The sequence below is a fragment of the Williamsia phyllosphaerae genome (assembly GCF_014635305.1).
GTDB lineage: Bacteria > Actinomycetota > Actinomycetes > Mycobacteriales > Mycobacteriaceae > Williamsia_A > Williamsia_A phyllosphaerae.
In genome coordinates this window covers 168,497-395,288 of sequence record NZ_BMCS01000001.1, presented here as the reverse complement: position 1 = coordinate 395,288, position 226,792 = coordinate 168,497, and the positions used below count along the sequence as shown (strand labels likewise).

Annotated in this window: 226 protein-coding genes, 2 tRNA genes, 2 pseudogenes and 3 riboswitches (1 of these 233 only partly in view); of the genes and pseudogenes, 125 read left to right on the top strand and 105 right to left on the bottom strand. The window is 67.6% G+C overall.

The features are described from left to right. The 4 genes from ald to IEV93_RS01985 all read right to left on the bottom strand — a co-directional run. Window positions 1-402, bottom strand: partial view of an alanine dehydrogenase gene (gene ald / locus IEV93_RS02000; protein ID WP_188486438.1) — the start only. 711 nt of this gene lie to the left of the window's left edge; the window shows 402 of its 1,113 coding nt (coding positions 1-402); its start codon is at window positions 400-402; its stop codon lies beyond the left edge, outside the window. Window positions 403-447: 45 nt separating this feature from the next. Continuing rightward, window positions 448-1,935 carry an NAD-dependent succinate-semialdehyde dehydrogenase gene (locus IEV93_RS01995; protein ID WP_229704827.1) on the bottom strand — a complete coding sequence of 496 codons (1,488 nt, stop codon included), beginning with the start codon at window positions 1,933-1,935 and terminating at the stop codon, window positions 448-450. Beyond that, window positions 1,932-3,233 carry an aminotransferase family protein gene (locus IEV93_RS01990; RefSeq protein ID WP_188486436.1) on the bottom strand — a complete coding sequence of 434 codons (1,302 nt, stop codon included), beginning with the start codon at window positions 3,231-3,233 and terminating at the stop codon, window positions 1,932-1,934. The genes IEV93_RS01995 and IEV93_RS01990 overlap by 4 nt, the downstream gene beginning before the upstream one ends. 169 nt (window positions 3,234-3,402) lie before the next feature. Beyond that, complete coding sequence (locus IEV93_RS01985) at window positions 3,403-4,296, bottom strand: LysR family transcriptional regulator (RefSeq protein WP_188486434.1); 894 nt, start codon at window positions 4,294-4,296, stop codon at window positions 3,403-3,405. A 356-nt stretch (window positions 4,297-4,652) separates the two neighbouring features. Here IEV93_RS01985 and IEV93_RS01980 point away from each other — a divergent pair, with 356 nt between their 5' ends. From IEV93_RS01980 to IEV93_RS01960, 5 genes are all read left to right on the top strand, one after another. Further along, the gene (locus tag IEV93_RS01980) at window positions 4,653-6,110 is read left to right on the top strand and encodes an APC family permease (RefSeq protein WP_229704826.1); all 1,458 of its coding nucleotides are present in this window, start codon (window positions 4,653-4,655) and stop codon (window positions 6,108-6,110) included. A gap of 1 nt (window position 6,111) precedes the next feature. Further along, window positions 6,112-6,477, top strand: a complete 366-nt coding sequence (locus IEV93_RS01975; RefSeq protein WP_188486432.1) for a N,N-dimethylformamidase alpha subunit family protein — start codon at window positions 6,112-6,114, stop codon at window positions 6,475-6,477. A 12-nt stretch (window positions 6,478-6,489) separates the two neighbouring features. Then, window positions 6,490-8,808 (top strand): N,N-dimethylformamidase beta subunit family domain-containing protein, encoded by a 2,319-nt coding sequence (locus tag IEV93_RS01970; protein ID WP_188486430.1) that lies wholly within the window; start codon window positions 6,490-6,492, stop codon window positions 8,806-8,808. Between the two features lie 65 nt (window positions 8,809-8,873). Next, window positions 8,874-10,217, top strand: a complete 1,344-nt coding sequence (locus IEV93_RS01965) for an NAD-dependent succinate-semialdehyde dehydrogenase (protein ID WP_188486428.1) — start codon at window positions 8,874-8,876, stop codon at window positions 10,215-10,217. Window positions 10,218-10,477: 260 nt separating this feature from the next. Continuing rightward, window positions 10,478-11,827: an aspartate aminotransferase family protein gene (locus tag IEV93_RS01960; protein ID WP_229704825.1), complete on the top strand. Its 1,350-nt coding sequence runs from the start codon at window positions 10,478-10,480 to the stop codon at window positions 11,825-11,827. A 110-nt stretch (window positions 11,828-11,937) separates the two neighbouring features. Here IEV93_RS01960 and IEV93_RS01955 read toward each other — a convergent pair whose 3' ends face one another. Beyond that, a complete protein-coding gene (locus IEV93_RS01955) occupies window positions 11,938-12,918 on the bottom strand; it encodes a phosphotransferase (RefSeq protein ID WP_188486426.1) in 981 nt (326 codons plus the stop codon). 33 nt (window positions 12,919-12,951) lie between these two features. Here IEV93_RS01955 and IEV93_RS01950 point away from each other — a divergent pair, with 33 nt between their 5' ends. After that, window positions 12,952-14,106, top strand: coding sequence for a UDP-N-acetylglucosamine--N-acetylmuramyl-(pentapeptide) pyrophosphoryl-undecaprenol N-acetylglucosamine transferase (locus tag IEV93_RS01950; protein ID WP_229704824.1), 1,155 nt, complete (start codon window positions 12,952-12,954; stop codon window positions 14,104-14,106). A gap of 102 nt (window positions 14,107-14,208) precedes the next feature. Here IEV93_RS01950 and IEV93_RS01945 read toward each other — a convergent pair whose 3' ends face one another. The 5 genes from IEV93_RS01945 to otnK all read right to left on the bottom strand — a co-directional run bounded on the left by IEV93_RS01945 (window position 14,209) and on the right by otnK (window position 18,929). Continuing rightward, entirely contained in the window at window positions 14,209-14,787 is a 579-nt protein-coding gene (locus IEV93_RS01945) for an aspartate/glutamate racemase family protein (protein WP_229704823.1), read from the bottom strand. A gap of 110 nt (window positions 14,788-14,897) precedes the next feature. Then, window positions 14,898-15,632 (bottom strand): GntR family transcriptional regulator, encoded by a 735-nt coding sequence (locus tag IEV93_RS01940; RefSeq protein ID WP_188486419.1) that lies wholly within the window; start codon window positions 15,630-15,632, stop codon window positions 14,898-14,900. Beyond that, window positions 15,607-16,890 (bottom strand): aminotransferase family protein, encoded by a 1,284-nt coding sequence (locus tag IEV93_RS01935; RefSeq protein WP_229704822.1) that lies wholly within the window; start codon window positions 16,888-16,890, stop codon window positions 15,607-15,609. Before IEV93_RS01935 ends, IEV93_RS01940 begins: the two co-directional genes overlap by 26 nt. A 177-nt stretch (window positions 16,891-17,067) precedes the next feature. Continuing rightward, window positions 17,068-17,673 (bottom strand): class II aldolase/adducin family protein, encoded by a 606-nt coding sequence (locus tag IEV93_RS01930; RefSeq protein ID WP_188486417.1) that lies wholly within the window; start codon window positions 17,671-17,673, stop codon window positions 17,068-17,070. After that, the gene (otnK, locus tag IEV93_RS01925; protein WP_188486415.1) at window positions 17,673-18,929 is read right to left on the bottom strand and encodes a 3-oxo-tetronate kinase; all 1,257 of its coding nucleotides are present in this window, start codon (window positions 18,927-18,929) and stop codon (window positions 17,673-17,675) included. The genes IEV93_RS01930 and otnK overlap by 1 nt, the downstream gene beginning before the upstream one ends. On the opposite strand from otnK, the gene IEV93_RS01920 reads away from it, so the two are divergent. Further along, window positions 18,923-19,222 carry a hypothetical protein gene (locus IEV93_RS01920; RefSeq protein ID WP_188486413.1) on the top strand — a complete coding sequence of 100 codons (300 nt, stop codon included), beginning with the start codon at window positions 18,923-18,925 and terminating at the stop codon, window positions 19,220-19,222. The two genes, otnK and IEV93_RS01920, sit on opposite strands and share 7 nt — an antisense overlap. Here the strand turns inward: IEV93_RS01920 and IEV93_RS01915 are convergent. From IEV93_RS01915 to IEV93_RS01900, 4 genes are all read right to left on the bottom strand, one after another. After that, on the bottom strand, window positions 19,207-20,196 hold the full coding sequence (locus IEV93_RS01915) for a helix-turn-helix transcriptional regulator (RefSeq protein WP_188486411.1): 990 nt from the start codon (window positions 20,194-20,196) through the stop codon (window positions 19,207-19,209). The genes IEV93_RS01920 and IEV93_RS01915 overlap by 16 nt on opposite strands. A gap of 214 nt (window positions 20,197-20,410) precedes the next feature. Continuing rightward, window positions 20,411-21,979, bottom strand: coding sequence for an amino acid permease (locus tag IEV93_RS01910; protein WP_188486409.1), 1,569 nt, complete (start codon window positions 21,977-21,979; stop codon window positions 20,411-20,413). A gap of 459 nt (window positions 21,980-22,438) precedes the next feature. After that, window positions 22,439-22,512: transfer RNA gene (locus tag IEV93_RS01905), tRNA-Pro, on the bottom strand. A 69-nt stretch (window positions 22,513-22,581) separates the two neighbouring features. Then, entirely contained in the window at window positions 22,582-23,172 is a 591-nt protein-coding gene (locus tag IEV93_RS01900) for a TetR/AcrR family transcriptional regulator (protein ID WP_188486407.1), read from the bottom strand. Between the two features lie 98 nt (window positions 23,173-23,270). Here IEV93_RS01900 and IEV93_RS01895 point away from each other — a divergent pair, with 98 nt between their 5' ends. Then, complete coding sequence (locus tag IEV93_RS01895; RefSeq protein ID WP_188486405.1) at window positions 23,271-24,332, top strand: ABC transporter permease; 1,062 nt, start codon at window positions 23,271-23,273, stop codon at window positions 24,330-24,332. A gap of 9 nt (window positions 24,333-24,341) precedes the next feature. Here the strand turns inward: IEV93_RS01895 and IEV93_RS01890 are convergent, their stop codons facing one another. Continuing rightward, window positions 24,342-25,361 carry a metallophosphoesterase gene (locus IEV93_RS01890; RefSeq protein WP_188486403.1) on the bottom strand — a complete coding sequence of 340 codons (1,020 nt, stop codon included), beginning with the start codon at window positions 25,359-25,361 and terminating at the stop codon, window positions 24,342-24,344. Window positions 25,362-25,466: 105 nt separating this feature from the next. Between IEV93_RS01890 and IEV93_RS01885 the strand changes: the two genes are divergently transcribed. Continuing rightward, complete coding sequence (locus tag IEV93_RS01885; RefSeq protein ID WP_188486401.1) at window positions 25,467-25,943, top strand: GatB/YqeY domain-containing protein; 477 nt, start codon at window positions 25,467-25,469, stop codon at window positions 25,941-25,943. Window positions 25,944-25,953: 10 nt separating this feature from the next. Here the strand turns inward: IEV93_RS01885 and IEV93_RS01880 are convergent, their stop codons facing one another. After that, window positions 25,954-28,437, bottom strand: coding sequence for a penicillin-binding protein (locus IEV93_RS01880; protein WP_188486399.1), 2,484 nt, complete (start codon window positions 28,435-28,437; stop codon window positions 25,954-25,956). Window positions 28,438-28,702: 265 nt separating this feature from the next. Between IEV93_RS01880 and IEV93_RS01875 the strand changes: the two genes are divergently transcribed. Then, on the top strand, window positions 28,703-29,050 hold the full coding sequence (locus tag IEV93_RS01875; protein ID WP_229704821.1) for a WhiB family transcriptional regulator: 348 nt from the start codon (window positions 28,703-28,705) through the stop codon (window positions 29,048-29,050). A gap of 10 nt (window positions 29,051-29,060) precedes the next feature. Here the strand turns inward: IEV93_RS01875 and bagB are convergent, their stop codons facing one another. Together bagB and bagA are read right to left on the bottom strand one after the other, a co-directional pair. Further along, window positions 29,061-30,158, bottom strand: coding sequence for an ArsA family ATPase (gene bagB, locus IEV93_RS01870; protein ID WP_188486397.1), 1,098 nt, complete (start codon window positions 30,156-30,158; stop codon window positions 29,061-29,063). Continuing rightward, the gene (gene bagA, locus IEV93_RS01865) at window positions 30,158-31,192 is read right to left on the bottom strand and encodes an ATPase BagA (RefSeq protein ID WP_229704820.1); all 1,035 of its coding nucleotides are present in this window, start codon (window positions 31,190-31,192) and stop codon (window positions 30,158-30,160) included. The genes bagB and bagA overlap by 1 nt, the downstream gene beginning before the upstream one ends. Before the next feature lie 120 nt (window positions 31,193-31,312). Between bagA and sp36 the strand changes: the two genes are divergently transcribed. Both sp36 and IEV93_RS01855 read left to right on the top strand, forming a co-directional pair. After that, window positions 31,313-31,477: a Sp36 family protein gene (gene sp36 / locus IEV93_RS01860; RefSeq protein ID WP_188486393.1), complete on the top strand. Its 165-nt coding sequence runs from the start codon at window positions 31,313-31,315 to the stop codon at window positions 31,475-31,477. A gap of 5 nt (window positions 31,478-31,482) precedes the next feature. Further along, window positions 31,483-31,965, top strand: coding sequence for a RidA family protein (locus IEV93_RS01855; protein ID WP_188486391.1), 483 nt, complete (start codon window positions 31,483-31,485; stop codon window positions 31,963-31,965). 25 nt (window positions 31,966-31,990) lie between these two features. Here IEV93_RS01855 and IEV93_RS01850 read toward each other — a convergent pair whose 3' ends face one another. Then, a complete protein-coding gene (locus tag IEV93_RS01850) occupies window positions 31,991-32,845 on the bottom strand; it encodes an MBL fold metallo-hydrolase (RefSeq protein ID WP_188486389.1) in 855 nt (284 codons plus the stop codon). A 150-nt stretch (window positions 32,846-32,995) separates the two neighbouring features. On the opposite strand from IEV93_RS01850, the gene IEV93_RS01845 reads away from it, so the two are divergent. Beyond that, entirely contained in the window at window positions 32,996-33,295 is a 300-nt protein-coding gene (locus IEV93_RS01845; RefSeq protein ID WP_188486387.1) for a hypothetical protein, read from the top strand. Window positions 33,296-33,369: 74 nt separating this feature from the next. Here IEV93_RS01845 and IEV93_RS01840 read toward each other — a convergent pair whose 3' ends face one another. From IEV93_RS01840 to IEV93_RS01800, 9 genes are all read right to left on the bottom strand, one after another. Next, entirely contained in the window at window positions 33,370-34,245 is an 876-nt protein-coding gene (locus tag IEV93_RS01840) for a Gfo/Idh/MocA family protein (RefSeq protein WP_188486385.1), read from the bottom strand. A gap of 39 nt (window positions 34,246-34,284) precedes the next feature. Next, window positions 34,285-34,581 carry a hypothetical protein gene (locus tag IEV93_RS01835; RefSeq protein ID WP_188486383.1) on the bottom strand — a complete coding sequence of 99 codons (297 nt, stop codon included), beginning with the start codon at window positions 34,579-34,581 and terminating at the stop codon, window positions 34,285-34,287. 9 nt (window positions 34,582-34,590) lie between these two features. Continuing rightward, on the bottom strand, window positions 34,591-35,169 hold the full coding sequence (locus IEV93_RS01830; protein ID WP_188486381.1) for a hypothetical protein: 579 nt from the start codon (window positions 35,167-35,169) through the stop codon (window positions 34,591-34,593). After that, window positions 35,166-35,759: a hypothetical protein gene (locus IEV93_RS01825; RefSeq protein WP_188486379.1), complete on the bottom strand. Its 594-nt coding sequence runs from the start codon at window positions 35,757-35,759 to the stop codon at window positions 35,166-35,168. Before IEV93_RS01825 ends, IEV93_RS01830 begins: the two co-directional genes overlap by 4 nt. Then, on the bottom strand, window positions 35,756-37,573 hold the full coding sequence (locus IEV93_RS01820) for an alpha/beta hydrolase (RefSeq protein WP_188486377.1): 1,818 nt from the start codon (window positions 37,571-37,573) through the stop codon (window positions 35,756-35,758). Before IEV93_RS01820 ends, IEV93_RS01825 begins: the two co-directional genes overlap by 4 nt. 36 nt (window positions 37,574-37,609) lie before the next feature. Continuing rightward, window positions 37,610-38,383, bottom strand: a complete 774-nt coding sequence (hypB, locus tag IEV93_RS01815; RefSeq protein ID WP_188486375.1) for a hydrogenase nickel incorporation protein HypB — start codon at window positions 38,381-38,383, stop codon at window positions 37,610-37,612. A gap of 12 nt (window positions 38,384-38,395) precedes the next feature. Further along, entirely contained in the window at window positions 38,396-39,883 is a 1,488-nt protein-coding gene (locus IEV93_RS01810; protein WP_188486373.1) for an amidase, read from the bottom strand. Window positions 39,884-40,068: 185 nt separating this feature from the next. Next, window positions 40,069-40,743 (bottom strand): Crp/Fnr family transcriptional regulator, encoded by a 675-nt coding sequence (locus tag IEV93_RS01805; RefSeq protein WP_188486371.1) that lies wholly within the window; start codon window positions 40,741-40,743, stop codon window positions 40,069-40,071. Between the two features lie 174 nt (window positions 40,744-40,917). Continuing rightward, a complete protein-coding gene (locus IEV93_RS01800; protein WP_188486369.1) occupies window positions 40,918-41,178 on the bottom strand; it encodes a hypothetical protein in 261 nt (86 codons plus the stop codon). 259 nt (window positions 41,179-41,437) lie between these two features. Between IEV93_RS01800 and nth the strand changes: the two genes are divergently transcribed. From nth to IEV93_RS01780, 4 genes are read left to right on the top strand one after another with little or no spacing between them, the layout of a single operon-like run. After that, window positions 41,438-42,124, top strand: coding sequence for an endonuclease III (nth, locus tag IEV93_RS01795; protein WP_188490293.1), 687 nt, complete (start codon window positions 41,438-41,440; stop codon window positions 42,122-42,124). Then, window positions 42,121-42,816 (top strand): redoxin family protein, encoded by a 696-nt coding sequence (locus IEV93_RS01790; protein ID WP_229704819.1) that lies wholly within the window; start codon window positions 42,121-42,123, stop codon window positions 42,814-42,816. Before nth ends, IEV93_RS01790 begins: the two co-directional genes overlap by 4 nt. Continuing rightward, window positions 42,813-43,583 (top strand): NUDIX hydrolase, encoded by a 771-nt coding sequence (locus tag IEV93_RS01785; protein WP_188486367.1) that lies wholly within the window; start codon window positions 42,813-42,815, stop codon window positions 43,581-43,583. The genes IEV93_RS01790 and IEV93_RS01785 overlap by 4 nt, the downstream gene beginning before the upstream one ends. Further along, the gene (locus IEV93_RS01780) at window positions 43,580-44,779 is read left to right on the top strand and encodes a MarP family serine protease (protein WP_188486365.1); all 1,200 of its coding nucleotides are present in this window, start codon (window positions 43,580-43,582) and stop codon (window positions 44,777-44,779) included. Before IEV93_RS01785 ends, IEV93_RS01780 begins: the two co-directional genes overlap by 4 nt. A gap of 19 nt (window positions 44,780-44,798) precedes the next feature. On the opposite strand, the gene IEV93_RS01775 is transcribed toward IEV93_RS01780, so the two are convergent. Further along, complete coding sequence (locus IEV93_RS01775; RefSeq protein WP_188486363.1) at window positions 44,799-45,272, bottom strand: MarR family winged helix-turn-helix transcriptional regulator; 474 nt, start codon at window positions 45,270-45,272, stop codon at window positions 44,799-44,801. Window positions 45,273-45,364: 92 nt separating this feature from the next. On the opposite strand from IEV93_RS01775, the gene IEV93_RS01770 reads away from it, so the two are divergent. Further along, on the top strand, window positions 45,365-46,258 hold the full coding sequence (locus IEV93_RS01770; protein WP_188486361.1) for an alpha/beta hydrolase: 894 nt from the start codon (window positions 45,365-45,367) through the stop codon (window positions 46,256-46,258). 55 nt (window positions 46,259-46,313) lie between these two features. Continuing rightward, complete coding sequence (locus tag IEV93_RS01765) at window positions 46,314-46,817, top strand: cupin domain-containing protein (protein WP_188486359.1); 504 nt, start codon at window positions 46,314-46,316, stop codon at window positions 46,815-46,817. A 10-nt stretch (window positions 46,818-46,827) separates the two neighbouring features. On the opposite strand, the gene IEV93_RS01760 is transcribed toward IEV93_RS01765, so the two are convergent. From IEV93_RS01760 to IEV93_RS01750, 3 genes are read right to left on the bottom strand one after another with little or no spacing between them, the layout of a single operon-like run. Continuing rightward, entirely contained in the window at window positions 46,828-47,760 is a 933-nt protein-coding gene (locus IEV93_RS01760) for an alpha/beta fold hydrolase (RefSeq protein ID WP_188486357.1), read from the bottom strand. 12 nt (window positions 47,761-47,772) lie between these two features. Next, window positions 47,773-48,273 carry a phage holin family protein gene (locus IEV93_RS01755; protein WP_188486355.1) on the bottom strand — a complete coding sequence of 167 codons (501 nt, stop codon included), beginning with the start codon at window positions 48,271-48,273 and terminating at the stop codon, window positions 47,773-47,775. Between the two features lie 21 nt (window positions 48,274-48,294). Beyond that, window positions 48,295-48,834, bottom strand: a complete 540-nt coding sequence (locus IEV93_RS01750) for a helix-turn-helix domain-containing protein (protein WP_188486353.1) — start codon at window positions 48,832-48,834, stop codon at window positions 48,295-48,297. A 130-nt stretch (window positions 48,835-48,964) separates the two neighbouring features. Between IEV93_RS01750 and IEV93_RS01745 the strand changes: the two genes are divergently transcribed. After that, on the top strand, window positions 48,965-50,140 hold the full coding sequence (locus IEV93_RS01745) for a benzoate/H(+) symporter BenE family transporter (protein ID WP_371873778.1): 1,176 nt from the start codon (window positions 48,965-48,967) through the stop codon (window positions 50,138-50,140). A gap of 44 nt (window positions 50,141-50,184) precedes the next feature. Beyond that, complete coding sequence (locus IEV93_RS01740; protein WP_188486349.1) at window positions 50,185-50,688, top strand: SRPBCC family protein; 504 nt, start codon at window positions 50,185-50,187, stop codon at window positions 50,686-50,688. Window positions 50,689-50,714: 26 nt separating this feature from the next. Here the strand turns inward: IEV93_RS01740 and nhaA are convergent, their stop codons facing one another. After that, on the bottom strand, window positions 50,715-51,902 hold the full coding sequence (gene nhaA, locus IEV93_RS01735; RefSeq protein WP_188490291.1) for a Na+/H+ antiporter NhaA: 1,188 nt from the start codon (window positions 51,900-51,902) through the stop codon (window positions 50,715-50,717). Window positions 51,903-52,056: 154 nt separating this feature from the next. Between nhaA and IEV93_RS01730 the strand changes: the two genes are divergently transcribed. Both IEV93_RS01730 and IEV93_RS01725 read left to right on the top strand, forming a co-directional pair. Further along, on the top strand, window positions 52,057-53,565 hold the full coding sequence (locus IEV93_RS01730) for a SulP family inorganic anion transporter (protein ID WP_188486347.1): 1,509 nt from the start codon (window positions 52,057-52,059) through the stop codon (window positions 53,563-53,565). Further along, window positions 53,552-53,968, top strand: coding sequence for a MerR family transcriptional regulator (locus tag IEV93_RS01725; protein ID WP_188486345.1), 417 nt, complete (start codon window positions 53,552-53,554; stop codon window positions 53,966-53,968). Before IEV93_RS01730 ends, IEV93_RS01725 begins: the two co-directional genes overlap by 14 nt. 2 nt (window positions 53,969-53,970) lie before the next feature. On the opposite strand, the gene IEV93_RS01720 is transcribed toward IEV93_RS01725, so the two are convergent. After that, the gene (locus tag IEV93_RS01720; protein WP_188486343.1) at window positions 53,971-54,864 is read right to left on the bottom strand and encodes a helix-turn-helix transcriptional regulator; all 894 of its coding nucleotides are present in this window, start codon (window positions 54,862-54,864) and stop codon (window positions 53,971-53,973) included. Window positions 54,865-54,965: 101 nt separating this feature from the next. On the opposite strand from IEV93_RS01720, the gene IEV93_RS01715 reads away from it, so the two are divergent. Beyond that, the gene (locus IEV93_RS01715) at window positions 54,966-55,733 is read left to right on the top strand and encodes a glucose 1-dehydrogenase (RefSeq protein ID WP_188486341.1); all 768 of its coding nucleotides are present in this window, start codon (window positions 54,966-54,968) and stop codon (window positions 55,731-55,733) included. A 2-nt stretch (window positions 55,734-55,735) separates the two neighbouring features. After that, window positions 55,736-56,251 (top strand): cyclophilin-like fold protein, encoded by a 516-nt coding sequence (locus IEV93_RS01710; protein ID WP_188486339.1) that lies wholly within the window; start codon window positions 55,736-55,738, stop codon window positions 56,249-56,251. A 28-nt stretch (window positions 56,252-56,279) separates the two neighbouring features. On the opposite strand, the gene acs is transcribed toward IEV93_RS01710, so the two are convergent. Further along, the gene (gene acs / locus IEV93_RS01705; protein WP_188486336.1) at window positions 56,280-58,253 is read right to left on the bottom strand and encodes an acetate--CoA ligase; all 1,974 of its coding nucleotides are present in this window, start codon (window positions 58,251-58,253) and stop codon (window positions 56,280-56,282) included. A gap of 10 nt (window positions 58,254-58,263) precedes the next feature. After that, a complete protein-coding gene (locus IEV93_RS01700; RefSeq protein WP_188486334.1) occupies window positions 58,264-58,452 on the bottom strand; it encodes a hypothetical protein in 189 nt (62 codons plus the stop codon). 236 nt (window positions 58,453-58,688) lie between these two features. Between IEV93_RS01700 and IEV93_RS01695 the strand changes: the two genes are divergently transcribed. The 5 genes from IEV93_RS01695 to IEV93_RS01675 all read left to right on the top strand — a co-directional run bounded on the left by IEV93_RS01695 (window position 58,689) and on the right by IEV93_RS01675 (window position 64,731). Next, entirely contained in the window at window positions 58,689-60,287 is a 1,599-nt protein-coding gene (locus IEV93_RS01695) for a peptide ABC transporter substrate-binding protein (RefSeq protein WP_188486332.1), read from the top strand. A gap of 86 nt (window positions 60,288-60,373) precedes the next feature. After that, the gene (locus tag IEV93_RS01690; RefSeq protein WP_188486330.1) at window positions 60,374-61,300 is read left to right on the top strand and encodes an ABC transporter permease; all 927 of its coding nucleotides are present in this window, start codon (window positions 60,374-60,376) and stop codon (window positions 61,298-61,300) included. After that, window positions 61,293-62,258: an ABC transporter permease gene (locus IEV93_RS01685; RefSeq protein ID WP_229704817.1), complete on the top strand. Its 966-nt coding sequence runs from the start codon at window positions 61,293-61,295 to the stop codon at window positions 62,256-62,258. The genes IEV93_RS01690 and IEV93_RS01685 overlap by 8 nt, the downstream gene beginning before the upstream one ends. After that, window positions 62,255-63,934 (top strand): dipeptide ABC transporter ATP-binding protein, encoded by a 1,680-nt coding sequence (locus tag IEV93_RS01680; protein ID WP_188486328.1) that lies wholly within the window; start codon window positions 62,255-62,257, stop codon window positions 63,932-63,934. The genes IEV93_RS01685 and IEV93_RS01680 overlap by 4 nt, the downstream gene beginning before the upstream one ends. A gap of 47 nt (window positions 63,935-63,981) precedes the next feature. Continuing rightward, window positions 63,982-64,731: a Fic family protein gene (locus IEV93_RS01675; RefSeq protein WP_188486326.1), complete on the top strand. Its 750-nt coding sequence runs from the start codon at window positions 63,982-63,984 to the stop codon at window positions 64,729-64,731. A 456-nt stretch (window positions 64,732-65,187) separates the two neighbouring features. On the opposite strand, the gene IEV93_RS01670 is transcribed toward IEV93_RS01675, so the two are convergent. After that, window positions 65,188-66,036, bottom strand: a complete 849-nt coding sequence (locus IEV93_RS01670) for an HAD family hydrolase (protein WP_188486324.1) — start codon at window positions 66,034-66,036, stop codon at window positions 65,188-65,190. Window positions 66,037-66,466: 430 nt separating this feature from the next. Between IEV93_RS01670 and ssd the strand changes: the two genes are divergently transcribed. From ssd to IEV93_RS01635, 7 genes are all read left to right on the top strand, one after another. After that, window positions 66,467-67,531: a septum site-determining protein Ssd gene (gene ssd / locus IEV93_RS01665; RefSeq protein WP_188486322.1), complete on the top strand. Its 1,065-nt coding sequence runs from the start codon at window positions 66,467-66,469 to the stop codon at window positions 67,529-67,531. Beyond that, complete coding sequence (locus IEV93_RS01660) at window positions 67,528-68,736, top strand: TadA family conjugal transfer-associated ATPase (protein ID WP_188486320.1); 1,209 nt, start codon at window positions 67,528-67,530, stop codon at window positions 68,734-68,736. The genes ssd and IEV93_RS01660 overlap by 4 nt, the downstream gene beginning before the upstream one ends. Beyond that, window positions 68,733-69,545, top strand: coding sequence for a type II secretion system F family protein (locus IEV93_RS01655; RefSeq protein WP_188486318.1), 813 nt, complete (start codon window positions 68,733-68,735; stop codon window positions 69,543-69,545). Before IEV93_RS01660 ends, IEV93_RS01655 begins: the two co-directional genes overlap by 4 nt. Beyond that, on the top strand, window positions 69,542-70,138 hold the full coding sequence (locus IEV93_RS01650) for a type II secretion system F family protein (protein ID WP_188486316.1): 597 nt from the start codon (window positions 69,542-69,544) through the stop codon (window positions 70,136-70,138). The genes IEV93_RS01655 and IEV93_RS01650 overlap by 4 nt, the downstream gene beginning before the upstream one ends. Window positions 70,139-70,192: 54 nt before the next feature. Continuing rightward, the gene (locus tag IEV93_RS01645) at window positions 70,193-70,396 is read left to right on the top strand and encodes a DUF4244 domain-containing protein (protein WP_188486314.1); all 204 of its coding nucleotides are present in this window, start codon (window positions 70,193-70,195) and stop codon (window positions 70,394-70,396) included. Between the two features lie 106 nt (window positions 70,397-70,502). Further along, window positions 70,503-71,501, top strand: a complete 999-nt coding sequence (locus IEV93_RS01640) for an Lrp/AsnC family transcriptional regulator (RefSeq protein WP_188486311.1) — start codon at window positions 70,503-70,505, stop codon at window positions 71,499-71,501. Between the two features lie 109 nt (window positions 71,502-71,610). Further along, window positions 71,611-72,717 carry an alkene reductase gene (locus IEV93_RS01635; protein ID WP_188486309.1) on the top strand — a complete coding sequence of 369 codons (1,107 nt, stop codon included), beginning with the start codon at window positions 71,611-71,613 and terminating at the stop codon, window positions 72,715-72,717. A 1-nt stretch (window position 72,718) separates the two neighbouring features. Here the strand turns inward: IEV93_RS01635 and IEV93_RS01630 are convergent, their stop codons facing one another. After that, the gene (locus tag IEV93_RS01630) at window positions 72,719-73,537 is read right to left on the bottom strand and encodes a glycosyltransferase family 2 protein (RefSeq protein WP_188486307.1); all 819 of its coding nucleotides are present in this window, start codon (window positions 73,535-73,537) and stop codon (window positions 72,719-72,721) included. Between the two features lie 46 nt (window positions 73,538-73,583). Beyond that, complete coding sequence (locus tag IEV93_RS01625; RefSeq protein WP_229704816.1) at window positions 73,584-74,360, bottom strand: glycosyltransferase family 2 protein; 777 nt, start codon at window positions 74,358-74,360, stop codon at window positions 73,584-73,586. A 164-nt stretch (window positions 74,361-74,524) separates the two neighbouring features. Between IEV93_RS01625 and IEV93_RS01620 the strand changes: the two genes are divergently transcribed. The 3 genes from IEV93_RS01620 (at window position 74,525) to IEV93_RS01610 (ending at window position 76,293) form a co-directional block, all read left to right on the top strand. Next, complete coding sequence (locus IEV93_RS01620) at window positions 74,525-74,848, top strand: TadE family type IV pilus minor pilin (RefSeq protein ID WP_229704815.1); 324 nt, start codon at window positions 74,525-74,527, stop codon at window positions 74,846-74,848. After that, the gene (locus IEV93_RS01615) at window positions 74,845-75,231 is read left to right on the top strand and encodes an Rv3654c family TadE-like protein (RefSeq protein ID WP_229704814.1); all 387 of its coding nucleotides are present in this window, start codon (window positions 74,845-74,847) and stop codon (window positions 75,229-75,231) included. Before IEV93_RS01620 ends, IEV93_RS01615 begins: the two co-directional genes overlap by 4 nt. A 78-nt stretch (window positions 75,232-75,309) precedes the next feature. Next, window positions 75,310-76,293 (top strand): glycosyltransferase family 2 protein, encoded by a 984-nt coding sequence (locus IEV93_RS01610; RefSeq protein ID WP_188486301.1) that lies wholly within the window; start codon window positions 75,310-75,312, stop codon window positions 76,291-76,293. 15 nt (window positions 76,294-76,308) lie between these two features. Here IEV93_RS01610 and IEV93_RS01605 read toward each other — a convergent pair whose 3' ends face one another. Next, complete coding sequence (locus tag IEV93_RS01605; protein ID WP_188486299.1) at window positions 76,309-77,106, bottom strand: glycosyltransferase family 2 protein; 798 nt, start codon at window positions 77,104-77,106, stop codon at window positions 76,309-76,311. 333 nt (window positions 77,107-77,439) lie between these two features. Between IEV93_RS01605 and IEV93_RS01600 the strand changes: the two genes are divergently transcribed. Continuing rightward, window positions 77,440-78,345, top strand: a complete 906-nt coding sequence (locus IEV93_RS01600) for a phosphodiesterase (protein ID WP_188486297.1) — start codon at window positions 77,440-77,442, stop codon at window positions 78,343-78,345. On the opposite strand, the gene IEV93_RS01595 is transcribed toward IEV93_RS01600, so the two are convergent. The 3 genes from IEV93_RS01595 to IEV93_RS01585 all read right to left on the bottom strand — a co-directional run bounded on the left by IEV93_RS01595 (window position 78,342) and on the right by IEV93_RS01585 (window position 81,056). Further along, window positions 78,342-79,784: a stealth family protein gene (locus IEV93_RS01595; protein ID WP_188490288.1), complete on the bottom strand. Its 1,443-nt coding sequence runs from the start codon at window positions 79,782-79,784 to the stop codon at window positions 78,342-78,344. The genes IEV93_RS01600 and IEV93_RS01595 overlap by 4 nt on opposite strands. Window positions 79,785-79,935: 151 nt before the next feature. Next, window positions 79,936-80,292: a Zn-binding domain-containing protein gene (locus IEV93_RS22700; protein WP_371873777.1), complete on the bottom strand. Its 357-nt coding sequence runs from the start codon at window positions 80,290-80,292 to the stop codon at window positions 79,936-79,938. A 113-nt stretch (window positions 80,293-80,405) separates the two neighbouring features. Further along, complete coding sequence (locus IEV93_RS01585; RefSeq protein WP_188486295.1) at window positions 80,406-81,056, bottom strand: uracil-DNA glycosylase; 651 nt, start codon at window positions 81,054-81,056, stop codon at window positions 80,406-80,408. Window positions 81,057-81,105: 49 nt separating this feature from the next. Between IEV93_RS01585 and IEV93_RS01580 the strand changes: the two genes are divergently transcribed. The 14 genes from IEV93_RS01580 (at window position 81,106) to IEV93_RS01515 (ending at window position 94,694) form a co-directional block, all read left to right on the top strand. After that, entirely contained in the window at window positions 81,106-82,461 is a 1,356-nt protein-coding gene (locus IEV93_RS01580; protein ID WP_229704812.1) for a chloride channel protein, read from the top strand. Window positions 82,462-82,555: 94 nt separating this feature from the next. Further along, window positions 82,556-83,659 carry a sulfite oxidase gene (locus IEV93_RS01575; protein WP_188486293.1) on the top strand — a complete coding sequence of 368 codons (1,104 nt, stop codon included), beginning with the start codon at window positions 82,556-82,558 and terminating at the stop codon, window positions 83,657-83,659. Window positions 83,660-83,926: 267 nt separating this feature from the next. Continuing rightward, window positions 83,927-85,192 carry a phosphatidylserine decarboxylase family protein gene (locus IEV93_RS01570; protein ID WP_188486290.1) on the top strand — a complete coding sequence of 422 codons (1,266 nt, stop codon included), beginning with the start codon at window positions 83,927-83,929 and terminating at the stop codon, window positions 85,190-85,192. Between the two features lie 119 nt (window positions 85,193-85,311). Continuing rightward, the gene (locus IEV93_RS01565) at window positions 85,312-86,250 is read left to right on the top strand and encodes a LysR family transcriptional regulator (protein ID WP_188486289.1); all 939 of its coding nucleotides are present in this window, start codon (window positions 85,312-85,314) and stop codon (window positions 86,248-86,250) included. A gap of 108 nt (window positions 86,251-86,358) precedes the next feature. Next, window positions 86,359-86,817: a hypothetical protein gene (locus IEV93_RS01560; protein ID WP_188486286.1), complete on the top strand. Its 459-nt coding sequence runs from the start codon at window positions 86,359-86,361 to the stop codon at window positions 86,815-86,817. Between the two features lie 101 nt (window positions 86,818-86,918). Next, entirely contained in the window at window positions 86,919-88,427 is a 1,509-nt protein-coding gene (locus tag IEV93_RS01555; RefSeq protein ID WP_188486284.1) for a multicopper oxidase family protein, read from the top strand. 18 nt (window positions 88,428-88,445) lie between these two features. After that, entirely contained in the window at window positions 88,446-89,603 is a 1,158-nt protein-coding gene (locus tag IEV93_RS01550) for a permease (protein ID WP_188486281.1), read from the top strand. A 357-nt stretch (window positions 89,604-89,960) separates the two neighbouring features. Continuing rightward, a complete protein-coding gene (locus IEV93_RS01545; RefSeq protein ID WP_188486279.1) occupies window positions 89,961-90,926 on the top strand; it encodes a DUF302 domain-containing protein in 966 nt (321 codons plus the stop codon). A gap of 160 nt (window positions 90,927-91,086) precedes the next feature. Continuing rightward, the gene (locus tag IEV93_RS01540) at window positions 91,087-92,262 is read left to right on the top strand and encodes a TDT family transporter (RefSeq protein WP_188486278.1); all 1,176 of its coding nucleotides are present in this window, start codon (window positions 91,087-91,089) and stop codon (window positions 92,260-92,262) included. Window positions 92,263-92,265: 3 nt separating this feature from the next. After that, window positions 92,266-92,622, top strand: coding sequence for a hypothetical protein (locus tag IEV93_RS01535; RefSeq protein ID WP_188486275.1), 357 nt, complete (start codon window positions 92,266-92,268; stop codon window positions 92,620-92,622). Between the two features lie 3 nt (window positions 92,623-92,625). Next, a riboswitch (Fluoride riboswitch) is annotated at window positions 92,626-92,697 on the top strand. Between the two features lie 17 nt (window positions 92,698-92,714). Then, complete coding sequence (locus IEV93_RS01530) at window positions 92,715-93,209, top strand: fluoride efflux transporter FluC (RefSeq protein ID WP_188486273.1); 495 nt, start codon at window positions 92,715-92,717, stop codon at window positions 93,207-93,209. Next, complete coding sequence (crcB, locus tag IEV93_RS01525) at window positions 93,206-93,574, top strand: fluoride efflux transporter CrcB (RefSeq protein ID WP_188486271.1); 369 nt, start codon at window positions 93,206-93,208, stop codon at window positions 93,572-93,574. Before IEV93_RS01530 ends, crcB begins: the two co-directional genes overlap by 4 nt. 44 nt (window positions 93,575-93,618) lie before the next feature. Next, window positions 93,619-94,137: a universal stress protein gene (locus tag IEV93_RS01520; RefSeq protein ID WP_229704811.1), complete on the top strand. Its 519-nt coding sequence runs from the start codon at window positions 93,619-93,621 to the stop codon at window positions 94,135-94,137. Continuing rightward, window positions 94,134-94,694 (top strand): histidine phosphatase family protein, encoded by a 561-nt coding sequence (locus tag IEV93_RS01515; RefSeq protein WP_188486269.1) that lies wholly within the window; start codon window positions 94,134-94,136, stop codon window positions 94,692-94,694. Before IEV93_RS01520 ends, IEV93_RS01515 begins: the two co-directional genes overlap by 4 nt. On the opposite strand, the gene IEV93_RS01510 is transcribed toward IEV93_RS01515, so the two are convergent. The 4 genes from IEV93_RS01510 to IEV93_RS01495 form a co-directional block, all read right to left on the bottom strand. Beyond that, entirely contained in the window at window positions 94,691-95,416 is a 726-nt protein-coding gene (locus IEV93_RS01510; protein ID WP_188486266.1) for a 2,3-bisphosphoglycerate-dependent phosphoglycerate mutase, read from the bottom strand. The two genes, IEV93_RS01515 and IEV93_RS01510, sit on opposite strands and share 4 nt — an antisense overlap. After that, entirely contained in the window at window positions 95,413-96,690 is a 1,278-nt protein-coding gene (gene eno, locus IEV93_RS01505) for a phosphopyruvate hydratase (protein WP_188486264.1), read from the bottom strand. The genes IEV93_RS01510 and eno overlap by 4 nt, the downstream gene beginning before the upstream one ends. 11 nt (window positions 96,691-96,701) lie before the next feature. Continuing rightward, a complete protein-coding gene (locus IEV93_RS01500) occupies window positions 96,702-97,148 on the bottom strand; it encodes a DUF5313 family protein (RefSeq protein WP_188486262.1) in 447 nt (148 codons plus the stop codon). Window positions 97,149-97,302: 154 nt separating this feature from the next. Continuing rightward, window positions 97,303-99,621 carry a DEAD/DEAH box helicase gene (locus IEV93_RS01495; RefSeq protein ID WP_188486260.1) on the bottom strand — a complete coding sequence of 773 codons (2,319 nt, stop codon included), beginning with the start codon at window positions 99,619-99,621 and terminating at the stop codon, window positions 97,303-97,305. Window positions 99,622-99,927: 306 nt separating this feature from the next. Between IEV93_RS01495 and IEV93_RS01490 the strand changes: the two genes are divergently transcribed. From IEV93_RS01490 to topA, 3 genes are all read left to right on the top strand, one after another. Next, entirely contained in the window at window positions 99,928-100,131 is a 204-nt protein-coding gene (locus IEV93_RS01490) for a cold-shock protein (RefSeq protein ID WP_045821523.1), read from the top strand. Between the two features lie 92 nt (window positions 100,132-100,223). Then, window positions 100,224-100,802 (top strand): hypothetical protein, encoded by a 579-nt coding sequence (locus IEV93_RS01485; protein ID WP_188486258.1) that lies wholly within the window; start codon window positions 100,224-100,226, stop codon window positions 100,800-100,802. 233 nt (window positions 100,803-101,035) lie between these two features. After that, window positions 101,036-104,125 carry a type I DNA topoisomerase gene (gene topA, locus IEV93_RS01480; protein WP_188486256.1) on the top strand — a complete coding sequence of 1,030 codons (3,090 nt, stop codon included), beginning with the start codon at window positions 101,036-101,038 and terminating at the stop codon, window positions 104,123-104,125. 12 nt (window positions 104,126-104,137) lie between these two features. On the opposite strand, the gene IEV93_RS01475 is transcribed toward topA, so the two are convergent. After that, window positions 104,138-105,805 (bottom strand): adenylate/guanylate cyclase domain-containing protein, encoded by a 1,668-nt coding sequence (locus IEV93_RS01475; protein WP_188486254.1) that lies wholly within the window; start codon window positions 105,803-105,805, stop codon window positions 104,138-104,140. Window positions 105,806-105,912: 107 nt separating this feature from the next. Here IEV93_RS01475 and IEV93_RS01470 point away from each other — a divergent pair, with 107 nt between their 5' ends. The 3 genes from IEV93_RS01470 to IEV93_RS01460 all read left to right on the top strand — a co-directional run bounded on the left by IEV93_RS01470 (window position 105,913) and on the right by IEV93_RS01460 (window position 107,773). Continuing rightward, a complete protein-coding gene (locus tag IEV93_RS01470; protein ID WP_188486250.1) occupies window positions 105,913-107,163 on the top strand; it encodes a DNA polymerase III subunit delta' in 1,251 nt (416 codons plus the stop codon). Between the two features lie 147 nt (window positions 107,164-107,310). After that, window positions 107,311-107,386: transfer RNA gene (locus IEV93_RS01465), tRNA-Thr, on the top strand. Between the two features lie 36 nt (window positions 107,387-107,422). Beyond that, entirely contained in the window at window positions 107,423-107,773 is a 351-nt protein-coding gene (locus tag IEV93_RS01460) for a nitroreductase/quinone reductase family protein (protein WP_188486248.1), read from the top strand. A gap of 16 nt (window positions 107,774-107,789) precedes the next feature. On the opposite strand, the gene IEV93_RS01455 is transcribed toward IEV93_RS01460, so the two are convergent. Genes IEV93_RS01455 through IEV93_RS01445 form a run of 3 tightly spaced genes read right to left on the bottom strand, consistent with a single transcriptional unit; the run spans window position 107,790 to window position 109,796 of the window. Then, a complete protein-coding gene (locus IEV93_RS01455) occupies window positions 107,790-108,761 on the bottom strand; it encodes an NAD-dependent epimerase/dehydratase family protein (protein ID WP_188486246.1) in 972 nt (323 codons plus the stop codon). Then, window positions 108,758-109,198, bottom strand: coding sequence for a MerR family transcriptional regulator (locus tag IEV93_RS01450; RefSeq protein WP_188486244.1), 441 nt, complete (start codon window positions 109,196-109,198; stop codon window positions 108,758-108,760). The genes IEV93_RS01455 and IEV93_RS01450 overlap by 4 nt, the downstream gene beginning before the upstream one ends. Window positions 109,199-109,217: 19 nt before the next feature. Then, entirely contained in the window at window positions 109,218-109,796 is a 579-nt protein-coding gene (locus tag IEV93_RS01445) for a TetR/AcrR family transcriptional regulator (RefSeq protein ID WP_188486242.1), read from the bottom strand. A gap of 47 nt (window positions 109,797-109,843) precedes the next feature. On the opposite strand from IEV93_RS01445, the gene IEV93_RS01440 reads away from it, so the two are divergent. From IEV93_RS01440 to IEV93_RS01430, 3 genes are all read left to right on the top strand, one after another. Then, a complete protein-coding gene (locus IEV93_RS01440; protein WP_229704810.1) occupies window positions 109,844-110,890 on the top strand; it encodes a zinc-dependent alcohol dehydrogenase family protein in 1,047 nt (348 codons plus the stop codon). Next, window positions 110,887-112,308, top strand: a complete 1,422-nt coding sequence (locus IEV93_RS01435) for an MFS transporter (protein ID WP_188486240.1) — start codon at window positions 110,887-110,889, stop codon at window positions 112,306-112,308. Before IEV93_RS01440 ends, IEV93_RS01435 begins: the two co-directional genes overlap by 4 nt. A 67-nt stretch (window positions 112,309-112,375) precedes the next feature. Further along, window positions 112,376-113,149, top strand: coding sequence for a PIG-L deacetylase family protein (locus IEV93_RS01430; RefSeq protein ID WP_188486239.1), 774 nt, complete (start codon window positions 112,376-112,378; stop codon window positions 113,147-113,149). Between the two features lie 28 nt (window positions 113,150-113,177). Here IEV93_RS01430 and IEV93_RS01425 read toward each other — a convergent pair whose 3' ends face one another. Together IEV93_RS01425 and IEV93_RS01420 are read right to left on the bottom strand one after the other, a co-directional pair. Next, on the bottom strand, window positions 113,178-113,963 hold the full coding sequence (locus tag IEV93_RS01425) for a pirin family protein (protein ID WP_188486237.1): 786 nt from the start codon (window positions 113,961-113,963) through the stop codon (window positions 113,178-113,180). 42 nt (window positions 113,964-114,005) lie between these two features. Then, window positions 114,006-114,602: a flavodoxin family protein gene (locus IEV93_RS01420; protein ID WP_188486234.1), complete on the bottom strand. Its 597-nt coding sequence runs from the start codon at window positions 114,600-114,602 to the stop codon at window positions 114,006-114,008. Window positions 114,603-114,712: 110 nt separating this feature from the next. Between IEV93_RS01420 and IEV93_RS01415 the strand changes: the two genes are divergently transcribed. Both IEV93_RS01415 and IEV93_RS01410 read left to right on the top strand, forming a co-directional pair. Further along, the gene (locus tag IEV93_RS01415; protein WP_188490284.1) at window positions 114,713-115,240 is read left to right on the top strand and encodes a MarR family winged helix-turn-helix transcriptional regulator; all 528 of its coding nucleotides are present in this window, start codon (window positions 114,713-114,715) and stop codon (window positions 115,238-115,240) included. A gap of 93 nt (window positions 115,241-115,333) precedes the next feature. Beyond that, a complete protein-coding gene (locus tag IEV93_RS01410; protein WP_188486232.1) occupies window positions 115,334-116,389 on the top strand; it encodes an isopenicillin N synthase family dioxygenase in 1,056 nt (351 codons plus the stop codon). A gap of 2 nt (window positions 116,390-116,391) precedes the next feature. Here IEV93_RS01410 and IEV93_RS01405 read toward each other — a convergent pair whose 3' ends face one another. Beyond that, window positions 116,392-116,838, bottom strand: coding sequence for a MarR family winged helix-turn-helix transcriptional regulator (locus IEV93_RS01405; RefSeq protein ID WP_229704809.1), 447 nt, complete (start codon window positions 116,836-116,838; stop codon window positions 116,392-116,394). Further along, window positions 116,831-118,279 carry an MFS transporter gene (locus tag IEV93_RS01400; protein WP_229704808.1) on the bottom strand — a complete coding sequence of 483 codons (1,449 nt, stop codon included), beginning with the start codon at window positions 118,277-118,279 and terminating at the stop codon, window positions 116,831-116,833. The genes IEV93_RS01405 and IEV93_RS01400 overlap by 8 nt, the downstream gene beginning before the upstream one ends. A 150-nt stretch (window positions 118,280-118,429) precedes the next feature. Between IEV93_RS01400 and IEV93_RS01395 the strand changes: the two genes are divergently transcribed. Next, complete coding sequence (locus tag IEV93_RS01395) at window positions 118,430-119,545, top strand: CaiB/BaiF CoA transferase family protein (RefSeq protein ID WP_188486231.1); 1,116 nt, start codon at window positions 118,430-118,432, stop codon at window positions 119,543-119,545. A gap of 58 nt (window positions 119,546-119,603) precedes the next feature. Here IEV93_RS01395 and IEV93_RS01390 read toward each other — a convergent pair whose 3' ends face one another. Then, the gene (locus IEV93_RS01390) at window positions 119,604-120,152 is read right to left on the bottom strand and encodes a GNAT family N-acetyltransferase (RefSeq protein WP_188486229.1); all 549 of its coding nucleotides are present in this window, start codon (window positions 120,150-120,152) and stop codon (window positions 119,604-119,606) included. After that, window positions 120,149-121,087: a LysR family transcriptional regulator gene (locus IEV93_RS01385; RefSeq protein WP_229704807.1), complete on the bottom strand. Its 939-nt coding sequence runs from the start codon at window positions 121,085-121,087 to the stop codon at window positions 120,149-120,151. The genes IEV93_RS01390 and IEV93_RS01385 overlap by 4 nt, the downstream gene beginning before the upstream one ends. 98 nt (window positions 121,088-121,185) lie before the next feature. Here IEV93_RS01385 and IEV93_RS01380 point away from each other — a divergent pair, with 98 nt between their 5' ends. Continuing rightward, window positions 121,186-122,454, top strand: coding sequence for an NAD(P)/FAD-dependent oxidoreductase (locus IEV93_RS01380; protein WP_229704806.1), 1,269 nt, complete (start codon window positions 121,186-121,188; stop codon window positions 122,452-122,454). Between the two features lie 10 nt (window positions 122,455-122,464). Here the strand turns inward: IEV93_RS01380 and IEV93_RS01375 are convergent, their stop codons facing one another. Next, window positions 122,465-124,018, bottom strand: a complete 1,554-nt coding sequence (locus IEV93_RS01375) for an MFS transporter (protein WP_188486227.1) — start codon at window positions 124,016-124,018, stop codon at window positions 122,465-122,467. 91 nt (window positions 124,019-124,109) lie between these two features. Between IEV93_RS01375 and IEV93_RS01370 the strand changes: the two genes are divergently transcribed. After that, entirely contained in the window at window positions 124,110-124,742 is a 633-nt protein-coding gene (locus IEV93_RS01370; protein ID WP_188486225.1) for a TetR/AcrR family transcriptional regulator, read from the top strand. Here IEV93_RS01370 and rfbB read toward each other — a convergent pair. Continuing rightward, window positions 124,739-125,743, bottom strand: coding sequence for a dTDP-glucose 4,6-dehydratase (gene rfbB / locus IEV93_RS01365; RefSeq protein WP_188486223.1), 1,005 nt, complete (start codon window positions 125,741-125,743; stop codon window positions 124,739-124,741). The genes IEV93_RS01370 and rfbB overlap by 4 nt on opposite strands. A 104-nt stretch (window positions 125,744-125,847) precedes the next feature. On the opposite strand from rfbB, the gene rfbA reads away from it, so the two are divergent. Both rfbA and IEV93_RS01355 read left to right on the top strand, forming a co-directional pair. Then, complete coding sequence (gene rfbA / locus IEV93_RS01360; protein WP_188486221.1) at window positions 125,848-126,717, top strand: glucose-1-phosphate thymidylyltransferase RfbA; 870 nt, start codon at window positions 125,848-125,850, stop codon at window positions 126,715-126,717. A gap of 2 nt (window positions 126,718-126,719) precedes the next feature. Continuing rightward, window positions 126,720-127,346 carry a dTDP-4-dehydrorhamnose 3,5-epimerase family protein gene (locus tag IEV93_RS01355; protein ID WP_188486219.1) on the top strand — a complete coding sequence of 209 codons (627 nt, stop codon included), beginning with the start codon at window positions 126,720-126,722 and terminating at the stop codon, window positions 127,344-127,346. Between the two features lie 138 nt (window positions 127,347-127,484). Here the strand turns inward: IEV93_RS01355 and IEV93_RS01350 are convergent, their stop codons facing one another. Continuing rightward, window positions 127,485-127,910, bottom strand: coding sequence for a PPOX class F420-dependent oxidoreductase (locus tag IEV93_RS01350; protein ID WP_188486217.1), 426 nt, complete (start codon window positions 127,908-127,910; stop codon window positions 127,485-127,487). 67 nt (window positions 127,911-127,977) lie between these two features. Between IEV93_RS01350 and IEV93_RS01345 the strand changes: the two genes are divergently transcribed. After that, a complete protein-coding gene (locus IEV93_RS01345; protein ID WP_188486215.1) occupies window positions 127,978-128,454 on the top strand; it encodes a DUF5709 domain-containing protein in 477 nt (158 codons plus the stop codon). A 15-nt stretch (window positions 128,455-128,469) separates the two neighbouring features. On the opposite strand, the gene IEV93_RS01340 is transcribed toward IEV93_RS01345, so the two are convergent. Then, window positions 128,470-129,846, bottom strand: coding sequence for a M1 family metallopeptidase (locus IEV93_RS01340; protein ID WP_229704805.1), 1,377 nt, complete (start codon window positions 129,844-129,846; stop codon window positions 128,470-128,472). A gap of 169 nt (window positions 129,847-130,015) precedes the next feature. On the opposite strand from IEV93_RS01340, the gene IEV93_RS01335 reads away from it, so the two are divergent. Next, window positions 130,016-130,438, top strand: a complete 423-nt coding sequence (locus IEV93_RS01335) for a DoxX family protein (protein ID WP_188486211.1) — start codon at window positions 130,016-130,018, stop codon at window positions 130,436-130,438. 2 nt (window positions 130,439-130,440) lie between these two features. Here the strand turns inward: IEV93_RS01335 and IEV93_RS01330 are convergent, their stop codons facing one another. Then, complete coding sequence (locus tag IEV93_RS01330; protein WP_188486209.1) at window positions 130,441-134,313, bottom strand: Pls/PosA family non-ribosomal peptide synthetase; 3,873 nt, start codon at window positions 134,311-134,313, stop codon at window positions 130,441-130,443. A 300-nt stretch (window positions 134,314-134,613) separates the two neighbouring features. Between IEV93_RS01330 and IEV93_RS01325 the strand changes: the two genes are divergently transcribed. Further along, window positions 134,614-135,597, top strand: a complete 984-nt coding sequence (locus IEV93_RS01325; protein WP_188486207.1) for an alpha/beta hydrolase — start codon at window positions 134,614-134,616, stop codon at window positions 135,595-135,597. On the opposite strand, the gene IEV93_RS01320 is transcribed toward IEV93_RS01325, so the two are convergent. Further along, window positions 135,594-135,770, bottom strand: a complete 177-nt coding sequence (locus IEV93_RS01320) for a DUF2256 domain-containing protein (RefSeq protein ID WP_188486205.1) — start codon at window positions 135,768-135,770, stop codon at window positions 135,594-135,596. The genes IEV93_RS01325 and IEV93_RS01320 overlap by 4 nt on opposite strands. A gap of 208 nt (window positions 135,771-135,978) precedes the next feature. On the opposite strand from IEV93_RS01320, the gene IEV93_RS01315 reads away from it, so the two are divergent. Together IEV93_RS01315 and IEV93_RS01310 are read left to right on the top strand one after the other, a co-directional pair. After that, window positions 135,979-137,163 (top strand): acyl-CoA dehydrogenase family protein, encoded by a 1,185-nt coding sequence (locus IEV93_RS01315; protein WP_188486203.1) that lies wholly within the window; start codon window positions 135,979-135,981, stop codon window positions 137,161-137,163. Window positions 137,164-137,211: 48 nt separating this feature from the next. Further along, window positions 137,212-137,538, top strand: a complete 327-nt coding sequence (locus IEV93_RS01310) for a hypothetical protein (RefSeq protein WP_188486201.1) — start codon at window positions 137,212-137,214, stop codon at window positions 137,536-137,538. A 91-nt stretch (window positions 137,539-137,629) separates the two neighbouring features. Here IEV93_RS01310 and IEV93_RS01305 read toward each other — a convergent pair whose 3' ends face one another. Then, window positions 137,630-138,649 carry an aldo/keto reductase gene (locus tag IEV93_RS01305; protein WP_188486199.1) on the bottom strand — a complete coding sequence of 340 codons (1,020 nt, stop codon included), beginning with the start codon at window positions 138,647-138,649 and terminating at the stop codon, window positions 137,630-137,632. Between the two features lie 96 nt (window positions 138,650-138,745). Here IEV93_RS01305 and IEV93_RS01300 point away from each other — a divergent pair, with 96 nt between their 5' ends. Continuing rightward, entirely contained in the window at window positions 138,746-139,330 is a 585-nt protein-coding gene (locus tag IEV93_RS01300) for a TetR/AcrR family transcriptional regulator (protein WP_188486197.1), read from the top strand. A 15-nt stretch (window positions 139,331-139,345) separates the two neighbouring features. Here the strand turns inward: IEV93_RS01300 and IEV93_RS01295 are convergent, their stop codons facing one another. Next, the gene (locus IEV93_RS01295) at window positions 139,346-140,098 is read right to left on the bottom strand and encodes a DUF2127 domain-containing protein (protein ID WP_188486195.1); all 753 of its coding nucleotides are present in this window, start codon (window positions 140,096-140,098) and stop codon (window positions 139,346-139,348) included. A 220-nt stretch (window positions 140,099-140,318) separates the two neighbouring features. Between IEV93_RS01295 and IEV93_RS01290 the strand changes: the two genes are divergently transcribed. Next, the gene (locus IEV93_RS01290; protein WP_188486193.1) at window positions 140,319-142,028 is read left to right on the top strand and encodes a TIGR03767 family metallophosphoesterase; all 1,710 of its coding nucleotides are present in this window, start codon (window positions 140,319-140,321) and stop codon (window positions 142,026-142,028) included. Window positions 142,029-142,033: 5 nt separating this feature from the next. On the opposite strand, the gene IEV93_RS01285 is transcribed toward IEV93_RS01290, so the two are convergent. Next, a complete protein-coding gene (locus tag IEV93_RS01285; RefSeq protein ID WP_188490279.1) occupies window positions 142,034-143,935 on the bottom strand; it encodes an ABC transporter ATP-binding protein in 1,902 nt (633 codons plus the stop codon). 171 nt (window positions 143,936-144,106) lie between these two features. On the opposite strand from IEV93_RS01285, the gene IEV93_RS01280 reads away from it, so the two are divergent. The 5 genes from IEV93_RS01280 to IEV93_RS01260 all read left to right on the top strand — a co-directional run bounded on the left by IEV93_RS01280 (window position 144,107) and on the right by IEV93_RS01260 (window position 148,211). Further along, window positions 144,107-144,715, top strand: coding sequence for a hypothetical protein (locus tag IEV93_RS01280; RefSeq protein ID WP_188486191.1), 609 nt, complete (start codon window positions 144,107-144,109; stop codon window positions 144,713-144,715). A gap of 30 nt (window positions 144,716-144,745) precedes the next feature. Next, window positions 144,746-145,432 carry a response regulator transcription factor gene (locus IEV93_RS01275; RefSeq protein WP_188486189.1) on the top strand — a complete coding sequence of 229 codons (687 nt, stop codon included), beginning with the start codon at window positions 144,746-144,748 and terminating at the stop codon, window positions 145,430-145,432. After that, complete coding sequence (locus IEV93_RS01270) at window positions 145,429-146,778, top strand: sensor histidine kinase (protein WP_188486187.1); 1,350 nt, start codon at window positions 145,429-145,431, stop codon at window positions 146,776-146,778. Before IEV93_RS01275 ends, IEV93_RS01270 begins: the two co-directional genes overlap by 4 nt. Window positions 146,779-146,860: 82 nt before the next feature. Beyond that, the gene (gene fgd / locus IEV93_RS01265) at window positions 146,861-147,877 is read left to right on the top strand and encodes a glucose-6-phosphate dehydrogenase (coenzyme-F420) (RefSeq protein WP_188486185.1); all 1,017 of its coding nucleotides are present in this window, start codon (window positions 146,861-146,863) and stop codon (window positions 147,875-147,877) included. A gap of 178 nt (window positions 147,878-148,055) precedes the next feature. Further along, window positions 148,056-148,211, top strand: a complete 156-nt coding sequence (locus IEV93_RS01260) for a hypothetical protein (RefSeq protein WP_188486182.1) — start codon at window positions 148,056-148,058, stop codon at window positions 148,209-148,211. Here IEV93_RS01260 and IEV93_RS01255 read toward each other — a convergent pair. Next, a complete protein-coding gene (locus IEV93_RS01255) occupies window positions 148,198-149,109 on the bottom strand; it encodes a LysR family transcriptional regulator (RefSeq protein ID WP_188486180.1) in 912 nt (303 codons plus the stop codon). The two genes, IEV93_RS01260 and IEV93_RS01255, sit on opposite strands and share 14 nt — an antisense overlap. A 153-nt stretch (window positions 149,110-149,262) precedes the next feature. Here IEV93_RS01255 and IEV93_RS01250 point away from each other — a divergent pair, with 153 nt between their 5' ends. Next, on the top strand, window positions 149,263-150,204 hold the full coding sequence (locus IEV93_RS01250) for a DMT family transporter (protein ID WP_188490278.1): 942 nt from the start codon (window positions 149,263-149,265) through the stop codon (window positions 150,202-150,204). 280 nt (window positions 150,205-150,484) lie between these two features. Then, window positions 150,485-150,967 (top strand): annotated as a pseudogene (locus IEV93_RS22635) (CDP-alcohol phosphatidyltransferase family protein); the annotation flags it as partial. Between the two features lie 166 nt (window positions 150,968-151,133). Here IEV93_RS22635 and IEV93_RS01245 read toward each other — a convergent pair. Continuing rightward, a complete protein-coding gene (locus tag IEV93_RS01245) occupies window positions 151,134-152,027 on the bottom strand; it encodes a YihY/virulence factor BrkB family protein (protein ID WP_229704802.1) in 894 nt (297 codons plus the stop codon). A gap of 150 nt (window positions 152,028-152,177) precedes the next feature. On the opposite strand from IEV93_RS01245, the gene IEV93_RS01240 reads away from it, so the two are divergent. The 9 genes from IEV93_RS01240 to IEV93_RS01200 all read left to right on the top strand — a co-directional run bounded on the left by IEV93_RS01240 (window position 152,178) and on the right by IEV93_RS01200 (window position 161,524). Further along, window positions 152,178-152,738: a TetR/AcrR family transcriptional regulator gene (locus IEV93_RS01240; RefSeq protein ID WP_188486176.1), complete on the top strand. Its 561-nt coding sequence runs from the start codon at window positions 152,178-152,180 to the stop codon at window positions 152,736-152,738. A 14-nt stretch (window positions 152,739-152,752) separates the two neighbouring features. Continuing rightward, window positions 152,753-153,463: an enoyl-CoA hydratase/isomerase family protein gene (locus IEV93_RS01235; protein WP_188486174.1), complete on the top strand. Its 711-nt coding sequence runs from the start codon at window positions 152,753-152,755 to the stop codon at window positions 153,461-153,463. Window positions 153,464-153,588: 125 nt separating this feature from the next. Next, window positions 153,589-153,861, top strand: a complete 273-nt coding sequence (locus tag IEV93_RS01230; protein WP_188486172.1) for a type II toxin-antitoxin system Phd/YefM family antitoxin — start codon at window positions 153,589-153,591, stop codon at window positions 153,859-153,861. Beyond that, complete coding sequence (locus tag IEV93_RS01225; protein ID WP_188486170.1) at window positions 153,858-154,253, top strand: type II toxin-antitoxin system VapC family toxin; 396 nt, start codon at window positions 153,858-153,860, stop codon at window positions 154,251-154,253. The genes IEV93_RS01230 and IEV93_RS01225 overlap by 4 nt, the downstream gene beginning before the upstream one ends. 400 nt (window positions 154,254-154,653) lie before the next feature. After that, window positions 154,654-156,723, top strand: a complete 2,070-nt coding sequence (locus IEV93_RS01220; protein ID WP_371873776.1) for a glycosyltransferase family 39 protein — start codon at window positions 154,654-154,656, stop codon at window positions 156,721-156,723. A gap of 143 nt (window positions 156,724-156,866) precedes the next feature. Next, window positions 156,867-157,265 carry a cupin domain-containing protein gene (locus IEV93_RS01215; protein ID WP_229704801.1) on the top strand — a complete coding sequence of 133 codons (399 nt, stop codon included), beginning with the start codon at window positions 156,867-156,869 and terminating at the stop codon, window positions 157,263-157,265. A 27-nt stretch (window positions 157,266-157,292) separates the two neighbouring features. Next, a complete protein-coding gene (locus tag IEV93_RS01210; protein ID WP_188486168.1) occupies window positions 157,293-158,192 on the top strand; it encodes a GGDEF domain-containing protein in 900 nt (299 codons plus the stop codon). 24 nt (window positions 158,193-158,216) lie between these two features. Next, window positions 158,217-160,304 carry a phosphate acetyltransferase gene (pta, locus tag IEV93_RS01205; protein ID WP_188486166.1) on the top strand — a complete coding sequence of 696 codons (2,088 nt, stop codon included), beginning with the start codon at window positions 158,217-158,219 and terminating at the stop codon, window positions 160,302-160,304. After that, a complete protein-coding gene (locus tag IEV93_RS01200; protein WP_188486164.1) occupies window positions 160,301-161,524 on the top strand; it encodes an acetate kinase in 1,224 nt (407 codons plus the stop codon). Before pta ends, IEV93_RS01200 begins: the two co-directional genes overlap by 4 nt. Before the next feature lie 120 nt (window positions 161,525-161,644). Here IEV93_RS01200 and IEV93_RS01195 read toward each other — a convergent pair whose 3' ends face one another. The 3 genes from IEV93_RS01195 to IEV93_RS01185 are packed head-to-tail and all read right to left on the bottom strand — an operon-like array spanning window position 161,645 to window position 166,664. Next, window positions 161,645-164,206, bottom strand: a complete 2,562-nt coding sequence (locus tag IEV93_RS01195) for a tetratricopeptide repeat protein (RefSeq protein WP_188486162.1) — start codon at window positions 164,204-164,206, stop codon at window positions 161,645-161,647. 20 nt (window positions 164,207-164,226) lie between these two features. Continuing rightward, entirely contained in the window at window positions 164,227-165,219 is a 993-nt protein-coding gene (locus IEV93_RS01190) for a glutamate ABC transporter substrate-binding protein (RefSeq protein ID WP_188486160.1), read from the bottom strand. Then, the gene (locus IEV93_RS01185) at window positions 165,216-166,664 is read right to left on the bottom strand and encodes a GlnX family signal transduction membrane protein (protein ID WP_188486158.1); all 1,449 of its coding nucleotides are present in this window, start codon (window positions 166,662-166,664) and stop codon (window positions 165,216-165,218) included. Before IEV93_RS01185 ends, IEV93_RS01190 begins: the two co-directional genes overlap by 4 nt. A 212-nt stretch (window positions 166,665-166,876) precedes the next feature. On the opposite strand from IEV93_RS01185, the gene IEV93_RS01180 reads away from it, so the two are divergent. Beyond that, the gene (locus IEV93_RS01180) at window positions 166,877-167,347 is read left to right on the top strand and encodes an NUDIX hydrolase (RefSeq protein WP_188490275.1); all 471 of its coding nucleotides are present in this window, start codon (window positions 166,877-166,879) and stop codon (window positions 167,345-167,347) included. 13 nt (window positions 167,348-167,360) lie between these two features. On the opposite strand, the gene IEV93_RS01175 is transcribed toward IEV93_RS01180, so the two are convergent. Beyond that, window positions 167,361-167,843 (bottom strand): 2-isopropylmalate synthase, encoded by a 483-nt coding sequence (locus IEV93_RS01175; RefSeq protein ID WP_188486156.1) that lies wholly within the window; start codon window positions 167,841-167,843, stop codon window positions 167,361-167,363. Window positions 167,844-168,027: 184 nt separating this feature from the next. Then, window positions 168,028-168,696, bottom strand: a complete 669-nt coding sequence (gene thiE, locus IEV93_RS01170; RefSeq protein WP_188486154.1) for a thiamine phosphate synthase — start codon at window positions 168,694-168,696, stop codon at window positions 168,028-168,030. Between the two features lie 121 nt (window positions 168,697-168,817). Continuing rightward, window positions 168,818-168,929, top strand: a riboswitch (TPP riboswitch). On the opposite strand from thiE, the gene thiO reads away from it, so the two are divergent. From thiO to IEV93_RS01145, 5 genes are all read left to right on the top strand, one after another. Further along, the gene (thiO, locus tag IEV93_RS01165) at window positions 168,928-169,983 is read left to right on the top strand and encodes a glycine oxidase ThiO (protein ID WP_188486152.1); all 1,056 of its coding nucleotides are present in this window, start codon (window positions 168,928-168,930) and stop codon (window positions 169,981-169,983) included. It overlaps the preceding riboswitch by 2 nt. After that, on the top strand, window positions 169,980-170,183 hold the full coding sequence (gene thiS / locus IEV93_RS01160) for a sulfur carrier protein ThiS (RefSeq protein ID WP_188486150.1): 204 nt from the start codon (window positions 169,980-169,982) through the stop codon (window positions 170,181-170,183). Before thiO ends, thiS begins: the two co-directional genes overlap by 4 nt. A gap of 3 nt (window positions 170,184-170,186) precedes the next feature. After that, window positions 170,187-170,966 (top strand): thiazole synthase, encoded by a 780-nt coding sequence (locus IEV93_RS01155; RefSeq protein WP_308690708.1) that lies wholly within the window; start codon window positions 170,187-170,189, stop codon window positions 170,964-170,966. Window positions 170,967-171,055: 89 nt separating this feature from the next. Continuing rightward, a complete protein-coding gene (locus tag IEV93_RS01150) occupies window positions 171,056-172,039 on the top strand; it encodes an ABC transporter ATP-binding protein (protein WP_188486148.1) in 984 nt (327 codons plus the stop codon). Next, window positions 172,036-172,779 (top strand): ABC transporter permease, encoded by a 744-nt coding sequence (locus IEV93_RS01145; RefSeq protein ID WP_229704800.1) that lies wholly within the window; start codon window positions 172,036-172,038, stop codon window positions 172,777-172,779. Before IEV93_RS01150 ends, IEV93_RS01145 begins: the two co-directional genes overlap by 4 nt. 118 nt (window positions 172,780-172,897) lie before the next feature. On the opposite strand, the gene thiD is transcribed toward IEV93_RS01145, so the two are convergent. Next, window positions 172,898-173,752 (bottom strand): bifunctional hydroxymethylpyrimidine kinase/phosphomethylpyrimidine kinase, encoded by an 855-nt coding sequence (gene thiD / locus IEV93_RS01140; protein WP_188486145.1) that lies wholly within the window; start codon window positions 173,750-173,752, stop codon window positions 172,898-172,900. A gap of 7 nt (window positions 173,753-173,759) precedes the next feature. Next, the gene (gene thiC / locus IEV93_RS01135; RefSeq protein WP_188486143.1) at window positions 173,760-175,418 is read right to left on the bottom strand and encodes a phosphomethylpyrimidine synthase ThiC; all 1,659 of its coding nucleotides are present in this window, start codon (window positions 175,416-175,418) and stop codon (window positions 173,760-173,762) included. Further along, window positions 175,409-175,520, bottom strand: a riboswitch (TPP riboswitch). (Overlaps the previous gene by 10 nt.) 240 nt (window positions 175,521-175,760) lie before the next feature. Between thiC and IEV93_RS01130 the strand changes: the two genes are divergently transcribed. The 4 genes from IEV93_RS01130 to IEV93_RS01115 all read left to right on the top strand — a co-directional run bounded on the left by IEV93_RS01130 (window position 175,761) and on the right by IEV93_RS01115 (window position 178,783). Then, complete coding sequence (locus IEV93_RS01130) at window positions 175,761-176,105, top strand: GNAT family N-acetyltransferase (protein ID WP_188490272.1); 345 nt, start codon at window positions 175,761-175,763, stop codon at window positions 176,103-176,105. 69 nt (window positions 176,106-176,174) lie between these two features. Continuing rightward, window positions 176,175-176,924 (top strand): siderophore-interacting protein, encoded by a 750-nt coding sequence (locus tag IEV93_RS01125; RefSeq protein ID WP_188486141.1) that lies wholly within the window; start codon window positions 176,175-176,177, stop codon window positions 176,922-176,924. Beyond that, window positions 176,921-177,763, top strand: a complete 843-nt coding sequence (locus tag IEV93_RS01120) for an MTB12 C-terminal domain-containing protein (RefSeq protein WP_188486139.1) — start codon at window positions 176,921-176,923, stop codon at window positions 177,761-177,763. The genes IEV93_RS01125 and IEV93_RS01120 overlap by 4 nt, the downstream gene beginning before the upstream one ends. A gap of 30 nt (window positions 177,764-177,793) precedes the next feature. Continuing rightward, a complete protein-coding gene (locus IEV93_RS01115; RefSeq protein WP_188486137.1) occupies window positions 177,794-178,783 on the top strand; it encodes an ABC transporter substrate-binding protein in 990 nt (329 codons plus the stop codon). 15 nt (window positions 178,784-178,798) lie between these two features. On the opposite strand, the gene IEV93_RS01110 is transcribed toward IEV93_RS01115, so the two are convergent. From IEV93_RS01110 to IEV93_RS01100, 3 genes are read right to left on the bottom strand one after another with little or no spacing between them, the layout of a single operon-like run. Further along, the gene (locus tag IEV93_RS01110) at window positions 178,799-179,599 is read right to left on the bottom strand and encodes an exodeoxyribonuclease III (protein WP_188486135.1); all 801 of its coding nucleotides are present in this window, start codon (window positions 179,597-179,599) and stop codon (window positions 178,799-178,801) included. A 30-nt stretch (window positions 179,600-179,629) separates the two neighbouring features. After that, complete coding sequence (locus IEV93_RS01105; RefSeq protein ID WP_188486133.1) at window positions 179,630-180,133, bottom strand: hypothetical protein; 504 nt, start codon at window positions 180,131-180,133, stop codon at window positions 179,630-179,632. Beyond that, window positions 180,123-180,872: a DUF1453 domain-containing protein gene (locus tag IEV93_RS01100; RefSeq protein WP_188486131.1), complete on the bottom strand. Its 750-nt coding sequence runs from the start codon at window positions 180,870-180,872 to the stop codon at window positions 180,123-180,125. Before IEV93_RS01100 ends, IEV93_RS01105 begins: the two co-directional genes overlap by 11 nt. Before the next feature lie 178 nt (window positions 180,873-181,050). Between IEV93_RS01100 and IEV93_RS01095 the strand changes: the two genes are divergently transcribed. Both IEV93_RS01095 and fmdA read left to right on the top strand, forming a co-directional pair. Further along, the gene (locus IEV93_RS01095; protein ID WP_188486129.1) at window positions 181,051-181,344 is read left to right on the top strand and encodes an FmdB family zinc ribbon protein; all 294 of its coding nucleotides are present in this window, start codon (window positions 181,051-181,053) and stop codon (window positions 181,342-181,344) included. A 36-nt stretch (window positions 181,345-181,380) separates the two neighbouring features. Further along, window positions 181,381-182,634, top strand: coding sequence for a formamidase (fmdA, locus tag IEV93_RS01090; protein WP_188486127.1), 1,254 nt, complete (start codon window positions 181,381-181,383; stop codon window positions 182,632-182,634). Between the two features lie 7 nt (window positions 182,635-182,641). Here fmdA and IEV93_RS01085 read toward each other — a convergent pair whose 3' ends face one another. Next, entirely contained in the window at window positions 182,642-183,025 is a 384-nt protein-coding gene (locus IEV93_RS01085) for a hypothetical protein (RefSeq protein ID WP_188486125.1), read from the bottom strand. A gap of 176 nt (window positions 183,026-183,201) precedes the next feature. Here IEV93_RS01085 and eat point away from each other — a divergent pair, with 176 nt between their 5' ends. The 3 genes from eat to eutC are packed head-to-tail and all read left to right on the top strand — an operon-like array spanning window position 183,202 to window position 186,802. Beyond that, window positions 183,202-184,638, top strand: a complete 1,437-nt coding sequence (gene eat / locus IEV93_RS01080; protein ID WP_188486123.1) for an ethanolamine permease — start codon at window positions 183,202-183,204, stop codon at window positions 184,636-184,638. 3 nt (window positions 184,639-184,641) lie between these two features. Beyond that, entirely contained in the window at window positions 184,642-186,066 is a 1,425-nt protein-coding gene (locus tag IEV93_RS01075) for an ethanolamine ammonia-lyase subunit EutB (protein ID WP_188486121.1), read from the top strand. Then, complete coding sequence (gene eutC, locus IEV93_RS01070) at window positions 186,041-186,802, top strand: ethanolamine ammonia-lyase subunit EutC (RefSeq protein WP_371873820.1); 762 nt, start codon at window positions 186,041-186,043, stop codon at window positions 186,800-186,802. The genes IEV93_RS01075 and eutC overlap by 26 nt, the downstream gene beginning before the upstream one ends. Before the next feature lie 3 nt (window positions 186,803-186,805). On the opposite strand, the gene IEV93_RS01065 is transcribed toward eutC, so the two are convergent. The 4 genes from IEV93_RS01065 to IEV93_RS01050 form a co-directional block, all read right to left on the bottom strand. After that, window positions 186,806-187,693: an FAD:protein FMN transferase gene (locus tag IEV93_RS01065; RefSeq protein ID WP_188486117.1), complete on the bottom strand. Its 888-nt coding sequence runs from the start codon at window positions 187,691-187,693 to the stop codon at window positions 186,806-186,808. 163 nt (window positions 187,694-187,856) lie between these two features. Beyond that, window positions 187,857-188,786: a hypothetical protein gene (locus IEV93_RS01060; RefSeq protein WP_188486116.1), complete on the bottom strand. Its 930-nt coding sequence runs from the start codon at window positions 188,784-188,786 to the stop codon at window positions 187,857-187,859. 229 nt (window positions 188,787-189,015) lie between these two features. Continuing rightward, entirely contained in the window at window positions 189,016-190,029 is a 1,014-nt protein-coding gene (locus IEV93_RS01055; protein WP_188486114.1) for a GNAT family N-acetyltransferase, read from the bottom strand. After that, window positions 190,016-190,636: a peptide deformylase gene (locus IEV93_RS01050; RefSeq protein ID WP_188486112.1), complete on the bottom strand. Its 621-nt coding sequence runs from the start codon at window positions 190,634-190,636 to the stop codon at window positions 190,016-190,018. The genes IEV93_RS01055 and IEV93_RS01050 overlap by 14 nt, the downstream gene beginning before the upstream one ends. A 180-nt stretch (window positions 190,637-190,816) precedes the next feature. On the opposite strand from IEV93_RS01050, the gene napA reads away from it, so the two are divergent. The 4 genes from napA to IEV93_RS01030 all read left to right on the top strand — a co-directional run bounded on the left by napA (window position 190,817) and on the right by IEV93_RS01030 (window position 193,713). Beyond that, complete coding sequence (gene napA, locus IEV93_RS01045) at window positions 190,817-191,215, top strand: nucleoid-associated protein NapA (protein ID WP_188486110.1); 399 nt, start codon at window positions 190,817-190,819, stop codon at window positions 191,213-191,215. 26 nt (window positions 191,216-191,241) lie between these two features. Further along, window positions 191,242-191,775 carry a LytR C-terminal domain-containing protein gene (locus tag IEV93_RS01040; RefSeq protein ID WP_188490271.1) on the top strand — a complete coding sequence of 178 codons (534 nt, stop codon included), beginning with the start codon at window positions 191,242-191,244 and terminating at the stop codon, window positions 191,773-191,775. 91 nt (window positions 191,776-191,866) lie between these two features. After that, window positions 191,867-192,586 carry a superoxide dismutase[Cu-Zn] gene (sodC, locus tag IEV93_RS01035; protein WP_188486108.1) on the top strand — a complete coding sequence of 240 codons (720 nt, stop codon included), beginning with the start codon at window positions 191,867-191,869 and terminating at the stop codon, window positions 192,584-192,586. Beyond that, window positions 192,586-193,713: a glutamate--cysteine ligase gene (locus tag IEV93_RS01030; protein ID WP_188490270.1), complete on the top strand. Its 1,128-nt coding sequence runs from the start codon at window positions 192,586-192,588 to the stop codon at window positions 193,711-193,713. Before sodC ends, IEV93_RS01030 begins: the two co-directional genes overlap by 1 nt. Before the next feature lie 28 nt (window positions 193,714-193,741). On the opposite strand, the gene IEV93_RS01025 is transcribed toward IEV93_RS01030, so the two are convergent. From IEV93_RS01025 to IEV93_RS00995, 7 genes and pseudogenes are all read right to left on the bottom strand, one after another. Continuing rightward, on the bottom strand, window positions 193,742-195,025 hold the full coding sequence (locus IEV93_RS01025; RefSeq protein ID WP_188486106.1) for a PucR family transcriptional regulator: 1,284 nt from the start codon (window positions 195,023-195,025) through the stop codon (window positions 193,742-193,744). Window positions 195,026-195,154: 129 nt separating this feature from the next. Next, window positions 195,155-195,487 carry a monovalent cation/H(+) antiporter subunit G gene (mnhG, locus tag IEV93_RS01020; protein WP_188486104.1) on the bottom strand — a complete coding sequence of 111 codons (333 nt, stop codon included), beginning with the start codon at window positions 195,485-195,487 and terminating at the stop codon, window positions 195,155-195,157. A gap of 71 nt (window positions 195,488-195,558) precedes the next feature. Beyond that, window positions 195,559-195,813: pseudogene (locus IEV93_RS01015) on the bottom strand (monovalent cation/H+ antiporter complex subunit F); the annotation flags it as partial. Continuing rightward, window positions 195,810-196,637, bottom strand: a complete 828-nt coding sequence (locus IEV93_RS01010; RefSeq protein WP_188486099.1) for a Na+/H+ antiporter subunit E — start codon at window positions 196,635-196,637, stop codon at window positions 195,810-195,812. The gene IEV93_RS01010 and the pseudogene IEV93_RS01015, both read right to left, overlap by 4 nt. Then, on the bottom strand, window positions 196,634-198,238 hold the full coding sequence (locus tag IEV93_RS01005; RefSeq protein WP_188486097.1) for a Na+/H+ antiporter subunit D: 1,605 nt from the start codon (window positions 198,236-198,238) through the stop codon (window positions 196,634-196,636). Before IEV93_RS01005 ends, IEV93_RS01010 begins: the two co-directional genes overlap by 4 nt. Continuing rightward, the gene (locus IEV93_RS01000) at window positions 198,235-198,858 is read right to left on the bottom strand and encodes a Na(+)/H(+) antiporter subunit C (protein WP_188486095.1); all 624 of its coding nucleotides are present in this window, start codon (window positions 198,856-198,858) and stop codon (window positions 198,235-198,237) included. Before IEV93_RS01000 ends, IEV93_RS01005 begins: the two co-directional genes overlap by 4 nt. Next, window positions 198,855-201,785, bottom strand: a complete 2,931-nt coding sequence (locus IEV93_RS00995) for a Na+/H+ antiporter subunit A (RefSeq protein ID WP_188486093.1) — start codon at window positions 201,783-201,785, stop codon at window positions 198,855-198,857. Before IEV93_RS00995 ends, IEV93_RS01000 begins: the two co-directional genes overlap by 4 nt. A 233-nt stretch (window positions 201,786-202,018) precedes the next feature. On the opposite strand from IEV93_RS00995, the gene IEV93_RS00990 reads away from it, so the two are divergent. Further along, on the top strand, window positions 202,019-202,471 hold the full coding sequence (locus tag IEV93_RS00990; protein ID WP_188486091.1) for a fibronectin type III domain-containing protein: 453 nt from the start codon (window positions 202,019-202,021) through the stop codon (window positions 202,469-202,471). 54 nt (window positions 202,472-202,525) lie between these two features. Here the strand turns inward: IEV93_RS00990 and IEV93_RS00985 are convergent, their stop codons facing one another. The 4 genes from IEV93_RS00985 to IEV93_RS00970 all read right to left on the bottom strand — a co-directional run bounded on the left by IEV93_RS00985 (window position 202,526) and on the right by IEV93_RS00970 (window position 206,944). Continuing rightward, complete coding sequence (locus IEV93_RS00985; RefSeq protein WP_229704799.1) at window positions 202,526-203,476, bottom strand: CDP-alcohol phosphatidyltransferase family protein; 951 nt, start codon at window positions 203,474-203,476, stop codon at window positions 202,526-202,528. Next, window positions 203,473-204,240, bottom strand: a complete 768-nt coding sequence (locus tag IEV93_RS00980; RefSeq protein ID WP_371873773.1) for a phosphatidylserine decarboxylase — start codon at window positions 204,238-204,240, stop codon at window positions 203,473-203,475. The genes IEV93_RS00985 and IEV93_RS00980 overlap by 4 nt, the downstream gene beginning before the upstream one ends. Before the next feature lie 119 nt (window positions 204,241-204,359). After that, window positions 204,360-205,592, bottom strand: a complete 1,233-nt coding sequence (gene moeA / locus IEV93_RS00975; RefSeq protein WP_188490268.1) for a molybdopterin molybdotransferase MoeA — start codon at window positions 205,590-205,592, stop codon at window positions 204,360-204,362. 8 nt (window positions 205,593-205,600) lie between these two features. Continuing rightward, the gene (locus IEV93_RS00970) at window positions 205,601-206,944 is read right to left on the bottom strand and encodes a dipeptidase (RefSeq protein ID WP_188486088.1); all 1,344 of its coding nucleotides are present in this window, start codon (window positions 206,942-206,944) and stop codon (window positions 205,601-205,603) included. Window positions 206,945-207,026: 82 nt separating this feature from the next. On the opposite strand from IEV93_RS00970, the gene IEV93_RS00965 reads away from it, so the two are divergent. Both IEV93_RS00965 and IEV93_RS00960 read left to right on the top strand, forming a co-directional pair. Continuing rightward, window positions 207,027-207,842, top strand: a complete 816-nt coding sequence (locus IEV93_RS00965; protein WP_188486086.1) for an HAD-IIA family hydrolase — start codon at window positions 207,027-207,029, stop codon at window positions 207,840-207,842. Next, on the top strand, window positions 207,839-208,258 hold the full coding sequence (locus IEV93_RS00960) for a DUF4345 domain-containing protein (RefSeq protein WP_229704798.1): 420 nt from the start codon (window positions 207,839-207,841) through the stop codon (window positions 208,256-208,258). The genes IEV93_RS00965 and IEV93_RS00960 overlap by 4 nt, the downstream gene beginning before the upstream one ends. Before the next feature lie 114 nt (window positions 208,259-208,372). Here IEV93_RS00960 and IEV93_RS00955 read toward each other — a convergent pair whose 3' ends face one another. Then, a complete protein-coding gene (locus IEV93_RS00955) occupies window positions 208,373-209,008 on the bottom strand; it encodes an isochorismatase family protein (RefSeq protein ID WP_188486082.1) in 636 nt (211 codons plus the stop codon). Between the two features lie 249 nt (window positions 209,009-209,257). Here IEV93_RS00955 and IEV93_RS00950 point away from each other — a divergent pair, with 249 nt between their 5' ends. Continuing rightward, window positions 209,258-209,464, top strand: coding sequence for a hypothetical protein (locus tag IEV93_RS00950; protein ID WP_188486080.1), 207 nt, complete (start codon window positions 209,258-209,260; stop codon window positions 209,462-209,464). A gap of 68 nt (window positions 209,465-209,532) precedes the next feature. On the opposite strand, the gene IEV93_RS00945 is transcribed toward IEV93_RS00950, so the two are convergent. The 3 genes from IEV93_RS00945 to IEV93_RS00935 all read right to left on the bottom strand — a co-directional run bounded on the left by IEV93_RS00945 (window position 209,533) and on the right by IEV93_RS00935 (window position 212,522). Beyond that, on the bottom strand, window positions 209,533-210,969 hold the full coding sequence (locus tag IEV93_RS00945; RefSeq protein WP_188486078.1) for an ankyrin repeat domain-containing protein: 1,437 nt from the start codon (window positions 210,967-210,969) through the stop codon (window positions 209,533-209,535). Window positions 210,970-211,135: 166 nt separating this feature from the next. Continuing rightward, window positions 211,136-211,597 carry an SRPBCC family protein gene (locus tag IEV93_RS00940; protein WP_188486076.1) on the bottom strand — a complete coding sequence of 154 codons (462 nt, stop codon included), beginning with the start codon at window positions 211,595-211,597 and terminating at the stop codon, window positions 211,136-211,138. Between the two features lie 58 nt (window positions 211,598-211,655). Then, entirely contained in the window at window positions 211,656-212,522 is an 867-nt protein-coding gene (locus IEV93_RS00935) for an SDR family oxidoreductase (RefSeq protein ID WP_188486074.1), read from the bottom strand. 79 nt (window positions 212,523-212,601) lie between these two features. On the opposite strand from IEV93_RS00935, the gene IEV93_RS00930 reads away from it, so the two are divergent. Continuing rightward, window positions 212,602-214,053: a flavin-containing monooxygenase gene (locus IEV93_RS00930; RefSeq protein ID WP_188486072.1), complete on the top strand. Its 1,452-nt coding sequence runs from the start codon at window positions 212,602-212,604 to the stop codon at window positions 214,051-214,053. Between the two features lie 3 nt (window positions 214,054-214,056). On the opposite strand, the gene IEV93_RS00925 is transcribed toward IEV93_RS00930, so the two are convergent. Both IEV93_RS00925 and IEV93_RS00920 read right to left on the bottom strand, forming a co-directional pair. Continuing rightward, window positions 214,057-215,181, bottom strand: a complete 1,125-nt coding sequence (locus IEV93_RS00925; RefSeq protein ID WP_188486070.1) for an acyl-CoA dehydrogenase family protein — start codon at window positions 215,179-215,181, stop codon at window positions 214,057-214,059. 47 nt (window positions 215,182-215,228) lie between these two features. Then, window positions 215,229-216,401 (bottom strand): acyl-CoA dehydrogenase family protein, encoded by a 1,173-nt coding sequence (locus tag IEV93_RS00920; protein WP_188486068.1) that lies wholly within the window; start codon window positions 216,399-216,401, stop codon window positions 215,229-215,231. Between the two features lie 206 nt (window positions 216,402-216,607). On the opposite strand from IEV93_RS00920, the gene IEV93_RS00915 reads away from it, so the two are divergent. Next, a complete protein-coding gene (locus IEV93_RS00915) occupies window positions 216,608-216,877 on the top strand; it encodes a lipopolysaccharide assembly protein LapA domain-containing protein (protein ID WP_188486066.1) in 270 nt (89 codons plus the stop codon). A gap of 34 nt (window positions 216,878-216,911) precedes the next feature. After that, the gene (locus IEV93_RS00910) at window positions 216,912-217,148 is read left to right on the top strand and encodes a hypothetical protein (protein WP_188486064.1); all 237 of its coding nucleotides are present in this window, start codon (window positions 216,912-216,914) and stop codon (window positions 217,146-217,148) included. Window positions 217,149-217,157: 9 nt separating this feature from the next. Here IEV93_RS00910 and IEV93_RS00905 read toward each other — a convergent pair whose 3' ends face one another. Continuing rightward, entirely contained in the window at window positions 217,158-218,414 is a 1,257-nt protein-coding gene (locus IEV93_RS00905; RefSeq protein ID WP_229705100.1) for an MFS transporter, read from the bottom strand. Window positions 218,415-218,510: 96 nt separating this feature from the next. Here IEV93_RS00905 and IEV93_RS00900 point away from each other — a divergent pair, with 96 nt between their 5' ends. Then, window positions 218,511-219,095 carry a TetR/AcrR family transcriptional regulator gene (locus tag IEV93_RS00900; RefSeq protein WP_229704797.1) on the top strand — a complete coding sequence of 195 codons (585 nt, stop codon included), beginning with the start codon at window positions 218,511-218,513 and terminating at the stop codon, window positions 219,093-219,095. A gap of 13 nt (window positions 219,096-219,108) precedes the next feature. On the opposite strand, the gene IEV93_RS00895 is transcribed toward IEV93_RS00900, so the two are convergent. Then, on the bottom strand, window positions 219,109-219,573 hold the full coding sequence (locus IEV93_RS00895) for a MarR family winged helix-turn-helix transcriptional regulator (protein WP_188486058.1): 465 nt from the start codon (window positions 219,571-219,573) through the stop codon (window positions 219,109-219,111). 94 nt (window positions 219,574-219,667) lie between these two features. Between IEV93_RS00895 and IEV93_RS00890 the strand changes: the two genes are divergently transcribed. After that, window positions 219,668-220,936, top strand: a complete 1,269-nt coding sequence (locus IEV93_RS00890; protein WP_188486056.1) for an FAD-dependent monooxygenase — start codon at window positions 219,668-219,670, stop codon at window positions 220,934-220,936. Here IEV93_RS00890 and IEV93_RS00885 read toward each other — a convergent pair. After that, window positions 220,911-221,366: a carboxymuconolactone decarboxylase family protein gene (locus tag IEV93_RS00885; RefSeq protein ID WP_229704796.1), complete on the bottom strand. Its 456-nt coding sequence runs from the start codon at window positions 221,364-221,366 to the stop codon at window positions 220,911-220,913. The two genes, IEV93_RS00890 and IEV93_RS00885, sit on opposite strands and share 26 nt — an antisense overlap. Before the next feature lie 103 nt (window positions 221,367-221,469). On the opposite strand from IEV93_RS00885, the gene IEV93_RS00880 reads away from it, so the two are divergent. After that, complete coding sequence (locus IEV93_RS00880) at window positions 221,470-222,474, top strand: pirin family protein (RefSeq protein ID WP_188486052.1); 1,005 nt, start codon at window positions 221,470-221,472, stop codon at window positions 222,472-222,474. Then, the gene (locus IEV93_RS00875; protein ID WP_188486050.1) at window positions 222,474-222,836 is read left to right on the top strand and encodes a GNAT family N-acetyltransferase; all 363 of its coding nucleotides are present in this window, start codon (window positions 222,474-222,476) and stop codon (window positions 222,834-222,836) included. The genes IEV93_RS00880 and IEV93_RS00875 overlap by 1 nt, the downstream gene beginning before the upstream one ends. 72 nt (window positions 222,837-222,908) lie before the next feature. Here the strand turns inward: IEV93_RS00875 and IEV93_RS22755 are convergent, their stop codons facing one another. Both IEV93_RS22755 and IEV93_RS00865 read right to left on the bottom strand, forming a co-directional pair. Next, on the bottom strand, window positions 222,909-223,862 hold the full coding sequence (locus IEV93_RS22755; protein WP_188486048.1) for a type IV toxin-antitoxin system AbiEi family antitoxin domain-containing protein: 954 nt from the start codon (window positions 223,860-223,862) through the stop codon (window positions 222,909-222,911). Window positions 223,863-223,935: 73 nt separating this feature from the next. Next, window positions 223,936-224,826 carry an LLM class F420-dependent oxidoreductase gene (locus IEV93_RS00865; RefSeq protein WP_188486046.1) on the bottom strand — a complete coding sequence of 297 codons (891 nt, stop codon included), beginning with the start codon at window positions 224,824-224,826 and terminating at the stop codon, window positions 223,936-223,938. 242 nt (window positions 224,827-225,068) lie between these two features. On the opposite strand from IEV93_RS00865, the gene groL reads away from it, so the two are divergent. Beyond that, the gene (groL, locus tag IEV93_RS00860) at window positions 225,069-226,694 is read left to right on the top strand and encodes a chaperonin GroEL (RefSeq protein ID WP_188486044.1); all 1,626 of its coding nucleotides are present in this window, start codon (window positions 225,069-225,071) and stop codon (window positions 226,692-226,694) included. Window positions 226,695-226,792: the final 98 nt, after the last annotated feature.

Genomic DNA, 226,792 nt, shown 5'->3' with positions numbered 1-226,792 from the left:
GAGTTCGCTCATGGGGGTCAGCAATGGCAGGCCGGTGCTGTCCTGCACGGTTTCGTATGCGATGCCGAGCGTCCCTGCGGCCAACAGCGCCTCGGTCAGCGGACGGTCAGCGGCGAGATGCAGGTAGGTGAACAGGGTCAGGTCCTTGCGCAGGAATTTGTACTCCGCTGCGACTGGCTCCTTGACTTTCACCAGAAGCTCGGCTCGCTCCCATGCGTCGGACTGAGAGGTGAGATGGGCTCCGACCACGGTGTATTCGTCGTCGCTGAACCCCGCGCCGACACCGGCGCCCCGTTCGACGAGGACGGTGTGGCCACTACGAACCAGGTCGGCGGCGCCGCCGGGGGTCAGCCCGACGCGGGCCTCTTGTGGCTTGATCTCTTTGACAACGGAAATATGCATGGCGGAGGTACTTTCGTTCTAGGGATGTGTGAATGGATGGGACGATCAGGCGCTGGGGCGGCGGGCGATGTTGTAGAAGCGCACGTTCTGGTACTCCTCGAGGCCTTCGGCACTGCCCTCACGACCGAGACCAGACTGTTTGAGGCCGCCGAAGGGAGCTGCGGCATTCGACGGCACGCCTTGATTGATTCCGACCAGGCCTGTTTCGAGTCGGTCGGCGACGTTCAACGCCCGGTCCAAGTTCTCGGTGAACACGTAACCAGCGAGGCCGAACTCCGTGTCATTGGCGCGCGCGATCACCTCGTCTTCGGTGTCGAATCGCTGCACCGCGGCAATCGGACCGAATATTTCCGATACCGCCACATCGGCCGACGCGGGAACGTGGTCGAGCAGGGTCGGCGCAAAAAAGTTTCCGGGTGAGTCGAATTCGACCCCGCCCGTGCGCAATTGCGCGCCCCGCCTGATGGCATCTCGGGTCAGCTCGGCCATCTTTGTGGCGGCGCGCCTGTCGATCATCGGTCCGAGGGCGGTGCCGTCGCCGAGTCCGTGGCCTACGTCGACGGCGGCGAGACGATCGGTCAATGCGTCCACGAAGTCGTCGGCGATCCCGCTTTGTACATAGATGCGGTTGGCGGCGATGCACGACTGTCCACCATTGCGAAGTTTGGCGGCGAACACTCCGTCGACGGCACGCTCGAGGTCGGCGTCGTCGAACACCAACGCAGGGGCATTGCCACCGAGCTCCATCGAGCTGCGTAGCACCCCACCGGAGGCAATGGCCATCAACTGCCGACCGACGCCGGTCGAGCCGGTGAACGAGACTTTCCGCACGCGTTCGTCACGCAGCACCGCGTTGCTGAAGTCAGCAGGCTTCTCGGTGGTGATGACGTTGATCAGCCCCTCAGGTACACCGGCCTGGCGAGCCAGCTCAACGACGTAGAACGTGGTGAACGGGGTGAGATTGGCGGGCTTGATGACGACCGCGCATCCAGCCGCCAGTGCGGGCGCGATCTTGCGGGTGGCCATTGCGAGCGGGAAGTTCCACGGGGTGATCAGTACGGCGAGACCGACAGGGCCGCGGCGGACCACAATGTTGGCGCCGCCGTCTGGCGCCTCGCGGAAATCGCCGCCCGGGCGCACAGCCTCCTCGGCGTACCAGCGCACGAAGTCGCTGCCGTACTTGACCTCACCACGCGCCTCGGCCAGGGGCTTGCCCATCTCACGAGTGATGAGGTGGGCGATTTCCTCGGTGTGGGCAACGAGGGTGTCGTACCAGGCGTGCAAGACGTTGGCGCGTTCGCGCGGAGTGGTTCGCGCCCACGCGCGGCCGGCGTTGTCGGCGACGCCGACCGCTTCGAGAGCACCCGCGACGTCGACGTCAGGGATGTACCCGATGTGCTCGCCTGTGGCGGGATCGTTCACCGAAGTGCCACTGGTCGGTAAGCCGATCGAGTTTATTACGTCGTTCGCGTAGTTCATTCGGTCAGCCCGGGCAGATACCAGGGTGCGCGTGTCGACGGTGGCGGAGGTCAACGGTTCACCCGTTCTGTGATCGCGGTGTCGATGGCGGCGATATAGCCCTCCAGTTCATCGTCAGTGACGATGAACGGCGGACTGATCTGCAGCGAGTTGCCGCGCAGCGGACGCGAGATGTAACCGAGGTCGATCAGGTCGTCGGCGATCGATTCGGCGGAAAGGTTGTCGGACAGAGTAATGCCACCGAGTAGGCCGCTCACACGTACGTCGACGACTTCGCCCTGCCGGGCGCTCAGGCCCTGCAGTGCGTCTCGAAGTACGACCTCGAGCTCGTTGACGCGCTCGACGAGCCCGTCACGTTCGAGGATGTCGAGGTGCGCGAGTGCGACCGCCGATGCGGTGGCGTGTCCGGCGTAGGTGGCGCCGTGGCGGAAGATCGGGGTGTCCGGGGAGTCCACGTAGAACGGTTCCCAGATGCGTGGGCTGACCAGCACTCCGCCGAGTGGCGCGTAGCCGGACGTGACGCCCTTCGCGAAGGTCATCAAATCCGGTGTGACACCAAATCGTTGCGCGGCAAACATCTTTCCGGTGCGACCGAAACCGGTAATCACCTCGTCGAGAATGAGCAGGATGTCGTTGTCACGACACACCTTCTCGACTGTTTCCAGATATCCGGGGCTGGGCGGATTGACCCCACCGGTGCCTTGCACTGGTTCGGTGACGATGGCAGCGATGTTGTCCGCACCGATCTCGGCGACCATCGCCGTGATGGCGTCGGCGTCGTGCAATGGGAAGCGGGCAGTATCGGGCACCAGGGACTCGGTACCGTAGCCGTCGCGGTTGAACTGGAGGCCCGCGATGCTGGTGCCGAAAGCATGCAAGCCGTGGTAGGCGAACTCGCGAGACAGGATCATGGTCTTGGTGGCTCGGCCTTCGCGCTGCCAGTGTCTACGGGCCAACTTGCACGCCACATCGATGGAGTCCGAGCCGCCCGAGTTGAGAATCACCTTGGACCGCTGAATGGGCGACATGGCTGCCAGCCGCTCACCCAGAGCCAGAGCTTTGTCATTGGTGAATCGGGCGAAGATGTGATAAGTCTCCAGCTTACGCATCTGCTGAAACGCGACCTCCGCCAACTCGGGATGGGCGTGGCCGATGTTGGCGTGCCAGAGGCCGGCGGTCCCATCGAAGAGCTTCTGGCCATCGGTGGTGAAGACGTACGATCCGACGCCGCGGTCGATGATGAGCTGACGCCCCAGCACCGATGGGAGGTGTGCCTGCGCGGGCCAGAGCGCAGGCCCGTCGAGGATTGACCTTGCCGAATTGCCTGCGGCCACATGGTCGGTGAGCGTCATGGGTCCCTCCTTCGAGGTAGTCGATGTGGCCGTCGCGTGTGCCGGCATCAGGATCGAGGACTGACGGCACCTACGGTAGGTCCAACCGCATGCAAGAAAAAGCGACTACTTTCGAACGTTCCTTGTAAGTTCTGCTTACATATCCTGGTGGGCGGCAAGGACGTAGCAGTCAGAGTCCGAATTCCCGCAGTGCGTTCATCACGGCTACCCGCAGAGCAACGGTGGCGGGGTGGCCGTCGGAACCCTCGCGCACGAGAAGGTGGATGCTGCGATGCTGGTCGGTCGGAAGCCACTCGCTGGGGACCAGGCCGCTGCTGAATTCCCGGACGGCCAGATCGGGCAGGAATGCACCAGCGAGGCCGCGCTCGACCATGCGGACGTGAAACAGCAGGTCCGTCGACTCGTGAGCGATCAGCGGTTCGAAACCGCGTTCGCGACAGACGCGCACGGCCCACTGCGTCGAGGCCGCCGACGACGGTTCCATCGTCCACCGGACGTTGCGAACCTTCTCGATATCCCCGTCGAGGGACGAATCCGGCAAGTACCCCCGCACCGGGTCGGTGCCGAGAGTGGTGACGTGCACACCGCCCGATGAGAATTGCGCGATACCCGGATATGCATCGGTGAGTACCGCGTCGACCTGCCGTGAAGTGAGCAGCACCGCCGCTGATTCCGGGGCGGCGAGTCGGAGCCGGATTTCGATGCCGGGGTGGGTTCGCGCCAACTCGACCAATGCCGTCGGCAGCACTGTGCGGCTGATGGTGGCGAATGCAGCCACCCGCAGTATGCCGCGGGGGTGTCGGTGCGAGGTCGCCAGATCGGATTCCGCCCGCTCCACCGCAGCCATGATCGCATGGGTATTGCGGACCAATTCCTCACCGGCGGCAGTCAGTTGAACACCACGGCCCACCCGCTCGAGCAGCACGACACCGGTCTCATGCTCCAACTGCGCGAGCTGTTGGGATATTGCCGAGTGGCTGTACGACAGCTCGCGAGCCGCCGCCGTCATGCTGCCCCGCAGCTGTACTTCACGAAGGAGCATCAGACGGTGAAGATCGAGCACCCCCAGATACTAATGGCGCGGAGGGTGGAGGACGTGTCCTGTTCAACACTGGACGCAGTGTCGACGGCGCCGTGGTTACGGCGGCCGTGGGTCAGTGCGTGCCAACGCCGTGGTGTGGGGCCCTGGGTACCGGAGACCGTCGACTTCTGTGGCTCGCTCATCCAGCAGCAATCCGGACGATCGGTAAAAGTACCGATTGTTGGTGGTCCACGTGCTGGCTACCTTGGGTTCACCAAGGTTCTGTGTCTGTCGTCACTGCCGTCGACCGCGGGACAGGTGCTTGTGGCTTCACTTGCCCGGCCGGTTTCCGAACTGCATCTAGCGCGGAGTCCCGTCACTCACGGAAGGTAAAAATCATGAATGAACGTCCAGACAGGGGCAATTACGCCAACGCCGAACTCGAACGGCTGGGCTACGACCCCGAGTTGAAGCGGGCGATGAGTCTGGCCGACGTGATCATCTTCGGCCTGATCTACATGGTGCCGATCGCTCCGATCGCCGTGTTCGGCTTGGTGTATAACTTCTCTGCCGGCGCGGTCGGCCTGGTGTATATCGTGGCCGCGACCGCCATGGTGTTCAGTGCGATCAGCTACCGGGAGATGGCGCAGACCTTCCCGATCGCCGGCTCGGTCTACTCCTACGTCCGGTACGGCATCAACCAGTTCGTCGGATTCCTGTCCGGCTGGGCGATCCTGCTGGACTATCTCCTGATGCCGGCACTGCTGTCCTGCCTCGCGGCCTCGGCCATGGTTTCGCTCGTGCCGAGCGTGCCGGCCTGGATTTGGGTCGTCGGCTTCGTCATCATCACCGCCGGCATCAACCTGCGCGGCATCACGTTCACCGCGCGGATGAACAAGATCTTCCTCGTCATCCAGCTCGTCGTCCTTGCGGTGTTCTGCGTGTGGGCGCTGGTGGCCGTGGCGCAGGGCAAGGGCCACTTCTCCTTCGATCCGATCTTCAGCTCCGAGTCGTTCAGCTGGTCGGTCGTCTTCGGTGCCATTCCGCTCGCGGCACTGAGCTTCGTCGGTTTCGACGGCATCTCGACGCTCAACGAGGAAGCCAAGGGGGGCGGCAAGACCGTCGCACGGGCCACCATGATCATCCTGTGGATCTGTACCGCCCTGTTCGTGCTCCAGGTCTACCTCGCAGCGATCTTCGTACCGAACGGCACGGTGTTCGCGGACGGCGATGACACCAACAACGCCTTCTACAACATCACTGGCGAGGTCATGGCGAACTGGTTCCAGATCGTCCTCACCCTGACGACAGCGCTCATCGCGCTGTTCGCCAACATCCTTGCCTCCAACGGCATCTCGTCGCGACTGGTGTTCAGCATGGCCCGCGACCGTCAGCTCCCGGCATTCCTGTCGAAGGTGCACCCGAAGACCCAGGTCCCGGCAAACGCGATGATCTTCATCATGGCGGTGTCACTCGTCGTCGGAGTCCTCGGGGTCGAGAACCTGGCACTGCTCACCAGCCTGGTCACCTTCGGCGCTCTGACCGCGTACATCATGCTTCACTTCAGTGTTCTGGTGCACTTCGGGTACAAGATGAGGAGCCGAAAGCTGTTCGCCCACTACATCTCTCCCGTTCTCGGCGCAGGCGTACTGATCTACGCGCTGTGGAGCGGCAGCTTCAACGCCAAGGTCTCCGGGCTGATCTGGTTGGCCATCGGAGTCCTGATCGCCCTGTACTTCCGCAAGACGGGCCGGTCCTTGGTGCAATCGGAGATCGACGCCCCCGAGGCCGCGCCGACTGCAGCGGCCGACGGGCTTCACCCCTCACCCACCGTCACCACCCAGAAGGCGCGCTGAGATGACCACCGGTACCCCCCGCAAAGTATCCAACCGCACCGAAGAGCTGGCGCACATCCACGCCCGGCGGACCCTTGAGCGGGTCACCTCCGAATACGATGAGGTCGTCGCCGCCGAACTGGATGCCAACCCGTTCGGGCCGCACACCGATCGCACGGCGCGGGTCCTCCGATATCTGCGCAGTCTGCCCATCGCCGGCAAGGAAGTCCTCTTCGCCCCGGGCGATGGCGCGTGGACGATCGGGAAGATCGTCATCGGTGCACCAGGAAACATGATCGTCGAGGACGACGTCTTCGACGACTACACAGCGGCCGCGCGCACGGTATTGCGCCGTCGCCTAGCCCTCTTCGTCGATACCGCTGAATAGGTAGGTCCTCTCATGAAGCACGATTCCACCGCGATCTTCGGCTACACCGATCGCCTCTCTGCCCGCCCCGGTGAGACGCTCACCTTTCACGTCAGTAGTGACGAGCCGACCCGATACGACGCATCGCTGGTCCGGCTGAGTCACGGGTTCACCGGATCCGCCGGTCCCGGATTCGTCGAGTACGACGTGCCCGGCGCAGGTTTCGCGGGCAGCTACGCCGGCGAACACCACATCTGCCAGCCAGGGTCGTTCGTCGAAATCGACGACCCGAGCTCGATCCTGGCCGACCCGACCGACGTGACGATCAGCGTCTATGTCTACGCGACGCTCCCTCTGTCCGAACGCGCCGACAGCATCGGCGCCTATCACGTCACGCAGAACTCCATCAGCCTGACCAACAAACGTCAGACAATATGTGGCACCTGGGAAGAAGACACTGCAACCGGCTACGCGCTGGTGCTCGACGACGGGGTGCCCACCGTGCTGTGGGGGCACGACGGACAGCCGCGAGCCCTCTCCACCGCGAGCGTCCTGCAGGCAAACCACTGGTACCGACTCGATCTGCACTTCGGAAGCGGCGCGGGCGAAGTCCAGCTGACGCAGACACCCATCGCCAACTGCATGAACCAATTCTCCGATCAAGCAGAGCCCATCGACGTCGATGAGGCGACGGCGTCACTGGGTCACGACACCCCAGCCCCAAGTGCTCATCCATTCCGGATAGCAGCGCTCGCCCGCCGTGACGGCGACCGCTGGCTGGCCGTCGCCCCGTTCAACGGCAAGATCGGCGGACTCACCGTCACCCGAGGCGGAGATCGGCTAGGCGGCGGCGGTGAACTTCTCGCACGCTGGCACTTCGGTCGCTCCTCCTCCGACGACGGGCTCTTGCTGTGGGATGTTGTCGATCTCTCGGACAACCAACTGCGTGGCCGGTGCTTCAATGCGCCGATACGGGCCGTGACCGGTCCGTCCTATGCGGGTCTCTCGGAGGACTTTCGCGATGCACCCGATGAGTTCGACGCGATCCACTTCCACGACGACGACATCGCCGACGCCGACTGGCCCGCCGCGTTCACCTTCGACGTCCCCGACGACCTCCCCAGCGGCGTGTACGCGGCACGCCTCGAGGCGCTCGACAAAGCGCACTACATCCCGTTCATCGTGGGGCCCGGTCGCCGGAAGAACGAGGTGGCACTGTTGCTTCCGACCGCCACCTATCTCGCCTACGCCAATGATCGGACCCCGTTCGAAGCCGACGGCGCCGAGGTCATCGTGTCGCACACACCGATCCTCAACCAGAATGACATCGAACTCCAGAACCATCCTGAATTCGGACGGTCCTGCTACGAGATCCACAACGACGGCAGCGGTGTCGTCTTCTCGAGCGCCCGCAAGCCGATCATCACACTCCAGCCCAAGCACCGGGCCTGGTACGGGGCGAACGGCGTCTGGGGCCTGCCCGCAGATCTGTGCATCGTGCACTGGCTCGACACGCTCGACTGCGAGTTCGACATCATCACCGACGAGGACCTGGACGCAGGCGGCTACGAGCTGCTGGCCGACTACCGGGTTGTCATCTCCGGTGCGCACCCCGAATACGTCACCCGCCGCGAGATAGATGCGCTCGACCTGTTCACCGCACGTGGCGGTCGGCTGATGTACCTGGGCGGCAACGGTTTCTTCGCGACAGCGTCATTCGTGCCGGATCAGCCGTACGTCATGGAACTCCGTCGATCCGCCGGGGGCACCCGACCTCACCAGTCGAACTACGGCGAACGACGGCACGCCACGTCCGGAGAGATGGCGGGGCTGTGGCGGCACAAGGGCAAAGCGCCTCAGCGATTGACCGGCGTCGGCTTTGCCGCGCAGGGATTCGACCGGTCGACCCACTACGAGCGGCTCGAAGACAGCCGTGACCCGCACGCCGCGTTCGTGTTCGAGGGAATCGGGGACGACGAGATCATCGGTGACTTCGGCATCATGGGAGGTGGGGCGGCGGGAGCCGAAATCGATTGTTACGACCCGGCCCTCGGCTCTCCCCCGGGCACACTCGTCCTCGCGACCTCCGGTCAGTTGACCGACGCATTCCTGGTGGTCATCGAAGAGGTGTACGAGAACCTGCCCGGACAGGGCGGCAGTGAACACCCCTACGTCCGGTCCGACATCGTTCTCGGGGCACTCGACGGCGGCGGGGGGTTCTTCTCGGTCGGATCGATTGCTTGGACCGCTGCGCTGTCGCACAACGGATACGACAACAACGTCGCGAGAATCACCGGCAACGTCCTCAAGCGCTTCGTGAACAAGGAACCCCTGGATCAGATCATCGACTGAGCGGGTGCTGGAGCTCGCCCGTGAGCCGAGATTCATCGTGACAAAAGAGATTTGAGGAGAACGCAATGAGTAGCTATACCGTCACCGACCCGGGTTCCGGGGAGGAGCTGAGGTCGTACCCCGTCCACACCGACGCCGAGATCGATTCGACGTTGGACGCCGCGTACGACGCGTACAGGACATGGGCTCATCAGACGATCGATGAGCGGGTGACCCTGTTGCGGCGCCTCGCCGATCTTCACGAGGAGCGTCAGGACGCCCTTGCCGAGATCGCTCGGAGGGAGATGGGGAAGTCTCGCGAGGACGCCCTCGGTGAGATCGGGGTGTGCGTGTCGATCTATCGGTACTACGCCGACAACGCCGCCGCATTCCTGGCCGACGAGACGATCGACGTCACGAGTGGGCCGGGCACCGCTATCGTCCAAAGGCGGCCTGTGGGGATACTTCTCGGCATCATGCCGTGGAACTTCCCCTACTACCAGGTGGCGCGATTCGTCGGACCAAACCTTGCTCTGGGAAACACGATCCTTCTCAAGCCGGCACCACAATGCCCGGAATCCGGCCTCGCCTTGCAGAGCCTGTTCGACGATGCGGGATTCCCAGCGGGAACCTATAACAACATCTTTGCCACCAATGAGCAGGTCGAACGCATTATTGCGGACCCTCGCGTGCAAGGAGTCTCGGTCACCGGCTCGGAACGAGCGGGGGCCGCCGTCGCGGAGATCGCCGGACGCAACCTCAAGAAGGTCGTTCTCGAGCTCGGCGGGTCGGATCCATTCATCGTTCTCGGCGTCAGCGACATGGACGAGGCAGTGGACGCGGCCATCGAGGCGCGTATGGAGAACACCGGACAGTCCTGCAATGCCGGCAAGCGCGTCATCGTTCTCGACGAGCTCTACGACGACTTCGTCGCGCGATACACCGCGAAGATGCTGGCGCGACCGGCGTCGCCGGTGTCCTCGCTCGTGGCCGCAGAGCGACTGAGCGATCAGGTCGACCGTGCCGTGGCCTCCGGAGCGACGCTGGAGACCAGCGGCGAGCGTGACGGTGCTTGGTTCCCTCCGGGCGTGCTCACCGGTGTCCAGCCCGGCGGTGACGTGTTCTATGAGGAGTTCTTCGGTCCGGTGGCGATGGTCTTCCGCGCCCGGGACGAGGCGGAGGCGATCAGGATTGCCAACGACACCGCCTTCGGACTCGGCTCCTACCTGTTCAGTACCGATCCCGAGCAGGTCAGTCGCGTTTCCGAGCAACTCGAGGCGGGAATGGTCTACGTCAACGGGTTCGGTGGGGAGGGTGCGGAGTTGCCCTTCGGTGGCGTCAAGCGCTCGGGCTTCGGGCGTGAACTCGGGCGTCACGGGATCGATGAGTTCGCCAACAAGAAGCTGATACGCACCCTGCGGCAACCCTGAGGTCCCGGGGCAGAGGCGCTCCCGATACCCGGGAGCGCCTCTGCCCGGCCACAGCGTCGGTCTCGTTCACCACACGGAAGTCCACTGATCCTTCGGCCGGCGCCTTGGGCACCTGCGCTGTCACCTCGGTCATGTCTCCGATGATCATCTGCAGGACGGGATGTGATTGACCTAGGGCGATTCCGACGAATACTGCAGTACAACAGACGTATTGCCGACTAGGTTGGACCGGGCCGGTACCAATGAGGGGAGATTTTCCGGTGACCACAGCGCAGACCACGACCGAGGGCACGATGCCCAACGGTTTCGATCCCGCGAACGTGGAAGCTCTGGAGCCCACGCTGCGTTCATTGGTTGAACGCCGACAGAGCGTCATCGCCCCGAGCAACCGTCTGTTCTACAGCACACCAGTCGACGTGGAGCGCGCCACAGGCGTCCATTTGTACGATGCGCAGGGCAACGAATACCTCGACGCATACAACAACGTCCCTGCCGTCGGTCACTGTAATCCGCATGTTGTGGAGGCAATTTCACGACAGGCCGCAACCTTGAACAGTAATACTCGATATCTCACGACCACGTTGATCGACTACAGCGAACGACTGCTCGCCACTCATGACCCGGCCATCGACCAACTGCTGTACACCTGCTCGGGCAGTGAGGCCAATGATCTGGCCATTCGATTGGCCCGCTATGAAACGGGCGGCGACGCCGTCATCGTGACGTCCCACGCCTATCACGGGCTCACAGCGTCCATCGCCGAGATGTCGCCGACCCTGGGTCCGAACGTCCCCCTCGGGGCAAAGACGGTCACCATAGAGGCGCCGGATTACGCCAACGTTGATGATGCCGAAACAGTCGGAGCAGCGATGGCGTCTCGCGTGTCGGAGGCCATCGCGCACCTCGAGCGGCATGGGATGCGGCTAGCGGCCCTCCTCGTCGACACAGTGTTCTCGAGCGACGGACTCATCACGAGCCCTCCTGGTTTCCTGGCGCCTGTTGTCGACGTGGTCCACGCCGCCGGTGGGTTCTTCATCGCCGACGAGGTGCAGGCAGGCTTCGGCCGAACCGGCGATGCCATGTGGGGATACCAACGACATGGCGTCACACCTGATCTGGTGACCATGGGCAAACCGATGGCGAACGGTCTGCCTCTCGGAGCGGTGGCGACGCAGAGTCGGCATGCCCTCAGATTCGGGCGCGACATCCGGTACTTCAACACCGCTGCGGGCAATACGGTCTGCATCAGCGCGGCCAACGCGCTCCTGGACGTCTTCGAGACCGATGGAATCCTCGAGAACGTCCGCGACGTGGGAAGGCGAATGCTCGAAGGCCTCACCGAACTGACGTACCGGTACGCCTGCGTGACGAGCGCGCGGGGAGCAGGACTGTTCGTCGCCGTAGATCTGGTTGATCCGGACACTCAGGAGCCTGCACCGACACTGGCGGCGTCGGTCGTGAACGGACTGCGTCAACGACGTGTATTGGTGAGCAACACCGGGCGCTACGAGAACGTCCTGAAAGTTCGGCCACCGCTGGTCTTCTCGGACGAGGATGCGCAATACTTCCTGGGCCGGCTCGACGAGGTCCTTGCGATGGCCATGTCCTGAACCACCTCGGCCAGCTAGACGGCTGTGTCGGTGTGGGTGTCGGTTGTCGCCACCCGGGCGCAGCTCGCGGCCCCTTGGACTCGGACATGCGGCCGGCTCACCGAACCTGCTCAGACGCCGACCAGGTTGGACAGCTGCGCGGCACTCCATTCGATGTTGCGCGACAGATACTCGGCGTTGTCGGGCATCGCTTCGCTGAGATGCAGTGCCAGAAGAAGTCGCTGGGTTATGCGCATCGACACCAGACCATGGATCAATTCGGACTCGGCGTCGCTCATGGCGCACACCTCGCGGTACCCATCGATCATGTGACGGGGTCGATCCCACGGGTCGCCGTCGACGGCAACCTGGGAAGCCAATCCGCTGGCCAGATCGGCGGCGCGCCACGAGCGCATGACATCGCCCCAATCCAGCATCCCCTGAACGAAGGCATCCGATGCGGGGTCGACCAGAATGTTGTCCAGACTGAAATCGCCGTGCACCACCTGAGTTGGCAGCTCGACGGCCGCGGGCATGAAAGTGGATTTGTACCACTCGAATACCCGACCCACGGCGGGTATCGCAGTCAGTGGTCGCATGGCGTCGAGTTCGTGGAAGTTCTGCAGGTCGTATATCAGGTGGCGATCTGCTGCGTCGTGGTGAAAATCGCTCAGGGACTTGGACAATCTGGCCAAGACCCGGCCGCACTGGCGCAGCTGGTCGGGCAAAGGGTGAACGGATCGCAGCGCTCGGCCGGGCAGAAAAGTCGTGACCCGCACGATGCGTCTCTGACCGTCGTGCATCAGCACACGGGGCAGTTGCTCCCCATCGGCTGAAGAGATGACGCGCTCGAGCGGCAGAAGGGCATCCCGTCGACTGGCGTGCAGCAGTGCCGCAGTCTGCAGATCGATGACACGTGGATGGTCACCCGGGTGGGCGATCTTGACCACATAGCTGTCGCCGAGGCGCGTGGTGGCACGAAACGTGTCGTCGCGTTCGGTCGGCAACCGCACCGGATTCTCGGCGGCCTCGATCCCGTACACCGACTTGATCAATATCCGTACCTGTTCGGCGGTCAAACGCTCGAACGATGTGGTGAAAGATGAAGTCACTCATGTAGTTTAGTCGTCAGAGACAATAGCAGTATGTGGTTGACGATTCCTGTCCATCGGAGGTGTGAGACGAGCAGGGCGGTTGTGAAACATTCGTACCGAGACGGCCGCCCCATTGCCTTCACCGGGGGAGGCAGCGCAGGGCACGTCCTGCCTGCTTTGGCCGTCGCTCGCGCTGTACGGGAGGCGTCCGGCTCGCCGTTGATCTTCTACGGTCGAGCCGGCAGTGTCGAGGAAAGATTGGCCCGCGATGCGGACATGGGGTTCCGTGCGGTCCCGGCAGCAGGCTTACGTCGTTACTTCTCGATGAAGAGCGGGTTGATGCCGTTCGTGGTGATTCACGGCATCGTTCGAGCCGTCGTCCTACTGCGTCACGACTCTCCCCGTGTCGTCTTCTCGAAGGGGTCTTTCGTCTCGGTCCCTGTGGTGTGTGCTGCCTGGCTCCTTCGCATCCCGATCGTGATTCATGAGTCCGACCACTCGATGGGGTTGGCCAACAGGTTCGCGGGCCGACTTGCAGCCAGAGTTCTGCTCTCCCATCCGGATACGCAGATGCCCCGCTCGTTTCGCAGGAGGTCACGCGTCGTAGGGGAGATCGTCCGGCCGGACCTGGCAGACGGCGACGCTGAGCGGTTCCGGGACGCGCATGACATCGCCGCCGACCGCCCCGTCGTCCTCGTCTACGGCGGGGGCGGTGGTTCGGGTCGGATCAACGCGGCGGTTCGGCGCGGGTTGGATCGGCTGTTGGAACAAGCCACGGTCGTCCACGTCTTCGGTCCCGGCAACATCGAACAAGACCTCGTCGGCCGGCGTGGATATCACCAGTTCGACTTCATCGCTGCCGGAATGACAGACGCCCTGCGGCTGGCCGACATCGTGGTGGCCCGAGCCGGCGCCAACACGGTGGCCGAACTGGCAGCTCTTGGCAGACACGCGATTCTCGTGCCTCTACCAGTCAGCGTGAGCAGGGGAGACCAGATCGTCAATGCCCGACATTTCGTCGAGCGTAACGGTGGCGTCGTGTTGAGAGACCAGGATGTCGGCGAGTCACTGTGCTCGCTCATCATGATTGAGCTACGGAAGGGCCGAGAACGCGGCCGCCCGACGACGGTTCCGGATCAAGCCATCACGCCCTGCCAGGCAGTCGCGCGGATGATCCTGGAATTCGGAGGGGATGCACACGTGTGAAGACCCCGGGCGAGCGACGGGTCGCCGCCGGAGCGCCACCGAAGCCACCGAGTTGCGCCCACACCGCTTTGGTAGCAGGCGTGCGGCCCCGGTGGGCGAGCCTCATGCGTGTTCTAGAACGCCTGCCAGTCTGCCCATGGCGAGATCGGGGCTCGAGAAGGTCGGTGTGGTCAGACCTTCACCGGAGACCATGGCGGCGACACGTGCCATGGATGCCTGGGCGAGCACGATGGAATCGACCGACGTGGCGACATCACGTAGCGCCTCGGCAATGATTGCGTCGTGGCCCGCCGTGTCTCCAGAAGCATTGGCGGCAAACGCATCTGTGAGAAGTCGGACATCGAGTTCCGGTTCCATCGATGCGTTCCGAGCTCGGCGGTGAATCAACTCCACGGTGGGCGCGAGAGTGGACTCGGCGGTGGCCAGCACCGCGATCCGGGGCGCGCGCTCCGTGCCGGCGGCTGTTTTCGCGGATTCGATCGCAGCATCGACCATCGGCACGTCCACTCGCAGTACGGGGACATCCACGAGCTGTGCGGCCAGTTCGACGGCGGGTCCGATGGACGAGCACGTGGCCATCACGGCCACTGCGCCACTGTCGACAGCGGATACGACGTGGTCGACCACGCGGCGCGAGATAGCCGCTGTCAGGGCGCCGTTGGCGAGTGCGTCGGCGAGCAACGACTCATCGACGATGTTGGACACCTTGACATCGGCGGGGAATCTCTTGCCGAGCTCACCGAACACGGGGAGGAGCCCGCTGACGGTGTGAAGTAGTACAACGCGACGGGTCATGACGGATCTCTTTCTTGGAGTCGGACCAACAGCTGTTCGCGGGACTGGCAGATGTGGTCGTCGAGACGCGACACGGCGAGTTCGACATCGCCGGACTCGATGGCTTCGATGACCGGCCGGTGGGAGTCGGGCTCGGCCTTCGCATCCGAATCGAGCACCTTCGTCAGGATGATGACCCGCCGAGTCTCCATCTGAATGGACTTGAGATGGTCCAGTAGTAGGTCTTCTCGACAGGTGGAGGCGATCACGTAATGCAGTTCGATGTCGGCATCGACGACCGCGAACAGGTCGCGGCGGCGGTAGGCATCCTCGAGCTCGGCGAAGGCGGCCCGAATGGTTCCCAGGGCAGCCTCGTCGACGTGGCCCCGTGTCATCGCAGTACGCAGCGCATAGCATTCCAGCAGTGCGCGGAGATTGAACACCTCGCGGACCCGCTTCTCGCCGATGCTCTGGACGAAGGCACCGCGGTGTGGGTGGATCTCCACCAGACCCCGATCCTGCAGGGCACGCAACGCTTCTCGCACCGTCCCCCGGGCGGTATTGAGCTCCGCGGCGAGGGTGACCTCGGGCAGCTGTGAACCCGGCGGATACTCCCCGCGGATTACGGCCTCGGCAATGTGATCGATAACGGCATGGGTGAGCGTCTTGGGCCGCGCCAGTCCGCGCGGCCGCGTACGCGAGCCGTCGGAATCGGCTTGGACCCCATCAGGGCCTAACGAAGTCGGACTCATGTGAAACCACCTCCAGGCTTTCGTGGATGGTGCCGGCCAGCTTCGCCAGTTCCTCGTCGGTGATGGTGAATGCGGGCGACACCTGCAACGCAACGTCTCCGAGGTTACGGGTGATCACGCCGCGCTTGCGGGCTTCGCGAACAACTTTGGCCAGCACGGCGGGATTCGCCTCCTTGACCTTCGGATCGATGTTGACGGCTCCGAGCAAACCCACGCCGGCGCGTACCTCGTCGACCAACGGGTGATCGGCCAGCGGGGCCAGATGCGATGCCATCACGGATTCGTATTCGGCCACTCGGTCTACGAGGCTTTCCTTTTCGAGTATGTCCAGGTTGGCGTTGCCGACCGCGGTGGCCATCGCGTGTCCGGAATACGTGTAACCGTGCCGGAACACGGCGGTCGAGCCGTCCTTCCAGAACACGTCTGATACGCGCGGCGCGATCGCGACCGCGCCGAGCGGTGCGTAACCGGACGTCAAGCCCTTGGCCATGGTGATCATGTCGGGCTGAATTCCGTAGCGGCCGGAGGAGAACCAGTCGCCACCGCGGCCGAACGCGGAGACCACCTCGTCGATCACGAGCAGCACGTTGTTCTCGCGGCAGATCTTCTCGATCTCGGGGAGGTAACCCTGCGGTGGGTGAAGCACTCCGCCTGCGCCAACGATCGGCTCGCAGAAGAATGCCGCTACGTTGTCGGCGCCCAGTTCGGTGATCTTGGTCCGAAGGGCTTCGGCATCGTTCCACGGCACCTGCGCCACCGACTCGACCATTGGTCCGAGACCGGCGAGGTTGGCGGGGAGGCCGGCGAGCGAGGTCCCGTAGGCGTTCATGCCGTGGTAGGCCCGGGTGCGGCTGATGATCATCTTCTTGCTGGGTTGTTCGACGACCGACCAATACAGGCGGGCCAGCTTGGCCGCCGTGTCGACTGCCTCCGAGCCACCGCCGGCGGTGAAGAAGATCTTGCCGTCGGGGAAGGGAAGGTAGTCAGCGATTCGCGAGGCGAAGAGCTCGGTGTTCGGAGTGGTGAACACGTCGAAGGTTTGGAACGCCGCGAGATCGATTGCTTGCTGACGGGCAACGTCCGCGATCTCGGTGCGACCCAACCCGACATTGCAGTACCACAAGCCGGCAAGGGAATCGAGGTAGCTGTTGCCCTCTGCGTCCCACACCGTGCGACCTTCGCCGCGCACGATCGTCACGGTGTCGTTCTTCACCGCGCTCATCTGAGCGAAGGGATGCCAGTAGCTGGTCTCGGTCACGATTGTTCTCCTATCACAGCAAACATGCTTATTTCTCAGTTGAATTTCCGCCCGATCAGTTCGGGCGGTGGTCCGAGCGCGGGACAAGCTCTTGGCATTCGGTCCGACGTGCTGATCACCTTGGAAAGCAATGATGCCAGCCCTATGTCTGACTGTCAATTGTCCGACAATATGCGGCTAGCGGCGGTGGTCGACCAGGGAGACGGGTCGGTCGCCCACTAACAAAAGGATCCGCGCCGTCTCTTCGAGTTCCTCAGCAGCATCCACGGCATCGGCCAGAGTTTTGCCTGCCAGTACCGAGCCGTGGTTGGCCAGCAACACAGAGTGCGCTGCACGCATGGCATGCCCCACCTTCTGGCCGAGGGCCGGATCACCCGGAGGGATGTACGGGATGAGAGGTACCCGTCCGACCCGCATCACGTGATAAGCGGTCAACGGGGGCAGGCAGTCCGCGACGTCGAGCCCGGCCAGGCAGGACACAGCTGCCGCATGTGAGCTGTGCAGGTGGACGACGGCACGCGAATCGGGTCGGGCGCGGTAGGTTTCGACGTGGATCGGCCATTCCTTGGAGGGTTTGGATCCGTCCAGGTGCACACCGTTCAGATCGAGAAGTGCCAGTTCGCCAGGTATCAGGCCACCCAACGAGGTTCCGGTTGGCGTGATCAGGATCCGATCGCCCACCCGCACGCTGATGTTGCCGGTTCGTCCCGCTGTCAGCCGACGGTCGAACAGCGACGCCCCATGACGGACAATGGCGGTTCGCTCCGCTGCCATCGTGTCCATCACGCGGACGCGGATTTCGCGAGGAAGTCGGGATCGCCGAAGTTGCCGGACTTGAGCAGGAGCGAGATCGGATCGCCCGACACCGTCGTGCACCAGGGGACACCGGGCGCAGCCTCCGCGCCGACGAGGACCTGCTGCACGCCGAGTTCAGCCACTACGGCTCCCGACGTCTCGCCACCCGCGACGACGATTCGGCGCGCGCCCTGCTCGACCGCCCTCGAGGCGATCCGGGCGAGTACATGCTCGAGAATCTGCGGGGTGTCGGGCCCCATGGCCATCGCACCCCGGCGCCTCTCCTCGGCAGCAGCGGAGGTGTAGATCAACCGCGGGCGGGTCTGGTCCTGCGCCTCGTTCCACGCGACGGCTGTGTCGACGAGAGTGTCTGCATCGGGGATGTCGCCTGGATCCAGCCGCAAGGCCGGCATGGTCAGTCGCGCCCGCCGTACCTGCTCCAGGGTTGCCTCCGAACAGCTTCCGGCGAGCACCAGAGTCCCACTCGAGGCGTCAGGTGCATCGCGGCTGCCCATCGGATGCTCGTCCGCGGGAAGAGACGCGCCCAGGTTTCGTCCCACTGCCTCCACCAGGCCTGCACCGCCACTGAGGACGGCCGACTCGTGCCCAGCGGCAATGGAGTCAAGATCGGAATCGTTGGTGGCATCTGCGACTATGTGCCGAACACCCTGGTCGACCAGTCCGTTCACACGTTCGATCACCGCCTCGTGGCCGGCGCGCACCACGTTGAGCGGCACCGACCCCACCATGGATTCGGTCTGCAGCGACAGCCATCGCACCAGGTTCGAGTCCGTCATCGGTGTCAGCGGATGAGTCCGCATGGACGACTCGCTGAGCAACGTGTCGTCGACGAAGAGGTGTCCCAGGTACGTGGTGCGCAGGTGTAGCGGCGTGGCTGGACAGACGATCGTGTATCGAGCGCCGGTGAGTGTCAGAAGGAGGTCACATACCGGACCGATGTTGCCCTCCGGTGTGGAGTCGAAGGTCGAACAGTACTTGTAGAAGTACCGGTTGACGCCGTTCTCACGGAGCCAGGCGACCGTTCGCTCGACGTACTCGCACGCCTCCGCGCGCGCGATGCTACGAAATTTGATTCCGACCACGACCGCATCGCAGTTCTGCAGGGTGCTCCCCGGGGCCGGGACGCCGAAGAGCATGACGACGCGAAGTCCACTGCGGCGCAGAGCTGCTGCGGCGTCGGTACCGCCCGTGTAGTCGTCGGCGATGACGGCGATGTGTGTCATACGGTCTTCCTTTCGGCACGACGGCTGCAAAGTCGTGCAGCCGTGTCGAGAAATCGATCTCGCAACCGCTGTCAGACCGCGGTCCGCCCGAGCGAGGAGGGCAGGCGGGCGGATTGTCCGTCAATCCGACAATCACCGTATGGCCGACGCATCCGTGCGTCAATACCGGCGGTCGGGTTCTTCTCGGTCGGATCGATTGGCTGACCGCTGCGCTGTCGCACAGCGGATACGACGACGTCGCCAGTGTCACCGGCAACGTCCTCGGGCGCCCCCTGGATCAGATCATCGACTGAGCGCAGTCCACGCGCAGCAACCTCTGCTGCGTGGCGGCCACCACGGCGCTCGCGCGTGAGCCGACATTCATCTTGCGCAGGATGCTCTCTACGTGCGATGTCACCGTCCGCACCGAAATCGACCGTAGGACGGCGATCTCACGATTGGAATGCCCGGACGCCATTGCCGACAGGATGTCGAGCTCTCTGTTGGACAGGCCATGAGGAATGGGGTCTACCACGACCTGCTGAACCAGAGCGGCCTCGTGCAAGCCGCGGTCGACGATGCGCGTCAACGTCACTGCCGACCACCTGTGGTCGGTGGGCCACAGGCCCACCAGGGCAGGGTTCAACGAGCGCAGGAACCGGGCGACGACCACGCCGAAGTGGGGGTCTACCAGCGCGTCGGGAACTCGAAAGCCATCGACCGACCTCACTTGTCCGAAACGGTCGACGACGCCGACCATGGCGCCTTCAGGTGCTGGGGGCAGTAGAGACGGCGGTGAGGTGGCGACGGTGAGGCGGGAAAGCACCGTCGTCAACGCCGCGACGAGATCCTTCGCTCGGTGGTCGAAGGTGCCGGCAGCCCCGGCTGAGACGTGAAACATCCCCGCATAAGTTCCGTCGTCGCGGTACAGACGGCTCGTCATTCCGTCCTGGAACCCCGCCGGAGCCATCACCTCACGAAACGTGGGGGTATCGCGGTAATGCGGCAGATCATCGGTTCTCACCGGCCCCCGCGCCACCTTCAGCACACGGTTCTCGTCCGATGCGAAATACGGGTCGCCAAGGAACTCCAAAGTTTCTGGGCGGTAGCCCGCGCTGGCAATCGGGCGATGCCGCTGCTCTAGACGGTCCCAGGCCAACAATGCTGCAGCCTCGTGGTGTGTGCCCTCTTGTAGAAGCGTCAAAACGTCTTCCCCGGCTCCGGCCAGGCCGGAGGAACCCGCCGCGTAGGACACATCGGTGAGCACTCGCGTGTAAAGATCAGTCATGGCACTCCTCGAGTGCTGTCCGTCAAATGGATTCAAGCACCACATCGTGCATCTGTCGCGCCGTGTCGCGACGCCGTCACTCGCTCACCGAACCCCGGGCACCGTCGTCGGTGAACCCAGCTTCTCGCTCCAGCGCTGCACGCCATTCGGTGGTGAGCCGCACAAGGATTCTGAGCCTATATTGTCCGGCTGTCAATTGTTAGACAATGTGTGGCTACATGAGGTCGAGTTCCTCGGCGACGGTTGACACCTGCTTGATGGGTCCGGTGAACCACTTCTTCACCGACACGTGCCAGTAGACGAACAGCAGGATCAGCACGCCGCCGACGAGTAGCGGGGTGTAGTTGACGAACTTCCACTCAAAGCTCGCGTCCCACGGCATGCCACCCAACGACGTCGGGAACATGGCGATGATCGAGGTGACGATGATCTCGACGAGCGCGACGGGTGCCATCCACCTGTGGTGACCGCGCAGATTCCACTTGCCGACCGGGAACGAGTCACCGGCCTTCCAGCGGAAGTAGATCGGCACCGCGAAGCACAGGTACAGGCCGACGACGCCGATGGAGGCCACGGCGAAGAATGCGACCGGGACGGGTGCGCCGTTGATGTCGACTTCCACCAGCGCCGGCAACGTGATGATCGCCGCGATCGCGGCGGTGACGATCACGCCGTTGGCGGGAATCTTGTTCTTGCTGACCTTCGACCACAGCTGGTGACCAGGCACCGCGCGGTCGCGGCTGAACGCGAACAGCATCCGCGAACTACTGGTCTGGACGGCAGTGAGGCAGAACAGCTGACCGGCCGTCGAGATCAGCAACACGACGCCCACCCACGGCGAGCTCATCGCCTGGCTAAGGATCACCGCTACCGCACCGCCACCTGCTGACACCGCGTTCGAATCGTTCACCGCGAACAGGAAGGTGAGCAACAAAATCCAGCCGCCGATGGCGGAGTAGACGATGGCCCGCCAAATGCCTTTGGCTGCGCCGTCGGCCGCGCCCTTGGTTTCCTCGGATATGTGCGCGGACGCGTCGTAGCCGGTGATCGTGTACTGGGTGAGGATCGCCGAGATCGGCAGCACGAAGATCAGCCAACCGACCCCGGACGTGGCACCACTGAACATGCCGGTGTTGTTGATGGTCTTGGCGAAGACGTCGGACACGCTGGCGTGATGCTTGGGCACCACGATGAGGATGGCGATGACGAGGGCTGCGCCCGCCACGTGCCACCAGACCGAGATGTTGTTGATGACAGCCAGCAGGTGCGAAGAGAAGATGTTGATGATCGCCGACATCGCCAGGATCACCAGAAAGAGGACGAAGACCCTCGTCAGGCTGTAACCGGCCAGCCACGTCTCGCTGAACGTGCTGAGGGTGAGGTCGAGGAACGTCGCCGCGCCGTAGGCCGTCGACGCGAGGATGGCGATGAGGCCGATCAGGTTCAGCCAGCCGGTGTAGAAGCCCGCCTTGGCGCCTCCGAGTTTGCTTGCCCACCAGTAGATGCCGCCGGAGGTGGGGAAGGCTGACACAAGTTCGGACATGCACAGTCCGATGATGAGGATGAATACCGACACGATGGGCCAGCCCCACGCGATGGCGGCGGGCCCGCCGTTGTTCCAGCCGAGGCCGAACGAGGTGAAGCAGCCCGCCAGGATCGAGATGATCGAGAACGAGATGGCGAAGTTGCTGAAGCTCGACCAGGAGCGGTTCAGCTCCTGGGTGTACCCGAGCGATGCGAGGTGCTTTTCGTCGTCGGACAGCTGTTCGTGACCCTCTGGCACGGCATTTCTCCTTTTTAGGGAACGCCTAAGAGGACGTTCGCTGGTTCGGAGAGTAGACCATTGACCGACAGTCTGATTGTCGAACAATAAATGTTTCGCTTGCACCGTATGGACGGCGTGATCGGTGAGTTCTCTCGGTCAAAACTTGCCCGTCATAGATGTTGGTCGGCGATCACGAATCGCTTCGTCCGTGCGTGATTCCCAGCCGGCGTGACCTCTTAGGTGGACGCGAAGAATGCACAGCAGTCACCGGCGCGGAAGCTCACGCCGTCAACGGTGTTCAACACTCGGCCATGACGACCAACCGCCCACCGAGCCTCAAAATCGCCCCGAAACCCGGGCGGAGTTTTTCTCCTGCGGACTGTGCGGACTGGCGGAGATCTGGCGCGACCCCGGAAACGAGGAAGCCCCGACCGGGTTTCCCCTGGTCAGGGCCTCTTCTGTGTCTCAACCAACACGTCGGGGTGGCGGGATTCGAACCCACGACCTCTTCGTCCCGAACGAAGCACGCTACCAAGCTGCGCCACACCCCGTGGCTTCCGTCCGCGTCGCACTCTCTCGCGAACAGCCTCGTTCAGCCTACATCCACACCGCAATCGGTATTAAATCGGCTGGTCAGAGCCCCCTGCGAGAAGCGTGACCAGCGGACAGAACACCGTGGTGACGATGTCGTGGATGGCGTCGGCCGTGAGATCGCCGTTGACCAGGAACTCGTAGCGCGCCATGTCGAACGGCAGCGAGCGGACGCGTTCCGGTAGCGGCGCCGGCCCGATCTCGCCTCGAGTGCGGGCTCGGTCGAGCATCGCATCGCTGAGCGCGACGCCCTTGGTCTGCAGGATCCGCAGGGTTCCGGTGCCCGGGGATGCGGCGGCGTCGGCGAGCACTCCCAGTGCGATGGACCGCCCCATGGACTCGAGCCGATCGAGGACGAGCCGCAGGGTGGCCTCCACATCGCCTGCGAGAGAGCCGGTGTCGGCCGCCTGGATGACGTCGTCGCTCGCGCTGGTCAGCGCGGCCACCACCATGTCGAGCCGATTGGGCCACCGCCGATAGAGCACGGGCTTGCTGGTCTGTGCGCGACGGGCGACGCCCTCGAAGGTGAGTCCGACGTATCCGTGGTCGACCAGTTCGTCGAACACGGCCCGGTAGATGGCGTCGTCCAGTTCGGCGCCACGCCGCCGCGTCGCTGTCATGTCGTGTCCCTGCCGGTCGATAAGAAACGTTGCGTATCTCGTCGGAGCAATCTAGCATTTTGACGTCAAGACACTATCCGTATCTTAAAGGAGCCATGATGGCCGACTCGCCCACCCGCCAGCCGCTCCGCCAGGTGGCGGTCGTGCTCGGACTGACCGCCGCGCTGTCGCTGCTGCTCCTGGCCTTTGCACTTCCCGGTGTGCACTCCAAGCCCCATGACCTGCGGCTCGGTGTGGTCGCCACCCCCAGCACGTCGCAGCAGATCGCCCGATCGCTGGACACCCGACAGCCCGGTGCCTTCGAGGTGTCGTATCCCTCATCCGCCGACGCCGCGCGATCGCAGATCCGATCCCGTGACCTCGACGGTGCCCTGATCGTCGGCAGGATGGGCGTCACGACGATGGTGACCACCGCGGGCAGCACGTCGGTCGCAACCCTCATCGAGGGCGTCGGCGCACAGGTCGCGTCCTCGCAGAACACGACCAGTACGACCGTCGACGTCCGCGGGTTCGGCAGCGGTGACCCTCGCGGCGCCGGGCTCGCGGCCGGGGCGCTGCCACTCGCACTCGGCGGGTGGATCGGTGCATTGGTGATGATGATGGTGCTGCGAGACCCGCGGACGCTGATCGCGTCGACGCTGGCGTTTGCGGTCGTCGGCGGCCTGGCACTGACCACCATCCTGCGGTTCGTCCTGGGAACATTCGACGGTCAATTCTGGCCGGCGGCGGGTGCGGCGATGTTGGGCATCGCGGCAACGGCTTTCGGCGTCATCGGACTCCGCACCCTGCTCGGTGCAGCCGGCCTCGGAATCGCAGGACTCGCGCTGATCGTCCTCGGGAACCCGCTGTCGGGACTGACCAGCTCGCCCAGCCTGCTCCCGCAACCGTGGGGTGCGATCGGTCAGTATCTGCCGCCGGGCGCGACCGGCACGCTGCTGCGCAATGTCGTGTTCTTCGACGGCCATTCCACGGGTCACGCGACGGCGGTGTTGCTCGCGTGGCTGATCGTCGGAGCCGCGTTCTACGTGATCGCGATCCGTCGTGGACGCACTACCCAGGACACCGCCGAGGAGTTCCTCGACGAGGAGTGGGGCATCACCGAGACGACACACGTTCCGGCGCACGCACGCGAAGGCCACGTGCCGCAGCACGCACGCTGACCAGCAAACTCAGTGGCGCTGGCCCGCGGTCAGCGGTGGCAACGACTGCTCCTCGTCGTACTCGGCGTCGCCGTGCGACACCGGCGTCAGCGTGAGAAGCGTGGCCTCGGGACGGCAGCAGAAACGGTAGGGCGCATACGGTGAGGTGCCCAGGCCGGCGCTGACGTGCAGCTTCATCGTCGAGCCCCAGTTCGAGGCGCCCTTGACCCGCGACCGGTCGATGTCGCAGTTCGTCACCAGCGCACCGAAACCGGGGACGCAGAGCTGACCGCCATGGGTGTGTCCGGCCATCACCAGGTCGTAGCCGTCGGCGGCGAACTTGTCGAGCACGCGCGGCTCCGGCGAGTGCGTCAGTCCCAGCCGAAGGTGGGCGAGGGGATTGGGGCGCCCCTCGACGGTCTCGTAGCGGTCGCGCTGCAGGTGCGGATCGTCGACTCCGGCCGCGGCCACCCGCACCCCTGCCACCTCGAGCTCGCGCACCGTGTGCGTCGCGTCGAGCCAGCCGCGCTCGGTGAACGCCGCGCGCAGGTCCTGCCACGGCAGCGGCTCGCCGTGGACGCGCTTGTGGTTCTTGTTGAAGTATTTCAACGGGTTCTTGGGCGTCGGACCGAAGTAGTCGTTCGACCCGAAGATGAACAGCCCCGGCCGTGACAGCAACCCACCGAGCGACTGGATCACCGACGGGACGGCGTTGGGGTGGGCCAGGTTGTCGCCGGTGTTGACGACGAGGTCGGGTTCGAGCGACTCCAGCTCAGACACCCAGGCCTGCTTGAGGCGCTGACCGGGCAACATGTGCAGATCGCTGATGTGCAGAACCCGCAGGGTGCCGGCGCCGGGCTCGAGCACCGACATCGTCTTGTGGCGCAGCGTGAAGGCGTTGCGCTCGATGAGGGTCGCGTAGGCGACCCCCGCCACGGCGGCACCGGCGGACGCAGCGGCAACCCGCGCCACGGTTGCCTGCGGAGTGGCCGCAGGGCGGTGAGATCCGGCCAGTGCGTCACGGATTCGCTTGATGTCGACGTCAGCCATCTGGTCAGGATACCGATGGCGGACCCGGTGGGTACCCGAAGTACCTGCGGACCCGGCACAGAAAATGGTGTGAGGTCATCCGTGGGCGGGCACTACCGTGGCCTCATGACCGACGACTCAGCTCTCAAAGCCCGCATCCGCACCGACCTGACGACAGCGATGAAGGCCCGTGACACCGAGACCGTCGCGACGCTGCGCATGGTCATCGCCGCGATCGGAGCCGAGGAGGTCTCCGGGTCGGCGGCCCACACGCTGACCGACGAGCAGGTCACCTCGCTGCTGATGCGGGAGAACAAGAAGCGGGCCGAGTCCGCCTCGATCTTCGACGAGAACAACCGCAGCGAGCTCGCCGACAAGGAGCGGGCCGAGGCGGCCATCATCTCCCGCTACCTGCCTGCGCCTCTCGACGACGCCGGGGTGGACGCGCTGGTCGCGGACGCGATAGCGCAGGTGACCGTCGATCTCGGTGAGCCGCCCGCGATGAAGCAGATGGGTCAGGTCATGAAGATCGTGACCGAGCGGGCCGCAGGCGGAGCGGACGGCAAACGTCTGTCGACGGCCGTCCGCTCGGCGCTGCAGTAGCCGATCCGGGTCAGGGCGACCCGGGGATCACGATTGGTCCGATACCGGGGATCGTGATCGTCGTCGGGGGCAGGCGCGGACCACGCTCCGGCGTCGCCACCCGGCCCTGACCGTCACTGACGAAAATCGTGACCGTGGTACCGGGGACCGCTGTACCGGACGGGCTCGTCGAGACCACGGTGCCCGCCGACTGCGCGCTGGTCGTGGTGGACTGCTCGACCTTGAAGCCGTTCTCCTGCAGACGCGCGGTCGCCGAACTCGCCGACAACCCGCTCACGTCGGGGACCCGACCGTTCTGGCTGCCCTCGACGTACTTCGGGTCCGTCGGGGGTAGCGAGGTGGGACCGAACTTGTTCGCCACCGGGAGGATCGCGTTGTACCAGGTACGGGCGGGCTCGAAACCGCCGTACAGGTCGCCGCCGTAGCACTGGCGCAGCGGCGAGGAGCAGATGTCCTCGGGGCTCGTGGTGTCGCCGTAGATGTAGGTGGCGCCGGCGAAGTTGTTGGTGAATCCGAGGAACGCCGAGGAGCGGTGCGCCTCGGTGGTACCGGTCTTACCCGCCAGCGGCAGGGTCCATCCGGCCGACGCCGCCGCGCCCGCCGAGGTTCCGCCCCCACGGTCGTCGGCGGACATCGCGTTGGCCAGGGTGTCGGCCAGACCCGGCTCGACCACCTGCTCGCACGCGGGCGGCGTGAACGCCACCGCGGTGACCTCCGGCTCGCCGTTGGCGCCGATCACCGTGTTGCCGTTGCGGTCCCGCTTCTTCTGGGTGATGGACTTGATCGGGTTGGGCGGGCACCAGGTGCCGTGCGACGCCAGGGTCGCGGCCACGTTCGACAACTCCAGCGGGTTGATCGCGTTGGGTCCCAACGTGAACGAACCGAAGTTGCCCTGCTTGACGTAGTCGGCCAGGCTCAGATCGCCCTGCCCCGAGGTGCCGGGCTGGGCGTATGAACGCATGCCGAGCTTGACGGCCATGTCGACCGCGGACGGCACGCCGACCTCGTTGAGCAGCTTGACGAACGCGGTGTTGGGTGACTGCGCAAGGGCATTGGTGATCGACATGGTCCGGGGGTACCGGCCGTCGTTCTTGACGCAGTAGGTGTTCTCCGGGCAACCGTTGACGCCGCCGCTCGAGCCCATCCCCTTGGCCTGGTAGGTCGACGGGACGTCGAGGGATGCCGACGATCCGAGGCCCTTCTGCATCGCCGCGGCCACGGTGAAGATCTTGAAGATCGATCCTGCGCCGTCGCCGACCATCGAGTACGGCTGCGGTTGCACGGTCTGATCGCGACGCTGATCGAGCCCGTAGTCGCGGCTCGAGGTCATCGCGAGGAGGTCGTGGCTCTGCTGACCGGGCTTGATCACGTTCATCACGTTGGCGATTCCGGTGAGCTGCGGGCTGGCCACTGCCTGCACGGCCGTTTTCGTCGACGCCTGGACCTGGGGGTCGAGAGTGGTGCGGATCGTGTAGCCGCCACGCAGCACCGCGTCGCGGTTGAGCCCGTTCTCGGCGAGGAACTGCAGCGCGTAGTCACAGAAGAACCCGTTGTCGCCGGCCGAGATACAGCCCTGCGGCAGCGACTGTGGTTGCGGCAGCACGCCGAGCGGCTTGGACTTGTCGGCAGCGAACTCGGCGGCACGGTTCGGGAAGTTCGCGATCATCGTGTCCAGCACGAGGTTTCGCCGATCGGTGACACCCGAGACGTTCGTGTAGGGATTGAGTGCCGAACTCGACTGCACCATGCCCGCCAACATCGCCGACTGCGGGACGTCGAGATCCTTGGCCGACTTGTTGAAGTAGGTCCGCGCCGCGGACTCGATGCCGTAGGCGCCGTTGCCGAACGGCACGATGTTCAGGTAGCGGGTGACGATCTCCTTCTTCGCCTCCTGCTTGGCCGCGGCCTTGTCGATGTTCTTGTCGCGCATGATCTGCTCGGTGAGCGTCTGCTCCAGCGTCAGCGCCATGCGCACCTCGCGCAGCTTGCGGGCCGGGGTGGTGGCGATGGCGGCCTCGCGGTCGGCCTCGGTCCGGGCCAGCACCAACAGCTGATAGTTCTTGATGTACTGCTGGTCGAGCGTCGACGCGCCCTGCTGCACCTCGCCCGACGACGAGTTCTTCAGGAACGCGCGGATTGTGCCCTTCCAGTCCACGCCGTCGTGCTCGAGGAAGCGCTTGTCCTCGATCGAGATGATCGCCCGGATCATGTCCGGGGAGATGTCGTCGTAGTCCACCTGGACCCGCCGCTGGTCGTACAGGTACGCCATCGGCTTGCCCGTCGAGTCGGTCATCGTCGTGACCTCGGGGACCGTTCCGTCGAGCAGCTCGGACGACGAGTTCTCGACGGTGGTCGCGGCCTTGTTCGTCAGCAGCCCGAAGCCTCCGGCCGCGGGGAACAACAGTGCGGCCACGAGGACGCCGGCGAGCGCGCAACAGGCGAGCAGGACCCAGAGGGCCCTCGATCGCGGGGTGCGGTGGGTTTGATCGGACACGGAAGTCAGGATACGTGTCCGATCTGAGAGTCCGGGTCAACCATCGGTGACGACTCACGAACGGATGACGCCGCGCACCCCGTACCTCGAACCCGACGAATGGGATTCCGACGGCGGTCCCACTTTCGTCCGGCCCCCGACTTGACGATCGATCATCGCAAAACCTAGATTGTTGTACAGAATGTGACTCACGTAACATTTGGTCACGAAAGTGGCGGGGCTTGCCCTCAGGAACGACGCACAGCGGCAGACAGGGGTTCGGCACATGGCGAACGCGGCAGTGACACACGGCGAGACACACGGGACACACGGCGAGACGACCGGCGAGACCGACACCCGATTGGCCTGGGTTGCCCAGGCACGCTGCCGCGGCGGTGACCCGGACGAGTTGTTCGTCCGCGGCGCGGCCCAGCGCAAGGCGGCCACCATCTGCCGGCACTGCCCGGTACAGCTCGAATGCGGTGCCGACGCCCTCGACAATCGCGTCGAGTTCGGCGTCTGGGGCGGTATGACCGAGCGCCAGCGGCGCGCACTGCTGCGCCAGCACCCCGAGGTCACCTCGTGGGGCGAGTTCTTCGAGAGCCAGCGCCGTCGGCACGCCGACGCCGTCTGAGCACTGCGTTCTAGCTCTTCTGGCCGACGATCTGTTCGGCCACCGCGCGTAGCGCGGTCATGTCGGCCACCTCGAACGGCAGTGACGGCACCCCGACGATCGGGACGGCCGGATGCGACGCGGTGAACCTCTGCAGCAGATGCAGTTCGCGTCGACCGGTCGTCGTGCGTTCCGCGTGAATCGTCAGTACGGCCCGCGTCAGCTCGTCGTCCACCGATTCGAGGGCGGTCCGGGCGGCGTCCGCGGTGATCGACGTCAGATTCGGGTGCGTCCGGTTCAACAGCAGCCCCGCCAGCGGCATCCGTTCCTCGGACAGCCGGTCGACGAAGAATGCGGCCTCCCGCAACGCGTCCGGTTCGGCCGACGCGACCACCACGAACTGGGTGCCGGGCCGCTTGAGCAGGTTGTACGTCGTCGTGGCGCGTTCCTGGAAACCGCCGAACATGGCGTCGAGTGACTGCACGAACGCCGAGACGTCCCGCAGGGTGTCACCGCCGACGATCGTCGAGACACCGCGCATCGCCAAACCCACGACACCGGTCACGACGCGGCCGACCCCGCGCCCGCCGCCCATCAGCAACTTCATCAGTCGCCCGCTCATGAACGAACCCAGGCGGGCCGGCGCGTCGAGGAAGTCGAGCGCGTTACGCGACGGCGGGGTGTCGACGACGATGAGATCCCACTTGTCCTGCGCGAGGAGCTGCCCCAACTTCTCCATCGCCATGTACTCCTGCGTCCCGGAGAACGACGTCGCGACGGTTTGATAGAACGAGTTGTTCATGATGGCCTCGGCGCGTTCGGGCGTCGAGTACTGCGTCACCATCTCGTCGAAGGTCCGACGCATGTCGAGCATCATCGCGTCGAGCGACCCCGGTCCGTCGATCGCCACCGGCTGGGGCGCGTTGGTCAGTTCGGTCATCCCCAGCGACTGCGCGAGCCGCTTGGCCGGGTCGATGGTCAACACCACCACCCGCCTGCCCTGCTCCGCGGCGCGCACGGCCATCGCCGCGGCCGTGGTCGTCTTGCCGACGCCACCCGCTCCGCAGCAGATCACGACCTTGGTCTGTTCGTCGGCGAGGACCTCGCCCATCTTCAGCACGGCAACCATCACGCACCCGCCCGTTCCAAGAGGGCGGAGATCTCGTAGACCCCGCCGAGGTCGACCCCGTCGTCATACGACGGGATCTCGATGGTGGAGACGTCCACCTCGTCGAGTTCGGCCTTGGCCACCTGCTGCGCCTGGACCCGCGACGCGTGCTCGATGGTCTCGGTCAGCAGACCCTGCAGGTCGGCGTCGGACACCGTCAGCCCGGCCGACGACAGGTGTGCGGCGATCGTGGCGGCGTCGATGACGCCCTCGGCCGCGTTGTCGACCGCGGCCTCGCTCAGGTGTGGTGGCGCCACCCGGTTGATGATGAGCGCACCCACCCGCATCTTCTTGTCCCGCAGATCGGTGACCGCCTCGACGGTCTCCTGGATCGGCATGGCCTCCAGCAGCGTCACGAGGTGGACCACGGTGAGCTCCGAGTGCAGCAGCTGCACAACGCCGTCACTCTGGTTGCGGATGGGTCCGGTCTTGGTCAGGTCCGACATGGCGGAGGTGACGTCGAGGAAGTTGCCGATGCGACCCGTCGGCGGTGCGTCGACGACGACCGCGTCGTACACCTGCGCCCCGGCCTTGTCGGTGCGCACGACGCACTCCTTGATCTTGCCGGTGAGCAGCACATCACGGAGGCCGGGAGCGACCGTGGTGACGAAGTCGATGGCGCCGATGCGGCGCATCGCGCGACCGGCGAACCCGAGGTTGTAGAACATGTCGAGGTATTCGAGCAGCGCGTGCTCGATGTCGATGGCCAACGCGGTGACCTGACCGCCGCCCTGTGCGGTGGCGACCTTGGTCTCCGTCGGCGGCAGCGGCGGGATGTCGAAGAGCTGCGCGATGCCCTGACGTCCCTCGCACTCGACGAGCAGGACCTTCTTGCCCTGGCCGGCCAACGTCAGCGCGAGCGCCGCGGCGACGGTGGTCTTGCCGGTTCCGCCCTTACCCGAGACGAAGTGCAGCCGCGCGGTTCGCGCGGAGTCGGGCCAGCCGGCAGGCGAGAGGCCGGCGCCCGGTAGATCGGAAAGCGGTTGTGATGACACCACTCGACTGTATCGGCGAGCGCACTGCGAACCCCCGCGATCGGCGTAGCGAGGTGAGTGACGTCGATGACCTTTCGCCGGGGCCTCGATGTGTCCGTCACACCCCGATAGGGTGAGCCCATGAGTGAACTGACTGCGTGGGAATACGCCACCGTGCCGCTGCTGACCCACGCCACCAAGCAAATCCTCGACACCTGGGGCGTCGACGGATGGGAGTTGGTCAGCGTTCTGCCCGGCCCCACCGGTGAGCAGCACGTCGCCTACCTCAAGCGTCCGAAGGGCTGAGCGCGGTGTCCGACACGAAGCCGTCGTGGACGCAGCGCCTGGCCGATCTCGGAATCGAACTGCCCAAGGTGGTCGCCCCGCTCGGGGTCTACTACCCGGCTGTGCGCAGCGGCAACATGGTCTACACCTCGGGGCAGCTCCCGATGGTCGACGGTGAGCTGACGTTCCACGGCAAGGTCTCCGAGGGGGCCGAGGGCATCGTCAAACCCGACCAGGCCCGTGAGGCCGCACGTCTGTGCGCGCTGAACGCGCTGGCCGCGATCAACGGTCTGGTGGGTATCGACTCCCTGGTCCGCGTGGTCAAGATCGTCGGATTCGTCGCCTCCGCACCGGGTTTCACCGGACAACCCGGGGTGCTCAACGGCGCGTCCGACCTCATCGGGGAGATCTTCGGCGAGGCCGGTCACCACGCGCGGTCGGCGGTCGGCGTCGCCGAGTTGCCGCTGGGTTCACCGGTCGAGGTCGAGATGATCGTCGAGGTCGGCTGAGCGCCGGCTCACGACACCGCGGCTCTCAGACCTCTTGCAGGTAGGTCAGCTGGGCCTTGACCGACATCCGCGCGGCGGGCCACAGCTTCTTGTCGACGTCGGCGTAGACCCGTTTGACGATCTTCATCGGCTTCGCCTCTGCCGCAGTGAGATCGAGGTCGGCGAGCGCTGCGCGGATCTGGTCGATCCGCTCCTCCCGGTGCGTCTTGTAGTAGCGGGCAACCGGGATCAGATCGGCGTGGTCGGGGCCGTGGCCCGGTAGCAACGCACACCCCTCGCCCTCGACGATGAGCCGGTTGAGTGAGTTCATGTAGTCCCGCAGTCCACCGTCGGACGGGTCGAGAACCGTTGTGCCGCTTCCCAGGATGGTGTCACCGGTGCACATGGCGCGGCCGATGACCCGGGCGGGCTCGACCCCGGAGGTGTTGGCCGGGTCGCCCTTCGCCAGGTGCTCGACGAGGAAGCTGACCGAGTCTGCGGTGTGACCCGGGGTGCGCAACACCGTGATCCGCAGACCGGCGGCGAGGATCACCTCGCGGTCGGTGAGCGGATCGGCGTCGCGGCAGAACTTCTCGGTCAGCGCCCGCACCGGAGATCCGGTGAGCTCGTGGAACTTCTTGATGCCGTCGGTGTGGTCGGCGTGCCGGTGCGTGATGAGCGTCAGGACGACGCGCCCCTGTTCGGCCACCGTCTTCCGATGCTTCTTGTGCCCCTTGGGACCCGGGTCGACGACGACGCAGTCGGGGTGCCCGGGGGCGCGCAGGACCCAGGTGTTGGTTCCGTCGAGCTCCATCATCCCCGGGTTGTTGCACAGGACGACGGATGCGAACGGGGTGACCGTGCGCAGCGTCTCGTACGCGGGATGCTTCGGTGCAGTCATGCCCACACGCTACCGTCGCGACCTGTCCCGCTGACAGCGATCTGGCAGCCCGCGGCCACGCTGCAGACAGGTCGGACTCCTAGTTTTCTCCTCAGCGGACGCGTGTTCCGCTGCCGGGTTCTCGCACCGGCTGGAGAAACAGGAGTAGACGTGAACATCAAGAAGGCCGCCACCTCGACCATCGCCGCAGGGTTCGTCGGAGCCGCACTGCTGGGACTGGGCGTCAGCGCGGGCACCGCGTCCGCCGCACCGCAGCAGGGACATTCATCCCAGACCCAAGCACGTGCGCAGCAGCCCCAGCAGCAGCGACAGATCACCATCTCCCGACCCGACTACCGGCCGTTCACCTACCGCGGCCACCGGGTGACCCCGCGGTACGACGCGGCCCACCGTGCGTGGGGGTTCACCTACGACCGCACGTTCGTGCATGTCGTCCTCGCGCGTCGCTGACGCAGCAGGTCACGGCAGCGCCGGCGATGGTCTCTCCCGACCGTCGCCGGCGCTGTGCGTGTCGTGCCGTCGATCTAGGCGACGCGTCTGTGCACCTCGGCGATGATCCGTTGGATGTGCAGCCCACGCGCCGCATCGAGGGGATGGTCGGTCGACGTCGCGATGGCCGTGAGCAATTCGTCGACGAGGGTGGTGAAGCACTCGACCGAACCGGTGGTGCGATCGGTGAGGGTCACGACACCGTCGGGACCGTGGACGGAGAACTCGGTGACGGTCGGCCGTGCCGGGACGCGAAGCGACAGTTGCGCCGTCGAGGTCGCACCGCCGGTGTGTCCGAAGGTGAGATGCCACAGGTCGTCGTCGGCGATGACGCGCGCGTCGATCACCTTGGTGATCGAACCGAGCGTGGCGTCCAGCAGATCGATCACGTGCGGTCCGACGTCGAGCAGCGCGCCGCCGTCCTGCCGCCACTGCGACGACGAGTATCGGCCGCCCAGCAGGGATCCTGAGATCCATCGACCGAGACCGCCTGCGTACCGACCCGCCTGCGCCGCGTCCACGAATGCGCGTGTCTCCGGTGCGTACCGGCGGGTGAACGTGACGATCGAACGCACGTCGGCGGCTCGCACCGCCGCGACGATCGCCTCGGCCCCCTCGACCGTGCCCGCGATCGGCTTGTCCAGGATCAGGTGCTTGCCGGCGTCGGCGGCCGCGACGGCCAGGGGAGCCTGGGCGTCCGGCGGCACCGCGAACGACACCGCGTCGCACCCCTCGAGCATGGCCTCGATGGACTCGAAACGCGGCACGGGCAGGTCGTCGGCCGCCTCCGGTCGCCGGGTCCACACACCGACCAGCTCGACACCGGGATGTGCGGACAGCGCGGGGATGTGGGTCTCACGGGCCCAGGGGCCCGCACCCACGACGGCCACGCGGATGGGTGTAGCGGTCATGTCGCCGAGCCTAGTGGCCCGCGCCGGTCGCACCGCGTTCTACGCCGGTGGTGCGATCGCCTTCTGCACCTGCCGCATCCGCTCTGCGGCCTCCTCGTCGGTGATCGCATAGCTCGCCGCCGCGGCGTTCATGCCCCGGCTTATCGCATCGGCCTCCGCGGCGAGCTGTGCGAGGTCGGCTCTCCACGCGCTGGTGAACGACGTGACGGCTCCCCGGACCCCCGGGGCCCAGTCGCCGCTGGCGTCGCCCGCGGTCGTCGAGGCGTCGATCAGGGCCGCATGACATTCCTCCCAGTCCTTGGCGATGGCGTGTACGCGGGTCTTGTCGATCTGCACGGCGAGCCCCTATCGGCCGTCGGAGATCGTCGAAACCTGTTGCGGCAGTGCGGACAGGGTGTTCGGCCTGGTGTGCGCGGGTACGTCCAGATCCTCGGAGATCATCATCGTGATCCTTTCGGCGGAGGCGTCGACCACGAGTTCCGCGCCCCCGCGGTGTGCGCGGATCCGGCCCGGCGGGGACTGTTCGTCCGGCAGGAACCCTCGCACCAGAAGTCGGTCTGCGGCGGAGTTCACATCGACCGCGTTCGCGGTCTGTGCCTGCCCCGTCACCTCGACACGCAGACCGGTGGAATCCTCGAGGTATCGAACGCTCACGACCTCCGGAGGCGAAGGGAGCCAGGCGTGCTCCCACAGATCACGAAGGGTCGTGGCGAGTTCCACCGTCTGCATCCACGCTGCGCGCTGTGCGAGCGATGTCGCGTCGGACTCCGACGGTGGTCGTGCGTCCGCTGGGGGCGGGCCGGCGTGGCGTACGTGGACGACCCGGATCCGCGGGTCGCCGAGCAGCGCCTGTGCCTCGGTGAGCAACTCGTCGACGAACATCCGGTCGGCGTCCACGGGGTGATGCGGCCGGCCACCGGTCATCGCTTCCATTCCTTGTTCACGAAGCCGGTCACGCGCATGATGTCGTCGGTGCTGACGTAGTCCCCACCGCCCGAGATCGGTATGGGATAGCAGGGGCTCACCACGTCCACGACGAACCGGGTGTTGGAGGTCAGATCGACGCTGAAGATGCCGCTCGTCCCCGTACCGGGGTCGCCCTTGCGCGTGGTGATCTGGGCGCCGTCGGCCAGCGCGCGAATCTCGTCGTCGGTGAACGGTCGCGGCGTCGTCACGAACACCGTCGCGCTGTACTGGACTCCGTTGCGTGTCTGCTCGAAGGAGAAGTCCTTCTGCTCGGCTGTGCAGTTGCGCCAGGTCTCGGCCGACTGGCCGGTATCGACGCGGTTCTCGCCGGTGTTCGGCACACGGTCGAGCAGACGTATGGTCAGCGCTCGGCCCGCCTCCCGGATCTCGGCGGCCTGCGTCGAGGTCAGGGGACGGTCCGCCGTCACCTTCGCGGTCGAGTCGGGTGGCGATTCGTCGCTGTCGTCGCCCGAGGTGACGGCGACGCCGAGCACCGCCACCCCGATCACCACCACCAATCCCACGAGCACGATGGTCCGCTTGGTCATTCGTTGTCCTTTCGCGACTCGACGGCTGGATCCTGCTGCGTGACGGCGCCCTCGAGGACATCCCATCCGCTCCGGCGGTACTCGTGTGTGATGTCGTCGCCGTGACCGGCGACGATCTTGCCCAGGTTCTCGAGGGATTCGGTCCCTCGCTGGTAGTAGCTGTTGTGGTCACCGATGGGGAACGTGGCGTCCCCTCCTTCCGCGATGAACCGTTCGGCGCCGTAGTTCGTCGTCGCCGGGTCGGAGCCGAGGCCGCTCATCCCCAGGGAGCTGACGCCGTTGGGACTGCCCAGATGCCCGACGAAATCGTTGGCGGCCGAACCGACGTAGACGTTCTTCGCGCCGACCCCGAACTCCTCGGCCGAGGTGACCCCGCCGGTTCCCGGGGATCCGAGCAGGGTGACGGTGTCGACATCGCCTGCGAGGCGGCCGTTGTCGCCGGCCCAGCCGACCGTCGGTGTCCCGTAGCTGTGACCGATCAGGCTCAGGGCCAGGTGATCGGATCCGCCGGTTCCCTGTCCCGTCCCCAATTGATCGCGCGCCGCGGTGAATCCCTGGATGTCGGAGGCGAGCAGAGCGCCCCCGTCTCTGGCGGCGCCCGGTGCGGCGACCGCCCCCATGTCGGTTCCGCTCGGCGCGTCGTAACCGATCCACGCCACCGAGGCGAGTGATGTCGATCCGGACTTCGTGGCCTGCGCGTACAGATCGCGGGCCGAATCGACATTGCCCCCGATCTTGGAGATGTCGGTGGTCATCCCGGGCACGTTCCACGCGACATCGTGCGCGGTGTCGAGGTCGCCGATGGAGACGATGGCCTTGCCGTCACCACCGAAGGCACCCGCGTCGTATCCGTAGAGCTGGACCGGCACGTCCGGTGTGTCCCTCTGGGCGTTGCGGATTGCCGATCTCACGCCGTCGGCCTTCTCCAGTGTCCGCTGCGCGTCGCCGATTGCCTTCGGTGTGTTGGGAACGGCGGTCACCGCGTTCGACTGGGCGATGTCGCGGTCGAGGTTCTGCAGATTGGCATCGTTGCGTACCGAGGCCGGGAGTCCGTCGCCGTTACCGAGGTACTCGGGGAATTCCTGCAGGGCTGCTTCCTTCTCGGCCGGGGTCAGCCCGGCCCACCACTGTGCCCGGCGCTCTGCGCTGAGCCCGTCGATGTCCTCCGGATGCGCACCGCGCGCGATCTTGTCCAGCCCGGACCGAGTGAGAGCCGAGGGGTCGTATCCGCTCGCCACCATCGCCCGATTCGAGGCCGAAACGCCCGTGTAGGAGGCGAGTGCGGAGACGAACGTCCGTTCGTTGGTCTCGGTGGATGTTGTGAGGCGGTGGTTGTCGTCGGTGTAGGTCTGCACCTGACGCTGCAGTTCGGAGGACCGCTCCTGAAGGCCGGCCAGTGTCGCGGCCGGTATCTCCTTGCCCTCCCATGAGCTGACCTCGCCGGCGAACACGTTGATCGCCTGCGCGAGCGAACCACGCCTGTCGTCGAGCTCCTGACGGGTCTGCTTGAGATCGGTCAACGTGTCGCCGTAGGCGCGCACGGCCTGCGCTCCACGGATGAGCCCCGTGTACGCCGTCGACGTGTCGGCCGCGAACGGGGCGACGGCCCCGCGGTATGCGCCGGCACCCAGGCCGGACCACGGTCCTCCGTCGTCACCGATTCCGGAGATCGCCGAGCCGGTCGCGAAATCCTGCTGCCCCTCGGTGGCGTTCGCCACCGTCGTCAATCGTGTGGCCATGGCGTCGGCGTCGGACGGACTTCCCTCGACCTCGGCGGTCGGCGCCGGGGGAGCCGGGATCTCTATCGTCGGCATGGCCGTACGGATCCCATCCCCCTGGCCGGCATTCGGTCAGCCTTGCAGTTCGATTCGGTCTTGTCCAACAAGACGGACACGGAGCCAGTCGTACCATTCCGCCATCCCCTCGCCGGTTTTCGCGCTGACGGGGATGATGCGGGCCGTCGGGTTCGCGGTGCGCACAGCGACGATGTAGTCGTCGAGATCGACGTCGAGGTAGGGGATCAGGTCGATCTTGTTGATGAGCACCACCTCGACACTGCGGAACATCACCGGATACTTCATCGGCTTGTCCTCGCCCTCGGTAACCGACCAGACCATGGCCTTGGCGTGCTCGCCGACGTCGAACTCTGCCGGGCACACCAGATTCCCCACGTTCTCGATGATCACGAGGTCGAGCCCGTCGAGGTCGAGTCCCTGCAGCGCGCGGTTGACCATCGGTGCGTCGAGGTGGCATTCCCCGCCGAAACCGTCCTCGGTGTTGAGCAGCGACACCTGTGCTCCACGCCCGGCGAGTTTGGCGGCGTCGAGGTCGGTGGCGATGTCGCCCTCGACGATCCCGAACCGCATCTCGTCGGCGAGGGCCTCCAGCGTGGCGACGAGCACGGTGGTCTTGCCCGATCCGGGCGAACTCATCAAGTTGACCGCGCGGACCCCCGCAGCGTCGAAGGCGGCACGGTTGAAGTCGGCGCGCTGGTCGTTCTCCCCGAAGATCGCGTCGAGGACCTCCACGCGTTCACTGTCGGTGTCGTATCCGGACATGTCGCCGTGGTCGGTGTGGGCGTGACTGTGTTCGACACCGTCGTCGTGTCGGTGGAATCTGCCCATGGCCTGCTTCTCCTAGGTGGTCGCGGCGACCGATCCCGCGATGACGTCCTGCGGCGCAACCCATCCGCCGAACTGCTTCTCGAGTTCGAGCGCCACCGCGATGGTGACGTGGTCGTTGCCCGGCCGCGCGGCCACCTGCACGCCGACCGGCAGGCCGCGCCTGCTGAAGCCCAGCGGCACCTCGGTGACGGCCAGACCCAACATGTTGAAGATCGCCGCCCCGCCGAACAGCCAGGGGCGCGCCAGGGTTCCGTGGTGCAGAGGGGCCGGTTGCGGCAGCGGTGGGTGCAGCATGACTCCGTCCCCGATCGCGCCGTCCACCTCCTCGGCCAGATCAGCGGCGAACTTGTCGAGCAGCGTGCGCGCGGGACCGGGCAGCAACTCGGGGAGGCGGTCGCCGATCATCGCGAGCTGCAGTTGAAGACTGTTGGCGCGCAGCACGGCCGGGGTCAGGTGCCGCGAACCGGGCTCGCCGAAGGAGTCGAACAACGACATCACCGACGTGCCCGCGTGCTTGCGCAGCTCCATCAGGTAGCTGGCGATCACGCGGCGCATGGCGGGCATCGGCTGCCACACCACGTCGGCCCCGCGCTCGGCCAGGGCCGCTCCGGCGGCGTCGCGCGCGTCGCGGACGGATCGGTCCATCGGACGCAGGTAGCTCGACTTCGTGGGGACGATGACGCGCAGACCTTCCAGGTCGACGGACTCCGGGGTGCCGATCCGGGTCCCGTCGTCGTCGGCGAGGATGCGCAGCAACGGCATGAGATCGGATGCGCGCCGGGCCATCGGCCCGAGGGTCTCGAGCAGGTCGACCTCCTCCTCGCCGGACAGCGACGGGATCGACTCGTTCGCAGGGACCAGGCCGGGGGAGGGCTTGTGGCCGAACACGCCGCAGTAGAAGGACGGGATGCGGATCGACCCGCCGGTGTCGCCGCCGACGCCGAACGGGATGCCGCCCCCACCGATGGCCGAGCCCTCACCACCGGACGATCCGCCCGAGACGCGCCGGCGGTCATAGGGATTGGAGGTGCGGCCGTAGACGCTGTTGGTGCTCTCGATCCCGAGGCACAGTTCGGCGGTGTTGGTGACCCCGACGACGATCGCGCCCGCCCGCCGGAGTCGTTGCACGGCAATCGCGTCGACGTCGGCGATGATGCCCGCGCGGCTGGACAGCCCGGCCGTGTGCGGCATGCCGGTGACCGGGATGGACTCCTTGATCGTGCACGGCACGCCCTGCAGCGGACGGTCGGTGTCGGTGCCGGGGGAGCCGGCGTCGGAGGCATCGGCCTCGGCGAGGGCCTCGTCGAAGCGATCGCGGGCAATGGCCCCGAAGGCCTCGCGCCGGCGCAGGACACCGATGTGGAACTCGACCACCTGCCGTGAGGTGGTCGTCCCGGTACGGATCGCGTCGGCCAGCTCGAAGGCCGAGGCCGTGGCGATCCACGCGTCATCGACCGGTGTCGCGGCGCGGCGGCTTCGTCTGGAACGAGGGTGTGTCACACACCTGACCTTACTTAGTGCGCTGAGATCGTCCGTAGTGAATCAGCGCCATCCGCGGCAGTTGCGCTCATGTGCGGCACCTACAGATGCCGCGGATTCGAGAAGGTGCCGCGTATCCGCTCCGGATACAACAATCCGCTCCGGTTGCAACCGGAGCGGATCGTTGAAAGCGGAGCGGATCGAGGTCAGCGCGCGCGGCGGGCCAGACGCTCGGAGTCGGCGATGAGGACGCTCTTGCCCTCGAGTCGCAGCCAGCCACGCTGGGCGAAGTCGGCAAGCGCCTTGTTGACGGTCTCGCGCGATGCGCCGACGAGCTGGGCGATCTCCTCCTGCGTGAGGTCGTGCGTCACGCGCAGCGCACCGGCCTCCTGGGTGCCGAATCGCTGGGCGAGCTGCAGCAGCTGCTTGGCGACACGACCCGGGACGTCGGTGAAGATGAGGTCGGCGAGGTTGTTGTTGGTGCGGCGCAGACGACGGGCCAGCACGCGCAGCAGCTGCTCGGCGATCTCGGGGCGGTCGGCGATCCATGCCTTGAGCGCGTCGCGATCCATCGACACCGCGCGGACCTCGGTGACCGTGGTCGCCGAGGAGGTGCGTGGGCCGGGGTCGAAGATGGACAGCTCGCCGAACATGTCCGACGGTCCCATGATCGTGAGCAGGTTCTCGCGGCCGTCGACCGAGCGTCGGCCGACCTTCACCTTGCCCGCGAGGATGATGTAAAGGCGATCGCCTGGCTCGCCCTCGTTGAAGATGACGTGACCGCGCGGGAAATCGACAGGCTGGAGCTGCTTGGTCAGCGCCGCGACAGCGCTGGGCTCCACTCCCTGAAAGATGCCGGCCCTGGCCAGTACTTCCTCCACGTACGCCCCTTTCTGAGGGTGCCGCGGGGAGCTGCCCCGCGCATAGATTGTGATGTCCGAATGTTGGATTCGTCACTCGTTGTGATGAAGTCTACGGCCATAGCCCGAGCGGAGTTCGACGAACGTCCAACAGCGCCTCACCTGCCCGGTTGGGAGGTCATCGAACCGCGGTGATCAGCTGGCGCGGCTCGACTCGGTCGGGGAGTCGAACGACTCGGCTTCCGACGAGTCGCGGCGGCTGCGGAACTCGTCGAGCGCGGCGGGGAAGCCGTCCTCGGCCAGCGTGACCATCTGCTCAGGAGCTGCGCTTTCGAGGAACTCCTCGACCTGGTCGCGGTTGACGCTCACGTCGTCGATCCGCGATTCCATCTTCTCCATGGCCAACGCGAACAACATGAGCACCGCCGGGAACAGCAGTACAGCGAGTCCGTGCATGAAGGTCAGTAAACACAACCCAGGTCTCGGAAGGGCAACGAAACCCGAGGTGGAACCCAAGCGTTACCTCCGCGACCCCACCCGCCGAGCCGTGACCCGATGCTGAAGATCGCCTTCAGGTCTGCTCAGTACCCTTACTCGGGTGACCACGGATCCATCACGAGAAGCGCCGGCCGCAGCTGCGCCGCGATCTCGCCGCAAGAGCGCCGCGCAACGCGGTACCGAGACGCGCACCGGACTCGTCCGCCGCGCGCGTCGGATGGACCGCGAGCTGCAGACCGCGTTCCCGCACGTGTACTGCGAACTCGATTTCACGACGCCGCTCGAACTGTCGGTCGCGACCATCCTGTCGGCGCAGTGCACCGACGTGCGCGTCAACATGGTGACGCCGGCCCTGTTCCGCAGATACCCCGACGCCGCCGCCTACGCGGGTGCGCAGCGCGAGGAGCTCGAGGAGATGGTGCGCACCACCGGGTTCTATCGGAACAAGGCCAACTCGATCATGGGGCTCGGCCAGGCGTTGCTGGAACGCTTCGACGGTGAGGTGCCCGGCCGTCTCGAGGATCTCGTCACCCTTCCGGGGTTCGGCCGCAAGACGGCGAACGTGGTGCTGGGCAACGCGTTCGGTGTGCCCGGCATCACCGTCGACACGCACTTCGGACGTCTGGTCCGTCGCTGGAACTGGACCAGCGAGACCGATCCGGTCAAGGTCGAGCACGCGGTCGGCGAGTTGATCGAACGCAAGAACTGGACCGACCTCTCGCATCGGGTCATCTTCCACGGGCGTCGCGTCTGTCACGCGAAGAAGCCGGCCTGTGGGGTGTGCGTGCTCGCGGCCGACTGCCCGTCGTACGGCGAGGGCCCGACCGACAAGGCCGCCGCGGCCAAGCTGGTGAAGGGTCCCGAGACCGACCACCTGCTCGCGCTGGCCGGGGTGTCGGAGTGATCAGCCGTCTGTCGCGTGTGCCCGCGTCGGCACGCTGGACCATCGCCGCCTTGATCGTCGTGGTGGCCCTGATCGCCGCCATCTGGCCGCGGGGTTCGGCATCGACCGACGACGGACTCGGATCCGGCAACCCGGCGGCGTCGGCGGGGCCGATCCCCGGGGCGACCGCGTCGGTGAGCGCCGACGACCTCTCCGCCGCGCGCACCCGGGCGGCTCTCGCCCCGTGTCCCACCGGCACCGCGCCCGCTCCGGCCACGTCGGTCCTCAAGGGGGTCGCCGCGCCGTGTCTCGGCGGGCCCGGCACGGTCGACCTCGGAGCCGCCACCGCGGGCAAGCCCCTGCTCATCAACTTCTGGGCGCCGTGGTGCCTGCCGTGCCGCAAGGAACTGCCGTCGGTCGCCGACTTCGCGCGCATCGCCGGCGACCGGGTGCAGGTGCTGGCGGTACAGGCCAAGGAGGGATCGGAGAACCCCGTGCTCGCCCTCGGCCTCCTCTCCGAGATCGACGTGCACCTGCCGTCGGTCGTCGACACCGAGTCGAGGATCGCGGCCGCACTCGGCGCCCCGCGTGCCTACCCGGTGTCCATCCTCGTGCGGGCCGACGGCACCGTCGCGAAGGTGCTGCCCACCGTCTACGCCGACACCCAGGCGGTCACCGATTCGGTGAACCAATACCTCGGCACGAGCCTGTGACCGACCGGACAGGCGGCGACGGTGCCCGCACCGCCGCCGGACCGCTGACGTCGAACGACGCGATCCCGTCGTGGCTGCGATCGCTCACCGACAACGTCGACGGGGTCACCGACAGCGTGAACAACCGCGGCGGCGACCGCACCAAACTCCTCGCGCTCACCCGCAAACGCAGCGCCCGGCCGGCGTCGGTCCTCGTGCTGTTCGGCGGATCGTTCGACACCGCCGAGGACGGGACACCGCCGGTCGACGCCGACGTGCTGCTCACCCAGCGGGCGAACACCCTGCGCAACCACCCCGGACAGGTCGCCTTCCCCGGCGGAGCCGTCGACCCGGGGGACGACTACCCCGTGGGGACCGCGCTGCGGGAGGCGCAGGAGGAGACCGGACTCGCGCCGGACAGCGTCGTACCGGTCGCGCAGCTGCGGTCGTTCCCGGTGCCGCCGTCGGGATTCGACGTCGTGCCCGTGATCGCCCACTGGCCCACGCCGGGCCCGGTCCGCGCGGTCGATCAGGGCGAGACCGCCCGGGTCGCGCGAGTACCGCTGCGCGACTTACTCTCTCCGGACAATCGTTTTCAGGTGCAGCGCTCGGTGATGGGAGGGCGGGTCTATCGGGGCCCGGCCTTCTGGGTGGAGGACATGCTCGTGTGGGGCTTCACCGGCGGACTGCTGGCTGCGATCTTCGAGACCGCGGGATGGGACATCCCGTGGGACACCGACGACGTCCGTGACCTCGGCGACATGCTGGACCGGGCGGGTCAGCGATGACCGGGTCGGCGTGGGTCGACGTCGCCGTCGTCGTGGTGGCCCTGCTGGCCGCCGCATCGGGATACCGCCAGGGCGCCCTCGCGTCGGGGCTCGCGTTCCTCGGGGTCGTTCTCGGCGCCGTCGCCGGGATCATGTTGGCGCCGCACATCATCGATCACATCGGCGACCGCCGGTGGCGACTCGTCGTCGGCGTCGGACTGCTCGTGTTGCTGGTGGTCATCGGCGAGGTGTCGGGGATGGTGCTCGGCCGGGCCGCACGCAGCGGCATCCGCTCGGCGGCCTTCCGGCGCGCCGACAGCGGCATCGGGTCGTTGTTGCAGGCCGTCGCCGTGCTGGTCGCTGCGTGGTTGTTGGCCATCCCGGTCAGCAGTGCCGCCGAACCGTCCATCGCCAACGCCGTGCGCGGGTCGAAGGTGCTCAGCGGGGTCGATCAGGTTGCCCCGCAATGGTTGCGCGAGCTGCCGAGCGACTTCAGCTCGCTGCTCGACGACTCGGGTCTGCCCGAGGTCATCGGCCCGTTCGGTCGCACCCCGATCACCAACGTCAACCCTCCCGACGGCACCCTGCTCAACCTGCCGGTGATCAGCCAGGTCCGGCCCAGCGTCGTCAAGATCGAGGGCATCGCGCCGAGTTGCAACCAGGCACTCGAGGGCAGCGGCTTCGTCGTCTCGCCCGAGCGGGTGATGACCAACGCGCACGTGGTCGCGGGCACCCGCACCCTGAAGGTGCAGTCGAACGACGGTCCGTTGGACGCCACCGTGGTGCTGTTCGACTACCGCAACGACATCGCCGTGCTCGATGTCCCCGGACTCACCGCGCCGGCCCTCGACTTCGTCGACCAGCCGGCGAACACCGGCGACGACGCCATCGCGCTGGGGTACCCGGAGGCGGGTCCGTTCACCGCGAGCCCGGAACGCATCCGCGAGGTGGTGAACCTGTCCGGCCCGGACATCTACCGCGACGGCCAGGTGCGACGCGAGGTCTACACCGTCCGTGGATCCATCCGGCAGGGCAATTCCGGTGGACCGCTGATCGACTCGGACGGGCAGGTGCTCGGGGTGATCTTCGGTGCGGCCGAGGACACCTCCAGCGAGACCGGTTTCGTGCTCACCGCCAAGCAGGTCCAGGACAACCTGCAGGCGTCCGAGGGCCGCAACTCCGCCGTCGACACCATGTCCTGCGTGCACTCGGGCTAGTGCTGACGAAGGACCGGCGTTACCCGCCGGTGTCGTCTGAACCCGCCTCGTCGAGCGCACGACGGATCCTGGTGGCACCGGCCAGATAGTCCTGTCTGGCCTGTGGGTCGAGTTCGCGGTTGACGATCGTCTCGAGTTCCGCCCAGACGGCACGGATGCCCTCCTGTGCGCTTTGTCCGGCCGGGGTGAGATGGACGAGGCTGACCCGTCGGTCGGTCGGTGAGGTACGCCGGACCACCAGTCCGGCGCGCTCCAGTCGCGCCGACATCTTCGCCACCGTCACGTGGCTGATCCCCATCGTCTCCGCGAGCGCCTTCTGCGACTGGCCGTCGTCGCGATCGAGTTCGGTCAGCAGGATCTCCTGCGCGGGGAACAGCCCGAGGTCGGAGAGCCCGGCCGCGGCGATGGCTCGTTGCATGCGGGCCATCGCGTAGATCGAGTAGCTGACGGGGAACCTGCTCTCGAGAGCGTTGGCGGGAACGCGACTGCTCATGTCCGACATTCTGCCTTTCCCGTTGCGCTCGGAGTGTTGCCGCCTACTATTACGTAGTCGGCTACTCAATTGGGCGAAGGGGTGTCACGACCATGACCGATGACCAGAAGCGCGTGGTCGCGGAGATGCTGCGTACCGGGCCCCTCGACCTCGGGGGAGACGTCCACGAACAGCGTCGGGTGCTGGTCGAGATGTTCACCGCGTTCCCGCTACCCGACGACGTGGTCGCGACCCCGGACCGGCTCGGCGGCGTCGAGGTCGTGTCGGTCGAGATCGCGGGGGTCAGCACGGATGACGTGGTGGTGTATCTGCACGGCGGGGCCTACGCGCTCGGGACGGCCGCGTCGTCGGTCGGTCTCGTCGGTGATCTCGCGCGCCGCGCCGGTGTCCGGGGTGTCACGGTCGACTACCGACTGGCGCCCGAGTCGCCCTATCCCGCCGCACTCGACGACGCGGTCGCTGTGTACGAGGCACTCCTGGAGTCGACCGATCCCCGGCGGATCGCTTTCGTGGGTGAATCCGCGGGCGGTGGCCTGGTCCTGGCCACGCTCGTCGCACTGCGTGCCCGTGATGTGCCGATGCCCGCGGCGGCCGCCGTCTTCTCCCCGTGGGCGGATCTGACACTGTCCGGCGGGACGATCGACACCAGAGCCGGGGTCGACCCCGCTCTGACGGCTACCGGATTGCGCACGCGCGCGACGGATTACGTCGGATCGTCCGACGCGTCCGACCCGCTGCTGAGCCCTGTGCACGCTGATCTCACCGGGCTTCCCCCGTTGCTCGTCCAGGCGGGATCGAACGAGATCCTCCTCGACGACGCGATTCGCGTGGCGGCCGCTGCGGCGAGAGCGGACGTCGAGATCAGCATGCAGATCACCCCGGGCGTACCCCACGTCTTCCAGGCGTTCGCCGCGATCCTCGACGAGGGAGCCGCTGCGCTCGATGCGGCGGGGGAGTTCCTACGCGCGCACCTCGACAGAGCCTGACCTCCGACCGTCCTCGCGCGAGCCACCCGCAGACCCCCACGAAATGGAGCCCCAGATGTCGATTCCCGACGACGACCCGACGCGTGAACTGACCGTCTCCGGCCGGGACGATCCCGGTGTCGCGCACATCTTCCTCGCCGGGGACACCTACTCGGTGTTGGTGACCGGTGAGCAGACCGGTGGTCGGTACTGCCTGATCGACATGGAGATCCCGCCGGGCGGTGGTCCGCCTCCACACCGCCACGACTTCGAGGAGATGTTCACCATCCTCAGCGGTGAGATCGCGTTCACCTTTCGCGGCACCACGACAACCGTGGCCGCCGGGAACACCGTCAACATCCCCGCCAACGCGCCCCACAACTTCGTCAACCGGTCCGACAAAAACGCGCACGTCCTGTGCCTGTGTTCTCCGGCCGGGCAGGACGAGTTCTTCGACCGGGTGGGCGATCGCATCCCGACTCGGACGAGTCCTCCGCCTGAGTTGACGCCGGATCAGATCGACGAGCGTCGGAGGCTGGCGGCCGAGCTTGCGCCGACCTACGCCACCGAGATGCTCTGACCCGCCGGGGTCAGACGAGCTGAAGGTGTTCGTGGAGCAGCTCGGCGGTCTGGCCGGGGTTCTCCTCGTGCGCGTAGTGCCCGCTGCCGTCGACCTCGGCGTAGGTCATCCGGGACGCCCAGTACCGGCTGGCCGACACGGTCTCGGTGAGCATGTAGTCGTCGAGGTGTCCGCGGACGGCGAGAACCGGGATGTGCAGGCGCTGGTTCATCAGCGCGAGGAACTTGACCCCGTCGCGTCGCAGTTGTGACCGGAACGCCCAGCGCCGGTACTCCAGGCTGCAGAACGCGACTCCGGGGATCTGGATCGCGGCGCGATTGCGGCGGATTACCTCGGCGTATTCGTCGGTGTGCTGCCAGGCCGACGCGGTGCGGCGGGCGAACATGTCCGCGATGAACGCCCCGTCCGACTTGGTCAGGGTCTTCTCCGCCGTGCGGGGCAGCTGGTTGCCCAGGAACCCGCTCAGGAACGCCGAACGCTGGGCACCGTCGCGCACCACCGCGTACCGCAGGGCCCGCGGGTGGGGTGATCCGACGACGGCGATGGACCGGACCGCGCGCGGGTGCAGGGTGGCGGTCGCCCAGCAGACCAGACCGCCGTCGGCGTGCCCGACGAGCGCGGCGTCAGCGTGCCCGAGCGAACGGATCAGGGCGTTGGTGTCGCCGGCGAGGGTCCAACCGTCATAGCCGCGGGGTGGCTTGTCGGAGTCGCCGTAGCCACGCAGATCGAGCGCGACGGCGCGATAGCCCTGCGCGGTCAGCGACTCGAGCTGGTGCCGCCAACTCCACCAGAACTCGCCGAACCCGTGCAGCAGCAACACCAGGGGTCGGTCGGTGTTGCCGTCACCGCACTCGACGGCGTGGAAGCGTATCCCGTTGGCCCGGACGTCGAGATGCGTCCAGGGTCCCTCGATCCGTACCGAAGACGGGTCAGGCGCCGGCACTGTGACGGCGGATCAACCGCGTGGCGCCGAACCCAGGCCGCCGGGGAGGTCGGCCGGGGCGCCCTTGCCGGATCCGGGCAGCACCGACGGGACGGCCTTGACCGAGTCGATGGTCTTCTTCGGGCCGCGGATGCGCTTGACGATGATGAAGCCGACGATGCCCGCGACGATCGCGATGACCAGCAGGATCAGGAACACGATCCCGAACGCGGCCCAGCGCGGCAGCCACTCGTCGAGCAGTTCGGCGAGGAAGAAGAAGAAAAAGAAGCTGGCGTAGAGCGCGATGGCGCCGGCGACGATGAACAGGGCCGCGCTGATGCCCGCCTTCTTGGCCTCACCGACGATCTCGGTCTTCGCGAGCTCGAGTTCCGACCGGAACAGCGTCGACATGTGGGTCGTCGCGTCCTTTACGAGTCCGCCGACGGACTGCTCGGCGGGCGCGTGGGGGTCACTCAGCGGGATGGCAGAAACGTTTCGGCCCACATCTCCGCGGGCACGGTCGTCCAGGCTCACAGCTGCTCCTCCATAGTCGGTCTACGCGCTCATCGTGCCATGCCGGGGCGTGACGATGACGACGACCGCCTCCGCGGCACCCTCGGTCGCGCTGTATCGATGCGGCCGGTCGCTCACCCAGCTCGTCGACTCACCCGCCGCGACGGTCCGCATCGCGTCGACCGGACCCACCCGCAGACGCCCCGCGACCACGGTCAGATGTTCGGTCACCCCGGCGACGTGGGCGGGGGAGGTGTGGTCGGCCCCGGCCTCGTAATGCAGTCGGAACACCTCCACGGTCGAGTCCGGCAACTCGCGGACGTCGAGCGTCGTCGACACCATCCCGCCGCTGCTGGTGCGCACCTGCAGGGTTCCGATCAGCGCGGACATCGCCACTCCGAGTGGGGCACACAGTGCGTAGAGGGTCTCGATGGTCGGATTGCGCCGGCCGGTCTCGATCTCCGACAACGACCCCTTGCCGACCGAGGAACGGCGTGCGAGCTCGGACAGGCTGAGCCCTCGCTCGGTCCGCAGCGCACGGACGCGTCGCCCGATCTCTGCCGACGCCGAACCCGCTGCCATGGCTCGAGCCTACGTGCTACGTTCCGTATCCAGAACGTTCTGTTTGCGGAACGGTGCGCTCGACGACGACTGCGGTGGGAGACGGACAGTGACGGCTACGGCAGAAAACACCGACCGCGTGGGATTGTCCGTGCCCATCGGCGCGGGGGTCGTCTCGGCCGTCGTCGGCTTCACCAGTTCCTTCACCGTCGTGCTCGCCGGCCTGCGCGCCGTGGGCGCATCACCCGCGCAGGCCGCATCGGGACTGCTCGCCGTCTGCCTGCTGCAGGCCGTCGGGATGATCGTGTTGTCGCTGCGGCATCGGATCCCCGTGGTCCTGGCGTGGTCCACGCCGGGTGCCGCCCTGTTGGCGACGACGGGGATGGTGGCCGGTGGATGGCCGGCGGCGGTGGGCGCGTTCGTGGTGGTCGGGGTCCTTGTCGTCATCACCGGTCTGTGGTCGGGATTGGCGGACCTCATCGGGCGGATCCCGATGCCGGTGGCGCAGGCGATGCTGGCCGGGGTGCTGCTGCCGCTGTGTCTCGCACCGGTGACCGCCCTGGCCCACGACCCGGCGGTGATCGCGCCGATCCTGCTCAGCTGGTTGGTGCTGCTCCGGTACTCCCCGCGGTGGGCGGTCCCCGGTGCGTTCGGCGTCGCCGCGGTGGTCATCGTGGTCGAGGTGATCAGGGCCGGCTCGCACGTCGACGCCGCCTCGCTGGTGCCGCAACCGGTCTGGACCACCCCGCACTGGACGTTTCAGGCCGTCACCGGCCTGGCCATCCCGCTCTACATCGTCACCATGGCAGCGCAGAACGTCCCCGGGGTCGCGATCATGACCTCGTTCGGCTACCGGGTGCCCTGGCGCGCGTCGATGTCGGTGACCGGGGTCGGGACCGTGCTCGGCGCCGGATTCGGCGGACACGTGATCAACCTCGCCGCCATCAGTGCCGCGTTGGCCGCGGGTCCACAGGCCGACCCCGATCGGGAGCGACGGTGGGTCGCCGCGGTCGCGGGCGGCGTGAGCTACCTCGTGCTCGGGGTCGCCTCCGCCGCGATGGCCACGTTGGTGGTCCTCGCGCCGGCCGGGGTGGTGCAGGCCGTGGCCGGGGTGGCGCTGCTGGCCACGCTGGGGTCGGCGATCGCGGCCGCGGTGGGCTCCGACGGCGGGTCGGTGCACCACCGGACGGCGGCGGTCGCGACGTTCGTCGTGGCCGCATCGGGTACGGCGTTCGTCGGGATCGGATCGGCCTTCTGGGCGTTGGTGGTCGGCATCGTCGTCTTCATCGTCCTCCGACCCCGCGATGCCGGGACCGCCGAGCACTAGGCTCGGCACCGACCCGATCGCCTGATCACCGAGGAGCGTGCGCGATGGCCACACACACCCTGGAACCGTTCGAACTGGACTTCTTCGACTCCGCCCCGATCGCCTACCGGTTCAGCGTCGACCTGCCCATCTCTCCGGCGGGCGCGTGGGCCGAGTTCAGCAGGCAGAACACCCTCGACTGGTGCCGACTGATCAAGAAGATCACCTTCACCTCCGACGCCCCCTACGGTGTCGGGACCACGCGCTCGGCCGTCCTGGCCCCCGGCGGCCTGCACCTGTCGGAGTACTTCTTCGACTGGATCGAGGATCCCGGAGCGGGCCGCTACCGCAACGCTTTTCGCGTCGTCGAGTCGAACGTGCCGAGCCTGCGGCGGTTCGGGGAGATGACCGAGATCGTCCCCGCCGAGCACGGCAGTCGGCTCACCTGGGCCTTCGCCATCGAGCTGTCGGGTCCGGCGGCCAAGCTGCCCGGGACCTCGGCGGCGGCCGCACCGATGTTGTCCACCCTGCGCACCGACACCGTCAAGCACTTCGCCGATCTCTCCTGAGGTGACCGGCCCGGTCGTGATGTGACCTAGTCGTCGAGCAGTCGGCTGTGCACGCGACCGCGTCGGATCAGCGCGGCCGCACCGAGCAGTGACGCGACCATCGAGCTGATCAACACCGCGGCCTTGGCCAGTTCGGCCTCGGCGGGATCGAGCGCGAGGTCGGCGATCAGCAGGCTCACCGTGAAGCCGATGCCACCCAGGATCGCCACCGCGAGCAGGTCTCGCGTGAAGAATCCGGCCGGCTTCGCGGCGATCTTGAGCTGGATGATGATCCAACTGGTGCCGAAGATGCCGATGGTCTTACCGATGACCAGTCCGACCATGATGCCGATCGCGATGCGGTCGGTGAACATCGTGCCGATCACGGAACCGCTGACGGGGACGCCGGCGGCGAACAACGCGAACAGTGGGACGCAGACCGCGGCCGAGATCGGTTGCAGCCGGTGCTCGAGCCTCGCGCCGGGAGCGCACTCCTCGCCCGGATCGGCTCGCACCCGGGTCAGCAACCCGAGCGCCACGCCCGCGATGGTCGCGTGGATCCCGGCGTTGTAGACCGCCACCCACGTGACGATCGCCAGGGGGACGTAGACGAAGTACGACGTGATCCGCCGGCGTTGGCAGTACCAGTAGAGGACCATCGCCGCGGCGCCGATCGCCAACGCGCCGAGGTTGAGGGACTCACTGAACACGACGGCGATGATCGCGATGGCGATGAGGTCGTCGACTACGGCCAACGCGAGGAGGAACACCCGCGCACTCGATGGGATCCGCGATCCGACCAGGGCGAGCACGCCGAGGGCGAAAGCGATGTCGGTGGCCGCGGGGATGGCCCACGCCTTCTCGATTCCCGGTGTGCCCCAGCCGATCGCGAGGCAGATCGCGATCGGGACGACCACGCCGCCGATCGCCGCCGCCACCGGTAGAACGGCCTGCTTGGCCGTCGACAACTCCCCGAGCACGATCTCGCGTTTGAGCTCGAGGCCCGCGACGAAGAAGAACACCGCGAGCAGCCCCTCCTGCGCCCAGTGCCCGATCGTCAGATCGAGGTTCAGGAAGTCCGTGCCCACATGCGCGTCACGGACGGACAGATAGGCGTCGGACAACGGTGAATTCGCCCAGATGAGTGCGACAGCGGCGGCGGCGAGGAGGACGATCCCGCCGAAGGTCTCCGTGCGGAGATATCGGGCGAACTCGGTGGGAGACGGCGGCGAGATCTTCGGGGCGTTGATGAGGGGATCCTTCAGGGTCGTGGGTCGACAAAGCTGTTGCCGACCAGACTTCCCGGCGCACCGTGGATCATCTTAACGGTTCGTTGACGCCGCGGCGACGTGGTCAACTCTCCCCTCCGGGGAGGGTAGGGTTTCTGCAATGTCATCACCCGCGAAGCCGGTCACCCCGGCGCAGGAACAGTCGGTCCGCCTCGCGCTGCGCTCGCCCACCCGCCTGCGCACCGAGGTCCTCGCCGGCCTCGTCGTCGCACTCGCCCTGATCCCGGAGGCGATCTCGTTCTCGATCATCGCCGGCGTCGATCCGAAGATCGGCCTGTTCGCGTCGTTCACCATGGCGGTGACCATCGCGATCGTCGGTGGACGCCCGGCGATGATCTCCGCGGCCACCGGCGCGGTCGCCCTCGTCGTCGCGCCGTTGGTGAAGGACCACGGTCTGAACTATCTGATCGCGGCGGTGATCCTGGCCGGGATCCTGCAGATCGTGTTGTCTCTGCTCGGCGTGGCCAAGCTGATGCGCTTCGTCCCGCGCAGCGTGATGGTCGGCTTCGTCAACGCACTCGCGATCCTGATCTTCATCTCGCAGCTCACCCACCTCATCGGCGTCCCGTGGCTGGTGTACCCGCTGGTCACCGTCGGTATCGCGATCATGGTGTTCCTTCCCAGGGTGAGTTCGGTCGTCCCGGCGCCGTTGATCGCCATCGTTCTGCTCACCGGCGCGACGATCGTGTTCGGCTGGAACAACGTCCCCAACGTGGGTGACGAGGGCAAACTCCCGTCGAACCTGCCGTCCTTCCTCATCCCGGATGTGCCGTACACCTGGCACACCCTGTCGATCATCGCGCCGTACGCGCTGACCATGGCGATCGTCGGGCTGCTCGAATCGCTGATGACGGCCAAGTTCGTCGACGACATCACCGACACCCATTCCGACAAGACCCGCGAGAGCACCGGACAGGGCATCGCGAACATCGTGACCGGCTTCTTCGGCGGTCTCGGCGGTTGCGCGATGATCGGTCAGACGATGATCAACGTGAAGGTGTCCGGTGCCCGCACCCGGATCTCGACGTTCCTCGCCGGGGTGTTCCTGTTGATCCTGGTGGTCGGGCTCGGCGACATCGTCGCGCTGATCCCGATGGCGGCGTTGGTCGCGGTGATGGTCATGGTCTCGGTCGGGACCTTCGACTGGCACAGCATCACGCCGTCGACGCTGAAGCGGATGCCCAAGAGCGAGACACTGGTGATGCTCGCGACCGTCGCGGTGACGGTTCCCACCGGGAATCTCGCCTACGGGGTCGGTGCCGGAACACTGACCGCCATGGTGCTTTTCGCGCGTCGTGTCGCCCACATGACCGAGGTCGTCGACATCGCGCATCCCGATGAGGACACACGGGTCTACGCCGTGCGGGGCGAGCTGTTCTTCGCCTCCAGCAATGATCTGATCTACCAGTTCGACTACGTCGGAGACCCGGAGAACGTGGTCATCGACCTCAGCGACGCGCACGTGTGGGATGCCTCCACCGTCGCCACCCTCGACGCGATCACCGGTAAGTATGCGGCGAAGGGCAAGAAGGTCACCATCATCGGTCTCGACGACCACAGCGCCGAGCGCCACGACCTCCTGAGCGGACAACTCGGTGCCGGACACTGACGACACCGGGGCGCATCTACAGATCGGCGAGGTGGCCGATCGAACCGCGCTGTCGATCAAGACGATCCGACACTACGACGAGGTGGGGCTGGTCGTGCCGTCGGCACGATCGGCCGGGGGTTTCCGGCTGTACACCGCCGCCGACATCGACCGACTCCTCGCGATCCGCCGGATGAAGCCGCTGGGGTTCACGCTCGACGAGATGCGATCACTGCTCGAGTCACTCGCCGCGCTCGACGACCCGCACTCGACCGCCGCCGAGAAAACCGGGGCCACCGCATATCTCGCCGAATGCCACACCCGGGCGACACAGGCGTGTGCGAAGTTGAGCACCCAGCTCGACTACGCGCGCGAGCTGACGGCGCAGCTGTCCGAGTTCGCCCTTGACTGGGACGGCCGCTGAGATCAGTCGTGGTGCGCGGCCCGGTGTTCGGTCGCGGCGGTGAATTCGGTTGCCGCCCACGAGGACAAGAGGCGTAGAGCCTGCTCGGACGACGATCCCGGGGCAGCCGCATAGATGGTCAGGGTGAGTCCGGGTTCGGCGGCCATCTCGAGGCCCTCGTAGGCCAGGGTCATCTCGCCGACCACCCGGTGGTGGAAGGTCTTGGAGCCGGTGCCGTGGTGACGGACATCGTGCCTGCCCCACTGCCGACGGAAATCGTCACTGCGGGTCGACAGTTCGCCGATGAGGTCGTGTAGTTCCTTGTTGTGCGGGTCGCGCGCTGCCTCGGTGCGCAGGATCGACACCGTGACCTCGGCGAACAGGTCCCAGTCCGGGTAGAAGGTGGCCGCCCGCTCGTCGAGGAAGGTGTAGCGCGCGATGTTCGGCGGCTGCCCCGGCATGTCGAACACCTCGTCGTAGAAGGCTCGCGCGAGCGGGTTGACCGCGAGGACGTCCATGCGTCCGTTGCGGACGAACGCCGGTCCGGCGGTGATCGCGTCCAACGTCCACTGCAGACTCTCGTGCGCCCGCCACGAGGTCGTCGTGCGGCGCCTGGGCGGGCGAGCGACCGGACTGGCCGCGTGGGCGAGGTCGAACAGGTGCGCGCGTTCGGCGTCGTCGAGCAGCAGCGCACGCGCGAGTGCGTCGAGGATCTCCGGTGATGCGCCGCTGATCGAGCCCCGTTCCAGGCGCGTGTAGTACTCCACGCTGACCCCGGCCAGCACGGCCACCTCACTGCGACGCAGTCCGGCGACCCGACGGTTCGTCCCGGCGGGCAGCCCGACCACCTCGGGCGAGATCTTGGCTCGGCGCGAGGTCAGGAAATCCCGTACCTCCGCCTTGATGTCGACGCCCATGCCTGCGACGGTAGTCGGGGATCCGCGGTGGTGGGGGTCCCTGTGCGTGCCTCCATCGAGCAGGACTCCCGCAGGCGCGCATCCGGTGTTGTGGTGGGGACATGACAGATCATCAGTTCGCAGACCGCGTCGTGTTCATCACCGGCGCCGGTACCGGTATCGGTCGGGCGACGGCCGTCGCGTTCGCCGAACAAGGGGCATCGGTGGTGTGCACCGGCGTCGACGACGCGTCGACAGAGGAGACGGCCGACCTCGTTCGTGGTGCGGGCGGACGGGCCCTGTCGGTGCACTGCGACGTGACCGACGCCGACTCGATCGCGAGCGCACTCAACGCGACCGTCGACGAGTTCGGTTGCCTCGACATCGCGTTCAACAACGCCGGCGTCGAGCAGCCGGTGACCGCCCTGGCCGACATCACCGATGCCGACTTCGACCGTGTCGTCGACGTCGACCTCCGTGGCACGTTCCTGTCCATGAAGCACGAGATCCCGCTGATGCTCGGGAACGGTGGCGGCGCGATCGTCAACACCGCCTCGGGTGCCGGGGTGATCGGGATCCGTGGTCAGAGCGCCTATGCCGCAGCCAAACACGGGATGCTGGGGATGACGAAGTCCGCCGCACTCGACTACGCCGATCAGGGGGTACGGATCAACGCGATCTGCCCGGGCATCATCGACACCCCCATGATGGACCGGTTCTCCGGCGGCACGCCCGAGGGACGGGCGCGGGTGATCGCCCAGGAGCCCATCGGCCGCATGGGCAGGCCCGAGGAGATCGCCTCCGCGGTGCTTTGGCTGTGTTCGCCGCTCGCTGCCTTCACCATCGGGCACGCGATGGTGGTCGACGGCGGCCAGACCGTGGGGCTGTAGGCGTGCGCGCCCTCGGATCTGCCACCGTTCTCGCCGCTGTGTTCGCGGTCGGTGCCTGCGCGTCCGGATCTGGATCCGATGTCGCGCAACCCGACCCGACGAGCCCGAGCACGTCGACGCCCGCGCTCGGCGCACCTCGAACATGCACGAACGCAGACGCATCCACCACCCCGATCCGCATCCGCTTCGGAGCGACCACGCTGACCGGGTCGCTCAATGCGAGCCCCACGGCGCGTGCGCTGCGTGACCGGCTACCGATCACGGCGGACGCCACCGACTACGGCGGTGTCGAGAAGACCGCGGAGATCCCGGCGCTGCCGATGACGGGCATGCCCGCCGGTGCCGACCCCGGACCGGGAACGCTGGGCTACTACGCCCCCGACCGGGTGCTCGTCCTGTACTACGGCGACGTCGGGTACTTCCCCGGCATCGCCGATCTCGGGCGGTTCACCGACACCGACGGTGTCGTGGCCGCGGCCACCGGCGCGGTCACCGTGACCGTCGAGCTCGACTGCTGACGTACGTCAGCAGCCGAGCCCCGTGCCACTACTTCTTCTTGCGGATGTTCTCGAAGACGGTCGGATCGACGAGGGTCGAGGTGTCCCCGAGCTCGCGTCCCTCGGCCACGTCCTTGAGCAGTCGTCGCATGATCTTGCCGCTGCGGGTCTTCGGCAGTTCCGGCACGACGTAGATCTCACGCGGCTTGGCGATCGGCGAGATGTCCTTCGACACCTGGTCTTTGAGTTCCTTGATCAGGTCGTCACCGGTGTCGACGGTGCTGCCGCGCAGGATGACGAAGGCGACGATGCCCTGCCCGGTGGTCTCGTCGGCGGCACCGATGACCGCGGCCTCGGCGACACCGTGGTGGTTCACCAGCGCCGACTCCACCTCGGAGGTGGAGATGCGGTGACCGGAGATGTTCATGACATCGTCGATCCGGCCGAGCACCCACAGGGCGCCGTCCGAGTCGTACCGCGCACCGTCACCGGCGAAGTACCACCCCTGCGCCGCGAACCGCGACCAGTAGGTCTCCTTGTAGCGGTCGTTGTCCCGCCAGATGCCGCGCAACATGGCGGGCCACGGCTTGTCGATGACCAGGTACCCCTGCTCGCCCTGGGCGACCTCGTTGGCGTCGTCGTCGACGATCTTGGCGCTGATGCCGGGCAGCGGCTTCATGGCCGAACCGGGCTTGGTGGCGGTCACGCCGGGCAACGGAGACACCATCATCCCGCCGGTCTCGGTCTGCCACCAGGTGTCGACGATCGGTGCCGAGTTCGCGCCGAGGACCTCGCGGTACCAGCGCCACGCCTCGGGGTTGATCGGCTCGCCGACACTGCCGAGCAGACGCAGCGACGACAGATCGTGCGCGTCCGGGATCTCGCGACCCCACTTCATGAACGTGCGGATCAGTGTCGGCGCGATGTAATAGGTTGTGACGCGGTATTTCTCGATGATCTCGAAATGCCGGTGCTCGTTGGGTGAATTCGGGGTGCCCTCGTAGATGATCTCGGTGGCGCCGTTGGAGAGCGGGCCGTAGACGAGGTAGCTGTGGCCGGTGACCCAGCCGATGTCGGCGCCGCACCAGAACACATCGGACTCGGGCCGATGGTCGAAGACGTTGTGGAACGTCGAACTGACCTGGGTGAGGTAACCGCCGGAGGTGTGCAGGATGCCCTTGGGCTTGCCCGTGGTCCCCGAGGTGTACAGCAGGAACAGTGGGTGTTCGGCGTCGAAGGCCTCGTAGGCGTGGGTGTCGGACGCGTTCGCCACCGTCTCGTGCCACCACACGTCGCGGCCGTCGACCCAGTTGAGGTCGGGGTCGTGACCGGTGCGCCGGACCACGAGCACCTTCTCGACCGACTTCGCGGCGTCGTCGCCGGTGCCCAGGGCCGAGTCGACGGCCTCCTTGAGCGGGGCGGGCTGACCGCGGCGGAACTGTCCGTCGGTCGTCACGACCAGCTTGGCCTCGGCGTCGTCGACGCGGGACCGCAGTGCGCCGGCGGAGAACCCGGCGAACACCACCGAGTGCGGCAGCCCGAGGCGTGCACACGCCAGGATCGTCACGATGGCCTCGGGGACCATCGGCATGTAGACCGCGACCCGGTCACCGGCGACGAGGCCGAGTGAGGTGAAGTAGTTCGCGGCCTGGCTGACCTCGGTCAACAGGTCGGAGTAGGTGATGTCGCGGGTGTCGCCCGGCTCGCCCACCCAGTGGATGGCGACCCGGTCGCCGTTGCCCGCGTCGACGTGACGGTCCACGCAGTTGGCGGCCACGTTCAGCTTCCCGCCGACGAACCACTTCGCGAACGGCGCGTCGGTCCAGTCGAGGGTGTCGGTGAAGTCGGTGTCCCACTGCAGGCGACGAGCCTCCTTGGCCCAGTACGCGAGCCGGTCCTGCTCGGCCTCGTCGTAGAGACCGGCCTTGGCGACGGCGTTCTCCGCGAATTCCGGGGGCGGGGGGTAGGCCGACGGAACGTCGTCCTGCGAGCCCTGCGTGGACTGCCCTGTGGCACTCGACATGGTGGATCAATCACCCTTTCTGGCGCCGCACGTGGCGGGTGAGGCCCGAGCGGCAGATTTTCAGTTCGGTACGGGTCGCGCACCGCTCATCATTGTCGTCGGTGCGGCGCACGACATGCGTGGATGCGCCCACCGTGATCGAAGATCGCGGCCGCCCCATCGTGAGCGTAGTCACGTTGGATTCCCGTTGCAGCGACATGTCTGTCCGAAAGGTCGCAATTCCTACCAATCGTTACGTGTAGTGGCCAATGAATATCCCACTCAGCGAGACGGGGCACCGAGACGTGGGTAATGTCTGCCAAGGTCCGAGCGCCGATTAGCGATATTCACGAAATGTCACCGGCATGTCTCGGACCCCCGTTCGCGGGTGTGGGGGAGGTCCCACAACGTCCGGCGCGGGCAATCCCGTGCGCCGGACGACGTCGATGAGAGGGAATGACAGCGGTGAGATTGAAGAAAATCGCGGCGATCGCCGGAGCACTCGTGATCAGTGCGGGTGTGCTCGCGGCATGTGGTGGATCGAGTTCGGACAGCGACCTGGTCCGGGTCAACGGATCCGAGCCCGAGACGGGCCTGATCACGACCACCACGAACGAGAACGGCGGCGGACGCATCGTCGATCGCCTGTTCACCGGGCTGTACTACTACGACGCCGACGGCAACCCGAAGCCGGCGATGGTCGACAAGCTCGACACGACCGACAACAAGAACTACACGATCACCATCAAAAAGGGCTGGAAGTTCACCGACGGCACCGAGGTGAAGGCGCACAACTTCGTCGACGCCTGGAACTTCGGCGCCTACACCCCGAACGCACAGAAGCAGCAGAGCTTCTTCGCGCCGATCGCGGGCTACGACGAGGTCTCGTCGGAGAACCCGACCGTGAAGACGATGTCCGGCCTGAAGGTCGTCGACGACTACACCTTCACCGTCGCGCTGAAGCAGCCCGCGATCGACTTCAAGCTGGGTCTGGGGTTCACGCCCTTCAAGCCGCTGCCCGACGTCGCGTTCAAGGACATCAAGGCGTTCGGCGAGAACCCGGTCGGCAACGGCCCGTACAAGCTGCAGACCTGGCAGCACAACGTCAAGGCCGACATCGTGCCGAACCCGGATTACCCGGGTGAGAACAAGGCGCAGAACAAGGGCATCTCGTTCGTGTTCTACACCAGCCTCGACACCGGCTACGCCGACCTGCAGTCGGGCAACCTCGATGTGCTGGACACGATTCCGACGAGCGCCCTGCGTACTTACAAGCAGGATCTGGGGGATCGCGCGATCGACAAGGCCACCGCACAGAACCAGACGATCACCATCCCCGAGCGCCTCGCGCACTTCGGTGGTCAGGAAGGTGTGCTGCGGCGTCAGGCGATCTCCATGGCGATCGACCGCAAGCAGATCACCACGAACATCTTCCAGGGATCACGTAACCCGTCGAAGGACTTCACCGCCTCCTCGCTGCCCGGCTTCGACGGCAACCTGCCCGGTGAGTCGAACCTCGAGTACAACCCCACCAAGGCGGTCGCGCTCTGGAACCAGGCCAACGCCATCGCGCCGTGGTCGGGGAAGTTCGTCATCAGCACCAACTACGACGGCGGACACAAGGAGTGGACCGACGCCGCGGCGAACAGCATCAAGAACACGCTGAAGATCGACGCCGAGGGTGCGGGTATCCCGACCTTCTCGCAGCTGCGTCAGCAGATCAACGACAAGACGATCCAGACGGCGTTCCGTGCCGGCTGGCAGGGTGACTACCCGTCGATGCTCGAGTTCCTCGAGCCGATCTTCGTCACCGGAGGCGGCTCGAACGACGCGGGCTACAGCAACCCCACGTTCGACGCGAAGGTCCGCGAGGCGGAGAGCCAGACCAGCGCCGAGGCGTCGTACAAGGTCGTCGGGGAGGCGCAGCAGATCCTGCTCAACGACCTGCCCGCCATCCCGATGTGGGACTACGTCAACAACGCCGGCGTGAACACCGGTGTGAAGGCGGCCATCACGTGGTCGGGTCTGCCGGATTACGAGAACATCACCAAGTAGTCCCTGTCCTTCGACCCCGCCCCATCCGGCTGAGTGCGCCGGATGGGGGCGGGGCCGTTGGCTGCGCTGAGAGAAAGTGACCAATCATGGTCTGGTACACCATCCGTCGGATCCTGCAGCTGATCCCGGTGTTCTTCGGTGCGACGCTGCTCCTCTACTTCATGGTCTACAAGCTGCCCGGTGACCCCACCGCGGCACTGGGCGGTGGACGCCCCCTCACCGAGGCGGTGCGTAATCAGATCCGCGAGCAGTACCACCTCAACGACAACTTCTTCACCCAGTACTGGCTGTACCTGAAGGGCATCTTCACCTTCGACTTCGGGACGTCGTTCTCCGGGCGACCTGTGCTCGACGTGATGCAGCAGGCCTTCCCGGTGACGATCCGCCTCGCCATCATGGCGCTGATCTTCGAAGCCGTTTTCGGCATCGTGTTCGGTGTCATCGCCGGTATGCGCAAGGGCGGCTGGTTCGACAGCACCGTCCTGGTCATCAGCCTCATCGTGATCGCCATCCCGATCTTCGTGATCGGCTTCATCGCGCAGTTCGTGATCGGCGTCAAGTGGGGCCTCGCGCCGGTGACCGTGGGCGGCAACGACGGGATCGCGAATCTGGTGCTGCCTGCGATTGTGTTGGCGTCCGGGTCGTTTGCCTACGTGCTGCGGCTCACGCGTTCGTCCGTCGCCGAGAACGCCACCGCGGACCACGTACGTACCGCGACCGCAAAGGGACTGGGGCGTCCGCGTGTCGTCTCCGTCCACATCCTGCGCAACTCGCTGATCCCCGTCGTCACCTTCCTCGGCGCCGATCTGGGCGCGCTGATGGCCGGTGCCGTCGTCACCGAGGGCATCTTCAACATCAACGGGATCGGCCAGACCGTGTTCCGCAGTGTGCAGATCGGCGAGGCGCCGACGGTGGTCTCCATCGTCACGGTGCTGGTCCTGATCTACCTCATCGCAAACCTGGCGGTCGATCTCCTCTACGCCGTCATCGATCCGAGGATCCGTTATGCCTGACCCCACCCCGGAAATGCCCATCAGCGCACGCGCCGGCCAGGCTCGGTTCGTCGCCGGCCCGGACGCCACCGAGGTGCTAGCCGTCGACACGGTCGACGACTCGACCGCCTCGGCAGGCTTCTGGAAGGGCGCCTGGCGCAACCTGCGTCGCCGCCCACTGTTCATCATCTCCGCGGTGATGATCCTGTTCGTCATCCTGGTGTGTCTGTTCCCCGGGCTCTTCGCGCACCAGGACCCCCGCCAGTGCATCGGCGCCGACAGTCTCCTCAAACCCAGCGGTGCCCACTGGTTCGGTACCGACCTGCAGGGCTGTGACATCTACTCCCGCACCATGTACGGCGCACGCGCGTCGGTGGTCGTCGGTGTCTGCACCACGCTCATCGCGTTCGTCGTCGGTGGTCTGCTGGGTGTGTTCGCCGGATTCTTCGGCGGGTGGCTCGACGTGATCATCTCGCGCCTGACCGACATCTTCTTCGCGCTGCCGCTGATCCTCGCCGCGATCGTCATCATGCAGATGTTCACGACCCGCAGCGTCTGGACCGTCGTCACCATCCTCGCGGTCTTCGGGTGGCCACAGATCGCCCGTATCGCCCGCGGTGCGACGATCTCGATCCGCAACAACGAGTTCATCACCGCCTCGCAGGCGTTGGGTTCGTCGCGTGTGCGCACCCTGTTCAACCACGTGATCCCGAACGCGCTCGGTCCGGTGATCGTCACGAGCACCATCTCGCTGGGTGTGTTCATCGTGACCGAGGCGACTCTGTCCTATCTCGGCATCGGACTACCGGCCACCAGCGTGTCCTGGGGAATCGACATCTCGGCGGGGCAGAGCCTGCTCCGCTCGGGTAACCCGATCCTGCTGTATCCCGCGGTGGGGCTGGCCCTGACGGTGCTCAGCTTCATGATGATGGGCGACGCACTCCGCGACGCCCTCGACCCCAAGGCGCGCACCCGATGAGCGAACAGAACACCGACACCGCACCGCTGCTCGAGGTCACCGACCTCGCGGTTTCTTTCGGTGACACCGAAGCGGTCTCCGGAGTCAGCCTGACGATCTATCCCGGCCAGACTGTCGCGATCGTAGGTGAGTCCGGATCGGGCAAGACGACCACGGCCAACGCGGTCCTCAACCTGCTCCCCGGAAGCGGCCACGTCACGGCGGGGAGCATCCGCTTCGACGGCCAGGAGCTGACCACCGCGTCGAAGAAGGACATCGACGCGCTGCGGGGATCCGAGATCGGCCTGGTGCCTCAGGACCCGATGTCGAACCTGAACCCGTTGTGGAAGATCGGTTTCCAGGTCCGCGAGGCGCTCGAGGCGAACAACGTCGCCAAGGGTGCCGCGGCCAAGAAGCGGGCGGCCGAACTGCTCACCGAGGCCGGTATGCGCGACGCCGAGTCGCGGATGAACCAGTACCCGCACGAGTTCTCCGGCGGTATGCGCCAGCGTGCGTTGATCGCCATCGGTCTGTCGTGCCGGCCCAAGCTGCTCGTCGCCGACGAGCCGACCTCGGCGCTGGACGTGACGGTGCAGCGACAGATCCTCGACCATCTCGAGCAACTCACCCAGGAACTCGGCACCTCGGTCCTGCTGATCACCCACGATCTCGGTCTCGCCGCCGAGCGTGCGTCGCATCTCGTGGTCATGTACCGCGGCAAGGTGGTGGAGTCCGGTCCGGCGCGCGAGATCCTGCGCGACCCGCAGCACGAGTACACCAAGCGCCTGGTCGCCTCGGCCCCGTCGCTGGCGTCGAAGCGGTTGACGGCCACAACCGCCCGTGCCGAGATCGTGGAGCAGGCGGTGGAGGTCGCCGACGAGATCAAGCCGGCCTCGGCGGACTCGACGGTCCTGGTGGTCGACCACCTCACCAAGGTCTTTCCCATCCGCGGCAGCGCACCGTGGAAGTCGAAGAGCCTGACCGCGGTCGACGACGTCTCCTTCTCGATCCGCCGTGGGACCACCACCGCGATCGTGGGCGAGTCCGGTTCGGGCAAATCCACTGTCGCACAGATGGTCCTGGCGCTGCTCCCGCCGACCAGCGGGTCGGTGACGTTCGACGGCGACGACGTCACGAGTTTCAGGGGCAAACGCGCCCTGGCCTTCCGGCGCCGGGTGCAGCCGATCTTCCAGAACCCGTACGGGTCCATCGACCCGTTGTTCTCGATCTACCGGGTCATCGACGAGCCGCTGCGGATCCACGGCATCGGGTCGTCGAAGGAACGCGAGGCCCGTGTTCGCGACCTGCTCGACAAGGTGGCGTTGCCGTCCTCGGTGATGAAGCGATTCCCCAACGAACTGTCCGGTGGGCAGCGGCAGCGTGTGGCGATCGCACGGGCTCTGGCACTCGATCCCGAGCTGATCATCTGCGACGAGGCGGTCTCCGCACTCGACGTGTTGGTCCAGGCGCAGATTCTCGGTCTGCTCAACGACCTGCAGGGAGAGTTGGGCCTGACGTACCTGTTCATCACCCACGACCTCGCCGTCGTCAAGCAGATCGCGGACAACGTCGTGGTCATGGAGCAGGGCAAGGTGGTCGAGCAGTCCACGACCGACGCGGTGTTCGACAACCCGACGCAGGACTACACCCGCAAACTGCTCGACGCGATCCCCGGGGCATCCATCGTCACGACGTAGTGCCGGCGGTCCGAGGGCGGATGCACCGACCACTACGCTGGTCGGTTGTGACCACCGATCCGCTCGCACCGCTGTTGGACCTGCCCGGCGTCGCCGCGGCCGCGGACGAGGCGCGTGATGCGCTGAGCTCGGTGCACCGACACCCGGTGAACATGCGCGGATGGTTGGACACCTCGACCGAGGCCTCGTGGCGCACCGCGCACTCCTCGGCGGGTATCGAGGGTGTCGCGGGCTCGCTGCGCCGCGACGAGGACGTCGACGACCCGGTGCTCGCGGGCGCCATGCGGGTCGCGTTGGCTCTGACCGGCGATTCGCTCGATCAACTCGTGTCGGTGTGGACGCGTGCGCCGCTGCAGGCTCTCGCCCGACTGCATCTGCTGGTCGCGGCCGATCTGGTCACCGATCCCGACACCCTCGGCCGCCCACGGACCGACCCGGATGTCTCCCAGCGGCTCGACATGCTCGCGCAACTGGTCACCGGCGGCACATCGGTCCCGGCTCCGGTGCTCGCCGGCGTCGTCCACGGGGAGCTGCTGACCCTCGCGCCGTTCACCACCGGCAACGGCGTGGTCGCCCGCGCGGCCGCGCGATTGGTCGCGGCGTCGACCGGGCTGGATCCGCACAGCCTCGGGGTGCCGGAGGTGACCTGGCTGCGTCGGATCGACGAATACCGCACCGCGGCAATCGGCTTCGGTACCGGAACCGGCGACGGCGTGCGCGAATGGCTGATCCTGCACTGCGCCGCGCTGACGGCGGGGGCGACCGAGGCCCGGTCGATCGCCGACGCTCGTCGCTGAACCTTCCGACGTCGAAGTGGTTGCGTGAGTGGGCGTCTGACCTCAGCGTGCCCCGCACATAAATGCGGGCGACCGATGATCGCGATGATCATTCGGCCGCCCGCCTAGCACGGATCACTGGTTACCAAGCGTGCTGATCGGGTTGCGTGGGTGGCCTCGGCGATTGGTCGCGTTGTGATGAACGCGCCGTCCCACCCAAGGTCCGACGCTCTCGTCACTTCCGCGATGTCGCAGGCCCGCAACACTTGTGCCTCTCGCGGCGTGCTCCGCGTGGGTGCTCGGTGTCCGTGCTGGGAAGTGCCCGCCCGGGGGGCCACTTCTTCTCTTCCGAGGTGGCCTTTGCCGTTCGTACTTCCGTAGCTCTCTTTGTACACCGTGACATCGGTCACATCAAGAGGTGAACGGCAACGATTCGGTAGTCAGTCGAAAACCGTTGTGTGACAGCACCGGAGGGCGTCAGCGCCCACGGGTGCGGTGCACGAACGCGTAGGTGATGCCGCCGGCCACCGCTGCGCCGACTCCGACGGCGGCGGCCCCGGTCACGGTGGTGCGCGACGGTGCGCCCGGGATCCGTTCCCGCAGCGAGACGGGGCGGTTGAACGACAGGACGGGCCAGCCGGCCGCGGACGCGGCCTTGCGCAGCGCGCGGTCGGGATTGACCGCGGTCGGATGTCCGACCACCTCGAGCATCGGCAGATCGGTGATCGAATCCGAGTAGGCGAAGCACAGATCGAGGTCGTAGCCGCGCTCGGCGGCGATCTCGCGAATGGCGGTCCGCTTGCCCTCGCCGTAGCAGTAGAACTCGACCTCGCCGGAGTACTTGCCGTCGACCACCTGCATCCGGCTCGCCACCGAGGTGTCGACGCCGAGCATCTCGCCGATGGGCTCGACGATCTCGCTGCCCGAGGCCGACACGATCACCACGTCGTGCCCGCGCGCACGATGCCCGGCGATGAGCTCGGCCGCCTCGGCGAAGACCAGCGGGTCGACGATGTCGTGGAGCGTCTCGGCCACGATCGTGCGGACCTGGTCGACGTCCCATCCCGCGCACATCTGGGTGACGTGCTTGCGGAGTCGTTCGACCTGGTCCGCATCGGCAGCGGTCAGCAGGAAGAGGAATTGGGCGTAACTCGATTTGAGCACCGAACGTCGGTTGATCAGCCCCTCGTCGAAAAAGGGTCGGGAGAATGCCAAGGTGCTCGACTTCGCGATAATCGTTTTATCGAGATCGAAGAATGCGGCCACGGGAGTTTCGCTTCTCTGAGCACTCCGGGCACCCGCGGGTGAACCCGGCGGCGAGGTCATCACGGCATCAGCCTACGTCGGGGGCTCGGCGGACGGGTCGACTCGGACAGTCGTGCGAGCCCGAACGGCAAACCGTGAGGTCAGCCGCCATAAACTACCCGCCGGTAACAACATGGTTGAACTTGCAATCATCCCGGGGACGGTGTGTATAGTCATGGTTACCCGGTTCATCCGGGGCTTTCAGCCCGACCCCCCGGGGCTGAAACGCGACGACCCTGGCCTCCTCCCCCCCTGGCCGGGGTCGTCCCCTTTTCCGGACCTTTTCGTCCGTCCCCATTGTGCGGACACGTTCTGATAAACCGTCATTCCTGACCTGTGCCTTTACGCTCATTGCGCGCATTGGTGCACAGTTGTTCTCCGACTCACAGAATGCGGTGAACGGTGCCCTCACGGCGGCCGACGATCGCACCGACTGCGCATCATCGACCCCATGAACGATCACGTACTGGTCATGGTGGGCGACGATCTCGCCGACGACGTGGCCCGCTGTGCTGCCGCGGCCGGCTATCAGGTGGTCACCGCGGAGCCGGACACCTGTCGCCGGGCGTGGTCGGACTGCCTCGCGGTCATCGTCGACGCCAGGGCGGCGGAGGATCTCGCCGGGCTGGGGTGGCCGCGTCGCGCCGGGGTACTCGTGGTCGGCGTCGGAGAGGTCGACCCGCAGCTGTGGCGATCGGCGCTGTCGTTGGGTGCGCACGACGGTTACCTCCTGCCCGAGCAGGAACACGACGTGGTCGGGGCCTTGAGCCGGCTGCGGGCTCCGCGCAGCCCGGCCGGCGCGGTGGTCGCGTGCCTCGGTGGTCACGGCGGCGCGGGCGCGTCGGTGCTCGCCGCGGCGGTCGCGATGCGCGCGGCCGGGGAGTTCGCGGGCACGACGCTGCTGCTCGACGTCGACGAGCTGGGCGGGGGCGTCGACCTGCTGCTCGGCATCGAGGACATCTCCGGGCTGCGGTGGCCGGATCTGACCCTCGAGAGCGGGCACGTGTTCGCCGACAGTCTGCACGCGGCATTGCCGCGGGTCGGTACCGATCTGGCCGTGCTGTGCCCCCGTCGAGGGGATGTGCGGCCGGTGGGGATCGAGGCGGTGACAACGGTGATCGAGGCCGGGCGTGAGAACGGTGACATCGTCGTGGTCGACCTCCCGCGTCGCGCGACGTCGCTGGTCGATGCGGTGGTCGAGTCGGTGGACCTCGTCGTCGTGATCACCTCGGCCACCGTGCACGGATGCGCGGCCACCCGGGAGGCGTCGGCGCGCATGGCCGCGCACACCGAGAGGGTCGGGTGCGTGGTCCGCGGGCCCGCACCGGGCGGTCTCTCGGCACAGCACATCGCCGACGCCGCCGGACTCCCGTTGATCGCCGGGATGCGGTCGGAGCGCGGACTGGTCGCCGCTCTCGAATCGGGAGCGCTGTCTCCACGACCGCGATCCGCGCTCTCGCGCACCGCCGATCGCGTTCTCGATCGACTCACCGACGCCGCCGGATATGTCGCATGACCGGACTCACCGATCAGCGTGCGGACCTGCTGGTCCGCGTGCGCGAGCGGCTGGCGTCGGAGTCCGCTGACCCCACCCCACAGGTGATGGCGGACGCGATCCGCGCCGAGTCCGGGGGAGTGCTCGGCGACACCGATCTGCTCGAGGCCCTGCGATTCCTGCAGACCGAGCTCGTGGGGGCCGGGCGTCTCGAGGAGCTGTTGGCCGATCCCGACGTCGCCGACATCCTGGTCGTCGGTCCGGATCAGGTGTGGGTCGATCGCGGGATCGGGCTGCGCCGCAGCGACGTCCGCTTCACCGACGACGCGGCGGTGCGCCGTCTGGCCGTCCGCCTCGCGCTGGGGGCGGGCAAACGACTCGACGACGCCGCACCCTGGGTCGACGGCCAGCTGAGCAACGTCGGCCGCCGCGGATACAGCGTTCGACTGCACGCGGTGATCCCGCCGATCAGCGTCGACGGGACGTGCCTGTCGCTGCGGGTGCTCCGGCCGGTGACACAGCATCTCGCCGCTCTGGTCGACCGTGGTGCCATCCCGCCGGAGATCGCCGCGACCATGTCGTCGATCATCGACGCCCGTCTGGCGTTCCTGATCGTCGGCGGCACCGGTGCAGGCAAGACGACCATGTTGTCGGCGATGCTGGGGCGGGTGGATCCGGCCGAGCGGATCCTTTGTGTCGAGGACGCGGTCGAGCTCGCGCCGGACCATCCGCACGTCGTCCGACTGGTCGCGCGGACCGCGAACGTCGAGGGGGTCGGCGCGGTCGCTGTCCGCGACCTGGTCCGGCAGGCCCTGCGGATGCGACCCGACCGGATCGTCGTCGGCGAGGTGCGCGGTGCCGAGGTCGTCGACCTGCTCACCGCCCTCAACACCGGTCACGAGGGATGTGCCGGGACGCTGCACGCGAACTCGACCACCGAGGTGCCCGCACGCATGGAAGCGCTCGCCGCTCTCGGCGGCATGGACCGCGCCGCGCTGCACAGTCAGCTCGCCGCCGCGGTCCACGTCGTCATCGGCGTCGCGCGCGACGCCGACGGGCGCCGCGGGGTGTCGGAGATCGGTCTCGTCACGCGTGGCGCCGACGGACTGGTCCGGATCGCACCGGTCTGGCTGCGGGACAACGGCTTCACCGACGCTCGCGCCGACCTCGACCGACTCCTCTCGTCCCGGTCGACGCGGACGGTGTCGGAACCGGGCTCGCGATGAGCCCCCTGCTGGCCGGCGTGGCCGCGATGCTGCTCCTGTGGCCGCAGACCCGTCCGACGTCGCGTCTGCGGACAATGGCTGGTCGGGTCGGAGGGCGCCGCGGTCTGCCGGGTGCGCCGGTGCTCGTCGCCGCGGCGGCATGTGCCGCCGTCCTCGTGGTGGTCGGGCCCGCGGCGACCATCGCCGCCGGCATCGCGGCGATGACCGCCCATCACCGGATGACCCTGCAGCGCAGGACCGACGAACTCGACGCCGGACTGGGTCTCCTGCTGGACGCGGTCGCGGTGATGATCGCGGAGTTGTCGGTGGGCGCGCATCCGGCCCGCGCCTGCCGGCAGGCGGCCGACGACGTCTCCCGGGGTGGGGTCGGTGAGGCCGGTGCGGTCGCCGGGGTGCTGACCCAGATGGCCGGCCGAGCCGAGCTGGGCGGCGATGTCGCCGAGGGCATCGAGGGCGCCGGTCTGTCCCATCAGTCGTCCTGGGACCGGGTGGCCGTCGCCTGGCGGACCGCCGAGCGCCACGGCTTGCCGATGGCCGACCTCCTCGGGGCGGTGCGGGATGACCTCGTGGCCCGGCGTCGGTTCGCCGAGCGCACACGGGCGGCCCTCGCGGGTGCCCGCGCCACTGCGGCCGTCCTCGCGCTGTTGCCGCTGCTCGGGATCGGACTCGGTCAGGCGATGGGCGCGCGTCCGCTGGCGATCCTGTCCGGCGGGGGCATCGGGGGAGCGCTGCTGGTCGTCGGCGTCTCGCTGGTGGCCACAGGCCTGTGGTGGACCGAACGGATCACCGCGAAGGTGATGCGCCCGTGAGCGGCGTGTGGGTGGTGGCCGGTCTCTGCGCGCTGGTCGGGCTGTGGATCATCCCGGGTCCCGGGTGGCGGCTGTACCGGATTGCGCCGCCGCCGAGAACCGTCCGGGAGGCGCGCTGGCTAGGGGTCACCAGGGACCGGGACGATCCGTTCGCCAACGCGGCCGGCTACGACCTGTTCGCGGTGTGCCTGCGCTCGGGGATGCCGGTGGCCGCGGCGGCCGAGATCGTGTCGCACTCGGCGCCGGACGCCATGGCGCGGACGCTGCGTCGGGCGTCAGAGCTGCTGGGGCTGGGTGCCGACCCGGCGCACGCCTGGGAGGTGCCTGCGGACGCGCCGGCGTCGTCGGTGTCGTTGAGCGCCATGGCCCGCCGCTCCGCGCGCGCGGGCTCGTCGCCGGTGCGGGGTCTGCGCGAACTGGCCGAGACCGAACGCGCAGCGGCGCAGGACAACGCCGCCGCCGCGGCCGAGCGCGCGGGCGTCGCGATCTCCGGACCGCTCGGCCTGTGTTTCCTGCCCGCGTTCGTCTGCCTGGGCATCGTCCCGGTGGTCGTCGGACTGGCGGGCAAGGTCCTCGACGGCGGACTGCTGTGACAGAAGAACTTCGCGACGGAACACGCCGTCGCGGGCACAAGGGGGAACATCAAGATGAACAGAATGATTCAGGATCTACAGACACGGGCGATGCTCGCAGCCACCGACGACGAGGGCATGTCCACGGCCGAATACGCGATCGGGACGATCGCCGCGGCAGCGTTCGGGGCCATCCTCTACACGGTGGTAACCGGCGACAACATCGTCTCCGCACTGACGGGCATCATCACCAAGGCCCTCGACACCGCGGTGGGATGAGATCAATCGACTTCTCGTGTGGCTGGGCGTCGGCATCGTTCCACAGGCGCCGCCGACTCCCAGACGCACGGGAAATCGACGCATTCTGCGCGAATACACTCGACTCGTGACGCGACGCGGCGACCCTTCGGAGCCTGTGCCTCCCTATGTCGCCGACGACATCGACCGGGCCATCCTGCGTCTGCTCCAACTCGATGCTCGGCGTCCCTTCTCGGCGATGGCAGCAGAACTCGAGGTGTCGGATCAGACGGTGGCTCGTCGGTATCAGCGTCTGCGGGCCAGGGCGGGGGTGCGGGTTGTCGCAGTCACCCAACCCAACATCAACACCGAGCGGATGTCGCTGTTCCGGATCAGGGTCTCGCACGATCTGGACACCGTCGCCGCCAATCTCGCGCGTCGGGACGACACGGCATGGGTGAACGTCGTGAGCGGGCCGAGCGGACTGGAACTCACCGTGATGGTCTACCGCGACCGCACCGCCCACGGGGAGTTCGCTCTGATGAAACGACTCTCGGACCTCCCCGACGTCGTCTCGGTGACGGCTCAGTCCTGTCTGCACATGTTCTTCGGAGGCCCCGACAGCCTGCTCACGAAACCCGATGTCGCCACGTCTGCCGCCCCGACAGTCGACGAGACGTGGCCCCACCGGGTCCCCGTCGACCTCGAGGACCCCGATCGACGACTCCTGGCCGCGTTGACCGTTGACGGCCGCGCCGGTGTCGGGCAACTGAGTCAGGCCAGCGGTTTGTCCCAGGAAACGGTCAGTCGGCGTCTGGAGATGTTCGTCCGGAACGGAATCCTCTATTTCGACATCGACTTCGACGCCGAGCTGTTGGGGCTGCGCTCCTCGGTGAGTCTGTGGATCACCGTGGCGCCGTCTGCCGTCGACGATGCGGGCCGCGCACTCGCGACGCACGCCGAGGTCAGCTTCGCCGCCGCGACGACCGGGTCGACGAACCTCTACGCCACCGCCCACTGCACCGGTACCGACGAGCTGTACCGCTACCTCACGGGCGCGGCCGCGCGGCTCCCCGGTCTGCGCGCCGTCGAGACCGCGCCGCTCGTCAGGAGCGTGAAGAGGGCGGGCCGCGACCCCCTGCTCTGATCCGCGCCCGGTGTCGAGAACCTCGACCGCACTCCGTCTCGGTGTCGAAAAGACCGAGATCTGCGCCGATCGACTGGGCGCACCGGTGTGCCCGACGCACCATCGGGACATGTCACACGCATTCGAACCCATCACCATCGGTGATCTGACCCTCGACAACCGGATCGCGATGGCGCCGTTGACGCGTCGCCGCGCCTACGGCCCAGCACATACGGCCACCCCGATGATGGCGGACTACTACGAGCAACGCGCGTCGGCGGGCCTCATCATCGGAGAAGCCATGCAGCCCAGCCCGGTCGGTCAGGGCTACACGTTCACGCCCGGTATGCACACCGCCGCCCAGTCGGAATCGTGGAGACAGGTCACCGACCGCGTCCACGCGGCCGGTGGTCGGATCTTCGGCCAGCTTCAGCATGCGGGCCGCAACAGTCACCCAGATCTGCTCGGCGGCGGACTGCATCCGGTGGGGCCCTCTGCGGTCGCGGCCGACGGCGTCGTACGGGTCTCGACCACGGGGCCCGCGATCCGGAAACCGTATCCGACACCCCGGACGCTGGCGATCCACGAGATAGTCTGCACCACAGCGGACTTCGTGGCCGCCGCCGAGAACTGCATGCGTGCTGGGTTCGACGGCGTGGAACTCCATGGCGCCTACGGATACCTGATCCAGCAGTTCCTCAGCTCCAACGCCAACGTTCGGGTCGACGGATACGGGACGAGCGTCGAGGGACGCATCCGGTTCGCTGTCGAGCTCGTACACGCGGTCGCGGATGCGATCGGTTCGGATCGACTGGCGCTACGCGTCTCCCCCGGCTGCACGGCGAGCTGCATCGAGGAAGATGCGATCGACGATGTCTACCTGGCGCTCGTCCGAGAGTTGCCGAGCGACCTCGCCTTCCTCGACGTGTTCGAATTTCCCGGGCACCGTGCGCTCACCCACGCCATCCGCGAACAGTGGGGCGGCGTGCTGATGCTCAACCCCCATGCGGCGTATGAGGACTTCCCGGCGGGTCCGGCGCAACTCTCGGTCGTCGACGACGGTCTGGCCGACATCGTCGCGTTCGGGACCGCATTCATCGCCAACCCGGATCTGGTCGAGCGGCTGCGCCTCGGTTCGCCTCTGACGTCTGCGGATGAATCGACGTTCTACCTCGGTGACGAGCGCGGCTACACCGACTACCCGACCGTGCAGGCCGTCATGCCGACGCGAGGATGAGTCAGCGGACGTCGACCTGCTTGCCGGTGGTGTCGCGGTCCTTGGTGCTGTACCAGGTCACGAAGTCCTTGATTCCGAACGCGTGCAGGCGGCGCAGCGAGATGTAGACGACCGCCCTCTGTGCCAGCGCGATGCCGGCCGAACCGGTGATGGCGCGGACCCGGCGCTGCAGGATGATGTCCTCGTCGGCGTCGTCCATCGACACCCGCGGGAAACCGCCACTCTCGCGGTAGATCTCGGCATCGAACGCAAGGTTCGGCCCGCACACGGCGAAGCTGCGCCGACGCTCGTCGGGCTCCTTACGGGTACGCCACCACTCGACACCGTGCCCCAGGCGCCAGGCGACGCCGATCGCGTTGAACACGACGTTGGTGAAGCCCTCGTCGGTGCGCGCCCGCAGTCGGCCGCCGACGAGGCGCTTGCCGTCGAGCAGAGGCCGGATCAGCTCGGAGAGCCACTCGGTGTCCGGGATGGTGTCGGCGTCGGTCCGCGCGACGAGCGCGGCGCCGGTGTCGATGGCGTGGCGGGCCGCGGTGTCGATCGCGTAGCCGAGCCCCTTCTGCTTCTCGGTGATCAGCTCGACGGGGAACCGCGGATTCGACTCGATGTGCTCGGCGACGATCTCCGCGGTCCGGTCGGTGCTGTTGTTGTCCACGATGATGATCCGTGGACTCCCCAGCACATCGCGATGGATGACGTCGTCCCAGCGCTGCTGGTCGAGCGCGCGCAACGTGTCGAGGATGAACTTCTCCTCGTTGTACGCCGCCACGATCACGGCGACGGTGGATTTCTCTGTCCTGCTGAGTTCTTCGGTGGGCATCGTGGGGTCACTCCTCGCGTTCCGTGGGTGGATCGTCCGTTGTGCGTCAGCGAATGTCGGTGTTCTGCTCCGTGGCGGCGCGGTCAGATGATGCGTACCAGGACACGAAGCCCTGCGTGCCGTACTCGTCGAGGCGTCGCAGCGATGTGTAGACGATCGCGTTGGGCGCCAACGCGATTCCTTCGGCGCCGGTGATCGCTCGCACGCGCTGCTGCAGCACCTGGTCCTCGTCGGCCTCCTCGATCGACGTACGCGGGAACCCGCCGGATTCCTCGTACATCTCGGCGTCGATCGCGAGGTTGTTGCCGACCACGGCGAAGCTGCGCCGTTTGTCCGGTTCGTGGTCTCTGGTGCGGATCCACTCGACGAGATGCCCGACGCGCCACAGTCGTCCGACGGCGTTGAACATCGTCGACTGCATCCCGGCACCGCTGCGCGCACGGACCCGACCACCCACGAGGCGCTTGCCCGCGAGCAGCGGCGCGATGATCGAGGCGAGCCAGTCCGGGTCCGGAAGGGTGTCGGCGTCGGTGCGGGCGATGTAGGTCGCGCCGAGCTCGATGGCCCGACGCGCGCCGGCGTCGGCGGCGGATCCGGTGCCCTTCTCGAGTTCGGTGATCATCTCGAACGGGACCTCGGTGCCGGCCGCTATGAACTGGCTCACGATCGCTGCGGTGTCGTCGGTGCTGTTGTTGTCGACGAGGATGACACGGAATCCGCCGAGCACGTCGCGATGGACCGGCGTGAGTCGTAGATTCTCGATGGCACGAAGAGTCTGGAGAATGAGACGCCCCTCGTTGTACATCGGTACGATGACTGCCATCGCTGGGTGCTTGGCGCACTTCATGTTTGGAGTAAACACTGACGCCCGATCCATTGCGACTCGGCCGACGAATAATGTGACGAGCGGAACTGAATGCCTCTGCCGTGCGTCTGATTGCAATGATTCGGTGCGTTCAAAGCTCAGCGGTAAACAATGAACAAGGCATGGTGTCTGTGGAGGCGGCGTTCGCCATCGCGGCGATCGTCTCGGTCCTGATCCTGGGAATCGGCGCGGTGCTGGGTGTGAGTGCGCATGTCCGCTGCGTCGACGCGGCGCGCGAGACGGCGCGTGTCGCCGCGCAGGGTGATTCGGCCCGCGCGATGACCGTGGGCCGTTCGGCCGCACCGAGTGGCGCGGAGATCAGCATCCGATCTGACGCCGACCGCGTGGTCGTGACCGTGCACGCCGAACTCGTGCTCATCCCGGGCGTCGACCTCGGTGCCACGGCTGTGGCGGCGATGGAGCCGGTGGCACCGGGGCAGTCGTGACGCCCGTCCACACCCTGCGCCGATGGCGCGCACGGGTGATGAACGACGAACGGGGTGTTGCCACCGTGTTCGGCGCCTGGTTGATCGTCGGACTCGTCAGCCTGGTGGTCGCGGTGGTGTTCGTCGGGTCGGCGGTGGTGGCCCGACACCGGGTCCAGTCGGTGGCCGATCTCGCCGCCCTCGCCGCCGCACAACGGGCGATGCTGGCGCAGGACGATCCCTGTGGTGCCGCACGGACGCTCGCCGCGACCTCGCCGGTGACGATCGCGCGATGCCGTGCCGACGGTGCGGACGTCGTCGTCGTGGCCACGACGGATGTCGACCTCGGGCCGTTCGGTGTCCGGCAGGCGCGTGCCGTCGCGCGCGCAGGACCCACCAACTAGTGGTGTCGCCGCCTCAATGTTGCGATAGGACGCAATGTTAATCTGCTTGGGTTCGCAGTACGTCTGTACAGAGTTGTCATGTTTCGACGAGAGGACGGACTTCCGTTGGGGAAGCGAGCGATCCGCGCGGGCTCAAATCGTTTGACGGTCATGATGCCCGCCCGTAATGCTGCCAAAACTATTCAGCGAGCGGTGGTCTCGACACTGCGCGCAATGCCGGAAGATGCAGTGCTTCTCGTGTTGGATGACGCGAGTGAGGACGAGACCCCCGACATAGTTCGGCGGCTTGCGCGAAAGGACTCGCGACTGGGATTGCTCGGCGGCGGAGACAAAGCACTGGGAATCCCTGGCGCATCTAACGCGCTGCTCGAGAATTCCGACACGCCACTCTTCGCGCGTATGGATGCGGACGACATCACTCTGCCTGGTCGATTCACCCGTCAGCTGAAAGCAATTGAAAACGCAGATTTCAACTTTTGCTCCACCGTGTTCCACGGTCCGGGCCGGTGGACGCTTGAACCGGTGCCCGTGCTGTCCTCGAACAAGGAATCGTCGCTACGGGAACTGCTCGTACATGACCCGTTCTTCCACTCCGCGCTCTTGGGTAGGCGAGAGGTGATGGACGAGATGGACGGGTACCGCGACGTTCCATCAGAGGATTGGGACTTGTTCCTACGGCTCGGTGCGTCCGGCGGGTGCATGACGCGTTCTGCAACACCGGGCATCATCTATCGGCGTCATCCGACACAGATCACCAAGAGAGACGACTGGAAAGCGTCCGTGGTCGAGAACAAGCCAATGTCTGAGGCGCATGATGCGCTGTGCAGATATGTGTTCGGCGAACCCTCGGGCGCATACCGCGCATTAGCAGGTACCGGTGCGACGCTGCCGGAGGTGCGGCTGGCTGAAACGCTTATTGCGAGGGTCGCCGCGGAGTCGGCGAAGTTCCCCCGTGCCGAGCGGCTGTCACTGAAGATCACCACGCACGGGGTTCTACTCCGGCTACACAAGCGCTACGCCGAGATTCTAGGTGATGAGAATGTCGGCGCTGCCGATCGCTGAATGCGCTTGATGTCTTTAGCGGACGTCGACGACCTTGTCTGATCGATCTCCGTCGCCGTACCAGGCGATGAAATCGCGCACACCGTAGGCATGTAATCGGCGCAACGAGGTGTGAACGACAGCCTTCTTCTGCAGGCCGATGCCGGCGGAACCAACTTCTTCTCGTACTCGGCGCTGAAGTATCGAATCGTCGTCGACGTCCTCCATGCTCGTGCGTGGGAACCCGCCCGACTGTTCGTACATCTCGGCATCGATTGCCATGTTGTTTCCGACCACTGCGAAGCTCCGCTGCTCTGCCGGCGGATTGTTTCGAGTCTTGTACCACTCGAGTGCGTGACCGACATGCCACAGCAACCCGATTCCGTTGAACACGACGCTGGTCAGCCCCTCATCGTGGCGAGCTCGAACACGACCGCCGACTAGCCGCTTTCCCGACAGCAGCCCGGAGACCAATTCGCCGAGCCAGGTCGGTGTCGGGATCGAATCAGCGTCAGTACGAGCGATAATCTTCGCGCCAGTGCTGATTGCGTGCCGCGCGCCGGTATCAGCAGCGCAGCCACTTCCCTTCTCCGTCTCGTCGATCAACTCGAGTCGGAAATCGGGGTGTTCAGCGACGTATGCGTTAACGATCTCCGCAGTCCGGTCGGTGCTGTTGTTGTTGACGACAATGGTGCGGAAACCGCCGAGCAGCTCGCGGTGTGCGTACAGGTCGAACCGCTGGCGGCGCAGACCGTCCAGAGTGTCGGTGATGAACTTCTCTTCGTTGTAGACAGGGATGATGACGGCGATCAATGGATTGAACTGTTCGCTCATGCGTCCAGTAGAACACGGAAGTAAGTTCGGATTGCAAGGCCTTGCGACGTGCCAGATGTGAGCACGGGCCCGGCGTGGCATGACGTTCAGGCCGTCTCGCCTGGTCACGTTGCAAATGACGCCGGGCGGAGTGGTGTTTCGGATTTAAGCTCGGACGGTCTCGGGATTCGGCGGACTTCGGCGCGCTCTCGGCTTTACCCGCCACCGCCGCACCCCGCGCCGATCCGGTTCGCCTCGACGGTTGTCTAGGCTGAACGTGACGGACGCCCGGCCCCGGGTTTCGCGCACGCCCCACGCACGGCCCTCGACGAGCGGTCGGCGAAAGCGAGACAGATGCAGGCAAGAATGGCCGAGTACGCGCGCCCCGATTTCTGCATCCTGCATCTCAGCGACACACATCTCGTCGGCGAGGGCATCCTCTACGGCGACGTGGACAGCGGACTCCGGTTGCGGCAGATACTCGGCGACGTCCAGGCATCCAAGGCCCGCCCCGACGCACTGGTGTTCAGCGGCGACCTGACCGACCGGGGCGAGGCCTCGGCGTACGACGACCTCCGGGCGCTGGTGGAGCCGATCGCAGACGAGCTCGGCGCGGCGGTGATCTGGGCCATGGGCAACCACGACGACCGGGCACAGTTCCGCGCCCACCTGCTCGACCAGGAGCCGTCGAGCGAGGCGGTCGACGAGGTCCACGACATCGACGGACTGCGGATCATCAGTCTCGACACCACCGTTCCCGGCTATCACCACGGCGAGGTGACCGACGCGCAGCTGGCCTGGTTGGCCGAGGTGTTGGCGACACCGGCGGAGTACGGCAGCATCCTCGTGATGCACCACCCGCCGATCCCCGCGGTCCTGGACCTGTCGACGCTGGTGGAGCTACTCGATCAGCGCAAGCTGGCGGATGTGGTGCGCGGCAGTGACATCCGGCAGATCCTGTCGGGTCATCTGCACTACTCGACGACGGCGACGTTCGCGGGCATCCCGGTGTCGGTGGTCTCGGCGACGAGCTACACCCAGGACCTGGCGGTGCCTGCGGGCGCGGTCCGGGGACGCGACGGCGCCCAGGCGCACAACCTCGTCTACGTCTACGAAGAGACCATCGTCTGCTCGGTCGTCCCCATGCGAGGTCACTCGACCGTGGGCGAGGGTGTCGACGCCGAGGAGGCCGCGCGTCGGCTCGCGACACACGGCGTCACGATCCGCGACAGCCCGCGGGCCGCGAGCCGCTCGGTCTAGTGGGTGGCGGGGGACACCGCAACCGGTGTCTCCCACTCCGCGGCGATCGGGAAGTAGCGGTCGAGGAAGCGCGTGACCCTTTCGGTCCGCACCTCGAGGTCCACCTCGGGGAAGCTGCCGTCGTTGAGGCAGAAGAAGTCCACCGCGCGCTTGGGCAGCAGCTTCTCCATCGACCGCAGCCCGGCCACCGACGTGGTGTCGATGTAGCGGACCTTGGCACCGCGCTGGACCACGGCCTGGCCGGTGCGCAGGGCGTAGTAGTGATAGAGCGAGTTGGTGACCGAGATGTTCTCGCTGGCCCGAAACGCGCTGGCGGCGGTGGCGGTGAACTCGTCTCCGAACTCGACCTCCATCTCCGACATCACGCTCTTGCGCAGCGGGGTCGCGACGTGTTCGAGGTGGCGGGTCGTCACCGATCCGAAGCGCTGCTTGAGGACTCGTCGGTTGACGCGGGCGGCGTTCTCGAAACCACTGCGCTCGTCGTCGTTCACGCCCAGCCCGATGCGGACCGGGCCCTCGATGAACATGCTGATGCCGCCGGGGGAGAAGAACATCTCCGGCTGGACCGGTCGGGCGAAGAACATGTCGTCGTTGGAGTAGAGGAAGTGCTCGGAGAGGCCCGGGATGCGGTGCAACTGCGACTCGACGGCCTGCGAGTTGTGGGTGGGCAACACCGAGGTGTCGGCGAAGAACTCCTCACTGGGGACGAACGTGACCCGGGGGTCGTCGGCCAGCCACGCCGGCCTGGGTGAGTCGGTTGCGACGAAGATGCGACGAATCCACGGGGCGTACATGTGTACCGACCGCAACGCGTACTTAAGCTCGTCGATCTGGCGGAACCGCGCGGCCGAGTCGTCGCCGGATCCGACCACGTAGTTCTTCATGCGCTTGGCGCGCTGGGCCTGGAACTCCGCCGACGAACCGTCCACCCAGGAGAAGACGATGTCGATGTCGAAGGAGATGTCGGAGGCGTGGTCGTCGAACATGTTCTCGATGGTCGGCCAGGTCACGCCGAATCGTTCGACGGTGCCGCGCACGATCTCGTCGGCGCGAATGGTGTTGCGGGTCAGCGAGTTCTCGACCGGGAGCACCATCACCTCATCCGACATCGACCACAGCTCGACCTGCACCGCGGTCGATGCGCCGTAGTGCAGTCCGCTGTCGGGTTCGTAGCGCGGACGGTACAGCCGCAGGACGCGCGCGTCGTCGTCCTCGGAGAGTTTGTCGTCGGCGACCAGGGTCGGGCGACTGTTCTTCACGTCCATCGCCTTGACGTAGAACGGTTCCCGCGCGCACGCGGAGACGAGCGCGGCCCGCAGTTCGGTACGCAGGTGCCAGTCGACGGCCAGGACGGGCCGCAGGTCGTTGCCGCGGACCAGCAGGTAGTCGAGGCCGGCGGTGTCGAGCGCGTCCCGGATGAACAGCAGATCGGCGACCATCGCCTGACGGGGCGTGGTGGTGGTGTTGCGCAGCGCGTGCCTGCCGTGGAACTCGACGATGTCGGTGCGGTCGCGCAGACGCGGGGTCAGCGGACGTTCGGGGTGCTGTTGGCGCTGTGCGGCCGACGGATTCGGCGGGACGAGGTAGAGCTCACGAGACGGCGGTGACGAGGTGATGGCGATCCTTCCCAGGTGACGCAGAACCCGGGGTTTCAGCCAATGCGTATGTCCCCGAGTGTACTGCACAGGGCGCTGACCTGACGATTCGATGAATTCTGTGGGCCCTAGGGAAGCTCCCGGAGGATGAGGTCGAGCACGGCGATCGCCCCGGATTTGTCCAGCGGATCGTTTCCGGTGACTGCACACACGACGGGCGGCAGGTCTCGCATCGGCAGTCGGTGACCGCGTCACGGGTCGCACGGATCCACGTCTCGAAGGCGGTGAACCCGCGGGCGGTGAACCCGGCGCGACCCGGATACCCGTCGTGAACGGAACCGAAGACATCCATCGTGCGTCGAACCTCTCGGACCCTTCGGATCCCGCGCAGCGGCCAGGGCCGGCCCGACGGAGTGATCGCCAACGAATGCTCAGGAGCTCGACCTGAATAGGTGTTCGATCGAACTATCGGTCGTCATTTGCTGATTCCCTCAGGAACGCCGCCACCGACGCGAAGGCGTTCTCGATGCGGGCGATCGACTCCGCTCGCGCCCCGGCGTTGCGCTGCGACGGATGCGGCGCGGCGACAACACGGCGTAGAGGTTGTCGACTCCGCGACGTCAGGTTCATGAAGCCGAGCATCGCCGGCCGGCCAAGGGTGATCACGACCTCGATACGGGATGCCACCTCGAGGAGTTCCTCGAGACACACCGCGGCCGCGCGAAGGTCGCCGGCCGACGGCGACGTCGGATGGCCGGCGGCGTCGAGCACCGCCCATGGCACGACATTCCACTTCAGGCAGGCCGGCCGTGGCACGCCCGCCGCCGCGCGCAGACGCGACAGCAACTCGTTGCTGCGATCCGGGTTGTCCTCCGAACAGAACCCGGTACCCCCTGCTCGCACCGTGCTCGGTGCCGGCGACTCCATGAGGATGAGCACCCGCGCATCGACGCCACCGTCGTCGGGGTCGAACCACGGGACGAGCTGTTCCGGCGCTTGGCCGCGCCATGTGTCGACAAGCGCATTGAGCGGTTCAACATGAGCAGCGCGAATGCGCTCCGATTTGGCCGCGATGACCATGACGTACTCCCTCGTCGATTCTGCGATGGTCGACATCGCGGTCGGTCGTGTCCGAGGATGAAGCCATGAGCCATCGGCACCGTCGTTGACCGACCGCGAGCGCATCCCCACCCCACTGCTGAAGAAGCGCCTTCCGTCTGGCCGCGGCGCGATGTTGCAACCCAACGCGACAGGTGACGGCGAGGCGCAACTCACCGCGAGGTTCTGGGCACTGGTCATCGTGACCGGAATCGTCACCGGCTTCTTCGGTGTTCTGCTCATGCTCATCCTGTTCACCGTCGAGCATGCCGCGTTCGGGGTGAGCAGTGACGGTCAGGGGTTCTCGGCCGCGGTCGCCGCCGCCGACGGGTGGCGCCGCGTGACCCCGTTGCTGATCGGTGGCGTGATCGCCGGCGTCGGGTGGTTCCTGTTACGGCGCTTCACCCCCGGCCGGAAATCCGAGGCCGACGAGGTCCTGTGGACCGGCGAGGGCCGCCTGTCGTTCCGACGGAGTCTCGGTACGTCTGTGTTGTCGGAGATCGTGATCGGTCTCGGTGCGTCGCTCGGGCGCGAGGCCGCGCCGAAGTTGATGGGCGCGGTGTCGGGCAGCGTCGCGGCGGAGTGGGCCGGGATGTCGGCGGCGCAGCAGCGGCTGCTCGTCGCGTGTGGCGGCGGTGCCGGGCTGGCGGCGGTGTACAACGTGCCGCTCGGCGGTGCCCTGTTCGCCGCCGAGGTGCTGATGGGCGCGGTGGCGCTGCCACTGGTGTTGCCGGCCCTGGCGTGCGCCGCGACCGCAACGGCCGTGGCCTGGGTGTACCTCCCCGAACACGCCACGTACCTCGACATCCCCGAGTACCGGTTCGACCTCCGACTGCTGGTGTGGGCCGCAGTCCTCGGGCCGATCGTCGGGATCGTCGCTGCCGGATACATACGCGTCATCGGATGGATCTCGCACCATCAGGCGCGGGGCCGCTGGGTTCTCATCGCGCCCCTGATCGCGTTCGCCGTGCTCGCCGGTGTCGCTGTGGCCTTTCCACAGCTGTACGGCAATGGCAAAGGAATGGCCCACGACGCGTTTTTGGGCGTGGGCAGCATCGGGTTGTTGGTAGCGCTGGCGGTGCTCAAACCCCTCGTCACCGCACTCTGCCTGGGTGCAGGGGCGTCCGGCGGTCTCTTCACCCCGGTGATGAGCACCGGCGCGGTCCTCGGCGCCGCGCTCGGCATCGCATGGAGCCAGGTATGGCCGGGGAGTCCCATCGGGGCCTATGCGCTCATCGGTGCGGCCGCCATGATCGGCGCCGGGATGCAGGCCCCGCTCGCGGCACTCGTGTTGGTGCTCGAACTCACCCATAGCGGTTTCGGGTTGATGGTGCCGATGATGGTCGCCACCGTCATCGCCACCGCCATCACCCGGTGGATCGACGGCTACTCGATCTACACCGCTCGGCTGTCCTCGGCCTGAGACAGACCACCGCGCCGCGTGCGATGTGCAACCCTGGACCACATCCCGAACTCGTGCAGACGACGCGGGTTCCTCGTGATCGCCGAGGAGAACCATGTGGAACAAACGAGCCGACACCCGTGTACACGAGGTCGATCCCTACAACGCCGAACCGTCACCGGCCGCGCTGGCCGCGGAGTCGCTGACGGCCGACGACACGTTTTACAGCCGCAATCACGGCCCCATCCCGGACATCGATCCAGCGCAGTGGCGACTGACCGTGTCGAACGGTCGCGGAGCGACCCGCACCTTCTCTTTGGACGAGATCCGACGCGACTTCGACGAGATCTCGACTGTCGCGACGTTGCAGTGCGCGGGTAACCGCCGAGCCGGGCTCATCGCGGTGCGCGACATCCCCGGCGAGGATCCGTGGACGCAGTGCGCGACATCGACCGCGCGGTGGAGCGGCGTGGCCCTCGCCGACCTACTCCGCGCCTGCGATGTCGCCGACAACAGCACAGATCACGTTGAATTCATCGGTCCCGATGTCTCCGATCTGGCAACACCACCGCAGCGGTACGGCAGCTCGATCGAGCTGAGCAAGGCGATGTCGCCGGGGACCATGCTCGCCTGGGCAATGAACGGGCAACCCCTCCCACGGCTGCACGGCGGTCCGATGCGCGTGGTCGTACCCGGCTACATCGGCGCCCGCTCGGTCAAGTGGGTCGACAGCATCACAGTACGAGAAAGCCCATCGGACAACTGGTTTCAACGAGTCGCCTACCGGGTGCTGCCCGTCGACGCCGACCCCGACACAGCCGGACCCGGCGACGGCATCTCACTGTCGTCAGTTGCCCTCAACTGCGACTTCCTCTACCCAGACCCGGCCACACCGATCGACGCCGCCGAGGTCCTGGTAGGCGGGTACGCCTTCGCCGGAGACGAACGGGGCATCTCGCGGGTACAGGTGTCGACCGACCAGGGGGCGACGTGGATGGAAGCGGACTTGGCCCAGCCGCAGGGACCCTGGGCATGGCGCCGCTGGTCGGCAGTCGTCCCCCTCGACGCTCCCGCCGTGGAGTTGTGTGCCCGCGCCTGGGACGACGCGGCCGCGACACAGCCCGCCTCGGCCGCCGAGCTGTGGAACCCGAAGGGCTACGTGAACAACTCCTGGGGGCGACTCACACTGCACCGAGACCGAGGCCAGACCACAACGTGAGCTTGTAGCCCCACAACGTTGCTCCCTCTACCCCTGCTGATGGTTCGCGCCGAGACTCGATGAACGAGCACCGCCACTCGCTTCCACACCCTGCGGACCCGGCATTCGACGCACCGCGTCGATTCGGCCTCGCAGTGCCGCCCGCGCGTGTTCGGGCACATCACCCCGAACTGGGGCAGCGGGACGGTTCCATGCCGCACGTCCTCAGAATGTTCTCAGTATTATTGTGCTGCAACACATGTCGAAGTTCTGGTGTAGCGTCGCATCATGACCGTAGACAAGTCGCATTCCGATTCCCGCCGCCAGGGTGGCTGGCTCCCCGCTGAGCAGGACGACCTCGAGCAGTGGTTGCGGGGGCACCGCGAGAAGGCCGAGTCGACCGATGGCCGCGTGGTACACCCGGTCATCGTCGAGTTTCAGGAGCTGATCGACGCGGACCCGGTGGTCCGTATGTACCTGGAGAAGATGATCGAGCAGGTCCCGACGGGCAGGACCTACCGCGACCGACACGTACAGGATCTCCCCCAGTTGTTGCGTCTGATCGACGAGGTCCTCACCGTCGCACCTGAATACGGTCCCAACTCCGTCGTCACACCTCTCGGCGCGATTCTCGATTGGTCGATGGGAACCGCCGCGGGGCATTCCGCGTTCCGCGACCCCCGCGTGAACGCCATGCTGAAGAAGATCTTGACGGCCTGGTGCGAGTTCCTGAGCAGCCCCGGTTCGCGGTACGTCCTCGACGACTCTCCCTCGGGCTGGCTCTGTCAGGAGGCGCGCGACAAGATCGGGTTCGATGAGTTCGAACACAACCCCGATGACGAGCATGCGGGTTTCTCGTCATGGAACGATTTCTTCACCCGGACCTTCACGCCCGGAGCGCGTCCCGTCGCCGCCCCCGACGACGACTCCGTCATCGTCAGTGCGTGTGAGTCCACGCCCTACCGCATCAGTACCGATGTCTCACTGCGTGAATCGTTCTGGGTCAAGGGGCAGCCGTACTCGCTCGCCGATCTGCTCGACAACGACCCGTCGGTGGACGCGTTCGACGGCGGGACCGTGTACCAGGCGTTCCTCAGTGCTTTCAACTACCACCGCTGGCACAGCCCGGTCGCGGGCACCATCGTGAGCACACGACTCGTCGACGGCACCTACTTCTCCGAAGCCGACGGCCAAGGCGACGCGTTGCAGCCGACCCACTCCCAGTCGTACCTCGCGCACGTCTCGGCGCGGGCGATCATCGTCATCGACGCCGACAACCCGGTGATCGGGCGGATGGCGTTCGTGGCCATCGGGATGTCGGAGGTGTCCTCGTGTCTGATCTCCGACGACGTCCGCCCCGGGGCACACATCGGAAAGGGCGACGAGCTGGGCTACTTCCAGTTCGGCGGGTCGACACACTGCCTCGTTTTCCGGCCGGGCGCTATCAACGAGTTCGCCCTGCAGTCCGTCCCGCAGACCAACGACCCGCACGCTCCGCTGGTCCGTGTGAACTCCCACCTCGCCACCGCCGCACCCCGCCAACAGCTGTCCTGACACTCTGACTCGCCCGAACATCTCAGGAGGCCACCCCGCCCGACTCGGGTTGATCGCGGCGCTCCGTACTGCCGGACCGCCACAATCCGTGATTGTGGACGATGAGCTATGGTGCGATCGTGGCCCTGAGTTCACGCATGCCGGATCTGACCGCCTTCGAGGTTCTCACTGCTGTCGCTGCCGGAGGCAGTCTCACCGCTGCTGCACATCAGCTGAATCTGACACAGCAGGCCGTCTCTGCTCGCATCCGCTCGATGGAGGCGCAGACAGGAGTCCAGATGGTCATTCGAACCAGCCGTGGTTCCACCCTCACCCCCGCCGGTCGCGTCGTGGCGGAGTGGGCCGACGGACTTCTCGACACCGCTCACCGCCTCGACTCCGGGTTGGCCTCGCTCCGCACGGACGCACGCGCGCACCTTCGGGTCGCGGCGAGCCTGACGATCGCCGAACAGCTCCTACCTCGGTGGTTGATGTCGCAGCGAGCCGAGTCGATCCGGCTCGGCGTTGCGCCCCCGGAGGTGACGCTGGTGGCATCCAACAGCGAGCAGGCGATCGCCGCCGTACGCGACGGAGACGTAGATCTCGGCTTCGTCGAGAGCCCGGGAACACCGAAGGGAGTGCGCAGCCGCATCGTCGACCACGACGAACTCGTCGTCGTCGTCGCGCGGGCGCACCCGTGGGCGAAGCGAACGCGTCCGGTGACGGCCGAGGAGTTGAGCACGACGTCCCTGGTCACCCGCGAAACAGGCTCGGGGACACGCGACTTTCTGTCCTACGCCATGCGTCTGGCGCTCGGTCCCACCCATCCGCAGGCTGCGCCCGCGATGGAGATGACCACTGCCTCGGGCGTCCGATCCGCTGTCTTGGCAAACGCCGGCCCGGCAGTTCTGAGTCGCCTGTCGGTGGCCGACGACCTCACACTCGGTCGGCTCGTGGCCGTCGCCACCGACGGCATCGGTCTCCGCCGTGACCTGAGAGCCGTGTGGATGGGCGGCCGGACTCCCCCTGCCGGGGCGATCCGGGATCTCGTCGCGCACGTGGCGGCGTCACGAAGCTGACGCGGCCGCGCAGATGCTTCGCCTGGACGTCGCCACCCGTGGTCGGACGCGAGGCGCCGCACCGCCGAGGACTCGACGGGTACCCCATAGGGGTATAGATTCGATGGCATGCAGATCGGGACCGCCGCAACGGGCACAGGGGTGTTGCCTCGTGGCACGCGGCGACCGATCGTCGCGACCTTCTATGTCATGGTCGTGCTCGCCGTACTCACGACGATCCGACTGTGTTGCTGCGTCGACGGCACGTCAGCGCAGCAACCGGAGGGCGCGGTCGCCCTCGCCGCGTCCCATCAGGCGGAGTCGGCGGCCACTGCCGTACCGAGTGTGCGCCGCGCGCATCACGAGACAGCTTCGGCACCCACCGCCCACTGCTCGAACCATCCGACGGTCGACCTGGCGATCCCCACGGGCGCGGCCGTCGACCACCACGACCCGGCCGTCCTCGCCACACGCGCACTTCCGGCCGATGAGGTGACGCCTCCGTCCTCGCGACGAACGCACAGCTCGCGTAGCCCTCCGACGACCGGCGTGACAATTCTCCACGACAAGAGTGTTCTACAGATCTGAGTGACGCCTGCGGCACGTCGTCTGTTCGACGACACCGCCCACCAGGCCGGCCTGCGCTGCGACATCAGCCGCTGCGCGCACTCATCATCTGGAGAGACTTCATGAACACCTCGAACATCATCACGCGTCCGGTCAGTCGGCGAACCTTTCTGGGAGCTGCGACCATGGGCCTCACCGCCGCCGCCGCCGCCGCGTGCGGCACGCGTGCGGTCAGTCCGGTCGACGCACACCGGGTCAACAAGAGTGCGATCGATGCCGCCGAGGCCCGACGACCGCACACCGGACGGACGGTCTCGTACACCCTCGATCCGCGGCGAACCGACATCGATCTCGGCGGCCCGGTTGTGAACACCTACGCATACGGCGACACCATTCCGGGCTCGGTCATCCGCGCCAACGTCGGCGACGAATTGTCGATCACCACGCGCAACGCGCTGACCGACGCGACATCGGTGCACTGGCACGGAATCGCATTGCGCAATGACATGGACGGAGCGGCACCGGCGACTCCGGACATCGCCGCAGGCGACGCCTTCACCTACCGCTTCTCGGTACCGGACTCCGGAACATATTGGGCGCATCCGCACGTCGGATTGCAGAGTGACTTCGGCCTCTACGCTCCGATCATCATCGACGACCCTCGTGAGCCGCACGATCACGACACGGAATGGATCGTGGTTCTCGACGACTGGACCGACGGTGTCGGGAACAGTCCCCGAGACATCCTCACGTCGCTTCAGAAGGGCGGCATGTCCATGGGCGGCATGTCGGGAGGCTCGACGAGTGGGGTCGGCACGAGCGCTCTCCTCGGTGGCGACGCCGGAGACGTCGCCTACCCGCTCTACCTGGTCAACGGGCGAATCGCCAACGCGCCGACGACATTCACTGCTGCGCCGGGACAACGAATTCGTATCCGCATCATCAACGCCGGTGCGGACACCGCCTTCCGTGTCGCACTGGGTGGGCACCGGATGACCGTGACCCACACCGACGGTTTCCCGGTGACACCGACTGACGTCGACGCGCTCCTGATCGGGATGTCCGAACGCTACGACGTGCTCGTCACGGTGAAAGACGGGGTATTCCCTCTGGTGGCGTCTCCAGAGGGGAAGACCGGCACCGCTCGCGCGCTGCTGCGCACCGGCGCGGGGGCCACACCCGCGGTGAACGTTCGTCCTGCCGAGTTGGACGGATTCGTCGGTACCGTCGACACCTTCGTCGCCACCGACGACGTCACATTGCCCACCGGCCGCGAGGACGCCGCACTGCAAGCGATACTCGCGGGCACCATGAGCAAGTACCAGTGGACCATCAACGGGCGGGTCTACGAGCAGATGGAACCCATCATGATCACCCAGGGCCAACGGGCCAGCCTCACTTTCACCAACACCACGACGATGTGGCACCCGATGCATCTGCACGGCCACACATTTCAGGTTCGACGACCCGACGGCACCCCTGGCCCGCGCAAGGACACCGTAGCCGTACGTCCGGGCGAACGCGTCGTCGTCGATCTCGTCGCCGACAACCCTGGACAGTGGATGCTGCACTGCCACAATGCTTATCACCAGGACGCCGGAATGATGACCCGCCTTGACTACCGAATCTGACCACGAACAGGATCTGATATGAACGCCATGGAACATGCTCTACGCCTGACCGGCTCGATGACCTGGGAGATCCTCTGGGCGCTGGTTCTGGGATTCTTCCTCTCGGCCGTCGTGCAGGCGGTCGTCCGCCGCGGAACCGTGGTGCGGCTCCTCGGCGACGACAGCCCTCGATCCCTCGCCACCGCGACCGGTTTCGGCATCGCATCGTCGTCCTGTTCGTACGCAGCGGTGGCACTTGCGCGCTCACTCTTCCGCAAGGGGGCGAATTTCACCGCCGCCATGACCTTTCAGATCGCGTCGACCAACATGGTGATCGAGCTCGGGGTGATCCTGCTCCTGTTGATGGGGTGGCAATTCACGGCGGCCGAATTCATCGGCGGGCCGGTGATCATCGTCATCGTCGCATTGCTGTTCCGCAGGCTCCTGACGACGAAGCTGATCCGAGATGCGGCGGAGCAGGCCGACAAGGGCCTGTCCGGCTCGATGGAAGGCCATGCGGCCATGGACATGTCGGTACGGCGCAAGGGCGGGTTCCTACGCCGGTTGGCGTCGCGCGAGGCCGCGACCTCGGTCAGTCACGTGTTCGTGATGGAATGGGCAGCCATCTGGAAAGACCTGGTGATCGGACTCCTCATCGCCGGCGCAGTCGGAGCCTGGGTCCCCGACAGCTTCTGGCAGGGATTGTTCCTGGAAGGACACCCCGTGCTCGCAGCGATCTGGGGACCCTTGATCGGTCCCATCGTCGCGGTGATCAGCTTTGTCTGCTCGGTCGGCAATGTGCCACTCGCCGTGGTTCTGTGGACGGGTGGGATCAGCTTCGGTGGGGTGATCGCGTTCGTCTTCGCCGATTTGCTGATCCTGCCCATCCTCAACATCTATCGGAAGTACTACGGCTGGCGCATGACCATGATGATCGCGGGGACCTTCTACGTCGCCATGGTCGTCGCGGGATACGTGGTCGAACTCCTCTTCACGCCGACGGGACTGGCGCCGAGTCGTGCCGACGCCCATCTCCCCGACGCCGGGATCAGCTGGAACTACACCACATGGCTGAACATCGTCGCCGTCATCCTCGCCGTCGGCCTCGTCGTGAGATTCTTCCGCAGTGGCGGGCGTGGGATGTTGTCGATGATGGGCGGCGCTCCGAGTATGGAAGGCTCCCAGCATGGCCATTGATCCCCGCGGTGTCGGCCTGAAGCGCTTTCTCGCCGAGGATCCCGGGGGTCCCGTCGTGATGCTCAACCTCTTGCGCTTCGCCGAGGGTGGCCGCGACGACTACCGGTTATTTCGCTACGCACCAAGGCGTTGGTGGAAGCAGTTCTCCAGGCGACGACCCCACGGAACCCTCTCTCTGACACAGACTGATCAGGTTGGCCGTCTCTCGCGTGCGACAACGCCGATTTGTGAGGTCACAAGCAGCTGCCCGTAGCTGAGGGGTCTGTCGTCACCTGACACTGACCGTCAGGCCATCGACTCGATGGCTCCCACCTGACGTCAGGAACACCCTTCATGAAATCCGGTCCTCTGCGCGCTATGACCGCAACGGTCGCCACCGCGTCCATTGTTCTTCTCGCCGCCTGCTCGACCTCATCGACGAACACGGCCACGTCGTCGACGGCGGCGACATCCGCGTCGACATCGGCCAACACCACCGCGCGCGACGCGGCCCCCCAGGAATCGGGACTCATCGTCTACGTCAGCAGACATTCCTTCAGTGACACGGTCAGCGCGCTGCGGCAGCGCATCTCAGACAAGGGAACCGTCACCGCCACGGTCGACTTCGCAGCGTTGGCGAGCAAGATCGGCAAGCAACTGCGGCCGACGACAGTCGTGATCGGAGGAAATCCAAGCGCGGTCGCCCCGGTGGTGGCGGCCGATCAACGGACGGCGATCGATCTGCCGCAGAAGTACCTCGTCTGGCAGGCAGCGGGTGGCACGGTGTTCGTCGCCTACAATTCGGCCGATTACATCGCGCAACGCGCCGGGCTGGCGGTCAGCTCGGGACAACTCGACGCACTGCGGACCGGATCGGCGGCCATCACCTCCGCGGCAACGGGCTCGACATCGGCCGCGGCGGGCGGCAGCGTCACATCGACGTCGGTTCCGTATCTGGTCGAGAAGGTAAGCAACGCGTCGGTCACGGAGTCGATCGCGCGATACGCCGCCGCGTTCACAGCCAAGCAACTGCCCACGGTTGCCACCGTGGATCTCGCAGCGGCGGGGCAGAGCGTGGGGGTCGCGCTGCGGCCCACGATGACGATCCTCGTCGGAAATCCCACTGTGTCGACCGCGCTGCTGTCGCAGCAGCAGACCATGGGGATCGATCTCCCCGTCCGCTACTCGGCCTGGCAGGACGCCGACGGCGTGGTCCATGTCGCGCACCCGGACTACCGCGGCCTGGCCGCTCGTCACTCCATACCGTCGACGAGCCCCGTGCTCGCCATGGTCGACACCGCCACGTCGACCTTCACGAGTGCGGCAGCCGGAACGGGAAACTGACTGCACCGCCCTCCCGTCACGAGTTCCCATCGACCAGTGCAGAAGCGCCCGGACGCTTCTGCACTGGTCGATTTACGCGCGTGTGGACACAAATGCAGTTTGTGGCCCCACAAGTCAGCACTCTCTGGTGTCGCACGTTCCATCCGCCGATACTCGATGTATGTCCACCACCGTGAACCTCACCTCGTCAACCGTCGCGCGCTCGGCGGACCGGTCGGAGTCGCATCGTCGCGCTCCGGTCGTGTTCGGGCACCTGGGTCGCCCCGGCCAGATGCTCGAGCACATCACCCCCAACTGGTACGCCTCGGTGATGGGAACGGGCATCGTCGCGAACGCGGCCGCCACCCTGCCCCTGCAGTTCACTGGCCTGCACACCTTCGCGACCGTGGTGTGGCTCATCGCGTCGACCGCGTTGGTCGCGCTGACCGTCGCCTTCGCTGCGCACTGGACGCTGCACCGCGGCCACGCCCGTGCCCACGCCGCACACCCGGTGATGTCGCAGTTCTACGGTGCACCGCCGATGGCGATGCTCACCGTGGGCGCCGGCGCGATCACGTTGGGACCTGCGCTCATCGGCTCGAGCGCCGCGGTGTGGATCGACGCAGTCCTGTGGACCGCGGGAACACTGACCGGTCTGGCCACCAGTCTGTGGATTCCGTACCGGATGATCACCGCTCACGATCACGACACCGCCATGGCGTTACCCGCGTGGTTGATGCCCATCGTGCCTCCGATGGTGTCTGCGTCGACCGGCGCACTGTTGCTCGATCACGTCGCGGCCGGGCAGTCGCGGCTCGCGCTCATCGCCGCCTGCTATGCCATGTTCGGACTGAGCCTGTTCCTCGGGATGATCACCATGACGATGATCTACTCGCGCCTGGTCCACGGCGGCATGCCCGCCGTGCAGGCCGCACCCACTGTGTGGATCACCCTGGGCATGATCGGCCAGTCCATCACCGCCACGAACCTGCTCGGCACCCACGCCGCGACGGTGTTCGTCGGCAAGCAGGCCGTCATCGCGACCGGACTCCACATCTTCGGCATCGCATACGGCTTCGCGATGGGCGGATTCGGCATCCTGATGTTCGCCCTCGCCACCATGCTGACCATCCACGCCGCACGGCGCGGGCTGAGCTTCTCACTCACCTGGTGGAGCTTCACCTTCCCGGTGGGAACCTGTGTCACCGGTGCCACCGCGCTGGGCACCGCAGCCGGCATCTCGGTCATCCACGCGATGGCCGTCGGCCTCTACGTCGTGCTGCTGACCGCCTGGGCCACGGTCGCCACCCACACCCTTCGCGGCACGATCAGCGGCAAGGTCTTCCTCCCCGCCTGATCGGTGAGCAGCGACGAGAACACCGATTTCTCTTCCAAGGAGATGACGATGAACGACGTACAACGACGACTGCGCCGCGAACGGCGAACCACACCGGCCATGTGGGCTGCGGCGACGATGGTGATGGCAGGCACAGCAACCGGCGGCGTCACCCTCGTGGCGCTTGCCGGCGGCGAAGTCATCTTCTGGATCGTGATGGCGGTGATCACCCTTGTGCTGTTCGGCTCGGCGTACGCGCTCCTGAGGATGGATCTGAGCGTGTCCCGCGATCCGGCGCTGCGTCGTGATGTCGTTCGCGCGCGACGAGCGAAGTACCTCAGTGCTTACGGCCCGATTCGCCGATCGACCCGCACACGCTAGGCTGACGAACACGGTGATGGATCCCGCCGGAGCATCTGCTCGAACCGCCACACGGCTGATGGTTCCTACCCATGTCGATGATGGGTGGGCGCATGCGTTCCGGTGACAGGCGACGAGACCTCGACAAGCTGCCGATCGACCCCGACTCCGGCGGTCGCGCGGGAGTCCCGTTCCACTTGCATCCGGAAGCGCTCGGCCTGGTTCTACTCGGGGGAGCAGCGGGAACAGCGGCACGGTACGGCATCGAACTCTTGCTGCCCCACGATGGCACCGGGTGGCCGACCGGCACATTCGTGATCAACCTCGCCGGAGCGGCCGTTCTGGGCGGGCTCCTCGAGGCGCTCGCCCGTCTGGGTCCCGACTCTGGATGGCGCCGCCGAACCAGGGTGCTCGTGGGCACCGGCGTATGCGGCGCATTCACCACTTACAGCACCCTGGCTCTCGAGGCGTCACTCCTCGTCCGCGATGGTGCAGCGGGATTGGCAGCCGGATATGCCGCGGCGAGTGTGGTCGGTGGCATCATCGCCGCCTGGGTCGGCATCACCGCAGCCGCGTCTCTGCGACGTACAGCGGATGGCGACCGATGACACTGATGCTGACGATCATCGCAGGGGCGATCGGCGCGGTGTGCCGGTTCGTGGTCGATGCAGAGGTCAAATCCCGATGGAAGAGCACTGTCCCGTGGGCGACCATCGCGATCAACGTCTCGGGTTCCTTTTTCCTCGGGGGTCTGGCCGGCGCAGCGCTCTTCCACGGTGCAGCACCCGGGTGGCAAACGGTCCTCGGGACGGGATTCTGCGGCGGTTACACCACTTTCAGCACAGCGAGCTTCGAAAGCGTCCGACTCATCCAGCAGCGGGCGCATCTTGCTGCGGCCGTCAACATCCTCGGCACACTCGGAGCGTCGGTTGCCGCATGCGCTCTGGGACTCCTCCTGACCTCCGCACTCTGAACTGTCAACTACGCCACATCCCACTACAACGGCAGGACCATCTCATGGACAACGATCCCGAACTCGACATCGAACGTCATCGCACCATGTCGAGCACAACGGACGCTCGCGCCGCAACCACCTCACTCGTCGTCGGGTGGGATCACGAATCGGCGAGCGGGTCAGCGCTCACCTTCGCGGTCGATCTCGCGCGGCGCCTCGCCGCCCACCTACACGTCGTTCACATCGTCGACATCGACGACCTGCCAGTCGACCCGGATTCGGCGGACTGGGAGGACGAGATCCGACGCACCCTCGATTCTCAAGCCCACGATGCGGTAGCGGCACTCCGCGACGTCGACGCCGGCTGGACGTATCACTGCGCGCACGGAGACCCCGCGCGTCTTCTCCTCTCCGTCGCCCACGACAACGACTCCCTGATGGTTGTCGTCGGATCACCGCACAGCGGTCTACGGTCCTTCCTCGAATCTCTCGGCGAACCGTCGGTGGCACACGGATTGATCGGACGACACGACATGCCGATACTCGTCGTACCGCGCGACACCGACGAGGCCCACCGATGAGCCGGATCATTCTCGTCCGGCACGGTCGCACCGTGCTCAATGCCGAGGACCGGCTTCGAGGTCTCGCCGATCCCGAACTCGACAGCATCGGTATCGATCAGGCGAAGGCGGTGGCAGCCGACATCGCTCGCCTGAACCCTCACGTGGTGTGGTCGAGTCCGCTGGAGCGAGCGGTGCGCACAGCGACGATCATCGCCGACGCCGCCGCCATCGCCCATCACGTCGACGCTCGGCTCAACGATCGTGATTACGGCGAATGGACCGGTGAGCTGCGCAGTGAGGTGATCAGACTGTTCGGACGCGTTGATGCCGCCCCTGGAGTCGAGCCGCAATCCGATGTGTTCGAGCGCGTCTGGCCCGCCGTCGTCGACGCAGCGCAGACCGCGACCAGCGGACCGGTGGTCCTCGTCAGTCATGACGCGGTGTTACGACCCATCCTCGAGTCGATCATCGGAGGCACGATCGACGAGACCATCGCCCCCGGGTCATGCCACCTCATCTCCGAGGACGGCAATCGGTGGTCGGTGCAAGCGATGAATTGGAAGGTCGATTCCTAGACCTGCTCTGTTGGTGGGGGCTTCATGGTTTCGCCGCCGTGCACGGTGGGCGAGAAGTCGTGGCCGAAGCGATAGAGCAGCGGCTCACCCGTTCCCAGACGGCGCGCCGCCAATTCCGACTGCGTCAGATGCTCGATGACCACCAGGAGCGCCCTCAGTGAATTTCCGTGCGCCACGACGAGCACCGTTGCGCCCGCCCCCAGTTCACTCGACAACGTTTCCTGCCAGAATCTGGAGACCCGGAGAACAACGTCACCGAGGGACTCCGTCAGGGTCCCGGTCAGCGACAGGCGGCTCGATGGCCACCTCGAATTCCTCAGGCGTGCCAGATCGTTGCCGGACAGCGGTGGTGGGGGCACGATGAGTGAATTTCGCGCTTCGTCGAAGAATTCGGGGCCGACAGCACCTAGAACCTCGCTTTTGTCGCGCCCGGTGAACGCCCCATAGTGCCGCTCATCCAGCGACCGATGCGCGGTGATGTGCGCGTCGAGTGATCGAGGCAGCGCCTCGCAGATCAGGCGCGCCGACTCTTGCGATCGCGAGAGGGTCGATGTGTGCATGATGTCTGGGATGCAGTCGGTCTCGGCCAAGGTCTGCCCGACACGGGTGGCCTCAGAACGGCCCCGCATCGTCAGCTCGACATCGAGCCACCCGGTGAACACCCTCGCCGCGTTGGTGACGCTCTCACCGTGGCGCACGATCACCAAGCGGCCTTCGGTCACCGATCAACCCGCAGTACGGCGAGACCATAGGGTACGTCGTTCTCCTGCGCTGCGATCTCCAGCAGACGGTTGTACTTTGCGACTCTCTCGCCGCGCGCTGGTGCACCGGATTTGATTAGGCCGCAACCGCTTCCAACGGCCAGATCTGCGATGAAGGAGTCCGGGGTCTCTCCCGACCGGTGGCTGATCATGGCCGCGTACCCGCGCTCACGGCACACTGACAACGCGTCGAGGGTCTCCGACACCGTCCCGATCTGGTTGACCTTGATGAGAGCGGCGTTCGCGAGATCGGCGTCGGCAGCGGCTCGGATCGTCTCTGGGTCGGTCACGAAGATGTCGTCGCCCACCAACTGGACCACGTCACCCAGCTCTCGGGTCAGCAGCTGCCACCCCTCGTCGTCACCTTCGGCGCACCCGTCTTCCAAGGACCACACCGGGAACTCGTCGATGAGACCGCGATAGAACTCAACCAGTGCCGACGGACTCATCTCCTTCCCGTCCAGCGAATACGAGGATCCGTCGAAGAACCCGTTCGCAGCGGGATCGATCGCGAGCGCGACGCCCTCAGAACCGGCGTTCAATCCCGTGTTTCCGATCGCTGCGACGAGCAACTCACAAGCTCGTCGGGGATCGGCGATGTCGGGGGCGAAGCCACCTTCGTCACCCAGTCCGCTCGTCAGACCAACCCGGCGCAGTTCGGACCGCAGTGACGCATACACCTCGGCTCCCCACCGCAACGCCTCGGCGTAACACGGTGCGCCGATGGGAGCGATCATGAACTCCTGAAAATCGAGTGCGTTGGCCGCATGCGCGCCGCCATTGAGCACATTGAAATGCGGAACCGGCAGTCGCAGTGCGGTTCTCGTCAATGATGACAGATAGCGGTAGAGCGGCTCCCTCCTGTCGTGGGCGAATGCGCGGGCCGCGGCCATCGACACTCCGACGATCGCATTCGCCCCAAGCCGGGATTTGTCCGTCGTGCCGTCCAGCGACCGCAACGCGTCGTCCAGATCGGCGAGGCGTGTCCACGCCTGTGCTGTGACCAGCTCGGCGATCTCGTCGTTCACGTGCTCCACGGCACGCGACACCCCCCTCCCACCGAAGCGATTCGGATCTCCGTCACGCAGCTCCTTCGCTTCGCGCGTGCCCGTGGACGCACCGGCAGGCACACCGGCGACGAATTCGCGGCCACCATCATCGGTCAAGCTCACCCGGATGGTGGGATTCCCCCGTGAATCCAGAACCTGGATGGCCACAACTCTTCTGATCTGCATGGGATCTCCGTTCACATGAAACGAGGCTCGGGCGACCTTGGGGTCGGCTGCAGTCGTGAACCAGACAGATCGACGCCCCCGCTTCGGTACTCGTGCTCGAAGCTGCGGCGCTGCTGGTCATGACGAATTGCCTCGTGCGCGGTCAACAGATCTGCGGGTAACCCGTGCGCGAGGAGACGCCCTTCGCGCTGCGGCTTCATGTACGCGACGGTGTAGAAGGTTCCCAGGATGAATCCGAGCGCCAAGGTCGACAGCCGCAAAATCCACGGCCCGGGAAGAAAGAGCGCTGCGACGAAGAACGGCGAGAAGACGAGCTCGTTGCGAAGAATGTGTCTCGCGGCCGCATGTCGCCCGGTGAGATCGTTTCTCACCCAAGCGTTGTACTCGACCGGCAGTGTGCGGCCGACGACATAGCCGAGCCATTCGACAAGACCGGGGCGGACCGATTGTGCGCTCATGTTCTCGACTCCATCGTTTGGAGAATGCTCTGTGAACACAGGATGCGCTCACGGCCGGACATCGGGAACAGAGGAGTCGTTGTGGCGCGACAAGCGTTAGTTGTATCGAACATGGCGTCGGTCGTGTGTCCGCTGTCGACGATTCGGTGAACGTCTACCCGTGGACCTCACGCAGGATCAGGTCGAGGACTGCGATGGCACCTGCCTTGTCGAGTGGTTCGTTTCCATTGCCGCACTTGGGTGACTGCACGCACGACGGGCAGCCCGTCTCGCATCGGCAGTCGGTCACCGCGTCGCGTGTGGCGCGGATCCACGTCTCGAACGCGGAGAATCCGCGGGCGGCGAACCCGGCGCCTCCGGGGTAGCCGTCGTAGACGAACACCGTCGGCAACCCGGTGTCGGGATGCAGGTTGGTCGACAGGCCGCCGATGTCCCAGCGGTCGCACGTCGCGATCAGCGGCAGCAGACCGATGGCCGCGTGTTCGGCCGCGTGCAGCGCGCCGGGGAACCGGCTCACCGACACCCCGACGGCCTCGAGCGCCTCCGGGGTGATCGTGTACATCACCGACCGGGTGCTCAGAGTCTGTGCGGGCATGTCCAACTCGACGACGTCGAGCACCTCGCCGGACAGCAGCGTCCGCATGTATCCGATGACCTGGTGGGTCACGTCGACATCGACCAGCGCGACCGTCAGTGCGCCGTGACGCCGTTCGTCGGTCGTCGCGGTGATGTCCATCGCCGTCGACTGTCGCGCCGAGGTCGTCCAGTCGGGGTCCTCGGGGTGCGTGAGCGCGAGCCCGTTGTCGAGGTCGAGCTCGTCGACGACGTAGGAGCGCCCCTGGTGCAGATGGACCGCGCCCGCGTGCACGGTCGACATGGCCCGACCGGTGTCGACGGTGCCGAGCAGTTGCGACGTCGTGGCGTCGACGATCATCACCTGACCGCCGATGCCACCGCGGATGTCGATGTCGCCGTGCGGGTCCAGGCCCGCCGCGACGTACCAGCCGGCGAGCCGGCGCCGCAGCAGCCCCTGGGTGGTCAGGTCGTCGACGAGCGCCTGCGCGTCGAACGCCTCGACGTCGGCCTCGGTCAACGGCAGCTCCGCCGCGGCGCACAGCAGATGCGGCCCGAGGACGTACGGGTTGGTGGGGTCGGTGACGCTGACCTCGACCGGCCGCGACAGCAACGCCTCGGGATGGTGCACGAGATAGGTGTCGAGGGGGTCGTCACGCGCGATCATCACCACCAACGACCCGGCGCCGCGACGGCCTGCCCGCCCCGCCTGTTGCCAGAACGACGCGACGGTGCCCGGGTATCCGGCGACGATCACCGCATCGAGCCCGGCGATGTCGACCCCGAGTTCGAGGGCGTTGGTCGTTGCCACCCCGAGCAACTCACCGTCGGACAGGGCCGCCTCGAGCTTTCGGCGATCGTCGGCCAGATATCCGGCGCGGTAGGCCGCGACCCGGTCGACGAGGTCGGGGTCCACCGCGGCGAGGATCTGCCGGGTGGAGCGGGCGGCGACCTCGGCGCCGACCCGACTGCGCACGAAACACAGCGTCCGTGCGCCCTCGATGACGAGGTCGGCCATGATGCGCGCGGCCTCGGTGCCTGCGGCACGGCGCACCGGCGCCCCCTGCTCGCCGGTGACCCCGGGGGTGAAGCCCGGCTCCCACAGCGCCACGGTGCGCTCGCCGTGCGGGGACCCGTCGGCGGTGATGGCGGTGCACGGCCGACCGATCAGACGCTCGAGTGCCAGGCCGGGTTCGCCGGCGGTGGCGCTGGCGGCGATGACGGTCGGGTTGGCCCCGCCCGCCCGGGCCACCCGCAGCGCGCGCTGGACGACCAGCGCGGTGTGGGAGCCGAAAACCCCGCGGTAGTGGTGGCATTCGTCGATGACGATGTAGCGCAGATGGCGGAAGAAATGTCGCCACCGGGCCGGTGAACTGAGGATCCCGAGGTGCAGCATGTCGGGGTTGGTGAAGATCCACCGCGAGTGTTCCCGCGCCCACTGGCGGATCTCCGGCTCGGTGTCGCCGTCGTATGCGCAGGGCGCGATGTGGGAGAACTCGCGACGCCCGGCCAGCAGCGACACCAACGACCGGATCTGGTCGGCGCCCAATGCCTTTGTGGGAGAAAGGTACAGCGCGGTGGCGTGGTTGTCGGCGGTGAGCTCGCTGAGGATCGGCAACTGGTAGGCGAGGGACTTGCCCGACGCCGTGCCCGTCGCGACGACGACGTGCCGACCGGCGTGCGCCTCCTGCGCGGCGGCCACCTGATGGGTCCACGGTCGGCGCACCCCGGCCTCGGTGAAGGCGTCGACGACACCCGCAGGCGCCCAGTCCGGCCATTCGTCGAACTGTGCTGTCTGAGAACCGATCACGGTCTGATATGTGACAGGTGACAACGACGGCTCGACACCCGCCAGCGAGCGCGCCAACAGCTGCTCGCCGTAGGACTCTTCGGGCGTCATCGTCGGTCCTTCATCTGCGTTCTGGCGTTACCGCTTCGTGTCGATTCGTTGAAATCTGACAGTGTTTTGTTCAGTTTGACTTCTCGACTATCGGAAGGATCGCGAACATGATTGACTGTCGTTGGTCGCAGCTTTCGGGGAGCTTTCCTTCATCGATCGTCCCTCCGAAAACGTGTTGCGAGCGTGGTACTGAAGGTTAGTGCGCGGCTGGTCCGCAAACGTCGCCAGTCGGTATGGCGGTCGGAACGGGCCCGGCGCGGTGACACACCGTGTCGCTTCCGGTGAGTATGTAAAGGATTCAAGCTGATGGCACAGGGAACTGTGAAGTGGTTCAACGCGGAAAAGGGCTTCGGCTTCATCGCGCCCGATGATGGACCGGACGACGTGTTTGTCCACTACTCCGAGATCCAGGGATCCGGTTTCCGCACTCTGGAAGAGAACCAGCGGGTGGAGTTCGAGGTGGGACAGGGCACGAAGGGCCCGCAGGCCACCGGCGTCCGCGCCGTCTGATCTGCTCTTCCTCACGATTGCACGACAGCGCCCCCGGCCCCGCAGCAGCGGATCGCCGGGGGCGTTGTTCATGCCCGGAGTAAGCTGCCCCCGTGGGCCAACTGTCCTTTTTCTCCGCGGAGACCGACGAGCCCTCACTCGAGGATCTGTCGGGACTCTTTGCGGCCCACGGACAGTCGATGATCTCCCCCGCGGGTAGCCGTGTGTCCATCGTCGTCGACGCGCAGTGGCGTGCCGATGCCCTCGTCGCCGAGATCGATCGATGCGGCGTCCGCGCCCACGTCGCGACGTCCGACGAGGGGTCGGCGATGGCGCGCACCGAGACCTCCAAGCTCCTCGACACCCTCAACCGGACCTGGCTCAAGGGCGCGATCAAGACCATGCCCGCCGACTGGGTCCCGTCGAACCGTGCGATGCGCCTGTGGACGATCGCGGCCGGGCGGCCCGACGAGGACCGCTACCTGCTCGGCCTCGACCCGCACGCCCCCGAGACCCACTCACCGTTGGCCACCGCGCTCATGCGGGCGGGCATCGCCCCCACCCTGGTGGGCACCCGTGGCAGCAGTCCGGCGCTCCGGATCGCCGGTCGACGCCGGATGTCGCGGTTGGTCGAGAACATCGGCGCACCGCCCGACGACCTCGACGCCGTCGCATTCTGGCCGACACTGTGACGCAGTCTGTCCACGACACGGCCGATCGGCCCCCTGAGCTGGGCATTCATCCCGCCTCATAGTGGCGTCGGGACCCGCGCCGCGCGGTCATCGACCCCGGTCGGTCACACAGCGTTATGCCAAGAGGCTGTTATATGGGGTAGAACAGGCCGGAGTACTGCGAACGTGGCAGCAGCTGCGGACGACCACACAGGCCTTATATATGGGGCCGAGGAAAGGTGCAGGCACAGACAGTGGCTGATAGCGACACTGCGTCCCCCACATCGGGCGAGAACGTGCGCCGGCTGGTGATCGTCGAGTCACCGACCAAGGCTCGCAAGATCGCCGGATACCTGGGGTCGAACTATGTCGTGGAGTCCTCGCGCGGCCACATCCGTGACCTCCCGCGCGGCGCTGCCGATGTCCCCGCCAAGTACAAGGGACAGGCCTGGGCCCGACTCGGCGTCAACGTCGACGAGAACTTCGAGCCCCTCTACGTCGTCTCCCCGGACAAGAAGTCGACCGTCACCGAGCTCAAGTCGCTGCTGAAGGGCGTCGACGAGCTCTACCTCGCGACGGACGGTGACCGTGAGGGTGAGGCCATCGCCTGGCATCTCCTCGAGACGCTGCGACCCACCGTGCCCGTCAAGCGCATGGTGTTCCACGAGATCACCCAGTCGGCCATCCAGGCCGCCGCCGCCAGCCCCCGCGATCTCGACGTCGACCTGGTCGACGCGCAGGAGACCCGTCGCATCCTCGACCGCCTGTACGGCTACGAGGTGTCGCCGGTCCTGTGGAAGAAGGTCATGCCGAAGCTGTCGGCGGGCCGCGTGCAGTCGGTGGCCACCCGCATCATCGTCGAGCGCGAACGTGAGCGCATGGCGTTCGTGTCCGCGTCGTACTGGGACATCGAGGCCACCCTCGACGCCGGCGAGGACGTCACGCCGCGCCGTTTCAAGGCCAAGCTCGTCAACGTCGACTCCGACCGGGTCGCCTCGGGTCGCGACTTCGACGCCACCGGCTCGATGAAGAAGACCGACGGCATCGTCGTGCTCGACGAGGCCCGGGCCACGGCTCTGGCCACCGGCCTGCAGGGTGCCGACCTCACCGTCGCCTCGGTCGAGGAGAAGCCGTACACCCGTAAGCCCTACGCACCGTTCATGACGTCGACGCTGCAGCAGGAGGCCGGCCGCAAGCTGCGCTTCACCTCGGACCGGACGATGCGCATCGCGCAGCGGCTGTACGAGAACGGCTACATCACCTACATGCGTACCGACTCCACGACGCTGTCGGAGTCGGCGATCACGGCGGCACGCAATCAGGCACGTGACCTCTACGGCGCCGATTTCGTGCATCCCACCCCGCGGCAGTACACCCGCAAGGTCAAGAACGCCCAGGAGGCACACGAGGCGATCCGCCCGGCCGGCGAGAGCTTCCGCACCCCCGGCCAGGTGGCGTCCGCGCTGCAGTCCGACGAGTTCCGCCTGTACGAGCTGATCTGGCAGCGCACCGTCGCCTCGCAGATGGCCGACGCCCGCGGCACCACGATGAGCCTGCGGATCTCCGGCGCCGCCCGCTCGGGTGAGGTGTGCACGTTCGCCGCCTCCGGGCGCACCATCACGTTCCCGGGCTTCCTGTCGGCCTACGTCGAGACCGTCGACGAGCAGGCCGGCGGCCAGGCCGACAACGACGAGGTCCGGCTGCCCACCCTGGTGGAGGGTCAGCGTCTGACCGCCGCCGATCTCGACGCGGCCGGTCACACCACCAACCCGCCGGCCCGATTCACCGAGGCCTCGCTGGTGAAGATCCTGGAGGAGTTGGGGATCGGTCGCCCGTCGACGTACGCGTCGATCATCGGCACCATCCAGGACCGCGGCTACGTCCACAAGAAAGGCAGCGCGCTCGTCCCCTCATGGGTTGCGTTCGCCGTGGTCGGACTGCTCGAGGCCTACTTCGGCAGCCTCGTCGACTACGACTTCACGGCATCGCTCGAGGACGACCTCGACCAGATCGCCTCGGGGCAGGAGAACCGCACCCACTGGCTGTCGCGCTTCTACTTCGGTGACGGCGCCGACGGCGCGACCCCGCTCCCGGACGGTGGCAGCCCCAGTGACGGCGACGCCGCCGGGCAGGGCAACGACATCGCCGCGCACGGCGGGCTCAAGAAGCTCGTCGGCGTGAACCTCGAGGAGATCGACGCCCGGTCGGTCAACTCGATCAAGCTGTTCGACGACGAGCAGGGCCGCCCGGTCTACGTGCGCGTCGGCCGATTCGGCCCGTACCTCGAGCGCAACGTCGCCGCACCCGACGCGGAGCCGGAGTCGCAGCGCGCGAACCTGCCCGACGACATGACCCCGGACGAGCTCACCCTCGAGGTCGCCGAGCACCTGTTCGCCACACCGCAGGAGGGCCGCACCCTCGGTGTCGACCCGGTCTCCGGACACGAGATCGTGGCCAAGGAGGGTCGCTTCGGGCCCTACGTCACCGAGATCCTCCCGGACCCCGAGGACGACGAGCCCAAGGGCGACTCCGACGGCGAGGGCGGGGGATCGGTTCCGGCACTGACGGTTCCGCCCGGTCCGACACCTCTCGACGGTGACGGCGCGGCCGCGTCGTCGGGCAGCGGTGGGACCGCGGTGGCCACGAAGGCCGGCGCGACCACGAAGACCGCGGCCAAGAAGGCGACGAAGAAGACCGCCGCCAAGAAGGCCGGCCCCAAGCCGCGCACCGGTTCGCTGTTCAAGTCGATGGAGATCGCCTCGATCACCCTCGAGGACGCGCTGATGCTGCTGTCGCTGCCGCGCGTCGTCGGTGCCGATCCGGAGAGCGGCGAGGAGATCACCGCCCAGAACGGCCGCTACGGCCCGTATCTGAAGAAGGGCACCGACTCCCGCTCGCTGAGCGCCGAGGACCAGATCTTCGGGATCACGCTCGAGGAGGCGCTCAAGATCTACTCCGAGCCCAAGCGTCGTGGCCGCGCAGCCGCGGCACCGCCACTGCGTGAGCTCGGCAAGGACTCGGTCAGCGAGCAGCCGATGGTCATCAAGGACGGCCGCTTCGGCCCGTACGTCACCGACGGCGAGACGAACGCCAGCCTGCGCAAGGACGACGACGTCGCCTCGATCACCGACGAGCGGGCCATGGAGCTCCTCGCCGATCGTCGCGCGCGCGGCCCGGTGAAGAAGAAGGCGAAGAAGGCCCCGGCCAAGAAGTCGCCCGCCAAGAAGACCGCGGCCAAGAAGACCCCCGCGAAGAAGGCGGCGGCCAAGAAGGCCCCGGCGAAGAAGACCGCAGCCACGAAGACCGCGGCGAAGAAGGCTCCGGCGAAGAAGACGACCGAGTAGCGGGCTCGGCGGTCAGACCGCCGAGCGCTCCTCGTCGTCATCGGCGTCGGCGGGTTCCCCGCCGCCGGTGTGCGAGGCACCGACCGGACCCTTCGGGACGCTGTCGGAGGGATCGCTGACCAGATCGTCCTCCTCGACGACCAGCGCGAACTTCGGTCGGGCGAGTCGGGTCTCGATGCCGCGACCGCGCAACTCGACACCCTCGCCGATGTCCCAGCACTCGGCCTCCTCGTCGGAGGCGAGGTAGACCGCACGGGCAGACCCGAGCACGCGGGTGGGTTCGTCCTTGGCCATCTCGGTGAGGCGTGCGGCCTCGTTGACCGGGTCGCCGATCACCGTGTACTCCAGGCGTTCCTGGGTTCCGATGTGCCCGGCGATGGCCTTGCCCGCCGACACCCCGATGCCGATGTCGGTCTCGCCGAGGGCGACGTCGAGTTCGATCCGCAGTTCGCGGGCCGCGGCCAGGGTGTGGCCCGCGAAGTCGTCGAGGTCGAGTGGCGCGCCGAAGATGGCCAGGGCGGCGTCACCCTGGAACTTGTTGACGAAGCCGCCGTGGCGCCCGACCGTCTCGACGACGACCCGGAAGAACTCGTTGAGCAGATCGACGACCTCGCGAGGGGGACGGTTCACGGCCAGCCGCGTCGACCCGACGATGTCGACGAACAGGACGCCGACATAACGTTCCTCGCCGCCGAGCTCCGTGCCGGTCTCGATGGCTCGACGGGCGACGTCCTCGCCGACATACCGGCCGAACAGGTTGCGGAGCTGTTCGCGCTCGCGCAGATCGCCGACCATCTCGTTGAACCCGGCCTGCAGCAGGCCCAGGTCGCTGCCGTCGTAGATGCGGACCGAGGTGTTGTAGTTGCCGTTGCGGACCTGGTGCTGGGCGCGGCGCAGCTGGGTGATCGGGTCGGCGACGGCGCTGACCAGCCGCACCAGACCGATCAGTCCGAACGCCAGGGCCGCCACCGCCAGCCACAGCAGGGGTCGCTGCAGACCCTCGGCGTCGGTGTTGACGATGCCGTTCTGCTGACCGAGGACCAGGGCGACCATCGCGATCAGCGGCACGACCACGCTGATGCACCAGAACAGGGTGATGCGCACGGTGACGCTGGGCGCGACCGCGGTCGTCGGGTCGTTCGCCATCGCCGAGACCGTGATCGGACGCAGGACCTTCTCGGACTGCATGTAGCCGAGCGCACAGGACACGAACCCGCCGATGACCGAGGCGACGTAGACGATCAGGGCCGTGGTCCCCGACGCCGACAGGTTGAGCAGGGCGAACACCACCCCGCCGACGGCCCACAGGACGAGGTTCACCCCGGTCAGCAGGACGGGTAGTCGCAGCGCGCGGTTCCGCGCCATCTCGTTGTCGAGACGGCTGCGTCGCCGGTGCCACACGAGGACGGGCAGCGTGAGCCAGATGCTGATGAAGGCGCCCACGGCCATCGCGAGACCCAGGTAGGCGATGAACACCGCCTGGTTCGCCGTGCTGATCTCGTCGAGCTTGACCGTGTACTCGTACGGCATCCCGAAGCGCAGGAACGCGAAGGTGAACAGGGCGCCGATGACGTTCGCCCGGAGCAGGTCGAGGGCGAGGATGGGCCACGGCGTGTGCGCGAGCCATCGCAGCAGGTGCACGACCCGCTGGTATCTCGACTGCCGCTGGACCACGCTCATACGGTAGCGGTCCCTCTGCTCGCGTCCTATGTTGTTCCCCGGTCTCATGGTCGTTCCCGGGGTCTCGTCGTGTTCGCCTGTCGGGCGGCCCGGTTACCCTTCTCATCGTGACGTCGGTATTCGATCGGCTGGTCGGCCAGCAGGCCGTGGTGGACGAACTCGTCGGCGCCGCCCGCTCGGCGACCGCCGCCGCGACGCGTCTGCACGAGGCCGCGACCGGCGCGATGTCGCTGCTCGGCGAGGACGACGTGGTCGCTCCTCGCAACTCGATGACCCACGCCTGGCTGTTCACCGGCCCGCCCGGCAGCGGCCGTTCCGTGGCCGCCCAGTGCTTCGCCGCCGCCCTGCAGTGCGAGACACCGGGCGAGATCGGCTGCGGCCACTGTCACGCCTGTACGACGGTCATGGCGGGAACCCATGGCGATGTGCGCCGCATCGTGCCCGAGGGCCTGAGCATCGGCGTGAAGCTCATCCGCGACACGGTCCAGATCGCCTCACGTCGTCCCAGTACCGGCCGCTGGCAGATCGTGGTCATCGAGGACGCCGACCGACTCAGCGAGGGCGCCGCCAACGCGCTGCTCAAGGTCGTGGAGGAGCCACCACCGCGGACGGTGATCCTGCTGTGCGCGCCGTCGATCGACCCCGAGGACATCTCGGTGACGCTGAAGTCGCGGTGCAGGCATGTACCGCTGACGATGCCGTCGGTCGCGTCCATCGCCGAGGTGCTGATCGCCGACGGGATCGAACCGGACATGGCTCGCTGGGCGGCGTCGGTGTGCGGCGGACACGTCGGCCGCGCCCGCCGGCTGGCCACCGATGCAGATGCGCGGGATCAACGGACGCGGGCACTCGGGTTGGCGCGCGCGGCGACCCGTGAGGCCACCGCCTACGCGTCCGCCGAGGACCTCGTCCGGTCGGCCGAGACGGTGGCCAAGGCGATCGCCACGCCGCTCGACGAGGCCGAGACCGAGGAGATGCGGACCGCGCTCGGTGCAGGCGGGACGGGCAAGGGCTCGGGTGGCGCGATGCGCGGTTCCGCTGGGGTCCTCAAAGCCCTGGAACAACAACAGAAGTCGCGCACAACGCGACTCAAGCGCGACGTCCTCGACCGCGCCCTGGTCGACCTGGCCGCGTTGTTCCGCGATGCGCTGGTCGCGTCGTACGCGTCGCCGGTGGCGTCGATGCACCCCGACATGGCCGATCAGACGGTGAAGATGGCCGGCTACGCGCGGCCCGAGGAACTCCTGCAGTGCGTCGAGGCCGTTCTGGAGTGCCGCGAGGTGCTCGACTACAACGTCAAACCCCGCTTCGCGGTCGACGCGATGGTCGCCAAGGTGTCGACCGCCCTGCGTCACTGATCCCCAGGCCACCGGAAATGTGTGGTTCCGGTGAGCGAAACCCCAGGTCGCGGTCACCGGAACCGCACATTTCCGGGTGGCGGGACGGCGGTTTGTCGCCGGGGCGGCCGGGTCGATAGACTGGCTGACGCTGCCTTCGGGCGGCACGCCGCCTTAGCTCAGTCGGTAGAGCGCTTCACTCGTAATGAAAAGGTCGCGAGTTCGATTCTCGCAGGCGGCTCCAGCAATGCCCGGACGACGACGACCCGGAGGCACGCTCATGAACACCTTTCAGAAATCCGCAGCGGTGTGGAACAAGTTCTTCGTGACCCTGATGAAGGCGCCGGTGCTCGAGAAGGTGCTGGGTAAGTCGACGGCGCTGATCACCTACACCGGCCGCAAGTCCGGCAAGTCGTTCAGCCTGCCGGTCTCCTACAAGCGTGACGGCGACGCGCTCGCCGTGGCGGTGATGATGCCGGACAAGAAGAACTGGTGGCGCAACTTCGACGGCGACGGGGGTCGCGTGATGGTCGAGATCGCCGGAGTCGCACGCCCCGGCCACGCCGTGACCGTGCACGACCCCAAGGGCCGCATGTCGGTGAGCATCACCCTCGATCCTGTCGGGAGCTGACGAGTCACGGTCGTCGTCAATCCGTCGACGACATTATCTCGAGGTCGCGCAGGCTCTCGGCCGTCTCCACGATGGTCGTCTCCGCCGGTCGTGGCCGAAAGCCGAGTTCGCTTTTGGCCCTGTCGTTGTGGATGACCAACGCAGTCGGATCGTCGCCCGGCAGCTCCTCGGTCGGGGCCTGTGACCCGAAGGCGCCCAGTCGGTTGCGGAGAACGCCGGCGACATCCAGGAAACTCAGTGTCGGTCCGTCGGCGAGCGCGAGGTAGCGCCGGCCCGCCGCCTCGGGCGTCGACATCGCGGCGATGTGGAGCTCGGACACGTCGCGCACATCGGCGATGCCGAACAATTGCTTCGGGACGGCCGGCATCGTGCCGTCGAGCATCGACACGAACAGCTGCAGTGACGACCGAGCCGCCGTGGTCAGCGTGGGACCAGCGATCCACGTCGGGTTGATCACGACGAGTTCGGTTCCGGCGCCCTCGGTCTCGATGAAGTCCCAGGCTGCGCGTTCGGCCACCGCCTTGGACAACGGGTAGGCCGGGAGTCCGGGTGTCGTGGGGTCGGTCCAGTCGGATTCGTCGTAGTCGCGGACGGGTTTGGGGGAGTAGCCGACCGCCGCGAACGACGACGTCAGCACCACGCGTGGCACGGCGGCATCGCGGGCGGCGCGCAGTACCCGCACTGTGCCGTCCCGTGCGGGGACGACGACCTCGTCGACGTCGGACGTCTGGATCATCGGCGAGGCAACGTGGTACACGCCGTCGACACCGGCGACGGCCGCTGCCCAACCGTCGTCGTGCGTGAGGCTCGCGACAACGAGCTCGAGCCCCGCATCGTCGGCCCCGCCCCGACGCACGGCCGCACGGACGTCGGCCTCGGCGGCAAGTGATCGCAGGGTGCCGCGCACCTGCTCGCCCGAGCGGAGGAGGTCGGCGATCAGCCGGGTGCCCAGGTATCCCGAAGCCCCGGTCACCAGGACCGTGCTCATCGGATCGACTCCTGCAGCTTCGGGACGATCGCGGTGACGCGCAGGGCGGCCTCGGCCTCGTCGGTGGAGTCCCCGCGATCGCGTGCGTCCCACAGCGCGGCTTTGAACTGTAGATAGTCGAGGTGCACCCGAAGCGTCTCGATCTCCTGCTCGACGCGGGCCGCGTGCCGCAGGAGCAGATCGCGCTGCTCGCCGGCGGCAGCATGCCCCAGCGCGCGGTTCGCCTGGTAGGTGCGCATGTCCTCGATCCCGACGCCCATGCCCCGCAGGCACGCGAGGATCTGGGCGTCGTCGAGGTCGCGTTCGTCGTAGCGGCGGTGTCCGCTGCCCTCATCGCGTGCGATCGGGCCGATGAGCCCGACCTCCTCGTAGTACCGCAGGGTCGGCTCGCTGAGTCCGCTCTGCCGCGACACGTCCCCGATGGTCAAAATTGTCATGTCCCCATGACAACAGACCTCAAGCGCTTGAGGTCAAGCGATCGACGAGGAGTTTCTCGACCACGTCGATCGCCTCGATGTCGCGCGCGGCGCGGGCGACCAGGGCCGCGCCCTCCAGAGCCGAGATGACCAGGATCGCCTCATCCCACGCAGCCGAGCGGTCGTATCCGAACCGACGGTAGATCGCCGCGATTGCCTTGCGCCAGTTGGAGAACCGCTCATCGGCGCGCTCGCGCAGCGGATCGACCGAGGACACGTCGACGACGAACGACGCGATCGGGCAACCGACGGTGAAGTCGCTGTCGGTCAACACCTCTCGCCAGGACGCGACGATCATCCTGACGGCGTCGGGCAGGGTCTCGGCCTCGGCGGCGGCTCGGGTGCCGGCGGCGAAGTCGTCCACCGCGAGATCGATCGCCTCGAGCAACACCTGCGTCTTGCCGCCGGGGAAGTATCGCTGCAACGACCCGCGGGGACCGTCGGCGTCGGCGGCGATCTGCCGCAGCCCGACCCCGGTGACCCCGCGTTCGCGGATCATCCGCGCGGCGCTGCGGACCATGCGCGCGCGGGGCGGTTCGGGGGTGTCGGTCGGGGGCATGTCCGAAGTCTAGCCATGGATTATGACAGTCGTCATCGTCTGCTAGCGTGGCCAGACCGATGACGGTCGTCATCGCGCAGTGCTCACGACGGGACCGCGCCATGAAAGCGTTGCAACTGACCACCTACGGCGCCGCCACGTCGGAGAACGTCGGGCTGGTCGACATCCCCGCCACCGATCCGGGCGACGGGCAGGTCGTGGTCGCGATGGACGTCGCACCGATCAACCCGTCCGACCTGCTGCTCATCGCCGGGCGCTACGGCTATCGCCCGACGCTGCCGGCCATCCTCGGCGCGGAGGGTGTGGGGCGCATCGTGGCGGTCGGAGCCGGCGTGGACGCCGGACGGATAGGCGAGCAGGTTCTCGTCCTGCCCACGCTCACCGACACCACCTGGCGCGAACAGACCGTGATCGACGCGACCACCGCCATCGCGGTCGACGGCGACCCGGCGCAGCTCGCCATGCTCGGAATCAACCCGATGACCGCGTGGGCGATGCTGCACGGCTTCACCGATCTGGAACCAGGTGCCTGGGTCGCACAGACCGGGGCGAGTTCGGCCACCGCAGGCTACGTCCGAACACTCGCGCGGCGTGCCGGGTTCCGACTCCTCGACATCGTGCGCCGACCCGAATCGGCAACCGCCCTTCGCGATTCCGGCGCCGACGTCGTGCTCGTCGACGGGCCCGACATCGCGGCGGAGGTGAGAAAGGCCCTCGGCCGCGACACCGTCGACCTGCTGATCGACGGGGTGGGCGGCCCGACGACGACCGCCCTCGCGTCGCGGATGTCTGTGGGCGGCACCATCATCAGCTACACCTCGCGCGGAGGTCAGCCTGTCAGCATCGACATCCCCAATCTGATCTTCCGAGGCCTCGTCGTCCGCGGCTTCTGGCTCAAACACTGGCAGGACTCGCTTCCGCCCGACACGGTGGCGCAGCACTACCGCGAGCTGGCCGCACTCGTCGCCGACGGGACCCTGCACGCGTCGATCGACGCTACCTACCCGCTCACGGAGTTCGACGCCGCCCTGGCACACGCCGCTCGACGTGACCGCACCGGCAAGGTGCTCTTCGCGATCGGTGATCACCGGTGACGGCGCGGTCAGACGCCGGGCCGGTCGGGTCCCCGCGCACCACCCTGGCCGTCTCGGCCCTGGGCACCCTGCTGGTCCTGGTGGCGTTCACCGCGCCGCTGTCGACCCTGAACGTCACCGCGACCGCGCTCGACGCCGACGTCTCCGGGCGCACCTGGATCCTCAGCTCGATGAGCATCGGACTCGCCGCGGCCCTGTTGTCGGCGGGCACGATCTCCGACGACTTCGGTCGTCGCCGCACGCTGACCATCGGACTTCTCGTCATCGCCGTCGGATCGATTGTGGGCGTGCTGGTCCCGGACGTACTCGTGTTCGTGCTCACGCGCGTGCTGGTGGGTGTGGGCGGTGCCGCGGTCATCGCGTCGAGCCTGGGGATCATCGCCCACACCTTCCCGCCGGGTCCGCAGCGCGCGGCAGCCAGCGGCGTCTGGGGGGCCAGTGTCGGGGCAGGCATCGCGATCGGCCCGCTGTTGTCGGCGCTGCTGGAGAAGGCCGACAGCTGGCACGACGCGTACTGGGCGCTCGCGGCCGCGTCGATCCTGCTGGCCGTCGCCGCCGAACGGCTCGTGCCCGAATCGCGCACCGAGCATCCGCGTGGGCTCGACCTGCCCGGGGCGCTGCTGTTCGCCGGGGGCATCGCCACGCTGCTCGCCGGCCTGGTCGAGGGCAGGCAGGGATGGGCGGAGCCCGTGGTGATCATGCTGTTGGTGGCGTCGGTGGTGCTGCTCGCGGCGTTCGTGGCGGTGGAGCACCGCAGCGCGACGTCGATGCTCGATCTGTCGCTGCTGCGCTCACCGGCATTCGGTGCGGCCACCCTGGCCGCGGTCGCGATCGGTGCCGGCGCGATCGCGCTGATGTCGTACATGGCCGGGTTCCTCGGCGCGGCGTTGGGCATCTCCGCCATGGGCTCGGCACTGATGCTCTTCGCGTGGTCGGGGACATCGGTCGTCACCGCACTGCTCGCCCGCCGGATCCCGGCGAGCGTGTCCGGACGGGTCCAGCTCGCCGTCGGCCTTCTCGGTGTCGCCATCGGGCTCGCGGCCCTGACCGGCATCGACGAGAACTCCGGATGGGTGCGGTTCCTGCCCGGTCTGCTGTTCGCCGGGATCGCGACGGGAATGGTCAACGCCAATCTCGGCCGCGAGGCCGTGGCCAGCGTCCCCGCCGGACGAGGCGGCATGGGCAGCGGCGCGAACAACACCGCGCGCTACCTCGGCTCGGCGGTCGGGGTCACCATCGTCGCGGTGATCGGGGCCCGACCCGGCCCGGGGAGCGCGGTCGAGGATCTGATCGCCGGGTGGAACGTCGCGGCGGTCGTCACGGCCGTGATCTCCGCCCTTGGTGGGCTGGTGGTGTTCGCGCTCCACCGGCGCGCGACCGCGGCGGCCCGCGCCGACGTCACCGCGGCGGGCGTGTGAGTCCGTGGCGGCACTAGACTTCGAGATCTCGCCCGACGGGGCCCGGACTTCGAGCGGCAGGCAATCAGTGAGTGTTCTCGTGTGTTTTCACGCCCATCCCGACGACGAGGTGTTCAGCACCGGCGGCACGATGCGTCGCGCGGCCGACGCCGGTCATCGCGTGGTGTTGGTGACCGCCACCGACGGCGCGGTCGGTGAGTTCCCGGACGGCCTGCTCGCCGAGGGGGAGTCGCTGCTATCGCGTCGCCGGATGGAGCTGTCGAACTCGGCGGAGATCCTCGGAGTACATCGTCTGGTGATGCTCGACTACCCCGACTCGGGCATGGCGGGGACCGCCGACAACGACAATCCGGAGGCGTTCACGAACGTGCCGGTGGAGGACGCCGCTCAGCGGTTGGCCGACATCCTCATCGAGGAGAACGCCGACGTCGTCACCATCTACGACAGCAACGGCGGCTATGGACACCCCGATCACATCAAGGTCCACCACGTGGGGCTGCGTGCGACCGAGATCGCCGGTACGGCACACGTTTTCGAGAGTGTCGCCAATCGCGACCTGATGCGGACCCTGATCACCGCCAACCCGCAGTGGGCGAGCGAGGACTCCGGTCTCGACATCGAGTCGTTCGGCGTGCCGGAGTCGGAGATCTCCGTAATGGTCGACGTCGCTGACCTCATCGAGACCAAGCGGGCGGCGATGGTCGCCCACGCATCCCAGATCGGCGACTTCGGGCCGTTCCTGCAGATGCCCACCGACATCCTCACGATGGCGTTCGGGGTGGAGACCTTCCGTCGGGCCGACGGTGTCAAGGACCCGAAGCTGACCGCCCTGCCGTTGTAGGACTGCTCTGCCGCTGTAGGAGCCCCGGTCAGGCGGCGATCGTCGCGTGCATCTCCCACACGATGACCTCGGCGCCTGCCGTGGTCGACATCGTCTGACCACCGCCGCCGCGCACGCGGACCGCGTCGCCCTCGTGCAGCACCCCGACACCCTCGAGTGAAGCCTCCCCACGTGCGACGAAGACGTGCAGGAACGGTGCGTCCGGCAGCGTGATCGGCGACTGGCCGGGCTGCATGCGGGAGACGTGCATCGCCGCGTACTTGTTCTTGATGCGGATGGCGGAATGCTCTGCGTGCCCGGGCATCCCCGACGCGACGGGGACCAGCCCGCCGGCGAGCAACTCGTGGTCGATCTCGAGTTGCTCGTAGCCCGGCGTGATGCCGGCCTCGTCCGGGACGACCCACATCTGCACGAAGTGCACGGGGTTGTCGTGCTTCGCCCCGTCACCTCCGTCGGCGGGACCCAGGCGCCACGAGTCGTTCTTCTCCGAGTGCAGGATCCCGGTGCCCGCGCTCATCCGCTGGGCCAGGCCCGGGTAGATGATCCCGGAGTGCCCCATCGAGTCCTGGTGTACTAGCGCACCCTGCAGCACCCAGGTGATGATCTCCATGTCGCGGTGCGGATGGGTGTCGAATCCCATTCCGGGCGTGACGATGTCGTCGTTGTTCACCATGAGCACCCCGTGGTGGGTGTTCGCGGGATCGTAATTGCCCCCGAACGAGAACGAGTGTTTCGAGTCCAGCCACCCGATGCGGGTCTTGTCCCGATCATCGGAACGCCGGACGTCGAGCTCGGGTGCGATCGCTGTGCTCATGGTGAACCTGACTCGAGTGCGGTGGGTGCTACGAAAGGCCGGTCAGGCCAGCTTGCCCGCGACGGTGACGACGCGGGTCGCGAGGTGATCGAGCGCGTCGAGGGTGGCGCTGTTCAGCTCATCGGTGTTGTTCGCGCCGGTCACGTGGCCGACGCCGTAGGGGTTGCCGTCGGCGAACTTGATGCCGTCGGTGTAGCCGGGGGCGACCACGACGCCGCCCCAGTGCATGACCGAGGTGTAGAGCGCCAACAGCGTCGCCTCCTGGCCGCCGTGTGCGGTCTGGCTCGAGGTGAAACCGGCGTAGGCCTTGTCGGCCAGCTTGCCCTGGGCCCAGAGTCCGCCGAGGGTGTCGACGAACGCCTGGAACGGCGCGGCGGTGTTTCCGAAGCGGGTCGGCGAACCGAGGATCACGCCGTCGGCCCACACGATGTCGTCACCGGTGGCGGCGGGCAGGTCCTTGGTCGCCTCGTAGTTGGCGGTCCAGGCCGGGTTCTCGGCGAACACCGACGGGTCGGTGGTCTCGGCGATGTGGCGGACGCGTACCTCGGCGCCTGCCGCCTCGGCGGCGGTCTTGAGCCGGTCGGCCATGGCCGTCCCGTGTCCGGTGGCCGAGTAGTAGAGGATGGCGAGCTTGGTCATGGGGGCAACCCTTCGTCGTGGTGTGCGCGCACATGTCGTTGCGCGATCAACTACTGACGACCCTAGCTGATGTCGTTGCGTTGTCAACCATTTCCTCTATGATCGACCGCATGGAACAGGTTCAGTGGCTCAGCGCGGACGAGCAGCGCACGTGGCGTGCGTATCTCAACGCCACCCGTTTGCTGCTGCAACGACTCGACCAGCAGCTGGCCCGCGACGCCGACATCTCGTTGACCGACTACGAACTGTTGGTGCAGCTGTCGGAGGCGCCGGATCATCAGATGCGGATGCGGCCCCTGGCCGACGCGGTGACCGCGACCAAGAGTGGTGTGACCAGAGCGATCAATCGCCTGGTGGAGGCGGGGTGGGTGCGACGGGTGCCCTGTCCGGACGATCGACGTGGTGCGCTGGCCGAACTCACCGAGGCGGGCGCGGCGAAGCTCGCCGCCGCGAGCCCCGGCCATGTCGCGGCGGTGCGGTCGAATGTCTTCGACGTGTTGAGTCCGCGTGATGTCGATCGGATCGGTAGCGCCTATCTCGAGATGCACGCCCACATGGTCGAGATGTCGCGCTCGGCCACCGTCGCCGGTAAGCGCCTGTCCGTCCCATTGGTTGACGCGGCAACCAGCGTCGACTGAGGTCCGCTCTCCGAGGTGCGCACGGGCCGCTGCCGTCCGACAATGGCTGCGGCGTCGGCAACCCGCGAGGGCGCAGGGCATCAGAGGTGAGAGATGACCGAAACGTTCCGTGTCCCGGTGATCGACATCGGACCGGTGGTGTGCGGTGGCTCGGCGGTCGAGATCGCCGACGTGGTGACCGCGGTGGACGAGGCCTGCCGGACCGTCGGCTTCATGCAGATCCGCGGCCACGGCATCGATGACGGCGTCGTCGACGGTCTGACCCTGGCGATGGACGGGTTCTTCGCCCAACCGCTCGAGGTGCGCAAGACCTATCGGGTCACCGGCGCCAACCGCGGCTACAGCCCGCCTAAGAGTGAATCGCTCAGCCTCAGTCTCGGGGTCGAGGCCGCGACGCGCATGAACGACTTCTTCGAGGCGTTCAACGTCGGTGTCGAGGCGAGGTCGTTCACCGGTCTCGAGCTGTCCGAGGACGACTACGGCATCAACGTCTGGCCGGACGTCGAGGGGTTCGCCGAGGGCGTGCAGACGTACTTCGACGCGGCCGCTCGGGTCGCGCGCACGCTCACCACGATCTTCGCCGCGGCCCTCGGGGTGGCGGAGGACTTCTTCACCGGTATCGCGGACCACTCCATCGACGTGCTGCGGATGAACAACTACGCCCTGCCCGAGGGCACGGTCACCCTGGACGGGGAACTGACAGGGATGGGCGAGCACACCGACTTCGGCATCGTGACCGTGCTGTGGGCCGACCAGGTCGCCGGCCTCCAGGTCCTGGGGTCGGACCGGCGATGGCACGACGTCTCCCCGGTCGACGGCGCGCTGCTGGCGAACCTGGGTGACCTCACAGCGCGTCTGACCAACGACCGATGGCGGTCGACGTTGCACCGGGTCAAGCCGCCGATCGTGGATGGCACCATCCGGCGACGTCGTTCGGCGGCGTTCTTTCACGACGGGAACCCCGAGGCGGTCATCGCCACCCTGCCCGATGACCTCGAGTCCGCTGACGGGATGGCCTACGAACCGATCACGGTGCGTGATCACATCGCCGCCAAACTGGCGGGCTCGCGTCAGGGGAAGTCGAACGCCGCGGCCGTGCGGGAGGCCAACCGCGTTCTTGCCGCTCAGGATTCGAGCGGACCGACCTGACCTCAGCCGTGTGCGGTCGTGTCGAGCTTGGCGATCAAGCGGACTAGCTCGGCGATCTCGTCGTCGTCGAGGGCGTCGAACGCCGAGGGTGCCGGGTCGTCGGTCGTCATCGCGTCGGCCAGCACCGCGCGGCCGGAGTCGGTCAGCGACACCAACTTGCGGCGACGATTGGTCGGGTCGACAGTCCGCTCGGCGAGGCCGCGCTTCTCCAACTCGTTGACGCCGACGGTGGCCGCGGGGGCGTCGATGGTCGCCGCGGCTGCGAGATCGCCGATGGTGACCGCGCCGGAGCCGATCCGCCGCAACAGCCGGAAGTGATTGAACGGCAGACCGGTTCGCGCCATCATCGCTTTACGCCACGGGCCTCGGTGGTCGATCACGAAGTGTGCCATCAACTGCCAGGCCCGTGCGGCGTCGCGTGGCTGCGCGGTGGTCCGATCCTCAGACATGCGCGGGTGCCTTCGGCTCGCTCGGTGAGACGAACAGGAACGCCGTCTTCTCGACGGTGCTCTTGGCCCATCCGGTGGTGCTGATGATGCCGAGGGCGGTGATCGACAGTGCCAGTCCGGTCGTGATCCACCACAGCGGTTGGACAGCGTCGGTGAAGGCGCTGTCGGACGCGGTGACCGCGGCTCCGGCGATGGATCCGCTGATCGCGACGCCCAGGCTGACGCCGAGTTGGCGGCTGGTGGATGCGACGGCCGACGCCGCGCCGGCTCGGTCCCGCGGCATACCGCTGACCGCCGATGTGGTGATGGGGGCGTTGACCAGACCGAATCCGACGCCGAAGAGACCGAAGGCGATGATCAGCAGCCAGACCGGGGTGGTCGGCGTGAACGTCGTGAGCAGGACTGACGCGACGGCGAGCAGCAGACCGGAGGCGATCAGCGACGGTCGCGTCCCATAGCGCCCGACCAGGCGGCCGGAGATGGGGGAGAAGATCAGCGTGCCGATGGCGATGGGGAGGTAGATCAGGCCGGTGTGGACAGCCGAGTAGCCGCGGACGTTCTGCAGGTAGTTCGACATCAGGAACAGGAATCCGCCGTACGCCGAGAACGCGACGATCCCGATGACGGTCGCCGTCGCGAACGGAACGCTCCGGAAGAACCGCAGGTCGATGAAGGGGGAGGCGTGCCGTCCCTCATGGCGGATGAACCCCACCAGGCCGATGAGGGCGAGCGCGAAGATGCCGAGGGTGCGCGGGTCGCCCCACCCGAGGTTCGGTCCCTCGATCAGTCCGGAGATGAGTGACGCCATGAACAGGATGCCGAGTCCCTGGCCGAGCGGATCGAGCTTGCGGACGGTGGCCGAGCGCGACTCCGGGACGAAGATCGCGGCGAGGATGATCGCCGCCGCACAGATGGGCAGGTTGATCCAGAAGACGGCCTTCCAGTCCAGCAGGTCGATGAGCACGCCACCGACCATCGGTCCCAGCGCCATCGAGATGCCTACGACGGCACCCCAGACGCCGATCGCGCGGGCACGCTCGGCGCGACCGGTGAACACCTGGGTGATGATCGACATCGCGACCGGGTTGAGCATCGACCCGCCGATGGCCTGCACGAATCGTGCCGCGATGAGCATCTCGACGCTGGTCGAGAGGCTGCAGAGCAGCGACCCCAGCGCGAATACGACCAAGCCGATCTGGAAGATGCGTCGGCGGCCGAGGCGGTCGGCCATCGCGCCCGATAGCAGGAGCAGGCTGGCCAGGACCAGGGTGTAGATGTCGATGACCCACTGCAGTCCGGAGACCGAGGCGCCGAGATCCCGACGGATCGCGGGAAGCGCGACGTTGACGATGGTCGCGTCCATCGACACGATCAGCAGGCTCAGGCAACAGGTGCACAGGATGATCCATTTGCGCCGTGCGCTGTAGGTCTCGGTTTCCACCGGACCATTGTGAAACTACAACTGTTAGTCGAGCAAGGGGTCGCCGAGTGGGATGGGTCACCCCCACCGCCGAGCGTGCCGAAATCGCGTGCCGAATGTGCCGACTAGCGTCTGCCGTGTGGACCGTTCTCCTGATGTGGCCTCCCGATCATGACCGGCGCGCTCGACGGCATCGTCGTCGCCGACTTCAGTCGGGTCCTCGCCGGCCCGTACGCGACGATGCTCATGGCCGATCTCGGCGCCGAGGTGGTCAAGGTCGAACGCCCGGGCGCAGGCGACGACACCCGTTCCTGGGGGCCGCCGTACGAGAAGGACGCCCCGGACGGCGCCGAGCCGATGGCCACCTACTTCACCTCGGTGAACCGCAACAAGACGTCGCTGGCCGTCGATCTGCAGACCGACGACGGACGACGTGCGGCACGAACCCTGGTCGAGCGGTCCGACGTCGTCATCGAGAACTTCCGCGCCGGGACGATGGAACGCCTGGGCCTCGGATACGAGACGCTGTCCGCGGATCGGCCCGATCTCATCTACTGCGCGATAACAGGATTCGGTCGAGACGGTGGTGCGTCCATGCCGGGGTACGACCTGCTCATCCAGGCCATGAGCGGATTGATGAGCGTCACCGGGCCCGAGGACGCGCCGTCGAAGGTCGGCGTCGCGGTGATCGATGTGCTCACCGGGGTCCACGCGGTCGCGGGCATCCTCGCCGCCCTCCGACATCGCGACCGCACCGGCGTCGGTCAACGGGTGGACCTCGATCTGCTCTCGGTCGCCCTCTCGTCGATGGTCAACCAGACCGCCGGCTATCTCGGTGCCGACGTCGTGCCCGCGGCGATGGGTAATCGTCACCCCAGTGTCGTTCCCTATCAGGTCTTCTCGACCGCGGACCGCCCACTCGCGGTGGCCGTCGGCAACGACAAGCTGTTCACCCGCATGGCCGAGGCCATCGGCTCACCCGAACTCGCGACCGACGAGCGATTCACGACCAACACCGCGCGCATCACGAACCGGGACGCCCTCGTCGCCGACATCGCCGCCGCCCTGCGCCCACACGGCGCGGACCACTGGTTCGAGGTGCTCACCGCCGCAGGGGTTCCCGCCGGGCCCATCAACGACGTCGCCGAGGCCTTCGACCTCGCGCGGCGACTCGGGATCGACCCCGCGGCGCAGATCCCCGGGACACCGACCCCGACGGTGCGCAACCCGATCGGGATGTCGGTGACACCGCCGACCTACCGGATGCCGCCCCCGGTACTGCCGTAACCGCCCAGTCGTCGTCCGCAACCGCCCACTCGATGTCCGTAACCGCCCAGTCGACGAGTTAGGTGCGGGGGTCGGTCCGCAGGATGCCGTAGACCACGACGTCGTGTCTGATGCCGCCGTTGCCGAGGTGCGCCGACCGCAGGATTCCCTCCTCGGTCATGCCGCACCGCAGGGCCACGCGTCGGGAGGCGGGGTTGATCGTCGAGGCATCCAGCGCGACCCGGTACGCGCCGATCGTCCAGGAGTAGTCGATCAGTAGACGGGTTGCGCGGGTGGCGATCCCGCGACCGCGTGCCCACGGCGCGACCATGTACCCGATCTCGGTCACGGCGCTCTCGTCATCCCGGATCCGCAGACCACACGTACCGACAAGGGCGTCGTCGGCGTCGGCGATCGCCACCTCGAAACCGGGCCACACCTTCGTCGAGTGTGTCTCGACGAAGTCGACCGCGTCCTGTCGGGTGTAGGGGTCGGGGACGGTGGTGAAGGCAATCGAGTCAGGGTCCGACGCGGTATGCAGCACGGCGTCGACGTCGTCGGGTTCCAGGGCGCGCAGCGTGATCACCCCGTCGGTGAGCGTCGGGATGTGACGCGGCCACTCCATCATGGCGCCACCCCCGTCCCCGCGCCCAGACGCGCCATCAGGTCCCCGATGATCGCGGCGCGTTCGCCGGCGCCGGACTCCTGCAGCGCGTGGGTCCGCACGAGGGCACTCACCGGCACCCGCAGGCGTCCGTTCCTCTCCCGCAGCAACGCGATCGCCGGCCCGGGTTGGTCGTCGTAGAGGACCGTCCAGGTGTCCGGGTGGTTGATCAGTTCGAGCGCTGCGGTGTGATCGGCCGCGATCGGCGATCCGTACCGCGGCACCGCATCGACGTCGGCGAAGGCCTGTCGGATGACGTTGTGCAGCAGAACCTGCTGCTTCTGTGGCGGCAGGATCAGCGGGTGGGACACGAGGTCGCGCAGATCGACCTCCGCCGCCCCGGCGAGCGGGTGCTTCTCCGACACCGCCACCACGAGCTCCTCGACCCACAATTGCTCGACCCGCAACCGGGGATCGCTGACGCTTCCGCGGATCAGCGCGATGTCCACGTCGCCGGAGACGACGGCGTCCACCCGCTGCTGGAAGTTCTTGATGACGAACTCGATCTCGACGTCGGGGTGTCGTTCGCGGACCTCGGCGATCGCCGACAACGACCGCCGCGCGAACGACATGTTCGCCGCCAGGCGGACCCGCGATCCGGGGTCGCGCACCGCTGCGTACGCGTGCTTCTCCAGATCGATCATCTGACGGGCGACCGGCAGCAGACGCTCACCGGCCTCGGTGATGGTCACCGTGCGGGTGGATCGCTCGAACAGGGCCGCGCCGAGGTCGCGTTCGAGGCGCGCCACCTGATGGCTGATCGCCGACTGCGAGATGAAGGTGCGCTCGGCGGCGCGGCTGAAACTCAGTTCGTCAGACACGGCCACGAAGTACGTCAGCTGTCGTAGTTCCATCTCGCCCCCTCTGTCGCAGGTCACCGATCCTATCGGTTCATTCATGAGCAATCCAGATCAATTGCATCTGGAAAACGCGCGTGACGCGGGGAACGCGAACCAGGAGCATGGGGGTTGTTCATGAGTAGCGAGAGGAGAACGACGTGCGCACAGATGACGCGACGTACTACGACGTGGTGATCGTCGGATCGGGATTCGGCGGGCTGGCCGCCGCCCGCCGCCTACGCGGCCGGGGCAAGACCGCCCTGCTGATCTCGAGCACCCCGGAGCATCTGTTCCAGCCGCTGCTCTACCAGGTGGCCACCGGCGTCCTGGCCCGCGACGACATCGCGCCCCGCACCGACACCCTGCTGCGTCGCCACCGCGACGTCGAGGTGGTCGACGGGATCGTCACCGCGGTCGACGCGATGCCCGCGGTGCTCACCTACCGGGCCGACGGTCAGGACCATCGGGTCCACTACGGATCGCTGATCGCCGCGACCGGCGCCGCCCAGAGCTACTTCGGCCGCGATGAGTACGCCGACCGCACCTTCGCCCTCAAGACCATCGACGACGCGACCCGACTCCGCGCCCACCTGCGAGCGTGCTTCGACGCGCCTGCCGACGACGCGGCGGCGACCACCTTCGTCGTGGTCGGTGCCGGTGCCACCGGGGTCGAGGTCGCCGGTCAGATCGCCGAACTGGCCCGTAGGCATGAGCGCCGTGAGGTCGCGATCACGCTCGTCGAGGGTCTTGACGAGGTGCTGCCCGCGTTCGGTGGCGGGCTGAGCGATTACTCGAGGGGCGCGTTGGAGAAGTCGGGTGTCGAGGTTCTCACCGGCTCGATGGTCACCGACATCGCCGACGGCGTCGTCACCGTGGACGTCAACGACGGGGCGGCCACCCGCAAGATCACCACCGACACCGTCGTGTGGTCGGCCGGGGTGTCGGCCAGCGACTTCGCCGGAGTGCTGGCCGAGGCGACCGGTTGCGACACCGACCGCGCCGGACGTCTCCTCGTCAACGACGACCTCACGGTCGGCGGCATCGCGAACATCTACGCGATCGGCGACATGACCTCGTTGCACGGCTACCCGGGACAGAGTCCGGTCGCCATGCAGCAGGGTCGGCACGCCGTAGACATCATCACCCGCAGGCGCGCCCCGGGCAGCGTCTTCAGCTACCTCGACAAGGGGTCGATGTCGATCATCAGCCGCGGTCGGGCGGTCGCGAAGCTGACCGAGCGCATCACCTTCCGTGGTCTGCTCGCCTTCGTCGCCTGGCTCGGTGTGCACCTGTACTACCTGGCGGGCGTGGGCAATCGGGCCAAGGCGGTCGTCGCGTGGGTCCGGTCGTTCGTCGGTACCGCGCGCCCGGGCTTCGACGAGGTCGTCGAGACCCCACGGCCCGAGCCGGCGAGGATCGCGGGCTAGGCCGCTCGGTTCACGAACCCGCGGGGGCCAGGTCCTCGTCGACCTTCTGCTCTGCCTCGACGCGGTTGGCGTGGAAGTCCTTCGACCGGATCAGCAGGGCGCTCGAGATCGCGGCGACCGCGGCGATGCACGCCGCGAGCAGCAGGATGAGGTCGAGGGCGTTCGCGTAACCCCGACCCGCACTCGCGGTGACCAGCTCGCGCAGCGGGGCGGGCACCGACGAGATCACCTGGGCGGCGCCGCCGTTGGCGACGGCGTCACCGATCTCGCGCCCCTTGTCGGCGATCGGTGTCCCGGCCAGGGAGTCGGAGATGTTGTTGCTCAACCGCGACGAGAGCAGGCTGCCCAGCAGGGCGACGCCGGTCGCGATGCCGATCTGCCGGAACGTCGAGTTCATGCCCGACGCCATACCGGCGCGGGACTGCTCGACGACGCCCACCGCGGTCGACGCCAGCGGGACGTTGATCAGACCGGTTCCGATGCCGGCGACGACGAATCCCGGGATGAACTGGGTCCAGCCGCCGGTCGGGTCGGTGCCGCGCATCAGCAGCAGGCCGGCACCGACGAGCACGAACCCCGGTGTGATCAGCCAGCGGGCGGGGATCTTGTCCGAGAGTCGGCCGGCCACCGCCGCGGCGACGAAGACCAGTCCGGAGAACGGCAGGAAGTAGAGCCCGGCCTGCAGCGCGGAGTAGCCCATCGTGTTCTGGAGGTAGATCACGATGTATGTCAGCAGCGAGAACATCGACGCGGAGATGGCCCAGGCGGCGATGAGTCCGCCGGTGAAGGTGGGGACGCGGAACAGCGATCCGTCGACCATCGGCTGGTCGGAGACGCGTTCCACCACGACGAAGGCGGTCAGCAGCACGGCCGCGGCGATCAGCGAGCCGGCCACCTCGAGCGAACCCCAGCCGTCGGCGTGGCTGCGGATGAGGCCGAACACCAGGAAGGCCAGGGCGGCGCTGAAGGTGACGCAGCCCAGCCAGTCGATGCGGTGCTGCCCGGGGGCCTTCGACTCGTCGACACCGATGATGGTCATCACCAGGGCGAAGACGCCGACGGGGATGTTGACGAAGAAGATCCAGTGCCAGGACAACCCGCTGGTGAGTATGCCGCCGAGCACGGGGCCGACCGCGACCGAGACGCCGGTGACCGCACCGAAGACGCCGAAGGCGACGCCGCGCTCGCGGGGGGCGAAGGCCTGCGCGAGCAGGGCCAGCGACGTCGCGAACATGATGGCCCCGCCGACGCCCTGGGCGACGCGCGAGACGACCAGCGTGGTGATGTTCGGCGCCAGACCGCAGGCCAACGACCCGACCGTGAACACCACGATGCCGATGGCGAAGACCTTCTTGCGGCCGACGATGTCGGCGATCGTGCCCGAGGTGAGCAGCAGCGCCGCCAGCGCGAGGGCGTAGGCGTCGATGACCCACTGCAGATCCGACAGGTCGGATCCGAGATCGGTCTGGATGTCGGGGAGCGCGACGTTCACGATGGTCACGTCGAGCAGGAGCATGAACACGCCGGTGCAGACGGCGGTCAGGGTGAGCCACTTGCGGGCCATGGAGCCTCCAGGTTGAGTGCGGACTCAGAAAAGGGTGACACATTCTGAGTGAACACTCAACAATTGACTTCTGTTGGGTAGTGTGGCTCCCATGGCGCGACGCGGAAGGCCCCCGGCGATCGGACGCGACGAGCTGTTGTCGTCCGCGCTGGCGGTACTGCGCGAGCGCGGTGTCGCGCGACTGACGACTCGCGAGGTCGCCACGCGCGCAGGCGTTTCCGAGGGGTCGATCTTCTATCACTTCGGTGACCGACAGGCCCTGCTCACCGCGGTGTTCCACGAGGCGCTGCGCCCGCTGTTCGCGTTCAAGAACGACATGGACGCCACCGAGGTAAGGGTCCTCGAGGACGTCCGGGCGGTCCTCGAGCAGTACGTCGGAGCGGTGCACACGTTCCTCGACGACGGTCTCGATCTGCTGGTCGCGGCACACGGCGACGGGGGGCTGCGCGACGAGGTGGGCGCGGTGATCACGGCCAACGACTTCGGGCCGCATCGCGGTGTCGCCGCGATGAGCAGGTATTTCGGCGCGCTGAAGGAGGCCGGTCTCGTCGCCGACGACGTCGACACCGACACCGCGGCCTATCTGATGGTCAGTGCCACGTTCCTGCGGTCGGCCCAACCCAAGCTGTTCGGCCACGCGAAAGGCGTCGCGTCGATGACCGACGTGATCGATGTCGTGCTGCGCATGCTGGGGGCCGACGCGCGAACGTCGGGCTCGGTCTAACCGACGACCTTCTCGGTGCGCTCGTACCCGCGCTCGACACCGTCCTTGCCCGGGCGCCACCAGTCCTCGTTCTCGCGGTACCAGTCGACGGTGGCCTCGAGGCCGGCGCGGAAGTCGGTGTACCGCGGTGACCACCCCAGCTCCGTGCGCAGTCGCGTGGAGTCGATCGCGTAGCGCATGTCGTGCCCGGGACGGTCGGTGACGAGATCGTATGCGTCGGTGGGCTTGCCGAGGATCTCCAGAATGGTCTCGACGACGGTCCGGTTGTCGGTCTCGCCGTCGGCGCCGATCAGGTAGGTCTCGCCGACGACACCGGCGTCGATGATCCGCCAGACGGCGTCGTTGTGGTCGTCGACGTGGATCCAGTCGCGGACGTTGGCGCCGGTGCCGTAGAGCCGGGGTCGTGCGCCGGTGAGCACGTTGGTGATCTGGCGGGGGATGAACTTCTCGACGTGCTGGTAGGGCCCGTAGTTGTTGGAGCAGTTGGAAAGGGTGGCGTGGATGCCGAAGGACCGGACCCAGGCGCGCACGAGCAGATCGCTGCCCGCCTTGGTGGAGCTGTAGGGGCTCGACGGGTTGTACGGCGTCGACTCGGTGAACCGGGCCGGGTCGTCGAGCGCGAGATCGCCGTACACCTCGTCGGTGCTGATGTGGTGCATTCGGGTTCGGTGCCTGCGCACGGCCTCCAGCAGGGTGTAGGTCCCGACCAGGTTGGTCTGCACGAACGCAAACGGGTCGGCCAGGGAGTTGTCGTTGTGCGATTCCGCGGCGAAGTGGACGACGATGTCGGTCTGCGCCACGAGACGGTCGACGAGGTCGGCGTCGGCGATGTCGCCCTCCACGATCTCGATGCGGTCGGCGACCGGATCGAGGGTGGACCGATTGGCGGCGTAGGTGAGCTTGTCGAGCACGGTGATGTCGACGTCGGGACGGCTCGCCGCCGTGCGGAGGACGAAGTTGGCGCCGATGAATCCGGCACCCCCCGTGACCAGTGCGCGCATCGCACATCCTTCCGGTTGTCGGTGCAACGGATGCGAGCCTACCGGCCCACACCTGCGGCTCGTGAGGTTGAGCCGGACACCTCACCGAGGCATAGTGTGTCGCCATGCGGGGAATCATTCTGGCCGGCGGCACCGGTTCGCGGCTGCATCCGATCACCCTCGGGGTGAGCAAACAGCTCGTCCCGGTCTACGACAAACCGATGATCTATTACCCCTTGTCGACGCTGATGCTCGCGGGCATCACCGACATCCTGGTCATCACCACACCCGGTGACGCGGCATCCTTTTCACATCTGCTGGGCAACGGTGAGCAGTTCGGCATCTCCATCACCTACGCGGTACAGCCGTCACCGGACGGGCTTGCGCAGGCCTTCGTCCTCGGGGCCGACCACATCGGGGGTGACTCGGCCGCACTGGTGTTGGGAGACAACATCTTCTACGGTCCCGGACTGGGCAACCAGCTCATGCGATTCAGCGACGTCGACGGGGGAGCGGTGTTCGCCTACTGGGTCGCCGACCCCGGCGCCTACGGTGTCGTGGACTTCGATTCGTCCGGCAAAGCCGTTGCGCTACAGGAGAAGCCGAAGAATCCCCGTTCGAACTACGCCGTCCCGGGGTTGTATTTCTACGACAACGACGTCGTCGAGATCGCTCGCGGACTCACACCGAGTGCACGCGGCGAGTACGAGATCACCGACATCAACCGGGCGTACCTCGACGCCGACCGACTGCAGGTCCACGTCCTGCCCCGCGGGACCGCCTGGCTCGACACCGGCACGTTCGACTCGCTGCAGGACGCCGGGAATTTCGTGCGAACGGTCGAACAGCGGCAGGGGCTCAAGATCGCGGTCCCCGAGGAGATCGCGTGGCGCCGAGGTTACATCGGCGACGACGAACTGCGCTCCCGGGCGGAGAAACTGACGAAGTCGGGCTACGGCGACTATCTCCTCGGCATCCTCGACAGGGGGCTCTAGCCGTGCGAGTCCGTCCGCTGTCTGTCGCCGGCGCGTGGGAGTTCACCCCGGTGCAGCATCCCGATCCGCGAGGGGTCTTTCTCGAGGCGTTCAAGGCGTCCGTCCTCGGTGAGCTGATCGGGCACGAGTTCTCGCTCGCCCAGGTCAACACCTCGGTCTCGGCGGCAGGTGTGCTGCGGGGTGTGCACTTCGCCGACACCCCGCCCGGTCAGGCCAAATACGTCACCTGTTCGCGCGGGGCGATTCTCGACGTGGTCGTCGACATCCGCGTCGGGTCGCCGACCTTCGGGCAGTGGGACAGCGTCGTGCTCGACGACGTCGATCGCCGTGCGGTCTATCTGTCGGAGGGACTCGGACACGCATTCCTGTCGCTGGCCGACGACTCCACCGTCGCCTACTTCTGCTCCACCGGATACAACCCGGGCGGCGAACACGGCATCCACCCGCTCGATCCGGCCATCGGAATCGACTGGCCCGTCGTCGGCCGCGACGGCAGCCCGCTCGAGGTGTCGCTGTCGGACAAGGACACCGCCGCACCGACCCTGGAGCAGGCCGCGGCGACCGGGCTGCTGCCGCGCCTCGACGACGTCGAGCGATACCTTTCGGGCCTCGCCGCGCGCGACGCCTGACCACCAGTTGGGCACGTACATCCCTCAGTTGGGCAGGTACGACCACCAGGTGGGCACCCGCCGCAAACGTGGCGCCTCCTATGCCCAACCGGCGGGCTTACGTGCCCAACTGGCGGGCTTACGTGCCCAACTGGCGGGTCAGCGGGCCTGACCGTAGAGATGGTCGACGTGCAGACGTAGGACCAGGCGGCCGTCGTCGATCATCGCGCGGCGGTAGTCGTCCCAGTCGTCGTGTTCACCGCCGATCGCGCGGTACAGCTCGATCAACTCGGTGACGGCGTCGTCGTCGGGGGCCGCGGCCACCGCGCTGAGTTCGACCGCCCCGTCGGCGACCGCATACGACCACCCGTCGGGACTGCTGACGTGCATCGCCGCGCGGGGGTCGCGGCGGAGGTTGGCGGTCTTGGCCCGCCCGTCGGTGATCGACACCCGGAGCAGTCGGGTCGTCTCGTCGAAGGCGTAGTTGACCGTCGACAGCTGCGGACGGCCGTCGCGCCGGATCGTCGCGAGCACACCCTGGTCGTGTGCGGTGATGAGGTCGAGCAGTGCCTGTTCGGTCGCCATGTGTCGACTATCGCGCCCGGCCACGCCGCAGGCAACCGCCCGCGACGCGCATGGTTAGGGTGGAGGAATGAGTGACGACGTCGACAGCACACCCGAAGGTTCGGACGGCGAGTACAGCCTCGACTCCGACGACCAGCTCCAGCCTGGGGACACGCTCGACGAACGAGGTGTCGAGGACATCCTCGACGAGGGCTACTCCCCGCCGGAGAAGCCCAGCAAGGCAATGCGTTACGGCGTGACGGCCGAAGATCAGCGCGAAGGCGAGTCGCTCGACGAGCACCTCGCCGAGGAGGAGCCGGATCCGGCCGCGCAGATCAACCTGCACGACGATCCGCCCGCGCCCGATCCCGACGGTGTCCCCGACGACATCGACGAGTACGACAACGAGGTCGGCGACGAGCGGTCGGGTCGGCTGCTCGCACCCGACGAGGGCGTCGACGCACATCTGTCGAGCCAGGAGACCGCCGAGGACGTCGGATTCGACGGGGCAGCGGCATCGGCCGAGGAGGCCGCCGTGCACGTCGTACCCGACGAGCGCGCCTGAGCCGGTAGGCCTCGCTCAGCCGGCCTCGGGGAAGGGTGGCAGTGGCTTCTCGTGAAGCCACTGCTGCCACAGCCGGTTGAGCGACCCCTCGCTGTGGCGCGCGGCGAGTGCCGTGAAGTCGTCGGTGGACACCGAGCTGTAGCGGTACTCGCGGGTCCACTCCTTGAGCAGATCGAAGAACTCGTCGTCACCGACGCCGACCCGCAGCGCGTGCAGCGTGAGCGCGCCGCGCTTGTAGACGCGGTCGTCGAACATCGAGTCCGGTCCCGGGTCGCCGACCTCGAGATCCTGTCGTGCCGAGGACAACTGGCGGTGGTGGTAGCGGGCCAACGAGTCCGCGGACTGTCCGCCGGAGTGCTCCGACCACAGCCACTCGCTGTAGCAGGCGAAGCCCTCGTGCAGCCAGATGTCGGCCCATCGCGCCAGCGTGAGCGAGTTGCCGAACCACTGATGGGCCAGCTCGTGGGCGACGAGACGCTCCGAGCGTCCGGTGCCGTCGCAGTGGTTCGCGCCGAACGTCGACAGCCCCTGGGCCTCGATGGGGATCTCGAGATTGTCGTCGGTGACGACGACGGTGTACTCCGGGAACGGGTACGGACCGAACATGTCGCCGAATGCCGCCACCATGTCTTTCTGGCGGGCGAAGTCGGACGCAAAATTCGCCTTGAGGCGTTCGGGGAGAACGGCTTTGATCTTCACCGGCCGGGTCGCGAGCGTCGTCTGCACGTACGGGCCGATCTGGACGGTCGCGAGATAGGTGGCCATCGGCTCGACCTGCTCGTAGATCCACGTCGTCGAGCCGGCCTTGGTGCGTTTGCGCTGCAGCGTCCCGTTGGCCACCGCCAGATACGGCGACTCGGTGGTGATCGCGATGCGGTAGCTCGCCTTGGAACTCGGGTGGTCGTCGCAGGGGAACCACGACGCGGCGCCGTTGGGCTGGCTGGCGCACAGGGCGCCCTCGGTCAGCTCCTCCCATCCGACCTCGCCCCACGGTCCGCGGATCGGCTTCGGTGAGCCGGAGTACTTGACCACGACGGTCATCGCCCCGCCCGGCGGCAGCGAGTCGGCGGGGGTGACCGAGAGCTTGTTGGTGCGCTGGCTGTAGCGCGAGGCCCGCTTGCCGTTGACCGACACCCGCGACACCGACAGCGACGTCGCGAGGTCGAGGCTGAACCGTCCCAGGGTGTTGATCGCGGTGGCGGTGATCGTGGCGGTGCCCGCCAACCGGTTGCTGGCCACCTTGTACTCGAGATCGAGGTCGTAGCGACTCACCCGATAACCGAGATTGCCGTTCTTCGGGAGGTACGGATCGACACCGTCGTCGGGGTCGCCGAGCAGGGGACCCGTCCCGGTGTCCGAGTCACGCGCACCTTTGCCAGTCCTACTCGGCACCCATCCTCCAGTCGCGCACGTCATCTCGTCGGTTCGATTGTGGTGGTACGAGGTTACCCGTCGGACCGCAGCCTCGCGGATCGGCCGGGTTCGGTGTGACCGGGCGGCCGAGCCGGTAGCGTTCGAGCGGACCGGACATGTCGGGCGCAGTTGTCGGGAAGGACACCTGATGGGTACATCGAGAAGTTTTACGTCGTTGGTGGCGCGGGTGATCCTCGGATTCATCTTCATCATGCACGGATGGCAGAAGCTGCACACCAATGGCATCGACGCCACCCAGGCGGGCTTCATGAAGATGGACGTGCCGTTCCCTGAGTTCAGCGCCTACTACGCGACCTACGTCGAGCTCGTCGGCGGCATCCTGTTGATCCTGGGCATCCTGATGCCCCTGGTGTCGATCCTCCTGATCGCCGACATGATCGGCGCGATCATCTACGTGCACGCCGACAAGGGGTTCTGGAACTTCGACGGCGGCTACGAGTTCCCGCTCGCGCTGATCGCCGCGTTGGTCGCGGTCGGTCTGGTCGACACCGGTCGTACCGGGGTGGACGGTTTCGTGACCAGCAGGCGGCGCCGTCGCAGCGAGGTCTGACCTCACGCGTCGGTGCGCGTCCACGGCGCGATCGGGTTGCCCTGCCACCGTGTGTGGTCCGGGACGACGTCGCCGCGCATGACCAGTGACGCCGGTCCGACGGTCGCCGACTCACCGAGTCCGGCCGCCGGGAGTGCGACGCAGTGCGGTCCCAGGGTGGCGCCGTCGCCGAGGGTGACCCGGTCCATGGCCATCACCCGATCGTGGAACAGGTGGGTCTGCACCACGCACCCGCGCTGCACGGTGGCGCCGTCGCCCAGCGTCACGAGGTCGGCTTCCGGGAGCCAGTAGGTCTCACACCAGACGCCCTTGCCGATGCGCGCGCCGAGCAGCCGCAGCCACACGTTGAGGATCGGGGTGCCCGTCGCGGCGTTCGCGAACCACGGCGCGGCGACGGTCTCGACGAACGCGTCCGACAGCTCGTTGCGCCAGATGAACGAACTCCACAGCGGGTGTTCACCCACCTCGATCCGGCCCACGACAAGCCATTTGGCGGCCGCGGCGACGCAGCAGGCGATGGCGCCGGCCACCAGCAGGATCAGGCCGCTCACCAATGCCGCCACCCAGAACTGCGAGCGCGAGGCGATGTACTGCAGGCCGATGAGCACGAACAGGCCGAGGCCGAAGGTGATCATGACCGGGATCAGCCGCATCGTCTCGACGACCGCGCGGGCCACCTTCAACTTCATCGGCGGGTCGAACGTGCGGCTGGTGTCGGAGTTGGCGGCGGTACGTCGCAGACGGACCGGGGGACTGCCCAGCCAGCTCGATCCGGCCTTCGCCTTGCTCGGCGTGGCCGAGAGGACCGCGACGAGGCTGTTCTTCGGGACCTTGCGGCCAGGACCGGTCATCCCCGAGTTGCCGAGGAACGCGCGCTTGCCGATCTTCGCCTCGTCGATGTGCATCCAGCCGCCACCGAGCTCGTAGGAACCGACCATGGTGTCGTCGGCGAGGAACGCGCCGTCGCCCACCGACGTGAACTTCGGGATCACGAGCGCCGTGCTGATCTCGGTGCCCTTGCCGATGTCGGCACCGAGCAGTCGGAACCAAGCAGGCGTGAGCAGGCTCGCGTACAGCGGGAACAGGAAGGTTCGTGCGGAGTCCATCAGTCGCTCGGTGGCCCAGATCTGCCAGCCGACGCGGGAGCGAACCGCGTGGTAGCCCGGGACCATGCCGAGCGAGAGCAGCCGGACGCCGATCGCGGTGATGGCGGCGAAGACGAGCAGGGAGGTGACCGTCGCGGCGGGCAGCAGGGCGAGCGAGCGCAGGGCGACCGACCGGAGTCGGTCGGCGTCGGCGGCCCACGACCCGATCACGGCCAGTCCGGCGGCCAGCGACACCAGCGGGATCCCGGCGAGCGCGACGGAGGTGATGCCGTAGATGGGCACCCACCGGCTGCGGCGCGGCGGCCGTTCGGCGGGCCACGGGGTGGTCGCCTTCCCGGTCTTGACCGCGGGCGAACCGGCCCAGTGCTGGCGCGCCTTGACCCGTCCCATGACCGCCGATCCCGGCGCGACGACTGCGTCGCGGCCGACGCGCGCACCGGGCAGCAGCGTGGAGCGGGCACCGACGGTGGCGCGCTCGGCGATCTCGATGTCGCCGATGTGGACGACGTCGCCGTCGATCCACCAGCCGGCGAGGTCCACCTCGGGTTCCACCGAGCACTGGTCGCCCAGCGAGATCATCCCGGTCACCGGCGGCAACGTGTGCAGGTCGACGCCGTGGCCGATGTCGGCGCCCAGGGAGCGCGCGAAGTAGATCATCCACGGCGCACCGGCGAGGTTGGCGGCACCACTCGCCTCGGTGAGGCGTTCGGCCAACCACAGCCGCAGGTGCACCGAGCCGCCGCGCGGATAGCTGCCCGGGGTGAGGCCGCCGAGCAACGTCCGACAGCCCACCGCCGCGATGACCATGCGCCCCGGCGGGGTGATGAACACGATGAACGCGGCCAGCAGGATCCACCAGTTGACCGTGATCAGCCACGGGGCGTCGGAGAACGTCGCGGCGATGTTGTTGGCGACCCCGAGCCAGGTGGCCCACTGCAGGCCGGTGAGCGTGGTCAGTGGCACGGCGAGCGCGACCTGGATCAGACCCGCGAGGCGCGGTGTCGGTGCGACCTCGCGGGGTTCGGCGGTGATGCCCGGGTTGAGGTCGTCGAGCATCTGCGCCAACGACCCCAGTCGGGGGTGGTCGTAGAGATCGGCGACGGTCACCTCGGGATAGCGCTCCCGCAGGCCGGTCACCAGCTGTGCCGCCCCGAGCGAACTGCCGCCCTCGCTGAAGAAGTCGGCGTCCGGGTCGACGATGGTCACACCGAGTACCGCGGTCCATTTGTCGGCCACCCACTGCTCGGTGGCGCCGAGATCGCTGGGGTCGCCGTCGCCCGCGGACCCCGGGAGCGGCCACGGCAGCGCGTTGCGGTCGACCTTGCCCGAGACCTTGGCCGGCAGCTCGTCGACGAGCGCCAGGCGCGGGACGAGTGCGGCGGGCAGTTGCGCGACGAGTGCGTCGTGGGCGGCGGCGATGTCGAACGCGGGGTCGGTGGAGACGAGGTATCCGACGAGCACCGAGTTGCCCGCCGCGGTCTTGCGCACCGCGGCCGCGGCCCCGCCCACGTTGGGAAGGTTCTGCAGCGCGGTGTCGATCTCGCCGAGTTCGATGCGACGGCCGCCGACCTTGACCTGGTCGTCGGCGCGTCCCGCGAACACCAGCCCTGCCGCGTCGAGGCGGACGAGGTCGCCGCTGCGATAGGCGCGATCCCAGCCCAGAGTCGGCATGGGGGAGTACTTCTCGGCGTCCTTGGCCGGGTCGAGGTAGCGGGCCAGCCCGACCCCGCCGATCACGAGTTCGCCGGTCTCGCCCTCGGCGACGGGGTTGCCCGCGGGGTCGACGACGGCCAGGTCCCAGCCCTTGAGCGGCAGGCCGATACGCACCGGGGACTCGCCGGTGAGCAACGCCGCGCACGCGACGACGGTCGCCTCGGTCGGGCCGTAGGTGTTCCAGACCTCGCGGCCGGGCACCGAGAGGCGTTCGCCGAGTTCGGGTGGGCAGGCCTCGCCGCCGAAGATCAACAGGCGCACCGCCTCGAGTGCCTCGGCGGGCCACAGCGATGCGAGGGTCGGGACCGTCGAGACCACGGTGATGTCGCGGGAGACCAACCACGGGCCGAGGTCCATGCCGCTGCGCACGAGCGCGCGGGGAGCCGGGACGAGGCAGCCGCCGTGGCGCCAGGCGAGCCACATCTCCTCGCACGAGGCGTCGAAGGCGACCGACAGCCCGGCCAGCACCCGGTCGCCGGGGCCGATCGGCTCGTCGAGCAGGAACAGGTCGGCCTCGGCGTCGACGAACGCCGCGGCGTTGCGATGGGTGACCGCGACGCCCTTGGGTGTGCCGGTGGACCCGGAGGTGAAGATGATCCAGGCGTCGTCGTCGGGGGTGGGGGTCTGCACGGCGTCGTCGGTGGCGTCGCGGGCGCGGACCGCAGGCGTCCGGTGCAGGCCGGTCGCGTCGATCACGGCGGCGACCTGTGCCTCGCCGAACACCAGATCGGCACGCTCGTCCGGGTCGTCGACATCGACCGGGACGTATGCGGCGCCCGCGGAGAGCACCGAGAGGATCGCGAGATAGAGCTCGCGGGAGCCCGACGGCATCCGGATCCCGACCCGATCGCCGCGACCGATCTTCTGACCGTTCAGCCACCGACCGCCCTCGACGACCGCCTCCGACAGCTCGGAATAACTCAGGGCGACGTCGCCGTCGTCGATCGCAGGCGCCTGCGGGTACCTCTGCGCGGTCTCGGCGAGGATGTCGATGAGCGTTCGCGGTGCGCCTGCCTGCGACGACAGGAGGTATTGCGGGGGAATCGGGGTGGTCACCGACGTCCTTTCCCCGCGCGGTTCCGCGGCGGGCGAGAAGCGATCATGCAGGATTTGGACGGTGTCAGTGTTGCAGCTCTCGACTGTGCGCAGGCGGTGAGGTCGCCCACCGAGAGGCGCCTCGAATGGAGCGAAACGCGGATCGGGGGCGACACTGTCACGTAAGTTTCGTTTACATTCGATGTAGATCCATCAACCAGTGGCGATTTCCGCGCCCGGGATCTGCCGTCCGACGTGGCGCGTACCGACAAGAAACCGGCGGGCGCTCCCACAGTCGACAAACGCCGGAGGAGGTTTTCGATGCCGGTGATCACGCACAACCGCCCGAGCCGTGGATCGCGACCGATGTGGTTCGGTTCCCGACTGTTCATCAGGCCGATACTCAAGGTTTGGCCGCTGTCCCCGTCCGGGATGAAGTTGCTCTACCTCGTCGACCGCGCGGCTGCCCGCGGACCCAAGCCCCGAGGCGTCGTCCTCGAACAGATGGAACTCGCCGGTCGGCCGGTCGAACTCGCCGTCCCCGCGGGTCCGAGCCGCCGCGACAGCGACACCGCCGTGTTGTACCTCCACGGGGGCGCGTTCATCACCTGCGGCCTCGCGACACACCGTCTCGTCGCCGCCCGGATGTCACGCGGCACCGGCCTCCCGGTCTTCTCGCAGGCGTACCGCCAGCTGCCCGAAGCGGGTGTCGGTACGTCGGTCCACGACGCCTACTACGCGTACCGCGAGCTGCTCCTCGAGCGCGGCTACCGCCACGTCGTGGTCGCCGGCGACTCCGCGGGCGGATTCCTCGCCGCCAAGATCACCGAGTACGCACTGCGCGACGACCTGACCCCGCCGACGGCCTATGTCGGGTTCTCGCCGCTCCTCGATCTCGACCTCGCCGCCAACCCGGACCGCAGCAGCCGCAGCGACGCCTACCTGCCGATGTCGAAGATGGCCGAGCTCGCCCCCCTGTTCGACCAGGGCCCGATCGAGTTGACCGGCGTGCGCCGAATCGGCGAATTGTCCCCGGCGATCTTCCCGCCTGCACTGTTCACCAGCGCGCAGAACGAGATGCTCGAGCCCGACATCATCGAGCTCGTCGAGTCCATCGACGCGAATGGCGGCTCCGCGGTCGCGCACAGTTTCGCCTGGCAGATCCACGCGTTCCCCGCGATCTCGGGCAAGCATCCCGAGACGCTCGAGGCGATCGCGTTGGCCAGTCAGTTCGTGAAGGCGGCGCTGCAGGCGGCCAAGGACGACGACATGTCGGACGAGGAGAGGCACGGCGCCGCGGGCTAGTCGGCCGCGCGCCGCTCGCGACGGGCCTGGGCCCGGCACTTCGCCGAGCAGTATCGGACGTCGTCCCACTGACCCCGCGCAGCCCAGCGCTTGCGGTTGTCGAAAGGGCGACCGCACACCTCGCACGCCTTCGACTCACGCCAGTCCGAGGAATCGCCACGCTGCCTGCCCACGCATCCAGTGTTGCAGGCGAGGTGTCACGTCGACGGCAAGGACGGTTCTGATCCCCGGTCGTCGACGATCCGTCGGCGGTGATCGACGACCGGATCGAGGACGTGGATCGTTTCGTGCCTCGGGTCTAGCCTGGAGTGAGTGCCGACGGCGTCGTCAACCCGTGACGCAGTGTGATGCCGGACCCGCCGTTGTATAGGAGCTTCGCCCATGTCAGCCCAGTCCATATCCGAACTGTTCGCCCTCGACGGTCTGCTCGACGGCGAGGAACGCGAGATCCGCGACACCGTGCGCAAGTTCGGTGACGAGCGCCTGCGTCCGAAGGTCTCCGAGTGGTTCGAGGACGCGAACTTCCCGGTCCGCGAACTGGCCCCCGAACTCGGTGCGCTCGGACTGTTCGGCATGCATCTGGAGGGCTACGGCTGCGCGGGGACGTCGGCGACCACCTACGGTCTGGCTTGCCTGGAACTCGAGGCCGTCGACAGCGGACTGCGCAGCTTCGTCTCCGTGCAGGGATCGCTGGCGATGTTCGCCATCCACGCGTTCGGCAGCGGGGACCACAAGAACGAGTGGCTGCCGAAGATGGCCGCGGGTGAGGCCATCGGTTGCTTCGGGCTGACCGAGGCCGACTACGGGTCGAACCCCGGCGGGATGCGGACCGGCGCCAAGCGCGACGGCGACGACTGGGTGCTCAACGGATCGAAGATGTGGATCACCAACGGGTCGGTCGCCGACGTCGCCGTGGTGTGGGCGCGCACCGACCTCGACGAGGGGGCCCGCGGCATCCGCGGCTTCGTCATCCCCACCGACACCCCCGGGTTCAGCGCCCCCGAGATCAAGCGGAAGTTGTCGCTGCGCGCGTCGGTCACCTCCGAGCTGGTCCTCGAGGACGTCCGGCTGCCCGAGTCGGCGATGCTTCCCGGCGTGCAGGGACTCAAGGGTCCGCTCAGCTGCCTCAACGAGGCCCGGTTCGGCATCGTGTTCGGCTCACTCGGCGCCGCGCGCGACTGCCTGGAGACCGCGATCGCCTACGCCGCCGAGCGTGAGGTGTTCGACAAGCCGCTCTCCGGCTACCAGCTCACCCAGGCCAAGCTCGCCGACATGGCGCTCGAACTGGGCAAGGGGCAGCTGCTCGCGCTGCACCTCGGCCGCATCAAGGACGCCGGCTCGCTGCGACCCGAACAGATCAGTCTCGGCAAGCTCAACAACGTTCGCGAGTCGATCCAGATCGCGCGGGAGTGTCGGACGATCCTCGGTGCCAACGGCATCACGCTGGACTACCCGGTGATCCGCCACATCAACAACCTGGAGTCGGTGCTCACCTACGAGGGCACCAGCGAGATGCACCAGCTGACCGTCGGCAAGGCGTTGACCGGTCGCGACGCCTTCCGCTGAGCATCGGACAAATCGGCAACCGTTAAGCTGGCGCCCATGGAGCAGGGCATGCGTACGTTCTCGAAGATCCTGACCCTGATCGGGTCGGTCATCCTGATCGGCTGCGTCGGTTATCTGATGGTCGGCTGGTGGGACGAGAAGCGGTGGGCGTGGCTCGCCATCGGTGTCATCGTCATCGCCGTCAACCTGGGCGTCGTCGTGGTCCGACTCAAGCCGACTCCCAAGCCGCGGGACTGGACCGTCGACGAGGTGCGTGCGGTGATCGAACCGATCCACGGTGAGCTCACCCAGATCCGCACGCTGCGCCGTGCCGACAAAGGCTTGACGCTGGCCAAGGCCGCCGAACTCGTGGCCCAGGCGCGCATCACCACCTGAGCGGCGTGAACGCGCGTCTCCCGTTCAGACGCGCGTCAATCTGGGCGCGCGTCTGAGCGGTGAGCGCGCGTCCATGTCGGACGCGTGGATCTCAGCGACGTCGCAGCGAGGCGTCGAGCAGCGCGGGCGGGGTGTCGAACTTCTCCTCCGGGGCCAGATCGACTCCGGGGGCGACGATCTCGTCGATCGCGTCGAGGACGTCCGCCGACAACTCGATGTCGCCGGCGGCGAGCTGCGACTGCAGGTGATCGAGCGTGCGCGGGCCGATGATCGCACTCGTCACGCCGGGGTGGGCGGTGACGAACCCGAGCGCGAGTTCGATCAGGGTCAGTCCGGACTCGTCGGCCAGCGTGACGAGCTTCTCGACGGCGTCGATCTTGGCCTTGGCGGCCGGTGCGTCCGGTCCGAACCGCTGAGGCATCAGCTTCGCGCGGTTGGTCGTGCTCTCCTTGCCCGCACGGATCGCGCCCGAGAGGAAGCCGCCGGCCAGCGGGCTCCACACCAGCACGCCCATGCCGTACTGCTCGGTGACCGGCAGGACGTGGGATTCGATGCCGCGCTGCAGGATCGAGTACGGCGGCTGCTCGGTGACGAAGCGGCTCAGGTGGTTCTCGCGAGCGGCCCACTCCGCCTGCACGATGCGGTAGGCGGGATACGTCGACGAACCGAAGTAGCGGATCTTGCCCGCCCGCTGCAGGTCGGTCAGTGCCGACAGGGTCTCCTCGTCGCTGGTCCTCGGGTCCCACCGGTGGATCTGGTAGAGATCGACGTGGTCGACGTCGAGACGGCGCAGGCTGTTCTCGAGTTCGGTGACGATCCACCGGCGCGAGCTGCCCTGGTGGTTGCGTTCGTCGCCCATCGGGTTGAACACCTTCGTCGCCAGGACGATGTCGTCGCGGCGGCCCGCGATGGCCTTGCCGACCATCTCCTCCGACTCGCCCTGGCTGTACATGTCGGCGGTGTCGATGACGTTGATGCCGCCCTCGATTGCGGCGTCGACGATCGCGGTCGCGTCGTCCTGGGTGGTTTTGCCGATGGCGCCGAAGTTCATCGCGCCGAGCGCGAGGGTGCTGACCTGTACGCCGGTGCGGCCGAGAGTGCGGTACTTCATGAGACTCCTGATCTGAGCTACGGTGTCGGAAACGGAACGTCGTTCCGAATCCAAATATACGGAACGCTGTTCCGTTTGTCGAGAGGGGATGTCGCCGTGGTCGAGCCCGTGCCGTCGCCGACACGCAAGCGGGCCGACGCCCGACGCAACGCCGAGACGTTGCTCGACGCTGCTGCTGCCGCCTTCGTGACCGGGGGGGTCGCTGTTCCGGTCCGTGAGATCGCGGCCGTAGCCGGAGTGGGCGTGGGCACCATCTACCGCCACTTCCCGACCCGCGCGGACCTGATCGTGGCCGTCTACCGCCATCAGGTCGACGCCTGTGTGGCGGCCGGACCGGAGTTGTTGGCACACAACGATTCCGCGCACAGAGCCCTCGCCTCGTGGATCGATCTGTTCGTCGATTTCCTGGCCACCAAGCACGGCCTCGCCGAGGCGTTGCAGTCCACCGACCCCACCTTCGAGACGCTGCACTCGTACTTTCTCGACAACCTCGTCCCGGTCTGCGCCGACATGCTCGACGCCGCGGTGCGGGCCGACGAGATCCGTGCCGACGTGCGCCCGACGGATCTGATGCGGGCGGTCGGCAACCTCTGCATCGGTGCGGGGGCCGATCCCCGATACGACGCGCGTCGCATGGTCGGAGTCCTCGTCGCGGGCCTCGGGGTGCAGCCCAGCCGCTGACGCCTACGGCCTGGGTCAGGCCGCCGCGCGCTCCACGGAGAGCAGGCTGTTGGCGTGGTGCTCCTCGCGATAGGCCCGAGCTCCGCCGTTCGCCCCGAACAGCCGCTTGCTCCACACCAGCCAGACCACCGCGGCCACATTGACCGCGAGCAGCAGGATGCGCAGCACGGTCACCTTCTCGGTCAGCTCGTAGACCTCGACCGGCAGGAAAACGCCGGTCGCGACCACGGCGAAGTACTCACCCCACCGCTTCATCAGCCACAGCCCCGTCGCCTCGATCAGCTGTGAGATCCCGTACACCGCGATCGCGATCCCGATCCACACGAGCGTGGTGGAGCTGAGGGAGAAGCTCTTCTCGACGAGCCGGATCACCTTCGAGTCGTCGATGTTCCACCCGAGCTGGTTGGCGAGTGGACGCAGCAGCGGCAGCTCGGTGTCGAAGGCGTGGCGTGCCGACTCGCGGCTGTCGCGGAAGCGGATGACCGCACCCGCCGCGATCAGCAGGACGATGGCGCGCAGCAGTCGCTCGACGGCGAGGAGTCGCAGCACGACCCGGTCGCGCGCGGCTTTACCGCCCGCGATGTCGGGAGCCTCGTCGGCGGGACCCTGACCTCGCGGTTCGCCGATCACGAAGTCGCCACACCGTAGGCAACGCCAGACGTCGCCGGCCGTGGTGGTCCCGGTCAGTCGTGACCGCAAGCCCGGATGGTCGGTGGGCTCATAGGTTGCGTGCCCGTGCCGGCTACATGCGCGCAGTGACCAGTCCATCGATGACGCCGCCTCCCCTCGGGCCGAATGTGTCCACACCATAAGTGGTGATCGGTAGACCCGAAAGACGATGTGGGCTTTGCCCGATTCCGGGTGTCACGAACAATTCGGGGGCGTTTCACTCGGCTTCGGCGCGAGTGTGAGGCAAGATCTGACTGGGCACCCGTATGGCGTGCCGTCGACGCAGACCGCTCGTCTGCCCTCGGTCGAGGAGACCACGATGACCGACTTCGACCGTAACGAGGTCAGCCGCCGGAGCCTGTTCAAGGGAGTCGGTGCGCTCGGCGCCGCTGCCGCCGTGGGGGCCGCGACCTCGAAGACCGCGCCCCTCGCCTACGCCGATCCCGCCGTCGGATCGCGCGCGGTGTCGATCGCCGGCACCACGTTGGAGGCCGTCGGCACACCCGCGTCGACCGGCGTCCGGCAGTACCGCCGTCTCACCGCCGGCGCCGGGTGGCCGCTGATCGTGCGCTCCGAACTCGCGACCCCGAAGGCCGGCCGGGACGACCGCCGCGTCGGACTGGCGTCGATCGTGCAGACGACCGACATCCACATGGTCGACGCGGAGAGTCCGGTGCGCCTCGAGTTCATCCACCCGCAGAACGGGTCGGCGTTCCGCCCGCACGAGAAGCTCGGCGCGGCCGCGACGATCACCCTGATCGAGCGGATCAACGCTCTCGGATCGGCGCCGTTCAACGGCCGCGCGTTCGACTGCGTCGTGTCGACCGGAGACAACACCGACAACCACGAGTTCGCCGAGCTGGACTGGTTCCTCACCCTGTTCAGTGGCGGGTCACTGCAGCAGTCCACCGGCGACCTCAACCGCTATGAGGGCGTTCAGGTCTGGGGTTCGACGCTGTACTGGCAGCCGGAGTCCCCGGTCAACGACATCTACAAGCAGAAGGGCTTCCCGCAGATCCCCGGCCTGCTGTCGTCGAGCATCAAGCCGATCACCAGCCCCGGGCTCGACACGCGGTGGTTCAGTGTCTTCGGCAACCACGACGACAGCGTCTCCGGCGTCGTTCCCAGCGGGATCGGGTTCATCGACGCGCTCTACACCGGGAACATCAAGCTCGACGTCCCCAAGGACCAGGCCGCCATCGATCGCATGGCGACCGCGTACAACACGGCCCCGACATCGGTGGCGAAGGTGTTGGCCGAGCAGGTGCAGACCGGGCCGATCCGCCGCATCACCCCCGACGCGCGCCGCGCGCCGTTCACCCCGCGGCAGTACATGGCCGAGCACTTCCGGCCGCGCTATACCGGCCCGGGGCCGGTCGGGCACGGATTCGCCTCGCACGCACCGCAATCGGGCATCACCTACTACTCGTTCGACATCGCTCCCGGCGTCGTCGGCGTGTCGATGGACACCACCAACCACGCCGGGTTCACCGACGGGTCGATCGGGCAGGGTCAGCTCGACTGGATGCAGCGGCTGTTCACCCGCGATCGCACCACCCTGTTCGTCGCGTTCAGTCACCACACCAGCGACACGATGGAGCTGCCGATCCCCGACCCGGAGCGGCCGTTCGAACGACGTGCCACCGGGCCGCAGCTGATCGATTTCTTCCATCGGTTCCCGAATGTGATCGCCTGGGTCAACGGTCACACCCACACCAACAAGATCACCCCGCATCGCGGACCGACTCCGGCGCAGAGCTTCTGGGAGATCAACACCGCGTCGCACATCGACTTCCCGCAGAACGCGCGCGTGATCGAGGTGAACGACAACAAAGACGGCACGCTGTCGGTGTTCTGCACGCTGATCGAGTCGGCGGCGCCGTACGAGGTCGCCTACTCCGACCACTCGGTTACCGGGCTCGGATCGATGTACCGCGAGTTCTCCTACAACGACACCGGTTACGACCCGAAACGTCTCGGTACCTCGGTCGACCACAACGTCGAACTGCTGCTGGTCAAACCGACGTAGCGAACTCAGGCCGTGACCGAGGCGTCGACCGCCACCTCACGCTGGTCTGCGAACTGGGTTCGGTACAGCTCGGAGTAGCGGCCGCCGGCGGCGAGCAGGGTCAGGTGCGTTCCGCGTTCGGCGACGCGACCGTCCTCGATGACCAGGATCTCCTGCGCCGCACGGACGGTCGACAACCGGTGCGCGATGACGATCGATGTCCGACCGGTCAGGGCCTCGGCCAACGCCTCCTGCACCGCGGCCTCCGAGGTGGAGTCCAGATGTGCGGTCGCCTCGTCGAGGATGACCACCGACGGGGCCGCGAGCAGCAGGCGCGCGATGGTCAGCCGCTGACGTTCGCCACCGGAGAGTCGGTAGCCGCGCTCGCCGACGACGGTGTCGAGACGGTCGGGCAACGACATCACGAGGTCCTCGAGACGGGCGCGTCGCAACGCCGCCCAGATGTCGTCCTCGGTGGCCGACGGGTTGGCCAGCAACAGGTTCGAGCGCACGGTCTCGTGGAAGAGGTGACCGTCCTGGGTGACCAGGCCGATGCTGCGGTGCAGCGACGCCGACGTGACGTCGCGGACGTCGACCCCGTTCACCGACACCGACCCCTCGTCCACGTCGTAGAGGCGCGTGGCGAGTTGGGCGATGGTCGACTTGCCCGCCCCGGAGCTGCCGACGAGGGCGACCATCGATCCGGCCGCGACCTCGAACGACACGTCGTGGATCACCTCGACGCCGCCGCGGTTGTCGAGCTGGGCGACCTCCTCGAGCGACGCGAGCGACACCTTGTCCGCGGACGGGTACGCGAAGCGGACGTGGTCGAAACGCATGGTGACCGGCCCGGGCGGCACCTCGCCGGCATCGGTCTTGTCGGCGATCAGCGGGACCAGGTCGGTGACCTCGAAGACACGCTCGAAACTCACCAGGGCACTCATGATCTCGACCCGCGCGTTGGCCAGCGCGGTCAGCGGCGCGTACATCCGGGTGAGCAACAGCGCCAGCGAGACCACGGCACCGGCGTTGAGGTTGCCGTGCACGGCGAGGTAGCCGCCGAGACCGTAGACCAGCGCCAGCGCGAGCGCCGAGACGAGCGTCAACGCGGTGACGAACACCGACTGCAGTACTGCGCGTCGCACGCCGATGCTGCGCACATTGGCTGCGCGCGCCGCGAATTCACGCGACTCCTCGTCCGGACGGCCGAACAGCTTGACCAGCGTCGCGCCCGGGGCCGAGAAGCGTTCGGTCATCTGCGTCGACATCTGTGCGTTGTACTCCGCGGCCTCCCGCGACAGTGCCGCCATCCGATTGCCCATCCGTCGCGCCGGGATGACGAAGAGCGGCAACAACACCAGGGCCAGCAGGGTGATCTGCCAGGAGATGAACAGCATCACCGTCATCGTCAGGATCAGCGTCACGAAGTTCGACACCACGCCCGAGAGGGTGTCGCTGAACGCGCGCTGGGCGCCGATCACGTCGTTGTTGAGCCGGCTGACCAGCGCGCCGGTGCGCGTTCGCATGAAGAACGCGATCGGCATGGTCTGGACGTGGTCGAAGACCTTGCGTCGAAGATCGAGGATGAGGCCCTCGCCGATGGTGGCCGAGAGCCACCGTACGAGCAGCCCGACGCCGGCCTCGACGAGGGCGATGATCGCGATGAGCACCGAGAGCCAGATGATCGTCGAGGTGGCGCCGTTGCCCGTGATCTGGTTGACCACCCGGCCGGCGAGGATCGGGGTGGCGACGGTCAGGATCGCGGTGGCGATGCTGAACACGAGGAAGATGGCGATCCGCATCCGGTGCGGTGCCGCGAAGCGCCCGATCCGCCGCATGGTCTCGCGGCGTTCGGCACGGGACAGTCGCGACTTCTTCTCCGACCGGCTCATCGTGCGGTACAGCGAGTTGTACGCGACGGACTCCATGCTCATGAATCCGAGCGTAGAACATCAAGTGAGCTTGAAGTCAACGAAAGAAAGCCCTGTTCGCGGACAGGGGAAACGTCGTGAAACGGGAATATCCTCCCGGCGGCGTCCTCGTCACACCTTCAGAGCTTCTTCAGTCTCGACGTCTCCACGCCGAATAGCGTCGCCGACATGGGACATCCGAACGAGCCGCAGGACAGCGACCGGCAACCGACCGAGAGCTTCACCCGCCCCGCCGACACCGCCGACACCGCCGCGCCGCCCCCAACCGCCCGGTCGAGCACCTGGTTCACCGGATCGCGCCGCGCCGGGATCGTCGCCGGCGTCGCCGGGCTGGTCATCGGCGGCGTGGTCGGTGGGAGCATCGGTTGGGCCGCCACCGGGAACGACGACCATGGGCGTTCGACGTCGGCCCACTCGCGTCAGGTCCATTCCGCCGACGGCGGCCAGAAGCGCGAGAACAGGGGCCAGAACGGCGGCCGGCGACAAGGACGTGGTGTCACCATCGGGACCATCACCGCGGAGAGCGGCCCCTCCTGGACGATCGCCGCGCGCAACGGCAGGACGGTGACGATCACCGTCGGGCAGAACACCCGCTTCGGAACCGCGAAGAAACCACAACAGCAGTCCGATTTCGTCGTCGGCGACCGCATCGCGGTGGTCGGCAAGAGCGACTCGGGCACGATCTCCGCCACCCGCGTCGCCAAGCGTGTTGCGAAAACGGGCGAACCGGGCGCCCCCACGACTGCGACGCCGAGCGCGACGACGCAGCCGGGCTGATCGCGCCGGTCGCACTGGCACACTCGACCCATGGGCTCTTCGATCCTGGTCATCGAGGACTCGACGCCGATCAGGATCGCCATCGCGGCCGCTCTCACCGTCGCCGGGCACTCGGTGGTCGCGCGCGGTGACGGGGACCTTCTCGAGGTGGATCTCGCCGAGTTCCGACCCGATGCCGTGCTCCTCGACGTGATGCTTCCCGGCTCCGACGGGTTCGCCCTCCTCGAGATCGTGCGCCGCCGTACCGACGCCGGAATCCTGATGGTCACCGCGCGCGATGCCGTCACCGATCGGCTGCACGGTCTCACCGAGGGTGCCGACGACTACGTCATGAAGCCGTTCGAGATGGCCGAGCTCGTCGCACGGGTCGACGCCGTGCTGCGGCGGCGAGGTCGAGGGTCCACGATCGTCCACGTCGACGACCTCGTCGTCGATGCGGACGCGGCGCGGGTGTTGCGTGGGGGTACCCCGATCACGCTGACCGCCACCGAGTTCCGCATGTTGTGCTTTTTGGCCCGGCGCCGCGGTCGCGTGCTGACCAAGACCCAGATCCTCACGGCGGTCTGGGGATACGAGCACTACGATCCCAACCTCGTCGAGGTCCACGTCAGTGCTCTGCGCCGCAAACTCGAGGAACACGGCCCTCGTCTGCTGCACACCGAACGCGGGCTCGGCTACACCCTCGACAGTGCGCGGCCCACGGATGTGCCGTCATGAGCACGCCGTCGGGACATCTCAGGACCCGGTCCCTGCGTACGCGGGTCACCGTCATCGCCGTCGCCGTCCTCGCCGTTGTCCTGACGGCCGTGATCGCGATCGCCGGAACGCTGTTCACCGTCGCAGCACACCGCGATGTGAACAACCTTCTCGCCGACCGCGTCACCTACGCCCGGCAACTCGCGCGCACCGCGGCCACCCCCGAGGGGTTCATCGCGAGGATCGACGGACGCTCGGTACGCGCGCAGTTGACTCTCTCCGACGGCACGGTGGTGGGCAAACCGCTGCCGCCGTCGGAGAGTGAGGCGCGGCGAGTGATCAAGCTCCGTGGAACCCGTGCGTGGGCGCGGGACGCGGAAGTGACGTTCTCAGTGGACAACCGCCTGCTCGACGGCGTGCAGAGTCGGTTGCTGTGGGGGATGGTCATCACCGGTCTGTGTGCCCTCGTGCTCACCGCGGTGCTGTTGCTCGTCGGCGTCCGCTATGCGTTGGCGCCGCTCGACGCGATGACCGCCCTGGCTCGATCCATCGCGCGCGGCCACCGCGGGGAGCGCTTGTCGCCGCAACGTCGCGACACCGAGTTGGGCCGTACTGCAGTGGCATTCGATGACATGCTCGATTCCTTGGAGGGCGCAGAGGCGCGCGAGCGTTCTGCTCAGCAGTCGGTGCGGCGCTTCGTCGCCGACGCCGCGCACGAATTGCGTACCCCCATCACCGGGGTGCAGGCGATCGCCGAGACACTGCTCCAGCAGGATCGCGACACACCGGTCGACGAGCGAGAGCAGCTGTGTGTCCTGCTCGTACAGGAGACCCGACGCGCCGGGCGGCTCGTCGACGACATGGTCGACATGGCGCGTATCGACGCGGGGTTGACGCTCAGTCCGTCGCCCACCGACCTGCTGTCGTTGGTCGCCGATCAGGTCGCGCGGGTCGCGGTGATCCACCCGGACATCGCGGTCACCGTTCGAGGCGATCCCGTACCCCTGGTCGCCGACGCCGGACGCATCAGTCAGGTGGTGGCCAACCTCGTCGACAACGCCTGTCAGGCAGCAACGACCGGCGGCAGCGTGGCCGCGTCGGTGTACTCGACACCGGGCTGGGCGCACCTGGAGGTCGCCGACACCGGCCCCGGTGTCGCCGCGGCCGATCGCGAGCGGATCTTCGAGCGGATGGTCCGCCTGGACGACTCACGCGACCGGCGGTCGGGTGGGTCGGGGCTCGGTCTCGCGGTGGCGAGAGGACTTGCCCGATCGCACGGCGGCGAGCTGGTCCTCGTCGACGCCGGGCACAACGGGCCCGGACTGTCCGGCGCCGTGTTCCGACTCGATCTCCCACTACCGGTCTGATCGGCGCCGACGCACGGCGCTAGGTTGGAGGCCAGCGACGTAGGTCATCTGATGGCGGAACCCCGGTGAGCAGGAGAAGGCAATGGCGCAGCAACTCAAACTCGGTTACAAGGCATCGGCGGAGCAGTTCGATCCCCGCGAGCTGGTGGAGATCGCGGTCTCGGCCGAGGAGCACGGTATGGACTCGGTGGCCGTCAGCGACCACTTCCAGCCCTGGCGGCACAACGGTGGTCATGCCCCTTTCTCGCTGACCTGGATGGCTGCGGTCGGTGAGCGCACCAAGCGCGTCCAGATCGGCACATCGGTGATGACCCCGACCTTCCGCTACAACCCCGCGGTGATCGCGCAGGCGTTCGCGTCGATGAGCTGTCTCTACCCCGAGCGCATCATGCTCGGCGTCGGTACCGGCGAGGCGCTCAACGAGTACGCCACCGGGTTCCAGGGCGAATGGCCCGAGTTCAAGGAGCGTTTCGCCCGTCTGCGCGAGGCCATCAAGCTCATGCGTGAGCTGTGGACCGGCGAGCAGGTCGACTTCGAGGGTGAGTACTACACCACCCAGGGCGCCTACATGTACGACATCCCGGACAAGCCCGTGCCGGTGTACGTCGCGGCCGGTGGCCCGGTGGTCGCCCGCTACGCGGGTCGCTCCGGAGACGGCTTCATCTGCACCTCCGGCAAGGGCATGGAGCTCTACACCGACAAGCTGCTGCCCGCGGTCGCCGAGGGTGCCGAGAAGGCCGAGCGCGACGTCGCCGAGATCGACAAGATGATCGAGATCAAGATCTCCTACGATCCGGACCCGGACCTCGCCCTGGAGAACACCCGGTTCTGGGCGCCGCTGTCGTTGACGCAGGAGCAGAAGCACAGCGTCAACAGCTCGACGGAGATGGAACGTCTCGCCGACGAGCTGCCGATCGAGCAGGTCGCCAAGCGCTGGATCGTCGCCTCCGACCCCGACGAGGCCGTCGAGGCGGTCAAGCAGTACACCGACGCCGGCCTGAACCACCTCGTGTTCCACGCCCCCGGACACGACCAGCAGCGCTTCCTCACCAACTTCCAGAAGGACCTCGAGCCGCGTCTGCGCAAGCTCTCGGTCTGACCTGTCCGGTCGTCGACCGCCCCTGAGCACCTGCTCAGGGGCGGTGTCGACCTGCTCACACCGGGGGTACGTCCGGTCGACACGAGCTGTCCGTCGGACCTACGGTGGGTGCTTCGTACCGTTCGTGGGTCAGTGTGGATCCCTGGGGCCTCGTGCCCCGCGTCCCCCGGGAGTACCCATGTCGATCGTTCCGTTGCTCATCATCATCCAGGCCTTCGTGCTGTCGACGTGGTCGATGGTCATGTTGACCGCGTTCCTCGTCACCCGGGACGACGAGTCACACGAGTACGCGACCGTCCCCGACCTGACGTCGAGCAACATCATCCCGAGCTGACGGCCTCCGAGCGGCCGACGCCGGCCCGTGCGCGCAGCAATTCGAGTGCTCGCACCACCGCCGGGTTGTCGGCGACCACCTCGCGTACACGCACCGAGATCCGACGCGTCGGTGTGGGGTCGGTGACGGGGATCGCGACGACGGCGTCGGGGAGTGTGCCGAGGCCCAGTTCGGCGAGCACCGTGATCCCCACCCCCTCCGCGACGAAGCGGATCGCGGTCGGGTAGTCCTGCGTCTCGACCCCGAAGCTCGGGGTGAAACCGGCTGCGGCACAGGCGTCGAGCAACACCTGGCGACACGGGCCGCGGGCCACGTCGTTGTCGACCCACGCCTGGTCGCGGAGCTCACCGAGCTCGACCGATGCCCGCCCGGCCAATGGGTTCGTCCGCGGGACGACCGCGTAATAGGGGGCCGACAGCAGCGGATACGTCCGGTAACCGGCGAGCTCTGACGACTCCACCCCGTCGACGAAGATCTCGACGTCGGGGGGATCGGCGCCCTCGGCGCGCAGTTCGATCAATCGCAGGTCCAACCGGAGCTTCGGGAACTCCCGGGTGAGCGCGGCGACGATAGGCGGGATCCATGCGGCGCCCGCAGACGAGAAGTAGCTCACCGACAACGTCCCGACCCGGCCGTGTCGGAGATCGCCGATCAACGCCTCGACGTCGGCCAGGCGCTCGAACACCACCGCGCTGCGCTCGGCGAGGATGCGACCGGCTTCGGTGGGCACGAGGCCGCGGCCCTGTCGTTCGAGCAGCGCGAGGCCGGTCTCGCGTTGGAGGGCGGTGATGTGTTGGCTGATGGCCGACGACGTGTAGCCGAGTCCGGAGGCGGCGCCGGCGATCGATCCGTCGGCGACCACGGCCCGGAACACGCGAAGGCGGTGCACATCGATCATGGCGACAGACACTACAGCTGCACTTAATCGTCATCAAGCACAAACAGCTTGTGCTTATCTGGCGATGCGGGCAACCTCATGTCCGAAAGCCGCCGGACCCTCCGCGTTCGGAGGCGGGATGCTGTGATCGACGACCACCGACGAAAGGGCACCATGCAGCGCGTGACCGACCGTGTGAACCTCCCTCTTCTGGCCGCGCTGACCACCGTGCTGCTGTGGGCATCGTCGTTCGTCGTGATCCGGTCGGTCGGCGAGCACTTCTCGCCGGGTGCGTTGGCCTTCGGCCGACTCCTGGTCGGGTTCATCGGGCTCGCCGCGATCGCGCTGCGCTTCCGCAAGCCGCTGCCGCGGGGGCGTGCGCTCGTATTGGTGATCGGCTACGGCCTGCTGTGGTTCGGCGCCTACACCGTGCTGTTGAACTGGGCCGAGCGACATCTCGACGCCGGAACCGCCGCTCTCCTGGTGAATTTCGCGCCGATCCTCGTCGCGGTCTTTGCCGGGCTCTTCATGGGGGAGGGCTTCCCGCGTCCGCTCGTGATCGGCATGGTGGTCGCGTTCGCCGGTGTCCTGCTCATCGCCTTCGGTGGCACCGGCGGCGGGTCCAACGACATGCTCGGCGTCGTGCTCGGTCTGATCACCGCGGTGCTCTACGCCGCCGGTGTGCTGATGCAGAAGGTCGCGCTCAAGACGGTCGACGCGGTCACCGCCACCTGGGTGGGCTGCCTGGCCGGCCTCCTCGCGACGGTCCCGTTCGCGCCCCAGGCCATGGGAGAGGTGGTCGATGCGCCTGCGGGTGCGATCGTCGGCGTCGTCTTCCTCGGTGTCGGGCCGACCGCGATCGCGTTCACCACCTGGGCCTATGCCCTCACCCGGACCGACGCCGGGAAGATGGCGGCGACCACTCTGGTGGTCCCGGCGATCGCGATCCTCCTGTCGTGGGCCACGCTCGGTGAGGTCCCCACCGCGGTCGGTCTCGTCGGTGGAGCGCTGTGCCTGGGTGGCGTCGCGTGGAGCAGGCGTCGGCCGCGGGCCCGCACGCATGCGCTCGAGGTGCCCGATGTCGAACCGGTCGACGGACCCGCCGCCCTGCGCTGACGGGTCGAGACACCTGCGCCCGGGTATGGTCGGGGGACCGGGTTACACAGTTAGCTCTGGCCCCGATGATGCCGTTTCCAGGCCGAGACATCGTCCGGGGGCCCGGAACCCCGGGCCGTTGCCCGATCTCCCGCACCTCTCATCCTGCGGCACCTGTGTCGCCGAGGTCGGTGAATGTGCTCGATCGTGCAGCGAGGCATCGTGATTCGGCCCGGCAGAGGATCGACATCATGTCGAATCGACAACACATCGTCCACGAGACGCCGAGGGGCACCCGATCATGACCGCCCCGACGACGCGGCAGGAGACGCTCGATCGTTGGTCGCAACTACACGGCGGTGTCGACGCCGATGCCTCACGGTGGATCTCGGGGTGGGTCGTGCTGTCTCACGCGTGCGCCAGACCACTTGCTCGCGTTCGGCTTTCCCCGAACGCGGTGACATGGTCGACGGTCGTGGTGATGGCTGCCGCCCCCGGACTCGCCGCGCTCGGTCGGTGGTGGCCGATCGTCGCCGCGGCTGTGGTCACCCTCGCCGCCGTCCTCGACGGCGTCGACGGCGCGTTGGCGATCCAGACCGACTCGGTCTCCCGATGGGGCAAGGTGATCGACCCCCTCGCCGACCGCTGCTCCGACGTCCTGCTCATCGGGGTGCTCGTCGTGCTGGGGATGCCGATGTGGCTCGGGATCGTCCTCGCACTGATCACCCTGTTGTTGGAGTCGGCCCGAGCCACCGCGCAGGCCGCCGGCATGAACGGGCCGGCTCGGATCACACTGTGGGAGAGACCCTCCCGCGTGCTGGTCGCGGTGTTCGGATCTCTCTCGGTCGGAATTGTGTGGTGCCTGCGTCGGTGGGGTGTCGACGCGGCGTCGTTCGTCACCGGTCCCGTGCTCGTGACGTCGATCGGGGTGGTCGGGTCCGTTCTCGCGATCATCGGGATGGCGCAGCTGCTGGTGGCGATCCGTCATCAGCTGCGTCCGGATGCGACACCGGCGCGGCCTGCGCTCGATCGTCGCGGTGATCGATCGCCTGGGTCAGCGCCCATCCGGTGATGATGAGGATGTGCATGAGGTAGAGCCACAAGCCGACGGCCACAACGCCTCCGACGACGCGCAGGCCGCCGTACGGGATGCCGATGTCGATGCCGATCGACAGGAACAGCAGGAACCCCTGCGCGAAACCGGACACGAACGACGCGGTGACCGTCGCGCCCGCGAGTGCGACCCACCACCGGGGTTTGCCCGGGGTGACCTCGCGAAAGACCCAGGTGAGGACCACACTCAGCAGCAACCATGTGATCGTGAAGCCGGCCCAGACGCGCAGTGCGAACGGCCCCCAGCCGTCGGCGCCGCCCTCCGGCGAGAGTCCGACGAGCAGGGTGCCGACCCGCACATGGATCCACGTCAGCGGCGGTACGACGACGACCAACGCCATCATCGAGATGCGGCCACGCCAGCTGGTCAACCGATCGGACCGCTCGTGCATCGGCACACATGCGCGGCGCAGCCCCTCGCCGTAGAACGATGCCGGGAACAGCATGACCACGATGCCCAGCAGCCCGAGATGGGTGCCGGTGTGCACGACGGTGTCGAACACGGGCCGCGCGCCCATGTCCGGCGGGATGAGAACGCGCAGCCGCAGAAGCGTCCGCTCGGCGCTGTCCACGCCGTCGAACCAGGTCAGCGACCACACCGCGAGCAACACCCAGGGCACCACGGCGATCGCGGCGAAGTACGTCATCGTGCCGGCGGCGCCGGCGAGATCACCGCGGCCGAGGATGCGCCCGGTGTCGCGCAACACGGCGCGCACTCTGGGATCGGTCAAGGGAATCCTCCGCGCAGGGTCCGAACCACCTGATCGCCACGACGAACACGTCAGCGGGTGCCCCGGCGCTGCTTGCGAGACTGGTTCGAGCGTTGACCCGAGCCTACGTCCCACCCGATCGTGCCCGGGACGATCCATTACCGTCGTCGCATGGAGCGTGAACGGCTGGTCGACGTCGCCGTGTCGGTGGTGTCGCGCTTCGGTGCACAGGCGCTGAACCTGACGTCGGTGGCACGCCAGGCCGGGGTCGGCCGGGCGACGGCCTACCGGGTGTTCGGTGGCCGCGACGAACTGCTGGCCGCGATCGTCGACCGCGAGGTGTCGGTGCTGCACGACCGGATCGACACGTGGATCGGCACGGTCGACGACCCCCGCGAGAAGATCACCACCCTGATCGTGCAGGTGCTCGGCTACATCCGAGACCACGAGGCGCTGCAGTACCTGCTGCGCAACGAGCCTGCCGAGTTGGTGTCGACGTTGGTCGCCAGCGGTGACGACCGGACCACCGACACGACGCTGGTCGACGTGATCGTCACGCGGTGCCTGCCCGACCTCGACGCCCAACCCGAGCTCGCGGCCGCGCTGCGTCCGAACGCCCGTGCGGCGTCGGAGTTCATGGTGCGCATCGTGTATTCGCACATGTTGATCCCCGGCAGCTCGATGACCGACGAACAAGTGGCGGAGTTGGTGGTCGACGCGGTCCTGCGCTGACATATGGTGCGGGAGTGCCTCACCTCACGCGCGATGACAGCATCTTCGTCCTGCACCTCAACGACGAGGGGGTCGGCGACGACGAGAACGTCTTCGGCCCGACGCAGGTCGCGAAGATCAACGAACTGCTCGACGAGGTCGAGGCGAGCGACGGCCCCACCGCGCTGGTGACCACCGCGCTCGGCAAGTTCTACTCGACCGGCCTCGACACCGCCTGGGTGCTGGCCAACGTCGACGATGTCGACCCGTACGTGGAGAGCGTGCAGATCCTGCTGGCCCGGATCCTCACGTTCCCGATGCCCACCGTCGCAGCGGTCACCGGTCACGCGTTCGGTGGAGGTGCCCTCTTCGCGCTCGCCCACGACCACGTCGTGATGCGTTCCGACCGCGGCTACCTGTGCATGCCCGGCGTCACCATCGGTGCCAGTTACGCGCCCGGCAGCGTCATGTTGGTCGCCGACAAGGTCCCGGCGCGGGTCAACCACGAGATGCTCGTGACCGGCCGCCGCTACGGCGGTGCGCAGGCCGGCGAGCTCGGAATCGTCGACGACGCGGTCACGCTCGACGAGGTGCTGCCCGCGGCCCTGCAGTACGCCCGCACGCATCAGAACACCCGGGGTCGGACGATCGGCGAGATCAAGTCGTCGATGTACGCGGTCACCGCCGCCGCCCTGCGCACCACGGTCAGCGGTGTGGGCGGTCAGGCCGCCATCGCCGACAGCTGACCCGCCCGTTCGGCCGTTGCGCCCGCGCCCGGTTGGGCCGTCGTGCATTCGTGTTGGGCCCTCGTTGTCGCGTGGTGGGCCCGATGCGGCCGGTTATGTAGCACCACATGTGCTACTTTGGCGAAATGAAGGTCATCGGCATCCGTGAGCTGCGGCAGAACGCGTCTCGATACCTTGCGCAGGTCGAGGCAGGGGAGGAGCTGGAGGTGACCAATCGCGGGAGAGTGGTCGCCCGCCTGGTGCCGGTCACCGAAAGTGCGCGTACGCGAGAGTCTCTGATCGACGCCGGAGTGATCGTGGCGGCGAAGAACTCGAAGGGACTGGGCGGCATCAACACGGTCACCCTCCCGCCGGGAAGTCTGTCCGACGCTCTGGACGAGGATCGCCGGGAACGGTGATCTATCTGGATACGTCTGCTCTGGTCAAACTCGTTGTACGCGAACGAGAAACGGATGCCTTGACCAGGTGGCTCGCCGGCCGCGCCGGTGAAACAGCAGTGACGAGTGCGCTCGGCAGCGTCGAGTTGTTGCGAACGGTGCTTCGTGACGGCGGTCCCGGGCTGACGGAGCGGGCGCGGAGTGTCCTCGATCTTCTCGACACCATCCCGATCTCGGAGCGGGTGATCGCGCTGGCCGAGACGATCGGTCCGCCGACGCTGCGTTCGCTCGACGCGATCCACCTGGCGTCGGCCGCTCAGATCCGGTCCGAGTTGACAGCGGTGGTCGCCTACGACCGCCGCCTGCTCGAGGCTTGTCGTGCCCTCGACTATCCGACCGAGTCACCGGCATAGAAAGCTGCCGGTCTTTGGCGCGTCGGCTCGTAAATTGAGTTTCATGGCTTCGCATGTCGCTTCGTGGGAGGCTCGCTTTTCCACAGCGGTCGGCGGCGGTGTCTGGCTCCGTGGAGACTTCGACTTCGACGAGTACCTCGAGCCGCCGCCCGCGGCGACTTCGACGAGCGGGTCGTCATCCAGTTGTGGAGCTGACCTTCCACAACCGACACCGCTACGGCTCGAGGTGTGGATAATCCACACGGCCGACCCCAGTGGTGACAGCTGTGGACAGGGCCGACCGAATAAATCGTTCCCAGGGTTCTCCCAGCTCCTACCCAGGGTGAGACGAGCAAGTAAACGCATCGTATGAGCATCACGGTCGGACAACCGCCGACCGCCACGCTCACACGGAGGCATCATGACCACCCTTTTCGCACCCGCACCGCCGGGCGCCGATCCGGCCCCCGACGGTGGTCGCCATCGGGACCGATCCAGCACACCGTCGATGCGGTCGCGGCTGCTGACGAAGGCGCCGCTGCCGGTACTGCTGATCGTCACCGCGATCCTCTACCTCTGGAACCTGTCGATCAACGGCTACGCCAACACCTTCTACGCCGCGGCCGCACAGGCCGGCGGCACCAGCTGGAAGGCGTGGTTCTTCGGCTCACTCGACGCGCAGAACTTCATCACCGTCGACAAGCCGCCGGCGTCGCTGTGGGTGACCGGGCTGTCGGTGCGGATCTTCGGCATGAACAGCTGGGCGGTGTTGATGCCGCAGGCGCTGATGGGGGTGGCCGCCGTCGCCCTGCTCTACGCGTTGGTCCGTCGCAGCGTCTCCGATCCTCGGCGTGGTGTCGCCGCGGGCCTGATCGCGGGTGCGGTGCTGGCCTTCACCCCGGCCGCGGCCCTGATGTTCCGGTTCAACAACCCCGACGCGCTGCTGGTGCTGCTCATGGTCGCCGCGGCCTACTGCCTGGTCCGCGCGGTCCCGACCGCGTCGTGGAAGTGGCTCGCCCTCGTCGGTGTCGCCCTCGGGTTCGCGTTCCTCACCAAGATGCTGCAGGGGCTGCTCGTCCTGCCCGCGTTCGCTCTCGTCTACCTGCTGCTGGCCGACACCGGCTGGCTCAGGCGGATCGGCCACCTGCTCATCGCGGGGGTGTCGCTGATCGTCGGTGCCGGATGGTGGGTCCTCGTGGTCGCGCTGTGGCCGGCCGGATCGCGGCCCTACATCGGCGGCTCCACCGACAACACCGTCATGGACCTGGTCCTCGGCTACAACGGTCTCGGACGCATCCTCGGCAACAGCGGCGGAGGCGGAGGCGGCGGCGGCATGGGTGGCAACGGTGCCGCCGGCTCGAGCTTCGGTGGCGCCACCGGTCTGAACCGTCTGTTCGGTTCGGAGATGGGCTACGAGATCTCCTGGCTCCTCCCGGTCGCACTGTTCGTGATCGTCTTCGGTCTGTACCTCGTTGTCCGACAGTTCATCCGAGTCCGCGACACCGAGCGTCTCGGCCGCGTCGAGAAGGCCGGACTGCTGATGTGGGCCGGCTGGCTCATCGTCACCGGGCTGATCTTCAGCTTCATGAGCGGCACGATCCACCCGTATTACACCGTCGCCCTGGCCCCGGCCATTGCAGCGCTCGTCGGTCTCGGATCGGTGTTCGCCTGGGAGTTGCGGCACCGCTGGGACGGTCGGATCGCGATGAGCGCCATGATCGCACTGGCCGTCGGCTGGTCGATCGTGCTGCTGAACCGCGCCGACTTCGGTCCCGTGTGGGCCCGCTGGTTGATCGGTGCGGCGGCCGTCTTCGCCGTCCTGGTCATCCTCGTCGGCGGACGCCTCGGCTTCCGCAAGGCCGTCGCTGCCGCTGTGATCGTCGGCGCCCTGGCCGGATTCGGCTCCACCGCCGCCTTCGGCATCGCAACCTCCGCCACCGCGCACAGCGGGTCGATCCCGACCGCGGTGCAGACCTCGGATTCGTCGGGCGGAATGGGCGGTGGACCCGGCGGCGGCATGGGCGGAATGCGGCCCGGCGGTACCGGAGGCACGCAGGGCGCGCAGGCTGGTGGTACGGCTCCGACCGGCGCCCCCGGTCAGGCATCGACCTCGACCTCCGGTCAGGGTGCGTCCCGGACCGGCGGGGGCGGGATGGGTGGGCAGTCCACCAGCAGTGAGCTGACCGCACTGCTCAAGGCGACGACGACGAAGTGGGCTGCGGCGACCAGCGGTTCGCAGTCGGCGTCGGGCATCGAGATCGCCAGCGGTACGTCGGTGATGGCCATCGGCGGGTGGAGTGGTGATCCCACCCCGACGCTGGCGCAGTTCATCGCGTACGTGCAGGACGGCAAGATCGGCTACTACATCGGTTCCGGCCAGGGCGGCGGACCGGGCGGATCGAGTTCGAGCGCGACCGAGATCTCGACCTGGGTGGCGGCGAACTACACCGCGACGACGGTCGGCGGTCAGACGGTCTACAAGCTGACCTGACGTACGTCGCACACGCGATCGGGACGGACACGAACTGTGTCCGTCCCGATTCGCGTGCAACTCAGTCGTATTCTCGCGGCAACCAGTCCGAAATGGGTTGCAGCATAACGTTGGCGAGACATCCCGACATCGAGGAGCCCGCCATGACAGTCCCGTCCAATCTCGTGACGCTCGAGGTCGCCGACTCCAGCAGGATGGCGTGGGAGACCTTGACCGTCGAGCAGATCGGCGCGCAGATACCGTTCAAGTCGCTGTTTGCCGATTCCGACACAGGCATGCAGGTGATGCTGCTCCGGTATGCCGCCGGATTCACCAACACCTGGCACACCCACCCCTGCGCGCACGGGATGTTCGTGCTCGACGGGGTCCTCAAGACCCACGAGGGTGAGTACGGCCCCGGAAACTTCGTCTGGTTTCCCGAAGGCGGCTGGATGGAGCACGGCGCGACCGCCGACAACGACGTCACCTTTCTCTTCATCACCAACAAGCCGTTCGCCATCTGCTACGAATCCGACGCCGAGCACCCGTATCCGATGGAATGACCGACGCGGCACCATACGCCGGCGGGGATGGACAATGAACATGTGACGAACTACGACGCCATCACCTTCACCGGGGTCGATGACGAGTGGTTCCGGGTCATGTTCGACGCCAGCACCGTTCCCATCGGGCTCGCCGACGAGGACGGTCTGCTGCGCGCGGCCAACGCGGCGTACTGCGCGATGGTCGGACGATCGTGGGCGGAGATCGCGGGCAGGTCGTCGCGCGAGTTCACCCACCCGGACGACCTGGCGCAGCACGCCGCGGTCGAGGGAATGATGGCGCAGGCCCGTGCCCGGGGTGACGATCTGCGGATCGAGAAGCGGTACGTCCATCCCGATGGCACGGTGCGGTGGGGGTGGGTGTCGGTGAGCGCAGTGTCGGGGCCGGGCGGACGCGCGTGGACCATGGCGGTCATCCACGACACCACCGACCGACGCATCGCGGAAGACCGTCTGCTCACCGCCGCGGTCACCGACCCGCTCACCGGTCTGCTCAACCGGCGCGGATGGTTCGAGCGCCTGGCCCGCTTCGAGGAGACGTCGTCGCACCCCGAGACGCCGTTGATCCTCGCGGTCCTCGACTTCGACCGGTTCAAGGCCTACAACGACACTCGCGGTCATCACGCGGGCGATCGTCTGCTGGTGGAGTTCGCCACGGCGGCGTCGGAGGTGGCCGGCGACGATGCCTTGTTCTCGCGGTGGGGCGGCGAGGAGTTCGCACTCGCGCTACCCGGGCGTCAGACCTCCCAGGCGCACGCCGTCCTGCAGGCGATGGGCGCGGTGATGCCCGATTCGCAGACGTTTTCCGCCGGCTTCGCAGAGCTGCGTCCGACCGAGAGCGTCGCCGACTGCTTCGACCGCGCCGACACCCGGCTCTATCGGGCCAAGCGTGACGGCCCCGGACAGATCCGGGGCGACGACAACTGACCAACGCCCACTACGCTCGGGGGCATGGGTGCAGGGAGTCCGACCTCGAGCAGCATCTACATCGCCTCGCCGGAGGGTGACACCGGGAAGTCCACCATCGCGCTGGGCACGTTGCATCTGCTCGCCGCGACCGGTGGCCGCATCGGTGTGTTCCGCCCCATCTCGCGGGCCGCGGCCGGCGAGCGCGACTACATCCTCGATCTGCTGATCGAGCACGACTCGGTGGACCTGTCCTACGAGGACTGCATCGGCGTGACCTACGAGCAGGTCCACGGTGACCCCGAGGCCACGCTGGCCGAGATCGTCGACCGCTTCCACACCGTGGAGGAGCAGTGCGACTCGGTGTTGGTGATCGGGTCGGATTTCACCGACGTGGCCAGTCCGTCGGAGCTCAGCTTCAACGCGCGGATCGCAGCGAACCTGGGTACCCCGATGGTGCTCGCGCTCAAGGCTGCCGAGCGCACCCCCGAGGAGGTGCTGGCGTTGGCCGATCTGTGCCTCACCGAGATCAAGGGCGCGCACGCGCAGGCGGTCGCCCTGATCGCCAACCGCTGCGACCCCGCCCAGCTCGAGGCGGTCAAGGACATCCTCGAGACGACCGGACTGCCGGCGTGGTCGTTGCCCGAGGACCCGGTGTTGGTGTCGCCGACGATGGCCGAACTGATGACCGCGCTCGACGGCGAGCTCTTCAGTGGCGACCCCGAACTGCTCGATCGCGAGGCGATGAGCGTGATGGTCGGTGGCATGACCGCCGAGCACATCCTCGAGCGCCTCACCGACGGTGTTGCCGTGATCACCCCGGCCGATCGATCCGACGTTCTGCTGGCCCTGGTGACCGCCAATGCGGCACAGGGATTCCCGAAGTTGTCCGGCATCATCATGAACGGCGGCATCCGCCCGCACCCGATGATCGAGTCCCTCGTCGAGGGCCTCAAGCCGGCGCTGCCGATCATCTCGTGCGAGCAGGGCACCTACGAGACCGCACGGGCCGCCGCACTCGCACGCGGTCGGGTCGGGGTCGAGTCGGTTCGCAAGATCGACGCCGCACTCACTCTCATGGAGGAACACGTCGACTCGGCGTCGCTGCTCGAACGGCTGCGGTTGTCGGCCCCGACCGTGGTCACGCCGCAGATGTTCGAGTATCAGCTCATCGCGCAGGCCAAGTCGGACCGCCAACGCATCGTGCTGCCCGAGGGTGAGGACGACCGGATCCTGCGCGCGGCCGGACGTCTGCTCCGACGCGGTGTTGCCGACCTGACGCTGCTCGGCAACGTCGACGCCATACATTCGCGGGCTCAGGAACTCGGTGTCGATCTCGACGCGGCGCACGTCATCGACCCTCGCGATTCCGAACACCTCGAGTCGTTCGCGACGACCTACACCGAACTCCGCAAGCACAAGGGCATGGACCTCGCCCGGGCACGACAGGTGATGGGCGACGTCTCCTACTTCGGCACGATGATGGTGCACGAGGGGCTCGTCGACGGGATGGTGTCCGGTGCAACCCACACCACCGCACACACCATCCGGCCCGCGTTCGAGATCATCAAGACCCTCGAGGGCGTGTCCACGGTGTCGAGTGTCTTCTTCATGTGTCTCGCCGATCGTGTTCTCGCCTACGGTGATTGCGCGATCGTGCCGGATCCCACCTCGGAACAGCTCGCCGACATCGCGATCTCGTCGGCGGCCACCGCCGAGCAGTTCGGTATCGAGGCCCGCGTCGCGTTGCTGTCGTATTCCACCGGTGAATCCGGATCCGGCGCCGACGTCGACAAGGTCCGCTCGGCCACCGAGCTGGTGCGTGAACGAGCCCCGGAACTGTTGGTGGAGGGGCCGATCCAGTACGACGCCGCGGTGGAACCCTCGGTGGCGCAGAGCAAGATGCCCGACTCGAAGGTCGCGGGCCAGGCAACGGTGCTCGTCTTCCCGGATCTCAACACCGGCAACAACACCTACAAGGCGGTGCAGCGCAGCGCATCCGCAGTCGCGATCGGACCGGTCCTGCAGGGGCTGCGTAAACCGATCAACGACCTCTCCCGCGGCGCGCTCGTCTCCGACATCGTCAACACCGTCGCCATCACCGCGATCCAGGCCCAGGCACTGCAGTCATGAGCGGTGGCAACACAGCCCCCACGGGCACGGCGTCCGGGTCTGTTCTCGTCCTCAACTCTGGATCATCATCGTTGAAATACCAGCTGGTGCATCCCGATTCCGGCGAGGTCATCGCCTCGGGGGTCGTCGAGCGGATCGGCGACCACGACGCGTCGGTCGAGCACACGCAGAACGGGGACACGCAGAACTTTTCCGGCGCCATCACTAATCATCGGGAGGCGCTGCAGCGCGCCCTGCACCTGTTCGACGAGTGCGGCACCGATCTGCGGACCAGCGACCTGTTGGCGGTGGGGCACCGCGTCGTGCACGGTGGTAAGAGCTTCAGCGAGCCGGTCCTGGTGAGCGACGAGGTCATCGCCGAGGTCGATCGCCTGTCGAGCCTTGCGCCGCTGCACAATCCGGTGAACCTGATCGGCATCGAGGCCATCCGTGAGTTGCTCCCGGACGTTCCCGCGGTGTGTGTTTTCGACACGGCGTTCTTCCACGATCTCCCGTCGCACAGCGCCACCTACGCCATCGACCACGAGGTCGCCGAGCGTCACAACATTCGGCGGTACGGGTTCCACGGCACCTCACACGAGTACGTGAGCGGTGCGGCCGCGGAGTTCCTCGACCGGGATCCGGCCGACGTCAACCTGATCGTGCTGCACCTGGGCAACGGCGCGTCGGCGTCGGCGGTCCGGGGTGGGCGCGCCGTCGACACCTCGATGGGGCTGACGCCGCTCGAAGGACTGGTCATGGGAACCCGCAGCGGCGACATCGATCCCGCGATCGTGATGTATCTGCGTCGCGTGGCCGACATGGATGTCGACGCCATCGACACGATGCTGAACAAGTCGTCCGGACTCAAGGGGCTGTGCGGGGAGAACGACTTCCGCACCATCACGTCGATGGTCGACGACGGGGACGAGGCCGCGACCCTGGCCTACGACGTGTACATCCACCGCCTTCGTCGCTACATCGGTGCGTACCTGGTGGATCTGGGGCGGGTCGACGCGATCGTCTTCACCGCCGGCGTCGGCGAGAACGCGCCGACTGTGCGCCGCGACGGATTGGCGAACCTCGAACGGTTCGGAATCGTCGTCGATGACGACGCGAACGCCGCACGGTCACGCGACGCCCGACGAATATCGACCGGCGACAGTGAGATCGCGGTGTTGGTCATCCCCACGAACGAGGAACTGGCCATCGCCCGCAAGGCGGCCGCGCTCGTCCGCTGATCCGCCGAGCGTGCCGTAACCACCCGCCGAACGTGCCCTAGTGACCCGCCGAATGTGCCGTAACGTGCTGCTTGGGTGCAGTTTCGGCACGGTCGGGGTGTTGTTTCGGCACGCTCGGTGTCAGAAGAGTGTGTGCGGGCGGATGAGGTTGGCCAGGTCGATCAGGTTGAAGCGCTGTTCTCGATCGACGGTGGCCCGGGCGAGACGGCGCAGCGAACGCTCCAACCCCGCGCGCAACCCGTGCTCGGTGAACGGGAACCCGAGTAGTGAGATGTTCTCCGACGCACGGTCGGGGTTGACGCCGAGCCAGCCGAGCGCGGTCCCCAACACCATGATCGACAGCCGCGGCTTGCGCGGTTCGGTCTCGGGCATCGCGGCGAGTCGGCGGGCGGCCTCGCGGATCTGTTCGCCGGTCACCTGCTCCGGTTCGCGTCCGTGCACCAGGGCGAGCACCGCGGTGCACGACGCGGTGTTGAAGTGCCTGCTGGTGGCGGGGACGTCGTCGAGTGCCTTGACTGTCGCCTCGACATCGCCTGCGGTGAAACGCATCCGGGCGACGCCGAACGCGGCGGTGACGATACCGCGGTCGGTCTGCCACAGCGCGGTGTACTCCCGGAGCGCGACGGCGTTCCAGCGCTTGATCGACGTGTCCCGTTCGGCGGACTCGCCGGCCTCCCGTCGCAGCCACCGACCGATCAACTCCGCGGTGGCGGCGACGGCCAGCTTGGGCGCCACCTCTCCGGGCATGGCGATCAGCACCGACGCGAAACGCTCGTGCGCCAGCTCGGGTTCGGAGTTCATCAGCGCACAGATGCCCAGGAACCATTCGATTCGCCACGAGTGTTGATGGTGGCGAGAGGTGATGTCGAGCAGGCCGAGCGCGGTGTCGACGTCGCCGAGTTCGATGTAGGCGCGGGCCTCGGCCAGGTCGACCTCGAGCGACGGGTGGTCGTCGGACGGGTCGGTGCCGATCAACGACGACAACCCGTCCTGCTTGGCCGACCGGATCGTGTCGAGCGTCTGGTTCGGCTCGGACAGCTGAGCCGAGTTGAGCAGTCCGGCAGCGGGATCGAGCTGATCGACCAGGGGCACCGGCAGCGCGGCCGCGATGTCGTCCGGGTCGAGGAACGTCTCGGAGTTGATCGGGTCGAAGAAGCCGTCCACCGGCCCGAGCAGCAGGTCGGTCCCGAACGTGGTGCGCTGCGGGGTGAACACCGACGACAGGGCGGGGCGGGGTACGCCGGTCGTACGCGCCACGGTCTCGCGCAGGACGTTGACCATCTGTGTGGTCATCTCCTCCGCGGAGGCGAAGCGGTGCTCCGGATCGGGATCGGTGGCGCGCTGAAGCAGGCGTCGGAACGACTCGTTGTCGGCCAACACCTTCGATGCCTCGACACCCGGAAGGCCGTCGACGTATCGGCCGTTCTCCATCGGCATCGGCACGGTCAGCACGGCCAGGGTGCGGCCGATGCTGTAGACGTCGGTGGCGATCTGCGGGCCGGTCTTGACGATCTCCGGCGCCTGGAAACCCGGTGTTCCGTAGAGGTGTCCGTACCCGTTGATGGGGGAGACGGCACCGAGGTCGATGAGCTTCACCTCGTCACCGCCGATCATGATGTTCTCCGGCTTGATGTCGTTGAACACCAACCCGATCGAGTGCAGGTACGCCAGCGCGGGCATCACCTCGAGCAGGTACGCGATCGCCTGCTCGACGGGGAGGTGGGTTCGGTGCGACGAGTCGCCGTCGACGGTGGTCAGGCTCTTGAGCGTCGCACCGCCGACGTACTCCATCACGATGTAGCCGAACGTCGAGCCGCTGACGTCGTGGTGCTCGACGAAGTTGAAGATCTTGACGATGTTGGGGTGCGACACCGACGCGAGGAACTGACGCTCGGCGAACGCGACCGCCTGTGCCTCTGCGTCTTTGGAGTTCAGCAGGCCCTTGAGCACGACCGCACGGTCGGAGACGTTGCGGTCGAAGGCGAGGTAGATCCATCCCAGTCCGCCGTGTGCGATGGCGCCGGTGATCTCGTACTGGTCGGCGACGATGGTCCCCGGCGCAAGCCCCGGCACGAACGAGTAGTGCGCGCCGCAGTGCGGACAGTCGCCGGTCAGCGGGCCGGCGTCGGGACCGTCGGCGCGGCCGATCGCTCGCCCGCACTGCCAGCAGTCCCGCTTGCTCTCCGGGATGACGGGGTCGGTCATCACCGCGTCCTCGGGTTCGATGTCGCGGACCCACGCGACCTCGACCAGACCGACGCCGAGACGACGCTTCTTCCGCTTCCTGCGCCCGGACACCTTGTGCAGCGGGGGAGCCATCCGGGTGCCGGTGTCGTCGGTGGTGGCCGAGGTCGACGAGTCGGTGTCCGGGGAGGCGACCGCCTGGGTGGCGACATCGGGTACGGCGGCTTGCGTGGCCACATCGGGTACCGCGGCCTGGGTGGCCACATCGGGTACCGCGGCTTGCGTGGCCACATCCGGTACGGCGGCCTGGGTGGCGACGTCGGGTATCGCGGCCTGCGTTGCGACCTCGACATCGTCCCCGGCGCGGGCCGAACCCGTGTCCTCTCGCTCGTCGGCCGTCGTGTCCGCATCCTGGGCGTCGACGCCGAGATCGGCACGGGTCACCGCTCGGGTGGACACCGAGCCGTCACCGTCGTCGCGGTCGTCTCGATCGGTCATCGCTCGTCGTCACCCCCTCGTCAGTCGCGGTAGGTCGGTTGCGGCGGGTAGTAGATGGGCCCCAGGATGGAGAGCCACCGATTGTAGATCTCGTACCAGGTGCCGTCGGCGCGGATCTTGTCCAGCACGCCGTTGACGAACCGCACGAGATCGGGTTGCTCGAGGTTTATCCCGATGCCGTACGGCTCCTCGCCGAGGCTCGCCCCGACCACGTGGACGTACGGGTCCTGGGTGGCCAGACCGGCCAGGATCGCGTCGTCGGTGGACACCGCGTCGACCGCCCCCTGCTGCAGCACGACCAGGCAGTCGGCCCAGGTGCTCACCGTCGACATCCGCACGCTGGGCACGCGCTGCTGCAACCGGCCGATGGAGGTGGTTCCGCGCGCCGCACACACCCGCTTGCCCGCGAGATCACGTGCGTTGCTGATCGGTGAGCTGCGCAACGACAGGATCCGTTGCGAGGCCTCGTAGTAGACCGTCGAGAAGGCGATGTCCTTGGCGCGGTCGCAGGTGATGCTCAGCGTCTTCACCACCACGTCGACCTCGCGGTTCTGCAGAGCGCTGATCCGTTCGTTCGAGTTCAGGATGCGGTACTCGATGCGTTCGGGATCGCCGAAGATGGCCCGCGCGATCTCCTTGGCGATGTCGACGTCGAAGCCCTCGATGTCGCCGCTGATGGGGTCGCGGAAGCTGAACAGGTTCGACCCGATGTCGAGTCCGACGATCAACCGGCCCCGCGCGAAGATCGCGTCCATCGCGGATCCGCGCGGCATGCGGGCGGCCGGCGGCAGCGGACCGGGCCGCAGGCTCGCGGTCGCGTCACAGGTGTTCTGGCTCGGCGGCGACTCGACCGGCGCGTTCACCGTCAACCCGGGCGGGGTGGGCGCGATGGCGCTGGCCGACGGGGCCTCGTCGGGTGGTGCGGGAACGTTGAGGCAGCCGGACACGACCAGCGTGACCAGCGCGAGGATCACCGCGAACGTGCCGACGCGTCGTCTCGGCAGGCGGGTCATCGGTACTCCCGGATCCGCGGCACCATGCCGAGTGCGCTGGTCGCGGCCGCGATCAGCCCGAGGATGAGTGCCCCGCTGCCCGCATAGCCGATGACCACCCTGGCGGTGTTGATGTCGTCGCGGAAGGTGGTTCTCGTGGTGGTGATGCCGTCGACCAGCGCGGCGTCGAGTTGCATGTACGCCGCGGCCGCACCGTCCGGGTTGTCGCCCACGGCCATCGCGGTCGCGCCGTTGAAGTCGCCGGCGTTGGTCCGCTCGACGGTCGCCGCATGGGCGTCGGCCCACGTGGAGAGCGCGGTCTGGGCTCGACGGACCGCCGCGTCGGCCTCGTTGTCGTCGTTGTCGTCGAGATAGGCGGTCAGCGTGGCCCGGATCTTGCCGCCTGCGTCGGTGAACTGCGATTCGAGCAGTCCGCGGTCGCCGCGCCGGGCCAGCGACAGCGTCTCCGCCGAGCGCGCCTGCTGCGCCTGGATGCGGGCCGAGGTCAGCTCGCGCAGCGGCTGCGCGCCGCGGGTCTCGGCACTGTTGGTCGACGACACCGACAGCAGGCTTCCGATCAGCACCCACAGCAGGGCGATGACGATCGCGCCGATGGCCAGCAACATGCCCAGGTTCAGACGCCTGCGGGTGCGGCGGGCCAGGTAGTAGTGAGCACCGACGAACGCCAGCAGCAGGATGGTCAGCGCGGCGTAGACGCCCCACGGCGGGCTGGTGAACCGGTTCTGTGGATCGCTGATCGCCCTCGACCGCGCGGTGTACAGCCGCTCGGCCGCGGGCAGGATCGTCGTCTGCATCAGGTTCGACGCCTCACCGAGGTAGGCCGATCCCACCGGGTTCCCGAGGCGGTTGTTGGTCCGCGCCGACTCGATCAGCCCGGTGTAGACGGGCAGGCGTTCGGCCAGGGTGTCGAGGTCACCCCGGACATCCATGTTCTCCTCGGCGGTGCCGCTCGCCGCCTGGATCAGCGCCTGCGCGGCGGTGGCGACCGCGGTGGAATAGCGACTGCGCACCGCGGCGGGCTCGAGACCGCCGGAGATGAACGCCGCGTTCGCCGACGCGTCCGCGATGGACAGATTGCTGTAGAGGATCTGCGAGGACTCGGCGATCGGCTCGGTGTCGGAGATCGTCTGCTGCAGGGCCGAGGTGCGGTTGTCCAGGCTGATCGAGGAGTACCACCCGGTGGCGATCGCACCGACGAACAGGATGGCCGCGATGATGAACAGCTTGCCCGGACTCGTCCCGGCCAGGTGACGCAACGACGTCAGGGGCGACTGTGCGCGGTCACGGGCGTAGGTGAGCAGCTCGCGTCGCTCGGCACGTGCGCCGCGGCGGCCCAGCGGACCGCGGCGGTCGGGACGGGGCTCGGAGCGCCGCAACATAGGACGGGGGATGGTCGTCGTCCCACGGGTCAGTCGGGAGCGCACGGACGCCGCTTCGCCGGTCACTGACGAGGTCCCTTCTACTACCCGATTCGTGGGTGTGCCCACGGAGATGCCGACGGATTCGCGCTCCGCGGGCGGATCTTCAAGACTGCTGCAGTCGACTCTAATCCCGACATGGGATCACCGTGGTCTGTTGCCGTTTGCGTACGGTTGCGGGGAAGGGCGGTCGGCGGCGGCTTGCCGAGAGCGCGATGAGCGGTGGAGGTGGACGCGCGGTGCGGGGAGACGGTGACGGTTGGGTGTTCGACCCCGACGGTGCTCGGTACTGGGGTCGCCACGGCGCGGCCGGACTGCTGTTGCGTGCGCCGCTGGCGGACGGCACGACGGGGATCCTGCTGCAGCACCGCGCGTTGTGGAGCCATCAGGGCGGGACGTGGGGCCTGCCCGGTGGGGCGCGTGACTCGCACGAGACCCCGGAGGACACCGCGATGCGCGAGGCCGACGAGGAGGCGGGCATCGTCCGCACCATGCTGACCGTCCGCGACACCGTGGTCACCCATGAGGCCGAGAGTGGCTGGACCTACACCACCGTCATCGCCGATGTCGCCCGCCCCGTGGACACCGTCGCGAACCAGGAGTCGGCCGAGCTGCGGTGGGTCAGCGAACAGGGTGTCGACGAGCTGCCGCTGCACCCCGCGTTCGCCCGCAGCTGGCCGACGCTCCGGTCCACGCTCGGCGATCTCTGAGGTTGCCCGCGCGTCAGCCGAAGCGGTTGACGGCCGAGATCATGGCCTTGGCGTAGGCCGCCTCCGAGGTCTCGTCGACGCCGAGGCCCCAGCTCGAGATGCCGCGGATGTCGCACAGGACGAAGCCCGCGTAACCGTCGGCGGTCCGCTGATGGTGCAGGCTGACGATCTCGATCGGGGTGCCGAGCGCGTGCAGCATGGCGGTGACCGCGCCGATGGGCCCGGTGGACGACTCGCGCAGCGACCAGATGCGGTCGCCGACGGCGATGGTGGCCTGATAGTCGGTGAGACCCCCACGACCGGGTGTCGCCGACCAGCTGCCGAGACGGATGCCGCCGGCGCACGCGTAGGTGGCGTAAAAGTTGTCCCAGCTCAGCGCGTGTGCGACGTCGCGCAGTCCGCGGGGCAGGGGTGAACGGAAGTGGGTCTCGGCCGGGTCGGACGAGGTGGGCCGGGAACGCTCGACGGTGTCGGGAGCGTGTGACGTTGGATTCATGACGTGGTCTTTCCGAGAGGAGAGAAGTGACCAACGAACAGGCGCGACGACCCGCAGCGGGGGGTCGGTCGGATCAGACCCCCCGCTGCGGCGGGTTACTACGAGCAGGCGCGTCATGGCGGGTCGAGCGTAAGCCCGACGAGCGTGCCGTGGCAACCGTTCTCAATTCACCTTTGTGACATCGTTAGTTTGCTGTGATCTGTTTCCGCAGAGCGCTCGCCGCCGCGCGCGGGTCGGTCGCGTGCGTCAGCGCACGCACGACCACGATGCGCTCGGCGCCGGCTGCGAGGACCTCCGGCAGACGCGCCTCGTCGATCCCTCCGATGGCGAACCACGGTGCCCGGTTCGCCCGGTCGGCCACCGACGCCACGAGCCCGAGTCCTGCAGCCGGACGCCCCGGTTTCGTGGGCGTCGGCCAGCACGGTCCGGTGCAGAAGTAGTCGATGTCGGGGTCGGTGTCGGCTGCGCGCGCCTGGGCGTCGTCGTGCGTCGACCGGCCGATGACGACGTCGGGACCGACGATGCGTCGGGCGGCTGCGGGCGGCAGGTCGTCCTGTCCGAGGTGCAGCACGTCGGCGTGGGCGGTCGCGGCGATGTCGGCGCGGTCGTTGACCGCCAGCAGGGCGCCGTGACGGGTCGTGACCTCGCGCAGCGCAGCCAGCAGGTCGAGCTCCTGAGCGGCCTCGAGGGCGCCGAACTCGGCCTCACCCGCCGAGCCCTTGTCGCGCAACTGCACGATGTCCACGCCGCCCGCGAGCACCTCGTCGACGAAGGCGACCAGGTCCCCGCGTTCGCGTCGGGCGTCGGTGCACAGATAGAGCCGGGCGTCGGACAAACGATCTCGGGCATCCACGGAGGTCAATCTAATGGCGCCAGGGCCCGGCTCGCTCCGGGCCTCGCTTCGCTCGATCCTCACTTCGCCGACCCTGATCGCGGGCGCCGGGGCCCGGCTCGCGCAGGGCGGTAGGCTGGTCTCCACACACGCGGGGGCCCGGGAGATCGCCGGGCTGAGAGTGCGACCGGACGTCGCTGACCGTCACACCTGATCCGGGTAATGCCGGCGTAGGAACGAGGTGAGCAGTCGATGGGACGAACGCTGGCAGTGGTCGGCGGCGGGGTCGTCGGATCCATGATCGCCTGGCGGGCTGCCCGAAAAGGTTGGGACACAACCATCTACGAGAGCGATCGGGCCGATTCGGCGTCCTGGGTCGCTGGCGGGATGCTGGGCTGCCTGGGCGAGGCGCGTCCTGGCGAGGACACCGCATTGGACCTCGCCCGTGCCTCGGCGCGGTGCTGGCCGGAGGTGCTGACGGCACTGGCCGATCCGACGATCACGGTGGCCTCCGACACGGTTCTCATCGCCGCCGACACCGCCGACGCCCACGAACTCGCGACCCGAGCCGACTACCTCCTCGGCCACGGTCTCGCCATGAAACCGTTGAGCGGCAAGGACATCCGGTCGGTGTCGCCGGGTTTGGGCAGCTCGGTGCGTCGCGGGTACCTGGCCATGAGCGAGGGCGCACTGGACAACCGGGCACTGCTGCGGGCGCTGCGCGGCGCGGCGACACAGGCGGGGGTCGAGGTGCGCACGCACCACGTGACCGACGTCGGTGATCTCGACACCGATCAGGTGGTCGTCGCCGCGGGTGTCGGCGTGGGCCGGCTGTGGCCGCCCGCCCCCGTGCGGGCGGAGAAGGGCGAGATCATCCGTCTACGCAGACCGCCGACTGCACCGCCCCCACCGGACAACGTCATCCGCGCACGCTGGCGCGGGCGGCTCGTCTACCTGGTGCCGCGCGGCGACGGCGTGGTGGTCGGCGCGACGCAGTACGAGGTGGGTGTCGACACCGATCCCGAGCCACGCGCGGGCGGAGTGGGCGATCTGCTCGCCGACGCCATCGAGGTCATGCCCGGGCTCGCCGAGTACCGGGTGAGCGAGGTCGGCGGCGGGATGCGCCCGGTGACGCCCGACGCGCTGCCCCTCATCGGCAGGGTCGACGAGCGGACCGTCCTGGCCGCCGGGCACGGACGCAACGGGATCATGTTGGCGCCCATCACCGCTGAGCTGGTCACCGGCCATCTCGACGGCACCGCGGACCCCCGCTGGTCCGCCACACTCGATCCGAGGAGGTTCACATGACGATCACCATCGAGGTCAACGGCGAGGATAGGCAGGTGGCCGACGACACGACGGCCGCTGCACTGCTGGGCATCCTCGGGTTGCCGGAGCGGGGGATCGCGATCGCCGTCGACGGTGCGGTGCACCATCGCGGCACCTGGAACGCGCCGCTCGCCGACGGAGCACGCATCGACATCCTCACCGCGGTGCAGGGTGGCTGAGTGGTGACGCCGCCCGAAGAGGTTGTGCCCGAGGGCCTGCGGATCGGATCACGGGTCTACCGCTCCCGGCTGATCATGGGCACCGGTGGCGCGGCGAACCTCGACGTCCTCGAGCGTGCACTGGTGGCGTCGGGCACCGAACTCACGACCGTCGCGATGCGTCGGGCGGACTCCGGCGGCGGCCCGGGGGTCGTCGACCTGCTCCGTCGTCTCGACATCGACGTGCTGCCGAACACCGCGGGGTGTCGGACCGCGGCGGAGGCGACACTGACCGCGCAGCTCGCGCGCGAGGCGCTCGAGACCGATCTGATCAAGCTCGAGATCGCGGGAGACGACCGGACTCTGCTGCCGGATCCGATCGAACTCCTCGACGCGGCGGTGACCCTCGTCGACGACGGGTTCGTCGTCCTGGCCTACACCAACGACGATCCGATTCTCGCGGCGCGACTCCGCGACTGCGGTGTCGCCGCAGTGATGCCGCTGGGGTCGCCGATAGGCACCGGACTGGGCATCGCCAACCCGCACAATCTGGAGATGATCGTGGCCTCGGCGACGGTGCCGATCATCCTCGACGCCGGTATCGGCACCGCCAGCGACGCCGCGCTGGCCATGGAACTCGGCTGCGACGGCGTGCTGTTGGCCTCGGCGGTCAACCGGGCCGACGATCCGGTTGCGATGGCCTCGGCGATGTCGGCGGCCGTGTACGCCGGGAGCCTCGCGCGTGGTGCGGGGCGCATCCCGAAACGGTTCTGGGCGCAGGCCTCGTCGCCCGCGCGGGACTGACCTCCACCCTTCGGTCGAGATGCCCGGCCGCGAAAGGTCAATCCATCGGCTGATCCAACGGACCGGACATTGCTGGCATAGTCCGATGGGTGATCAACGTAGAAGGATTGACCAAGACATACGGGCCGACCCGTGCGGTCGACAATCTGACCTTCGGTGTGAAGCCGGGCATGGTCACCGGCTTCCTCGGACCCAACGGTGCGGGCAAGTCCACGACCATGCGGATGATGCTCGGACTCGACAACCCCACCGCGGGCCGGGCGACCATCAACGGGCAGGACTACCGCTCGCTGAAGGACCCACTGCGACAGGTCGGTGCGCTGCTCGACGCGAAGTGGGTGCACCCCAACCGCTCGGCGCGCTCGCACCTGCGCTGGATGGCCGCGTCCAACGGCATCCCGACAACGCGGGTCGACCAGGTCCTCGAGGACGTCGGGCTGACCGCGGTCGCCGGTAAGAAGGCCGGCGGGTTCTCGCTGGGCATGTCCCAGCGACTCGGCCTCGCCGGCGCACTGCTGGGTGACCCGGGTGTCCTCCTGTTCGACGAGCCGGTCAACGGACTCGACCCCGAGGGCATCGTCTGGATCCGGAAGTTCATGCGTGCTCTCGCCGCGCAGGGACGCACCGTCCTGGTGTCGAGTCACCTGCTGACCGAGATGTCGTTGACCGCCGAGCACCTCGTGGTCATCGGCCAGGGCCGGCTCATCGCCGACTGCTCGGTCAAGGAGTTCACCAGCCAGGCCCAGCGCACCGTCACCGTGCGGAGTCCGCAACTGGCGCAACTGCACGAGGCACTGACCCGTGCGGGTCTGCGGGCCACCCCGGCCGCCGACGGCTCGCCCGCGCTCAACCTGCTGGACGTGACCACCGACCAGGTCGGTGACATCGCCGCAGCCAACGCCATCGCTCTGCACGAACTGTCCGGCAGCACCGCATCGCTGGAGGAGGTGTTCATGACGCTCACCGCGGGATCGGTCCAGTACCACGGCAATCCGGGTGGGCCCGCGGGACAACCGCAGAACGCCCCCGGACCGCACGATGCCAACCACCCGAACCACGGAGGACCGCAATGATGGTCAACGCCCTCAACGCCGAGCGCATCAAGCTGCTCAGCACTAAGTCGCCGTATTGGTGCGTCGCCATCGTCGCGGTTCTCGCGATCCTGTTCAGCGTCCTGATCGGTGCGTTCGCATCGGGGGACGACTCGGAGAACATCTACGCCTCCGACTACACCACCGGCGTCAGCCAGATCGGTGTGATCGTCCTGATGATCATGGCCGTGCTGGCCGTCACCAGCGAGTTCCGCTTCGGGACCATCCGAACCACCTACCAGGCCATCCCGCGGCGTGAGATCGTGCTCGGCGCGAAAGCCGTCATCTACGGCGGACTCTCGGTGGTCGTCACCCTGATCCTCGGCATCGTGGCCCTGCTGCTCGGCAAGGTGTTGTCGGGCAACAACATGGACCTCGTCGGGTCCGACGCGATCCGTCAGTACTGGGGCATCCCGGTCTACACGCTGCTGTGCATCCTGATCGGTCTCGGCATCGGCGCGATCGTCCGCCAGACCGCGGGTGCCATCGTCGTACTGCTGATCTGGACGCTGGCCCTCGAGGGGATCATCGGGATCATCCCGAAGTTCGGCGATGCGGTCAGCCCGTACCTGCCGTTCAACAACGCGGCACGATTCCTGACCGAACGCGACACGACGATCGACTTCCCGTGGAACGCATACGGATCGATCGCCTACTTCGCGGTCATCTCGCTGATCATCTTCGGTCTCGGGGTCTTCTTCACCAAGAAGCGCGACGCGTAACAGCAACACCACCAGAGCACCACGCCAGTTGGGCACGTACGACCACTGGTTGGGCACCGACTGCCCAACTGATGGATGTACGTGCCCAACTGCGGTGTGTACGTGCCCAACTGGCGGGTCAGTCGGGGAGCGGTTCGGAGACGCGCCAGAGCGGGTTGACCGGACCGTGTCCGGCGCCTAGCGGGTAGGACCAGCGGATCGACTCGGTGACCCAGTCCTTGGCGAACCGCAGCGCATCCGGCACCGACAAACCGTGCGCGAGAGCGCAACACATGGCCGAGGCCAGCGTGTCTCCGGCGCCGTGATCGTGCGGGGTGTCGATGCGCTCGTGGTCGAGTTCGAGGAACGTCTCGCCGTCGTAGAGCAGATCAGGACTGAACGGGCTCGAGCGCAGGTGCCCGCCCTTGACCAGCGCCCACTGCGCGCCCATCGAGTGCAGCTCGATCGCGGCGGCACGCTGGCTGTCCTGGTCGACGACAGTGATGCCGGTGATCAGCGCGACCTCGTCGAGGTTCGGCGTGACGACGGTGGCGATCGGGATGAGCCGCTCCCGCAGCGAGTCCATCGCCTCGGTGGCGAGCAGTTGGTGCCCGTGCATCGAGGCGCAGACCGGGTCGACCACGAGCGGGATCGGACGGTCGCGACCGATCCCGACCTCGGCGGCCACGTCGACGATCGCGTCGATGATCGCACCGGTCGCGAGCATCCCGGTCTTCGCGGCCCCGATGCCGATGTCGGTGACGACGGTCCGGATCTGGCCGGCCACCGTCTCCGGCGGGATGGTGTGGACACCGGAGACACCGAGGGTGTTCTGCACGGTCACCGCGGTCACGGCCACGCACCCGTGCACGCCGGCCAGGGCCATCGTGCGCAGATCGGCCGCGACCCCCGCCCCGCCGCCGGAGTCGGTCCCCGCGATGGTCATCGCACGGACCGGTGTCTGTCCCAGCGGGGCGGGTGGCAGCAGCTTCATCGCCCCATCATCCCTGGTGCGTGCTCACGGCCGGGGTGATGTCGAGGTAGACCTGCTTGCCCGACGCCACGAACTCCGCGGACTTGCGGTCCATCTCCGCGTTCAGCATCGCGTCGATGTCGGCCTGGGTCCGCAGGTTGTGATCCTCGGCGAACTGTCGGACGTCGGCGGAGATCCGCATCGAGCAGAACTTCGGACCACACATCGAGCAGAAGTGCGCGGTCTTCGCGGGCTCGGCCGGCAGCGTCTCGTCGTGGTATTCGACGGCGGTGTCGGGATCGAGCGACAGGTTGAACTGGTCGTTCCACCGGAACTCGAACCGTGCCCGCGACAGCGCGTCGTCGCGCTCCTGCGCACGGGGATGCTCCTTGGCCAGATCCGCCGCGTGCGCGGCGATCTTGTACGTGATCACCCCGACCTTCACGTCGTCCCGGTTCGGCAGTCCCAGATGCTCTTTCGGCGTCACGTAGCAGAGCATCGCGGTCCCGGCCTGGGCAATCATCGCCGCCCCGATGGCCGAGGTGATGTGGTCGTAGGCGGGTGCGATGTCGGTCGCCAGCGGCCCCAGGGTGTAGAACGGCGCCTCCTCGCAGAGCTCCTCCTCGAGGCGGACGTTCTCGACGATCTTGTGCATCGGGACGTGCCCCGGACCCTCGATCATCACCTGCACGCCGTGCGATTTCGCGATCGTCGTCAGCTCGCCCAGGGTGCGGAGCTCGGCGAACTGCGCCTCGTCGTTGGCGTCGGCGATCGACCCCGGGCGCAGGCCGTCACCCAGGGAGAAGGTGATGTCGTAGCGCCGGAAGATCTCGCACAGCTCGTCGAAGTGCGTGTAGAGGAACGACTCCTCGTGATGGGCCAGGCACCAGGCGGCCATGATCGAACCACCGCGCGAGACGATGCCGGTGACCCGTCGTGCCGTCAGCGGCACGTAGCGCAGCAGGACACCCGCGTGCACCGTCATGTAGTCGACGCCCTGCTCGGCCTGTTCGATCACGGTGTCGCGGTACATCTCCCACGTCAGCGTGGTGGGGTCGCCCTTGCATTTCTCCAGCGCCTGATAGATCGGGACGGTGCCGACCGGCACCGGCGAGTTGCGCATGATCCACTCGCGGGTGAGGTGGATGTCGTCGCCGGTCGAGAGGTCCATGATCGTGTCGGCGCCCCAGCGCGTCGCCCACACCATCTTCTCGACCTCCTCGGCCACCGACGACGTGACCGCCGAGTTGCCGATGTTGGCGTTGACCTTCACCGCGAACGCCTTGCCGATGATCATGGGCTCGCACTCGGGGTGACGATGGTTGGCCGGGATGACCGCCCGTCCGCGGGCGACCTCGGATCGCACCAACTCGGGCTCGACACCCTCGCGCGCGGCGATGAAACGCATCTCCGGGGTCACGATTCCCGCTCGCGCCCAGGCCAATTGGGTCGCGGCACCATCGACGGGGGCGGGCCGCTCCCAGGTGTCCCGCACGGGTGCGAGGCCACGGTCGAGATCGATACCGGGGTCGGTCTCGGTGTACGGGCCGGACGTGTCGTACAGGTCGAGGTGCTCGCCGTTGCTCAGTTCCACGCGACGGGTGGGCACGTCCATCCCGTCGACTCGGCGATAGTTCTTGTGACTTCCACGGATGGGCCCGGTGGTCACGACAGCAGAATTCGACATCAGATCTCCCTACGCCGGCATTACCCGGTCAGGTTCATTCGGTCGGCGGCCGCCTGCCGCCATCTCAGCCCTCGGTTCGTGAGAGCCCCCGTGGATTTTCATGGGTGACCGCCGCAGCGGTCTGTCGGTCACGCTACGCCCTCGCCATCGGGAGGGAACCGTGAGTGGTCGCGGTGCGTCAGAACGGGGAGCCACATCGCGTGGGACGCCCACGACGTTGTGAGCCGCCCCAGGCAACCACCGAACCGGTGGTCAAAGTTGACTGAACCGTGACGTAACTACGCCTACGTAGCCGAAAGGTTCTGTAGTGTGACTGCAGTCACACAACGAGAGGAGGTCGCCATGCAGGTCCGACGTAAGAAGAGGCCACAGCAGACGGCGCAATCGATCCTGCACCAGATCTCCGAGGTGGTGCACAACGTCGGACAGAGCCGATTCGAGCTCTACGTCGCCGGCGACCTGGTCGGCGTGCTCGGCTACTCGATCGACGAGGCCAACGGCGACAAGGTGCTGACCATCATGCACACCGTGCTCTACGACGAGTTCTCCGGACACGGCCTCGCAACCCGCCTGACCCAGGGCGCACTCGACTACGTCGTCGACCAGGGTGCGAAGGTCCGGCCGGTCTGCAGCTACACCAAGCACTACCTGACGACGCATCCCGGCGTCGCGCCGATCGCCGCCTGAACAGTCGGACATACCGCCCGACCATTGGTTAGGCTACCCTTTCCTTTACACACGAGGGAAGAGGAAACGATGGCCGAACAGACGACTGCGGCACCGTCGAAAGGATGGCAGGGGGCGGTCCTCAAGCTCTTCGGCGGTGATGACTACACGCTGCGGGTGACCCGCGCCGAGGTGGTCACCGAGCACTACGTCCGGGTGGGTTTCACCGGTGGCGGGCTGCTGACCGAGAAGCCGGTCCACCCGACGATGTGGCTGCGGCTCTGGTTCGAGGCGGATGGCAAGCTGCATCAGCGCGGCTACACCCTGGTCGATCCCGACCCGGCCGCCGACACCTTCGACATCGAGTTCGCGATCCACGACGGCACCGCGGCGCGGTGGGCGCAGACGGTGGAGCCGGGCGCGGAGATCAACGCGACGCTGATGGGCTCGAAGTTCGCCTTCCCCGATCCCGCCCCCACGGGGTGGCTGCTGGCCGGTGACCCCGCGTCGCTCGCGGCCATCAACTCGATCCTGGATGCGATCTCCGCCTCGTCCGAACCGACCGTCCCGGTGACGATCTGGTTCGAGTACCAGCACGAGAGCGACCGCGACCTGCCGTTGCGGACCCGGCCGACCGACACGGTGCACTGGATCGCACGTGAACCCGGCACGACCACCCTGGTCGACTCCGTCCGTGCCGCCGCGACGAGGTCGCCCGATCACTTCGGATGGGTCGCCCTGGAGGCCGCGAGCACCCGTGCCGTCAGCGGCATCTTCAAGAACGACTTCGGGCTGAGCCGCAAGGCCGTCAAGGCGCAGGCCTACTGGACCGAGCGATGACGCTGGGGTCGCAGGCCGGCGAACGCATCGAAGCCAGCGGGATGGTCGTTTCGCCGACGAGGGCGACGAGAACAACCGCGGTGAACCTGCCCACCGTGCTCGCCTCCGCCGGTGTCGCGGCCGTGGTCTCGGCGATCATCGTCACGATCGGTGTCGTCGGATTGGTCATCTCCGGTGACATCGGCGGCGACGACACCACCGCCGCGGCACAGACTCCGACCGTCGTGAACCTCGGGGCGGCGCAGAGCAGTGTCGCGGCCGGTCAGGCCCCAGCCGCAGCGCAGCCGGGCGCGACGACGCCGCCGTCCGCGGCCGGTCAACCCCCGGCCACCCAGGCCGGTGAGCAGGTCGCCGAGAGCGGCGGCGGAGCGGGCGCGGGGAACGCGCCGGTCGGTCAGGCGCCCGCACCACAGGCTCCGGCACAGCAGCCTCCGGCACAGCAGGCCCCCGCCCAGCAGGCCGCGCCGTCGGCCCAGCCCGCCGCCGCGCCGCAGGCACTCACCGTGGGACAGCTCAACACCAAGATCAAGCTGCTGATGAACACCGGCGCCTCACGCGCCGCCCGCGCCGACGAGTTGCAGGCGGGGGCACGGGGTCTGGGCTCGGTCGACGGGGTGGCCAACCTGCTCCGCATCAGCGGCGCCGGGTTCACCTATCAGATGATCAACCCGGTCACGGTGAACGGGACGACGCTGTCGGCCACCCTGCAGATGACGCTGGCCGGCCGGGGATCGAAGACGCAGCCGCTGAGCTGGGTCTGGTCGGGATCCGACTGGAAGTTGTCGAACAAGAGCACCTGCGACGTCGCCGGACTCGCGCTCCTGCCCTGCTCGATCTGAGCCGACCATCCCGATCGACGAGGAGTTCTCATGAAGGCATTCCAGCGCACGCCGCGGGTGATCGCGGCGGCGGTCGTCGCCCTGTTCGTACTCGGGCTCGCCGCCTGCAGTTCGCCGGACGAGGGCGACGACGCATCCGGCTCGGTCGCACCGGTCACCGTCAACACGTCGGCGGGCAGCGTCACCCTCGACCGCGTCCCGGAACGCATCGCGGCGATCGGCGACCAGTGGACCGACGCCGTGCTCTCGTTCGGGGTGACCCCGGCCGCCTACGGGACGACCACCGAACAGCAGATCGGCAGGCAATCCCCCTGGACCGAGGGCAAACTGGGCGATGCGAAGAAGATCAGCCTCACCGGTGACCGGGTGTCGCAGATCGCGGCCGCGAAGCCCGACCTGATCCTGTTGCCCGGCTTCGGCGTCGAATCGGCCGAGATCGACAAGCTCAAGCAGATCGCGCCGACCATCCCGAGCATCACCGGTCAGCAGATCGACCCGTGGCAGGACCAGGTGCAACTCCTCGGCGCCGTGCTGCGGGAACCCGACAAGGCGACCGAGATCGTCAACGGGGTGCAGAGCAAAATCGACAAGATCAAGCAGGACAACCCCGGCCTCGCAGGCAAGACCTTCGCCTTCGCCTACATGTTCTCCGCCGACCAGATCCAGGTCCTCGGGGACCCGAAAGACGGTGCGACATCGCTGTTCGCCGATCTCGGGTTGACCGTTCCGCAGCGTCTGCAGGACATCGCCGCCCAGCAGAAGCTGCCGCGGTTCCCGATCAGCACCGAGAACGTCCCCCAGCTCGACTCGGATCTGCTCGTCATCGCGGCGGGCACACCGCAACTCGCGGCGCAGCTCAAGACGCTGCCGGGCTATGCCCAGCTGACGGCGGTGCGTGCGAACGCCGTCGCCCAGATGGACCTGACGAGCATCACCGCGCTGAATCTGCCGTCACCGCTGTCGATCCCGTACGTGCTCGACCAGCTCACCCCCGCGGTGCAGGCGGCCGGGCGTAGCTGAGTCGGTCGGGTCAGGTCAGGCGACGTCGATGATGACCGGGGCGTGGTCGCTGGCGCCCTTGCCCTTTCGTTCCTGGCGGTCGATCTCGGCGCCGGTGACACGGGCGGCCAGCGCGGGTGAGCACAACGAGAAGTCGATGCGCATGCCCTCTCGGCGTGCGAACCGGAGCTGGGTGTAGTCCCAGTAGGTGAAGACACCCGGACCCGGTGTGAACGGTCGGACCACGTCGCCGAACCCGGCCTCGACGACCGAGTCGAACGCCGCGCGCTCGGCGGGCGAGGTGTGGGTCTTGTCCGCGAAATAGGCGGGGTCCCAGACGTCGTCGTCGGTCGGGGCGATGTTCCAATCACCGGTCAAGGCAATCTGCGCATCCGGGTCGGCGGCGAGCCACGCCGCCCCCGCGTCGCGTAACGCGGCCAACCACTCGAGCTTGTAGACGTAGTGCGGGTCGGTGAGGTCGCGGCCGTTGGGGATGTACAGACTCCACACCCGCACCCCGGCGCAGGTGGCGCCGATCGCCCGGGCCTCGACGACCGCGGGCACTTCGGCGGACTTGGAGAAACCCGGCTGACCGGGAAACCCGACGGCCACGTCGGCGATGCCCACGCGCGACGCGATCGCCACGCCGTTCCACTGGTTCAGGCCGACGGTCGCCAGCTCGTACCCGGCCGCCGCGAACCCCATCGCGGGGAACTTCTCGTCCGTGCACTTGGTCTCCTGGATCGCCAGGACGTCGACGTCGTGGCGCTCGAGCCAGTCGACCACGCGTTCACTCCGGGCCCGGATCGAGTTCACATTCCACGTCGCGATACGCACGCGTCGACCCTACGGGTCGGGGTCGGGTCGTCAGTTCGGGGAGTTACCGGTGAGCTTGTAGGACTGCGTCACGCCGTCGGTGCCGGTGAGCGTGATCGTCGTGAACGTCTTGCGCTCGGGATCGCCGAGCACGACGTCGACCTGACGCTGCTCGTAGTTGCCCGCAGCGCAATTCGGACGGCAGAGGTTGACGGCCTCGGTGCCGGTGCCCACGGCACTGCGCGGTCCCCACCGGGTCCAGGTGATGTCGCTGACCGAGACCGAGTTGTCGCCGCAGTAGATGGAGGTGACGTCGGTGGGCCGGACCTGGGGCTGACCCCCGCAGTCGTAGATGACCAGTCCGCCGGGGTTGTCCTGCGAGGTACTAGACGACGAGGACGTCTCCGGCGTCGTCGTGGTCGTCTCCTCGGTGGTGGTCTCGTCGGTCGTCGTGGTGGTCGCCTGGGTGGTGCTGGGCGTCTCGGTGACGGTCTGGGTCACCACCGACGACGATGACGAGGAGGCGGTCGACGCCGGATCGTCGTCACCGGACACGGCGACCAGAATGATCCCGGCCACGACGGCGACCGCGAGAACCGCGGCGATCGCGATCAGGATGGTCGTGCGCCGGGACATCGCAGTGGTGTCCGGTTCGGGCTCGGGTGGGGTGTTCGTCGGCTCTGTCATAGCGGCCCCAGGATAGGGGAGTCGTCTGTGAACCCGGTGCGGCCGGTCGCGTCGCGACGTCGAACCGGTCACGGGCGTGCTCTTGCAGACCGTCGAGGAACGCCGACGTCTGATGGGGTGCGCCCCTGCGTCCTTTCGCCCACACGATGCGACCCGAGGTCCCGACGGCCTTGAACAGGACGACCAGGCCCTCCGCGAGAAGGCTCGCCCCGAGAGCCAACAGCACTCCCGTGCTCACCGAGGCCGACGCGGAGGGATCGACCACCCCGAGCAGCAGACCGGCACCGAGTCGGATCAGGACGTTGGCGACCAGGAGTCCGACCGACACGGCGGTGTACTTCATGAACACCAGCCCGTCGCGTTCGAACACGCGGACGCTCGCCCCGCGGAGCACGCCGATGAGCACGCTCACGACGGTCGTGGCCGCCAGGAAGCCGAGAGACAACCCCGACTGGCTGACATCGGTGGTCTGGACCAGACCGATCACCGTCAGGATCGCGGGGATCAGCAGCATCCGTCTGCCCTCGGCGGGCTCGCCCAGCACGCGGCGGGCGAGCAGGTAACCGATCACCGCGATGGCGATGATCACCTCGAGAATTCCGTTCATCGGTTCGTGTTCCCGTCATTGTCGGACGTGTTGATGTGGTTGAAACGCTACGAATGTCGAGGAGCCGACGGATCCACCCGTGGGTCGAGGTCCGGGTGGAGATCCGCGCACCTGTGGACAGCGCGGCGAAACGGCCCTAGCGTTCCTCGGTAGGTCCCCGCTCTCGAAGGAGCCGCCCGTGCCGCTCTACGGTTTCCGATGCGATCAGGGCTGCGCTGCGCTCGACCGCTCCTTCGCAATGTCGGCCGTTCCCGACGGGATCGACTGTCCCGGTTGCGGTTCGACGGCGAAACGGCGTATCACCGCGGTCCAGATCGGGGTGGGCGACAGCGCCGCGATGCGGCTGCAGGACGCCACCAGGTCCACCGCCGATGCGCCCCGCGTCGTGTCCGGGGTGCCGGCGTCGGGTGGCTCGGCCCGACGACGCCCGGTCTCGACCGATCCCCGACACCGCCGTCTACCACGCCCCTAGTCCTGTCCGCGCACCGCCAATCGAGATCGGAACCCCATGCCCGAGTTGATCTTCCCGCTGGACTCGACGAAGACGTTCACCGATCAGGAGCGTGTCGGCCACAACCGCTGGCACCCCGACATCCCCGCCGCGGTGACGGTCAAGCCGGGGGATTCGTTCCGGGTGCACTGTCGGGAGTGGTTCGACGGGGCGATCGTGAACGACGACTCCGCCGACGACATCCGGGACGCGCCGCTGGCCGGGGTGCACGTGCTGTCCGGGCCCATCGCGGTCGAGGGCGCCAAGCCCGGCGACCTGTTGATCGTCGACATCCTGGACCTCGGCCCGATCCAGCAGGAGGACTCCGGGCCCCTGGCCGGCCAGGGCTGGGGCTACACCGGCATCTTCCCGACCCTCAACGGCGGCGGCTTCCTCACCGAGCAGTTCCCCGACGCCTACAAGGCGATCTGGGATTTCAGCGGCCAGAAGACCACCTCGCGTCACGTTCCGCACGTCGAGTTCACCGGCATCGTTCACCCGGGCCTGATGGGTACCGCACCCTCGAAGGACCTGCTGAGCACCTGGAACACCCGCGAAGCGGCGTTGATCGCCACCGACCCCGACCGGGTGCCGCCACTGGCTCTGCCCCCGTTGGCCGACAGCGCCATCCTGGGTTCGCTGACCGGCGATGCGTTCACCGCCGCGGCCGCCGAGGGGGCCCGCACCGCGCCGCCGCGCGAGAACGGCGGCAACCAGGACATCAAGAACCTCACCAAGGGCAGTCGGATCTTCTATCCGGTGTTCGTCGACGGAGCGAACCTCTCGGTGGGCGACCTGCACTTCTCCCAGGGCGACGGTGAGATCACCTTCTGCGGCGCCATCGAGATGGGCGGGTTCATCGACCTGCGCGTCGAGATCCTCCGCGACGGTATGACCACCTACGGCGTCAGCGAGAACGCCATCTTCATGCCGGGTAACACCGATCCGCAGTACTCGGAGTTCATCGCGTTCTCCGGCACGTCGGTGACCCTGGACGGCCAACAGCGTTACCTGGACTCGCATCTCGCGTATCAGCGTGCCTGCCTGCATGCGATCGACTACCTCACGAAGTTCGGCTACAGCCCGGAGCAGGCCTACCTCCTGCTCGGCGCCGCCCCCATCGAAGGGCGTCTGTCGGGGGTCGTCGACATCCCCAATGCCTGCGCGACGGTGTACATCCCGACCGCGATCTTCGACTTCCCGATCGCCCCGAGCGCAACGGGTCCGTTCCGGATCGACCCGGGCATCGGCGCGCCGCACTCGAGCTTCTGACCGGGCCTCAGCCGGGTCCCTTGTCGCCCCGGCCGGGTCCGCCCGCAGGTCCGCCCGCGCCGGGTTTCTCTTTGTCCTGCTTCTTCTGCTGACCGGGAGCCTGCTCGGGCCCTGCGGGGGCGGGCGCAGGCCCGACGTCGGCCGTCGTCGTGGGGACCTCGGTCGGCTCCGCCGTGGTGGTGGTCTCGGTCGACGGCGGTGCCGTCGTCGACGTCTCGCCCGACGACTCGACGGTGGTGCTGCGCACGGGGGCGGGTTGATCGTCGCCGCGGCACGAGACGCCGACCGCGAGTCCGATCACCACCAGCACCAACAGGGCGGTGGCGGCGATCAGTACGCGAGTGCGGCGCGTCCGGCGCCGATCCGCGGGCGTGTTCATCGGCAGGGTCATCGTTGCCAGGTTACGACCGGCGTGCGTGTGCCCGACAGCAACGGGTGCCCGCGCGCGCACGCGAGGTGCCGCCGGTTCGACTCCGGCCCGAGGGTGAAAAGTTCAGCGTGCTGAACGAAACATGCTCGAAAAGCCGATATCACCCGTAGTTCTCACAACGGGTCTACCGTCCGATCATGACGATCGACAAGTCCGCCCCGCCGGCGCCGCGCTCGACGAAAACCTCAGCTGCCGAGGGTGATTACCTCGAGAAACGACAGCTGAAGAAGGGGACCGCGGGCTGGGTCCTGCTGGCGGGTCTCGGCGTCAGCTACGTCATCTCCGGCGACTATGCGGGCTGGAACGGCGGACTCGGCGAGGGCGGATTCGGTGGACTGCTGATCGCCGCGGTCATCATCGCCGCGATGTACCTCGCGATGGTGCTGGGCATGGCCGAGATGTCGTCGGCGCTGCCCGCCGCGGGCGGCGGGTACACCTTCGCCCGTCGTGCGATGGGCCCGTGGGGCGGATTCGCGACCGGCACGGCCATTCTCATCGAATACGCCATCGCGCCCGCCGCGATCGCCACGTTTATCGGGGCGTACGTCGAATCACTGAACCTCTTCGGCATCACCGACGGGTGGTGGGTCTATCTCGTGGCGTACGCGATCTTCATCGGCATCCACCTGGTCGGCGCCGGCGAGGCGTTGAAGGCCATGTTCGTCATCACCGGCATCGCGCTCGTCGGTCTGGTCATCTTCGCCGTCGCAGCGGCAGGCATGTTCGACGTGTCCAACCTGACCAACATCGCCGCCGACCCCGATGCGGCCGGGTCGTCGAGCTTCCTGCCCAACGGTTACCTCGGCATCTGGTCGGCCATCCCGTTCGCGATCTGGTTCTTCCTCGCCGTCGAGGGCGTCCCGCTCGCCGCCGAGGAGGCCGAGAACCCCGAGCGCAACGTCCCCCGCGGCATCATCGTCGCGATGCTGATGCTGGTCGTGACCGGCGCGGTCGTGCTGGTGCTCGCCACCGGCGCCGTCGGCGCGGACGAGCTGACCGACTCGGGCAACCCGCTGGTGCTCGCGCTCGGCGACGGCACCGCCTCGAGCGTCGTCAACTACATCGGGCTCGCCGGACTCATCGCGAGCTTCTTCTCGATCATCTACGCCTACTCGCGGCAGACGTTCGCCCTCTCGCGCGCCGGCTATCTCCCCACCTCGCTGTCGCTGACCAACAACCGCAAGGCGCCGGTGTGGGCGCTGATCATCCCGGGCGTGATCGGATTCGCGCTCACCTTCATCGGCGAGGGTGCGATGTTGCTCAACATGGCCGTGTTCGGCGCCGCTCTGAGCTACGTGTTGATGATGATCAGCCACATCGTGCTGCGGGTGCGTGAGCCCGACATGCCGCGGCCGTACCGCACGCCCGGCGGCGTCGTCACGACCGGTTTCGCCCTGGTGATCGCCGTGGCCGCGGTCATCGCCACCTTCCTCGTCGACACCACCGCCGCGCTGTGGACCCTCGGTGCGTTCGCCGCGTTCATGGCCTACTTCGGCCTGTACAGCCGCCGCCACCTCGTGGCCGGGTCCCCGGACGAGGAGTTCGCGCTGCTCGCCGACGACGAGGTTGCGTGAGGGGTGTCCACCTATCGGCAGACGCTCGGCGGCACCACCTTCACCTTCGGTTCGCTGGTCGACCTGCTCGCCAAGGCGACACCGCGACGCAGCGGTGACGAACTCGCCGGCTGCGCGGCCGAGACCGATCTGGAACGGGCGGCCGCGCAGTGGGCGCTCGCCGACGTCGCCCTGACCACCTTCCTCGAAGATCTCGTCGTGCCCTACGAGACCGACGAGGTCACCCGGCTCATCATCGACACCCACGACCGGGCCGCCTTCGCGCCGGTCGCCGACCTCACTGTTGGCGGCCTCCGCGACTGGCTGCTGGCCACCGCGAGCGGCCCGGACGCCGCGGGTCGGTTGCGAAGCGTCGGTGCGGGTCTGACCCCGGAGATGGTGGCCGCGGTCAGCAAGCTGATGCGCAACCAGGATCTGATCGCCGTCGCGAAGGCGACGAGCGTGACGTCGGCGTTCCGCACGACCATCGGCGCGCCAGGCACCCTGACCACCCGGCTGCAGCCGAACCATCCCACCGACGATCCGATGGGGATCGCGGCGGCCACCCTCGACGGGCTGCTGCTCGGGTGCGGGGACGCGGTGATCGGCATCAATCCGGCGACCGATTCCCCGCAGGCAACCTCGGATCTGCTGTACCTGCTCGACGAGATCCGCACGCGGTACGACATCCCGGTGCAGTCCTGCGTGCTGTCGCACGTCACCACCACGATCGGGCTCATCGAGGCCGGGGCGCCGGTCGATCTGGTCTTCCAGTCGATCGCGGGCACCGAGGGCGCAAACCGGGGCTTCGGCGTCGACATCGCCGTGCTGCGCGAGGGCAACGAGGCGGGACGGTCACTGCACCGCGGGACCGTCGGCGACAACGTCATGTACTTCGAGACCGGGCAGGGATCGGCGCTGTCGGCGGGCGCACACATCGGCACCGGCGGTCGGCCCGTCGATCAGCAGACCCTGGAGACCCGCGCCTACGCGATCGCGCGCGAATTCGACCCACTGCTGGTGAACACCGTCGTCGGCTTCATCGGACCGGAATACCTCTTCGACGGCAAACAGATCATCCGTGCCGGGCTCGAGGACCACTTCTGCGGCAAGCTGCTCGGGCTGCCGATGGGCGTCGACGTCTGTTACACCAACCACGCCGAGGCCGACCAGGACGACATGGACACCCTGCTGACGTTGCTCGGCGCGGCCGGGGTGCCGTTCGTCATCACCGTGCCCGGCGCCGACGACGTGATGCTCGGCTACCAGAGCCTGTCGTTCCACGACGCGCTCTACGCGCGACGGGTGTTGGGGCTGCGGCCCGCTCCCGAGTTCGAGGCGTGGCTCGGGGTCGTGGGCATGCTCGACGACACCGGCCGCATCCTCGACCTCGCGCCGGAGGCGTCGCCGCTGCGGGCGCTGACTGACCGATCCGGTGCGCACCTGTGAGGGGGGCGACGTGACCGATCTGTGGACGGTGCTGCGGCAGAACACCTCTGCGCGTATCGGATTGGGGCGGGTCGGCGACTCGTTGCCGACGACTCGGGTGTTGGAGTTCGCGGCGGCACACGCCGCGGCCCGCGACGCCGTGCACCACCCGCTCGACGTCGACGCGCTCGTCGCCGCCATCGAACCGCTGGGTCTGGGGACGCCGTCGGTGGTGGCCAGCCAGGCGTCCGACCGCAGCGAGTACCTGCGTCGACCGGATCTGGGACGTCAGCCGACACATGATTTCTCGGTAGAGCCTGCGGACGCCGACATCGGGATCGTGCTGGCCGACGGTTTGTCGCCGATCGCACTCACCGAGCACGCCGCCGGAGTCGTCGGGGCGATCAAGGATGTTCTCGCGCCCCAGTACTCGATCGCCACACCGGTGATCGCGACCCAGGCGCGCGTCGCGCTGGGCGACCACATCGGCGCGGCGCAGAAGGTGGGAACGCTCATCGTCGTCATCGGTGAGCGGCCCGGGTTGTCGGTGGCCGACAGCGTCGGCATCTATCTCACGCACCTGCCACGTCCCGGACGGGCCGATTCCGAGCGCAACTGCATCTCGAACATCCATCCTCCCGGTGGGCAGAGTTACGTCGGGGCCGCCCGGGTGGTCGCGGCGCTGGTGGAAGGCGCACGCGCACTGGGTCGTAGCGGCGTCGACCTCAAGGACACCAGCCGGACGTTGGCCGAATAGGTCTCAGGCCGCGTGGGCGTGTGGCTGCGACGGCCAGTGGCCGATCTCGTGCACACGGCCCGCGGTGTCGACGGTGCGTGCGGCCACCCCGACGCCGATGAGCCAGTGCGGCGCACGGTCGGGGTGCGCGTAGGTCATCAACGCGGCCGCGTAGGCCGAGCCGGCCTCGTCGGCGATGGTGGTGACCGTGTCGAACTCCGGTGCCGGGCGCGGGTCGAACGGGCTGCGCGGCAGGGCGTCGATGTCGGTGCGGGTGACGGTGGCCAGGGCGTGCCCGGGCTCGAGCTCGACAGAATCGTTCGCGACCTCGACATGCCACCCGCCGAGTGGGGGATGTCCGGCCGTCGCGGTGACGCTCCCGGTGCCGACGTCCCCGACGGTCACCATGGCGCCGCACTCGAAGCGGGTCGCGACCCGTTGCGCGGCGCGGTCGGCGAGAAATGCACGGGCGGTCCCGAGGAGCTCGAGGCGCACGTCGGTGGGGACGACGACCCGTCCCTCGCCCAGGCGGGGTCGGTGCCATTCCGGCACCGGCGTCATCGTGCGGACGGTCATCGGACGTGGCCCGTCGACGGTGAACTGCAGGTGGGGGAGGAAGCGGTAGTCGGGGACCGCGCTGCGGCGGACCGAGCGGGTCGCTCCGTCGGTGAGATCCGCGAAATACAGTGCCTCGGTGAGAATCTGTTCGAGCAGGACACCGACCATCGCGGGTGACCCGCCGGCGAGGTCGATGGCGTGGATCTCCGCCGACGCGCGTTCACGGTTGACGGTGAGGTCGACGTGGTCGGCGTAGCGGGTGACCTCGCGCAGGGCGTTGGGCAGAGCGGCGGGTTCGGTCACGGACACCGAGATCTCGGTGCCGAGACCGGACAGGGTAGCGGTGGCGATCATCGTTGATACCTCGATCCGGTGGGGGCTGATGAAGTCCATCGTGGGCGGCAACCCTGGGATGTCCCTGTGAGCGACCCGATAGGCCGCTACGGACTTCCGAGTCGCCGCTCTCGGCGTCGCGCACCGCATGTCGCCCACACCGCGTGCTCCCGCCCGCGATGCATCACGGGCGCGGTGGTGAGAAGTGGGCGACACTCGCACCGTTGAGGATGCGCAGCACTCGAGGGATGAACTCGCCACGTTCGAGATCGCCCCAACTCCACCGGACCACGCGCCAACCGAGTTCGATGAGGCGGTCGATCCGGTACTTCTCCCGCGCGAGGATCGCACGCGTGTCCCCGATGTACTTCTCCTCGCCGTCGGCCTCGGCGATCACGCCCAGCTCTGGCCACGCGAAGTCGACACGGGCCAGCAGTTGGCCGTCGTCGTCGAAGATCTCGTACTGCGGAATCGGTGTCGGCAGGCCGGAGTCGAGCATGGCCAGTCGGCTGCGACTCTCCAGCACGCTCTCGCTGCGACCGTCCATCAGACGGACCGCACGCCGAGCCGCCACGCATCCGGGGGTGGCCTCGATCAGGGCCAGCTCCCGTCGGAGGTCGTCCGGTGTGCACAGGCCCCTCTTCAACGCCGCGTCGCCGACAACCACGGCGACGTCGCGACCCGACGCTCGCGCGATGTCGACGACCGTCCGCGCCACCCCGACAACTCGCACCCCGTCGACTTCGATCCAGTGCATCGGTCGGTGATCGCGGTGTAGCACGGTGGATCTGGTCTCCCGGGTTCCCGATCCGTCGCCGACCTCGACCATGTGGATCCGGCGCAGATCCAGTCCCCACATTGGCAGTCCGTGCAGGGCCACGGCGGATACGGATGCCACTGCGCGCCCCGCCGGCATCGTCGAGACGGCCGACCGCACGATATGCGGATATCGCTGCTCGCGTGGCAGGTCGGCGATGGTCGGCGGTGCGTAAACGCCGCGGCCGAGGGAGCGCAGGACGTCGCGAGGGACGGCGGCCGCGATCTCGTTGTCGGCGTAACCGGCCGAGACCAGTTCTGATCGGGTCACCACGCGGGTAAGCGAGTCGAGGTTCACGGTGCCGATTCGATCTGGCGGCGCGGAGGAGCTCAAACCGCGACCTCGTACGCCTGTGGACGAACCACATCTGTGGATAACCAAGGGCCGGTCGTGACAAGCGGACACGCTCATCCCGAACTCGTCGTGCGCTCACTTCGTGCTCCTGCCCGCGTTGCAATGCGGGCAGGACGGCGAGACGTGGGCGGCGGCGTCACCGCCGGGCGAGTCGGGCCCGCTCGGCGGGTGGTTAGGGCACGCTCGGCGGCTCGAGGGTGACGTATCCGTACGTGTGGTGACGGGTGAAACCGAGGCGTCGGTACAACCTGATGGCGTCGACGTTGTCGGCCTCGACCTGCAGATAGGCCTGGTCGGCGCCCTGGTCGCGACCCCACCGCAGCACCTCGGCGACCACCCGGGTGCCGATCCCGGAACCGCGGGCGCGCGGCGCCGTCCACAGGCATGCGATGCCGACCCAGCGCCGGCCCGAACCCGCATCGCCACCGAAGGGTTCGTCCGAGGTCACCGCCCCACGACCGATCGCGACGAGTCCCTGGTCGTCGGAGACCGAGAAGAACGCGAGCGCACCGTCGACCGACGCGGTGAGGACCGCGGTTGCGACATCGCCCGTCGACGACCGGCCGGACTCGTCGAGATAGGCGCGCACCCAGTCGGGGGTCGGCGCGGGGGAGATGGCCACGTCGACCATCGCGGACGCCGCGAGGGCGTCAGTGGAGCGCGCCATCGCGACGGCCTGGATCTCGAAGCGGTCCGGGTCGACGTGTGTGCTGGGGATGAGGCGTTCCACCACAGCGCATCTCGTGGCCAGATCGTGCGCGGAGAAGAACTCCGACAGGGCGGCGACCGACGTGGCGTCGAGCGTGGCACCACGTTCCACGGGTGTCGCGGAGTTGGCGCGACGGGTGAAACCGCCTCCGGCGCGGGCACACCACCCGTTGATCACCGCGAAATCCGTTCCCGGCCAGCCCCGGGCAGCGGCGATCTCGAGCGACCGGATGTCGGAGTTGCGCAGCGGCCGATCCGAGAGCGTCCGCACCGACAGCACCAGCGCGGCCGGGATCGTGACCTCGTCGCCGTCGCGGGTGACGACGATGTCGTCGCCGGCCGACACCAACACCCCGGTCACGTCGGAGGCCGTGGCCGACGGGTCGCGCCGCCAGTCGCCGGGAGCGCCTGCGCCCTTGCGGAATCGGACGACGACACGATCCCCGGGAACGGGGGACGCGGGGTCAGTCCTCGTCATCGTCCGGGTCGTCGTGACCGAAGGGATCCGGACCCTCGCCGGGGGTCCACGTCAAACCCGGCACGCCCCAGCCGCTCTTCTTGACGAATTTCTTCGCCGCGCGCGCGTTGCGACCCACCAGGACGTCGACGTAGAGGAAGCCGTCGAGGTGTCCGGTCTCGTGCTGCAGCATGCGGGCGAAGAACCCGGTGCCCTCGATCTCGACCGGCGCACCGGTGCGATCGACACCGGTGACCTTCGCCCATTCGGCACGCCCGGTGGGGAACTGCTCGCCCGGCACCGACAGGCAGCCCTCGTCATCGTCATCGGGGTCGGGCATGCCCTCGGGGATCTCGGAGGTCTCGAGCACCGGGTTGATGACCTCGCCGCGCAGGCGTTCGGTGCCGCGGGTCTCGCCGCCCGGGCAGTCGTAGACGAAGAAACGCCGACCGACGCCCACCTGGTTCGCGGCCAGTCCGACGCCATGCGCGGCGTCCATCGTCTCGTACATGTCGTCCAGCAGCGCAACGACATCCGCGGGTGGACGACCCTGCTCGTCGAGGGTCACCGGCTCGGTCACGCGGTGCAGCACCGGTTCGCCGACGATGCAGATGGGGAGAATTGCCATGCGGGACAGATTACTAGTGCCCGACACCGGCACGCCCAACCCGAAATCGGCCCCCCGTCGTGGTTAGATGTTCAACGAACCACATCGATGTAAGTTTCCTTCTCTTCCCCTCGTCGGCTACCGCGACCAGGGGGCGTGGGCAGCGACGATGTGTCGGTAGAGGAACCTCAAGGGAGCGAGATGGACGGCGCAACTGCGCGAAGCCAGAAGCGGTCGGGGCAACCCGCCGGTTCGGCGAACCAGGCCAATGGGGATCAGGCCGATTCACCCACCTCGAGCACCGGGCACGACGTCAACGGTGTTGACAGCAATGTGGTCGGGGCGGACGGTCTGACCCGCCGCGAACACGACATCCTGGCCTTCGAGCGCCAGTGGTGGAAGTACGCGGGCGCCAAGGAAGAAGCCATCAAGGAGCTGTTCGGCCTCTCGGCGACCCGTTACTACCAGGTGCTCAACGCCCTGGTGGACCGTCCGGAGTCGCTCGCGGTCGATCCGATGCTGGTGAAGCGCCTCCGTCGTCTGCGCGCGAGCAGGCAGAAGGCCCGCGCCGCGCGCCGCCTCGGATTCGAGATCACCTGAGTCGAGTCCGTAGAGTAGCGGCCGTGATGACCCCGGATCGGGAACCCAATCGGCTGCCATTCCGCGCAGGCGCGATGTTGCTCCTCGCGATAGCTGTCGTGTGCATCGGCCTCGGCTGGCACTCGGCGGTGACGACGGAGAGCAGTCCGGAAGCAGACCTCCGCGCCGCTGCCGCGTCGAGTTCGGCCTCCGCGGCCGCACCCAGCACCTCGGCCGCCGCATCGACGAGCGCCTCGAGCTCGGGGTCCACCTCGAGTTCGGCGGATCCGAGCAGCTCGTCGACCGCGGGCCCGCTCGCCTGCGTCTACAACGCCGGTTCGATCAGCGGTCTGGCCGTCGAGGTCACCGCGTCGCTGAAGTCCAAGGGCTGGCGCGTCGCCGCGCCCGGCAACCTGCAGTCGGCCAGCATCACCGAGAACACCGTCTTCTACCCGTCGGCGCTCGAGTCCGAGGCCGACCGCCTGGTCTCCGACCTGGGCAACGACGCCACCGCCGACCAGAAGCCGTCCTCGTTCACGCAGTGCCGTGGCGGGTTGGCGGTCGTCGTCATCACCCGATAGAGCCGACCGATATGATTCGGCCAGACACGACAGCCAGCTCGGGCGCCGGGAGCGCAGCGGGCGGCGCCGACAACAAGGGAGCCCCTCAGCGATGACCCACCAGCCGACCCCCACCTCTGGTGCACGCGGCCGCACCTCGGTGCGGCGCGCAATCCTGCTCGCGTCCTCGGTGCTCGCCGCGGGAACCGTGCTGGCGGCCTGCAGCCCGGGCGAGGAGCCCTCGAGCCAGCAGGGCACCACGCCGCCGGTCATCACCGGTGACCAGGCGCCGGGTGGTCTCGGCGTCGGTGAGTCCCCCGCGGGCGAGTCGGGCTCGGAAGGCTCCGGCAGCGGCGCGACCGCGTCGCTGATCAGCCCGCAGGGCACCCAGGTCGGCACCGCGACGTTCACCACCGAGGGCTCCGAGGTGAAGGTCGACGTCAAGGTGACCTCCGGGATCCCGGCCGGCTTCCACGGCATGCACCTGCACTCGGTGGGCAAGTGCGAGAGCAACTCCGTCGCCCCCACCGGCGGGGCACCCGGCGCGTTCCTCTCGGCCGGATCGCACCTGCAGGTCGACGGTCGCACCGGCCACCCGTCGAGCGGCGACCTCGTCTCGATGTTCGTCTCCGCGGCGGGCACCGGCGAGACCGTCACCACGAGTGACGCGTTCACCATCAGCGACATCGTCGGCAAGTCGATCATGATCCACGCGAACGCCGACAACTTCGCCAACATCCCCACCCGCTATGCGCCCGCACCGGACCAGGAGACCCTGTCCACGGGTGACGCCGGCGGCCGGATCGCCTGCGGAGTCATCGAGCAGGAGTGATCGAGGCCATCGAGTTCCGGGGCTCACCGGCCCCCACCATCGGCGTCGAGTGGGAGTTCGCACTCGTCGACAAGGTGACCGGTGACCTCTCGAATTCGGCTGCCGCACTGTTCGACCGGGTCGTCGAACTCGACGACCCGGCGTCGCAGGGACGTATCCACAAGGAACTGCTGCGCAACACCGTCGAGTTGGTGACGGGGATCTGCACCACCACCGCCGAGGCGATGGCCGATCTGCGCCGCACGCTCGGCGTCGTCCGAGGCATCGGCGACGACCTGGGCGTCAACCTCTACGGCGGCGGCACACATCCGTTCGCCGAGTGGTCGACCCAGCAGCTCACCGAGGCGCCGCGCTACGCCGAGCTGATCGAACGCACCCAGTGGTGGGGACGCCAGATGCTGATCTGGGGCGTGCACGTGCACGTCGGCATCGACCGCCGCGACAAGGTGCTCCCGATCGTCAACGCCTTGCTGGCCTATTACCCGCATCTGTTGGCGATCTCGGCGTCGTCACCGATGTGGTCGGGACAGGACACCGGGTACGCGAGCAACCGCGCCATGATGTTCCAGCAGCTGCCGACCGCCGGGCTGCCTTTCCAGTTCTCGCAGTGGGGCGAGTTCGAGGCCTTCGTCGCCGACCAGAAGACCACCGGGATCATCGATCACGTCAACGAGATCCGTTGGGACATCCGCCCGTCGCCGCGACTGGGCACGGTCGAGGTCCGGGTCTGCGACGGCGCCACGAACGTCCGCGAGCTCGAGGCGATCGTCGCGCTGATCCACTGCCTCGTGGTCGACATCGACGCCCAGCTCACCGCGGGAACCCTGCCGCGGGAGATGGCGCCGTGGTTGGTGCAGGAGAACAAGTGGCGCGCAGCGCGTTACGGGCTCGACGCGGTGATCATCCAGGACGCGGACTGCAACGAGCGGCTCGTCACCGACGACCTCGCCGACATCCTCACCCGGCTCGAGCCGGTGGCCCGCCGACTGGACTGTGTCGACGAACTGGCCTCGGTAGCCGAGATCACCGGCGGACGCGGCTCTTATCAGCGGCAGCGCACGGTCTTCGAGCGGACCGGCGACATGCGTGACGTCGTCGCACTCGTCGTCCACGAACTCGGACGCTGAGCGCGACGACACCTCGCGGTGTCCGAACTCAGACCATGGGTCGCGCTGCCTGCGTCTGCAGGTCGAGCGCGAGCAGCGCGATGTGTGCGCGCGAGATGCCCTCGGGCAGGGCCAGATCGATGCCGGTGGTCTGGGTGATGCGACGCAGCCGGTAGTCGACGGTGTTCGGGTGGATGTGCATCCGCCGCCCGGTGCTCTTGCGGTTCAACCCGGTCTCGAGGTGCACGCGCAGGGTCTCGAGCAGCTCGGGGTGGCTGTCCAACGGGTTCAGCGTGGACGCGAGGTGATCGCGGGCCGGGCCCGGGCGGGTGATCTGGTACTCGATGAGCAGATCCTGCATCTCGTACAGGCCGGGCGGGCGCCGGATCGCGCGGACCAGGTCCATCAGATCGTGCGTCTCGTCGGACAGATCCGGGATCTTCTCGGTCGCGCCGATCGACTGCGTGGCGATGATCGGTGCCTCGGCGTGCACCGACAACTCCGCGAGCAGTTCGGTGGTCAGCAGGGGCAGGTCGGGATCGGCGGGGACGAGCACGGTGCCACCGCTGTTGCTGAGCAGCGTCAGCGCCCGCGAGTTGAACATCGTGGCCAGCGCGGACTGCACGCGGCGGAGCTTGCGTCGCGCGGCGATCTTGGTGTTGACCCGCGGGTCGAGCTCGTCGGGGTGCGGCGCCATCGACAGCGACACCACCTGGTAGCGGTTGGCGATCGGGATGCCCGTCTGGCGTGCGACCGCCGACGCGGTGTGGCCGGACAGCAGCGCCGACATCAGTGTCTGCGTCGCGGACTGGTGCTGGCTGGCGACGAGTCGCTGTTCCTCGACGTAGGCGGTGGCGACGTTGGCGGTGAAGGTGTCGAGCAGCTTCATGACCAGCTTGAACCCGGAGACCAGGTCGCCGAGGTCGTCGGCGCCGGCCTGCGCGGCGATCAGGTCGAAACCGATCTTGATGCCCTCGTGGTACGTGTGGATGATCGTGTCGAGCGGGACGCCCTCGCGCGCCCACTGGGCAGCGGACTCGCGGATCTGGGCGAGCTGCGCGTCACCGGGGAGGGTCTGGTCGTCGAGCATCTCGATGGCGAGCCGCAGGCAGGTCTGCGTCACCTGGGTGACGTCGCCGTGCAGTTGCTCGCCGGGCAGGGTGCCGCAGGGGACGACGTTGTCGGCGAAGTGCCCCACCATCTCCGTCGCGAGCTTGTTGATGTCGGCCAGGGTCCGCGATGCGGGCCGTCCGGCGACCCGGAGCGTCGCGTTGGCCGCGAGATCTGTGCCCTCGATGGTGTTGATCTCCAGACCCCTGCTTTGAGTCGTCATGGTGTTGCTCCCCGCTCGTATCCCACGCACCCCCGTGCCCGCGCGTGATTAATCCGTGTTGTGGACATTAACGTATAAGATTTCGCCCTGAAAGTGTGCGAATGCACAGTTTCCGTGACTAACGATAACTCAGTGCGAGGCGCCGGAATCCATGTCGCCGTCGCGCATCAGGTCGTCACGGGCGCGTTGTTCCTGGTAGGCGAGCCGACCGATCCGGTGGGCGACCACCGGTGCGGTGATCAACGCGAACAGCCCGGAGAGCACGAGCATCCCGAAGTCGACGCTGCCGGAGAGCCGGATCATCGCGCCCACGAGGATCAGCAACAACCCGAAGGTCTGCGGTTTGGTGGCCGCGTGCATCCGCGTCATCGTGTCCGGGAAGCGCAGCACCCCGATGGAGGCGGTCAGTGCGAGCACCGAGCCGCTGAGCACGAGGACGGCGACGATGATGTCGGAGATCATGTGCGCTCGCTTCCCGGGGACGGCGAGCCCGCGTCGACGTCGTCGGATCCGGGCGTCCCGGCACGGACGACGTCGTCGCGGACACGGAAGCGGGCGATGGCGACCGATCCCACGAAGCTCAGCAGCGACAACGCCACGATGGCCGGTACGACGGTGGAGTCGAGGCTGTAGGCCGCCCAGACCCCGAGGCTGCACATCGACAACGCGACCAGGGTGTCCAGCGCGACCAGTCGGTCGAGGGTGTTGGGCCCCAGCAGGATCCGCACGGTGGTGATGATCGCCGCGGCCATCAGCAGTACCGCGGCGATGATCCAGACGACCATCATGATGTGCCTTCCGATCCGGTCCCGCGTGCGTCCGGCACCGGGGCGTCCCGCCGGCCCCGACCGCCGTCCATCTGCTTGTCGGTCGCGGTCTGCAGGTGTTCGCGCAGGCTGGACGGCACGTGGTGGAACTCCTCGTCGATGCCGTGGTACGGACTCGGATGCCACTCACTGTCGCGCTCGAACGCGCGGATGAACAGCCGTTCGACGGTCGCCACCTGCTTGTAGAAGTCCCGCACCTTCTTCTCGCTGCTCACGTCGAACACGTGGACGTAGAGCAGTCGGCGCCGATGATCGATCTCGACGACCATCGTGCCGGGGACCAGGTTGAGGTAGTCGACGGCCAGGGTGAGCACCATGTCGGACTTGATCGCCAGACGCGTCCGGAGCACGGCCGACAGCGGTGGTCGGCGAGGGCGGATCGCGGCGAACCCGACCTCGGCGCTGGAGACGACGAAGTCCCAGAACAGTCGGGCGACGAGCAGCACGACCGTCGCCGGGTGGATGCGGCCCTCGACCGGGACCCGGGGGAGGGGCAGCAGATAGATGATCAGCAGCGCGACCACGATCCCGCCGAGGACGTTGGCCCACGACACCGTGCCCCACAGCAGGACCCAGACGAAGGTCAGCCAGGCGATCGTCCACAGGCGGACGGCGACCTCGCGGCCGTCGGCACCGAGCCACCCGAATCCGTGCAGGCGGTTGCGCAGGCCGACGGCCGCGCGGGAAAGGTTCCACCAGCAGAACATGAAACTCATCCGCCAGGCGTGGTGGATGCGGCCACGGATCGGTCCCTTGGCCGGTGCGTGTCCCATCGGGCGGGTCATCGGGTCCCTCCCAAGACGGCGTCGAGGTAGATGTTCGAGTCGGTGAGATCGGCGGCCGCGGCGTTGGTGAAGTCGAAGATCGGTCCGGCCCACAGGGTCAGCGCCACACCGGCGACGACCATGATCAGCGTGGGCACCACCATGCCGACCGGCATCCGCCCGACGTCGGCGCGATCGCCGAACGCGATGTCACCGGCTTCCTCGACCAGAGCCGACGGTCCGACGTCGGCCATGTCGCCCTCGGGGGCGTCGGCGCGCGGACGCCAGAACGCCTTGGTCCAGACGCGGGCCATGACGTAGAGGGTCAGCAGGCTGGTGACGACGGACCCGGCGACCAGCAGCCAGGCGAGGACGCTGCCGTCCTGAACGCCCGCCTCGATGAGCGCGACCTTGCCGATGAACCCGGAGAACGGCGGGATGCCACCGAGATTGAGGGCGGGGACGAGGAACAACCCGGCCAGCAGGGGGCTCGCCGCGAGCCCGCCGAGGCGCCGCAACGACGCCGAGCCCGCCTGACGTTCGATGAGTCCCACCACCAGGAACAGTGTGGTCTGCACGAGAATGTGGTGCGCCACGTAGAAGATGGCGCCTGACAGCCCGAACCTCGACGACAGCGCGATACCGAAGATCATGTAGCCGATGTGGCTGACCAGGGTGAACGACAGCAGTCGTTTGATGTCGGACTGGGCAATGGCGCCGAAGATGCCGACCAGCATCGTCAGCAGGCCGGCGACCAGCAGGACGGTGTCCATCGATCCGCCGGGGAACAGCAGCGTGTGCGCGCGGATGATCGCGTACACACCGACCTTGGTCAGCAACCCGGCGAACACGGCGGTGACCGGTGCCGGCGCGGTCGGATACGAGTCGGGTAGCCACGTCGACAGCGGGAACACCGCGGCCTTGATGCCGAACGCCACGAGCAGGACCGCGTAGAGCGCACCGCGCGTGCCCTCGGGGATGTCCTGGAGTCGGATCGCCATCTCGGCGAGGTTCAGCGTTCCCGTCGCCGCGTAGGCGAAGGCGATGCCCGCCAGGAAGATCAGCGACGACACCATCGACACCATCACGTAGGAGACGCCCGCGCGGACGCGGTCGGCGCTGGCGCCGAGGGTGAGCAACACGAAGCTGGCGGCGAGCAGCACCTCGAACGAGACGTAGAGGTTGAACAGGTCGCCCGCGAGGAAGGCGTTGCAGACACCCGCCGTCAGTGCGAGGTAGGTCGGCAGGAAGATCGAGACCGGCTGTTCGGTCGTGCCGTCGCGGATACCCTGCCCGACGGCGTAGAGGACGACGCACAGCAGCACAGCCGTCGAGACGACCAGCATGAGCGACGAGAGCTGGTCGACGACGAGGGTGATGCCCAGGGGACCGTTGCTGTAGCCCTTGCCGTCCCAGCCGCCGACGTGCAGCGCGTAGGTGCCGTAGCGGTTGGTCAGGTAGAGCAGCATGCACGACGCCACGAACGCGGCGGAGATCGCGACGACGGTGACCGCGCGCTGCACGCGGGGGCTGCGACCCATGACCAGGGTGAGTGCCGCGCCGCCGAGCGGGACGAGGAACGGGATGACGATCAGGGTCGCGAACCAGTGCTGGTCGATCATGTCTGGTCGCCCCCCTTCCCGGTGTTCGCGCTGTCGTCGGTCGGCTCGGGGCCGTCGTCGGTGTCGTCCTCGATGAGGTCGTCGGTGGTGTTCTCCGAGACCCCCTCGGGCATGAGGTCGGCCTCGATCCGGTTGCGCTTGCGGGAGCGGATCTCCTCCTCCGACAACGGGTTGCCCTCGTCGTCGAACATGTCGCCGATCTTCGTGTCGGTACCGGTGACGGGATCGTCGCTGCGGTCGCGGTCGGGCGCACTGGCCAGCGACTGGCTCTTGACCTTGATGTCCTCGGGGTCGTCGTCGACGTCGTCGTCGGTGTTGATGACGAACGAGCGGTAGGCGAGGGCGAGCACGAACGCCGCGATGCCCATGGTGATGACGATCGCCGTCAGCACCATGCCCTGGGCCAGGGGATCGGAGTCGCCGGTGCGGCTGTCGGAGTCGCGGCCGTAGATCGGTGGGTTGCCCATGCTGCCGGTGATCGTGATGATCAGCAAATTGATGGCGTTGCCCACCAGCAACAGTCCGAGCAGCATCCGGATGAGGCTGCGTTCGAGGAGCAGGTACACGCCGCAGGCGGCGACGAGCCCGACGACGATCAGCAGTCCGAGGTTGACGCTCATCGGCTCACCGTCCCGTCGATCTCGGGCCCGGCGAACGCCGCGTCGTTGGCCGCACGGGAGCCGGCTGCGGTGGTCGCGGTCTCCTCGATGTCCAGGCGCGCACCGAGACTGCGCAGCACGTCGAGCACCAGGCCGACGACGATGAGGTAGACGCCGAGGTCGAAGAACAGTGCGGTGACGAGCTTGATGTGGCCGAGCACCGGCAGGGTGACCTCGAGGGTGGCCGACGACAGGGCCGGGGCCCCGGCGAGCACGGACGCGATCGCGGTCGACACCGACATCCCGAGTCCGAGGCCCAGGATGCGGCCCGCGTCGATCGGGATGGCCTCGCCGAGTTCGTATCGACCACCCGCGAGGTAGCGCAGCACCAGCGCCATGCCCATCGTGAGGCCGCCGGCGAAACCTCCGCCGGGTGCGTTGTGCCCGGCGTAGAAGAAGTAGATCGACGCCACGACCATGGTCGGGAAGATGAGTCGGGTGGTCGCCTCGAGCACCATCGAGCGGTGTCGCGGGTCGCGGAAGTCGCTGCCGCGCAACCAGGTGGTGCGCGCCGACGGCACACCGTCGTCGATGTCGGGGTTCGCGCCCTGCAGGCGCGCGGCGTCGGCGACGCGCGGTGCGGAACCGAAGCGGCGGTGGCGGAAGACCATCGACGCGACGCCGGTGGCCGCGACGAGCAGCACTGACACCTCGCCGAGGGTGTCCCACGCGCGGATGTCGACGAGCAGGACGTTGACGGCGTTGGCGCCGTTGCCCAGTTTGTAGGCCGCCTCGGGGATGTCGACGTGCATCGGGATGGTGCTGCGCGCGCCCGCGGCGAACAGGCCCACCACGACGAGCAGGGCGCCGAAGGCCAGACCGATCAGGGCGCGCAGCGGTTTGAACCCGGTGGTGTGGCGGGCCTCGGCCTCGGCGGGCAGCTTGCGCAGCACGAGCACGAAGATGACCAGCGTCAGCGTCTCGACGAGGAACTGCGTCAACGCGAGGTCGGGGGCGCCGTAGAACGCGAACAGCATGCCGCACCCGTAGCCGGTCACACCGACGACGAGCGCGGCGGCCAGACGGTTGCGCAGCAGGGTCGCCGAGATGGCCGCGGCGATCATGATCCCGCCGATGACCACCTGGATGACCGAGTCGAAACCGTTGATGTCCAACCGGTTCCGCGCGCCGAGGAACAACGCGACGGTGGGCACGATGATCAGGGTGACCATGATGACGCCCTGGGTCAGCGGCAGCGAACCACGCTGAGTGACCCGGGTCAGCGCCAGCGAGGCCGTGTCGGCGCCGCGGAGCACGTAGTCGTAGATGCGGTCGGCGTTGCCCAGCGGCGGCGAGGTGAACCCGAGGCGCCGACGACGGCGACGCAGCAGCAGGAACACGGTGACACCGCCGACGATGACGATCGCGGTGAGCAGCAGCGGCAGCTTGAACCCGTGCCACAGGGCGAGGTGCTCGATCTCGTGCCCGTGGTTGGGCAGCGTCTTCGCGTACGGCTCGAACAGTGAACCGACCGGGCCGCTGGCGAACCCGGCGGCCACACCCAGCACCGCGAGCAACCCCGCGGGCGCCATGAACGCCGCCGACGGGTGGTGCATCTTCGCGACGGCGAGGCTGGGTTCGCGTCGGACCTTGCGGCCGAAAGCGCCCGCCATGAAGCGGATCGTGTACGCCATCGTCAGGATCGAACCGAACACGATGATCGCGGTGGCGGTGATCGACTGCCAGTCCGTCAGCGGGCCGCCCTGCGAGTAGGCGCCGAGGGCGGCCTCCTTGCCGACGAAGCCGAGCGTGATGGGGAGTCCGGCCATGCTGAACGACGACAGTCCCGCGATGATCGCCAGCGCCGGTGCGGCCGCACCCAGACGGGCCAGCTTGCGGACGTCGCGGGTACCGGTGGAGTGGTCGATGACGCCGACCACCATGAACAGCGACGCCTTGAAGAACGCGTGCGCCACCAACATCGCCATGCCTGCCAGCGCCGCGTTGGTGTCGCCGAGACCGACGAGCACCATCAGGAAGCCGAGCTGGGACACCGTGCCGAACGCCAGGATGAGTTTGAGGTCGAACTCCCGCAGCGATCGCCATCCGCCCAGCACCATCGTCAGCAGGCCGAGTCCGACGACGGTCACCTGCCAGGCGACGTCGTCGGAGAAGCCCGGGGCCAGACGCGCCACGAGGAAGATGCCGGCCTTGACCATCGCGGCCGCGTGCAGATACGCGCTGACCGGGGTCGGGGCCGCCATCGCACCGGGGAGCCAGAAGTGGAACGGGACGATCGCGGACTTGCTGATCGCGCCGATCAGTATGAGGACGATCGCGATGCTGACCAACATCCCCGACGGGGGTTCGGCCAGGATGTCGGAGAGCAGATAGCTGCCCGCGCGTTCGCCCAGCATGACGATGCCGGCCAGCATGGCCAGACCGCCCGCGGTGGTCACCAGCAGGGCCTGCGTCGCGGCCCGGCGGGACGTCGCGCGCTGTGCGTAGAAGCCGACCAGCAGGAACGACAGGACCGTCGTCGCTTCCCAGAAGATGTAGAGCACGATCATGTTGTTGCTCGTCACCAGGCCGAACATGGCGAAGGTGAACGCGACCATCTGCGCGGCGAAGCCCGCGACCCGGCGCTTGATCTCGTCGAAGTACTCGGCGCAGTAACAGAGGACCAGCGCGCCGACGCCGAGCACGAGGATCGACATGACCGCGGCGAGGGTGTCCATGCGCAGGACGATGTCCATCTGGAGCGCGGGGACCCAGGTGATGGTCTCGGTGCGCGGTGGAGTTCCCTCGGAGGGCCAGTCGGCGATGACGGCGATCATCGACGCCGCCGGGGCCACGGCGAGCAGGTAGAACCCTCGGCGGCCGAGCCACGAGATGATCGCAGGTGCAGCCAGAGCCGTGAGGGCCAGGGCAACCAGGATTGCGATCAACGAGGCACTCCGTCGTATCGATGGGCGGGGTGTCAGGGTCGCAGGAAAGTGGAGCTCACCGCGACAACCGTCCCTTCACCTTACCGTCGGGCCTGCTCGCACGACCATCGGGTGGTCGCGACGCTCGCCGTGCCATCTGACCGGATGACACGATACGGTGCGACCCCAGTGGTCGTCGGACAGGTATTTCTCGGTCGAGGGGTGGCGTGATGCGTGATGGGAACGAAGCAGCGATGACGGGTCGATACGGTGCGCGAGGTGCGCGGGGCTCATGGTGGGCGGCGGTGCTGGCCGTCGTGGCGCTGTGTCTGCTCGCGGGATGCGGGTCCGGCGATTCCGCGCCCGCCGAGCCGAGCGGGCCCTCCGGGGTGGCGCTCCCCGACGACTTCCCGACCGATCAGATCCCGCTCATCGGCGGCGCCGTGCTCTCGGCGGGTGGATCGGCCGACGAGGGGTGGAACCTCACCGTGCAGGGTCCGGCCGACACGACCGCCGCGCTCGACACCGCTGTGAAGACCCTCACCGACGGGGGCTTCAAGGAGGTGCAGCGGACCACCGACGGCGGCAATCAGGTCGTGGTCGTGACCGGCCTCAAGGCGGGCAAGACCTACACCGTCGAGGTGGGAAGCGTCTCCGGCGCCGCGGGTGGTCCGAACTCGGTGTTCTACCAGGTCTCGGCGTCCTGACGGCTGCACTCTTCCTGACCGCTGCGCCCGGTCCGACCACGACGGACGGGGCCGTCACCGTCGTTCGGGGCGACGCAACCCGAGTCGGGCCTCGGACTTGCGAGGCCGTGCGCGGGTGACCTGGCGTCGGGCTCGGCGCTCGAGACGACGCTCGCGCGGCGGGGTGTCCCACTCCTCGGGGCGCTTCTCCACCCACCGGCGCGATCGCCAGGCGAACGGGATGTGCACCAGGTAGCCCAGAATCGCCACGAACATCAGGATGTACGGGAACGTCACCAGCAACGCTGCTCCCACGGCCACCACGATGAGGATGCCCACCAGTGCGCTCGGTGGGATGGCGAACGTCTTGAGCGATGCCGTCGGGATGCGGCTCACCGCCAACGCGGCGGTCAGCATCATCCACGAGCCGACGGCCGCGGCGGAGGTCCACCAGCCGTAGCCGAACTGCTGTTCGGCCGCGATCGGCAGCAGTGCGATCAGTGCCGCGGCCGGGGCAGGCACACCGACGAAGAAGTCCTTGGTGAACTTCGGTGCGCTGGTGTCGTCGAGCAGGGTGTTGAACCGGGCGAGCCGCAACACGATCGCGCACGTGTAGATCAGCGCCAGCACCCAGCCGCTGTCCTCCCCGCGCAACAGCACGAGATAGATCGTGAGCGCAGGCGCGACCCCGAAGTTGATGGCGTCGGCAAGGGAGTCGAGTTCGGCGCCGATCTTCGTGGTCGCACCGAGCAGACGCGCGACGCGGCCGTCGAGACCGTCGAGAAGTGCTGCGGCCGCGATCATCCCGACGGCCAGATCGATGCGGTCGTCGAGCGCGAATTTCGCGGCCGACAGTCCGGCGCAGATCGCGAGAACCGTCATCGCCGACGGTACGAGGAGGCGGCCGCCGTTCAGGTCGGGGACGCGGGATCGATTGTCCGACACACTCTGTCGGAGACGGCGGCGTCGTGAGGGGCGTGTCGTCCGTCGCGGTACGCGGACGCGGGGGCGCGTGGGTTCGGTCACGCCGACCCCACCGGAAGAGTGGCCAACACCGTCTCCGCCCCGACCGCGCGTTGTCCGACGAGCACCTGGGGCACGGTCCCGGCCGGTAGGTACACGTCGACGCGCGACCCGAACCGGATCAACCCGTAGGTCTCGCCGAGCGCCACGCGGTCGCCCGCGCTGCGATGGCAGACGATCCGTCGTGCGATGAGGCCGGCGATCTGTACGACACCGATCTCGACACCGAAGTCGGTCCGGATCCGCATGCTGGTGCGTTCGTTGTCGAAGCTGGCCGCGGGCAGGTCGGCGGAGAGGAATGCGCCGGGGGTGTGCACCACCGAGACCACGTCGCCGGTGATCGGTACCCGCTGCACGTGCACGTCGAACACGCTGAGGAAGGTCGACACCCGGGGGAGTGGGAGGTCACCGAGGCCGAGGTCGGCGGGCGGTACGGCTTCGTCGACGATGGTGATCTCGCCGTCCGCGGGCGCGACCACGGCGCCGACGAGCGTCGGCGGGACGCGCGTGGGGTGGCGGAAGAAGGTGGCGCTCGCGAGTGCGAGTGCGGTGGCCGGGGTCCGGATCCAACGGTGTCGACGCGCGAGCACGGCCACCGCGGCGGGACCGGCGACGAACGGGACGCCCGCCGGATGCATCGTCGGGACGGTGTGCCGGATCAGTTCGACGAGGTGCGCGAGTCCGGTCTGGTGCTCGGTGATGGCACCGCCGTCGGCCGAGCCCGCAGCCCCCGCGTGATCGATCCCCGTCTTCGGGCGTCTCGCCACGTCGTTCTGCCTCCCGCTGTCGTCCAACGCCGGTCGACGTTGTCGCGTTCAGGGTAGAGGGTAGGGGTCGACCGGACCGCCCGCTCCACCTGCGCTCGCCGTGATCGCAGGTCAGCGATTCAATCGAGCAGGATGACCTCGACGGTCGTCCCGGCCGAGACGTCGTCGGCGTCGGCGGCGATGTCGATGAGCGCGTTGGCGGATGCGAGGAACCGCAGGTGGTGCGAACTCGGCGGGCCGATGGGGATGACCGAGCCGATCCCGTCCGCCCCGCCGGCGTGGGTGAACACCCCACGTCGGAACTGGCGTTTGCCACGCGGCGAGCGCAGGTCGTCGGCCAGGGCGGCCTGGATCCGTCGGCGGTGCGCCGGCAGTCCCATCGCGCTGCGCAGGGGCGGTCGGACGAAGATCTCGAACGACACCTGCGCGCTCACGGGGTTGCCGGGCAGCGTGACGATCGGGACCGTCGTGCCGGTCGCGCTGGTGTACCGACCGCTGCCCTGGGGCATGCCCGGCTGCATCGCCACCTTGAGGAAGTCGACACCCTGGCCGGTCAGGGCGTCCTTGACCACCTCGTACGCGCCGGCGCTGACACCTCCCGAGGTGAGGATCAGATCGACGGCGGCGGGGCCGTCGATCATCTCGTCGAGCCGTGCCCGGAACTGTCCGACGTCGTCGGGGACGAAGTGCACCAGGGTCGCCTCGCCACCCGCGGACCGGACCGCGGCGCACAGCATCGCACCGTTGCTCTCGTATATCTGCCCGTGCTCGAGAGGGTTGCCGGGCGCGATCAGCTCCGACCCGGTGGACAGCACGACGACGTGCAGGGGTGCGGTCACCTCGACCTCGGCGACACCGAGCGCGGCGAGCAGACCGATCTGCGACGACCCGATCACCGTGCCCGTGAGCAGTGCGGCCTCACCCGCCTCGATGTCGGAACCGGCGCGGCGCACAGCCGTTCCGACGCCGACCGAGCCGTGGATCGTGACGGTCTGGTCACCGCCGTCGGTGAGCTCCACCTGCACCACCGCGTCGGCACCTGCGGGCATCGGGGCGCCGGTCATGATCCGGTGGACGGTGCCCTCGGTGAGGGTGAGCGAATCGGTCCGCCCGGCCGGGATGTCCTCGGCCACCGGTAGGCGCACCGGCTCCTCCGCCGAGGCGTCGGCGATGTCGGCGGCGCGGACGGCGTACCCGTCCATGGCGGAGTTGTCGAAGCCGGGCAGGCTGACCTGCGCGGCGACGTCGACGGCCAATGCCCGGCCGAGCGCGTCGGCGATCGGGACCCGCACCGTCCGTGCCGGTCCGAACAGTGCGGCGACGTGGGCCTGATGGTCGGACACCGACCGCAGCGGGGCGGTCACCGGGTGCCGAACGACCGCAGGAACAACGCCTCCGACAGTGCGGTCCGCGCGATCTCGGTCGGGTCGACGCTCTCGTTCGGGGCGTGGATACGGCACCGTGGCTCCTCGACCCCGAGCAGTGCGATCTCCGCGCGCGGGCAGATCTCGGAGAGCACCGTGCACAACGGGATCGAGCCGCCCTGCCCGGAGTGGGCGACCGGGGCGCCGTAGGCCTGTTCCATCGCATCGCTGAGGGCGCGGTAGCCGGGGCCGGAGGTGTCGGCCGCGAACGGTGCGCCGGTGGCCTCGGGGTCGACGACCACCTGTGCGTGCCAGGGGATATGCGCCTGCAGGTGGCGGGTCAGTGCGTCGAGTGCGATCGCCGGATCCATCCCCGGCGGTACGCGGAGATTGAGCATGGCCGCGGCGGTCGGGACGATCGCGGCGGCGGCCTCGGCGGTCCGAGGGGCGTCGAGCCCGATGACGGTGACCGCCGGACGAGCCCACACCATGTCGGCGGGAGCGCCCGACCCGATGATGTCGACACCGTCGAGAATCGTTGCGTCCGTGCGGAAAACATCGGGGTCGTACGGTGCTCCCGACCATGTCTGGTCGGCGTCGAGGCCGTCGATGGTGGTGTTGCCGTCGGCGTCGCGCAGACTGGCCAGTCCCGCGACGAGGGCGGCGAGTGCGTCCGGTGCCGCACCACCGAACTGGCCGGAGTGCACGTCGGAGCCCAGGGTCGACACGGTCACCTTCACGTTGACCACACCGCGCAGGCTGGTGGTGAGGGTCGGGGTGCCCACCGCGACGTTGCCGGTGTCGCCGATGAGGATCATGTCGGCGTCGAAGAGTTCGGGACGTTCACGGGCGAGGTGGTCGAGTCCCTCGCCGCCGGCCTCCTCCGATCCCTCGATGACGACCCGGATGCCGCAGGCGAGGTCGTCACCGACTGCGCGCAACGCGGTCAGGTGGGCGATGACGTTGCCCTTGCAGTCGGCGGTCCCGCGTCCGTACCAACGACCGTCGCGCTCGGTGAGGGCGAAGGCATCCGAGTGCCACAGCGCGGTGTCGCCTGCGGGCTGTACGTCGTGATGGCTGTAGAGCAGCACCGTCGGCGAGCCGTCGGGACCGGGGCGGTGTCCGACGACGGCGATGCTGCCGTCGGAGGTGGGGATGGATTCACACGGCACCCCGACCTCGGCGAACGCGTCGGCCACCCAGGACGCGGCGTCGGCGCACGCCTGGCGCTGATCGGGTGCGATGTGTACGGACGGGAAGGCGACCAGGGTGGTCAGATCCGCCTGGGCGCGGGGCATCAGGCGGTCGACGCCCTCGGTGAGATGGGTGAGCGTGGACATGAATCTCAGCATGCCACCTCGCCGCGGTGTGACCCGGTGGCCGCGTACTGCGTGGTCATCTCGTGGCGACTAGATTTTGACCATGGCCGAGGGACTGCTGCTGGACATCGACGGGGTGCTCGTCACCTCGTGGCAGCCGCTGCCCGGCGCCGTCGAGGCGCTTGCGACGCTGACCGAACGCCGGATCCCACGACTGTTCCTCACGAACACGACGTCGAAGTCCCGCGCGCAGATCGCCGCAGCACTGGCCGACTGCGGGTTCGATGTCGCCGCCGAGGAGATCCTCAGTGCGGCCAAGCTCACCGCGGAGTACCTCGAGGCGGAGTACCCCGGCAAGCGGACGTGGGTGCTCAACGACGGACCCGTCGCCGACGACATGAACGGGGTGTCGCTGTGTGCTCCCGACGACGACCCCGAGGTTGTGGTGCTCGGCGGCGCCGGCCCCGACTTCACCCATGACGCCATCTCGCGGGTGCTGGAGTTGATGATCTCCGGGGTCCCCGTGGTCGCGATGCACCGGTCGATGACGTGGTCCACCGATCACGGCATGATGATCGACACCGGCGTCTACCTCGAGGGTCTGGAAAAGGCTGCGGGAGCCAAGATCCGGGCGATCGGCAAGCCGTCGCCGGTGGGTTTCCGGTCGGCGGTGGAGGCCATGGGCATCGAACCCACGTCGGTGGTGATGGTCGGCGACGACCTGCACAACGACGTTCTCGGGGCGCAGGCCGCGGCTCTCATCGGGGTCCTGGTGCGGACCGGCAAGTTCCGGGCCGACGCCCTGGCGACGGTGCAGAGCGACGAGTTCGGCCCGGTACCCGACCACGTCATCGATTCCGTCGCCGATCTGCCCGCGCTGTGGGACGAGCTGGCGGGCTCAGAGCGAGGGCGCAGATGAACCGACGTCTGCGTCGACCATCCAGCGAGACTGCGGTGCGGGGTGTGGTTGCAGCGCTGGGGATCCTCCCGGTGGTGTCTGGTGTGCGGGGTGTCCTCGAAGGTCCGGAAGGCGCCCCGGGTGGGGGCTCGACGACGCCGAGCGTGGACAGCGAGTACCGGTTCGTGAATGTCTTCTGGCTTGCCGTGGGACCCGGTCTGTGCTGGTCGATGGCAGCACCCCGAGAACGCGCGACGACGACCAGGATCCTGCTCGGCCTGGCCGCGTCCGGTGGAGTGCCCCGCCTGATGTCGTGGCGCGCCGTCGGCCGTCCTCACCCGGTCTTCCGGGCCGCGACTGCACTCGAACTCATCGGTGTGCCCGCCGTTCTGCTCTGGCATCGGTCCGTGTTCGGGTCTGATCCCCAATCCGCCTGATCATCAGGAATCGACATTCACCGACTCATCGGTCCACAAACCACACCGCACGGCCTCGTTGAGTGCGCATTGCAGCTCGTGACGCCCATCGGTGTGGTTTGTGGACGGAGTTCGTCAGCCGACGGCGACCGAGCGCCCCTCGATCGCTGACACCACGAGGTTGTTGACCTCGATGGGCTGCGAGGACGCCACGGCGGCGGTCCACTCGGCGGTGGTGGTCACCGCGGCGAAGTTCGACTGCAACAGCACCATCAGGGTGGTGTGCAGCGTTTCGGCCGAGACGTGTCCGGCCTCGTTGGCCAGGTTGATCGCTCCGGTGGCGTCGGACAGGATCTCGGCGGCGAACCCCAGGCCCTCGGCCTCCACCGCCGTGGCGAGATCGCAGTTGTTGGTCATGAAGCCGACGATGGTGACGGTGTCGACGTCGCGTGCCCGCAGCCACTCGGCGACGTCGGTGCCGGCGAACACGCTGCCGTAGCTCTTGTGCACGTGCTTGGTCGTGGGCGTCGTCCGCTTCTCGATCTCCGGGTGCAGCGACCATCCGGGCGTCCCCTCGACGAAGACGGGGGCACCGTCGGGCATCTGGTGCTGAACGATGACCATCGGGATATCTTGTGCGACAGCGGTGTCGATGGCGGAGACGATGTTGGCGAGCGATTCGTCGCGTGGCGGGTAGGCGATCTGAAGCGGACCCTCGAAGTACTCCTGCTGGATGTCGACGACGATCAGTGCGCGTTTCGGTGTGCTCATGGCTGGCTCCTGACGATGTCCGGGGATCTCCCGGTGTGCGCTGTGCGCTGCCTCCATCATGGGCGGCCCGCCGGCACGGTGGGTGTCCTTCTGACGATCTACGGTCGGCAGTTCGCGAATACGGGGGTCTGAACCGACAGGATTGCGACCCCGCCGATCGAATGTCGCCTCCGCGTCACCGGCAACTCGTACCCTGGCGGTCGGCGACCGGGACCTTCCCGGCCGAACGAACCCGCAAGGAGTGCAACGATGTCCGGTTACAAGGACAAGTTCGACAAGGCATTCGAAGAGAAGCCGATCGACGAGCTGGTCAACGCGCCGGTGGATGCGCTGCAGGGTGTCAGCCCGCGCCACGCCGAGCTCCTCAAAGAGGCCTTCAACATCAAGACCGTCGGCGACCTCGGCACCAACAAGTACTTCCTCTGGGCGCAGGCGGTCGCCAAGCTCGCCGAGTGAATTGATGACGTGACGACCGATGCCCTCAGACTGCCGCCCGTGCGGCCGCTCCGGGCATCGGTCGGCGTCTACGGCTCGAACAGGCCGGCGAGGTCGTCGTGACCCAGATGATCGGCCCACTGTGCCGGCGTCGCATCGAAGCGGACGTCGCGCACCGAGGCATCAGCGCCCAGTTCGAGCAATCGCATGATCATCGCGGCGTCGTCGCGTTCGACGGCGGTGTGCAGCGCCGTCTGCCAGGGCTCGGACACCGGAAGGTCCGACCGTCCGAGAGCGTCGATGTCGAAACGGGACTCGACGAGCAGTTCCACCGACTCGACGCGGCCGTGCCCGGCCGCCCACACGACCAGTTCCGGCCGGGCCACTCTCGCCGCATCGACCACTGCGGCCGGGGTGCCCGCCACCGCTGCCGCGTCGCCGGACATCACCGCGGCCACGAAAGCCTCGACGGGGTCGAGAACCGGCACGGCCGCACCGAGTTCGGCGAGGCGGGCGGCCAGTCGCGTGTGACCGTTGCCGACGGCCACCTCGATCGGAGTACGTCCGGTGCCGAGCGGACTCACGACGTCGACACCATGCCGGGCGAGCAGTTCCACCCGATCCACCTGATCGTGATTCAGCGCCCACCCGAGGAGATCCCGAAGGGCGTCGGTGTGTGACGGCAGCAGGTCCGGTAGTTCGCGTCGCCAGGGTCCGCCGTCACCGGTCCCGAGACCGAATTCGAACAGCACCTCGAGGAAGTCGTCGGCGGTGGTGAACATCCGGTTGTACAGCGTCTGGGCGTCGTTCGGTTCCGCGCCGCGCTCCAGCAGCAGCCGTGCGAGCGCCGTCGAGTGGGGATGGGGCGGTTGAGCGTTCTCGCCGCCTCCGAAGACGCCGGTCAGAACGGTGAACGGGATGGGCAGCCCGTCGAAGAACCGGCCGTCGTTCACGTCGGCCCCTGCCTCCAGCAAAAGGGTTGCCGCGCCGATCGTGTCCGCGAGAGCGGTCGGCACCCGTCCGTAGGCCAGATACATCAGTGGCGACCAGTCGTATGGGCCCGTCGGCTCCGTCGCGACGGATGCGTTGCGCGACAGCGCCGCTCGCACGGCGGGGACGTCACCGACGACCGCAGCCACGGCGAGATCGGTACTTGGCAGGGTCGGGTTCTCCGACAGCACCGTCGTCGCCTGCGACGGACGAGTGGGATCGTCGGCGGCGTAGTTCAGGCAGGCCAGGCGCAGGAACTGATCCGCCGGTGACGCATTGGTGGCGGGTTCGCAGTACTCCCAGAGGCGCGCCCGGATGGCCTCGACGTGTCGCACGAGGCGAGGCCAACTGACGAAACCGTGGCGTCGGGCCGTCATTGATTGCGCTCGCGCAAGCGGGAAGTCGGGATCGGGGTGGTCCAGCGCCGCGTCCGCGAGGGCGTCGGGTTCGCCGTCGCGGACCGCGCGTTGGAACTCACGGGCCTGCTTTCGCAGCTGACCGAGATCCGGGCGTTCGGGGAGATGGGCAACAGCCATCACGGGCTCCTCTCGTCGCCTGTGGTCCGCCGAACAGGCCGAAAGGAGTGGTTGGCCTCGGAAAACATCGATCTGCAGGTGGGCTCAGCCCTGTCCGCGGACCCGGAGGCGTCCTGCAGGCGCCGTCGACCAGGGTAGTGCGACGGGGCCTGCAGGTCCAGGGAGATCAGGCGCGCTCGGCGGCCGCCTTGATCTTGGCCAACGTCTCTTTGATGCCTTCTTCGAGCTCGATCTCGAAGTTGTCCTTGCCGCCCAACACCTTGTCGACGAGCAACGCCGACACCGCGGTGGTCTTGCCGTCGGCGGCCACCCGACGCTCGGTCAGCGTGACGCCGTCGGCGGACGGGGTGATCTCGAAGCCCCACACGGTGTGGTTCTCGGTGATCCGATACGCGATCTCGCGGTTGGGCTCGAACGTCACGACCTTCGACGTGGTAGGCCACACCAGCAGGCCGCGCTTGTTGACGTTGATGGTCTTGGTGCCCTGTCCGACGGCGCCACCGCGCACGATGATCTTGCGGCACTGGGGGCTCCACTCGCCCATGCGGGCCAGGTCGGACACGATCGACCAGACCTTCTCGGGGCTGGCCTTGATGTCGGTCGAGGCTTCGATCAGCGGTGCTGCCATGGGGTTCTCCTGGTGTCTGGGCGCGACGATGCGTGGGTGGAGTCTATCGACGGCCCGATCATGTCCGGTTCTCGGCCGGGGACATCGACACCCGCCCGGTGCTGATCCCGGCCAACGTCCCGCCGTCGACGAGGAGGTCGACGCCGGAGACGAAGCTCGACTTGGTGGAGTCGAGCAGGAAGTCAGCGGCCGCGGCCACGTCCTCCGCGGTGCCGAACCGACCGGCGGCGTTGTCGGTGACCATCGACTTATAGGCGTCGTGGGCGAACTCGGCCTCGAACTCGTCCCAGCCCATCGGGGTGGCGACCACGCCGGGACTGATCGAGTTGACCCTCGCCCCGCGATCGCCCCAGCGTGGCGCCTGGGCTTGTACGCGGATCTGGTTGGCCCGCTTGGCGTATCCGTAGGTCATGGCCCTCGCGAGGTCAGCGGGGACATCGGGCATGGACAGCAGTCCGACATCCGCCAGCTCCTCGGCGGGGGCGGTCGCGAAGATCGCGGCCGTCGCTTCGTCGACGGCGTCGCGGAAGATGTGGCCGGCGATGCTGGAGATGTAGACCCCGGCGCCCCCGGGAGCGATCACCTCGCCGAACTCGTCGAGCGACAGTGCCACGCCCACCAGGTCGACCGCGGCGATCCGCTCGGCCGGCGCCTGCGCCGGTGACAGCCCCGCGGTGTGCGCGACCGCCGTGACCGGGCCCAATCCGGCCGCGAAAGCCGCCAGTTCGCGGACCGACCCTCGATCGCTGACGTCGACCGCGTGGTCACGCACGGCATAACCCTGGCGGCGCATGGCCGAACTCAACGCCTGCAGTTTTGTGTCGTCGTGGTCGGCGAGGACCAGCGGCCGGCCCGACCCCAGCCGTCGTGCGATGGCCTCTCCCATGCCGCCGACACCGACCACCACCAGCACGTTTCCGATCATGCGGTCAGAATAGACGGGTGTCTGGACGAATGTCTGACAAATCCTTGACTCCGTGTGGGGTCGGTGTCAGCCTCAGCAGGTGACCGACGTCCGCATCGCCATCATCGGAGCCGGATTCGGCGGCGTCTGTGTCGCACTCAAGCTGGCCGCGGCCGGCCACCGTTCCTTCACCGTGTTCGACTCCCACGCCGACGTCGGCGGCACGTGGTGGGCGAACACCTACCCCGGCGCCGCGTGCGACGCACCGTCGCACGTCTACAGCTACTCGTTCGCGCAGACCACCGACTGGTCGCGGCGTTTCGCCCCCGGGCCGGAGATCCAGCGCTATCTGCGACGGTGCGTCGACGAGGCCGGGATCGGCGACCATCTCCGACTCGGCGTCACCGTCGAGAAGGTCCGATGGACGGGTGTCGAGTGGATACTGGCCCTCGCCGACGACACCGAGGTCGCCGCCGACGTGGTTGTCGGTGCAACCGGTCAGCTCAACGTCCCCGGCTACCCGCCGATACCGGGCCTGGACGACTTCGAGGGCCCCAGCATGCACACCGCGCGCTGGCGCGCTGACGTCGATCTGGCCGGCCGTCGGGTTGCGGTGGTCGGGACCGGGGCCAGCGCGGTCCAGGTCATCCCCGCGATAGCGGACACCGTCGGCGAGTTGGTCGTGTTCCAACGGTCGGCGCCCTACGTGTTCGACAAACCCGACACGGCGTACGGAGATCGTCTCCATCGGGCGTACCGCGCCGTGCCCGCGTTGAGATCTGTTGCACGGGCCGGTATCTGGTGGACGTTCGAGGCGTTCGGCGTCTTCTTCTGGAAGTGGCCGCGGTTGATGCGACCTCTCGAGCGGGTACACGCCCGCGCGCTCGCACGACGCGGTCTCGACGATGCCACGCGCACAGGTCTCACGCCGGATCACCGCCCCGGCTGCAAGCGGATCCTGATCTCGAGTGAATACCACGACACGTTCGCACGCGAGAACGTCTCGTTGGTGACCGAGGCGATCACCGGATGTGCAGCCGACGGGCTGTCGACCGTGAACACACACCACGACGTCGAGGTCATCATCTACGCCACCGGATTTCAGGGAGCGCACCTGGGAACCCTGACGGTGACCGGGGTCGACGGAACCGACCTGGCGCAGAGCTGGGACGACGGAGCCCGCGCGCACCTCGGCATCGCGGTGCCGGGGTTCCCGAACCTCTTCCTCGTCTACGGTCCGAACACGAACCTGGGCACCGGCTCGATCACCTTCATGCTCGAGGCGCAGGCCGACCACATCGTCGCCGCGGTGACCCGTCTGGCTCGGACACCGGGCACGGCGATGGAGGTCACCACGACGGCTCTTGACCGGTGGCGTGCCGAACTGGGCGCACGCCAGGCGACATCGGTGTGGCAATCCGGTTGTTCGAGTTGGTATCTCGACGCCCACGGCCGCGACACCCACAACTGGCCCGGGTTCATGACGCGGTACGCGTCCATGGTGCGGACGCCACGCGACGCGGACTACCGGATGGTTTCGCTGCCGATCTAGTGGCTAGATCAGTGTGAGCATGTCGTGGTCGGCGACCGACTCCGACAGCGCTCGCAAGTGATCGTCGGCGCCGCCCAGGGTGTGGGCGATCGCGGTCAGGCGGCTGACCACGTGGCCGACCGGGTACTCGGCGGTGAGGCCGATGCCACCGTGCAGCTGGATGGTCTCCTGGCCGATGAGACGCGCCGAGTGACAGATCTGCAGCTTCGCGCGCGAGGCGGTGGCCGGATCGACGTCGTCGTCGGCGAGGCGCATCGTCGCGTAGGTGCTGATGCTGCGGGCCAACTCGAGCTCGACGTACATGTTCGACGCCCGGTGGGTCAGCGCCTGGAACGTCTTGAGCGGCACACCGAACTGCTTGCGCGACTTGAGGTACTCGGTGGTCTGGTTCAGTGCCTGTTCCATCGCGCCGACGGCCTCGGCGCACAGCAGGGTCTGGGTGACGACCTCGGCCTTGGTGATCACCGCGGCGACGTCGTCGACCGGCAGCGCGGTCGCGGCAGCGCCATCGAGGGTGATCCGCGCGGCGCGACGACGATCGTGCGTCCGCAACGCGGTGCGGTTCACGCCGGAGGCGTCTGCGTCGACGAGGAACAGCGCCGGGGCGCCGTCGAGCGTCGCGGTGACGACGAACTTCCCGGCGACATCGCCGGCGAGCACCGGGCCCTTCGAGCCGGTCAGGGTGTAGCCGTCACCCGACGCGGTGGCCGTGGTCGCCAGGGCCGATGCGGGCCACCGGTCGCCGGGCTCGTCGTGGGCCCAGGCCAGGACGAGCTCGCCCTCGGAGACAGCGGCGACGATCTCGCCGCGCAGGGTGTCGTCGGTGATCGCGGCGATCGCGACGCCCGGCGTCGCCATCGCGGTGATGAACGGCTCGGGCGCGAGTGAACGACCGAATTCCCCGGCCACAACGGCGGTCTCGGCGAATCCTGCTCCGGCGCCTCCGTCCTCCTCGGTGAAGGGGAGGCCGAGGATGCCGATCTCGGCGAGTGAGGACCAGACGTCCTCACTCCAGCCGCGATCGGTCTCGGCTACGGCACGCAGTTTCTCGACGTCGTAGGCGCGTCCGAGCACCTCGCGGGCGGTGTCGCGCAGGAGCGACTGCTCCTCGGTCAATTCGAAATCCATGGGTGACTCTCTTGTCGTGATTGGTGTCGGGAGGGGTGTCCGGCGCTCTACAGGCCGAGGATCCCCGAGGCGATGATGGTGCGCTGGACCTCCGACGAGCCGCCGTAGATCGAGACTTTGCGGGTGTTCAGGTAGGTCGGCATCGCGAGGTGTGCCCATTCCGCGTCGTCGACCGCAGGGTCGAAGACGGTCAGGGAGTCGGTGCCCGCGAGGTCGGTCATCAGCTCGGTGACCTCCTGGGTGAGCTCACTGCCACGCAGCTTGAGCACCGACGACACCGGGTTGGGCTTGCCGTCGCCGTCGGACGCGACAACACGCAACTGCGTGAGTTCCAGTGCGAGAAGGGCGTTCTCGAGCTCGACGAACCGTGCACGTGTGAAGGGGTCGTCGAGCATGGAACCGTTCGGGGTGGAGATCGACGCGGCGATCTCCTTGGCCCGAGCAAGACGGATCTTGTTGTACGACACCCGCGCGATACCGCCGCGCTCGTTCGAGAGCAAGAACTTGGCGTAGCTCCATCCGGCGTTCTCCTCGCCGACGAGGTTCTCGACCGGGACGCGGACGTCGGTGAACCACACCTCGTTGACCTCGTGGCCACCGTCGATGAGTTGGATGGGGCGGCGCTCGATGCCCTCGGAGTTCATGTCGATGAGCAGGAAGCTGATACCCGCCTGCTTCTTCGGGGCATCGGGGTTGGTGCGCACCAGGCAGAAGATCCAGTCGGCGTACTGCGCCAGCGTGGTCCAGGTCTTCTGGCCGTTGACGATGTAGTGGTCGCCGTCGCGGACGGCCTTGGTCTTCAGCGACGCGAGGTCCGAGCCGGCCTCCGGCTCGGAGAAGCCCTGGCACCACCAGATGTCGAGGTTCGCCGTCGCGGGCAGGAAGCGGTCCTTGATCTCCTGTGAGCCGAACTGCGCGATCACCGGGCCGACCATCGAGGCGTTGAACGCAAGTGGCTCGGGTACCGACGCCAGATTCAACTGGTCCTGCCAGATGTGGCGCTGCACCGGGGTCCAGTCCTTGCCGCCGGCGGCGACGGGCCAGTTGGGCGTCGCGATGCCCTCCTCGTTGAGGATGCGCATCGTGGTGACGATGTCGTCGGGCATGTTCAGATTTCCCGCAGCCGATCGTTCGCGGATCTCTTTGGGGATCTTGGTGGTGAAGAAGGTCCGCATCTCATCGCGGAACGCCGCTTCGTCGGGGGTGAGGGCGAGGTGCATACCTCCTTATTACCCTCCGGTAGGGGCATCGCGGAAATGCGCTCAACAGGTTTTTTCCAAACCGGACGAGGTGGCGGCCCCCGTTACCGTTCCGTGATTTATCGTGACCGTTCCGTTACTTCCGGGCTGCTTGCGTCGAGACATAGCGCTGAGATTCTTCGATTGTTCTCAGATGCACACAAATAATCACGGAAAGCAGGCCCGCCATGAGCGCCACCCACACCGACACCGCCGCGACGCGCACGAAGTCCCGGGCCGTCGGACCCGTCACCGCGATCACCCTGGTGATCGCAGTTGTGTTGATCGCGGCCGTGGTGATCTTCGTCCTGCAGAACACCGATCAGGTCAGCGTGGAGTTCCTGGCGTGGCAGCTCGACCTCGGTCTGGGCGTGGCCATGCTGATCGGCGCGGCCGTGGGCGCGGTCATCGCGTGGATCATCAGTGGCACGGTGCGCGCGCGTCGCGCCCTGAAATGACCCGCTCGTCCACATCTGATCGAGGAGACCGCACATGATCCCGCTGCTCGCGCGCCGTTACATCTATCGATACCTGCTACTCGCGTTCGTGCTGCCGATCGTCGCCCGGCTCAGCCTGACCGCAGGCATGCGCATCGAGCGCCGCAAGGGGCGCCGGACCATCGTGTCCCGCGTGCTCACCGGACTCGGACGCTTCTCCCGCAGGCGTGTCGAGAAGGCCGCTCGCAAGGGAGCGATCGATGACAAGGCGGTCGCGCGAACGCGGGGTTGAGAGAACCGATCAGCGGATCGAGACCGGCTCCTGCGCCGGGGTCGCCGTCACGTCGACGGCGATCTCGGCAGCAGGCGCGCGACGCAGGTTGACGATCGCTGCCGCCGCGGCGGAAGCGACGAGCACCATGATGAATATCGCGTATCCCACTGCGGTGGAGCGCAGTCCGAACATCGTGACGGCCAGACCCGCGACGACGGCCGGGACGCTGAACGCCGTGTAGCAGACCGCGAACACCGCGGCGAAGACGCGACCCCGATCGGCCGGTGCGGTGACCTCGGTGATCGACGACATCATCCCGATCAGCGTGATGCCCCAACCGATTCCGGCGATCACCGAACCGGCGATGTAGGCGGGTGCGGACGAGGCCAGAGTGGCGAACATCGAGATCAGCACCCCTGCTCCCAGCCCGGTGAAGCCCAAGGTGAACCGGACTGTGGTCGATGACGTCTGCGCCAGCGCTGCCGCGACCGCCGCACATCCGAAGAAGGCGAACAGGATGGCGCCGCTGATGGCGTGGTTGCTCACGCCGAGGATCGATGCCGTGATCGACGAACCCAACGAGAGGTACAGACCGCCGAGGGCCCAACTCGCCATCAGCGCGGGCAGTGCCGTCAGGAACGTGAGCCGGGCGTAGCCGGGTACCGAGATGTTCGGCGAGATGATCTGCAGGACGTGACGTCTCGATGTGAAGCCGTGTCGCGGCGACGTCTCGGGGAGGAAGGCGAGCGTCACCAGCAAGATCCCCAGCAGTGCGATGAGGACGACGTAGACGATCACGCGGGGCAGTGGGACGTACTGGACGAGGACGCCGGCCAGCACGGCTCCCGCGGCCAATCCGGCGGGCGGGCTGGCGCTGCTCAGCAGCGCGCCGAGACGCGGGCTCGGGGCGAGGTCGACCATGGCGGCGCTGATCGTTCCCACCAGCGCGCCGGTGGCCAACCCCTGCACGACGCGAGCCACGATGAGCAGCGCCACGCCGTCGGCCTCGAGGAAGATCACCATGCTGACGATCAACAGGACGACGGCGGCGAACAGGACCGGGCGTCGACCTACGTGATCGGACAGTGAGCCGACGGTGAGCAGTGTGCCCACCAACGCGACGACGTACACCGCGAAGATGATCGTCAGCGTGAAGGACGAGAAGCCCCAGAGCTGCTGATATACGGGGTAGAGCGGGGACGGCGCCGCCGACGCCAGCAGTGCGGTCGTCGACATCAGTGCGACCACCCAGAAGGCGATCGGATGCGGGATACGTCGCTGCATGTCAGTCACTCCTCGATTAAAGCAAGGATCTTTGCTTTTTGAGAAGGTAGCACCGTCTCGCAGCTTAAAGCCAGTCCGTTTGCAATAATGACAGACATGACCACTACTCGCACCTCCGCGCGCCGCCCCGGTGGACGCAGCGCACGCGTGCAGGCCGCCGTCTATGCCGCCGTGGGCTCGCTGGTCAGTGAAGGTTTTCGGGACACCATGACCGTGCCGCAGGTGGCCGAGCGCGCCGGCGTCAACCCGACCAGCGTGTATCGGCGATGGGGTGCGGTGTCGACGCTTCTCGAAGAGGTCGCGGTCGCGGCGCTCACCGGGGATGAGCCGATGCCCGACACCGGCAGCATCCGTGGCGATCTCGAGACCTGGTCGGGGATCATCGTCGCCGACATCACGCGTCCCGAACGCATCGTCTACCTGCGTGCGATGGTCGGCGCCCGCGAGGGCACGCCTGGTCAGTGTCCGTGCTGGGAGATCCGCGACGAGCAGGCCGCGGCGATGATCGCCCGTGCCGCCGCTCGCGGCGAGGCCGTGCCGACGGTGGCGCAGGTCCTCAACCACGTGGTCGCCCCGCTGTATCACCACGTCGTGTTCGGGCTGCCGGCCGACGAGGCGTACGCGCATTCGATGGTGGCCGACGTGCTCGCGATGGTGCCCGCGCGCGTGTTCGCGGACTGACGCCGCCCCGGTCTCAGTCGGTTCCGCTCTCGCGCGTCACCTCGGTGATCCGCGCGAGGAAGCGCATCACCACATCTCGTTCGTCGTCGGCCAACTCCCGGCACACCTCGTCGAGGCGGCCGATGGTGGGACCCCAGGCCTGCGCGGCGGTCCGGCGCGCGGTCGGCGTCTCGGTCACCACCACCCGACGTCGATCGACGGTGTCGCGGACCCGTTCGACGTGTCCCGCGCGTTCGAGGCGGTCGACCATCACGGTTGCCGATGCCGACCTGATCCCGAGGTGCGTGGCGAGATCGGCCACGCCCATCGGTCCCTCCTGGGTCAGCTGTGCGATGGCCGACATGTCGTTGGGGTTCATCCCCATCCGGTGGGCCATTCGTCCGACGAGTTCCCTCGAGGCGCCGACCATGTCGCGCACCGCGATCGTGGCCGGATCGAGATCGCCGTAGCTGTCGTCGTCGTTCGGCATGGGCGTCATCCCATCACGTCGGACTTTGCTAGTCAATCTAGTGTTATGTTCTTCTAACAGCTAGATTGTCTACACATATAGCGACGGCGACCAGGAGAAGCGAATGACACGGACACGATCACAGGACGACGAACGACCGACGGTGCTGGTGACCGGGGGCAGCGTGGGCGGTCCGGCCCAGGCGTGGGCGTTGCACCGAGCAGGGTTCGCGGTGACGCTGATGGAACGGGCGCCGCAGATGCGCGAGGCCGGCCAGAACGTCGACATTCGGGACGCCGGCCACGCCGTGCTCCGCGCGATGGGGGTGCGGGCGGAGGTCAAGGCGGCGTCGACCGGTGAAGTCGGGATCCGCTACTACGACCACCGTGGCGAGCCGTACGCCGAGATGCCGACGATCGAGGGATCGGACGGACCGACCGCCGAACTCGAGATCCTGCGGGGGTCGCTGTCGGAGATCCTGCTCCGCCTGACCGAGGGACAGGTCGAGCACCGCTACGGCAACCACATCACCGCCCTCGATCAGGGGGCCGACGGGGTCGAGGTCGAGCTCGCGGACGGGTCCAGGGAACGCTACGACCTCGTCGTCGTAGCCGAGGGACGCAACTCCACCACCCGCGACCTGGTGTTCGGCGACGAGGTCGGCACGATCAGCCGGGGTCTCTACATCGCCTACGGCACGATCGAGCGGACCGCTGGGGATGACGACTGGTGGCGGTGGATGACCGCGCGGGACAGCCGCATGGTCGGTCTGCGCCCGGACAACAAGGGCACCATCCGCGCGAACCTGGGTTTCCTCGCGCCCGACCTCGGCCTGGACCGACTCGGCCACACCGCCCAGATGAAGGTCCTGCGCACACGGTTCGCCGGAGTCGGGTGGGAGACCGACCGCATCCTCGACGGCTTCGCCGTCGCGCCCGAGGAGTTCTACATGGAGCGCACCGACAAGGTGGTGTTGCCGACCTACTCCCGCGGTCGGGTGATCGTCGTCGGCGACGCGGCGTGGGCGGGTGGGCCCACCGGCATGGGAACCACACTCGCGCTGGTCGGGGCATACGTCCTCGCCGGTGAACTCGACGCGGCCCGCGTCGGCGCGACGATCGATCACCGTCGTGCGTTCGCCGCCTACGAGCGGATCATCCGGCCCTACGCCGAGACCGTGCAGACCCCGCCGCCGGGCAACTCGCGCACGGTCATGCCGCGGACCACGTGGGGCCTGCGGGTGCTGCGGACCGCGCACCGGCTGATCGCGAAACCCGCGGTGCGCGAGCGGGTCGAACACCGCCTGCTCTCGCGTGCGGGCAAGGACTTCGTCCTGCCGAGCTACCCGATCTACGCAGATGCCCCGGTCACTGCCGGACGGGGTGTCGGCTGAGGATCGACACCCGGTTGAACGCGTTGATCGCGATGGCGACCCAGATGACCGCCGAGATCTGGTCGTCGGTGAGGTTTTCGCGGGCACGCTCGTAGTCGATCTCCTGCAGATCGTGCGACGGCAGGTCGGTGCAGATCTCGGCGAGACGCAGTGCGGCGCGCTCGGTGGCGTCGAACAACTCGGTGTCGCGCCACGCGGGCAGCGTCGCGATGCGCTGCACGGTCTCGCCCGCCGCGATCGCACGGCGCGAATGCAGCTCGAGACAGAACGCACATCCGTTGATCTGGGAGACGCGCAGGTTGATCAGCTCGACGAGGACGCGGGGCAGCTCGGCGTCGCGCGCCACGTCGGCCACCGCCGTCGCGACACCGCCGAGCGCGCGGTACGCGGAGGGGGACTGCTTGTCGATGTAGATGTGCGAACCGGTCACGGTCATCCCTCTCGGAAGAGCGCGTCGGGAATACTCGCGCAGGCGTATTGTTCTGGCACACATCAAGATAGACGACGCTTCACAGGCGAAGGCGGCCCGACGGATGAGCAATCTCGAGCAACACCCGGTGGAGCAGGAGTGCGTCGGTTCCCCGACCACGGGCGTGGAGGTGCTCACGGCGCGCGAGGTACCGCTCGGCGGGCCCCGCGCCATGCTGGTCCGCCGCACCCTGCCGCAGCGACAGCGATCGCTGATCGGGGCCTGGTGCTTCGTCGACCACTACGGTCCCGAGGACGTCACGCGCAGCGCAGGCATGGATGTCGCGCCACATCCGCACACCGGATTGCAGACCGTGAGCTGGCTGTTCAGCGGCGAGGTCGAACACCGCGACAGCGCCGGGGTGCGTGCGATGGTCCGGCCTGGCGAGCTCAACCTGATGTCCGCGGGTGCGGGCATCAGTCACTCGGAGGTCTCCACCCCGGACACGACGGTCCTGCACGGCGCACAGCTGTGGGTGGCGCTGCCGGAGTCGGCGCGGCACTCCGAGCGCGGTTTCCAACACCACGCTCCCGGCTCTGTCGCGGTCGACGGCGCGGTGCTGCGGGTGTTCATCGGCGAGCTGGCGGGCGAGCGATCACCCGTCACCACGTACACCCCGCTGCTCGGGGCGGAGATCGTCATCGACCCGCACGCCACCATCTCGCTCGACGTGTCCCCGGACTTCGAGCACGGTGTTCTCAGCGACCAGGGTGAGCTCCGGGTCTCCGACACCGACCTGGCCAACGGCGATCTCGCCTACGTCGGTGTCGGGGCGTCGCAGGTGACGATCACGAATGCGGGGTCCGTCCCGGCGCGGTGTCTGCTGCTCGGTGGCGAGCCGTTCGACGAGGAGATCATCATGTGGTGGAACTTCGTCGGACGCACCCACGAGGAGATCGCCGCCTATCGCGAGCAGTGGGAGGCCCACGCCGAGAGGTTCGGATCGGTGCAGGGGTACACCGGTCCGCACGACCGGATCCCGGCGCCCACCCTGCCGAACACCGTTCTGCGGCCACGTTCCAACCCCGCACCGCGCGCCCGGATGACCGATCACCGACAGGACAGCTGATGACCACCGACAAGACCGGCGCCGAGACCACCGTCACCGACAACCCGGAACTGCAGCGCTTCGAGATCGCGCTCGATCCGGAGGGCACGGTCGGGTTCGCGCTTTACCGCGACCGTGACGGTGCCGAGACCGGCGCTCAACGGATCTTTTTCCACACCGAGGTCGACGAGGCCTACGGCGGTCGTGGCCTCGGCACGATCCTCGTACGCGGGGCGATCGACGCCACCCGCGCCGCTGGCCGTCGGGTCGTCCCGGTGTGTCCGCTGTTCGCCGCCTACGTCGGCAAGCACGATGACGTCGCCGACATCGTCGATCAGCCCGACGTCCACGTCATGCGGTACCTACGCGAGCACGCCGGCTGAGCCTGCTGAAATCCCGCGCTGAGCGGGTCGGCATCGATGCATACACGGTGCCGGCGCGCTCCGTGCTGGATCTCAGCAGTCACGGACACCGTGCGGGCGGCGTCGATGGTCGCCGCGACGGACCAGGTCGATGACAGTGTGTTCGCAGGCGTGCCAGTCGTGGACGACCTGCCGGTAGGTGAACCGAATCGGTAGGTACCCCAACTGAGTCAGTAGCCGGTCGCGGGTCCGGTCCGACTCATAGCGCTCGACGCCGGTGTGGTGCGCCTTGCTGTCGACCTCGACGACCAGGCGGTTGCCGACGAGGAGGTCGACGTGCCCGACTCCGGGGACATGGTGCTGCGTCGAGACGCCGATGTTCTTCGCGCGGAGCCGCAGTCGAACCATCGTCTCGGTGCCGGATTGTGCCTGCCCGTCGCATCTGTCGAGAAGAGCGCGTACCCGCGCCGGCGCGGTCGACAAGGCTGATGACAGTTCGTCGAATGTCGCGAGCTTCAGGTTGAGTGCGGAGTCGCTCACGACGATGAAGTCCTCCGCGTCGAGGGATCGCGCGGCATGGCGAAGCGCGGTCACGACGTCGTCCACCGCGCCAACCGCGGTCGGCGTCGGGCCGAATGTTCTACATGGTTGCGAGGCTCGCACGCTGTTTCCGCGAACCATTGGCCGGAGGTGCAGGGCGTGCGGGTGCTCGGGGACCCACCCGCCGTGCCGACGAAGCGCTGACAGACACGTCAGGACTCCGCCTTCGCGTACCGCCTCGACGACCATCTGGTCGGCGGATGAAGCGGCGTACCAGCCGGTCCTGATCCGCCGGAGTGATCCCTGTCGAACGAGCCGTCTGATGTCCGCGTCCGAGAGACCCGCGCTCAGCAACTGCGGGCGGGACACCACGCCGAGGCAGGCCCGGAGGAGGATGTCGAGGTCGGTCACGTGGTCGAGTGTCGCGGGGGTGTCCGGTCTGATGGCCACGGTTCGGTGGAGGCGATCGAGAGTCGGTGCATGCGACACGAACTGGGGACAATGCATGAGCTGCTGAGATCCGGCCCGTAGCGGTACGGCGCGGTCGTATACGTCGTGCCGGGGCGCTCAGAGCAGGATTTCAGCAGCTGCGCAGTAGCTCGATGACCGGCGCGAAGATGGCGAGGTCCGGCTCACTGACGGTGATGTAGCTGATCCCGGTCCGCTCCCGCAGTTCGTTCAGCTTCGCTGCGATCTGCTCGACTGTCCCGACCAGGATCGTGGGGTGTTCTGCGAACTCCGCAGGCGTGAGTTCCGGGGCGAACTGCTCGTGTAGTTCTGCGGTGATCTGTTCATGATCGTCTGTGATCACGACGCGCTGGACCAGCAGGTTCCACTCGATGGAGTCGGCCCGGTCCCCCGCCGCATCGCGCGCGAACTGCACCCGAGACCCCAGGTCGGCGGGGGAGTTCAGCGACATCGTCCCGTCGCGGTCGGTGCTCGCGCCGGTGAACCCGATGATGTCGGCGCGCTCGGCAGCGAGACGGAGCATCTTGTCGCCATTGCCGGCCAGGAACAGCGGGACGTGCGACTGGGTGGGTCTCGGGGCGTGGGACTCGTCGTCGAAGAGGTCGTAGACGGTCTCGACGGTGGTGCGCAGGTGTGCGACGCGCTGTCCCGCCGACTCGAACGGCAACCCGGCCGTCTCGAACTCGGCCCGGACGTATCCGGTGCCGAGCCCCAACTCGATTCGGCCGCCTGTCGAGACGTCTGCGGTGGCGACATCGCGCGCCAGGATGGTCGGGTTGTAGAAGCCGGCGTTGAGAACGCACGTGCCCAGCCGGAGGTGGTCGGTGACTCCGGCGGCGGCCACCAGCGCGGGGAACGGGCTCGGGAATCCCAGGTGGTCGGGCACCAGAAGCATGTCGTAGCCGAGCTCTTCGACTCGTCGCGCACCGTCGAGCCAGCTCCGCCGATCATCGACGGTGCGAAGGTTGACGCCGAACCGGAATGGACGCTCTGAGGATGTCATCGGACAACGGTAGCCACGGTAATGACCTGGTTTGACGACGATTCGCGGACTGCGAAGCAGGCCCCGCCGACCTTGCACTCACCCCACCCGAGTGCTAAAAAGGCAGTTGGCACTCTCGAACCGTGAGTGCCAGGTCGGACCGGTGAGATCGGGTCTTCACTGACACCCCGGTCGTCCGTCGCGGGCACCGAATCCGGCCATGAATCTTTCAGTGTCACCCCCAATCGGAGGATCACTTCGCAATGGCCAAGATCATCGCGTTCGACGAAGAGGCCCGTCGCGGCCTCGAGCGGGGCCTGAACGCCCTCGCCGACGCAGTAAAGGTGACGTTGGGACCCAAGGGTCGCAACGTTGTTCTGGAGAAGAAGTGGGGCGCCCCCACGATCACCAATGACGGTGTTTCCATCGCCAAGGAGATCGAGCTGGAGGACCCCTACGAGAAGATCGGCGCCGAGCTGGTCAAAGAGGTCGCCAAGAAGACCGACGACGTCGCGGGCGACGGCACCACCACCGCCACCGTGCTCGCCCAGGCTCTCGTCCGTGAAGGCCTGCGCAACGTCGCGGCCGGCGCGAACCCGCTGGGCCTGAAGCGCGGCATCGAGAAGGCCGTCGCGGCCGTCACCGAGTCGCTGCTGGCCTCGGCCAAGGAGATCGACACCAAGGAGCAGATCGCTGCGACCGCTGGTATCTCCGCGGGCGACGCGTCCATCGGTGAGCTCATCGCCGAGGCGATGGACAAGGTCGGCAAGGAAGGCGTCATCACCGTCGAAGAGGCACAGACCTTCGGTCTGTCCCTCGAGCTGACCGAGGGTATGCGCTTCGACAAGGGCTACATCTCGGGCTACTTCGTCACCGACGCCGATCGTCAGGAAGCGGTCCTCGAGGACCCCTACATCCTGCTGGTCTCGGGCAAGGTCTCGACCGTCAAGGACCTGCTGCCGCTGCTGGAGAAGGTCATCCAGGCCGGCAAGCCCCTGCTGATCATCGCCGAGGACATCGAGGGCGAAGCGCTCTCGACCCTCGTGGTCAACAAGATCCGCGGCACCTTCAAGTCGGTTGCCGTCAAGGCCCCCGGCTTCGGTGACCGCCGCAAGGCCATGCTCGCCGACATCGCCATCCTCACCGGTGGCGAGGTCATCAGCGAAGAGGTCGGCCTCTCCCTGGAGAGCGCAGGCATCGAGCTGCTCGGTACCGCTCGCAAGGTCGTCGTCACCAAGGACGAGACCACCATCGTCGAGGGCGCGGGAGATTCCGACGCCATCGCCGGTCGTGTCTCGCAGATCCGTGGCGAGATCGAGAACAGCGACTCCGATTACGACCGCGAGAAGCTGCAGGAGCGTCTGGCCAAGCTGGCCGGCGGCGTCGCTGTCATCAAGGCCGGCGCTGCGACCGAGGTCGAGCTCAAGGAGCGCAAGCACCGCATCGAAGATGCCGTGCGCAACGCCAAGGCCGCTGTCGAAGAGGGCATCGTCGCCGGTGGTGGCGTCGCTCTCCTGCAGTCGGAGTCGGCCATTGACGGACTCACCCTCGAGGGTGACGAGGCCACCGGTGCCAACATCGTGCGCGTCGCGCTCGAGGCCCCGGCCAAGCAGATCGCCTTCAACGCCGGCCTCGAGCCCGGTGTTGTCGCCGACAAGATCCGCAACTCGCCGATCGGGACCGGCCTCAACGCCGCGACCGGCGTGTACGAGGACCTGCTCGCGCGTGGCATCAACGACCCGGTGAAGGTCACCCGCTCGGCGCTGCAGAACGCAGCCTCGATCGCGGCTCTGTTCCTCACCACCGAGGCCGTTGTCGCCGACAAGCCCGAAAAGGGCGGCGCACCGGCGATGCCGGGCGGCGACGAGATGGGCGGCATGGGCTTCTGATCCAGTCAGAACCCGCAGTCGCACAACGCAGCTGACGACCGGAGGCCGGTCACCCCACGCGGGGTGGCCGGCCTTCGGCGTTGCCGCGGCCGCACCCG

Coding starts and splice junctions, on each gene's coding strand:
- IEV93_RS01990 (WP_188486436.1), bottom strand. CDS start 3,233: ATGACGCTCACCGACCATGTGGCCGCAGGCAATTCGGCAAGGTCAATC.
- IEV93_RS01980 (WP_229704826.1), top strand. CDS start 4,653: ATGAATGAACGTCCAGACAGGGGCAATTACGCCAACGCCGAACTCGAA.
- IEV93_RS01975 (WP_188486432.1), top strand. CDS start 6,112: ATGACCACCGGTACCCCCCGCAAAGTATCCAACCGCACCGAAGAGCTG.
- IEV93_RS01970 (WP_188486430.1), top strand. CDS start 6,490: ATGAAGCACGATTCCACCGCGATCTTCGGCTACACCGATCGCCTCTCT.
- IEV93_RS01965 (WP_188486428.1), top strand. CDS start 8,874: ATGAGTAGCTATACCGTCACCGACCCGGGTTCCGGGGAGGAGCTGAGG.
- IEV93_RS01950 (WP_229704824.1), top strand. CDS start 12,952: ATGTGGTTGACGATTCCTGTCCATCGGAGGTGTGAGACGAGCAGGGCG.
- IEV93_RS01940 (WP_188486419.1), bottom strand. CDS start 15,632: ATGAGTCCGACTTCGTTAGGCCCTGATGGGGTCCAAGCCGATTCCGAC.
- IEV93_RS01930 (WP_188486417.1), bottom strand. CDS start 17,673: ATGGACACGATGGCAGCGGAGCGAACCGCCATTGTCCGTCATGGGGCG.
- otnK (WP_188486415.1), bottom strand. CDS start 18,929: ATGACACACATCGCCGTCATCGCCGACGACTACACGGGCGGTACCGAC.
- IEV93_RS01915 (WP_188486411.1), bottom strand. CDS start 20,196: ATGACTGATCTTTACACGCGAGTGCTCACCGATGTGTCCTACGCGGCG.
- IEV93_RS01900 (WP_188486407.1), bottom strand. CDS start 23,172: ATGACAGCGACGCGGCGGCGTGGCGCCGAACTGGACGACGCCATCTAC.
- IEV93_RS01895 (WP_188486405.1), top strand. CDS start 23,271: ATGGCCGACTCGCCCACCCGCCAGCCGCTCCGCCAGGTGGCGGTCGTG.
- IEV93_RS01890 (WP_188486403.1), bottom strand. CDS start 25,361: ATGGCTGACGTCGACATCAAGCGAATCCGTGACGCACTGGCCGGATCT.
- IEV93_RS01885 (WP_188486401.1), top strand. CDS start 25,467: ATGACCGACGACTCAGCTCTCAAAGCCCGCATCCGCACCGACCTGACG.
- IEV93_RS01875 (WP_229704821.1), top strand. CDS start 28,703: ATGGCGAACGCGGCAGTGACACACGGCGAGACACACGGGACACACGGC.
- bagB (WP_188486397.1), bottom strand. CDS start 30,158: ATGGTTGCCGTGCTGAAGATGGGCGAGGTCCTCGCCGACGAACAGACC.
- sp36 (WP_188486393.1), top strand. CDS start 31,313: ATGAGTGAACTGACTGCGTGGGAATACGCCACCGTGCCGCTGCTGACC.
- IEV93_RS01850 (WP_188486389.1), bottom strand. CDS start 32,845: ATGACTGCACCGAAGCATCCCGCGTACGAGACGCTGCGCACGGTCACC.
- IEV93_RS01840 (WP_188486385.1), bottom strand. CDS start 34,245: ATGACCGCTACACCCATCCGCGTGGCCGTCGTGGGTGCGGGCCCCTGG.
- IEV93_RS01830 (WP_188486381.1), bottom strand. CDS start 35,169: ATGACCGGTGGCCGGCCGCATCACCCCGTGGACGCCGACCGGATGTTC.
- IEV93_RS01825 (WP_188486379.1), bottom strand. CDS start 35,759: ATGACCAAGCGGACCATCGTGCTCGTGGGATTGGTGGTGGTGATCGGG.
- IEV93_RS01820 (WP_188486377.1), bottom strand. CDS start 37,573: ATGCCGACGATAGAGATCCCGGCTCCCCCGGCGCCGACCGCCGAGGTC.
- hypB (WP_188486375.1), bottom strand. CDS start 38,383: ATGGGCAGATTCCACCGACACGACGACGGTGTCGAACACAGTCACGCC.
- IEV93_RS01800 (WP_188486369.1), bottom strand. CDS start 41,178: ATGCACGGACTCGCTGTACTGCTGTTCCCGGCGGTGCTCATGTTGTTC.
- nth (WP_188490293.1), top strand. CDS start 41,438: ATGGACCGCGAGCTGCAGACCGCGTTCCCGCACGTGTACTGCGAACTC.
- IEV93_RS01780 (WP_188486365.1), top strand. CDS start 43,580: ATGACCGGGTCGGCGTGGGTCGACGTCGCCGTCGTCGTGGTGGCCCTG.
- IEV93_RS01775 (WP_188486363.1), bottom strand. CDS start 45,272: ATGAGCAGTCGCGTTCCCGCCAACGCTCTCGAGAGCAGGTTCCCCGTC.
- IEV93_RS01770 (WP_188486361.1), top strand. CDS start 45,365: ATGACCGATGACCAGAAGCGCGTGGTCGCGGAGATGCTGCGTACCGGG.
- IEV93_RS01765 (WP_188486359.1), top strand. CDS start 46,314: ATGTCGATTCCCGACGACGACCCGACGCGTGAACTGACCGTCTCCGGC.
- IEV93_RS01750 (WP_188486353.1), bottom strand. CDS start 48,834: ATGGCAGCGGGTTCGGCGTCGGCAGAGATCGGGCGACGCGTCCGTGCG.
- IEV93_RS01740 (WP_188486349.1), top strand. CDS start 50,185: ATGGCCACACACACCCTGGAACCGTTCGAACTGGACTTCTTCGACTCC.
- IEV93_RS01730 (WP_188486347.1), top strand. CDS start 52,057: ATGTCATCACCCGCGAAGCCGGTCACCCCGGCGCAGGAACAGTCGGTC.
- IEV93_RS01720 (WP_188486343.1), bottom strand. CDS start 54,864: ATGGGCGTCGACATCAAGGCGGAGGTACGGGATTTCCTGACCTCGCGC.
- IEV93_RS01715 (WP_188486341.1), top strand. CDS start 54,966: ATGACAGATCATCAGTTCGCAGACCGCGTCGTGTTCATCACCGGCGCC.
- acs (WP_188486336.1), bottom strand. CDS start 58,253: ATGTCGAGTGCCACAGGGCAGTCCACGCAGGGCTCGCAGGACGACGTT.
- IEV93_RS01700 (WP_188486334.1), bottom strand. CDS start 58,452: ATGTCGCTGCAACGGGAATCCAACGTGACTACGCTCACGATGGGGCGG.
- IEV93_RS01695 (WP_188486332.1), top strand. CDS start 58,689: ATGACAGCGGTGAGATTGAAGAAAATCGCGGCGATCGCCGGAGCACTC.
- IEV93_RS01690 (WP_188486330.1), top strand. CDS start 60,374: ATGGTCTGGTACACCATCCGTCGGATCCTGCAGCTGATCCCGGTGTTC.
- IEV93_RS01685 (WP_229704817.1), top strand. CDS start 61,293: ATGCCTGACCCCACCCCGGAAATGCCCATCAGCGCACGCGCCGGCCAG.
- IEV93_RS01680 (WP_188486328.1), top strand. CDS start 62,255: ATGAGCGAACAGAACACCGACACCGCACCGCTGCTCGAGGTCACCGAC.
- IEV93_RS01670 (WP_188486324.1), bottom strand. CDS start 66,036: ATGACCTCGCCGCCGGGTTCACCCGCGGGTGCCCGGAGTGCTCAGAGA.
- ssd (WP_188486322.1), top strand. CDS start 66,467: ATGAACGATCACGTACTGGTCATGGTGGGCGACGATCTCGCCGACGAC.
- IEV93_RS01660 (WP_188486320.1), top strand. CDS start 67,528: ATGACCGGACTCACCGATCAGCGTGCGGACCTGCTGGTCCGCGTGCGC.
- IEV93_RS01655 (WP_188486318.1), top strand. CDS start 68,733: ATGAGCCCCCTGCTGGCCGGCGTGGCCGCGATGCTGCTCCTGTGGCCG.
- IEV93_RS01645 (WP_188486314.1), top strand. CDS start 70,193: ATGAACAGAATGATTCAGGATCTACAGACACGGGCGATGCTCGCAGCC.
- IEV93_RS01635 (WP_188486309.1), top strand. CDS start 71,611: ATGTCACACGCATTCGAACCCATCACCATCGGTGATCTGACCCTCGAC.
- IEV93_RS01630 (WP_188486307.1), bottom strand. CDS start 73,537: ATGCCCACCGAAGAACTCAGCAGGACAGAGAAATCCACCGTCGCCGTG.
- IEV93_RS01625 (WP_229704816.1), bottom strand. CDS start 74,360: ATGGCAGTCATCGTACCGATGTACAACGAGGGGCGTCTCATTCTCCAG.
- IEV93_RS01620 (WP_229704815.1), top strand. CDS start 74,525: ATGGTGTCTGTGGAGGCGGCGTTCGCCATCGCGGCGATCGTCTCGGTC.
- IEV93_RS01610 (WP_188486301.1), top strand. CDS start 75,310: ATGTTTCGACGAGAGGACGGACTTCCGTTGGGGAAGCGAGCGATCCGC.
- IEV93_RS01605 (WP_188486299.1), bottom strand. CDS start 77,106: ATGAGCGAACAGTTCAATCCATTGATCGCCGTCATCATCCCTGTCTAC.
- IEV93_RS01600 (WP_188486297.1), top strand. CDS start 77,440: ATGCAGGCAAGAATGGCCGAGTACGCGCGCCCCGATTTCTGCATCCTG.
- IEV93_RS01595 (WP_188490288.1), bottom strand. CDS start 79,784: ATGGTCGCCGATCTGCTGTTCATCCGGGACGCGCTCGACACCGCCGGC.
- IEV93_RS22700 (WP_371873777.1), bottom strand. CDS start 80,292: ATGGATGTCTTCGGTTCCGTTCACGACGGGTATCCGGGTCGCGCCGGG.
- IEV93_RS01585 (WP_188486295.1), bottom strand. CDS start 81,056: ATGTCGACCATCGCAGAATCGACGAGGGAGTACGTCATGGTCATCGCG.
- IEV93_RS01575 (WP_188486293.1), top strand. CDS start 82,556: ATGTGGAACAAACGAGCCGACACCCGTGTACACGAGGTCGATCCCTAC.
- IEV93_RS01570 (WP_188486290.1), top strand. CDS start 83,927: ATGACCGTAGACAAGTCGCATTCCGATTCCCGCCGCCAGGGTGGCTGG.
- IEV93_RS01560 (WP_188486286.1), top strand. CDS start 86,359: ATGCAGATCGGGACCGCCGCAACGGGCACAGGGGTGTTGCCTCGTGGC.
- IEV93_RS01555 (WP_188486284.1), top strand. CDS start 86,919: ATGAACACCTCGAACATCATCACGCGTCCGGTCAGTCGGCGAACCTTT.
- IEV93_RS01550 (WP_188486281.1), top strand. CDS start 88,446: ATGAACGCCATGGAACATGCTCTACGCCTGACCGGCTCGATGACCTGG.
- IEV93_RS01545 (WP_188486279.1), top strand. CDS start 89,961: ATGACCGCAACGGTCGCCACCGCGTCCATTGTTCTTCTCGCCGCCTGC.
- IEV93_RS01540 (WP_188486278.1), top strand. CDS start 91,087: ATGTCCACCACCGTGAACCTCACCTCGTCAACCGTCGCGCGCTCGGCG.
- IEV93_RS01530 (WP_188486273.1), top strand. CDS start 92,715: ATGCGTTCCGGTGACAGGCGACGAGACCTCGACAAGCTGCCGATCGAC.
- crcB (WP_188486271.1), top strand. CDS start 93,206: ATGACACTGATGCTGACGATCATCGCAGGGGCGATCGGCGCGGTGTGC.
- IEV93_RS01520 (WP_229704811.1), top strand. CDS start 93,619: ATGGACAACGATCCCGAACTCGACATCGAACGTCATCGCACCATGTCG.
- IEV93_RS01515 (WP_188486269.1), top strand. CDS start 94,134: ATGAGCCGGATCATTCTCGTCCGGCACGGTCGCACCGTGCTCAATGCC.
- eno (WP_188486264.1), bottom strand. CDS start 96,690: ATGCAGATCAGAAGAGTTGTGGCCATCCAGGTTCTGGATTCACGGGGG.
- IEV93_RS01500 (WP_188486262.1), bottom strand. CDS start 97,148: ATGAGCGCACAATCGGTCCGCCCCGGTCTTGTCGAATGGCTCGGCTAT.
- IEV93_RS01495 (WP_188486260.1), bottom strand. CDS start 99,621: ATGACGCCCGAAGAGTCCTACGGCGAGCAGCTGTTGGCGCGCTCGCTG.
- IEV93_RS01490 (WP_045821523.1), top strand. CDS start 99,928: ATGGCACAGGGAACTGTGAAGTGGTTCAACGCGGAAAAGGGCTTCGGC.
- IEV93_RS01475 (WP_188486254.1), bottom strand. CDS start 105,805: ATGAGCGTGGTCCAGCGGCAGTCGAGATACCAGCGGGTCGTGCACCTG.
- IEV93_RS01460 (WP_188486248.1), top strand. CDS start 107,423: ATGAACACCTTTCAGAAATCCGCAGCGGTGTGGAACAAGTTCTTCGTG.
- IEV93_RS01455 (WP_188486246.1), bottom strand. CDS start 108,761: ATGAGCACGGTCCTGGTGACCGGGGCTTCGGGATACCTGGGCACCCGG.
- IEV93_RS01450 (WP_188486244.1), bottom strand. CDS start 109,198: ATGACAATTTTGACCATCGGGGACGTGTCGCGGCAGAGCGGACTCAGC.
- IEV93_RS01445 (WP_188486242.1), bottom strand. CDS start 109,796: ATGCCCCCGACCGACACCCCCGAACCGCCCCGCGCGCGCATGGTCCGC.
- IEV93_RS01425 (WP_188486237.1), bottom strand. CDS start 113,963: ATGAGCACAGCGATCGCACCCGAGCTCGACGTCCGGCGTTCCGATGAT.
- IEV93_RS01420 (WP_188486234.1), bottom strand. CDS start 114,602: ATGACCAAGCTCGCCATCCTCTACTACTCGGCCACCGGACACGGGACG.
- IEV93_RS01415 (WP_188490284.1), top strand. CDS start 114,713: ATGGAACAGGTTCAGTGGCTCAGCGCGGACGAGCAGCGCACGTGGCGT.
- IEV93_RS01410 (WP_188486232.1), top strand. CDS start 115,334: ATGACCGAAACGTTCCGTGTCCCGGTGATCGACATCGGACCGGTGGTG.
- IEV93_RS01405 (WP_229704809.1), bottom strand. CDS start 116,838: ATGTCTGAGGATCGGACCACCGCGCAGCCACGCGACGCCGCACGGGCC.
- IEV93_RS01395 (WP_188486231.1), top strand. CDS start 118,430: ATGACCGGCGCGCTCGACGGCATCGTCGTCGCCGACTTCAGTCGGGTC.
- IEV93_RS01390 (WP_188486229.1), bottom strand. CDS start 120,152: ATGATGGAGTGGCCGCGTCACATCCCGACGCTCACCGACGGGGTGATC.
- IEV93_RS01385 (WP_229704807.1), bottom strand. CDS start 121,087: ATGAATGAACCGATAGGATCGGTGACCTGCGACAGAGGGGGCGAGATG.
- IEV93_RS01375 (WP_188486227.1), bottom strand. CDS start 124,018: ATGGCCCGCAAGTGGCTCACCCTGACCGCCGTCTGCACCGGCGTGTTC.
- IEV93_RS01370 (WP_188486225.1), top strand. CDS start 124,110: ATGGCGCGACGCGGAAGGCCCCCGGCGATCGGACGCGACGAGCTGTTG.
- rfbB (WP_188486223.1), bottom strand. CDS start 125,743: ATGCGCGCACTGGTCACGGGGGGTGCCGGATTCATCGGCGCCAACTTC.
- rfbA (WP_188486221.1), top strand. CDS start 125,848: ATGCGGGGAATCATTCTGGCCGGCGGCACCGGTTCGCGGCTGCATCCG.
- IEV93_RS01350 (WP_188486217.1), bottom strand. CDS start 127,910: ATGGCGACCGAACAGGCACTGCTCGACCTCATCACCGCACACGACCAG.
- IEV93_RS01345 (WP_188486215.1), top strand. CDS start 127,978: ATGAGTGACGACGTCGACAGCACACCCGAAGGTTCGGACGGCGAGTAC.
- IEV93_RS01335 (WP_188486211.1), top strand. CDS start 130,016: ATGGGTACATCGAGAAGTTTTACGTCGTTGGTGGCGCGGGTGATCCTC.
- IEV93_RS01325 (WP_188486207.1), top strand. CDS start 134,614: ATGCCGGTGATCACGCACAACCGCCCGAGCCGTGGATCGCGACCGATG.
- IEV93_RS01315 (WP_188486203.1), top strand. CDS start 135,979: ATGTCAGCCCAGTCCATATCCGAACTGTTCGCCCTCGACGGTCTGCTC.
- IEV93_RS01310 (WP_188486201.1), top strand. CDS start 137,212: ATGCGTACGTTCTCGAAGATCCTGACCCTGATCGGGTCGGTCATCCTG.
- IEV93_RS01305 (WP_188486199.1), bottom strand. CDS start 138,649: ATGAAGTACCGCACTCTCGGCCGCACCGGCGTACAGGTCAGCACCCTC.
- IEV93_RS01295 (WP_188486195.1), bottom strand. CDS start 140,098: ATGGACTGGTCACTGCGCGCATGTAGCCGGCACGGGCACGCAACCTAT.
- IEV93_RS01290 (WP_188486193.1), top strand. CDS start 140,319: ATGACCGACTTCGACCGTAACGAGGTCAGCCGCCGGAGCCTGTTCAAG.
- IEV93_RS01285 (WP_188490279.1), bottom strand. CDS start 143,935: ATGGAGTCCGTCGCGTACAACTCGCTGTACCGCACGATGAGCCGGTCG.
- IEV93_RS01280 (WP_188486191.1), top strand. CDS start 144,107: ATGGGACATCCGAACGAGCCGCAGGACAGCGACCGGCAACCGACCGAG.
- IEV93_RS01275 (WP_188486189.1), top strand. CDS start 144,746: ATGGGCTCTTCGATCCTGGTCATCGAGGACTCGACGCCGATCAGGATC.
- IEV93_RS01270 (WP_188486187.1), top strand. CDS start 145,429: ATGAGCACGCCGTCGGGACATCTCAGGACCCGGTCCCTGCGTACGCGG.
- fgd (WP_188486185.1), top strand. CDS start 146,861: ATGGCGCAGCAACTCAAACTCGGTTACAAGGCATCGGCGGAGCAGTTC.
- IEV93_RS01260 (WP_188486182.1), top strand. CDS start 148,056: ATGTCGATCGTTCCGTTGCTCATCATCATCCAGGCCTTCGTGCTGTCG.
- IEV93_RS01255 (WP_188486180.1), bottom strand. CDS start 149,109: ATGATCGATGTGCACCGCCTTCGCGTGTTCCGGGCCGTGGTCGCCGAC.
- IEV93_RS01250 (WP_188490278.1), top strand. CDS start 149,263: ATGCAGCGCGTGACCGACCGTGTGAACCTCCCTCTTCTGGCCGCGCTG.
- IEV93_RS01240 (WP_188486176.1), top strand. CDS start 152,178: ATGGAGCGTGAACGGCTGGTCGACGTCGCCGTGTCGGTGGTGTCGCGC.
- IEV93_RS01230 (WP_188486172.1), top strand. CDS start 153,589: ATGAAGGTCATCGGCATCCGTGAGCTGCGGCAGAACGCGTCTCGATAC.
- IEV93_RS01220 (WP_371873776.1), top strand. CDS start 154,654: ATGACCACCCTTTTCGCACCCGCACCGCCGGGCGCCGATCCGGCCCCC.
- IEV93_RS01215 (WP_229704801.1), top strand. CDS start 156,867: ATGACAGTCCCGTCCAATCTCGTGACGCTCGAGGTCGCCGACTCCAGC.
- IEV93_RS01210 (WP_188486168.1), top strand. CDS start 157,293: ATGGACAATGAACATGTGACGAACTACGACGCCATCACCTTCACCGGG.
- pta (WP_188486166.1), top strand. CDS start 158,217: ATGGGTGCAGGGAGTCCGACCTCGAGCAGCATCTACATCGCCTCGCCG.
- IEV93_RS01200 (WP_188486164.1), top strand. CDS start 160,301: ATGAGCGGTGGCAACACAGCCCCCACGGGCACGGCGTCCGGGTCTGTT.
- IEV93_RS01195 (WP_188486162.1), bottom strand. CDS start 164,206: ATGACCGATCGAGACGACCGCGACGACGGTGACGGCTCGGTGTCCACC.
- IEV93_RS01190 (WP_188486160.1), bottom strand. CDS start 165,219: ATGACCCGCCTGCCGAGACGACGCGTCGGCACGTTCGCGGTGATCCTC.
- IEV93_RS01175 (WP_188486156.1), bottom strand. CDS start 167,843: ATGAATCCAACGTCACACGCTCCCGACACCGTCGAGCGTTCCCGGCCC.
- thiO (WP_188486152.1), top strand. CDS start 168,928: ATGGGACGAACGCTGGCAGTGGTCGGCGGCGGGGTCGTCGGATCCATG.
- thiS (WP_188486150.1), top strand. CDS start 169,980: ATGACGATCACCATCGAGGTCAACGGCGAGGATAGGCAGGTGGCCGAC.
- IEV93_RS01145 (WP_229704800.1), top strand. CDS start 172,036: ATGATGGTCAACGCCCTCAACGCCGAGCGCATCAAGCTGCTCAGCACT.
- thiD (WP_188486145.1), bottom strand. CDS start 173,752: ATGAAGCTGCTGCCACCCGCCCCGCTGGGACAGACACCGGTCCGTGCG.
- thiC (WP_188486143.1), bottom strand. CDS start 175,418: ATGTCGAATTCTGCTGTCGTGACCACCGGGCCCATCCGTGGAAGTCAC.
- IEV93_RS01130 (WP_188490272.1), top strand. CDS start 175,761: ATGCAGGTCCGACGTAAGAAGAGGCCACAGCAGACGGCGCAATCGATC.
- IEV93_RS01125 (WP_188486141.1), top strand. CDS start 176,175: ATGGCCGAACAGACGACTGCGGCACCGTCGAAAGGATGGCAGGGGGCG.
- IEV93_RS01120 (WP_188486139.1), top strand. CDS start 176,921: ATGACGCTGGGGTCGCAGGCCGGCGAACGCATCGAAGCCAGCGGGATG.
- IEV93_RS01115 (WP_188486137.1), top strand. CDS start 177,794: ATGAAGGCATTCCAGCGCACGCCGCGGGTGATCGCGGCGGCGGTCGTC.
- IEV93_RS01100 (WP_188486131.1), bottom strand. CDS start 180,872: ATGAACGGAATTCTCGAGGTGATCATCGCCATCGCGGTGATCGGTTAC.
- fmdA (WP_188486127.1), top strand. CDS start 181,381: ATGCCCGAGTTGATCTTCCCGCTGGACTCGACGAAGACGTTCACCGAT.
- IEV93_RS01085 (WP_188486125.1), bottom strand. CDS start 183,025: ATGACCCTGCCGATGAACACGCCCGCGGATCGGCGCCGGACGCGCCGC.
- eat (WP_188486123.1), top strand. CDS start 183,202: ATGACGATCGACAAGTCCGCCCCGCCGGCGCCGCGCTCGACGAAAACC.
- IEV93_RS01065 (WP_188486117.1), bottom strand. CDS start 187,693: ATGATCGCCACCGCTACCCTGTCCGGTCTCGGCACCGAGATCTCGGTG.
- IEV93_RS01055 (WP_188486114.1), bottom strand. CDS start 190,029: ATGACGAGGACTGACCCCGCGTCCCCCGTTCCCGGGGATCGTGTCGTC.
- IEV93_RS01050 (WP_188486112.1), bottom strand. CDS start 190,636: ATGGCAATTCTCCCCATCTGCATCGTCGGCGAACCGGTGCTGCACCGC.
- napA (WP_188486110.1), top strand. CDS start 190,817: ATGGACGGCGCAACTGCGCGAAGCCAGAAGCGGTCGGGGCAACCCGCC.
- IEV93_RS01040 (WP_188490271.1), top strand. CDS start 191,242: ATGACCCCGGATCGGGAACCCAATCGGCTGCCATTCCGCGCAGGCGCG.
- sodC (WP_188486108.1), top strand. CDS start 191,867: ATGACCCACCAGCCGACCCCCACCTCTGGTGCACGCGGCCGCACCTCG.
- IEV93_RS01025 (WP_188486106.1), bottom strand. CDS start 195,025: ATGACGACTCAAAGCAGGGGTCTGGAGATCAACACCATCGAGGGCACA.
- mnhG (WP_188486104.1), bottom strand. CDS start 195,487: ATGATCTCCGACATCATCGTCGCCGTCCTCGTGCTCAGCGGCTCGGTG.
- IEV93_RS01010 (WP_188486099.1), bottom strand. CDS start 196,637: ATGACCCGCCCGATGGGACACGCACCGGCCAAGGGACCGATCCGTGGC.
- IEV93_RS01005 (WP_188486097.1), bottom strand. CDS start 198,238: ATGATCGACCAGCACTGGTTCGCGACCCTGATCGTCATCCCGTTCCTC.
- IEV93_RS01000 (WP_188486095.1), bottom strand. CDS start 198,858: ATGAGCGTCAACCTCGGACTGCTGATCGTCGTCGGGCTCGTCGCCGCC.
- IEV93_RS00990 (WP_188486091.1), top strand. CDS start 202,019: ATGACGGGTCGATACGGTGCGCGAGGTGCGCGGGGCTCATGGTGGGCG.
- IEV93_RS00970 (WP_188486088.1), bottom strand. CDS start 206,944: ATGTCCACGCTCACCCATCTCACCGAGGGCGTCGACCGCCTGATGCCC.
- IEV93_RS00965 (WP_188486086.1), top strand. CDS start 207,027: ATGGCCGAGGGACTGCTGCTGGACATCGACGGGGTGCTCGTCACCTCG.
- IEV93_RS00960 (WP_229704798.1), top strand. CDS start 207,839: ATGAACCGACGTCTGCGTCGACCATCCAGCGAGACTGCGGTGCGGGGT.
- IEV93_RS00955 (WP_188486082.1), bottom strand. CDS start 209,008: ATGAGCACACCGAAACGCGCACTGATCGTCGTCGACATCCAGCAGGAG.
- IEV93_RS00950 (WP_188486080.1), top strand. CDS start 209,258: ATGTCCGGTTACAAGGACAAGTTCGACAAGGCATTCGAAGAGAAGCCG.
- IEV93_RS00945 (WP_188486078.1), bottom strand. CDS start 210,969: ATGGCTGTTGCCCATCTCCCCGAACGCCCGGATCTCGGTCAGCTGCGA.
- IEV93_RS00940 (WP_188486076.1), bottom strand. CDS start 211,597: ATGGCAGCACCGCTGATCGAAGCCTCGACCGACATCAAGGCCAGCCCC.
- IEV93_RS00935 (WP_188486074.1), bottom strand. CDS start 212,522: ATGATCGGAAACGTGCTGGTGGTGGTCGGTGTCGGCGGCATGGGAGAG.
- IEV93_RS00925 (WP_188486070.1), bottom strand. CDS start 215,181: ATGGATTTCGAATTGACCGAGGAGCAGTCGCTCCTGCGCGACACCGCC.
- IEV93_RS00920 (WP_188486068.1), bottom strand. CDS start 216,401: ATGCACCTCGCCCTCACCCCCGACGAAGCGGCGTTCCGCGATGAGATG.
- IEV93_RS00915 (WP_188486066.1), top strand. CDS start 216,608: ATGAGCGCCACCCACACCGACACCGCCGCGACGCGCACGAAGTCCCGG.
- IEV93_RS00910 (WP_188486064.1), top strand. CDS start 216,912: ATGATCCCGCTGCTCGCGCGCCGTTACATCTATCGATACCTGCTACTC.
- IEV93_RS00905 (WP_229705100.1), bottom strand. CDS start 218,414: ATGCAGCGACGTATCCCGCATCCGATCGCCTTCTGGGTGGTCGCACTG.
- IEV93_RS00900 (WP_229704797.1), top strand. CDS start 218,511: ATGACCACTACTCGCACCTCCGCGCGCCGCCCCGGTGGACGCAGCGCA.
- IEV93_RS00895 (WP_188486058.1), bottom strand. CDS start 219,573: ATGACGCCCATGCCGAACGACGACGACAGCTACGGCGATCTCGATCCG.
- IEV93_RS00890 (WP_188486056.1), top strand. CDS start 219,668: ATGACACGGACACGATCACAGGACGACGAACGACCGACGGTGCTGGTG.
- IEV93_RS00880 (WP_188486052.1), top strand. CDS start 221,470: ATGAGCAATCTCGAGCAACACCCGGTGGAGCAGGAGTGCGTCGGTTCC.
- IEV93_RS00875 (WP_188486050.1), top strand. CDS start 222,474: ATGACCACCGACAAGACCGGCGCCGAGACCACCGTCACCGACAACCCG.
- IEV93_RS22755 (WP_188486048.1), bottom strand. CDS start 223,862: ATGCATTGTCCCCAGTTCGTGTCGCATGCACCGACTCTCGATCGCCTC.
- IEV93_RS00865 (WP_188486046.1), bottom strand. CDS start 224,826: ATGACATCCTCAGAGCGTCCATTCCGGTTCGGCGTCAACCTTCGCACC.
- groL (WP_188486044.1), top strand. CDS start 225,069: ATGGCCAAGATCATCGCGTTCGACGAAGAGGCCCGTCGCGGCCTCGAG.